The sequence below is a fragment of the Enterococcus gallinarum genome (genome assembly GCF_021496385.1).
Lineage (GTDB): Bacteria > Bacillota > Bacilli > Lactobacillales > Enterococcaceae > Enterococcus_D > Enterococcus_D gallinarum.
This window is the reverse complement of record NZ_CP050816.1, coordinates 1,825,857-2,056,542: the sequence shown is the minus strand read 5'-3', so window position 1 is coordinate 2,056,542 and position 230,686 is coordinate 1,825,857. Positions and strand designations below refer to the sequence as shown.

237 protein-coding genes, 1 tRNA gene, 3 rRNA genes, 4 pseudogenes, 3 riboswitches and 1 other annotated feature (2 of these 249 only partly in view) are annotated in these 230,686 nt (G+C 40.9%); of the genes and pseudogenes, 50 read left to right on the top strand and 195 right to left on the bottom strand.

Features of this window, described 5'->3' with window-relative positions:
* From HED61_RS10215 to HED61_RS10150, 14 genes are all read right to left on the bottom strand, one after another.
* Nucleotides 1-515 carry the 5' portion of a class I SAM-dependent methyltransferase gene (locus tag HED61_RS10215; RefSeq protein ID WP_219645306.1) on the bottom strand. The gene continues 187 nt to the left of window position 1, outside the view, so only the first 515 of its 702 coding nucleotides appear in the window; the start codon lies at nt 513-515; the stop codon falls past the left edge of the window.
* Nucleotides 508-1,512, bottom strand: a complete 1,005-nt coding sequence (locus tag HED61_RS10210; protein WP_003126746.1) for a zinc-binding alcohol dehydrogenase family protein — start codon at nt 1,510-1,512, stop codon at nt 508-510. The genes HED61_RS10215 and HED61_RS10210 overlap by 8 nt, the downstream gene beginning before the upstream one ends.
* 67 nt (nt 1,513-1,579) lie before the next feature.
* Entirely contained in the window at nt 1,580-2,725 is a 1,146-nt protein-coding gene (locus tag HED61_RS10205) for a hypothetical protein (RefSeq protein ID WP_234981385.1), read from the bottom strand.
* Entirely contained in the window at nt 2,718-3,599 is an 882-nt protein-coding gene (locus tag HED61_RS10200) for a hypothetical protein (protein ID WP_219645305.1), read from the bottom strand. The genes HED61_RS10205 and HED61_RS10200 overlap by 8 nt, the downstream gene beginning before the upstream one ends.
* Before the next feature lie 168 nt (nt 3,600-3,767).
* Nucleotides 3,768-3,883 (bottom strand): 5S ribosomal RNA (gene rrf, locus HED61_RS10195).
* An 82-nt stretch (nt 3,884-3,965) separates the two neighbouring features.
* A 23S ribosomal RNA gene (locus HED61_RS10190) occupies nt 3,966-6,867 on the bottom strand.
* Nucleotides 6,868-7,089: 222 nt separating this feature from the next.
* Nucleotides 7,090-8,638: ribosomal RNA gene (locus HED61_RS10185) — 16S ribosomal RNA — on the bottom strand.
* The 16S, 23S and 5S rRNA genes sit together here, the layout of an rRNA operon.
* Before the next feature lie 544 nt (nt 8,639-9,182).
* Nucleotides 9,183-9,368 (bottom strand): hypothetical protein, encoded by a 186-nt coding sequence (locus HED61_RS10180; protein ID WP_003127300.1) that lies wholly within the window; start codon nt 9,366-9,368, stop codon nt 9,183-9,185.
* A 92-nt stretch (nt 9,369-9,460) separates the two neighbouring features.
* The gene (locus tag HED61_RS10175; RefSeq protein ID WP_234981384.1) at nt 9,461-11,557 is read right to left on the bottom strand and encodes a glucosaminidase domain-containing protein; all 2,097 of its coding nucleotides are present in this window, start codon (nt 11,555-11,557) and stop codon (nt 9,461-9,463) included.
* A 336-nt stretch (nt 11,558-11,893) separates the two neighbouring features.
* A complete protein-coding gene (locus tag HED61_RS10170; protein WP_156233364.1) occupies nt 11,894-12,406 on the bottom strand; it encodes a GNAT family N-acetyltransferase in 513 nt (170 codons plus the stop codon).
* A gap of 34 nt (nt 12,407-12,440) precedes the next feature.
* Nucleotides 12,441-13,376, bottom strand: coding sequence for a dihydroorotate oxidase (locus HED61_RS10165; protein WP_029486858.1), 936 nt, complete (start codon nt 13,374-13,376; stop codon nt 12,441-12,443).
* Between the two features lie 188 nt (nt 13,377-13,564).
* Nucleotides 13,565-13,915 (bottom strand): hypothetical protein, encoded by a 351-nt coding sequence (locus tag HED61_RS10160; protein ID WP_138371832.1) that lies wholly within the window; start codon nt 13,913-13,915, stop codon nt 13,565-13,567.
* A gap of 366 nt (nt 13,916-14,281) precedes the next feature.
* Entirely contained in the window at nt 14,282-14,611 is a 330-nt protein-coding gene (locus HED61_RS10155; RefSeq protein WP_219645509.1) for a metal-sulfur cluster assembly factor, read from the bottom strand.
* Between the two features lie 82 nt (nt 14,612-14,693).
* Complete coding sequence (locus HED61_RS10150; protein WP_003127293.1) at nt 14,694-15,629, bottom strand: YitT family protein; 936 nt, start codon at nt 15,627-15,629, stop codon at nt 14,694-14,696.
* 149 nt (nt 15,630-15,778) lie between these two features.
* Here HED61_RS10150 and HED61_RS10145 point away from each other — a divergent pair, with 149 nt between their 5' ends.
* Nucleotides 15,779-16,270, top strand: coding sequence for a YajQ family cyclic di-GMP-binding protein (locus tag HED61_RS10145; RefSeq protein WP_003127292.1), 492 nt, complete (start codon nt 15,779-15,781; stop codon nt 16,268-16,270).
* A 36-nt stretch (nt 16,271-16,306) separates the two neighbouring features.
* On the opposite strand, the gene HED61_RS10140 is transcribed toward HED61_RS10145, so the two are convergent.
* Entirely contained in the window at nt 16,307-18,694 is a 2,388-nt protein-coding gene (locus HED61_RS10140; RefSeq protein ID WP_219645508.1) for an ATP-dependent DNA helicase, read from the bottom strand.
* Between the two features lie 283 nt (nt 18,695-18,977).
* Complete coding sequence (locus HED61_RS10135) at nt 18,978-19,514, bottom strand: hypothetical protein (protein WP_003127290.1); 537 nt, start codon at nt 19,512-19,514, stop codon at nt 18,978-18,980.
* A 322-nt stretch (nt 19,515-19,836) separates the two neighbouring features.
* Between HED61_RS10135 and HED61_RS10130 the strand changes: the two genes are divergently transcribed.
* From HED61_RS10130 to HED61_RS10120, 3 genes are all read left to right on the top strand, one after another.
* The gene (locus HED61_RS10130) at nt 19,837-20,454 is read left to right on the top strand and encodes an MBL fold metallo-hydrolase (protein WP_003127289.1); all 618 of its coding nucleotides are present in this window, start codon (nt 19,837-19,839) and stop codon (nt 20,452-20,454) included.
* Nucleotides 20,455-20,474: 20 nt separating this feature from the next.
* Nucleotides 20,475-21,179: a histidine phosphatase family protein gene (locus tag HED61_RS10125; RefSeq protein ID WP_005472589.1), complete on the top strand. Its 705-nt coding sequence runs from the start codon at nt 20,475-20,477 to the stop codon at nt 21,177-21,179.
* Between the two features lie 175 nt (nt 21,180-21,354).
* Nucleotides 21,355-22,188, top strand: coding sequence for an undecaprenyl-diphosphate phosphatase (locus HED61_RS10120; protein ID WP_005472587.1), 834 nt, complete (start codon nt 21,355-21,357; stop codon nt 22,186-22,188).
* 48 nt (nt 22,189-22,236) lie between these two features.
* On the opposite strand, the gene HED61_RS10115 is transcribed toward HED61_RS10120, so the two are convergent.
* Together HED61_RS10115 and HED61_RS10110 are read right to left on the bottom strand one after the other, a co-directional pair.
* Nucleotides 22,237-22,860, bottom strand: a complete 624-nt coding sequence (locus tag HED61_RS10115; RefSeq protein ID WP_003127286.1) for a DUF47 domain-containing protein — start codon at nt 22,858-22,860, stop codon at nt 22,237-22,239.
* 12 nt (nt 22,861-22,872) lie between these two features.
* Nucleotides 22,873-23,907 (bottom strand): inorganic phosphate transporter, encoded by a 1,035-nt coding sequence (locus HED61_RS10110; protein ID WP_003127284.1) that lies wholly within the window; start codon nt 23,905-23,907, stop codon nt 22,873-22,875.
* A gap of 255 nt (nt 23,908-24,162) precedes the next feature.
* On the opposite strand from HED61_RS10110, the gene rpsT reads away from it, so the two are divergent.
* Nucleotides 24,163-24,417, top strand: a complete 255-nt coding sequence (gene rpsT / locus HED61_RS10105; RefSeq protein ID WP_003127283.1) for a 30S ribosomal protein S20 — start codon at nt 24,163-24,165, stop codon at nt 24,415-24,417.
* A gap of 44 nt (nt 24,418-24,461) precedes the next feature.
* Here the strand turns inward: rpsT and holA are convergent, their stop codons facing one another.
* The 3 genes from holA to HED61_RS10090 are packed head-to-tail and all read right to left on the bottom strand — an operon-like array spanning nt 24,462 to nt 28,285.
* The gene (gene holA, locus HED61_RS10100; RefSeq protein WP_176333579.1) at nt 24,462-25,487 is read right to left on the bottom strand and encodes a DNA polymerase III subunit delta; all 1,026 of its coding nucleotides are present in this window, start codon (nt 25,485-25,487) and stop codon (nt 24,462-24,464) included.
* 31 nt (nt 25,488-25,518) lie between these two features.
* Entirely contained in the window at nt 25,519-27,759 is a 2,241-nt protein-coding gene (locus HED61_RS10095) for a DNA internalization-related competence protein ComEC/Rec2 (RefSeq protein WP_219645507.1), read from the bottom strand.
* Nucleotides 27,731-28,285 (bottom strand): ComE operon protein 2, encoded by a 555-nt coding sequence (locus HED61_RS10090; RefSeq protein ID WP_005472581.1) that lies wholly within the window; start codon nt 28,283-28,285, stop codon nt 27,731-27,733. Before HED61_RS10090 ends, HED61_RS10095 begins: the two co-directional genes overlap by 29 nt.
* A gap of 692 nt (nt 28,286-28,977) precedes the next feature.
* On the opposite strand from HED61_RS10090, the gene gadC reads away from it, so the two are divergent.
* Nucleotides 28,978-30,492: a glutamate:gamma-aminobutyrate antiporter gene (gene gadC, locus HED61_RS10085; RefSeq protein ID WP_219645506.1), complete on the top strand. Its 1,515-nt coding sequence runs from the start codon at nt 28,978-28,980 to the stop codon at nt 30,490-30,492.
* Nucleotides 30,493-30,523: 31 nt separating this feature from the next.
* Nucleotides 30,524-31,924, top strand: coding sequence for a glutamate decarboxylase (locus tag HED61_RS10080; RefSeq protein WP_081132155.1), 1,401 nt, complete (start codon nt 30,524-30,526; stop codon nt 31,922-31,924).
* A 182-nt stretch (nt 31,925-32,106) separates the two neighbouring features.
* On the opposite strand, the gene HED61_RS10075 is transcribed toward HED61_RS10080, so the two are convergent.
* The 8 genes from HED61_RS10075 to HED61_RS10040 all read right to left on the bottom strand — a co-directional run bounded on the left by HED61_RS10075 (nt 32,107) and on the right by HED61_RS10040 (nt 40,723).
* Entirely contained in the window at nt 32,107-33,582 is a 1,476-nt protein-coding gene (locus HED61_RS10075) for a DNA-binding protein (RefSeq protein ID WP_219645505.1), read from the bottom strand.
* Between the two features lie 558 nt (nt 33,583-34,140).
* Nucleotides 34,141-34,737: a helix-hairpin-helix domain-containing protein gene (locus HED61_RS10070; RefSeq protein WP_103300083.1), complete on the bottom strand. Its 597-nt coding sequence runs from the start codon at nt 34,735-34,737 to the stop codon at nt 34,141-34,143.
* A 45-nt stretch (nt 34,738-34,782) separates the two neighbouring features.
* On the bottom strand, nt 34,783-35,400 hold the full coding sequence (locus HED61_RS10065) for an HAD-IA family hydrolase (protein ID WP_003127274.1): 618 nt from the start codon (nt 35,398-35,400) through the stop codon (nt 34,783-34,785).
* A 235-nt stretch (nt 35,401-35,635) separates the two neighbouring features.
* The gene (locus HED61_RS10060) at nt 35,636-37,198 is read right to left on the bottom strand and encodes a TPM domain-containing protein (protein WP_219645504.1); all 1,563 of its coding nucleotides are present in this window, start codon (nt 37,196-37,198) and stop codon (nt 35,636-35,638) included.
* 260 nt (nt 37,199-37,458) lie between these two features.
* The gene (locus HED61_RS10055; protein ID WP_003127270.1) at nt 37,459-38,808 is read right to left on the bottom strand and encodes a PFL family protein; all 1,350 of its coding nucleotides are present in this window, start codon (nt 38,806-38,808) and stop codon (nt 37,459-37,461) included.
* Between the two features lie 10 nt (nt 38,809-38,818).
* Complete coding sequence (locus HED61_RS10050) at nt 38,819-39,085, bottom strand: ACT domain-containing protein (RefSeq protein WP_003127269.1); 267 nt, start codon at nt 39,083-39,085, stop codon at nt 38,819-38,821.
* 103 nt (nt 39,086-39,188) lie between these two features.
* Entirely contained in the window at nt 39,189-39,854 is a 666-nt protein-coding gene (locus HED61_RS10045) for a 2,3-bisphosphoglycerate-dependent phosphoglycerate mutase (RefSeq protein ID WP_021150912.1), read from the bottom strand.
* 224 nt (nt 39,855-40,078) lie between these two features.
* On the bottom strand, nt 40,079-40,723 hold the full coding sequence (locus tag HED61_RS10040; RefSeq protein WP_195957705.1) for a 3D domain-containing protein: 645 nt from the start codon (nt 40,721-40,723) through the stop codon (nt 40,079-40,081).
* 499 nt (nt 40,724-41,222) lie between these two features.
* Between HED61_RS10040 and HED61_RS10035 the strand changes: the two genes are divergently transcribed.
* From HED61_RS10035 to HED61_RS10025, 3 genes are read left to right on the top strand one after another with little or no spacing between them, the layout of a single operon-like run.
* Complete coding sequence (locus tag HED61_RS10035; RefSeq protein WP_005472565.1) at nt 41,223-42,701, top strand: ABC transporter substrate-binding protein/permease; 1,479 nt, start codon at nt 41,223-41,225, stop codon at nt 42,699-42,701.
* Nucleotides 42,694-43,416 (top strand): amino acid ABC transporter ATP-binding protein, encoded by a 723-nt coding sequence (locus HED61_RS10030; protein ID WP_113849766.1) that lies wholly within the window; start codon nt 42,694-42,696, stop codon nt 43,414-43,416. The genes HED61_RS10035 and HED61_RS10030 overlap by 8 nt, the downstream gene beginning before the upstream one ends.
* Nucleotides 43,417-43,433: 17 nt before the next feature.
* Complete coding sequence (locus HED61_RS10025) at nt 43,434-44,585, top strand: pyridoxal phosphate-dependent aminotransferase (protein ID WP_219645503.1); 1,152 nt, start codon at nt 43,434-43,436, stop codon at nt 44,583-44,585.
* Nucleotides 44,586-44,693: 108 nt separating this feature from the next.
* Here the strand turns inward: HED61_RS10025 and HED61_RS10020 are convergent, their stop codons facing one another.
* Entirely contained in the window at nt 44,694-45,404 is a 711-nt protein-coding gene (locus HED61_RS10020; protein ID WP_060815127.1) for a DUF4811 domain-containing protein, read from the bottom strand.
* Nucleotides 45,401-46,879 carry an MDR family MFS transporter gene (locus HED61_RS10015; protein ID WP_060815128.1) on the bottom strand — a complete coding sequence of 493 codons (1,479 nt, stop codon included), beginning with the start codon at nt 46,877-46,879 and terminating at the stop codon, nt 45,401-45,403. The genes HED61_RS10020 and HED61_RS10015 overlap by 4 nt, the downstream gene beginning before the upstream one ends.
* 136 nt (nt 46,880-47,015) lie before the next feature.
* Here HED61_RS10015 and HED61_RS10010 point away from each other — a divergent pair, with 136 nt between their 5' ends.
* On the top strand, nt 47,016-47,483 hold the full coding sequence (locus tag HED61_RS10010; RefSeq protein ID WP_195957703.1) for a MerR family transcriptional regulator: 468 nt from the start codon (nt 47,016-47,018) through the stop codon (nt 47,481-47,483).
* A 67-nt stretch (nt 47,484-47,550) separates the two neighbouring features.
* On the opposite strand, the gene HED61_RS10005 is transcribed toward HED61_RS10010, so the two are convergent.
* Together HED61_RS10005 and HED61_RS10000 are read right to left on the bottom strand one after the other, a co-directional pair.
* Entirely contained in the window at nt 47,551-47,898 is a 348-nt protein-coding gene (locus HED61_RS10005) for a MerR family transcriptional regulator (protein WP_103300079.1), read from the bottom strand.
* 187 nt (nt 47,899-48,085) lie between these two features.
* Entirely contained in the window at nt 48,086-48,646 is a 561-nt protein-coding gene (locus HED61_RS10000) for a sugar O-acetyltransferase (protein ID WP_103300078.1), read from the bottom strand.
* Between the two features lie 133 nt (nt 48,647-48,779).
* Between HED61_RS10000 and HED61_RS09995 the strand changes: the two genes are divergently transcribed.
* The 4 genes from HED61_RS09995 (at nt 48,780) to spxB (ending at nt 53,670) form a co-directional block, all read left to right on the top strand.
* Nucleotides 48,780-49,664, top strand: coding sequence for a LysR family transcriptional regulator (locus HED61_RS09995; protein WP_123836343.1), 885 nt, complete (start codon nt 48,780-48,782; stop codon nt 49,662-49,664).
* Between the two features lie 136 nt (nt 49,665-49,800).
* Nucleotides 49,801-50,664, top strand: a complete 864-nt coding sequence (locus tag HED61_RS09990; RefSeq protein ID WP_138371814.1) for an aldo/keto reductase — start codon at nt 49,801-49,803, stop codon at nt 50,662-50,664.
* Between the two features lie 330 nt (nt 50,665-50,994).
* Complete coding sequence (locus HED61_RS09985) at nt 50,995-51,687, top strand: N-acetylmannosamine-6-phosphate 2-epimerase (protein WP_171918126.1); 693 nt, start codon at nt 50,995-50,997, stop codon at nt 51,685-51,687.
* Nucleotides 51,688-51,942: 255 nt separating this feature from the next.
* Nucleotides 51,943-53,670, top strand: a complete 1,728-nt coding sequence (gene spxB / locus HED61_RS09980) for a pyruvate oxidase (protein WP_171918134.1) — start codon at nt 51,943-51,945, stop codon at nt 53,668-53,670.
* A gap of 150 nt (nt 53,671-53,820) precedes the next feature.
* Here the strand turns inward: spxB and HED61_RS09975 are convergent, their stop codons facing one another.
* The 10 genes from HED61_RS09975 to HED61_RS09935 form a co-directional block, all read right to left on the bottom strand.
* Nucleotides 53,821-54,078 (bottom strand): TfoX/Sxy family protein, encoded by a 258-nt coding sequence (locus HED61_RS09975; protein ID WP_003127255.1) that lies wholly within the window; start codon nt 54,076-54,078, stop codon nt 53,821-53,823.
* A 202-nt stretch (nt 54,079-54,280) separates the two neighbouring features.
* Complete coding sequence (locus HED61_RS09970; protein ID WP_060815131.1) at nt 54,281-55,111, bottom strand: class I SAM-dependent methyltransferase; 831 nt, start codon at nt 55,109-55,111, stop codon at nt 54,281-54,283.
* Between the two features lie 385 nt (nt 55,112-55,496).
* Nucleotides 55,497-56,966 carry a ribosomal protection-like ABC-F family protein gene (gene abc-f, locus HED61_RS09965; protein ID WP_195957700.1) on the bottom strand — a complete coding sequence of 490 codons (1,470 nt, stop codon included), beginning with the start codon at nt 56,964-56,966 and terminating at the stop codon, nt 55,497-55,499.
* Between the two features lie 351 nt (nt 56,967-57,317).
* Nucleotides 57,318-57,911, bottom strand: coding sequence for a uracil-DNA glycosylase family protein (locus HED61_RS09960; RefSeq protein WP_103300073.1), 594 nt, complete (start codon nt 57,909-57,911; stop codon nt 57,318-57,320).
* Between the two features lie 171 nt (nt 57,912-58,082).
* The gene (locus tag HED61_RS16920; RefSeq protein ID WP_257152403.1) at nt 58,083-58,211 is read right to left on the bottom strand and encodes a hypothetical protein; all 129 of its coding nucleotides are present in this window, start codon (nt 58,209-58,211) and stop codon (nt 58,083-58,085) included.
* Between the two features lie 227 nt (nt 58,212-58,438).
* Entirely contained in the window at nt 58,439-59,098 is a 660-nt protein-coding gene (locus tag HED61_RS09955; protein ID WP_103300072.1) for a Crp/Fnr family transcriptional regulator, read from the bottom strand.
* 497 nt (nt 59,099-59,595) lie between these two features.
* Nucleotides 59,596-59,823 carry a heavy-metal-associated domain-containing protein gene (locus tag HED61_RS09950; protein ID WP_060814852.1) on the bottom strand — a complete coding sequence of 76 codons (228 nt, stop codon included), beginning with the start codon at nt 59,821-59,823 and terminating at the stop codon, nt 59,596-59,598.
* Between the two features lie 25 nt (nt 59,824-59,848).
* Nucleotides 59,849-61,774 carry a heavy metal translocating P-type ATPase gene (locus tag HED61_RS09945; RefSeq protein ID WP_103300071.1) on the bottom strand — a complete coding sequence of 642 codons (1,926 nt, stop codon included), beginning with the start codon at nt 61,772-61,774 and terminating at the stop codon, nt 59,849-59,851.
* 226 nt (nt 61,775-62,000) lie between these two features.
* Nucleotides 62,001-62,420, bottom strand: a complete 420-nt coding sequence (locus tag HED61_RS09940) for a DUF4430 domain-containing protein (RefSeq protein ID WP_103300070.1) — start codon at nt 62,418-62,420, stop codon at nt 62,001-62,003.
* A 121-nt stretch (nt 62,421-62,541) separates the two neighbouring features.
* Nucleotides 62,542-65,025: a vitamin B12-dependent ribonucleotide reductase gene (locus HED61_RS09935; RefSeq protein ID WP_219645502.1), complete on the bottom strand. Its 2,484-nt coding sequence runs from the start codon at nt 65,023-65,025 to the stop codon at nt 62,542-62,544.
* Nucleotides 65,026-65,164: 139 nt separating this feature from the next.
* Here HED61_RS09935 and HED61_RS09930 point away from each other — a divergent pair, with 139 nt between their 5' ends.
* Nucleotides 65,165-65,695: a hypothetical protein gene (locus HED61_RS09930; RefSeq protein ID WP_138371808.1), complete on the top strand. Its 531-nt coding sequence runs from the start codon at nt 65,165-65,167 to the stop codon at nt 65,693-65,695.
* A 165-nt stretch (nt 65,696-65,860) separates the two neighbouring features.
* Here the strand turns inward: HED61_RS09930 and HED61_RS09925 are convergent, their stop codons facing one another.
* The 17 genes from HED61_RS09925 to HED61_RS09845 form a co-directional block, all read right to left on the bottom strand.
* The gene (locus HED61_RS09925) at nt 65,861-66,364 is read right to left on the bottom strand and encodes a GNAT family N-acetyltransferase (RefSeq protein WP_231598653.1); all 504 of its coding nucleotides are present in this window, start codon (nt 66,362-66,364) and stop codon (nt 65,861-65,863) included.
* A gap of 79 nt (nt 66,365-66,443) precedes the next feature.
* Nucleotides 66,444-66,944 (bottom strand): GNAT family N-acetyltransferase, encoded by a 501-nt coding sequence (locus HED61_RS09920; protein WP_003127245.1) that lies wholly within the window; start codon nt 66,942-66,944, stop codon nt 66,444-66,446.
* A 115-nt stretch (nt 66,945-67,059) separates the two neighbouring features.
* Nucleotides 67,060-67,482, bottom strand: a complete 423-nt coding sequence (locus HED61_RS09915) for an SRPBCC family protein (protein ID WP_003127244.1) — start codon at nt 67,480-67,482, stop codon at nt 67,060-67,062.
* Nucleotides 67,483-67,617: 135 nt separating this feature from the next.
* Nucleotides 67,618-68,610, bottom strand: a complete 993-nt coding sequence (locus tag HED61_RS09910; protein ID WP_219645501.1) for a serine hydrolase domain-containing protein — start codon at nt 68,608-68,610, stop codon at nt 67,618-67,620.
* A 242-nt stretch (nt 68,611-68,852) separates the two neighbouring features.
* Entirely contained in the window at nt 68,853-69,392 is a 540-nt protein-coding gene (locus tag HED61_RS09905; RefSeq protein WP_003127242.1) for a DUF1697 domain-containing protein, read from the bottom strand.
* A gap of 148 nt (nt 69,393-69,540) precedes the next feature.
* Entirely contained in the window at nt 69,541-70,023 is a 483-nt protein-coding gene (locus HED61_RS09900; protein WP_234981382.1) for a GNAT family N-acetyltransferase, read from the bottom strand.
* A 36-nt stretch (nt 70,024-70,059) separates the two neighbouring features.
* Nucleotides 70,060-70,884: a prenyltransferase/squalene oxidase repeat-containing protein gene (locus tag HED61_RS09895; protein WP_219645500.1), complete on the bottom strand. Its 825-nt coding sequence runs from the start codon at nt 70,882-70,884 to the stop codon at nt 70,060-70,062.
* Nucleotides 70,885-71,292: 408 nt separating this feature from the next.
* The gene (locus HED61_RS09890; protein ID WP_219645499.1) at nt 71,293-71,832 is read right to left on the bottom strand and encodes a flavodoxin domain-containing protein; all 540 of its coding nucleotides are present in this window, start codon (nt 71,830-71,832) and stop codon (nt 71,293-71,295) included.
* Nucleotides 71,819-72,286 carry a MarR family winged helix-turn-helix transcriptional regulator gene (locus HED61_RS09885; protein WP_225585947.1) on the bottom strand — a complete coding sequence of 156 codons (468 nt, stop codon included), beginning with the start codon at nt 72,284-72,286 and terminating at the stop codon, nt 71,819-71,821. The genes HED61_RS09890 and HED61_RS09885 overlap by 14 nt, the downstream gene beginning before the upstream one ends.
* A 249-nt stretch (nt 72,287-72,535) precedes the next feature.
* Nucleotides 72,536-73,585 (bottom strand): 5-methylcytosine restriction system specificity protein McrC, encoded by a 1,050-nt coding sequence (locus HED61_RS09880; protein ID WP_060814861.1) that lies wholly within the window; start codon nt 73,583-73,585, stop codon nt 72,536-72,538.
* Nucleotides 73,569-75,674: an AAA family ATPase gene (locus HED61_RS09875; protein ID WP_060814862.1), complete on the bottom strand. Its 2,106-nt coding sequence runs from the start codon at nt 75,672-75,674 to the stop codon at nt 73,569-73,571. Before HED61_RS09875 ends, HED61_RS09880 begins: the two co-directional genes overlap by 17 nt.
* A gap of 236 nt (nt 75,675-75,910) precedes the next feature.
* A complete protein-coding gene (rlmD, locus tag HED61_RS09870; RefSeq protein WP_219645498.1) occupies nt 75,911-77,287 on the bottom strand; it encodes a 23S rRNA (uracil(1939)-C(5))-methyltransferase RlmD in 1,377 nt (458 codons plus the stop codon).
* Between the two features lie 243 nt (nt 77,288-77,530).
* Nucleotides 77,531-79,360, bottom strand: a complete 1,830-nt coding sequence (gene typA, locus HED61_RS09865; RefSeq protein WP_003127228.1) for a translational GTPase TypA — start codon at nt 79,358-79,360, stop codon at nt 77,531-77,533.
* A gap of 128 nt (nt 79,361-79,488) precedes the next feature.
* On the bottom strand, nt 79,489-80,256 hold the full coding sequence (locus HED61_RS09860; protein ID WP_219645497.1) for an inositol monophosphatase family protein: 768 nt from the start codon (nt 80,254-80,256) through the stop codon (nt 79,489-79,491).
* A gap of 9 nt (nt 80,257-80,265) precedes the next feature.
* Nucleotides 80,266-80,538, bottom strand: a complete 273-nt coding sequence (locus HED61_RS09855) for a UPF0223 family protein (protein WP_029486895.1) — start codon at nt 80,536-80,538, stop codon at nt 80,266-80,268.
* A gap of 237 nt (nt 80,539-80,775) precedes the next feature.
* Nucleotides 80,776-81,258 (bottom strand): MGMT family protein, encoded by a 483-nt coding sequence (locus HED61_RS09850; protein WP_219645496.1) that lies wholly within the window; start codon nt 81,256-81,258, stop codon nt 80,776-80,778.
* Nucleotides 81,259-81,322: 64 nt separating this feature from the next.
* Nucleotides 81,323-81,571, bottom strand: coding sequence for a hypothetical protein (locus tag HED61_RS09845; RefSeq protein ID WP_228073944.1), 249 nt, complete (start codon nt 81,569-81,571; stop codon nt 81,323-81,325).
* 942 nt (nt 81,572-82,513) lie between these two features.
* Here HED61_RS09845 and HED61_RS09840 point away from each other — a divergent pair.
* Nucleotides 82,514-83,038, top strand: a complete 525-nt coding sequence (locus tag HED61_RS09840) for a type 1 glutamine amidotransferase domain-containing protein (RefSeq protein ID WP_003127221.1) — start codon at nt 82,514-82,516, stop codon at nt 83,036-83,038.
* Nucleotides 83,039-83,149: 111 nt separating this feature from the next.
* On the opposite strand, the gene HED61_RS09835 is transcribed toward HED61_RS09840, so the two are convergent.
* The 28 genes and pseudogenes from HED61_RS09835 to HED61_RS09700 form a co-directional block, all read right to left on the bottom strand.
* Complete coding sequence (locus tag HED61_RS09835; protein ID WP_113850310.1) at nt 83,150-84,343, bottom strand: MFS transporter; 1,194 nt, start codon at nt 84,341-84,343, stop codon at nt 83,150-83,152.
* Between the two features lie 165 nt (nt 84,344-84,508).
* A complete protein-coding gene (gene lpdA, locus HED61_RS09830; RefSeq protein ID WP_003127217.1) occupies nt 84,509-85,915 on the bottom strand; it encodes a dihydrolipoyl dehydrogenase in 1,407 nt (468 codons plus the stop codon).
* 7 nt (nt 85,916-85,922) lie between these two features.
* Nucleotides 85,923-87,563, bottom strand: coding sequence for a dihydrolipoyllysine-residue acetyltransferase (locus tag HED61_RS09825; protein ID WP_005472521.1), 1,641 nt, complete (start codon nt 87,561-87,563; stop codon nt 85,923-85,925).
* A 25-nt stretch (nt 87,564-87,588) separates the two neighbouring features.
* Nucleotides 87,589-88,566 (bottom strand): alpha-ketoacid dehydrogenase subunit beta, encoded by a 978-nt coding sequence (locus HED61_RS09820; RefSeq protein WP_003127215.1) that lies wholly within the window; start codon nt 88,564-88,566, stop codon nt 87,589-87,591.
* Between the two features lie 2 nt (nt 88,567-88,568).
* A complete protein-coding gene (pdhA, locus tag HED61_RS09815; protein WP_003127214.1) occupies nt 88,569-89,678 on the bottom strand; it encodes a pyruvate dehydrogenase (acetyl-transferring) E1 component subunit alpha in 1,110 nt (369 codons plus the stop codon).
* A gap of 434 nt (nt 89,679-90,112) precedes the next feature.
* Nucleotides 90,113-92,704 (bottom strand): magnesium-translocating P-type ATPase, encoded by a 2,592-nt coding sequence (mgtA, locus tag HED61_RS09810; RefSeq protein WP_103300061.1) that lies wholly within the window; start codon nt 92,702-92,704, stop codon nt 90,113-90,115.
* A 268-nt stretch (nt 92,705-92,972) separates the two neighbouring features.
* Nucleotides 92,973-93,143: riboswitch (M-box (ykoK) riboswitch) on the bottom strand.
* 92 nt (nt 93,144-93,235) lie between these two features.
* Nucleotides 93,236-94,366, bottom strand: coding sequence for a non-hydrolyzing UDP-N-acetylglucosamine 2-epimerase (gene wecB / locus HED61_RS09805; protein ID WP_096710865.1), 1,131 nt, complete (start codon nt 94,364-94,366; stop codon nt 93,236-93,238).
* Nucleotides 94,367-94,695: 329 nt separating this feature from the next.
* Entirely contained in the window at nt 94,696-95,673 is a 978-nt protein-coding gene (gene guaC / locus HED61_RS09800) for a GMP reductase (protein WP_003127210.1), read from the bottom strand.
* Nucleotides 95,674-95,883: 210 nt separating this feature from the next.
* A pseudogene (locus HED61_RS09795) lies at nt 95,884-96,012 on the bottom strand (aldo/keto reductase); the annotation flags it as partial.
* Between the two features lie 55 nt (nt 96,013-96,067).
* Nucleotides 96,068-97,012: a peptidoglycan recognition protein family protein gene (locus HED61_RS09790; RefSeq protein WP_219645495.1), complete on the bottom strand. Its 945-nt coding sequence runs from the start codon at nt 97,010-97,012 to the stop codon at nt 96,068-96,070.
* A 40-nt stretch (nt 97,013-97,052) separates the two neighbouring features.
* Nucleotides 97,053-97,358, bottom strand: coding sequence for a hypothetical protein (locus tag HED61_RS09785; RefSeq protein WP_234981381.1), 306 nt, complete (start codon nt 97,356-97,358; stop codon nt 97,053-97,055).
* 1 nt (nt 97,359) lies between these two features.
* Entirely contained in the window at nt 97,360-97,671 is a 312-nt protein-coding gene (locus HED61_RS09780; protein WP_144771684.1) for a hypothetical protein, read from the bottom strand.
* A gap of 4 nt (nt 97,672-97,675) precedes the next feature.
* A complete protein-coding gene (locus HED61_RS09775; RefSeq protein ID WP_219645493.1) occupies nt 97,676-98,035 on the bottom strand; it encodes a hypothetical protein in 360 nt (119 codons plus the stop codon).
* Between the two features lie 91 nt (nt 98,036-98,126).
* Nucleotides 98,127-100,316, bottom strand: coding sequence for an SGNH/GDSL hydrolase family protein (locus HED61_RS09770; RefSeq protein WP_219645492.1), 2,190 nt, complete (start codon nt 100,314-100,316; stop codon nt 98,127-98,129).
* Nucleotides 100,317-100,327: 11 nt separating this feature from the next.
* On the bottom strand, nt 100,328-103,189 hold the full coding sequence (locus tag HED61_RS09765; protein WP_219645491.1) for a phage tail spike protein: 2,862 nt from the start codon (nt 103,187-103,189) through the stop codon (nt 100,328-100,330).
* A complete protein-coding gene (locus tag HED61_RS09760; RefSeq protein WP_219645490.1) occupies nt 103,186-103,968 on the bottom strand; it encodes a distal tail protein Dit in 783 nt (260 codons plus the stop codon). Before HED61_RS09760 ends, HED61_RS09765 begins: the two co-directional genes overlap by 4 nt.
* 10 nt (nt 103,969-103,978) lie before the next feature.
* Nucleotides 103,979-106,948, bottom strand: coding sequence for a phage tail tape measure protein (locus HED61_RS09755; protein WP_219645511.1), 2,970 nt, complete (start codon nt 106,946-106,948; stop codon nt 103,979-103,981).
* Between the two features lie 16 nt (nt 106,949-106,964).
* Nucleotides 106,965-107,273, bottom strand: a complete 309-nt coding sequence (locus HED61_RS09750; protein WP_219645489.1) for a hypothetical protein — start codon at nt 107,271-107,273, stop codon at nt 106,965-106,967.
* 59 nt (nt 107,274-107,332) lie between these two features.
* Nucleotides 107,333-107,695, bottom strand: a complete 363-nt coding sequence (locus tag HED61_RS09745) for a tail assembly chaperone (RefSeq protein WP_219645488.1) — start codon at nt 107,693-107,695, stop codon at nt 107,333-107,335.
* Between the two features lie 43 nt (nt 107,696-107,738).
* Entirely contained in the window at nt 107,739-108,251 is a 513-nt protein-coding gene (locus HED61_RS09740) for a phage major tail protein, TP901-1 family (protein WP_219645487.1), read from the bottom strand.
* An 11-nt stretch (nt 108,252-108,262) separates the two neighbouring features.
* Nucleotides 108,263-108,652 (bottom strand): phage capsid protein, encoded by a 390-nt coding sequence (locus tag HED61_RS09735; protein WP_219645486.1) that lies wholly within the window; start codon nt 108,650-108,652, stop codon nt 108,263-108,265.
* Complete coding sequence (locus tag HED61_RS09730; RefSeq protein WP_219645485.1) at nt 108,649-108,987, bottom strand: HK97-gp10 family putative phage morphogenesis protein; 339 nt, start codon at nt 108,985-108,987, stop codon at nt 108,649-108,651. The genes HED61_RS09735 and HED61_RS09730 overlap by 4 nt, the downstream gene beginning before the upstream one ends.
* Nucleotides 108,984-109,298 carry a hypothetical protein gene (locus tag HED61_RS09725; RefSeq protein WP_219645484.1) on the bottom strand — a complete coding sequence of 105 codons (315 nt, stop codon included), beginning with the start codon at nt 109,296-109,298 and terminating at the stop codon, nt 108,984-108,986. Before HED61_RS09725 ends, HED61_RS09730 begins: the two co-directional genes overlap by 4 nt.
* The gene (locus HED61_RS09720; RefSeq protein ID WP_010747515.1) at nt 109,295-109,624 is read right to left on the bottom strand and encodes a phage head-tail connector protein; all 330 of its coding nucleotides are present in this window, start codon (nt 109,622-109,624) and stop codon (nt 109,295-109,297) included. Before HED61_RS09720 ends, HED61_RS09725 begins: the two co-directional genes overlap by 4 nt.
* A gap of 15 nt (nt 109,625-109,639) precedes the next feature.
* Entirely contained in the window at nt 109,640-109,948 is a 309-nt protein-coding gene (locus HED61_RS16985) for a putative Ig domain-containing protein (protein ID WP_333473822.1), read from the bottom strand.
* A complete protein-coding gene (locus HED61_RS09710; RefSeq protein WP_219645483.1) occupies nt 109,918-110,844 on the bottom strand; it encodes a phage major capsid protein in 927 nt (308 codons plus the stop codon). The genes HED61_RS16985 and HED61_RS09710 overlap by 31 nt, the downstream gene beginning before the upstream one ends.
* A gap of 13 nt (nt 110,845-110,857) precedes the next feature.
* Nucleotides 110,858-111,442 (bottom strand): DUF4355 domain-containing protein, encoded by a 585-nt coding sequence (locus tag HED61_RS09705; RefSeq protein WP_219645482.1) that lies wholly within the window; start codon nt 111,440-111,442, stop codon nt 110,858-110,860.
* Nucleotides 111,443-111,580: 138 nt separating this feature from the next.
* Complete coding sequence (locus HED61_RS09700; protein ID WP_172876559.1) at nt 111,581-111,751, bottom strand: hypothetical protein; 171 nt, start codon at nt 111,749-111,751, stop codon at nt 111,581-111,583.
* Between the two features lie 112 nt (nt 111,752-111,863).
* Between HED61_RS09700 and HED61_RS09695 the strand changes: the two genes are divergently transcribed.
* Nucleotides 111,864-112,064 (top strand): hypothetical protein, encoded by a 201-nt coding sequence (locus HED61_RS09695; protein WP_219645481.1) that lies wholly within the window; start codon nt 111,864-111,866, stop codon nt 112,062-112,064.
* A gap of 24 nt (nt 112,065-112,088) precedes the next feature.
* On the opposite strand, the gene HED61_RS09690 is transcribed toward HED61_RS09695, so the two are convergent.
* The 41 genes and pseudogenes from HED61_RS09690 to HED61_RS09495 form a co-directional block, all read right to left on the bottom strand.
* A complete protein-coding gene (locus tag HED61_RS09690) occupies nt 112,089-112,310 on the bottom strand; it encodes a hypothetical protein (protein ID WP_234981380.1) in 222 nt (73 codons plus the stop codon).
* Nucleotides 112,311-112,322: 12 nt separating this feature from the next.
* Entirely contained in the window at nt 112,323-112,736 is a 414-nt protein-coding gene (locus HED61_RS09685; protein ID WP_219645480.1) for a hypothetical protein, read from the bottom strand.
* A 4-nt stretch (nt 112,737-112,740) separates the two neighbouring features.
* Nucleotides 112,741-113,694, bottom strand: coding sequence for a minor capsid protein (locus HED61_RS09680; protein WP_219645479.1), 954 nt, complete (start codon nt 113,692-113,694; stop codon nt 112,741-112,743).
* A gap of 10 nt (nt 113,695-113,704) precedes the next feature.
* Entirely contained in the window at nt 113,705-113,926 is a 222-nt protein-coding gene (locus HED61_RS09675) for a hypothetical protein (protein ID WP_219645478.1), read from the bottom strand.
* Nucleotides 113,927-113,939: 13 nt separating this feature from the next.
* Nucleotides 113,940-114,170, bottom strand: a complete 231-nt coding sequence (locus tag HED61_RS09670) for a hypothetical protein (RefSeq protein ID WP_219645477.1) — start codon at nt 114,168-114,170, stop codon at nt 113,940-113,942.
* Between the two features lie 12 nt (nt 114,171-114,182).
* Nucleotides 114,183-114,344: a hypothetical protein gene (locus HED61_RS09665; protein ID WP_219645476.1), complete on the bottom strand. Its 162-nt coding sequence runs from the start codon at nt 114,342-114,344 to the stop codon at nt 114,183-114,185.
* Between the two features lie 4 nt (nt 114,345-114,348).
* Nucleotides 114,349-115,827, bottom strand: coding sequence for a phage portal protein (locus tag HED61_RS09660; protein WP_219645475.1), 1,479 nt, complete (start codon nt 115,825-115,827; stop codon nt 114,349-114,351).
* Between the two features lie 12 nt (nt 115,828-115,839).
* Nucleotides 115,840-117,228: a terminase large subunit domain-containing protein gene (locus HED61_RS09655; RefSeq protein ID WP_219645474.1), complete on the bottom strand. Its 1,389-nt coding sequence runs from the start codon at nt 117,226-117,228 to the stop codon at nt 115,840-115,842.
* Complete coding sequence (locus HED61_RS09650) at nt 117,221-117,607, bottom strand: phBC6A51 family helix-turn-helix protein (protein WP_219645473.1); 387 nt, start codon at nt 117,605-117,607, stop codon at nt 117,221-117,223. The genes HED61_RS09655 and HED61_RS09650 overlap by 8 nt, the downstream gene beginning before the upstream one ends.
* A 14-nt stretch (nt 117,608-117,621) precedes the next feature.
* Nucleotides 117,622-118,098, bottom strand: coding sequence for a PDDEXK family nuclease (locus HED61_RS09645; protein WP_219645472.1), 477 nt, complete (start codon nt 118,096-118,098; stop codon nt 117,622-117,624).
* A gap of 22 nt (nt 118,099-118,120) precedes the next feature.
* On the bottom strand, nt 118,121-118,477 hold the full coding sequence (locus HED61_RS09640) for a hypothetical protein (RefSeq protein ID WP_219645471.1): 357 nt from the start codon (nt 118,475-118,477) through the stop codon (nt 118,121-118,123).
* Between the two features lie 30 nt (nt 118,478-118,507).
* Nucleotides 118,508-118,654 (bottom strand): hypothetical protein, encoded by a 147-nt coding sequence (locus HED61_RS09635; protein WP_179135438.1) that lies wholly within the window; start codon nt 118,652-118,654, stop codon nt 118,508-118,510.
* Between the two features lie 207 nt (nt 118,655-118,861).
* Nucleotides 118,862-120,139, bottom strand: coding sequence for a helix-turn-helix domain-containing protein (locus HED61_RS09630; RefSeq protein ID WP_219645470.1), 1,278 nt, complete (start codon nt 120,137-120,139; stop codon nt 118,862-118,864).
* A 421-nt stretch (nt 120,140-120,560) separates the two neighbouring features.
* Nucleotides 120,561-120,974 carry a sigma factor-like helix-turn-helix DNA-binding protein gene (locus HED61_RS09625; RefSeq protein ID WP_161526452.1) on the bottom strand — a complete coding sequence of 138 codons (414 nt, stop codon included), beginning with the start codon at nt 120,972-120,974 and terminating at the stop codon, nt 120,561-120,563.
* The gene (locus tag HED61_RS09620) at nt 120,975-121,268 is read right to left on the bottom strand and encodes a hypothetical protein (protein WP_231435295.1); all 294 of its coding nucleotides are present in this window, start codon (nt 121,266-121,268) and stop codon (nt 120,975-120,977) included.
* On the bottom strand, nt 121,265-121,459 hold the full coding sequence (locus HED61_RS09615; protein ID WP_219645469.1) for a hypothetical protein: 195 nt from the start codon (nt 121,457-121,459) through the stop codon (nt 121,265-121,267). Before HED61_RS09615 ends, HED61_RS09620 begins: the two co-directional genes overlap by 4 nt.
* A gap of 2 nt (nt 121,460-121,461) precedes the next feature.
* The gene (locus tag HED61_RS09610) at nt 121,462-121,650 is read right to left on the bottom strand and encodes a hypothetical protein (RefSeq protein WP_219645468.1); all 189 of its coding nucleotides are present in this window, start codon (nt 121,648-121,650) and stop codon (nt 121,462-121,464) included.
* Nucleotides 121,640-121,849, bottom strand: coding sequence for a hypothetical protein (locus HED61_RS09605; RefSeq protein ID WP_219645467.1), 210 nt, complete (start codon nt 121,847-121,849; stop codon nt 121,640-121,642). Before HED61_RS09605 ends, HED61_RS09610 begins: the two co-directional genes overlap by 11 nt.
* On the bottom strand, nt 121,849-122,205 hold the full coding sequence (locus HED61_RS09600; protein ID WP_219645466.1) for a hypothetical protein: 357 nt from the start codon (nt 122,203-122,205) through the stop codon (nt 121,849-121,851). Before HED61_RS09600 ends, HED61_RS09605 begins: the two co-directional genes overlap by 1 nt.
* A gap of 92 nt (nt 122,206-122,297) precedes the next feature.
* Entirely contained in the window at nt 122,298-122,534 is a 237-nt protein-coding gene (locus HED61_RS09595) for a hypothetical protein (protein WP_124018978.1), read from the bottom strand.
* Nucleotides 122,535-122,556: 22 nt separating this feature from the next.
* Nucleotides 122,557-122,760 carry a hypothetical protein gene (locus HED61_RS09590; protein ID WP_219645465.1) on the bottom strand — a complete coding sequence of 68 codons (204 nt, stop codon included), beginning with the start codon at nt 122,758-122,760 and terminating at the stop codon, nt 122,557-122,559.
* Nucleotides 122,760-123,011 carry a hypothetical protein gene (locus HED61_RS09585; protein ID WP_219645464.1) on the bottom strand — a complete coding sequence of 84 codons (252 nt, stop codon included), beginning with the start codon at nt 123,009-123,011 and terminating at the stop codon, nt 122,760-122,762. The genes HED61_RS09590 and HED61_RS09585 overlap by 1 nt, the downstream gene beginning before the upstream one ends.
* A gap of 32 nt (nt 123,012-123,043) precedes the next feature.
* Nucleotides 123,044-123,355 carry a hypothetical protein gene (locus HED61_RS09580; protein ID WP_234981379.1) on the bottom strand — a complete coding sequence of 104 codons (312 nt, stop codon included), beginning with the start codon at nt 123,353-123,355 and terminating at the stop codon, nt 123,044-123,046.
* A gap of 383 nt (nt 123,356-123,738) precedes the next feature.
* A complete protein-coding gene (ssb, locus tag HED61_RS09575; RefSeq protein ID WP_219645638.1) occupies nt 123,739-124,209 on the bottom strand; it encodes a single-stranded DNA-binding protein in 471 nt (156 codons plus the stop codon).
* Nucleotides 124,206-124,439, bottom strand: a complete 234-nt coding sequence (locus HED61_RS09570; protein ID WP_219645639.1) for a hypothetical protein — start codon at nt 124,437-124,439, stop codon at nt 124,206-124,208. The genes ssb and HED61_RS09570 overlap by 4 nt, the downstream gene beginning before the upstream one ends.
* Nucleotides 124,436-124,795, bottom strand: a complete 360-nt coding sequence (locus HED61_RS09565) for a hypothetical protein (RefSeq protein ID WP_219645640.1) — start codon at nt 124,793-124,795, stop codon at nt 124,436-124,438. Before HED61_RS09565 ends, HED61_RS09570 begins: the two co-directional genes overlap by 4 nt.
* Nucleotides 124,792-125,076: a RusA family crossover junction endodeoxyribonuclease gene (locus HED61_RS09560; RefSeq protein WP_219645641.1), complete on the bottom strand. Its 285-nt coding sequence runs from the start codon at nt 125,074-125,076 to the stop codon at nt 124,792-124,794. The genes HED61_RS09565 and HED61_RS09560 overlap by 4 nt, the downstream gene beginning before the upstream one ends.
* Nucleotides 125,077-125,156: 80 nt before the next feature.
* Nucleotides 125,157-125,402 (bottom strand): hypothetical protein, encoded by a 246-nt coding sequence (locus HED61_RS09555; protein ID WP_234981378.1) that lies wholly within the window; start codon nt 125,400-125,402, stop codon nt 125,157-125,159.
* Nucleotides 125,403-125,475: 73 nt separating this feature from the next.
* A complete protein-coding gene (locus HED61_RS09550; RefSeq protein ID WP_234981377.1) occupies nt 125,476-126,108 on the bottom strand; it encodes a DnaB-like helicase C-terminal domain-containing protein in 633 nt (210 codons plus the stop codon).
* A gap of 5 nt (nt 126,109-126,113) precedes the next feature.
* A complete protein-coding gene (locus HED61_RS09545) occupies nt 126,114-126,638 on the bottom strand; it encodes a hypothetical protein (RefSeq protein WP_234981376.1) in 525 nt (174 codons plus the stop codon).
* Nucleotides 126,628-126,915 (bottom strand): conserved phage C-terminal domain-containing protein, encoded by a 288-nt coding sequence (locus HED61_RS09540; RefSeq protein WP_234981432.1) that lies wholly within the window; start codon nt 126,913-126,915, stop codon nt 126,628-126,630. Before HED61_RS09540 ends, HED61_RS09545 begins: the two co-directional genes overlap by 11 nt.
* Before the next feature lie 237 nt (nt 126,916-127,152).
* Nucleotides 127,153-127,439, bottom strand: a pseudogene (locus tag HED61_RS09535) (phage replisome organizer N-terminal domain-containing protein); the annotation flags it as partial.
* Between the two features lie 4 nt (nt 127,440-127,443).
* Nucleotides 127,444-128,119: pseudogene (locus HED61_RS09530) on the bottom strand (putative HNHc nuclease).
* Between the two features lie 5 nt (nt 128,120-128,124).
* Nucleotides 128,125-128,805, bottom strand: coding sequence for an ERF family protein (locus HED61_RS09525; protein ID WP_074934672.1), 681 nt, complete (start codon nt 128,803-128,805; stop codon nt 128,125-128,127).
* Nucleotides 128,802-129,137: a hypothetical protein gene (locus HED61_RS09520; RefSeq protein ID WP_219645645.1), complete on the bottom strand. Its 336-nt coding sequence runs from the start codon at nt 129,135-129,137 to the stop codon at nt 128,802-128,804. Before HED61_RS09520 ends, HED61_RS09525 begins: the two co-directional genes overlap by 4 nt.
* 386 nt (nt 129,138-129,523) lie before the next feature.
* Nucleotides 129,524-129,661, bottom strand: a complete 138-nt coding sequence (locus HED61_RS09515) for a hypothetical protein (RefSeq protein WP_219645647.1) — start codon at nt 129,659-129,661, stop codon at nt 129,524-129,526.
* Nucleotides 129,658-129,780 (bottom strand): hypothetical protein, encoded by a 123-nt coding sequence (locus tag HED61_RS16915; protein ID WP_258015211.1) that lies wholly within the window; start codon nt 129,778-129,780, stop codon nt 129,658-129,660. Before HED61_RS16915 ends, HED61_RS09515 begins: the two co-directional genes overlap by 4 nt.
* On the bottom strand, nt 129,777-130,208 hold the full coding sequence (locus tag HED61_RS09510) for a hypothetical protein (RefSeq protein WP_156233179.1): 432 nt from the start codon (nt 130,206-130,208) through the stop codon (nt 129,777-129,779). Before HED61_RS09510 ends, HED61_RS16915 begins: the two co-directional genes overlap by 4 nt.
* 603 nt (nt 130,209-130,811) lie before the next feature.
* Nucleotides 130,812-131,000 (bottom strand): hypothetical protein, encoded by a 189-nt coding sequence (locus tag HED61_RS09505; protein ID WP_219645649.1) that lies wholly within the window; start codon nt 130,998-131,000, stop codon nt 130,812-130,814.
* Nucleotides 131,001-131,252: 252 nt separating this feature from the next.
* Nucleotides 131,253-131,513 (bottom strand): hypothetical protein, encoded by a 261-nt coding sequence (locus HED61_RS09500; protein WP_234981375.1) that lies wholly within the window; start codon nt 131,511-131,513, stop codon nt 131,253-131,255.
* Nucleotides 131,498-132,403, bottom strand: a complete 906-nt coding sequence (locus HED61_RS09495; RefSeq protein ID WP_234981374.1) for a hypothetical protein — start codon at nt 132,401-132,403, stop codon at nt 131,498-131,500. Before HED61_RS09495 ends, HED61_RS09500 begins: the two co-directional genes overlap by 16 nt.
* 74 nt (nt 132,404-132,477) lie before the next feature.
* On the opposite strand from HED61_RS09495, the gene HED61_RS09490 reads away from it, so the two are divergent.
* Entirely contained in the window at nt 132,478-132,687 is a 210-nt protein-coding gene (locus HED61_RS09490) for a hypothetical protein (RefSeq protein ID WP_219645225.1), read from the top strand.
* On the opposite strand, the gene HED61_RS09485 is transcribed toward HED61_RS09490, so the two are convergent.
* Genes HED61_RS09485 through HED61_RS09470 form a run of 4 tightly spaced genes read right to left on the bottom strand, consistent with a single transcriptional unit; the run spans nt 132,684 to nt 134,040 of the window.
* Nucleotides 132,684-132,881 (bottom strand): hypothetical protein, encoded by a 198-nt coding sequence (locus HED61_RS09485; RefSeq protein WP_219645226.1) that lies wholly within the window; start codon nt 132,879-132,881, stop codon nt 132,684-132,686. The genes HED61_RS09490 and HED61_RS09485 overlap by 4 nt on opposite strands.
* Nucleotides 132,845-133,027: a hypothetical protein gene (locus tag HED61_RS09480; RefSeq protein ID WP_219645227.1), complete on the bottom strand. Its 183-nt coding sequence runs from the start codon at nt 133,025-133,027 to the stop codon at nt 132,845-132,847. The genes HED61_RS09485 and HED61_RS09480 overlap by 37 nt, the downstream gene beginning before the upstream one ends.
* 13 nt (nt 133,028-133,040) lie before the next feature.
* A complete protein-coding gene (locus HED61_RS09475) occupies nt 133,041-133,790 on the bottom strand; it encodes a BRO family protein (protein ID WP_219645228.1) in 750 nt (249 codons plus the stop codon).
* A 16-nt stretch (nt 133,791-133,806) separates the two neighbouring features.
* On the bottom strand, nt 133,807-134,040 hold the full coding sequence (locus tag HED61_RS09470) for a helix-turn-helix domain-containing protein (protein ID WP_219645229.1): 234 nt from the start codon (nt 134,038-134,040) through the stop codon (nt 133,807-133,809).
* 172 nt (nt 134,041-134,212) lie between these two features.
* On the opposite strand from HED61_RS09470, the gene HED61_RS09465 reads away from it, so the two are divergent.
* The 3 genes from HED61_RS09465 (at nt 134,213) to HED61_RS09455 (ending at nt 136,932) form a co-directional block, all read left to right on the top strand.
* Nucleotides 134,213-134,839: a LexA family protein gene (locus HED61_RS09465; protein ID WP_219645230.1), complete on the top strand. Its 627-nt coding sequence runs from the start codon at nt 134,213-134,215 to the stop codon at nt 134,837-134,839.
* Between the two features lie 86 nt (nt 134,840-134,925).
* Nucleotides 134,926-135,432 carry a PH domain-containing protein gene (locus tag HED61_RS09460; RefSeq protein ID WP_219645231.1) on the top strand — a complete coding sequence of 169 codons (507 nt, stop codon included), beginning with the start codon at nt 134,926-134,928 and terminating at the stop codon, nt 135,430-135,432.
* Between the two features lie 99 nt (nt 135,433-135,531).
* Entirely contained in the window at nt 135,532-136,932 is a 1,401-nt protein-coding gene (locus HED61_RS09455) for a recombinase family protein (protein ID WP_219645232.1), read from the top strand.
* On the opposite strand, the pseudogene HED61_RS09450 reads toward HED61_RS09455, so the two are convergent.
* The 10 genes and pseudogenes from HED61_RS09450 to purC form a co-directional block, all read right to left on the bottom strand.
* Nucleotides 136,932-137,735, bottom strand: a pseudogene (locus HED61_RS09450) (aldo/keto reductase); the annotation flags it as partial. The gene HED61_RS09455 and the pseudogene HED61_RS09450 sit on opposite strands and share 1 nt — an antisense overlap.
* A 136-nt stretch (nt 137,736-137,871) precedes the next feature.
* Complete coding sequence (gene purD, locus HED61_RS09445) at nt 137,872-139,125, bottom strand: phosphoribosylamine--glycine ligase (protein WP_103300060.1); 1,254 nt, start codon at nt 139,123-139,125, stop codon at nt 137,872-137,874.
* A gap of 25 nt (nt 139,126-139,150) precedes the next feature.
* On the bottom strand, nt 139,151-140,689 hold the full coding sequence (gene purH / locus HED61_RS09440; protein WP_138371800.1) for a bifunctional phosphoribosylaminoimidazolecarboxamide formyltransferase/IMP cyclohydrolase: 1,539 nt from the start codon (nt 140,687-140,689) through the stop codon (nt 139,151-139,153).
* On the bottom strand, nt 140,686-141,267 hold the full coding sequence (gene purN, locus HED61_RS09435) for a phosphoribosylglycinamide formyltransferase (RefSeq protein ID WP_021150959.1): 582 nt from the start codon (nt 141,265-141,267) through the stop codon (nt 140,686-140,688). The genes purH and purN overlap by 4 nt, the downstream gene beginning before the upstream one ends.
* A complete protein-coding gene (gene purM / locus HED61_RS09430; protein ID WP_005472505.1) occupies nt 141,264-142,310 on the bottom strand; it encodes a phosphoribosylformylglycinamidine cyclo-ligase in 1,047 nt (348 codons plus the stop codon). The genes purN and purM overlap by 4 nt, the downstream gene beginning before the upstream one ends.
* 21 nt (nt 142,311-142,331) lie before the next feature.
* Entirely contained in the window at nt 142,332-143,753 is a 1,422-nt protein-coding gene (gene purF / locus HED61_RS09425) for an amidophosphoribosyltransferase (RefSeq protein WP_060814870.1), read from the bottom strand.
* On the bottom strand, nt 143,738-145,966 hold the full coding sequence (gene purL, locus HED61_RS09420) for a phosphoribosylformylglycinamidine synthase subunit PurL (protein WP_219645233.1): 2,229 nt from the start codon (nt 145,964-145,966) through the stop codon (nt 143,738-143,740). The genes purF and purL overlap by 16 nt, the downstream gene beginning before the upstream one ends.
* Complete coding sequence (gene purQ / locus HED61_RS09415) at nt 145,959-146,636, bottom strand: phosphoribosylformylglycinamidine synthase subunit PurQ (RefSeq protein WP_060814872.1); 678 nt, start codon at nt 146,634-146,636, stop codon at nt 145,959-145,961. The genes purL and purQ overlap by 8 nt, the downstream gene beginning before the upstream one ends.
* The gene (purS, locus tag HED61_RS09410; protein ID WP_003127200.1) at nt 146,633-146,896 is read right to left on the bottom strand and encodes a phosphoribosylformylglycinamidine synthase subunit PurS; all 264 of its coding nucleotides are present in this window, start codon (nt 146,894-146,896) and stop codon (nt 146,633-146,635) included. The genes purQ and purS overlap by 4 nt, the downstream gene beginning before the upstream one ends.
* Nucleotides 146,887-147,609 carry a phosphoribosylaminoimidazolesuccinocarboxamide synthase gene (gene purC / locus HED61_RS09405; protein WP_219645234.1) on the bottom strand — a complete coding sequence of 241 codons (723 nt, stop codon included), beginning with the start codon at nt 147,607-147,609 and terminating at the stop codon, nt 146,887-146,889. Before purC ends, purS begins: the two co-directional genes overlap by 10 nt.
* A gap of 264 nt (nt 147,610-147,873) precedes the next feature.
* Between purC and HED61_RS09400 the strand changes: the two genes are divergently transcribed.
* The 3 genes from HED61_RS09400 (at nt 147,874) to pbp4 (ending at nt 151,018) form a co-directional block, all read left to right on the top strand.
* Complete coding sequence (locus tag HED61_RS09400; RefSeq protein ID WP_147735630.1) at nt 147,874-148,260, top strand: hypothetical protein; 387 nt, start codon at nt 147,874-147,876, stop codon at nt 148,258-148,260.
* An 89-nt stretch (nt 148,261-148,349) separates the two neighbouring features.
* Entirely contained in the window at nt 148,350-148,964 is a 615-nt protein-coding gene (locus HED61_RS09395; RefSeq protein ID WP_147735629.1) for a DUF1054 family protein, read from the top strand.
* 5 nt (nt 148,965-148,969) lie between these two features.
* Complete coding sequence (gene pbp4, locus HED61_RS09390) at nt 148,970-151,018, top strand: penicillin-binding protein PBP4(5) (RefSeq protein WP_219645235.1); 2,049 nt, start codon at nt 148,970-148,972, stop codon at nt 151,016-151,018.
* A gap of 75 nt (nt 151,019-151,093) precedes the next feature.
* Here the strand turns inward: pbp4 and purB are convergent, their stop codons facing one another.
* From purB to HED61_RS09345, 9 genes are all read right to left on the bottom strand, one after another.
* Nucleotides 151,094-152,392, bottom strand: coding sequence for an adenylosuccinate lyase (gene purB, locus HED61_RS09385; RefSeq protein WP_041119285.1), 1,299 nt, complete (start codon nt 152,390-152,392; stop codon nt 151,094-151,096).
* 13 nt (nt 152,393-152,405) lie between these two features.
* Nucleotides 152,406-153,524 carry a 5-(carboxyamino)imidazole ribonucleotide synthase gene (purK, locus tag HED61_RS09380; protein ID WP_171917740.1) on the bottom strand — a complete coding sequence of 373 codons (1,119 nt, stop codon included), beginning with the start codon at nt 153,522-153,524 and terminating at the stop codon, nt 152,406-152,408.
* Nucleotides 153,517-154,002, bottom strand: a complete 486-nt coding sequence (purE, locus tag HED61_RS09375) for a 5-(carboxyamino)imidazole ribonucleotide mutase (protein WP_003127192.1) — start codon at nt 154,000-154,002, stop codon at nt 153,517-153,519. Before purE ends, purK begins: the two co-directional genes overlap by 8 nt.
* 172 nt (nt 154,003-154,174) lie before the next feature.
* Nucleotides 154,175-155,479, bottom strand: coding sequence for a nucleobase:cation symporter-2 family protein (locus HED61_RS09370; RefSeq protein ID WP_219645236.1), 1,305 nt, complete (start codon nt 155,477-155,479; stop codon nt 154,175-154,177).
* Nucleotides 155,479-156,060 carry a xanthine phosphoribosyltransferase gene (locus HED61_RS09365; RefSeq protein WP_003127190.1) on the bottom strand — a complete coding sequence of 194 codons (582 nt, stop codon included), beginning with the start codon at nt 156,058-156,060 and terminating at the stop codon, nt 155,479-155,481. Before HED61_RS09365 ends, HED61_RS09370 begins: the two co-directional genes overlap by 1 nt.
* Before the next feature lie 75 nt (nt 156,061-156,135).
* A riboswitch (purine riboswitch) is annotated at nt 156,136-156,233 on the bottom strand.
* An 89-nt stretch (nt 156,234-156,322) separates the two neighbouring features.
* On the bottom strand, nt 156,323-157,000 hold the full coding sequence (locus HED61_RS09360) for a beta/alpha barrel domain-containing protein (protein WP_029486902.1): 678 nt from the start codon (nt 156,998-157,000) through the stop codon (nt 156,323-156,325).
* 20 nt (nt 157,001-157,020) lie between these two features.
* On the bottom strand, nt 157,021-157,620 hold the full coding sequence (locus HED61_RS09355; protein WP_003127188.1) for a glycoside hydrolase family 73 protein: 600 nt from the start codon (nt 157,618-157,620) through the stop codon (nt 157,021-157,023).
* The gene (locus HED61_RS09350) at nt 157,613-158,401 is read right to left on the bottom strand and encodes a M15 family metallopeptidase (RefSeq protein ID WP_156247350.1); all 789 of its coding nucleotides are present in this window, start codon (nt 158,399-158,401) and stop codon (nt 157,613-157,615) included. Before HED61_RS09350 ends, HED61_RS09355 begins: the two co-directional genes overlap by 8 nt.
* A gap of 13 nt (nt 158,402-158,414) precedes the next feature.
* Complete coding sequence (locus tag HED61_RS09345; protein ID WP_034704725.1) at nt 158,415-158,918, bottom strand: hypothetical protein; 504 nt, start codon at nt 158,916-158,918, stop codon at nt 158,415-158,417.
* Between the two features lie 125 nt (nt 158,919-159,043).
* Here HED61_RS09345 and HED61_RS09340 point away from each other — a divergent pair, with 125 nt between their 5' ends.
* Complete coding sequence (locus HED61_RS09340) at nt 159,044-160,000, top strand: Gfo/Idh/MocA family protein (RefSeq protein WP_219645237.1); 957 nt, start codon at nt 159,044-159,046, stop codon at nt 159,998-160,000.
* Nucleotides 160,001-160,055: 55 nt separating this feature from the next.
* Here HED61_RS09340 and HED61_RS09335 read toward each other — a convergent pair whose 3' ends face one another.
* Nucleotides 160,056-161,006, bottom strand: coding sequence for an aromatic acid exporter family protein (locus tag HED61_RS09335; protein ID WP_219645238.1), 951 nt, complete (start codon nt 161,004-161,006; stop codon nt 160,056-160,058).
* Nucleotides 161,007-161,102: 96 nt separating this feature from the next.
* On the opposite strand from HED61_RS09335, the gene HED61_RS09330 reads away from it, so the two are divergent.
* On the top strand, nt 161,103-161,699 hold the full coding sequence (locus HED61_RS09330; RefSeq protein ID WP_003127183.1) for an FUSC family protein: 597 nt from the start codon (nt 161,103-161,105) through the stop codon (nt 161,697-161,699).
* 189 nt (nt 161,700-161,888) lie between these two features.
* On the opposite strand, the gene nagA is transcribed toward HED61_RS09330, so the two are convergent.
* Together nagA and HED61_RS09320 are read right to left on the bottom strand one after the other, a co-directional pair.
* Nucleotides 161,889-163,034: an N-acetylglucosamine-6-phosphate deacetylase gene (gene nagA, locus HED61_RS09325; protein WP_219645239.1), complete on the bottom strand. Its 1,146-nt coding sequence runs from the start codon at nt 163,032-163,034 to the stop codon at nt 161,889-161,891.
* Nucleotides 163,035-163,090: 56 nt separating this feature from the next.
* On the bottom strand, nt 163,091-163,948 hold the full coding sequence (locus HED61_RS09320) for a helix-turn-helix domain-containing protein (protein ID WP_219645240.1): 858 nt from the start codon (nt 163,946-163,948) through the stop codon (nt 163,091-163,093).
* Nucleotides 163,949-164,090: 142 nt separating this feature from the next.
* On the opposite strand from HED61_RS09320, the gene HED61_RS09315 reads away from it, so the two are divergent.
* Nucleotides 164,091-164,270, top strand: coding sequence for a DUF2187 domain-containing protein (locus HED61_RS09315; RefSeq protein ID WP_003127178.1), 180 nt, complete (start codon nt 164,091-164,093; stop codon nt 164,268-164,270).
* Between the two features lie 148 nt (nt 164,271-164,418).
* Here HED61_RS09315 and HED61_RS09310 read toward each other — a convergent pair whose 3' ends face one another.
* The 4 genes from HED61_RS09310 to HED61_RS09295 form a co-directional block, all read right to left on the bottom strand.
* Nucleotides 164,419-165,636, bottom strand: coding sequence for a pyridoxal phosphate-dependent aminotransferase (locus HED61_RS09310; protein ID WP_003127177.1), 1,218 nt, complete (start codon nt 165,634-165,636; stop codon nt 164,419-164,421).
* Nucleotides 165,637-165,838: 202 nt separating this feature from the next.
* Nucleotides 165,839-166,714, bottom strand: a complete 876-nt coding sequence (locus tag HED61_RS09305) for an ABC transporter ATP-binding protein (protein WP_005472477.1) — start codon at nt 166,712-166,714, stop codon at nt 165,839-165,841.
* A gap of 11 nt (nt 166,715-166,725) precedes the next feature.
* Nucleotides 166,726-167,940 carry an ABC transporter permease gene (locus tag HED61_RS09300; RefSeq protein ID WP_103300051.1) on the bottom strand — a complete coding sequence of 405 codons (1,215 nt, stop codon included), beginning with the start codon at nt 167,938-167,940 and terminating at the stop codon, nt 166,726-166,728.
* Nucleotides 167,940-169,049: a hypothetical protein gene (locus tag HED61_RS09295; RefSeq protein WP_219645241.1), complete on the bottom strand. Its 1,110-nt coding sequence runs from the start codon at nt 169,047-169,049 to the stop codon at nt 167,940-167,942. The genes HED61_RS09300 and HED61_RS09295 overlap by 1 nt, the downstream gene beginning before the upstream one ends.
* Before the next feature lie 198 nt (nt 169,050-169,247).
* Here HED61_RS09295 and HED61_RS09290 point away from each other — a divergent pair.
* The 5 genes from HED61_RS09290 (at nt 169,248) to HED61_RS09270 (ending at nt 171,663) form a co-directional block, all read left to right on the top strand.
* Nucleotides 169,248-169,329 (top strand) — tRNA-Leu (locus HED61_RS09290).
* 242 nt (nt 169,330-169,571) lie between these two features.
* The gene (locus HED61_RS09285; protein WP_005472474.1) at nt 169,572-169,799 is read left to right on the top strand and encodes a hypothetical protein; all 228 of its coding nucleotides are present in this window, start codon (nt 169,572-169,574) and stop codon (nt 169,797-169,799) included.
* 240 nt (nt 169,800-170,039) lie between these two features.
* Complete coding sequence (locus HED61_RS09280; RefSeq protein ID WP_219645242.1) at nt 170,040-170,342, top strand: hypothetical protein; 303 nt, start codon at nt 170,040-170,042, stop codon at nt 170,340-170,342.
* 57 nt (nt 170,343-170,399) lie between these two features.
* A complete protein-coding gene (locus HED61_RS09275) occupies nt 170,400-170,810 on the top strand; it encodes a hypothetical protein (RefSeq protein WP_003127172.1) in 411 nt (136 codons plus the stop codon).
* Between the two features lie 361 nt (nt 170,811-171,171).
* Complete coding sequence (locus HED61_RS09270; protein ID WP_138371794.1) at nt 171,172-171,663, top strand: prolyl-tRNA synthetase associated domain-containing protein; 492 nt, start codon at nt 171,172-171,174, stop codon at nt 171,661-171,663.
* 200 nt (nt 171,664-171,863) lie between these two features.
* Here HED61_RS09270 and HED61_RS09265 read toward each other — a convergent pair whose 3' ends face one another.
* The 5 genes from HED61_RS09265 to HED61_RS09245 form a co-directional block, all read right to left on the bottom strand.
* Nucleotides 171,864-172,082 carry a hypothetical protein gene (locus HED61_RS09265; RefSeq protein ID WP_005472469.1) on the bottom strand — a complete coding sequence of 73 codons (219 nt, stop codon included), beginning with the start codon at nt 172,080-172,082 and terminating at the stop codon, nt 171,864-171,866.
* Between the two features lie 117 nt (nt 172,083-172,199).
* The gene (locus HED61_RS09260) at nt 172,200-173,063 is read right to left on the bottom strand and encodes a VOC family protein (RefSeq protein ID WP_219645243.1); all 864 of its coding nucleotides are present in this window, start codon (nt 173,061-173,063) and stop codon (nt 172,200-172,202) included.
* A gap of 87 nt (nt 173,064-173,150) precedes the next feature.
* Nucleotides 173,151-173,597 (bottom strand): GNAT family N-acetyltransferase, encoded by a 447-nt coding sequence (locus HED61_RS09255; RefSeq protein WP_103300045.1) that lies wholly within the window; start codon nt 173,595-173,597, stop codon nt 173,151-173,153.
* Between the two features lie 290 nt (nt 173,598-173,887).
* Nucleotides 173,888-174,079 (bottom strand): hypothetical protein, encoded by a 192-nt coding sequence (locus HED61_RS09250; protein ID WP_003127165.1) that lies wholly within the window; start codon nt 174,077-174,079, stop codon nt 173,888-173,890.
* A 170-nt stretch (nt 174,080-174,249) separates the two neighbouring features.
* A complete protein-coding gene (locus HED61_RS09245; protein ID WP_081131354.1) occupies nt 174,250-175,563 on the bottom strand; it encodes a glycoside hydrolase family 28 protein in 1,314 nt (437 codons plus the stop codon).
* 454 nt (nt 175,564-176,017) lie between these two features.
* Here HED61_RS09245 and HED61_RS09240 point away from each other — a divergent pair, with 454 nt between their 5' ends.
* The 6 genes from HED61_RS09240 (at nt 176,018) to HED61_RS09215 (ending at nt 182,106) form a co-directional block, all read left to right on the top strand.
* Nucleotides 176,018-176,998 carry a LacI family DNA-binding transcriptional regulator gene (locus HED61_RS09240; protein ID WP_208774230.1) on the top strand — a complete coding sequence of 327 codons (981 nt, stop codon included), beginning with the start codon at nt 176,018-176,020 and terminating at the stop codon, nt 176,996-176,998.
* A 96-nt stretch (nt 176,999-177,094) separates the two neighbouring features.
* Complete coding sequence (locus HED61_RS09235) at nt 177,095-178,510, top strand: tagaturonate reductase (RefSeq protein ID WP_219645244.1); 1,416 nt, start codon at nt 177,095-177,097, stop codon at nt 178,508-178,510.
* Between the two features lie 2 nt (nt 178,511-178,512).
* A complete protein-coding gene (locus tag HED61_RS09230) occupies nt 178,513-180,018 on the top strand; it encodes a UxaA family hydrolase (protein ID WP_219645245.1) in 1,506 nt (501 codons plus the stop codon).
* A 20-nt stretch (nt 180,019-180,038) separates the two neighbouring features.
* A complete protein-coding gene (gene uxaC, locus HED61_RS09225) occupies nt 180,039-181,424 on the top strand; it encodes a glucuronate isomerase (protein ID WP_219645246.1) in 1,386 nt (461 codons plus the stop codon).
* A 137-nt stretch (nt 181,425-181,561) separates the two neighbouring features.
* Nucleotides 181,562-181,774 (top strand): SGNH/GDSL hydrolase family protein, encoded by a 213-nt coding sequence (locus HED61_RS09220; protein ID WP_227760720.1) that lies wholly within the window; start codon nt 181,562-181,564, stop codon nt 181,772-181,774.
* A gap of 125 nt (nt 181,775-181,899) precedes the next feature.
* Nucleotides 181,900-182,106 (top strand): hypothetical protein, encoded by a 207-nt coding sequence (locus HED61_RS09215; RefSeq protein WP_230321045.1) that lies wholly within the window; start codon nt 181,900-181,902, stop codon nt 182,104-182,106.
* 177 nt (nt 182,107-182,283) lie between these two features.
* Here the strand turns inward: HED61_RS09215 and HED61_RS09210 are convergent, their stop codons facing one another.
* The 6 genes from HED61_RS09210 to HED61_RS09185 form a co-directional block, all read right to left on the bottom strand.
* Nucleotides 182,284-184,365 (bottom strand): hypothetical protein, encoded by a 2,082-nt coding sequence (locus HED61_RS09210; protein ID WP_219645247.1) that lies wholly within the window; start codon nt 184,363-184,365, stop codon nt 182,284-182,286.
* A gap of 379 nt (nt 184,366-184,744) precedes the next feature.
* Complete coding sequence (locus HED61_RS09205) at nt 184,745-185,551, bottom strand: gluconate 5-dehydrogenase (protein WP_219645248.1); 807 nt, start codon at nt 185,549-185,551, stop codon at nt 184,745-184,747.
* Nucleotides 185,552-185,571: 20 nt separating this feature from the next.
* Nucleotides 185,572-186,414, bottom strand: coding sequence for a 5-dehydro-4-deoxy-D-glucuronate isomerase (kduI, locus tag HED61_RS09200; RefSeq protein ID WP_219645249.1), 843 nt, complete (start codon nt 186,412-186,414; stop codon nt 185,572-185,574).
* Nucleotides 186,415-186,425: 11 nt separating this feature from the next.
* Nucleotides 186,426-187,427, bottom strand: a complete 1,002-nt coding sequence (locus tag HED61_RS09195) for a sugar kinase (RefSeq protein ID WP_219645250.1) — start codon at nt 187,425-187,427, stop codon at nt 186,426-186,428.
* Between the two features lies 1 nt (nt 187,428).
* Nucleotides 187,429-188,076 carry a bifunctional 4-hydroxy-2-oxoglutarate aldolase/2-dehydro-3-deoxy-phosphogluconate aldolase gene (locus HED61_RS09190; protein WP_003127150.1) on the bottom strand — a complete coding sequence of 216 codons (648 nt, stop codon included), beginning with the start codon at nt 188,074-188,076 and terminating at the stop codon, nt 187,429-187,431.
* 110 nt (nt 188,077-188,186) lie between these two features.
* Nucleotides 188,187-188,939, bottom strand: coding sequence for an IclR family transcriptional regulator (locus tag HED61_RS09185; RefSeq protein WP_029486913.1), 753 nt, complete (start codon nt 188,937-188,939; stop codon nt 188,187-188,189).
* Nucleotides 188,940-189,123: 184 nt separating this feature from the next.
* Here HED61_RS09185 and HED61_RS09180 point away from each other — a divergent pair, with 184 nt between their 5' ends.
* On the top strand, nt 189,124-189,849 hold the full coding sequence (locus HED61_RS09180; protein WP_086269236.1) for a MurR/RpiR family transcriptional regulator: 726 nt from the start codon (nt 189,124-189,126) through the stop codon (nt 189,847-189,849).
* A 181-nt stretch (nt 189,850-190,030) separates the two neighbouring features.
* On the opposite strand, the gene HED61_RS09175 is transcribed toward HED61_RS09180, so the two are convergent.
* The 5 genes from HED61_RS09175 to recQ all read right to left on the bottom strand — a co-directional run bounded on the left by HED61_RS09175 (nt 190,031) and on the right by recQ (nt 197,112).
* Nucleotides 190,031-191,395: a gluconokinase gene (locus tag HED61_RS09175; RefSeq protein ID WP_219645251.1), complete on the bottom strand. Its 1,365-nt coding sequence runs from the start codon at nt 191,393-191,395 to the stop codon at nt 190,031-190,033.
* A 337-nt stretch (nt 191,396-191,732) separates the two neighbouring features.
* Nucleotides 191,733-193,064: a 6-phospho-alpha-glucosidase gene (locus HED61_RS09170; RefSeq protein ID WP_003127146.1), complete on the bottom strand. Its 1,332-nt coding sequence runs from the start codon at nt 193,062-193,064 to the stop codon at nt 191,733-191,735.
* Nucleotides 193,064-194,686, bottom strand: coding sequence for a PTS transporter subunit EIIC (locus HED61_RS09165; protein WP_219645252.1), 1,623 nt, complete (start codon nt 194,684-194,686; stop codon nt 193,064-193,066). The genes HED61_RS09170 and HED61_RS09165 overlap by 1 nt, the downstream gene beginning before the upstream one ends.
* A gap of 199 nt (nt 194,687-194,885) precedes the next feature.
* Entirely contained in the window at nt 194,886-195,305 is a 420-nt protein-coding gene (locus tag HED61_RS09160) for a GNAT family N-acetyltransferase (protein ID WP_208774220.1), read from the bottom strand.
* Between the two features lie 40 nt (nt 195,306-195,345).
* Entirely contained in the window at nt 195,346-197,112 is a 1,767-nt protein-coding gene (recQ, locus tag HED61_RS09155) for a DNA helicase RecQ (RefSeq protein WP_003127130.1), read from the bottom strand.
* A gap of 152 nt (nt 197,113-197,264) precedes the next feature.
* Between recQ and HED61_RS09150 the strand changes: the two genes are divergently transcribed.
* Nucleotides 197,265-198,386, top strand: a complete 1,122-nt coding sequence (locus HED61_RS09150; protein WP_103300034.1) for an NAD(P)/FAD-dependent oxidoreductase — start codon at nt 197,265-197,267, stop codon at nt 198,384-198,386.
* A 128-nt stretch (nt 198,387-198,514) separates the two neighbouring features.
* On the opposite strand, the gene HED61_RS09145 is transcribed toward HED61_RS09150, so the two are convergent.
* Nucleotides 198,515-200,338 carry a glucose PTS transporter subunit IIA gene (locus HED61_RS09145; RefSeq protein WP_138372213.1) on the bottom strand — a complete coding sequence of 608 codons (1,824 nt, stop codon included), beginning with the start codon at nt 200,336-200,338 and terminating at the stop codon, nt 198,515-198,517.
* Nucleotides 200,339-200,624: 286 nt separating this feature from the next.
* Here HED61_RS09145 and HED61_RS09140 point away from each other — a divergent pair, with 286 nt between their 5' ends.
* Nucleotides 200,625-201,824, top strand: coding sequence for an enolase C-terminal domain-like protein (locus HED61_RS09140; protein ID WP_103300033.1), 1,200 nt, complete (start codon nt 200,625-200,627; stop codon nt 201,822-201,824).
* 104 nt (nt 201,825-201,928) lie between these two features.
* Here HED61_RS09140 and HED61_RS09135 read toward each other — a convergent pair whose 3' ends face one another.
* The 3 genes from HED61_RS09135 to HED61_RS09125 form a co-directional block, all read right to left on the bottom strand.
* Nucleotides 201,929-202,636 carry a GntR family transcriptional regulator gene (locus HED61_RS09135; RefSeq protein WP_005472428.1) on the bottom strand — a complete coding sequence of 236 codons (708 nt, stop codon included), beginning with the start codon at nt 202,634-202,636 and terminating at the stop codon, nt 201,929-201,931.
* Nucleotides 202,637-203,007: 371 nt separating this feature from the next.
* A complete protein-coding gene (locus tag HED61_RS09130) occupies nt 203,008-204,012 on the bottom strand; it encodes a plasmid pRiA4b ORF-3 family protein (RefSeq protein WP_005472426.1) in 1,005 nt (334 codons plus the stop codon).
* A gap of 65 nt (nt 204,013-204,077) precedes the next feature.
* Nucleotides 204,078-205,613: a zinc ABC transporter substrate-binding protein AdcA gene (locus HED61_RS09125; protein WP_219645253.1), complete on the bottom strand. Its 1,536-nt coding sequence runs from the start codon at nt 205,611-205,613 to the stop codon at nt 204,078-204,080.
* A gap of 280 nt (nt 205,614-205,893) precedes the next feature.
* Nucleotides 205,894-205,994: riboswitch (TPP riboswitch) on the top strand.
* A 90-nt stretch (nt 205,995-206,084) separates the two neighbouring features.
* Between HED61_RS09125 and HED61_RS09120 the strand changes: the two genes are divergently transcribed.
* Genes HED61_RS09120 through HED61_RS09105 form a run of 4 tightly spaced genes read left to right on the top strand, consistent with a single transcriptional unit; the run spans nt 206,085 to nt 209,307 of the window.
* Nucleotides 206,085-206,696, top strand: coding sequence for a Ykof family thiamine-binding protein (locus tag HED61_RS09120; RefSeq protein WP_219645254.1), 612 nt, complete (start codon nt 206,085-206,087; stop codon nt 206,694-206,696).
* A complete protein-coding gene (locus tag HED61_RS09115; protein ID WP_103300031.1) occupies nt 206,689-207,291 on the top strand; it encodes an ECF transporter S component in 603 nt (200 codons plus the stop codon). Before HED61_RS09120 ends, HED61_RS09115 begins: the two co-directional genes overlap by 8 nt.
* Nucleotides 207,288-208,700 (top strand): ATP-binding cassette domain-containing protein, encoded by a 1,413-nt coding sequence (locus HED61_RS09110; RefSeq protein WP_138371781.1) that lies wholly within the window; start codon nt 207,288-207,290, stop codon nt 208,698-208,700. The genes HED61_RS09115 and HED61_RS09110 overlap by 4 nt, the downstream gene beginning before the upstream one ends.
* The gene (locus HED61_RS09105) at nt 208,627-209,307 is read left to right on the top strand and encodes an energy-coupling factor transporter transmembrane component T (RefSeq protein ID WP_138371780.1); all 681 of its coding nucleotides are present in this window, start codon (nt 208,627-208,629) and stop codon (nt 209,305-209,307) included. The genes HED61_RS09110 and HED61_RS09105 overlap by 74 nt, the downstream gene beginning before the upstream one ends.
* A 113-nt stretch (nt 209,308-209,420) precedes the next feature.
* Here HED61_RS09105 and HED61_RS09100 read toward each other — a convergent pair whose 3' ends face one another.
* Nucleotides 209,421-209,930 carry a signal peptidase I gene (locus HED61_RS09100; RefSeq protein WP_103300029.1) on the bottom strand — a complete coding sequence of 170 codons (510 nt, stop codon included), beginning with the start codon at nt 209,928-209,930 and terminating at the stop codon, nt 209,421-209,423.
* A gap of 207 nt (nt 209,931-210,137) precedes the next feature.
* On the opposite strand from HED61_RS09100, the gene HED61_RS09095 reads away from it, so the two are divergent.
* Both HED61_RS09095 and proS read left to right on the top strand, forming a co-directional pair.
* Nucleotides 210,138-211,988, top strand: coding sequence for an ATP-binding protein (locus tag HED61_RS09095; protein ID WP_234981372.1), 1,851 nt, complete (start codon nt 210,138-210,140; stop codon nt 211,986-211,988).
* 44 nt (nt 211,989-212,032) lie between these two features.
* Nucleotides 212,033-212,235 (top strand) — a binding site (T-box leader).
* 41 nt (nt 212,236-212,276) lie between these two features.
* Nucleotides 212,277-213,710: a proline--tRNA ligase gene (gene proS, locus HED61_RS09090; RefSeq protein ID WP_113849856.1), complete on the top strand. Its 1,434-nt coding sequence runs from the start codon at nt 212,277-212,279 to the stop codon at nt 213,708-213,710.
* Between the two features lie 165 nt (nt 213,711-213,875).
* On the opposite strand, the gene HED61_RS09085 is transcribed toward proS, so the two are convergent.
* From HED61_RS09085 to HED61_RS09060, 6 genes are all read right to left on the bottom strand, one after another.
* Nucleotides 213,876-214,880 (bottom strand): lipoate--protein ligase, encoded by a 1,005-nt coding sequence (locus tag HED61_RS09085; RefSeq protein WP_219645255.1) that lies wholly within the window; start codon nt 214,878-214,880, stop codon nt 213,876-213,878.
* A 19-nt stretch (nt 214,881-214,899) separates the two neighbouring features.
* Nucleotides 214,900-215,637 (bottom strand): MBL fold metallo-hydrolase, encoded by a 738-nt coding sequence (locus HED61_RS09080; protein WP_003127111.1) that lies wholly within the window; start codon nt 215,635-215,637, stop codon nt 214,900-214,902.
* 180 nt (nt 215,638-215,817) lie between these two features.
* Nucleotides 215,818-216,606 carry a DUF975 family protein gene (locus tag HED61_RS09075; RefSeq protein WP_003127110.1) on the bottom strand — a complete coding sequence of 263 codons (789 nt, stop codon included), beginning with the start codon at nt 216,604-216,606 and terminating at the stop codon, nt 215,818-215,820.
* 12 nt (nt 216,607-216,618) lie between these two features.
* A complete protein-coding gene (locus HED61_RS09070) occupies nt 216,619-217,701 on the bottom strand; it encodes a M42 family metallopeptidase (protein WP_003127109.1) in 1,083 nt (360 codons plus the stop codon).
* An 87-nt stretch (nt 217,702-217,788) separates the two neighbouring features.
* Nucleotides 217,789-219,846 carry an FtsX-like permease family protein gene (locus HED61_RS09065; RefSeq protein ID WP_219645256.1) on the bottom strand — a complete coding sequence of 686 codons (2,058 nt, stop codon included), beginning with the start codon at nt 219,844-219,846 and terminating at the stop codon, nt 217,789-217,791.
* A complete protein-coding gene (locus tag HED61_RS09060) occupies nt 219,836-220,600 on the bottom strand; it encodes an ABC transporter ATP-binding protein (protein ID WP_003127107.1) in 765 nt (254 codons plus the stop codon). The genes HED61_RS09065 and HED61_RS09060 overlap by 11 nt, the downstream gene beginning before the upstream one ends.
* A 297-nt stretch (nt 220,601-220,897) precedes the next feature.
* Here HED61_RS09060 and nrdD point away from each other — a divergent pair, with 297 nt between their 5' ends.
* Both nrdD and nrdG read left to right on the top strand, forming a co-directional pair.
* Nucleotides 220,898-223,099, top strand: a complete 2,202-nt coding sequence (gene nrdD / locus HED61_RS09055) for an anaerobic ribonucleoside-triphosphate reductase (RefSeq protein ID WP_103300025.1) — start codon at nt 220,898-220,900, stop codon at nt 223,097-223,099.
* A gap of 189 nt (nt 223,100-223,288) precedes the next feature.
* Nucleotides 223,289-223,885, top strand: a complete 597-nt coding sequence (nrdG, locus tag HED61_RS09050; protein ID WP_003127104.1) for an anaerobic ribonucleoside-triphosphate reductase activating protein — start codon at nt 223,289-223,291, stop codon at nt 223,883-223,885.
* Between the two features lie 235 nt (nt 223,886-224,120).
* Here the strand turns inward: nrdG and HED61_RS09045 are convergent, their stop codons facing one another.
* The 9 genes from HED61_RS09045 to HED61_RS09005 all read right to left on the bottom strand — a co-directional run.
* Nucleotides 224,121-224,786 carry a DNA alkylation repair protein gene (locus HED61_RS09045; RefSeq protein ID WP_021151044.1) on the bottom strand — a complete coding sequence of 222 codons (666 nt, stop codon included), beginning with the start codon at nt 224,784-224,786 and terminating at the stop codon, nt 224,121-224,123.
* An 18-nt stretch (nt 224,787-224,804) separates the two neighbouring features.
* Nucleotides 224,805-225,920: a DNA polymerase IV gene (gene dinB / locus HED61_RS09040; RefSeq protein ID WP_005472399.1), complete on the bottom strand. Its 1,116-nt coding sequence runs from the start codon at nt 225,918-225,920 to the stop codon at nt 224,805-224,807.
* A gap of 181 nt (nt 225,921-226,101) precedes the next feature.
* On the bottom strand, nt 226,102-226,440 hold the full coding sequence (locus tag HED61_RS09035; RefSeq protein WP_103300023.1) for a P-II family nitrogen regulator: 339 nt from the start codon (nt 226,438-226,440) through the stop codon (nt 226,102-226,104).
* A 14-nt stretch (nt 226,441-226,454) separates the two neighbouring features.
* Nucleotides 226,455-227,672, bottom strand: a complete 1,218-nt coding sequence (locus HED61_RS09030; RefSeq protein WP_113849861.1) for an ammonium transporter — start codon at nt 227,670-227,672, stop codon at nt 226,455-226,457.
* 158 nt (nt 227,673-227,830) lie between these two features.
* Nucleotides 227,831-228,286, bottom strand: a complete 456-nt coding sequence (locus HED61_RS09025; protein WP_103300021.1) for a GNAT family N-acetyltransferase — start codon at nt 228,284-228,286, stop codon at nt 227,831-227,833.
* A gap of 55 nt (nt 228,287-228,341) precedes the next feature.
* Complete coding sequence (locus tag HED61_RS09020; RefSeq protein WP_003127098.1) at nt 228,342-228,641, bottom strand: MazG-like family protein; 300 nt, start codon at nt 228,639-228,641, stop codon at nt 228,342-228,344.
* Between the two features lie 114 nt (nt 228,642-228,755).
* Entirely contained in the window at nt 228,756-229,613 is an 858-nt protein-coding gene (rsmI, locus tag HED61_RS09015; RefSeq protein WP_003127097.1) for a 16S rRNA (cytidine(1402)-2'-O)-methyltransferase, read from the bottom strand.
* A 51-nt stretch (nt 229,614-229,664) separates the two neighbouring features.
* Entirely contained in the window at nt 229,665-230,012 is a 348-nt protein-coding gene (locus HED61_RS09010; RefSeq protein ID WP_003127096.1) for a DNA replication initiation control protein YabA, read from the bottom strand.
* Nucleotides 230,013-230,031: 19 nt separating this feature from the next.
* A protein-coding gene (locus HED61_RS09005) for a PSP1 domain-containing protein (protein WP_003127095.1) crosses the window boundary here: on the bottom strand, nt 230,032-230,686 show its 3' portion. It continues 146 nt past the right edge of the window; only the last 655 of its 801 coding nucleotides appear in the window; the start codon falls outside the window, past its right edge — the gene reads right to left on this strand; it ends in the stop codon at nt 230,032-230,034.

The following is a 230,686-nucleotide window of genomic DNA, read 5'->3' as shown; positions in this document are numbered from 1 at the left end:
TGTTCTTCCAGAAGCCATTTCTTATAGACAGAAAGTAGCTTTTCATCTTTGGGATCGTTCTGTTCCAGTGGTTGAAAGATATTTTCTTTGGTCCGAACGATCCGCAAAATCAATAAGCGACGACTTTTTTCTACCAGAGAAATCAGCTGATCTTTCTCGGTCAACGCTGGATTCATTGCAGTAAATATCAAGGGATAGGTGGTCTTATCAGCAAGAAACTCTGCTTGTGTTTGCAGTCGAAAGTCTACTTTTTGTTGAGGATCTTTTACATAACGTCTAGCTGCTTTCAACATTTCCACTGAAAAATCAATGGCCAGATAACGCTTTGTATCAGGTAAAATCGCTGGAATATAGCGGCCACTTCCCGCAGCTAAATCAACAAAAGAGCTTATTGGCAAAATTCCGTTTGTCTTTAAAAATGTTGCTAGATCCTCAGCAATCGTTAATTGTGATTCTTGCTGGATCTCTGCATATTCTGCCGCAAAATCATCCCAAAATTCTTGTTCCTCACTCATGGAATCCTCCGGAGATGACTACCTTCCCTGGACTGCCTTTTTCTACTAATGCGGTTGCTTCAATCAAATTTTCGATCGTCAGGCCTGTTTCAAAACAGGTGGTGATCGTAGAATGGATTTTTTGTTCATTGACTAGATCAACAATTTTTTTTAAGATCGCTCCTTGACTAGCCAAATCCACTTGATAATCGGTTTTTGCAAACATATATTCCCAGTAAAAGTCCACTCCGATATTTTTAAATGGGTTAAGATCTAATGGACCGCGCGTATTAACGATCATTCCGATTTTACCAAATGGGCGGATCAATTGAGCAAATTGATCGATGTAATCGGAAATGTCATAAAAGACAGCAATATAGTCAAAGGTGGTTTCAACCTGATCTTGTAGCGGGTAATGGTAATCGAGTGGGTGCGCTACCCCATTTTTATCTAGCCATTCATGATTTGTGGGGCTGGCAGTGCCATATACTTCAAGCCCGGACCAATGTGCCAGCTGGGCGGCAATCGATCCCACTCCACCACTTGCATTGATGATCAATAGTTTTCCTTGATTGGCTTTTTCTTTAGGAATCAACCCAAATTTCTCAAATAGAAGTTCCCAGGCAGTGATACTTGTTAAAGGCAATGCTGCCCATTCCGCTAAATTTTCTAAAGAGACTTTCGCTACTAAGCGTGCATCCACCGCTTGATATTTCTGGTTCGCCCCGTCTCGCTGTGTTGTTCCACTGTACATCACCGGGTCGCCCACTTGAAATTCTGTGACCTGATCGCCAACTTTTTCAATGATTCCGCAAGCATCATATCCTTGGATCACGAAATGACCAGATTTTGTCGTCGTTTGGCGACGCTTCGCATCAATGGGATTGACCGATACGGCTTCAACTTTTATCAATAGATCATTTGCTCCTATTGAAGGCATGTCCAAGTCTTTCGTTTGAAAAACATTGCTGTTATCTAAAGGCATTCCCTCATAAAATCCGATCGCACGATTCAACATTACATCATTCTCCTCTCCTAAAAAAAGCTAAAATAACCTTAATGATTATTTTAGCTCTTATGCTTGTTTAATGCGAATAACTAGGTACTACTAATGGAACTAAAAATTCGTAAGAAGTGAAGAAATCTAACAAGGAACGTTTTCTTCGATCTGAATCAATAAACAAATGGGTCCGATCATCAGCCATCCGAATCGTCAAGCGTTGTTTTTTATCTAAGAAGATCTCATAGTCTTCATACTCTGCTTTGACAAAATCATAGTCTTGATTTTCCATCGTAGTAATAAAGATTTGGTCCAAAATGTCTGTTGTGATCGGAAACTCAGTCTCTAAATCCACTGCAAGTTCTTGCGTATTATCAATGAGACTTGGTGAAACCATAAATGAAGATGCGCGAAAATGAGTTAAGAGTAAATTTATATCGTAATTAAACAGTGACAATTGATTGACCGTAAATATTTTATCTGTATACCATTGCCGCAATAGATATAAGATTTGATGGTCGTTGACCCGCACTTCTCGTGTGTCAGAATAAATCGTGAGTAGCGGCAAGTACTGTGATTCATATTGAGAATTGATCGGATTTAATTTAAAATATAAATCCATTGCTTTTTCCTCATTCAATTGAAACTTCACCAAGAAGTGCTTTGTTTTCCAAACATCGTAGTTGTCGGTTGGCATCAATCCAATCGATCGCAAGGGTTTCAAGAATTCATAAGCATAGTATTCCAGTAACGTCTTTTTAGCGATAATTGAAATATCCTGGTTGCCAATGATCAATGTTTGGTAGTGATGACATAATTCATCAAAATCAGCTTCCATAATGGCTTTGCGTAAGCGCAAATCTGCTAATTCATTTTCTGCTTGTTCAATTAAGCTTTCAATTCTTTGGTGATCACTTTCTTTCGTTTCATAGTATTCATCATAAGGTTCTCCAGGTGCTTCAGGTATTTCAAGCTCTGCAGACTCTGTAGAGTCAATGATTAGCCTTTCGCTATGGCCTTCTTCAGCAGATTGTTGGTACAAGTCTTCCTGATCAATTGCCGTTGCTTCAAGCTCATCCGATTCTATTTCAACTGTTTTTAGTTCATCAGCGGCGGTTGCCCACTCATTTGTTTCCATTATTTCCAGTTCGCTCTTTGACGTAGCTGTTTCGCGAATCCCATCTTCTGTTTGTTCTTTCATTAGGGGCGTTTTTTCTTCCTCATTATTCATCTGCGATCGACTCCTCTCCTAGATAGCTCATTAAGAAAGCTTGCAATCGTTCGTTCATCTCTTGCAACGAACCAAAATAGTGATCGATTTGACGAAATTCTTTTTCGACGATTGCCTTTTTTAAGCGCAAGGCGTGATATTGCTGCATTAATCGTTCTTTTTCAAGAAGCACGTCTTGTTCGTTTTGGGAATAGCGAGACCATTCTTTTTGTTTCGCTTCTACTTTTTTTCGTTCTTGGACTAATGCTTCTAATTCCTCATCGATTTTTCCGCGATTAAAAAATCCTTTTGATTCTGACAACTCGTTTTCACTACGCTTAATGCAATCGATCTCCTCTTGCAGTTTTTGAATCTCGGATTGAGCCGCAATGGCTTTGGCGTCTAAATTATCCATCTGTTGTTCAATGGCTGTCAGCATATCACGATTGCCGCGTTGAAATTTACGCCACTCATCATCAATAGCAGGAATCACAAAGATTTCTGGAACACTGGCATCAATGCCAATTGTCGGACGTTCATGGTAGTATTCACCTATTTTATAATAATGAACCGTAGGTGAAATTCGATCGGCATGTATCATGAATGGAAAAGTAGCGACAAAACTGTCATGGATTTTCCGCGCCAGCAACTCATCGATTTCATGATTTTGATTGGATGTTTCTTTCAATTCTTTGTGCAGGCGGCCATTGTAGATTCGATAAATCTCCGGAATGTCTTCCTTTTCAATCGCTGTTTCGAACGCTTGCAGGTCTTGAAGCATCTGACCAATATTTTTTGAAGCGACTTCTTTGATTTCTGTAAATGGAACTGCCGACGACGTTTCGTTACGTTCATTGTCTACTGGATCCTGTTCTTTTTTAAGCTCCTCAGTCATACTATCCCTCCTAAAAACTCTTCATAAACAGTGTATCATTTTTTCGCAAAAAAAGTTATTTTAAGTCACCTAAATTTTTTGCACCATGTTTTTGGCAGACTCATCGCTGATCCCGTTACTTTTAAACAAAAAAAACCTTATATCAAATATTTGATATAAGGTTAACTTGCGTGGCGACGTCCTACTCTCACAAAGGGAAACCCTTCACTACAATCGGCGCTAAGAAGCTTAACTTCTGTGTTCGGCATGGTTACAGGTGTATCCTTCTCGCTATCGCCACCACACTATTCAATTGAGTAAGTATTGCTCACTCAAAACTGGATCGAAGAATCAAAACCCTTCCGAGTTTCCTTGCTTTTTTCAATCGTGGTTAAGTCCTCGATCGATTAGTATCAGTCCGCTCCAACCATCACTGGCCTTCCACTTCTGACCTATCTACCTGATCATCTCTCAGGGATCTTACTTTCTTAAAGAAATGGGAAATCTCATCTTGAGGTGGGCTTCACACTTAGATGCTTTCAGCGTTTATCCCTTCCCTACATAGCTACCCAGCGATGCCTCTGGCGAGACAACTGGTACACCAGCGGTAAGTCCATCCCGGTCCTCTCGTACTAAGGACAGCTCCTCTCAAATTTCCAACGCCCGCGACGGATAGGGACCGAACTGTCTCACGACGTTCTGAACCCAGCTCGCGTGCCGCTTTAATGGGCGAACAGCCCAACCCTTGGGACCGACTACAGCCCCAGGATGCGACGAGCCGACATCGAGGTGCCAAACCTCCCCGTCGATGTGGACTCTTGGGGGAGATAAGCCTGTTATCCCCAGGGTAGCTTTTATCCGTTGAGCGATGGCCCTTCCATGCGGAACCACCGGATCACTAAGCCCGACTTTCGTCCCTGCTCGAGTTGTAGCTCTCGCAGTCAAGCTCCCTTCTGCCTTTACACTCTTCGAATGATTTCCAACCATTCTGAGGGAACCTTTGGGCGCCTCCGTTACCTTTTAGGAGGCGACCGCCCCAGTCAAACTGCCCATCTGACACTGTCTCCCAGCCCGATAAGGGCTGCGGGTTAGAGTGGCCATAACGCAAGGGTAGTATCCCACCATTGCCTCCATCGAAACTGGCGTCCCGATCTCTACGGCTCCTACCTATCCTGTACATGCGGTACAGACACTCAATATCAAACTACAGTAAAGCTCCATGGGGTCTTTCCGTCCTGTCGCGGGTAACCTGTCTTCACAGGTACTAAAATTTCACCGAGTCTCTCGTTGAGACAGTGCCCAAATCGTTACGCCTTTCGTGCGGGTCGGAACTTACCCGACAAGGAATTTCGCTACCTTAGGACCGTTATAGTTACGGCCGCCGTTTACTGGGGCTTCAATTCGTACCTTCGCTTACGCTAAGCACTCCTCTTAACCTTCCAGCACCGGGCAGGCGTCAGCCCCTATACGTCATCTTTCGATTTTGCAGAGACCTGTGTTTTTGATAAACAGTCGCTTGGGCCTATTCACTGCGGCTGCTCGTTAGAGCAGCACCCTTCTCCCGAAGTTACGGGGTCATTTTGCCGAGTTCCTTAACGAGAGTTCTCTCGCTCACCTTAGGATGCTCTCCTCGACTACCTGTGTCGGTTTGCGGTACGGGCCATTGTTTTCTCACTAGAAGCTTTTCTTGGCAGTGTGACATCAGAAGCTTCGGTACTATTATTTCCCTCCTCATCACAGCTTGTCCTTGAAAGCAGAAGCATTTGACTCCCACTAAGACTCACTGCTTGAACAGACATATCCATCAGTCTGCACTTCTTAGCCTCCTGCGTCCCTCCATTGCTCAAACAAAAACAACGGGTACAGGAATATCAACCTGTTGTCCATCGCCTACGCCTGTCGGCCTCGGCTTAGGTCCCGACTAACCCTGGGCGGACGAGCCTTCCCCAGGAAACCTTAGTCATACGGTGGACAGGATTCTCACCTGTCTTTCGCTACTCATACCGGCATTCTCACTTCTAAGCGCTCCAGTAGTCCTCACGATCTACCTTCAACGCCCTTAGAACGCTCTCCTACCAATGCACCTTATGGTGCACTCCACAGCTTCGGTAAACTATTTAGCCCCGGTACATTTTCGGCGCAGGGTCACTCGACTAGTGAGCTATTACGCACTTTAAATGGTGGCTGCTTCTAAGCCAACATCCTAGTTGTCTGTGCAACCCCACATCCTTTCCACTTAATAGTTATTTGGGGACCTTAGCTGGTGGTCTGGGCTGTTTCCTTTCGACTATGGATCTTATCACTCACAGTCTGACTCCCGGATATGAATGAATGGCATTCGAGTTTATCTGAATTCGGTAACCCGAGATGGGCCCCTAGTCCAAACAGTGCTCTACCTCCATCATTCTCAATTCCGAGGCTAGCCCTAAAGCTATTTCGGAGAGAACCAGCTATCTCCAAGTTCGTTTGGAATTTCTCCGCTACCCACACCTCATCCCCGCACTTTTCAACGTACGTGGGTTCGGTCCTCCAGTGCGTTTTACCGCACCTTCAACCTGGACATGGGTAGATCACATGGTTTCGGGTCTACGACAACATACTCATTCGCCCTATTCAGACTCGCTTTCGCTGCGGCTCCGTCTCTTCAACTTAACCTCGCATGCTATCGTAACTCGCCGGTTCATTCTACAAAGGCACGCTATCACCCATTAACGGGCTCTAACTTGTTGTAGGCACACGGTTTCAGGATCTATTTCACTCCCCTTCCGGGGTGCTTTTCACCTTTCCCTCACGGTACTGGTTCACTATCGGTCACTAGTATTTAGCCTTGGGAGATGGTCCTCCCGGATTCCGACGGAATTCCTCGTGTTCCGCCGTACTCAGGATCCTCCTAGGTGTGAGCCAGATTTCATCTACGGGGTTTTTACCCTCTTTGACATACTTTTCCAAGTATTTCGACTATCTGTTTCAACTACCATATCGGAGTCCTACAACCCCAACAAGCAAGCTTGTTGGTTTGGGCTTTTCCCGTTTCGCTCGCCGCTACTCAGGGAATCGAATTTTCTTTCTCTTCCTGCAGGTACTTAGATGTTTCAGTTCTCTGCGTCTACCTCACAGCTGCTATGTATTCACAACTGTGTAACATCCTATAAAAGATGCTGGGTTCCCCCATTCGGAAATCTCTGGATCATAGCTTACTTACAGCTCCCCAAAGCATATCGGTGTTAGTCCCGTCCTTCATCGGCTCCTAGTGCCAAGGCATCCACCGTGCGCCCTTATTCACTTAACCTTTGACCTTACGGTCGGTGTTGAGTACTTCTTCTAGCGATAGAAGGTTGCTCAAGAAAATAAGCGTTGAACTTATTAAAAAACTCTTTAACTTGTCAACTCGGTGTGTGTTACTTGTTTTGATTTTCTTCGATATCCAGTTTTCAATGAACAAACTATTTTGAGAGTAAACCTCTCAAAACTGAACAAAGGCAAACGATGTGTAGTCTTCCGTATTATTCCTTAGAAAGGAGATCCAGCCGCACCTTCCGATACGGCTACCTTGTTACGACTTCACCCCAATCATCTATCCCACCTTAGGCGGCTGGCTCAAAAGGTTACCTCACCGACTTCGGGTGTTACAAACTCTCGTGGTGTGACGGGCGGTGTGTACAAGGCCCGAACGTATTCACCGCGGCGTGCTGATCCGCGATTACTAGCGATTCCGGCTTCATGTAGGCGAGTTGCAGCCTACAATCCGAACTGAGAGAAGCTTTAAGAGATTAGCTTAGCCTCGCGACTTCGCAACTCGTTGTACTTCCCATTGTAGCACGTGTGTAGCCCAGGTCATAAGGGGCATGATGATTTGACGTCATCCCCACCTTCCTCCGGTTTGTCACCGGCAGTCTCGCTAGAGTGCCCAACTAAATGATGGCAACTAACAATAAGGGTTGCGCTCGTTGGGACTTAACCCAACATCTCACGACACGAGCTGACGACAACCATGCACCACCTGTCACTTTGCCCCCGAAGGGGAAGCTCTATCTCTAGAGTGGTCAAAGGATGTCAAGACCTGGTAAGGTTCTTCGCGTTGCTTCGAATTAAACCACATGCTCCACCGCTTGTGCGGGCCCCCGTCAATTCCTTTGAGTTTCAACCTTGCGGTCGTACTCCCCAGGCGGAGTGCTTAATGCGTTTGCTGCAGCACTGAAGGGCGGAAACCCTCCAACACTTAGCACTCATCGTTTACGGCGTGGACTACCAGGGTATCTAATCCTGTTCTCCCCACGCTTTCGAGCCTCAGCGTCAGTTACAGACCAGAGAGCCGCCTTCGCCACTGGTGTTCCTCCATATATCTACGCATTTCACCGCTACACATGGAATTCCACTCCTCTTCTGCACTCAAGTCTCCCAGTTTCCAATGACCCTCCCCGGTTGAGCCGGGGCTTTCACATCAGACTTAAGAAACCGCCTGCGCTCGCTTTACGCCCAATAAATCCGGACAACGCTTGCCACCTACGTATTACCGCGGCTGCTGGCACGTAGTTAGCCGTGGCTTTCTGGTTAGATACCGTCAAGGGATGAACGTTCTACTCTCATCCTTGTTCTTCTCTAACAACAGAGTTTTACGATCCGAAAACCTTCTTCACTCACGCGGCGTTGCTCGGTCAGACTTTCGTCCATTGCCGAAGATTCCCTACTGCTGCCTCCCGTAGGAGTCTGGGCCGTGTCTCAGTCCCAGTGTGGCCGATCACCCTCTCAGGTCGGCTATGCATCGCGGCCTTGGTGAGCCGTTACCTCACCAACTAGCTAATGCACCGCGGGTCCATCCATCAGTGACGCAAAAGCGCCTTTCAACTTTCTTCCATGCGGAAAATAGTGTTATACGGTATTAGCACCTGTTTCCAAGTGTTATCCCCTTCTGATGGGCAGGTTACCCACGTGTTACTCACCCGTTCGCCACTCTTTTTCTTTCGGTGGAGCAAGCTCCGGTGAAAGAAAAAGCGTTCGACTTGCATGTATTAGGCACGCCGCCAGCGTTCGTCCTGAGCCAGGATCAAACTCTCATAATGATTTGTTTGAACGATCCATAGGATCGTTAAGCTCAAATAAAATTAACTTTGCTAGCTATTGCTTGCATGTATTTTGCTTCATAAATGAAGCGCCCTACACATTGGTTCGTTTGCTTGCTTTGTTCAGTTTTCAAAGGTCTACTGCGCTGCGTTAGCAACTTTTAAATCATATCAGATCAACAAGTGAATGTCAACTCTTTTTTAAAAGTTTTTTTTCGAAAGTGTTTATTCAACAACTTCCTGTGCGTCATCAGCGACTCCATTAGAATAACAAATGAATTGTTATTTGTCAACAACTTTTTTCAATCTTTTTTGTTGCTGCATCAGCATCAAATTGATTTTTTAAATTTGCGACTTCGTTATAATATCATCTGTTTCTGTTTTGGTCAAGCCCTTTTTCCAAAAAGTTTTTTTGAAAGGTTTTGACTGTCGGCGTGTTTTGCCAACGTTCACTACTTTATCATTAAGCGTATGAAAGAGCAAGTGTTTTTCTGAAATACTTTCAATTATTTTTGAAAAAGAAAAACTGCCTAAAATAGGCAGTTTAATCAATGTCCCGAGTCCGAAAACGAATCTGATCGTTTTCATCACGTCTCAAGACTGTTTCTTCTTTCAAATAACTAAAGGATCTCTCCTTGAGCTCAGGATTTTCCAACATTTCTTCATATCCTGTGAATATGTCTTGGATATACTTTTTATAGGCTTTTTTCTTTTTGATACGTTTTTTCATTCGGCACCGTCCTTTACGTGCTCTATCTTAGCAATTGTGGCAGAAGTTGACAACCGAATTTTTACGATTCGCTAGAGTTTTTGGTCGAAATTTTATTTTGGGGCAATATAACTGACACTTTGCGAATAAGCAAGCTCATTGGGAATGATTCGATAAGAAATCGTTTTGCCATCAATAACGTTGCCCTCTGATATTAAAATGCCATCTTTGCCAACCGCTTCCACAAAGGCGACATGTCCATATTGTGTGCTAGAGCCAGCAGTGCCTGGGCTAAAACTGATCAGATAGCCTGCTTTTGGAGTAGCCGCCGTTTTATAGCCTAAACGTTTTGCGGTTGCTCCCCATTCTCCACCATTCCCCATGTATTCATCCACACTGCCGCCCAATTGCTTGACCCGATTGTAAGCATACCAAGTACATTGTCCGACTGGATAAGAACCTGAGGTATTATAATTTACACCGTTATAATCAGGAAACACCAACAGCTGCCGATACTCTTTGGGAATCGCTTCTTTTGATTGCAGGACAACGCCGCTGCCAGCTTTGGCTTCATCATATTTCGTTAATTCATAGACAGCAATCAATGAATTCAGTTTATTGTTGTAGCTCGTATCCGTTGCATAACGTCCCGTTAAATATTCAGTCGCTTGCAGGTAGTTTTTTGCTTCAGAACGCCAAACCTTTTTGTAAAAATCAGCATTCCCACTAATTCCTGTCCGCAGTAAATGAACGTAATCCTTTAACGACTCCTTGTATCCTGTATAGGCACGAAAAGCAGCTTGGATCGTATAAAATTCTCCGGTCCCATTATCCTCAGCTGTCATCATAGAAACGGAACGACTACCGGAAGTTCCTTTGATTCCAAACAAATTATAATACGGGGGAGAAGCAAGGCCACTCTGACCAGATCCGCTTTCCAAAATTGCCTGTGCAATCATAACCGACGCATACACACCATAAGTTAAGCCTAGTTCCCGAGCATCTTCTGCAATTGCCGCAACAAATGCTTCTGTTTGCGGATTCTTGCGAAAATCATAGCTAGCCGCATACTTAGCGATTAGTGATTGTCCATGAGGTGTTACTTTTTGCGAGTCAGAAAAATGAACCACTACATCTGGTTTGTTTACCTGATCTTCTTGGATCAATTGTTTTGTTTCCGCAGTACTATTCTGTTTATCAGTAATAGTATAAATGCGTACGCCATTGTTTTCTGTCGCCGCTTTTTCTTCCTTGACTATTTGTTCTGCTTGGGGTTGATCTGCCATGATCAGTTTATCCTGTCCAAGGTAAATTGCTGCTTTGACTAATTGCTGACCGTCTTTCCAAAACAAAAGATCTCCAGGTACGGCTTTTTCAAGTGATGTTTGCTTTCCTACCCGGCTGAGCTGATCATAAGTTTCGATCCCTTTTATATCAAAAACGCCACGATAAACAGCAATAGGCAACGAAAGATTATTAAATCCAGTACCCTGCGCATCTTTTTCATATGGTTTGCCTAGTTGATTCAACGCTTCTGAAATCAGCGCTGCGGATCGTTCATTTGCTAACTGATTCAACAACGGCAAGATATAGCCATTCAAATTAGAATCAGTTGGGGTGGTAACCAATTTATCTGATAAATCAACTGTCTGGGAAGAATCTGCTATAGGCTGATTGGATGGCGGCAATTGGCTGACTGAAGAACGTGTGTCGAATGTCTTTGGTTCCGAAGAACTTTGGGTGGAATTTGCTGTCGTATCATTTGGCTTTGATGAATGACTGGTTCCTGATGGCCTTTCGGTAGTAGAAGACGTACTAGGCGTTGTAGAATCCTTAGTTGAATCCGTTGTCGACGCACTGCTACTTGAGGAAGATGTCTCACTTTCAGACGTACTTGTACTTTCACTTGTTTCCTCAGTCGTTTCACTAGAAGACGATGGTTCAGTAGAATGACTTTCATCAATGGATTCTTCTGTTTCCATACTTTGACTGCTTGATGCCGTTTCGAAAGAATCGGCTGTTCGGTCTTCAGATGGTTCTGAGGGTTCATTTGATTCGGCTGAGATTGATGAGCCTGAATCGACTATTGCTGATTCTGCGTTATTCTCTAAGACAGTCAATGCTTCAACCGCAGGCACCCCTTGTCCAAGGGTGATCAATAGAGCCGCTAGCATTGCCAACGCCTTACGCATACTTTTTCTTTTTTTCATTGGATTCTCCTCCATTGTTTACTCAAATCAACTTTACCATATGCACAATATTAAAATAAAGTGATAACTCTCTATTTTTATACATTTAATTAATTTCGTCTATTCGGAATAAAAATAAACAAAAAGATAGCAAGCCCTGCATAATAAAGCTACGCAAAACTTGCTATCTTTCTTTCCGTCATGATCAATCTTTCAAAAAACATCTTACTTTATGAGCTAAACACGCTGCCCAAATTCGACCTGAACCCGCTAAGGGAATTAAGGAATTAGTATGGCTCAGCCATTCCGCTTATGGTCTGGCAATTACAGCAGATATTACTATATTCACCCAATCAATTAGATTAATTTCTGATAGGCCAGTCGTTCACCGTGTGGAATAGGGAAAACAACTTGCCCACGATATTGATAACCACAGGTTTCGATCACTTTCTGCATTCCAATATTTGCTTGATAGGTATCAATCCGTAAATCATGGATCCCTTTTGCTACCGCTTCTTCCTCTAGCGCTTTTAGTAAATGTGCACTCAATTGTTTGCCTCTAAAATGGTCACTGACTACGACACGATGGATTGATGCATAAGGCCCATCCCCTGACCAACTACCTTCGATTATCGCAGTATAAACGGGATCGACCCCTTTGACTAAAGCGGCAGAAGCAGCAATTTGATCGTCATATAACAAGAGATAACTTTCTTGTTTATTGATATCTTCTTTGATTTTTTCACGAGTGGGACCATAGCCATTTTGCCATTGAGGTGAGCCTTGTTTTTTTAAGGATTGTATGCCCATCTCAAAGAGAGCCATCATTTCCGGCAAATCAGAGAGCGTCGCTTTTCTAAACTGGATCATGCCATTCCTCCTTCAGCAGCAATTTGCTAATCGGCTACAATGAGCGAAGTTTACCGCGAAATTCATCGATCGATGTGTAGCCTTTGGCAGTCATAATTTCTGTCAATTCTTTTTTCAGACGGGCAAAAATCGCTGGTCCCTCTTTTTGTAATTCCGTTCCGATTTGTAACATCGTCGCTCCGCATAACAAATGCTCAAATGCATCTTGTCCAGAACGAATGCCGCCAGTTCCGATTACATTGATTTCTGGTTTTAGTCGGGTCGCGAAAGCCCGAACATTGGCGAGTGCTGTTGGTTTGACATACTCGCCACCGATACCGCCAAAGCCTTCTTTAGGCTTGATCACTACTGCTTCTGTTTCTGGGTCTATATATAGACCATTACCAATACTATTGATAGAATTGATGTATGTTAAAGGGAATTTATTCAAAATTTCAGCCATTTGATCAAAGTGCGCCAGGTCAAAATAAGGCGGTAATTTCACGCCTAAAGGCTTCGTGAAGAAACTAAAAACTTGCTCTAAAATTTGTTCTGTCAATGGAAAATCATAAGCAACTTGTGGCTTTCCTGGGACATTCGGGCAAGAAAGATTCAACTCTGTGATACCACGAAAGTTGCTAGCTTCAATCTTTCTTAGAAGTTCAATATTTTCTTCAACACTCATGCCTGCAACAGAAAAGAAGAAAGGTGCTTCAGGAGCGATTGCTTCTTGTTTCTCTAAAGCAAAATTCAAATAATAGTCTAAGCCTTTATTTGGTAATCCCATTGAATTGATACTTCCTAAAGCGAGATCCACATATCTCGGTTCGGGATTTCCTTCTCGCGGTGCTAAAGTGGCACTTTTTGTAACAAAAGAACCGGCTTCTGATGCTGCAAGTTCCTCCAAATCCGTAGTGGTCATACAGTGAACGCCGGAAGCATTCATAAAGGGATTGTCGTAGGTGAATTCACCAAATTTAGTCGTTAACATTGTTCGTCTCCTTTCTTCATTGAAAATAGTTTACCTTTCTAGTTTGCAAAATGCAATTGCCGTTTTAGGTTTCGTCATTATTTTATTTGTAGCAATTCTCTATTCGCTGAGATCCTTGAAAAAAAGACAATCAGTCTTCATCAAATTACCGCTCAAAATTCTTTTACAATTTAGGTACGTACCCTCTTTTAGAGCCGCTCGATCAATTCTCTTTGCATTTTTCCTAGTGTGACTATTTTCTTTAGTATGCGAAAACGCCATTTTTTATTTTGGACTGTAAAACGCCAAACAACGTCTAACCCATTGAACCCTTGACTTAATTGCTCATTGATTAGATCTTTTCTGGCGTAAGCCATGTGATCAATGACTTTTGTTTGAAAAAAGTTCAAAAATAAAATGATTACTTGGCGATCATTCACAAGTAAAATCGTTTTGCTGCTTATACTTTCTATACTTTGTGATTCGGCAAAACCAATACTCATATCTCCTTCATTATAGGGAGCCGCTAGGCGAGAGAGTTTTTTCTTTGTTAATAGCATAGGCCGGATTCCTTTTCTTTAGTTATCGATCATTATTTTATCATTTTTTACAAAAATGGTCTCTGAAACGACAAGCAGTCGTCGCACGAAAATCGTTCATTTCGCTAAATTCAGTCTCACTTTTCTTTTACTATAAAGCTTCCTGTTTAACAGGGGTATGGGGTCGCGTTTCCTTATTGAAAATGCAACAGATACTAATAAAAAATTGTTTAACTAAAAAACTCCTTTACTAACTTATCTTAAAAGTTAATAAAAGAGTTCCAAAATTTCTACGGATTATTTAGAGAATGAAATGTACTTATACATCCATACTATTTCAAACGACTTACGAAACTAACAGCCGCTGCTTTGGAATCAGCAAATCCCCTAGCGAATCCCCAACGCGATCCGTGCATAACGGCTCATTTTATCGGTCGTCCAAGCGGGATACCAGACTAATTTTACTTCTGGATTTTTGACTTCTGGAATGTCGCTTAATGCTTCATGAATTTGTTCGGTCAAAACGTCGGCTAATGGGCAACCCATAGTGGTCAATGTCATTTTAATAACTGTATCGCCTGTTTCCCCGACAAATTCGATTTCATATATTAAACCAAGATTGACAATGTCAATCCCTAATTCTGGGTCAATAACTGTTTCTAACGCTGCTAAGACACGTTCTTTGATTGCTTCGCTTTCTGCTTCAGTATAAGGCATAGTCGAAACCTCCTTTGATGATCTGTTCAAATCATAACTTGTTTTAATCCCTTTGTAAATGGCACTTTCGCTTTCGTTTTCCTTAGGGACGATTCTTTTTGTTAACTTTCAATTCTGGAAAGACTCCGGTTGTTTTGAATGTACGCTGTTCATCGTCTGTTGCAAAACGTCCTGTGATCGATTGAGTGGGAACAAAGTTGATAAATGCATTCTCATCCGCTTCTAAAACAGCTTGTTCCAAATCATAGATTTCGTAACGAGTAACTACCATCATAATCATATTTCCAGGAACACCAGAATATCCTCCTACAGATGGCAACAATGTCATACCGCGAAACACATGTTTCGAAATATTCTTGCCGACAGATTCCGCTTTGGTGGTGATGATCAATGCCGTAACTTTTTGATGACTTGTATGAAGCATATCCACCACATAACTCATAGCAAAAATGGAAATGATCGTGTACAAGGCGCTCTCCCATGAGAAAATAAACCCTGATAGCATAACAATGATGCCATTAAGCATAAACATATATTTGCCGACAGTCTTACCTGTCGTTTTTGATAAGATCAATGAGAGGATGTCCATTCCTCCCGTTGTGAAACCCATTTTTAACGAATAAGCGACTCCAACACCAAGTAATACGCCGCCAATCAACGAATTCACGAGGATATTGTTTGTGATTTCTCCTTGAGGCAAAATCATCGTTATTAAAGAGACCACTACAACGTTAATAAAACTCATCCAAGTGGAAGCTTTGCCTAGTTTGATAAAGCCTAAAATAAAGATTGGCACATTCAAAAGCAAAATAAAGAGACCGGTACTAAGATGCAAGCCGAATTGTTCCCACCCGACTGCTACGATCAACTGGGCAACACCATTCATCCCTGCAGAAAGTACTTTTGCAGGAATCAAAAAGAAATTCAACGCGATCGCTGCAGTCAATCCTGACAACAAAATAACCCCGATTTTTTTCAGTCTTTCCGACTGCTGATGTTTCGTCCATAATTTACTCACAATGCCATTTCTCCTTCACAAAAAATCTCCTTCCAAAGAATAGCAGTTTGTGTCTAAAATTGAAACTATTATTTGCAAAAATTTAGTTTCTCTCCCCTCTTTTTTCTGACTCATGGTAAAATCAAAGAAAAATAGAAAGGATGATCTTTGTGGCAAAAGAAGCAAGTTTCGATGTTGTATCTGAAATCAATACAGAAGAAGTAAAAAATGCCATCCAACTAGCAGAAAAAGAATTAAAAAATCGATTTGACTTTAAAGGTTCGACAGTTGAAATTAAAATGGATGGCAATAAATTAACAATCGTGGGAGACGATGAATTCAAACTTGAACAAATCAAAGATGTGTTAAGCAGCAAACTCATCAAACGAAGTGTTCCGACAAAAAATATCCAATTCTCACAGACTGAACATGCACTTGGCGCCAAAGCCCGTCAGACTGCAGAATTGATCAACGGCATTGATAAAGAACAGGCGAAAAAAATTACGACCGCCATCAAAAATGCAAAATTGAAAGTTAAAACGCAGATTCAAGACAATCAGATTCGTGTCACTGGTAAAAGCCGTGACGATTTACAAGAAGTCATCCAGCTGCTGCGCAAGCTTGAATTACCGATCGATTTACAATTCACAAATTATCGTTGACTTCTCTCTGTACCGATCGCAAACCGCATGTACGGTCTACGATCGGTGCTGAGAGTCTTTTTGTTTTTGCCAGAAATGGTCCATTGCTTTGCTAAGCTGCTCTGGTCGAAAGCAGGTTTGGGCGTGTTGCCAATGCAATGGAAACAGTTGCTGGTAAGCCGTTGTATGAAAACGCTGATCCAGCAACAGGATCACGCCTTGATCCCTAGAATCACGAATGACACGTCCCGCTGCTTGCAGAACTTTGTTCATTCCAGGCAGCCGATAGGCATAGGCAAAACCAGCATGTTTTTTTTCTTCATAATAGTCCCGAATCAGTTCTTGTTCGTGATTGATTTGCGGCAATCCGACACCAACAATCGCCGTTCCGATCAGACGAGTTCCCTTCAAGTCGATGCCTTCCGAAAAAATTCCGCCCAATACGCAAAATCCTATCAACGAAGTTTTTTCTTCAGCGTCCGCCGTGTCGTATTTGAATTCCGCTAAAAAATTTTCTCGTTCCGTTTCATTCATAGCTGTATCCTGTACGAGCATCTTAATAGTCGGATACGCGTGATGAAATGCTTCTGCTACTTCGTCCAAATACTGGTAAGAAGGAAAGAAAACCATATAATTGCCTGACTTTGCGTGAACCATTCGATAAAGGGCATCTACGATCGCTGGCAGACTGGCTGTCCGTTGCCGGTAAGTCGTCTGGATGTAATTTGCGATCAGGATTTTTTGATTTGCAGGATCAAATGGACTTGGCAGTCGATAGCGTAATGCTTTTTCTCCGCCTCCCAGCACTTCCTGGTAATAATCAAGAGGCGTGAAACTGGCTGAAAACAACAAGCTGGCTTTTCCTTTGTCTAACACTTGCTGTAGAAAAGGAGCCGGTTCAATGCAAAATTGACGAAGAGTCAGCTCATATCGAGTGACCTCTACTGTTGTTTCATAATGATCGTCATAGAATTCAGCAATTTTCAAAAAGTGATTCACTTCAAAATAACTTTGCAGCACCGCTTCCTGAGCCGTATGTTCAGGGTTAGCTGGCAGCCATTCTTTCATAAGCTCAGCTAGCTTTGCTAATTGCTTGTTCATCGTTTCATGGGGTTCTTTTTGATGATGGTACTCCCAATGATCCGTCTCAGCGATTTTTTCAATCGCAGAGAATTCTTTCTCCACTTTATTCAATGCTCGACGAAGCTTTTGTTGATCCATTGGCAGTTGTTTTCTAAGATCTTTAAACGTGCTGCGACGAATCTCTGCTGAATACATCTCTTTTGAACGATTGACGAGATTATGGGTTTCATCGATCAAGAAAAAGTAATCTTCTTCTGGTTCCTCAAAAAAGCGTCGGAGATAAACAGTCGGGTCAAACAGATAGTTATAATCACCAATAATGACATCACAAAACACACTGACATCCAGCGAAAGTTCGAAGGGACAGACGGTATGCTTTTTTCCATACGTTTCAATCACTTCTCGTGTGATTTGATTTTCATGATGAAGCAGATCCCATAGCGCTTCATTGATTCGGTTATAATAGCCATTCGCATATGGGCAATGTTCCGGCGTACAATTCCGTTCATCTAAAAAGCAAATCTTATCCTTGGCAGTGAGGGTCACACTTTTTGTTTCACTGCCGTTATCCGCCAACTTGCTTAAAGCATCTTCAGCTACTTGGCGAGTGATCGTTTTTGCCGTCAAATAAAACAAACGATCGCCATCCCCTTCTCCTAATACTTTTAGTGCAGGAAAAAGAGTCGATATGGTTTTTCCAGTACCTGTTGGCGCTTCAGCAAACAATCGCTTGCCGTTTTTTAACGTCTTATAAGCGGCAGCAGCCAATTCCCGTTGCCCTTTTCGATACGTTTCGAAAGGAAATTTTAACAGTTGTAGTGAAGTATTTCTAACACGGCGCCAATTTTCCTGAAAAACCAGCCATTTATGATATTCATTGATCAAGTGGGTATAAAATTCAGTAAGTTCTTCCACTGTAAAATGGCGACGGACGCGGGTGATCAGCTGCTCCGTCGTCTGGTAATAGGTTAGTTGGACTTCAATTTCCGTCAACTTTTCTTCTTGAAGGTAAATATAAGCATAAACCATCCCTTGAGCAAAAAATAAATCGATTTGATCCTCAGGAAGATCTTCAAAGTAGGGTTCTGACGTTTTGATCTCATCGATTACCCAACATTGTTTCTCTTCGTCATAGAATAAGCCGTCTGCACGTCCTTCGATAGTCAACGTGTCCTTTTCGATCTCGCTTTCTATTTTGAAGAAGACTTCCTTTTGATAGGCATCGCCGGCTTCTTTTTGCAATCGTCGATGGATACGAGCGCCTTCTTGAGCAGTATGGTTACTGACTTTGCGACTATCGATATCGCCACGGCGCAAAATAAATTCAACGATTTTTCGGACAGCAATTTTTCCTTTATACACGTGATCACCTTCTCGGAGCTATTATATCGGAAGCTTCACTGATTTTAAAGCGAACAAAAAAAGCCTGCAGGATTTGCAGTCTTTTTCACATTTTCTTAAAAAATGCCTACAATGGTTACAGCATATCAAAAACAACCTCTCTTCTTGCCTAATGATGTGTTTTAATTCTTGGCATTATCGCAATCGAAAGTTGTCTCAATCGACTTGTCACTTTCTTGTGGCATCTATTTCTCTTAAACTTCTTATACTGTTCTGATTTTCAGGCATTTCTCATTAGTATCCGTCACTGATCCACTTGAACTTCATAGCGCACATTGTTCTCATCGTAGGCACGATTGGTTGCTTCATCATACTGAAATTTTAATTCCAACCCATGGGCTCGTAAAAATAAATATTTTCCATCGATGGAAAACGAAGCCCCATGTAAGGTCGTCTCGTAGATTTCAAAGGGATCATCTTTTAAGCGAAGATTCGCGGAAGCAAAATTTTTTTCAAAGTCTGCTTGGATCGTTTCATTTCTTTTTTTGAGTGCCGAACCACTCAACGTTTCATCACTGCTACTTTCTGTCATAGGCAAGTATTGTTTGACGATGGTCAATTCTTCTCCTTGCAGATCATAGACACCTTGGCTTTGCGGAAATTGACTGCTTTCTTCTTGAATCAGCATCAAGTCGACATTCTCGGCATTTGTGGAGCTGAGCTTGGTCGCAGTAGCTGTCGTAGGTTCGCTCGTTTTGATTGCTTGATTTTCTTGCCCACAGCTTGCGAGTAACAAGCTGCAAAAGAATGAGCATAAAACTAGACATACTTTCTTATTCATGTTACCGCCTCCACTATTTCCATAATTAAGGTTTTTTAAATTAATTACAGTATAACAGTGTATTTTTTTTACGGAGGTTTCTTAGAAAATTTTTCGGGATAGTTTTTTAAAAACGACCCTATTTTTAATCAAACTGCCGTTTTTTGCAGATTTTTTTAATCTCATTTTCTCTTTGGTTTCTTCCACCAGCGCAAGAAGAGCCATTTTACGCTCTTTTGCTTTTTCCTAAATAAAGAGCAAAACTGTGAATCTTTAAAAAGCTTTTTTTGTTTCCTTGAATACTTTAGGCTATACTAAAAGAAGAAACAGAGGAGGTTAAAATATGAAAATCATTGGCTTAGTCACCGGCCCTGTTCAAGAGAATTGTTACTTGGTTTGGCAAGATGGGCATTTATTAATCATTGATCCGGGAGCAGAGGCTGAACGAATCATTGCTGAAATCGAAAAAACAGAAGCAAAGCCTAGTGCAATCTTATTGACCCATACTCATTATGACCATATCGGTGCAGTGGATCACTTAAGAGACTATTACAGTATCCCAGTTTATGTCAGTCCATTAGAACAAGATTGGTTAGGAGATCCTCTAAAAAATCTTTCTGGTCGCCATCCTGACTTAGGCGGTATTACTGCACGTCCTGCAGAGCATGAATTGGCGTTAAAAGATTATCAAATTGACGGCATCTCTTTTCGCGTTGTGGCAACTCCGGGACATTCCATTGGGAGTGTCAGCTTTATTTTTGATGATTTTGTCGTTTCAGGAGATGCCCTTTTTAAAGGCAGTATTGGACGTACGGATCTACCAACTGGTAATTTGGAACAATTATTAACGAGTATCCAATCTGAGTTGTTTATTCTGCCCAACCAATTAACTGTTTATCCAGGGCATGGTGAGCCAACGACGATTGAAAACGAAAAACGGACAAATCCATTTTTTAGATAAATGTAAAAGGAGGAAACGATATGGCAAGAACAGAATTATATGTCGTGCGACACGGTAAGACAATGTTCAATACATTACAGCGCGTTCAGGGATGGTGTGATACTCCATTGACCCGCACAGGTGAACAAGGAATCCATTATCTTGGGCTTGGTCTCCGGGAGATCGATTTTGTGGAAGCAGTATCCAGTGATAGTGGTCGTGCTATCGAAACCATGCGCTTGATCTTGGGCGAGCATTTACGTGGGCCTCAGATTCCTTATCATATTGATAAACGAATCAGAGAATGGTGTTTTGGGTCTTTAGAAGGGGCTTATGATGCAGAAATGTGGGGCGTCATTCCTCGTGTGTTGGATTTCCCTGATTATGATAATATGATTGCTAGCCATGTCAGCTTTGAGGCTGTTGCCAATGCGATTCATCGTGCGGACACAGCGAATTGGGCCGAATCCTTTGATGAATTGACTGAACGGGTCAAAACCGGCTTTGAAGACATCGCGTATCGGGTTGAGAAAAAAGGCGGCGGCAATGCGTTAGTTGTGTCCCATGGTCTAACGATCGCCTTCTTGCTGCATTTGATCAATAACGAAAACAACGTGCGTATGGACATCGATAATGGTTCGGTTACCCGACTGATTTATGAAAATGGTGAATTCACAATTGCGGAAGTGGGCAACACTGAATATATCAAGAAAGGACTTGCCCTTTCACAAGATCTCCTCGCTTGATTTTCTTGCAATAATGAATCAACAAAAGTAAGAGTAGTTTTTTGCTGAAAAGATCCTCGGCTTGACGATTTTTTCAGCAAGAAAAACTGCTCTTTTTTTAGGAAGTGTTTGGTATTTTTTCCTAGAACAGGTATACTATGTAATGTATTTCACCATACAAGAAAGGACTGAACAAATGTTTTTTGCGAATTTTATTAAAGCCATCCTTTTCGGGATCATTGAAGGCATTACCGAATGGCTTCCCATCAGTAGTACCGGTCACTTGATCCTTGCTGATGAATTTATTGGGTTGAAAGTAAGCCCGGAATTTATGGCGATGTTCAACGTCGTGATCCAGTTAGGAGCGATTCTGGCGGTTGTTTACCTCTATTTCCATAAATTAAACCCATTTTCACCCACCAAAAATGCATTGGAAAAGAGAGACACTTGGACACTCTGGTCGAAAGTGATCATTGCTGTCTTACCATCTGTCATCATTGGTTTGCCACTGGACGATTGGTTAGACGCTCACTTCTATAATTTCCTCTCTGTTTCGATCGTTCTGATCATCTACGGGATCGGCTTCATCGTCGTTGAGAAAAGAAACAAAAACAAAGAACCAAAATGTACCGATTTGAACAAGTTCACTTATAAAGCTGCACTAATTGTCGGGATGTTTCAAGTATTAGCATTGATTCCCGGAACATCACGCTCTGGCGCTACGATTCTTGGAGGAATCATGATTGGTGCCTCCCGCTTTGTCGCAACAGAATTTTCATTCTTCTTAGGTATCCCTACCATGTTCGGTGCAAGTGCCTTAAAAATATTTAAATTTCTGAAAGATGGAAATGCTTTTGACTTGCAAGGAACAGTTATCTTATTAACTGGAACGATCGTTTCCTTTATCGTTTCCGTGTTAGCCATCCGCTTCTTGATGAATTATATCAAACGAAACGATTTCACTTTCTTTGGTTGGTATCGTATCGTACTTGGTGCGGTTTTGATCGTTTACTGGTTAGTATCTTTATAATAAAAACACTGCGATGTCCTTTTGGACATCGCAGTGTTTTTAGCTAAATTAGGTATTTTTGATGACCATGCCGTCAATAATATCGACAGCACCTTCTGTGTCGTTGATGATTGTTTCAAAGCGGTCATAAATGTCTTTCCATTTAATGATTTCTAAGACATCTTTTTCATCGGTGAAAAGGGCCTTTTTCAATTTAGAGTACAAAAGGTCCGCTTCAGACTCGATACGATTGACATCATTGATCATTTGACGTAGCGTCTTTGAATTTTTGAATTTAGGAAACTCTTTTAATGCCGTCTGCACACCTTGTGTGGCCTGTTCGATCATGACAGCGAAATCAGCTGTTTCCGGACGTAATGACTTGATCACAAGATTTTCAAATAAATAAGTCAAGCCCATGATGCCATCTAAAATATCGTCCAAGCGTTCAGAAATGATCAAAATATCTTCTCGATCGATCGGTGTGATAAAAGAATCATATAATTCATTGGTCAATTCTGCGATCACTTGATCGCCTTCTTTTTCTAATGCGTGAATTTCTGCTGCTGCTTCAGTTAACGCTGCTTCTGAATAATCATTTATCAGAACTGAAAAACGTTTTGCCGCTAAATGACCATTGGTTGCCAGCTGCTCCATCGCTGCAAAATAATCAAAACTTTTTTTTCGTGCCATTCTTCTCTCTCCTTACAAAATCACAAGTAATACTTTTACCATTACATAGGCAATCAAGCCACAGCCTGGGAAAGTCAAGATCCAAGCATAAATCATTTCTTTCACGATGCGCCAGTCAACGCTGGAAAAGCGACGTGATGCGCCAACACCCATGATGGCAGTTGTTTTTGTATGTGTCGTCGAAACGGGAATCCCAAACACGGAAGATAAGAACAAGCAGATTGCCGCTGTTAAGTCAGCCGAAAAACCTTGATATTTATCCAGTTTGACCATGTCCATGCCGACAGATTTAATGATTTTCATCCCACCGACAGAGGTTCCGATTCCCATAGTAAGAGAACATAACGCCATTACCCACAAAGGGATCGTAAAGCCGTTGCCGCTTTTTTCTACAAGGTTATTGTAGTAAAGACCTAGCATAAAGACCCCCATAAACTTTTGACCGTCTTGTGCGCCATGCAAAAAAGCGTTTGCTCCAGCTGCGACCGCTTGCCCGATCGTAAAAACTTTATTTGCTTTACGACGAGAAGTTCCCCGGAAGAGCCAAACGATCAATTTGGTGATGATAAACCCACCAATGAACCCCATCAATGTTGAGACCACCAGCCCTATCAGTACTTTGACCCATTCTTGTCCGTTTACTGCATGTAATCCGCCCAGTGCCATTGCTGCTCCTGTAAGTCCAGCAATCAATGCATGGGATTCACTGGTTGGAATACCGAAGTACCAAGCCGCAACCGTCCAGACGACGATTGAAAAAAGTGCAGCAGCTAAAGCGATTTGTGCAACATGAAAGCCGCCAGCAGTATCAAAGCTGACAATGTTACTGATGGTTTCAGCAACTTGCGCATTGAAATACGTCATCACTAAGACCCCAAGGAAATTCATCACTACCGCCATTCCAATAGCGACATTTGGACGTAGGACCCTCGTAGAGACTGCGGTGGCAATTGCATTTGGAGCATCCGTCCACCCATTGACGAAAATAACGCCTAACGAGAGCACGATGGTTATAACTAAAGCCATATTCACATTTATACACCTCATTTAAAAATTCCGAAGTAATCATAGCATAGAAAGTGAACAAAGTGTAAACTTTTTGTAAGTATTCATTAAAAAATATGTAAAGGATTAAAATAATAATATAGAACAAGAAAAAATAGCTGGCAAAAGCACCTTTTTTTGTGTTAAGTAAAATTTCTTTACAACTTTTATTGCAAATGAAACTTGCATTAGGTATAATGACTAGTGTTGATTTATACGTTTCAAACGTATAAGAACTTATTTTTGGAGGTGAAATACATGCCAAACATTGAATCTGCAATCAAACGTGTTCGCACAAGCGAAGCGGCTAATGCTAAGAATTCATCTCAAGTAAGCACAATGCGCACAGCAATCAAAAAATTTGATCTAGCTGTTGAAGCTGGTGCTGATAACGTAGATGCGTTATATAAAGATGCTGTTAAAGCAATCGATATGGCTGAGACTAAAGGATTGATCCACAAGAACAAAGCTAGTCGTGACAAATCTCGTTTAAGTAAAAAAATTGCGAAATAAGCAAATTAAAGCCGAAGCAATCAAATGATTGCTTCGGCTTTCTTTTACCCTTGTCTTTTACCATGCTTTAAAACGAACAATTGAAACAGAAATTCTTTATCGATTTGACCACTTTTCACCAAATAATCATTCTCAATCAATTCATGATAAAGGGCTGCTAATTGCTTTTCATTGAACTTTCTTGCCTGCTGCATCGCTAACTTGACCCGATAGGGATGGATTTTTAGTGTCTCAGCAATATTTGCCTGTTGATAGCCGACCTTCATCAGAATCGACGCTTGTAAAAGCAAGCGTACTTGTCCAATCAAAATTGCATTGATTTTAATGGTCTCTTCCCCTTGTAACAACAAGTCATCATACAACCGCCAGGCATCCGCTACTTTTCCTTGTAACACATCATTAGTCAATTCAAAAACATTGTGTTCTAAGGTTTTAGGAATCAATTGCTGAACGATTTCTTTTGTGATCTTCGCATCTTTTCCTGCATACAAGCGTAATTTTTGCAACTCCTGCATCGCTTTTGATAAATGGAGATCAGTCAACCGCAGGAACAGTTCAAAAGCTTCTCTAGTCATTTCAATACCATCGTTTGTCAATGTCTGTTGCAAGTACCGACGAACATCCGCTTCTTTCATTGGTGCCACATCGATGATGATCCCTGCTTTTTTCAACTGCTTCGTGATTTTCTTTCGTTCATCCAGCTTATCATATTCGGCAAAAATCACCAAGACAGCCGTGTCCATTGGATTTTTTAAATACAGCAAAAAATCATCAAGGTCATGTTCTGGAACATTGGCTTTTTTTTCTGCTGTTAGAAAAAAAGGCCGCTCCATAAAGATCAATCGCTGATCACCGAAAAACGGCAACGATTGCGCTTCTTGAATCACCAAATCCAAAGGCTCTCTTTCCATATCAAAAGAAGCAAAATTCAAGTCATCTTTTGAAACTTCAAAACGCGTCAAAAATGCTTGACGTACTTGTTCTTGTAAAAATTTTTCTGTGCCTGTCACTAAATAGATAGGTTGCAGAGATTTCGTCCGAATCTCTTGCAACGCTTTTTGCAGTTCCATAGATTCCCCCGCTTTCTTTTCCATCCTATCATCATTCTAATCGATAGTCTAGCCATGTTTCTAGCTGTTGGACACGATGCCAATTTGACCAGCTGAAGCGGATCATCCCCTGCTGATCTGTTCTCAAGATGCTTCTTCCTTCCATCACTTCCAAAACTTCAGAATGTGGATGTCCATAGCGATTGTCTTTGCCACAAGAAATGATGCCGATTTTGGGTGAAAGGCTCTCGATAAAACGAGCAGAAGTGGAGGTACGACTGCCATGATGCCCTAGCTTTACCACTTCTGCCTGGAGATGAGGGTACTGTTGAATCAACTTTTCTTCCCCTTTTTGATCTAAATCACCGGTAAATAAAAAGCGCCACTTCTCAATTTCAGCCTTCAAAACTAAAGAATCTTCATTTTCACCTTGCCCAGACTCAGGAGCTAAAACAGTGATAGCAAGGTCGCGACCAATGGTTTCACCCACTTTTGTCCAGTGAACAGTTCCTTGCGGAAGCTGCTTGATTAACGCGGCAATCTGAGGATGGTGTTCACTTCCAGGAACTAGGTATATTTTTTTGACAGGGATTGCTGTCATTAATGCCAATGCATCACCTAGATGGTCCGTGTCTCCATGAGTCAAAAAAAGCCCATCGATTTGCCTGACTCCCTCGCCTTTTAAAAATGGAATCAATGAGGCGTGTGCATTTTCTTGATACGCGCGTTGCTGCCACGCCTCTTTAGGAAAAGATAAACTGCCGCCGGTATCAATCACATACACTTCCCGGTTAAAGGCTGTTTGTAGGACAATACTATCACCTTGCCCAACATCGACAAATGTAACGGCAGCAGGGACAAAAAGACGCTGTAAAAGTAGCGGTAAAAACAAACTGACTAAGAAACAAAAAAAGAACTGATGTCGCTGATACAAAAATAAACCAAGAAGACTACAGAAAATAGCAAGTTCTATGGGAATCCTTCCAGTCGTGAGGGCAAATCTTCCAAGAAAAAAGACGATTTCCTCTATTCCATGCAAAAGTGTTTCACTCCAACTATCCAGATAGGGTATTTTTGGTATCAAAAGACTTACGGCAAAAAGAGCAAAACAGCTAGGTAAGATAAAACGTTGAAACAACGGAAGCAAAAGAAGAGTAAAAATCCCACCCAACAAAGGAAATTCATAGAATAAGTGCATCAGCAGCGGCGCTGCCAATAACGGCAAAAACTGAGAACGGATCACTGAGGAAACCTGTACGTTTCTTTGCATGAGCAATAAAAAAGTCATCAAAAAACATAGCTGCCCGGACGTTTGCAGAAAAACTTTTGGGTCGATCATAAGTGTTAGAAAAAGCACGATACCGTAACGATCACAGGCTGAAAGGTGACAGGAAAACAGTCGCAAAAGAACGGTCATCCCATAAGCGAGAACAGCTCGAATCACGCTGATAGAACCACCAAATAAAATGGCGGCTATCAGGATAATTGGCAAAAGAGGAAGCAGCATCTCCTCTCTGGTGAGCTTTCCTCGTCTCAGACCTCGTTCTAACCAGTAGAAAAAGAAAGACACATGCAGTCCGGACACAGTAAAAAAGTGCAGCAAGCCACTGCTACTGAATAATTGACGGATCTCTTGAAACTCATGATCTTTATACCCAAATAACAATGCGTTTATATAAGATGCCAGCTTCTCAGGGAAAAACTGCTTCACGTGAGTCACTGCAGCTGCTCGCCACCTGTAGATCGAAGAAATCCCGGCAGTTTGTTTGCTTGCGAGAATCTCAGTAATCGTCAATGTGCCTAAGAAGTTCCTGCTAGCCAAATAAAATGAGTAATCAAAGGCATGTTTGTTTCGGATTGGCTCTGCTATCTTGAAATTTCCATGGACTCTTAGTGATTTCTGCCAATTTTGTCGGCTGAGCCATTGGTCTTTTTCGGAAAGAGAAGAAACTTGGTAACGCCCCATCACTTTACCTTCAAGCAGTTTCCCTTCAAATGTCACTAAATCACCATTAACTTTGATCGTATCAGAATAGATAAGAACCTCAGCAGTTAACGATCCTTCTTCCAACTGACGATTTTGAAAACTGACCATACGTCCCCCTATCAATACACTGCCAAGACAACAAAGTGTCAATAAAGCAACTTGTTTTTTTATCAGTAGTCCCAGAAGAAGATAACTTGCGATAATAAATAAAAGAACAGATTTCAAATAGAAACCTGTTACCCAGCAACCAATGATCACTCCAACAAAAAGGAAATGGTCACGGCATGTTTGTGTGTGTAGCCCCATTCAAGGCACCAAAAGATAATTTTTCAAAATATGCTGGATCAAGTTCAACTTGGTGGACGGTAGCACCAACTTGTTGAATCAAATCTAGAGCATATTGATTATTGCGGTAGTCATTCAGATAATGAATTTTCTTGACGCCTGCCTGCAAAATCGCCTTCGTACAAGGCAAACATGGAAAGTGTGTCACATAAATCTCGGCATTGTCGGTTGAAACACCTAGCTTGGCGCATTGCAGTAATGCGTTCATTTCTGCATGGATCGTGCGGATACAATGTCCGTCAACCACATAGCAGCCTTCATCAATACAATGAACGTCTCCACTAACTGAGCCATTGTAGCCGCCGGCAATAATCCGTCGGTCCTTGACTAGTGTCGCCCCCACCTCTAACCGAGAGCATGTACTTCTAAGAGAAAGTAAAACAGCTTGAGCCATAAAATACTGGTCCCATGGGATTCGTTTATTTCCTTCTATCGATCGGTTTTGAGAATTAACCCATTGATTCTTTTTATTCAGATCGCTTGTCATCTGCGTACCTCCTTTTTCTATTTTTCCGATTGCGAAATAATAGTACACAATTTTTTATAATATACTATACCCCCACTGATTAATCTAGGGGCTAATGAATTTTAGTGTCTTTTTCTCCATTCACTTCTGCTTGTTTTTCCTACTGCTACCGTCAGTCAAACAGTTCTCAAAATGACTCCACTACCTGCTGGGTATTGTTTTTGATTAAGGGACTGGGAATAAAACTGCTTGTTATTTTCTTTGATGCTACTAATATTTGATGCTACTAACGGATGGAACGAAAGATCCTAACTTTACTCTTCCCAGGTATAATAGTTTTTTCGCCTTTTCTCTCTTTCTTCTTCCGATTCCTCCCTTTCATTGAAACACTTGCCTAACGCAAATTTTTCATAAAACCTTTGTAGCAACACCATCTGCCTATTTCTAGTTTTTCAGGGGTACATAAAATAATACGCCTTTCGAGTGCTCTTGCTTTTTTTTAACAGCAAAATACACGGTTCTTTTTTATTTCCAGCTTTTTTTCTTTTTCACTTTTGTTTTCAGAAAAAACTTGGAAATTTTCTTACCCAAAAAGTTTTATACTTCGTTTTGTAAGAAAAGAGGTGGACACACAATGAACAGAAGCATACATCAGCTTTCTCCTCCGAGATAACAGCGCCAAAAAGATATTAGACTTAGAAAGAAGCGATTTGATGAACGAGAAAAAATTATCTTTATTTGGTTTTTTCGCACTAACAGCCTCGATGGTCCTGACTGTGTACGAGTACCCAACTTTTGCCACGTCACAACTTCATTTGGTTTTCTTCTTATTATTAGGAGGTATCCTCTGGTTTTTGCCTGTTGCACTCTGCGCGGCAGAAATGTCGACGGTAAAAGGCTGGCAGAACGGTGGGATATTTAGTTGGGTCAGTGAAACATTAGGCGAACGGTTTGGCTTTGCAGCGATCTTCTTTCAGTGGTTTCAGATTACTGTCGGGTTTGTTACGATGATTTACTTCATCTTAGGGGCACTTTCTTATGTGCTGAATTTTCCCGCCCTCAACAATGATCCATTGATGAAGTACATCGGTTTGCTGATTATTTTTTGGCTCTTAACGTTTTCTCAGTTAGGTGGAACCAAAAGAACAGCAAAAATTGCAAAAGCAGGATTTGTTATCGGGATCGTCATTCCCTCTATCCTCTTATTTGTGCTAGCAGCAGCTTATTTCATCGGTGGAAATCCTATTCAAATACCCCTGAGTGAAAAAGCATTTATCCCTGACTTTTCAAAAGTTTCTACTCTCGTGGTATTTGTCTCTTTTATTTTGGCTTATATGGGTGTGGAGGCCTCTGCTTCCCACATTAATGAACTAAAAAATCCGCAAAAAAATTATCCACTAGCAATGATTTTGCTAGTCATTCTTGCCATTGCATTAGACGCTATTGGCGGCTTCTCTGTTGCTGCGGTCATTCCGCAAAAAGAATTATCTCTCAGTGCCGGAGTGATTCAAACCTTTGAATCGTTGTTGCTTCACTTCAATCCGCATCTTGGTTGGCTAGTGAAGTTAATCGCACTAATGATTGCCTTTGGTGTCATGGGTGAGGTCAGCTCATGGGTCGTTGGCCCATCAAGAGGTATGTTTGCAGCGGCACAACGAGGATTACTGCCGACTTTTTTACGAAAGCACAACAAACATGGCGTCCCTGTTCCGCTAATCATGATTCAAGGAATCATCGTTTCAATATGGGGGGCTGTTCTAACGTTTGGCGGCGGTGGAAACAACTTATCTTTCTTGGTAGCTATTTCGCTGACAGTAGTGATTTATTTGATTGGTTATTTGCTGTTTTTCTTGGGCTATTTTGTTCTGCTTTTTAAGAAAAAAGATCTTCCTCGTACCTATAATGTTCCAGGAAAAACAATCGGAAAAACAATAATCGCAGGATTAGGGCTCATCATGTCGCTGCTCGCAATATTCGTTTCGTTCTTCCCACCTTCTTCGATTCCTGCCAGTGAAGACAGAACTTACCAAGTCATCTTGTTGATTAGTTTCATCGTTACTTTATTGTTACCATTCATTCTCTATGAACTTCATGACAAACGTGGCAAAGAAGCTCAAATCGACGAACCGGTTCATATGAAAACAGGAGATGTGAACCCTGCCACTTATCCAAGCGCTCGAGGAGAACACCACATCGTTCAAAACGAGAAGTATACAATCAAACATTAACCGTATTTTTTATCTATTAGGAGGAATTATCATGTTATATGGAAAAGAAAACCGCGAAGAAGCAGACTATTTGGAACCAATTTTTGGAGCTGTTTGTGAAGGAGAAGATTTACCGAAATACAAACTAAATCCGCAATCTGTTGAACCTAGAATGGCCTATCAGCTCGTACAAGATCAGCTACTTGATGAAGGAAATGCCCGTTTGAATTTAGCTACATTCTGTCAAACCTATATGGAACCGGAAGCAGTTAAGCTGATGACACAAACTCTAGAAAAAAATGCCATCGACAAATCTGAGTATCCACGAACAGCAGAAATTGAAAATCGCTGTGTGAATATCATTGCAGATTTGTGGCATGCAAGCAAAGAAGAAAAATTCATGGGCACTTCTACCATTGGTTCTTCAGAAGCCTGTATGTTAGGTGGGATGGCAATGAAATTTGCTTGGCGTAATCGGGCGGAAAAACTCGGTCTCGATCTAAATGCTCATAAACCTAATTTAGTGATTTCAAGCGGTTATCAAGTTTGTTGGGAAAAATTTTGTGTCTACTGGGATATCGAGATGAGAGAAGTCCCCATGGATGAAAACCATTTGTCGATCAATCTTGATAAAGTGATGGACTATGTTGATGAATATACGATCGGCATCGTTGGCATTCTAGGAATTACCTATACAGGACGCTATGACGACATTAAAGGATTGAATGAACTTGTTGAACAATACAACCAAACAACGGACTATAAAGTCTACATTCATGTGGATGCTGCTTCTGGTGGTCTCTATACCCCTTTTACTGAACCGGATCTCGTCTGGGACTTTCAATTACCAAATGTCATATCAATCAACACATCCGGTCATAAATACGGTCTCGTTTATCCGGGTGTGGGTTGGGTACTTTGGCGCGATCAATCTTACTTGCCTCAAGAACTTGTATTTAAAGTCAGCTATTTGGGCGGTGAGTTACCAACCATGGCCATCAACTTCTCCCATAGTGCTGCTCAGTTGATCGGACAATACTATAATTTTGTGCGTTATGGTTTTGATGGTTACAAAGCGATTCATGACAAGACCCATAAAGTTGCTCTTTATTTGGCAAAAGAAATCGAAAAAACCGGTCTATTCGAAATGATCAATGATGGCGCTCAACTTCCGATCGTCTGCTACAAATTGAAAGACGATCCAAAACGGGAATGGACGTTGTATGACTTAGCAGACCGTTTACTCATGAAAGGTTGGCAAGTTCCAGCTTATCCATTACCAGCCAATTTAGACGACCAAATCATCCAACGATTGGTCATTCGTGCAGACTTTGGTATGAATATGGCCCACGATTATATTCAAGACATGAAAGAAGCTCTACTGGCACTTGATCAGGCTCATCTGGTTTATCATAAAAAACAAGAAATCAAAACCTACGGCTTTACTCATTAAAAAGGCCAACACGTTCTAGCAAGAAACTTCCCCAAAATCATTAGAGCTCTCAACGTTACTTCTATTGCGGAACTGTCCCAAGTAGTGCCATTCGCTTGCACTACTTTAGTTCAAAGAGAGGGATTGCGCACGGCTGTGCGCAATCCCTCTCTTTGTATCAATAATTACCTTTTTCAGTCTTTTCAATTACTCTTTGTTGCAAAGATTTCCTCGACTCGTTGATATAGTGTCTGATTGATAGCTAAGATAACAGAGGAAACAGTGCTGAAAGTCACCGGATAAATTTTAGTATTTTTCGTTTGAAGTGTTTCTTGGTAAAGAGAAGCATCACACAAAATCATTCGTTTGGTACAAAAAAAGACATCATCCACCACATCAGTTAATTGGTGATAGATCATATTGCTTATGGTAAAGTGCTCATCTAACATTTCTTCTAACTGTTGGCGATAATACAAGTATTTAAAATCAGAAGGTGCAACAATATACACTTCCAAATGTTCAGTTTTTTCAGCATCAGGAAGCAAACTTAGTAAAATCGTCAATTTACGAACCAGATTGTCATTCCATCGAATCATCTGCTGGTTTTGGTTTGCCCATAACCCAAGGCTCTCCATTATTTGATCAAACATTTCCCTCTCACTTGGGTAGAGAAAGAATAGACGATCCGTTTGAAAGATCTGCATGTCCCCCCAAGCGGAACGAAGAAACGGTAGTAACGCTTTTTCGAACAACAAATGATTTTTCTCGGATATTCCTAGTCGGTTTTGTAATAAATGCGTGAGTTCCAACATCTCCGGACAGCGATGAATGTGATTACGATAAACGACTTCAAAATCTCTTTGCAACAGCTCCAGATTATTGCACTGATACTTGCGTGAATTAAAAAGTGAATAGATGTAAAATTCTTCGTCCTCATTGCTACACAAAGAAACTACAAGTTCATTAAGACCTTGCTGTAATAATTGAAATAGCGGTGTCTGTCGTGCCATCTCCTTGTCCCTTGATGCAAAACAAATAGGAGCTATTCGGCTTCTTGCTAATCCGATGTGGATCCCTAAATGAATGATTTGACGTTCGTCTTCAGGATAAGAACGCAGAAAAAAACGTTGTTCCACGAATTGGATCAGTTCTTCACAAGCCTGCTCAATAAAAGACTGATTTTTTTCAGGACGTTTTCCTAAATAGTTCATTACAGCCAATAGAAGATAGCGGAAGTCTTTCTCGGGGATCTCGACCTCCTCTTGCTCTTCATTTAAATAGCCCATTTCCTCAAAAAATCTCCATAAGTCTGTCCGAATGGTATAAACCTTGCTTAATGAAATAAACACCTCTTCCGATATTTTTTGCCAACTTCTCTCTCCAATCAAAAATTGATAGAGAACTTGTAAAAAATAGGATCCTTGATAAATGGTTTGAGTAAGCTCTGATAAGGAAGATCCGGCAGTAAAAACCACTTGATATGTATGCTTCTCGTGAGTGGCGGTAGCAATGCGTTCTTTCAGTAAAAGCAGAATTTTATCAATGTCATTGATAATGGTCGCAGGACAGACATCCAGCTGTTCGGCTAAACGGTCAATAAGCACGCTTTCCTTCTCATACAACTGCTCGCAAAGATAGACTTGACGAATCACGCATTTTTCTATATACCTTTCCAGCATAGGCTCGCTCCTTTCCCGAGTTTATTACGTCCGTTATTATAAACTATCAGGAAATAGGAAGAAATGAAATTGATAGCATTCTGAGGAAAAGTTTAGGCAAAAAAATTGTTTTCAAAATTATTTTTAATTTTCTCTTGGGAAAAATGAAGAATTTTTCATGTAATCGGTATAGCTTACCTTTAGCAAATCTTTTCCTGCTGAAATAAACAAATGGATTACACAGTGAGAAAAGGTCTACTTTGTATTCTCACTATAAATTCCTTAGATCCCTTAGCATTCGATACAACATATAGTTGTATCGATTGACTCTTTTTGAGCAAAAGATTAATTTTTACAACCACCGGCCGTCTGCGACAGAGTGTGTTTTTGTTAGCATAATACGTCGCGATACTGACTTGTTTCACCCGATCGCTCTACTAAATAAAAATGACTTCTCTACTTACCTTATACCCCTTATACCCCTTATACCTTATACCCCCTGTACTCCCTATACCCCCTACAACGAAACAGAAAAGCCACTGAATCGCGAGCTTATTCTCTTATTCTTTCTCTTATTTTTCATCGCACCTTGATCAACCCTTCCAAAGCCTCATAAGTTTTAGTGCCAATACCAGAAACTTCTTTCACTTCTTCCACGGTTTTAAAAAAACCCTTTTCTTCACGGTAAGCGATGATTGCCTCTGCCTTTTTCGCGCCAATGCCTGGAAGCTCTTGTAACTGGCTGCTATCTGCTGTATTTAAATCGATCTGGTTCTGAGCAAGTGTTTCTTCTGTTCTATTGTCAGCGTAGACTACCGGATCATCTAAATGAGGAACGATTACTAATTGTTGATCTGACAATTCTTGGGCAAAATTCATGACTTTTTCATTTCCTTCATCAGTGACCCCGCCCGCTAATTGGATCAGCTCATACAGTCGAGCTCCACTAGGTAAGGTGTAAATACCCGGATTTCGGATTTCTCCTTTGATATCTACAACGATCTGGTCCAATGACTCTTTCCTACTCTCTGATTCGAAAATTGGTGAAGACTCTTCTGCTTCGGGCCATTTTGGCTCATTCGGGGTAAAAAACAAACCAAACAGAAAAAGAATGACCAACAGCGCGCTCAAGGATAAATGCCAATATTTTTTCCCAAAATCCACCCACTTGTCCATAATGAATCACCTCAAAAAGAAGTACGCAAAAAAAGTCTTGATTGCTCAAGACTTGATAATTTCTTCGATTTCTTTCATGGAATGAACGACATGGTCTGCATCCAAATCAGTTAGCAATCCTTCAATATCATAGAACATCGTTTGCACCCCTGCCCCTCGTCCAGCCAGCACATCCATCGCACGATCACCGATCATTACAGTCGTTGTTTTGTCCAATTGATATTTTTCCACTAAATAATTCAAAGACGTTGGGTCCGGCTTGCGGGGAAAATTATTCTCCGGTCCCACGATCTCTACGATCAAATGGTCAAGATTTTCTTTCATTAAAAGTTCTTTCGTTGAAACAACGTCACGATGGGTCAAAATATAATTCTTGCCGCCATGGTCTACTACTGCTTGTAAAGCTTCTTTCGTTCCCGGAAATGAAACGGGTAGCCGCTCATCTAGTGCTTCATATGCTTTAAAACGAGCGCTAAAATCAATGAAATCCAATTGATATTTCTCAGCTACTTGTTTTGATGACGATGCTTTCAAGATGCGATAAATTTCTCTCGAATCGGGATCAAATCCAGCGTCTTTCAATGTTTTAAGAAACGCCTCTAACATGATTGGGTAACTGTCAAACAATGTGCCGTCAAAGTCCCAAATATACGAATGATACATGTACAACCCTCATTTTCTAAAAATAAGCTGAAATGTTTCCGTGAAAAAGATGTTTTTTTCAGCAACTTTACAAAGTTTATCACAAAAGTCCGCCTTTGTCTTTAGATCAAAAGGCAAAGTGGTTGAGACAGAAGTGATTAGTTGCAAGAAATTACGGCTTATTACTGCAAAAGCCACCGCTTACCGTGCGTTCGAAAAAAGAGCTATGACAACCTTTTGTCACAGCCCTTAAAAATTACCAGCTTCCGGAAATTCCGCCCCCATTACTGGACCCACCGCCAAAGCCACCGAAATCACTATCCGAGCTTTTACTCTCTGTGATGACCTGTTCTTGTCGCGTGACATGATTGATGAGTAACAAATAAACTAAAGATTGATCCATAGTGGTTGGATTGTATTCACGACGAGCATTATTCAATAGTTCTGAACGATCTTCCCCCGAAAAATCACCTACTTGTTTTTGTAGATCTGGATGATTTTTATATACTTCATGGAGATCGATAGTAAACAAAGCATCCGTTTTAACAGAATCAATCAAGCTAGCTATTTCCTGAGAACTCGTCTGCACCATTTCAGGATACGTCTTTTCCTTCGTAAGCAGCATAGCCAAATAATCGTTGTTGCGACTACGCCGCTGAATTTCTTCTTCCGCCAACTGCTGAATCTCTTTTTTATACTGTGGAATCAAATAAGCATTTTCTGCAAGAATATCTCCAGTTAAATCATAATCTCGTAATTGTTCCTTGAGTTGCCGCTGCAATTGTGTTTCATAGGTTCGCAATGTGTCATGGCCTTGGGCTAACTCTTGCCCAAAGATCTTCAAATTTTTATGATCTTTCATATATTCTTGCACGAATTGATCGGCCAACTGCGGATTTTTCAATGCTTGTTGAATCATTTGGTTTCTAGCTGGTTGCGGACTGATTCTTTCAAACTCAGCTAATTGCCTCGGAATAACTTCACTAAGCAGGTACATTTTTAACGCCTTCAAACACTCTCCAGCAACAATATAGTGATTGAAGGTCTGATAATTCCTTCTTTTACTTGCCCATCTGTAAAAAGCCTTTTCATCAAACGCTGGATCCGAATGAATATGAGGAGGAATCACATTGGCTGCTTGAAAGCTTTTCTTCGTTTGGCGCTTGCGCCAGCCTATCACTCCGCTAATAGCTGCAATAACCAATGCACTAACTGAACTAACAAGTTGCCAAAACAGCAACCAAAATTTCTTTGACTCTGCGGCTTCTCGGGCCTTTTTTTCTGCCAGTAGCTGTTGCCCATCCGCATAAATTTTGTTCAGACCAACCGTTTCGTCCGCTGTTTTCATTTCCTCATAGACGCGATCAGAAGCATTTAAAACAGCTTGATCATAGTCTTCATCACGCAAAAGATCTTTTGTATCTTCATCGATCAGGTCATCATCTGACAAATCAGAAAAAATATACGTTAAGCCATCCCCATAGCCTAAACGAAATTCCCGGTCCTCGATGGCAAACACGAAGACTAAGCCATTGTTATACGCGGATTGACCAAAACTGTATTCATCAAATAACTGATTGGTTACTGTCTCAATCGATTGGCCGTCTAAGTTTTTAAGCGTGACAACAGCGTATTCTGGACTTCCTTGCAACGTTTGGAACCTCTCTTGGTTTAATTGATTGATTTTTGCGATTGTCTCTGCTGAGAGGACCCCTGCATTATCCTTCACAAAACTTTGACCAAATACTTTTTGGGGAACAAGTAGCACGAACATGACGATCACTACCAGTATGGAGCTGCCCACTACCCTCTTTTTCATTCTTGACACCCCTATCTGTATAAAATTACGTTAATTGTATATTATTTCCAGATGATCAGCATAGGGCTAAAGCCTTAGATCACAAAGAAGAAACTGCGAACTAAGTGCTACACTAAACAAAATGTCCGATTTTTTTACTAGCATCCCCTCCAAAATACCATTAGGTCTTTATGAGCGAATGTTCGAAAAGTAATCACCTTTTCGTCCAATCGAGAGCATTTGATTTTGTGTGTTCCTTATATCGCAGTTTCAGAAGATGATCAGTTTTTGAAAGAATGAATCGGCGCAGGAATTCGGCCGCCTCGCTGAATAAAGTCAGCAGATTTAGCTGGATTAACTTTCATAACAGGTGCTGTGCCTAGTAAACCACCAAATTCGATGCGGTCTCCTACTTGTTTTTCTTTAGCCGGAATGATACGTACCGCCGTTGTTTTATGGTTGATGACGCCGATTGCTGCTTCATCAGCAATCATCGCAGCAATCGTTTCTGCAGTAGTATCTCCAGGAATTGCGATCATGTCTAAGCCCACCGAGCAAATTGCTGTCATCGCTTCTAACTTTTCTAGATTCAACAAACCACTTTCAACTGCTTTGATCATGCCTGCATCTTCTGAAACCGGGATGAAAGCACCCGATAAACCACCAACATGATTGCAGGCCATGACGCCGCCTTTTTTGACGGCGTCGTTCAATAACGCCAATGCAGCCGTTGTCCCGTGAGTTCCAACGGATTCCAGACCCATTTCTTCCAAGATGAGCGCCACACTATCCCCTACAGCCGGAGTAGGTGCTAAAGAAAGATCGACGATCCCAAAAGGAACCCCTAAACGCTCGGAAGCTACCCGACCTACGAGTTGCCCCATACGGGTTATTTTGAAAGCCGTTTTTTTGACTGTTTCTGCAACGACGTCAAAAGATTCTCCTTTGACTTTTTCAAGCGCACGCTTGACCACTCCAGGACCGCTGACGCCTACATTAATCTCGACATCTGCTTCTCCGACACCGTGAAAAGCACCGGCCATAAACGGGTTGTCTTCCACTGCGTTAGCAAAAACAACTAATTTTGCACACCCCATGTCTGAGGCTTCAGCCGTTTGTTTGACTGTTTCCCCCATTAACCGAACAGCATCCATATTGATTCCAGCTTTGGTTGATCCAATATTGACCGAAGAACAGACAAAGTTCGTTGCTGCCAGCGCTTCTGGAATCGATTGGATCAATGCTAAATCACCGCCTTGATACCCTTTTTCAACCAGAGCACTGTAGCCACCGATGAAATTGACCCCTACTGTCTCAGCTGCCCGATCCAATGTTTTAGCTACCTTCACACAGTCTTGTGGCGTCGGTTGACTGGCTGCCACAACAATGGCAATCGGGGTAACAGAGATTCGCTTGTTGATGATTGGAATACCATATTCTGTTTCGATTTGTTCGCCAACTCGCACCAAGTTCTTGGCTTTTGTCGTAATTTTTTGATAGATTTTTTCGCACATCTGATCGATATCGGCATCGATACAGTCTAAAAGAGAGATTCCCATTGTAATGGTACGAATATCAAGATTTTCTTCTTCAACCATGCGAATGGTTTCTAGTATTTGATTGATTTCCATAGAAGCCCTCCTATAATTTATGCATGGTATCAAAAATTTCTTGGTTTTGAATACTGATTTTAACACCTAGTGTTTCGCCTTTGGTATGCAATTGCTCACGAATCGTTTCAAAATCTGCATTTGCCTCCATCGATAATAACATCATCATCGTAAAGTATTCTTCCATGATGGTTTGTGAAACATCGAGGATATTGATGTCTAATTCTGCCAATAGTTGGCTAACCCCTGCGATGATCCCTACCTTGTCTTTTCCAATAACGGTCAATACTGCTTTCATAAGAGCCCGCCTTTCATAAAATTTTTCTTATTATAGCATAAGAAAACCGCACTTTCGATGAAACTTCATACGAAAGCGCGGTTTTTAGTAATAATGTTCGTCTTTATCCCAGCCGTTCTTGTAAAACAGCTTGTGAATCAAAGGTATAAATGATTGGCTCTGCATTGGGGACATCGATTTTGTCGACTTCTTCTTCAGGTACATTCTCCAAATACTTCACTAAAGCCCGCAAACTATTGCCATGGCCTGTGATCAAGACATTTTTTCCTGATCGAATGAAGGGAACAACATCATCCGACCAAAAAGGGGTGATCCTTTCAACGACCATTCCTAGGTTTTCTCCTTTAGGAATCAAGCGTGGATCTAAGTCGTCATAACGACGATCAAAATGATTTTCTGAAACATACAGCGGCGGTTCATTATACCCTCGTCGCCACTTTTGGACTTGACCTTTTCCATAACGAGCAACCATTTCATCTTTATTGACACCGACTAACTGTCCGTAATGTCTTTCATTCAACCGCCATGTCTTATAGGTAGGTACCCACAATTGAGCGCTTGCTTCCAAAACAGTGTTGCAGGTGATGATGGTTCGCTGAAGATAAGAAGCAAATGCTACATCAAAAGAAATACCCAATTCTTTGATTTTTTCTCCCGCTTGCCAAGCCTGTTCCCGACCCTTTGCTGTCAAGGCCACATCCAGCCAGCCCGTCCAATAGTTTTCAAAATTTGCTTCGCTTTCGCCATGCCGTATCAATACTACCTTCACTTGAACGCCTCCTCTTTGATTCATTATCTCAAGAAAAAAGCAAAATGTCTTGGGCAAAGTTCACAGAGACATCCTTTTTTATCTGAGTATACAAAAAGGCTAGGCATAAGTTGAGCCAGACCCGATCTTTAAGGAACAACTGTCCTCTCGTAAATCTTTCTGACTGTTTTTACTTATGCCCTAGCCTCATACGTGCATGGGTCTGTTCTTAAAATTTGGAGAAATTAATCAAGAATCGTTACTTGAACGGTCCGACGGCCCCATTGTTCGCATTGTGCATTTGTTGGGAAATGCACGTCGATGATATTTCCCTTGATCGCACCACCGGTATCGCTGGCGATGGCTTCTCCATAACCTTCAACATAAAGTCTTGTGCCTAGAGGGATCACAGATGGGTCCACCGCAACTGCCATCGGATTTTCCAACAAGTTTTGGCCGGTAGCTGTCACAGTTCCGCCGCCTAAAACATCTGCTGGATCAGAACTATATGCTGTTGCTTCCATCGTCATCGTTGTTCCAGAATAGCTGCTTGCTGCAGATTCAGATTGGTTTTCTTTGGCAGATTGGTCTTCTGCTTGTGTGGTTTCTTTTGCAGGTTGTTCACTTGCTTGGTTATCTGATGATACTTTTTTGTCGGTGTCAATAATCAGAGTTGTACCATCGTAGATGATGTTAGGATCTTTCAGTTTGTTGTCTTTTGCAATTTGATCAATATGATCTAAATTACCAAAGTATTTTAAAGAAAGACCAGATAATGTGTCATCAGATTTCACCACATGTTTGATTTCGTCTGCGTTAGCAGTTGTACTTAATGCAGCAAAACCAGCAATTGTGGCTGTAGTTAATACGAATGTTTTAATTGATTTCATAAATTTTATTTCCCTCGCTCTATGTAAGTTTTCGTCGTAACGACTTGATAAATAATAGCAAGATACGTTAAGTCCTTGGTAACAGTTCGATGACGAAATATTTCACTTTGATAAAAGAAATTAAATAACGCACCAAATAAAAAGCAGAAAGACTTAAAACCTTGCTAAATAAAGCTTTAATAATAAACAGAAGATCGATTAACTGTTACAAGATTCTTTTAAGCTAATCATAAAAGCCGAATGAATCTTAAATATTTTCATAATTTCCGGAAATTTTCTGAAATAAATTTTCTTATATTACAAATTTGTAAAAAACAATTCAACCTGTAAACTTATAGAAAACACTGTTTTTTCTGAAAACTCAAATATATTTCGTGATTTTTCCAAGAAAGGGATTGACTTCCCACAAAGGTATGATACGATATTTCTAACGTTTGTTGTATTTTTATACATAATTCAGGCTATTATTGTATTTTAAAACAAAAAAAGGAGTAATTGAATGAAAAAGATGTGTAAATGGTTCGCTTCAACAATGATACTGATCGTCCTGTTCTTTTGTGTTACCACAAAACTGGTACACGCTGAAACAACAGATCCCGTCTATGAAAAAATAAAACAAAATGGCGCATTGATCGTTGGCTTATCTGCGGATTATGCCCCCTATGAATTTCATACCACGATTGATGGCAAAGACGAAATTGTCGGCTTTGATCTATCAATTGCCAAAAAAATCGCTGATGATCTAGGTGTCGATCTTAAAATTGAAGAATTAGGTTTCGATGCGCTGTTAGGAGCATTAAAAACTGGAAAAATCGATCTTGTCATTTCGGGGATGGCTGCTACCGATGAACGTAAAAAGGAAGTCAACTTTTCTGACACTTATATGGAAGTCCAACAAAAAGTGATTGTTCGAAAAGAAGATCAGAACCGGTTTCAATCAACAGCAGATTTCAACGGTGTAGCTGTCGGTGCTCAAAAACAAACCACACAAGAAGAATTAGCTAAAAATGAGTTGTCCGGCTCACTTGTAACCTCTTTGCAAAAAGTTCCGGATCTGATCACAAATTTAAACTCAAAAAAAGTGGATGCTGTTGTGATGGAAGGTCCTGTGGCGGAAGCCTATGTTCAATCAAATGATAACTTAGCAATTGCCGACGATGTGGTCTTTGAGAAAGGTACGAAAGAAACAGCAATTGCTATTTCAAAAGAGGCGCCGCTGCTCCTGGAAAAAATCAATGCTTCCATCAAGACGATTGTCGATAACGATCTATTGAGTCAATATCAAGATGAAGCCTATGCTCTAATGTTCAATGAAGAAACAGGAGCACCTGAAGAAGGCTTCTTTAGCAAATATCTGCCCTTTTATCTCTCAGGAGCCGGTTATACTATTTTTTTAGCCTTTGTCGGTGTACTCTTTGGCTCGATTGCTGGTAGTCTACTGGCATTTATGAAACTTTCTGCGTCAAAAATTTTGCGTTGGATTGCGATTGTTTATATTGAATACGTGAGAGGTACCCCGCTCTTAGTACAGATCTTTATCGTTTATTTTGGGACTGGCGTACTAGGTCTGGATTTATCCAAATTAACGGCAGGTTGTATCGCTCTTGCACTTAATAGTGCCGCCTATGTGGCTGAAATCATTCGTGCGGGGATCAATGCGGTCAACAAAGGTCAGTTGGAGGCAGCCCGTTCATTAGGAATGAATCAAGTTCAAGCGATGCGCTTCATTATTTTTCCGCAAGCCATCAAGAACATTTTACCTGCTCTCGGCAATGAATTTGTGACAGTCATCAAAGAGTCTTCTGTTGTCTCTGTCATTGGTGTCTCCGAATTGATCTTCCAAACAGGGGTCGTCCAAGGTGCCAGTTTCAAACCTTTCCTACCATACGTGATTGTTTCCTTGATTTATTTTGTCTTGACTTTTGCTCTTTCACGATTACTAGGAGTTGCAGAAAGGAGAATGAAAACAAGTGATTAGCGTAAAAAAACTTTTAAAAAATTTTGGTGCGACAGAAGTTCTGAAAGAGATCGATCTTGAAATCTCCACGGGTGAAGTCGTTGTGATCATTGGACCTTCTGGAAGCGGCAAAAGTACTTTTCTGCGTTGTTTGAATCTTTTAGAACAACCTACCAGTGGTCAAATCGAATTTGAAGGAAACGATCTTTTGGCTAAAGAGATTGTGATCGATCAAATTCGTCAAAAAATGGGTATGGTATTCCAAAACTTTAATCTGTTTCCTCATAAAACAGTTTTGGAGAACATCACCATCAGCCCCATAAAAGTAAAAAAACAAGATCAAGAGACCGCTGAGAAAAAAGCCTACGCACTTTTGGAACAAGTTGGATTAGCAGACAAAGCGACTAGCTATCCTGCAAGTTTATCTGGTGGGCAACAGCAGCGAGTAGCTATTGCTCGTGCGTTGGCTATGGATCCAGATGTGATGCTTTTTGATGAACCGACTTCTGCACTTGATCCGGAGATGGTTGGTGAAGTATTAGCGGTGATGCAGGCACTCGCCGAGAAAGGCATGACGATGGTCGTTGTGACTCATGAGATGGGCTTTGCCAAGCAAGTAGCGGATCGCGTGATCTTCATGGCTGACGGTATCATTCAAGAACAAGGAACACCTGAAGCGATCTTTGACCATCCGCAAAATAGCCGCACACAAGATTTTTTAAGAAAAGTACTATAAAAAATGGAGATGAACCTATGAAACAGTCGATGATTGCACAACGATTTCAAACACCCGAAGAAAATCTACTAATGGACATTGCAACGATTGCCAAGAAAACACCAAATTTGATAGATCTGTCCATCGGCGATCCTGATTTGATTACTGACAAGTCGATCATTGCTGCCGCTTTTACGGACGTCAAAAATGGACATACAAAATACACGGCTTCTGATGGCAGTGCCGATTTTATTCAAGCTGTTGTCGATTTTTATCAGACCCATTATGGATTGACTTTCTCCAACGATCAAGTACGGGCCTCAGTTGGTGCGTTACATGGCATGTATCTTGCTTTGTGCGCGATCTTGGATCCTGGAGATGAAGTAATTATCCATGAGCCTTACTTTTCTCCTTATAAGCAGCAAGTTGAAATGGCTGGCGGAAGCCCAGTTTTCATCCCTACCTTTGAAAAAGATGGTTTTCAGATCGCTATTGATGTATTAAAAGCAGCGATTACCGACAAAACAAAAGCCATTATCATTAATTCTCCCAACAATCCCACTGGTGCTGTCTTTTCGCCGACAACTTTTAAAGCAATTGCTGAAGTTGCCGAAGAAAATGATTTGTTGATCTTGTCAGATGAAGTGTACGAAGCCTTTTGTTTTATGGAAGAGTTTGTTCCTATGGCCACTTTTGCGCCTGAGCGGACGATTACTTTTAGCAGTTTTTCAAAAGCTTTTGCTATGACTGGCTGGCGGATTGGTTACATGATCGCTCCTTTATCCATCAATCAGACAGCCAAGTTGATTAATGAAAGTATTGCTTATTCTGCTCCTACCCCCTCACAACGAGCGGGAATCTATGCGTTGAATCACTACGACGAACTTGTTCCAGCAGTCGTGGAAACCTTCAAAAAACGGCTAAGTTACATTCAGCAACGAGTCGCTACTATTCCTTTTCTTTCTTTGTCTCCTGTCAAAGGAAGTATGTATGCCTTCATCAACATAGAAAAAACTGGCTTGGATTCTGTTACTTTCGTTGAAAAACTTTTAAAAGATACTAGCGTGCTAATGATTCCCGGTAAAGCTTTTGGTGAGACGACTGGTGATCATTATGTCCGTTTAGCTGCTACGCAATCAATGCCAATGCTAAAAGAAGCCTTTGATCGCATTGAGCAGTTCACTTTTTAATCAACAAAAAATCCCTCTGCTCCAAGAGAGTGAATCACTCCCAAAAGTTAGCTTTTATGGCTAACTTTTGGCGAATGGTTCAATCACTCTAGTTGCAGAGGGATTTTTTTATTCTTTTTTTGCTTCTTCAATCAGTTTTGCTATTGCTTCTTTTTGATATTCTGCAGTGAATTGACTGATTTTTGCTTTTTGTTCCGCCGCATCCATTGTTGGGTCAGCCATCAAAGCGGCTTGCATCTTCTCTTGAACAAAAGTTTTTGCTTCTGTTTTCATCGCTTCTTGTTGGTTTTCAACAAGACTGGCTAGTTTTTTCGCTTGATCAACAGTTAAGAGAGTCCAAGAATCTGGAAGAGAGAACGTATTCTTTTCACGAATAAACTCTTCATCATTCCCAGCTATTCCAAACAAGAAACGATAAAAATCATTTTTATACGTCCAACGGGTTGTTTTCGTTTCTTTTTGTGCCGATTTGGCATCTTCGACGACATGATTCGTCACATGGTCCATTCTTGTTTGTTTTGGTTTCTTTTGCGACTCATCTGTGCGGTACAAATAGATTTTCTCAGTTCCATCACCCAAAGGTTGATACAACAGCATTGGCAACTGATCATTGTCACTGCTTGAAACTAACGGCTGTGTAGTCGTTGTGGTGGTTTTTTCCATCCCAAAATGTGCGGATAGATTGGCCATCATTGCTGTTAAGCTTAAGACAAAAACCAAACCAAAGAGAAGTGAAATAACAGTTTGGACTTTATTTTTGGCAAAAACATTTAATAACGCAAAGGCAATTACACTGATGACGACAATCACTAACATCATTTGCCGTCACCTCCTTTAAGAACAGTCAACTGAGGCTCTTTTTTCTTCAATGCAAAGGCAATCAAAAAGCCTAAAAAGCCAAAGACAACAGCGACATAAAAAGCAGCATGATAACCAGAAAGCGTTGCTTCGATCGCTTTTTCTTTGTAAGCAAGCGGTGTTGCCTTCAACAAGCCATCACTTGGAAGATTTCCTTTGGTTACATTTGATAAGACACTGATCAAAATCGCCGTTCCAATTGAGCTGGCAACTTGACGGAAAGTATTATTAACTGCTGTACCATGACTGATCAAGTTTCCTGGCAAAGCATTCATACCAGAAGTAGTAACTGGCATCATAACCATGGAAATCCCAAACATACGAATCGCATAAAGAATGACGATATGCAAGATCGGTGTGTCTTTTGTTAAAAAGGCAAAAGGCAATGTTGCAGCAGTCAAAATGAACATACCGGTAATAGCTAAACGCTTTGCCCCATACTTATCAAAAATTGCCCCAGTGATCGGCATCATCGCCCCCATTACCAATGCCCCAGGTAAAAGCATCAAACCAGAATGAAAGGCAGATTCTCCCCGAATATTTTGGATATATAAAGGCAAGACCATTTCTGCGCCCACCATGGCCATATTGGTCACACCTGAAAGAATGGCCGCTAATGTGAATGTTTTCGATGAAAAGACGCGTAATTCCAAAAATGGATGCTCGATGTGCAATTGTCGCCAAGCAAAAAAGGCGATAAACAAGACCCCAACTACTAAGAAACTAATGACCTCCACGCTTCCCCAGCCCTTGTCTCCGACACTGGAAAAACCATACAACAATGTTCCGAAACCGATGGTTGAAAGAATGGCAGAAAAAATATCAATTTTCGGATGAGACAGCTCGATAACACTCTTCATCAAGAAGACAGCTAAGATCAATACTAAAATAACGATTGGAATGACCATTCCAAACAAATAGCGCCAAGTATAGTGGTCAATGATCCAGCCGGATAGTGTTGGGCCTAAAGCTGGTGCCAACCCAATAACGATCCCCGACATTCCCATTGCAGAACCGCGTTTTTCTGGCGGAAAGATCGATAACATGATATTTTGCAACAACGGCATGGAGATACCAACACCGGCAGCTTGAATCAAACGACCTAATAGTAAGATCGAAAAATTAGGTGCTGCAAAACAAGCAATTGTACCAATCAAGAAAATCGTCATGGCAGTTAAATACAAATTTTTCGAATTGAATTTATTAATCAGCCAAGCGGTAATTGGAATCATGATCCCATTAACAAGCAAGAATCCGGTCGTCAACCATTGAACATCAGAAGCCGTAATATCGAAGGCATTCATCAAGGTTGGAAAGGCAGTCGTCAGTAATGTTTGATTCAATACTGTACAAAACGTACCAATCAGCAAAACGACAACCAATAAAGAACGATTGTACGGTTTACCGTATATATCTAAAGGACGATTATTTGTCATATTTCACACTCTTTTCACAAAATTTTTCAACAGCACTATACACTTTAAAACTTTCTCACTTATTTGTCAACCTACTTGACACAAAAGTAAAACAAGTTACAATATAAACAAATACCTTTACAAGAATGGAGAAAGCATGTCTCAAACCTTTCGTAAATTATTAGAAAATGACAATTTGCTGGTAGGGATCAGCGAGCTGAGCCAAATGTGTGAAGTCTCCCCGCGACAGTTACGCTACTGGGAACAAAAAGGATTGATCGAATCGGTCCCTCAAGAAGAGAATGCCCCACGTAAATATCGATTGCCTACGGTAATCAAAGTTGAATTGATCAAACGTTTCCTCGATGAAGGATTCACTTTGACAAAAGCCGTAGAAAAAGCAGAGGAAAAAATTCGGATCGCTCACCATATTCGCAAAGTCTTTACCGGGGTCCTGCAAAATTTGGAAGTAGTCGATGATCGATTCACGATCATCAGTCTTGGACCCATCAATGAATCCAATCAAATTCTGCATATTATTCATGACGATGTTTCCAATCAATTAAACTATGAATTATTACCGGAAAACCAACCCTTGACTATTGATAAATACCAACAACAATAACAGACTTTCAATGATCGAAAAAAGGATTGTCCCAGGCCCTCTTCTAGGCTTGCGACAATCCTTTTTTTCATTGTTGTTCGTAACGCTGAATTTTGCCGTCTAATCGACTCAATGTCTCTTTTAATTCCTCGAAACGTTGGCGTAGATTTTCACGTTCCTCGATCAATAGTTGTTTGCGAGCTTCTTTCGTTCTTTCCCCTTGCTGATACAAATCATTGTATTCAATCAAAGATTCCACTGATAAACCGGCGCTGCGCATGCATTTAATAAAATCAATCCATTGGATATCTTCTTCTGAATAATCCCGTACGCCATTGCTGGTACGTTTGATTTGCGGCAATAAGCCCACCCGCTCGTAATACCTTAAAGTTACAGGGGTCAATGAAACGATTTTTGCTACTTCTGAAATAGTCATTCGACTACACTCCTTTAATGACTTTGTTGTCCTCTTATGTGGCTGTGCCATAAGTCTTCTAGTAACACTATCCGAAACTATTATTGCTTCTGCGGTGCAGGGACTCTTCGCCGCAAAAGTAGGAGTCTAGAGCAATAGCATAGGAATCGGTTTAACTTGTTGAATGATGACTTATGACACAGTCCCGTCAAGCGATCGTTTTGACGATTTTTGCTGGTGTGCCAGCTACGACCACATTGGCAGGAACGTCTTTGGTTACCGTCGCATCTGCTGCCACGATGGCATTTTCTCCTACCGTTACTCCCGGTAAAATCGTCGCATTTGCACCAATCCATGCATTTTTCTTGATGACAATAGGTGCCACCCATAACCCACGACGCTTCTTCGGATCAGTCAGATGGTTGACAGTTATCAGACGAGCACCAGGTCCGATCAATACATGGTCTTTAATAAAAATACCACCTAAGTCAACAAAAGTCACATTAATATTAAGATAGACATTCCGACCAAATTGGATATGTCGTCCATAATCTGTATAAAAGGGCGTATTGACTGTTACGGACGCATCAATCTTTTCACCAGTGATCTGCTCGAGATACGCTCTGATTTTGTCAGCTGAATGGTACCCTTGATTCATTTCTCGAACCATCCGCTCATTGTATTCTTTGTATTGGTGGATTCGTTGAAAAATTGGTGCGTCTGCTAAAAGTTCACGATTGACTAGTTGTTGTTGAAAAGCACGATCCATATTTATTGCCTCATTTCATTCAAAGTTGTTGACTTTAGCATACTCCGTTAAAATAAAGATAACTAATACTTAATATGAATATAGAATAATTCCTTAAAGTTATAATACAAATAATCAAACGGAGGACGAGGAGATGGAACTACGTGTGATCAACTATTTTTTGGCGGTGGTCCGAGAAGGCACCATTACCAGAGCTGCCCAAACATTGCACCTATCCCAACCTACCCTTTCTAAGCAATTACAAGAATTAGAAGCTGAGTTAGGAACCAGGTTATTTGAAAGAGGTAGCCGAGAAATTCGATTGACAGATGAAGGTCGCTATTTCTACGAACGAGCCAAGGAGATCCAGCAATTGGTATCTACGACGAAGGCCAATCTTACTACGAAAGAACATATCAGCGGTGAGCTTACGATTGGCGGTGGCGAAACAGAAGCCTTTCGTTTGCTGGCTGAAATCATCACCGCTTTCCAAAAAAAACATCCTGCCGTCCTCACGCATATCTATAGTGGGAACGCAGATGATGTATTAGACAGAATCAATCGTGGATTGCTCGATTTTGGCTTAGTGATCGATCCTGTCGACAAGCAAAAATATGAGTATCTTCAGCTGCCCCATCAAGATCACTGGGGATTGTTACTCCGGGAAGATCACCCATTGGCGACTAAATCAGCGATTTCTGCATCCGATCTAGCGAAGGTCCCTCTTCTTGTTTCTCGTCAAACACAGGTGAACCAACAGTTGACAGATTGGCTGGGACAGTCGATTTCAGCGCACCAAATCGTAGGTACGTACAATTTGCTCTACAATGCTTCTCTTTTGGTTCAAAGTGGAGCTGGCTGTGCCTTATGTTTGGCGGGAATCGTGAATACCAAAGGAACTCCCTTAACTTTTATCCCATTGTCCCCTGCTTTCACCGCCAGAGTGAATCTTATTTGGAAAAAGCATCAGACATTTTCTCAAGCTGCTCAAGTATTTCTGTCAAAGGTTCAAGAAACATTTTCTTCTAAAAAAAATTAAACACTTACCTTTTGTTCTTCTGACCCATTCTTTCTGGTCACTTTCCCTATATTTTATTACTGAAACTTTTTTCTTGCCTTAAAGTCCAGGTGAAGTAGTATGCTAGATTTAGTACAAAAAGAAAGAAGGAAATAACATGATGAATGAAACATTTACGCTATCAAATGGTGTGTCGATTCCTAAAATTGGTTATGGTACATGGATGATTGAAGATAGTAAAGCGGCTGAAGCTGTAAAAAAAGCGATTGAAGTCGGTTATCGCCATATTGACACTGCCCAAGCATATCAAAATGAACGTGGGGTTGGTGAAGGCATTCGCTCGTCTGGCATCAATCGCCAAGAATTATTCGTAACGACGAAATTGGCAGCTGAAATCAAAAATTACGCTGAAGCCACAGATGCAATCAACGCCTCATTGGATCGTTTAGGATTGGATTACATTGATTTGATGATCATTCATAGTCCGAAACCATGGGCTGCCTTCCAAGAGGATGAGCATTACTTTGAAGGAAATGTCGCCGCTTGGCAAGCGCTGGAAGATGCCTACAAAGAAGGAAAAATCCGGGCAATTGGGGTCTCAAATTTTGAAAAAGCAGACTTACAAAACTTATTTGATTACGGTACGATCAAACCAATGGTCAATCAAATTTTAGCCCATATTGGTCATACCCCCTTCGACTTGATCGACTATTGTCAAAAAAATCATCTGCTTGTGGAGGCTTACTCTCCGATTGCTCATGGAGAAATGATGGCAAATCATGAAATTACCGCTATGGCTGAAAAATATCACGTTTCAGTACCGCAGCTAGCGATTCGCTATTGCCTCCAACTAGATCTCCTTCCTTTACCAAAAACAGTATCCATGGAACATATGAAGAACAACGCTGATGTGTCTTTTGCAATTTCAGAAGAAGATATGACTCACTTAAAAGGAATCACTATGAATGATTATGGCTCGAACAATGAGATTCCTGTGTTCAAACGGGCCGCTACAAAATAATTGCAACGAAAGATCGCTTTTCCAGAAACAGCTCTGCCTTGGTGCTGATGTTTTTGGAAAAGTTTTTTGTTTAAAAACTTAAGTTACCAAGTAGTTGCTGCAGTTGTTGTGGCTATAGTCGCTGTTTTTGACCTTCACTTTTAAGAAAGACTGCCTGCTGAAAGCAGAAATAATCGGTTTTCACAGGGATCTTTGGCCATTGACTCATTCAGAGAGAAATCATTTACAAGAGCTATTTTTCCATGCTATAGTCCCTTTGAAGACCCTCGATCGAATTTCAGATTGAAGGCTATTGCTAGTCAGTTGATTGATAATTAGGAGGCAACGTCCATGAACAAAACAGAATTTTTACAAGCAATATCTGGTGGCTTGATCGTTTCTTGTCAAGCTCTGCCAGGGGAACCCTTTTATACCGAAGAAGGTGGCGTGATCCCTCTTTTTGCGGTGGCAGCTCAAGAAGCAGGTGCGGTCGGAATTCGTGCCAACTCTGTACGAGACATCCAGCAAATCAAAGAAAAAGTGTCCTTGCCAATCATCGGTATCATAAAAAGAGACTACCTACCTGAAGAACCGTTCATCACTGCTACGATGCGCGAAGTAGATGAATTAGTTGCAACCGATGTCGAAGTCATTGCGCTGGATTGTACTTTGCGAAAAAGGCACGATGGTCTAACCATCAATGCATTTATCAAAAAAATCAAAGAAAAGTATCCTGACCAGCTGCTGATGGCAGATATTGCGACTTTTGAAGAAGGCCGCAATGCTTACCAAGCTGGGGTCGATTTTGTTGGCACAACATTAGCGGGTTATACCAAAGACCGTGAGCCAACAAATGGACCCGACCTCGAACTGATCCAACAACTTGTCGCTGAACAGTTGCCCGTCATCGCTGAAGGAAGAATTCATTCTCCTGAACAAGCCAAACAAGTTCAGCGTCTAGGGGTTGCAGGTATCGTGGTAGGCGGTGCGATTACCCGCCCCAAAGAAATCGCGGCTCGTTTTATCACAGAATTATCCAATTAGTTTCATAAAGAATCGCATACTTCTAGGGCTTCTAGCGAACAAGCCTCTGATGGCTGAATAAGGGTACCATGATTTTAGATGCATCTGACACAGGTGCATCTTTTTTTGCAGGTATTCTATTCTTTGTACTATTTTTCCTCTGTTGAATTTGATTGCTGATAACCGGGAGTTTCCCTTGTGAGTCGAGTCACATTTTTTGTTGTCTTTTTTAGAATACTTTATACTGAAAGAAAGAGGAGAAAGTGAGTGAAGAAAATGACAAAAATCAATGCAGGTGTCGCCATGGTAAAAGTCTTTGAGGCTTGGGGGATCGATCACATTTATGGCATTCCCGGCGGTTCATTTAATTCCACAATGGATGCACTATACCAAGAACGCGAATCCGTTCGCTATATCCAAGTTCGCCATGAAGAAGCAGGTGCTCTCGCCGCCGCTGCTGATGCCAAACTAACTGGTAAAGTCGGGGCTGTCTTTGGCTCAGCAGGCCCTGGAGCTACCCACCTAATCAATGGATTGTATGATGCTCAAATGGATAATGTGCCCGTAGTAGCATTACTCGGTCAAGTGGCATCAAGTTCAATGAATTACAATGATTTCCAAGAAATGAATGAAAATCCGATGTTTGCGGATGTCAGCATCTACAATCGAACGGTCATGTCCCCTGAAAGTCTACCACACGTGGTAGATGAAGCTATCAAGGCTGCCTATAAATTTCGGGGCGTCGCTGTCGTGACGATTCCCGTTGATTTTGGCTTTAAAGAGATTGAAGCCCAAGAGATCGCCACAGCCAAAAACCATAAAACTGGGGTGATCCTACCTAATGAAGCAGACTTAAAAGCTGCCCTCCCCTATTTTGAACAAGCAAAAAAACCCGTTCTTTATATTGGACAAGGGGTATTCGGCGGATTTCCAGCGATCAAAGAATTTTCCGAGTTCTTTTCAATGCCAGTTGCGGCTTCTGTTTTGGCGAAAGGAATCGTTCCTGATATGTATAAGAATTTTCTTGGCTTTGCCGGAAGAGTTGCCACAAAACCTGCGAACGAAGCACTAGCCGAAGCGGATCTGATTGTCTTCGTGGGGAGCGATTTTCCATTTGGTCGTCGTTTCTTTAATCCGAAAGCCAATTTTGTTCAAGTTGACATTGACTCCTCGAAATTTGGGCGTCGGCACAACACAGATGTCTCAGTGTTAGGCGATGGGATCACTGCGTTGAATCAATGGGTCACCCTAGGAACCGAACGACCAGCAGACCAATGGCTGGCAGTAAATCAAGAAAACATTGTTCGCTGGCATGCTTGGCGCCATCACTTTGACACCAATCAACAAGCTCCTCTTCGTCCAGAACCGATCTTCAAAGAAATTAACCGCATTGCCGAGCCGAATGCGATTTTCGTCAGTGATGTCGGAAATGTGACGATCAACAGTATTCGACATTTAGACATGACAGGAGAACAGCGTTTTACCACTTCTGGCTGGTTCGCTACGATGGGGAACGGTGTTCCAGGAGGAATTGCCGCCCAATTGAGTTTCCCCGATCGCCAAGTCTTTACATTGAGTGGGGATGGCGGTTTCGCCATGCAAATGCAGGATATTTTGACCCAAGTCAAATACCAATTACCAATCATCAATATCGTCTTCTCTAATGATTCTTTTGGATTTATTGAAGCAGAACAAGAGGATACCGAACAAAAGAAATTTGGAGTCTTTCTAGAAGGCGCAGACTTTGGGAAAGTTGGGGAAGCACTTGGTGCAAAAGGATATACCATCACTCGTTACGAAGACCTAACACCTGCTTTTGATGCAGCAAAAACCAGCAACGGCCCTGTAGTTATTGATATCAAGATCGAAAATGCTCGTCCACTTCCTGTAGAGGAATTGAAATTGGATCCAGAAAAATTTTCGGCAGCTGAAATCGCCGCCTTTAAAGAAAAATACCAAGTCCAAGAAATGCCTACTTTGAGAGAACTGCTTAAAGGTAATTAGCATAAAGCTATGCCCTAAGAAACAAAAAAGACCGAACAATCAATCTGACACTTCCAATGTTTTTCGCGGAAGTTGTCAGGCATTGTTTGGTCTTTCTTTTTTGTGTTTTAGATCACAAATCTGATTGGTTTGACTCCCTTTGCAAATCAATCAAGAAACAGTCTGGAAAAACGTTCGCAATTCTTGCTTTCTTGCAGCTGAAATCTGCGTTTTAGGAATTCCTTGTATTGCTCCCTCAATCCCATAGAGCATGTGTAGACAAGCCCCGGGATCCCGTTGGGTACGAATACGCATAAAAATGGTTTCTGCTGTTGCAGACTTCATTTTCTCCACCGAATCGATGCCAATCGCATGCAAGTGTTCGGCAAGAACCTTTCCTACATTCGGTATTTTTTGTAATTCTTCCATGATACGCCTCCTCTCAACGATGTTTCTGCAGTTTTATATTTATTGCACAAATCTTGTTTGATTGTTACCCTATATTCCTTCACAAATCTGCATTAATTTGATGGGCAGAAAAAGGAAGCTTCATCAGAAACAATAAGACTTTTTTCATTTTATCCCTCCTCTTCATTTTAGCGAATTGTCCCCTAAAATGTAACCCTACCGTTTACTTCTTTAGCAACATCGCGATTGTTTCACTCTCTTTCGTATAGCTTTCGCCACAAACGTTGCTATAAAGCTGATACTCTTTAAATCCAACCGCAGCCAGTTCGGCAGCCAATGAGTGCTCTGTAAAACAACTAGTCCACACATTGTAAGTTATCTGATCCTCTTGAGTGATCACCATTGTTTGATCTAGCCAAACAAAGTTGGGATATTTACTGGTCTTATTCAATGCAAGATAGGAGTTCTCGCTCCAAAAGCCAGCTCCTTCTGAGTAGTCCCATGATTGCTGCACTACAGTCTGATCATATTTCGTTGCACTAAAGACATCTAGCAAGAATTTTCCGCCAGGCTTCAACCAGCGATAAATGTTTGCTGCCAGCAGATGTCGATCGTTTGCAGATAATGCACCAAAGTCGCAATAGATCATCACGATCAAATCAAAAGTTTCTGTCAATTCCATCTCAAGGTAGTCTTGTTTTAGGTAGGAAATAGGCAACTGTTTTTTTCGTGCAGACTCTTTTGCATAGTCGATCGACCGCTTTGAGAAATCTACCCCTGTTACTTGATAGCCAGATTCAGCAAACAATTCTGAATAGAGCCCTGGTCCACACCCTAGATCAAGAAGGGTTGGATAATCTGCTGGTGGAACTTTTTGACAGATCCAGCTAGCAGATTTTTTGATAAAGGACCGATTTCGACTGGCCCCATCTATACTCGGATCCAAATGATTTTCTAGCATTTTCTGAGAAATATAGTCATCTGTCCAGAATGGGGTATCGGTTTGTTGATAGATTTTTGGCTGTTTAATGAAGTCTTTCATTTTGTTTCGCATTTTTCTGCTCCTTTGATTGATTATTTGTGTAACTGAATAGTTTTCTTTAGTCCTCCTTTTGCATGATTACTATAAAAGAATAAAAAAAAGCGATGGTTACCCATCGCTTCCGTGAAAAGAGAAGTTAGAGTAAGATAAAATCAATAGCTAGGCAACTTAAATAAACCTACAAAAGCGGTTATTTTTAGCCTGTTCAATTGATTTTATTTACTCTTTTCCAGTCATACCTATAGCACTGATTGTGTACTATCAGCTATGCCGAATTTCATCACCTGTTCATTCAATTATGACTATACTTTACCACATTAAAGCAGTTGCAGCAAACCCTTTCACGATTTTGCGTTCAACGTTACGAGCATATGCGATTAAGAAAATGGCCATACGTTTAAGTGATTTTTTTAAGTTTTTGATCAACGACTTGATAGACCTCATTAGCAACTTGATCAACAAATAATTGATCATGAGAAGTAAATATAACTGTTCCAAGATAATCCCTCATTAGTTTTTCCAGGGCTTCAATCGTAGGAAGATCAATAAAATTAGTTGGTTCATCCAAAATGAGAACATTTGCTGGTTTAACAAAAAGCAGCGCAATTTGAACTCGTGTCGCTTCTCCTCCGCTCAAATTTTTTACGGGCTTTAAAATTTCTGTTTGATAAAAACCAAGGTTATGCAAAATACTTCTGACAAATGATTCAGAATAATCGGTTTGTTTCATTAAATAAACAAGAATTGATTCCGATTCAGTCATTTTATAGGACAATTGTTGGTAACTAGCAAAAACTACCTTAGGAGATAAGACAATTCCTTTACCATCATTTAAAATATGATTCAATAAAGTCGTTTTTCCACAACCATTTGCACCTACAATCGCGATACGCTTTCCTAATCCAAATTGAAAATCACAATCATCAAACAAAACTCTCTGTTCATATTGAATTGAAACGTTGTCTCCTTTTATAGGATAAGGATTATGAATTTCTATGCCTTTTGGTGCTGGAAAAATAATTTGTCTCGGCTCAGTCAATGAATGATGCTCACCTAAATGATCCAAACGGCTTTTCATTGCCTTTGCTGTTTTATGAAGATTCTTTTGAATTGTATCCTTTTGTTTGGATGATGCCAATCGATCAGGACGACTATTTTTCTGCTGCATTTTTTTAGAAACTTTACTAATCTTTTCAGCTTGCTGAAGTTTACTTTCAATCGCCGCTTCCAAGCGCTTCTTTTCTTTCAAGTGACTTTCAAGCGCATGTTTTTGATGCAGTAATTCCATTTCCTTTTGCTGTTTATACGCATCAAAGTTTCCGTGATATTCCCGTACACACCCCTGATCAATTTCCCAAATTTTCGTTGCTAATTGGTTCAAGAAAAACCGATCATGACTGACAAAAAGCAATGTACCATAGTAATGCCTCAACTCCTCAATAAGCAATGAAATACTTTTCTGATCCAGATGGGTGGTAGGTTCATCCAACAAAAGACCCATTTCATAGTTCGATAGTGTTCGAACCAATCGTGACTTTGCGGCTTCCCCACCGCTCCAGCTATCCATTGAATGTTTTGGTAACGAAAAGCGGCTCATGATTTCCCAGTCAACGGATGAAAAATCGTAAGAATCCTCGATCCCTCCAATTTGGGCAAAATAATTAAAGGTCGTGGTTGTCTGAATCGTGCCACTATCAGGCTGGATTTCTCCAGTAATTAATTTTAACAGTGTTGACTTTCCTTCACCATTTCTACCAATGATCCCGATTCGTTCTCCATGATAGGCGGATAACGCCTCAATTGACAAGACTTCTTTAGCGCCATATTGTTTTTTGATCTGTTTGAATTGGACTGTTAATGTTTCCATGAATGATCTCCCTCTCTCGTCTAGGAAAAAGGAAAACACAAAAAAGGCATAGCCTGGCGCTATCCCTTCATAAATAATTGGAAAAGTAGACACTCATCCCTTGAAATCGCGATCACCTAGACTTTTGAATAGTATTAAATTAACGATTCAAAAGATCGATCCACAATTTCATTGCCGCTGTCATGACTTTTCCTCCTTCAGTAAATGATTTCCTTAAGTATAGCAGATCCGAAAATACTTGTACAGAAAGGTTCGCATGAGTTCGCTGGAAGTCCCTTACACCAGTGTGTCCTATAATTTCAGCGGAAGATCTGTCATCCTGCGAGCTCATGGGATCGTCTGCTAATCAAATCATTCCTTCGTAATCACTTGATACATTTTCGCGATATCCTCGGCTGCCATCGTGACTTTAGATTTTTCGATCAATACATTCTTCCCTGTCATAATATAAGAAGGCAATAAGCGGATCTTTCCATAGTAGATTTCAGTCTGGCGTATTTTATAAGTTGCAACGGAGGGAATCGCATTCTTTTTTTGCTGCTTTTTGGCGATTTGATTGAAGGCTTTTTTGGCGACATCCCCCATTAGCATAATCACTTCAATATTTGGAAATAATGACAACTCTTTTTCTAATAGCGGTAGATTTTCAGTGATCGTTTGTGTTTCAATTGTCGTCGTGTGTTTTGGCGTTTTGATCGCATTGGTCAAATAAATCCCTAAATCCAATAAGTCATGGGCAGAATCTACATAGATCCCAGCTTGTTGAAACAACGGCAACGTCGTAGAAAGATAAGCGCCATCTGTTGCCCCATAAAAATCATCTGTTGGATCTAGGGGAACGACTTCATTGATCAATACTGCTTTAATGGTTTTCGGATCGACTTCAATATCATTCAAAAAAATACTTTTTTCTGCTCCAGCCATCAATGCCTCTTTCACATTCATTTTCTCACTCCGTTCCTATTCTCTTTTCCTTAATCATACAAAAGGAAAGCGGCGAAGTCGAGGAGTACTTTGTGTTGAGAAAATCAGTCGGTACCCCTCTCTAAAAGAGACAAAAAACTGCGTAAGGAGGATTTCCTTACGCAGTTATACTCAATGAGTCGCGCTCATTTATTACTTATTGAAAATCTTTGGTCCTTTACGCATATTCTTGCGATCATTTTTTGGTGTGTCCATTTGTTTCGAACGGCCACCACCTTGTTTCTTTTTGATCAGTTCAAGCATTTTTTCTTTTTGGTTCACTATTTCCACCTCGTTTTCCCCAGACCCTCTCTTATCTGATAAAACAAATCACTTTGATAAAAGAATTTAGCATCCTGATTAAATCTACTTGGATTTTGACCGTTTGTCAATCGTTGATTGCACAATCTACTGAAATTCAGAAGGTTTGCACTGATTTATTGGCAGATGTGAGGTCCCCTTCGCGGGAAACGGATGGTAAAGCTGCTTTTGAATAAAAGTCTCTTTCTTTAAAGATCTGCTAACTGATCTTGGTCAAGCAGCCACACCGTTCGCTTATTGCGGCGGATCCATTGTTTCTCTTCAAAGCGTTTTAATTTTCTTGAAAGAGTTTCGGGTGTGGTTCCTAAAAACAACGCCAGCTCCTTCATTTTCATAGGCAGCACAACTTGATCTGATTCGGCAACTTTTGCTAGATCTAGTAGATAAGTTGCTAATCGTTCATCAACTTTTTCCATCATCAGAAAGCGTGCTTGCTGCTCGACTTTTAGCATTTTTTGCGCATTTATTTCTAATAATTTCAAACTTAGCTGGGGGTAATCCAGCAACAGCTGCGTAAAATCTCGCTGTTTGAGAACACAAACTTCTGTTTTCTCCAACGCTTCTCCAAACAATAGTTCGTTTCGAACACCAAATAGTTGTTTCTCTCCCTCATAGCCACCGGGTTCAATGACACGCAGGACTTGCTCTTTGCCATTAGCGGAAAGCTGATAGACCTTCAAGCTTCCACGAGCAACGATCACTAACTGATCAGCACTGGTTGGGGTAAATATCAGTTCCCCTTTTTCCTTAATGTGATGTGTAACCAGCATGTGAATCACTCGTTGATCCGTTTCATCTAAATGATTGAACAATGGCACTAATGAAACACACATATGATCCTTTGCCATGGAAATCCTCTCCTATTCGCTACCAGTTTCCCCGTAAAATTGTCCTATCCAAGGAATCAATGGCCTTGCAATCACGCAGAAAATTCTTTAGAAAACTCAAAAACTCAGTCCTGCCGAACTTCTTTTATAGAATGTCTCAAACAGCAACAACAGCTGCGATTGCTCAACAGCCATGCATGTTAACACGCGACGTTTCTTTTTTAATGTACCACTTTTTTTGAGCATCGTACACCCACCAATTAGCACTAGTGTTGACATAAATTTCTGGAAGTTTACTACTTGATGCACCCATTCAAGGATTCCTTCTTCATCAATACTGTTGAGACTAAATCTCCTTGTTGAAGCCTACCCGACTGCTTTGAAATAAGCCATTAATCCCGTGATCGTCTAACGGCTAAATCTATACACGAAAAAATAATTAACGATAGTAATAGAAAAGATCCATTATCCCTTTCCTATTAACTTCCTTCGGCTTCATTCCTTTGTTTCAAGTAATATCAAGCCAACTCTTTTAGTTGAATCCCTTCAACGACATAACCTAGCGTTTCGATCACTTGTTGGATTTCTTGCGGAGTGATGATTTCTGGTTGAAATTCTACTTTCACTTTACTGGCATTGAACAGAACATTCACTTTTGTTACACCAGACTGGCGACTCAACCCTTGTTCGATTTTTTGCATACAAGATGGACAAGTTAAGGTTTGTAATTGAATAATTGATTTCATGACTATTCCTCCTTTATTGATAGTCTTATTTTAATTCTTCTTGTGTCACTAATAATTGATTTGTATCAAGTTTTGACTTATTTGGTTTCGCCAGCAAGCGCATCGCGTTCAAGACAACAAGCAAAATACTTAACTCATGGAAAAACATCCCGCTGGCCATATAGATGAAGCCAAAGACCAAACCTACTAACAAGAATAAAACAGTTCCTAACGCAATCAGAATGTTTTCTTTCATCTTTCTGACGGTTCTTTTCGTTAGTTGATAGGCATAATTTAGTTGCTCGATCCGTGATTGAATCAATACAATATCAGAGGTTTCGACTGCCACATCTGTCCCATTGCCCATCGCAATCCCAATATCAGCAAGTGCAATTGAAGGACTATCATTGATGCCATCTCCCACGAAAGCAACTATTTCCCCTTTTTTCTGTAAATGTCGAATAAAGTCCGCTTTTTCTTCAGGTAAAAGCTCACCATGAATCTCTGTTAACCCTAACGTGTGGCCAATCAAATTTGCGGTGTGTTGATGGTCTCCAGTCAGCATGATCAGCCGTTTTATGCCGCTTTTTCTCAGTGCATGAATCGTTTCTGACGCCCCTGAACGAATCGCATCTTTGATACCAAATAATTGAGTCAATTGCTGATCACACGCTACTAAAACGATTGAATGACCCTGTCCTCGTAATTCATCTTCCTGCCGTTGTACCTCCATCGATAGCTCGATCCCTTGTTCAATCATAAATTGTCTGTTACCGATCAACACATCATGGCCATTTGCAACCGCCTGTACACCGCGTCCCTTATGGATCTTCGTCTGCTCCACATGGACTGCTTCCCAACTTTCCCCGACAGTTCTTGTATACTGAAGTATCGCTTGACCTAATGGATGATCGGATTCTGCTTCTACGGCTGCCGTTAAGACTAAATCGTCTTTATCGGTAAAAATCTTTGCGGCAGTCACACTTGGCTTGCCTTCAGTCAATGTCCCTGTTTTATCAAAAACAATCGTATCGACACGGCTGAAAGTAGCCATGACTTCGCTGCCTTTAATCAGTACTCCATTCTTGGCACCATTCCCGATCCCCGCAACATTGGCGACCGGAACACCGATAATAAGCGCTCCGGGGCATCCTAGCACCAGTAGCGTGATCGCTAGACGAATCTCTTTAGTAATCAAGCCTATGAGAACAGCCAGCACCAAAATCAGAGGTGTATAATAGGTGGCAAAACGGTCAATCAAACGTTCGGCAGCTGATTTGCTATCTTGTGCCTCTTCAACGAGTTCAATGATTTTACCAAATGTCGTCTCTTCTCCAACTTTTTGAGCTTGGATTTTTAATGTACCGTTTTCGAGAATCGTTCCTGCAAAAACCATTGCGCCTACTGCTTTTCTAACAAGTTCAGCTTCTCCTGTCACTGTTGCTTCTTTTAAGTAGCCCGATCCTTCAACAATCATGCCATCCACTGGCACTTGAGCACCTGCTTTCACCAGCAAGCGATCCCCCACTTTGACTTCTTCAATTGCTACTTCTGCCGTCTTTTCAACGGCGTCTTCATTCGCTGAGGGGATATATTTCCAGGCTTTTGCCGGCGACATATTGATGAGAGATTGAATTGCTGATCGCGTATGGGCTAACGTTTTTTGTTCAAGAACATGACCAAACAAAAAAAGAAAGGTCACAATAGCTGATTCATTGTATTCCCCAATAAAAAGGGCGCCCAGCACTGCCACAGTCACTAATAAGTCAATACTAAGGACTTTCACTTTTGCCGCTTGATAAGCTTGGATAGCAATGGGAAGACCACCAATAACAGAAGCAATAAACAAGCAACTCTCATAGAGTACCTGCTGCTGCAATAAATATTTCCCACCAAATGCAGTGACGATCAGACAACCGCTGATTATTGTCAGCAACACTTGGTTTGCTTGTATCTTTTTTTGGATCTTCAATGTCTCCACTCCTTTTTTGTTTGTAGGGATGATTCAGCGCTAGTTTAACGAAAAGGAGCGAAAAACAAATTGATTTGTATCAAGAAAAAAAGAGCTGCAACATAAGTAGCAACTCGAGGATACTGAATGGCACGATACATCGTGCAAGCCAAAGAGACCTGCTGGATCCTAGTCCTTATTGGGGGGCCTCGGTTGAAAACATATGTTACACCTCTTAAAGGGTGAGTTAGAATGCTTGTAAATTAAAAGTGATCGTATCAGCTTTTTTCAAAAACAGCTCTTGGGCACCTTTATCACTCATTTCATCATTGACTGTATAGACCCAAAATACATTGTTCTTTTGATCTTGACTCATTCCATCGATCGAAGTGATAAAGCCATCTTTTTCTTCAATCGTAAAGTTTTCTTTCATTACTTTCAGTAGTGATTCATTTTCTTGAAAAGCAACTTCTTTTGAGGTGACTTCCTCACCTTTATTCGTGATAACAATCGTAGCTGTTAATTGTTTCTGATCAACAGAACGTTCTGTGCTTTCTGCACTTTGTGCATTTTGGGTATTTTCTGAAGATGTACGCGTATTTCCTTGACAGCCACTAGTGACAAATAATCCGCCTAACAACACGGTTACGACTAACAATTTTTTCATTTATTTATTCCTTCCCGACATACGTCATTAAAATCTACTCTTTTATCCATCGAAAAACATACTAAATTTTTACTGAAACACAGGTATATCCCTTATCTCTTCAATCACTAATGATCTATTTTTACAAACCACATTTCAATTGAATTTTACAATTGGTACATGTACTACAACCGCCAATTTCTTCTATTGTTCCTTCATGACAGATGGGACAAATGTCACCAGAAATCACTGGTTCATTCGTTTGGGTGGTAAATTGATCTTCTGCTGGTTCTACTTGAGTGTTTATTTCATTGTCGATTGCTTCCAAAGTCAATACTTGTGAGTCACGGCTGCCATCCACGTATACAGTACCGCCTTTGGCACCACCATCGTAGAGATCCATATAGACTTTCGCCACCTGACTTACAGAATACCCTTTCGGTGCATTGACAGTTTTTGAAATCGAACTATCCACCCAGCGTTGAATCGCACATTGAACACCAACATGTTCTTCTGGGGACAGTTCCATTGCTGAAATGAAGAAGTCTGGCAGCTGATCTTTGGCTTGTTCCGGATGATTCGCAAGATATTCTTCAACGATTGCTGCATTGATCTCAATAAATTTGCCTAATCTGCCACTTCTAAAATAGGAGAAGGAGTAGTAAGGCTCTAATCCTGTTGACACACCGGTCATCGTTCCCGTCGATCCTGTTGGTGCGACAGTCAAAAGATGTGAGTTGCGAATCCCAAATTGCATCACCCCTTCACGAATATGGGCTGGCATTTTTTTCATATACCCTGTGTCAATAAACTTCTCTCGTAATGCTTGTGTCTCTTGATCATCTTTCCCAATCAAAAATGGAAAACTGCCCTTTTCTTTTGCTAAATCAATGGAGGCTTCATAGGCGGTGATAGCAATCGTCTCAAAAATCTGATCGACTAATTGATTGCCTTCTGCTGAACCATAAGTTTTCTCACAATAGATCAGTAGATCGGCTAAGCCCATGATGCCAAGTCCAACACGTCTTTCACCTTTCGCTTGGCGCTCATTTTTATCAAAGAAGTAAGGGGTCGCATCAATGACATTATCTTGAAAACGAACCGCGGTTTTAACCGTTTCTCTTAATTTAGCAAAATCAACTGTCCCCGTTTGATGATCGGCCATGTTTGCCAAATTGACTGCTGCTAGATTACATACAGCATAAGGTGTTAACGGCTGTTCACCACAAGGATTCGTCGCAACCACTTTTTGCCCATAGGCTGTAGCATTGGTCATTTTATTGGCATTATCGATAAAGAAGATACCGGGTTCAGCTGAGTACGTGGCACAAAAAGTGATCAAATTCCACAATTCACGAGCCCTGATCCTTTGATAGGTTTTTACTTTATGACCGGCGGCTTCCCATTCTCGCACATCTCCGACTTCTGCCCACTTTGCATCGTATTCCGCCATTTCTTCTTCGGAATAATTATCGATATCTGGGAAACGCAGCGCATACCAATCGTCTTTCTTTACTGCATCCATGAATTCTTCTGTCAAACAAACAGAAATATTCGCTCCAGTCAGGAAGTCGCTGTTTTTAACCGTATAACTTCCTCCATGCCGTAGCTTTTCTTTTGCTGTCTTGATCATTTCATTTTGCTCGGTATCTGATGATTCTGGAAGCTGAGCAATATGGGTATACATTTTTTCTTCCATTTTTGACAAAGGATCAAAATGAAGTTTTTCATTGATTAACTGTTTGATGGTGTCATTTTTCAATGTTTTGTTTAACTGCAGCAATACTGCAGGATTCTGGATTTTAGAAATAATGAACGCCAAAATGTCTGGATGCCAGTCAGCCATCATGATCATCTGTGCGCCGCGACGACTTCCCCCTTGCTCGACCAGATTCGTCAAATTGGCTAAGTCATTCAACCAAGAGACGGCACCAGAGGATCGCCCGCTGACACCATGGACCACACAAGCTTTTGGCCGTAAGGTTGAACCATTAGTACCAACTCCTCCGCCCCGACTCATAATCTCCATCACTTCTTGTCTGTGTACAGCGATTCCTTTACGAGAGTCGTGAATGAAAGGCATCACAAAGCAATTGAAATAGGTAACTTGAGAATTAGTACCAGCGCCATAAAGGACTCGACCTGCCGGAATCAGATTTTGTTCGGCAATTTGCTGATAAAACTGCTCAAGAAACAACTCCTGCTCTAACTCTTTATCGGAAATCCCTCTAGCGACTCGGCGAGCGATTTGTTCGAAATAAAGTTCCAGTGGTTTTTCGATCTCATTTTTCCGTCGTTTAACAAGACCACTAACTTGTTCAGCAGTATTTTCTATAGCTGAGCGATACTCTTCTTCAACCTCTATGGAGACCATGTCGTCATCAATAGACTTTACCCATCCGATGCCTCGAGCAGGATATTGAGGATCTTCTTTTGTGGTTAAAATAACCAAATCACCCTTATCTAATGTTTGGTGGTTTTGATCCTTGAAAGAATAGCGATCGAGCATGATCAAGCGAGAAATTCCTTCAAATGTGTTCGTCATATCAGTAGTGATTGCTGAGACTTCTGGGAACATATGAATGTCCTCGTTTAGCTTGCTTATCGTTTGTTTACTGTATTTCATTTTTTGTGCCACCTTCCCATACTCAACATATTGTGTCCGAAATTCATTATCACACTACATAATGTGTTTTTCAATCTTGAAATTTATTTTTTTTCATGTATAATGAGAATGATTATCAATTAGAAAGACGGCGATTTCGATGTTCCAGCCTCATAGCCATATATTTTCCGTTCAAAAAATTTCTTTATTAGCACTCCTTACTGCGTCTTGTATCGTTGGACGCTTATTTTTTGTCTGGATCCCCAACGTTCAGCCCATGAGTGCTATTTTATTTTTATTAGCCCTGGCAGGCAGTTTGTCTGATGCTTTGATCGTTGCTTTATTGAGTTTGCTTGGTACAAATATCTACTTAGGGATGGGGCCTTGGACGATCAGCCAATTTGTAGCACTGGCTGCTATGATTACTTTTTTTCATCTGGGAGGAAAAATATCTCTCATAAAGCAAAGCCGCTTAACCCAAGCACTTCTAGCGTTCATTTGTGGTATTCTATACGGTTTGATCGTTTCTATGATGGAAGTTTGGCTTTATCAGTTTCCTTCTTTTACAGCCTATTATCTTCAAGGCTTCGTATTTGATTTGTTTCATGCTAGCGGAAACTTCCTGTTTTATTTGATCTTATTCCCCGTATTTGAGCGAATGATGCCCGCATTAAATAAATGGAGAAAATAGAAAAGCCTAATCTTTGCTCGAACCATCACCAAATTAGGAGCACTTACCAACTCTTTTGTCAAAGAAACGTGAAGCGGATTCGTCAAAAAAAATCTTTTTACCAAGTTAGCCTAGGCTTCTTAACAAGGTAAAAAGATTTTTATTGTTTGAAGAGAACTTTCTGATTCACTGTTCCTGTTTTATCCTATTTTTCTGTTGTGGGTAGTCAAGGCGATGCAACTGATAGAGTGCGTCTTCTTCCGTTTTGACTAACGAAAAATTCAGTTTTTCTAAAAGTTTTATCGAAGCTAGATTTCCAGGCGCTACCTCTGCTTTTACTGATTGAACACCTTGATCAAACAGCCACTGTATCGTCGCTTGAATCACTTCTGAGCCGTATCCTTTTTGAGACTCCTGAGGATGGATCGTGTAACCGATCCAGAAAAAATCTGCTTCATTTTTTAAATAGATATCACCGATCAGCCGTTCATCTAAAGTGTGCACAACTGCTAAATTTTTGCCTTCAGAAAAACTTTTTGTATGCAGCAGTTCTTTGATATACGCAGCTTTTTCCATGTTTTTGAAACCTTGGTACTTCATCCACTCTAAATCATTTCTATAGGTCATAACTGTTGGGATATCTTCGATCCTAAAATCACGGATAAAACAACGTGATGTGCAAAAATACATGATACCCCTCCTCATTGCATCTTGACCCTTATCTCAAGTAGAGAGTCAACTGACGTTTTGCTTATTGAAAATAGACTCGCTAGTTCCTTGATCTTGGGTGAACAAAAATTTTTTCGTAAGAAAGAACCTTGACTTTCTTTTGATTCATTTGAGCAATGGTTTCTTTAGTGGGCCGAAAACCTAACGATCGCCAAAATTTACCCGCTGGTTGATTATTCAATAAAACGGCCAAGGCTAGTTTCGTCATCCCTTCAGAAAGAAGAATTTCTTCTAATTTATGAACGATTGCTTTCCCGTGTCCTTGCCTCTTTTCATTGATCAACAATAATCCAATATAAGCGGTTTGCTCTTCTGGATAGTCAACTAAGTAGTCAAGGATCGCCACCGGCTTTGTATCCTTTCTAACTAAAAAAAAGCGTTTATTTTCTTTCTTTACTGATTCAGGCTTATCTACCATATCTTGTTTTAATAACTGCAAGGAAGCCACATCATCCGTTAAAGAAAAATACGGCTGATTATTTAAATAGATGGAAACAGCTTCCTGTTCATTTGCGTCAGTCACTCTCTCGAAAGTAAACATTGGTCAACTCCTTTAAAACTTTTTCTTTTGTGATTGTCTCAAGTCATTTTCTTGTCTGTTCTATGCTTGATGTGCTGCAGTCTGCTGCGGTTGGCAGCCAGCAACGAAATACATTTCAATGGGATTTTTCCGTAACTTCTTTCTCTCTTTTTAGGATTGCTGTCAAATCTGCGAGATATTTCTCCTGTTGCTTCTTCAAATATCTTTTAGCAAATGGTTTCAAATAAAACTTCTTCAGCGTTACCTCTTCCGTAAAGATCATATCTGTCTGAGCACCTGATTTGGTGAATTTTCCTTGCCAACGCCCTCGCATATTTGTGTTTTCCATCGTAAATGAATACAACGTGAAAGGCTCTTTGTCGATAATCGTAAATGTTGTGGGATACCCGCTTTTTGTGTATTCGATAAACTGCCTTTCATTGATCACCTCAATTTTACTTAAATCACTTCGCCAGGAATAGTCCTGAAGATTGGTGACAATTTGCCAGATCTTTTGGATATCCTGATCAATACTGGCACGAATCGTTGCCTTGACCATAGAGTTCCTCCGTTATCGTTAATTTGTGTTGGTATCTGTCCAAGAAATGCTCATTCGTTCAACGTTCTTTTAAGAAGATTCTCATGGAACGCAGTCGCCGCTCCTTTCCATTCGTCCCTTCAATAAGTGAAGGGCTCAGACTATTTCTGTCAGGACAAATGGCTTCACATACGTTTCTACAAAGTCGACCCGATCAAGGACCGTAGGTTTGAAATACGCGGTTACAGCAATAACCAGTTTGTTTTTCGAATCAACGTAAATGACATTGCCGCTATTGCCAATTGCTGAATAGACATTCTGCTTTGGGTCTAGTATCCACCATAAATACCCATAGTGCATCTGCTGAAATTGGATTAGAGCTGGCTGCGTTGGTGTACTCATTTCTGCGATCCATTCAGCAGAGACAATTTGTTTTCCTTTGTGTCGGCCTTGGTTCAAGCAGAGTTCGCCAATTTTCGCCATATCGCTGGCTGACAAGCACAAACCATAACCAGCTGTACCAACACCCAATGGATCACAAAACCAAACCGGCTCCTTTGGCTCTTTTCCGATAGTGAACTGCTTGTGTTCTGCTGCTGTTTCGGCATGGTAATTGTGATGTCGACTAACGCCGATGGGTTCAAATAAATAGCTGTTTGCAAAATCAACCGTGGTCATTTTTGTTGCTTGGCATAATAAACCAGTCAAAATATGCAGACAAACTGTTCGATAATCAAATTGATTCGTCAACCCTTTTCTTCCACCCAAAAAGTCTAAAGAAGCTTTCGTCCAATCTTGGCTAGTACAGACTTTTGTCCAAGGATCTCCTTTTCCTTTATAAGGTGCCTGCATGGTGAGTAAGTGTTTGATGGTCACGTCATAGATCGTTTTTTCTCCTCGTTTCACGCTATAATCAGGAAAATAATCAAGGACTTTATCTTCAATACTATAAATTTTTCCCTGATCGATGGCGATTCCGATCAACAACGATACTACGCTTTTTGTCGCCGACATCACATGGCAAGCATCATTTCTCTGATAATGATTCCATTCATCTGAATAGACTTCTTCGTGGTTCTTGTAAGCAACAATTTGACAAATATTTGGCTGGGTACTCGTAATCAACTCATGCAATTCTGCTTTTTTCATCATCATTCTCCTTTCAAGAATAAGCATAAATCCATTAAAAATAGATTACAAGGCTCCTTCTTCGGAGAATTAAAATTTTCAGAATAGTTTTGCATTCAATTGATTTCTTCCATGCTTTGAAAAAAGCGACACTCAAAGTCAATTTATGACCAATAGAACCCAGTAACTAGAGAACACTACCTAAACCTTTCACAATGAGTTTAAGAGCGGAATCAGCCAATAATCGACAGGACTTTCTTTGATCACATGTCAACAATTTTTCTTACAGTATTGGCTGTTCGGATGGTCAGTTGATCCTTTACCTTTGGCTTTGCGGTCTTTGCCCACCAATTTGTTTTTTGATGTTCTTTGCGAATAAAGGACCAAAAGACAATGTCTTTATAAGGATACACTCTTTCAAAGTCCGCTTTTGGTTCACCAATCTCAGTCAGTAAAACTTCAAAAGACAATGGCTTCATCATAAATATGACGTTGTCATAAATTTCTTTGTTCTCATCTCCCCACCATTCAGGAGCATTTGCTAATAATTCTTTTAGTTCGGCTTGTAAAATCACATGAATGGGAATGTCTAACTCAAAGCCGAGCTTGATCCTTGTTCTCATTTTATTGGCTAAAATCTGTGGGTCCTCTCTGTTACTGGAAAAGATAACATTGCCACTGTTTAGATAAGTGACAACATCTGTAAATTCGTCTTTCTTTAATTCTTCTTTTAATTCAGACATACTCAACTTATTTTTCCCGCCGACATTGATTCCCCTTAATAAAGCAACATATCGATCCATTCTTCTGACTCCTTTACCAGGTTCACTTTCGTTTCTGCACCAAGAATACTTTTAAAGAAAAGTTCTTTTCGTCTCTAGTCCACTTCAACACACCTATTTACTTCTAGATAAAAAGCATAGTTTTCATAACTGCCTTGCTTTTCAACATTCATTCTGAAAGATCTTTGAAATAAAGCCCAGTTCCTTCATCCAATTCAAAGCCGTTTTTTTCCAACACAGCGATTGAAACTTGATTTTCTGGCACTGGATCTGCGATGATTCGACGAGCCTGTTCATGGCTCATGATATGGATGACGAGTGCTTTGATCAGCATATTTCCAAATCCTTTTTTGAGATACGTCTCTTCCCCAATGAAATAATCAATGCCAAATGTTCCAGCCGGCTCATGTTCCCATGGATACCCTTTAACGGTCCTTTCACACACGTAATATTGGCAGAATCCGATGGGCTTATCATCAAGAAGGACGATAAAATGATGGATATAATCAAATTCTCCTGTTTCATTTCTGATTTCCGTCAACCAATCTTCTGCCGAACCAAGCCATTTCTTGATATATTCTTTTCTTAACCAGCGATCGACTAGTTCGATCTCATTGGTCAATGGACGAAGTGTCAAACAAGTTTCTGTCATTTTCTTGCCTCCTGTTCTGCTGAATTGCCAAAAATGCTATGCTAAGTTGGTTAATATTTCTTGATAACGTTTCGTTGCTAATTGACTGGCCTGTCCCTTTTTACAAAAATTCATCTTTCCTAACTTCGGCACAACACGTTCTACAATGACTTTGCCCTCTACTAATTTTGTTTCAAATTGGTGTAACGCTTCCAAAAAGCGCTCATCTCGTTTCGCATAAGGGTAAAAGGACAAAACATACAGATAATAAAAGAGATTATATCCCCTAAAAGGATATTCCGTCTGCATAAACAGCGTGCCAATGCCATAATGACAAGGACTGATTGGCTTTTTCAGTCTCCAATGCGTCAACAGAAACTCGATCGCAGGATGGATAACCGCTTGATTCTTTGCGAATGGACTATAGCGAAAAGCATCTAATACCGTTAAAGTCGTCATCGGTGTAGAATACTCCGTTTCAGGTCCTCGACCAAAGCTATACTTGTTGCATTTCCAACCCCCATCTTCTTGCTGTGTGGAAATAAAATAGTCGAAGGTCTTAAGAAGCCGTTGATCTTCCGCATAACCGAGAACACAAAGGTTCCTTAGGGCTAACGCCGTATGGCAAGGATACAGCCCACCAGATGGGGAAGTTTTGAAACGGCCATCTTCTCTCCAAGTGCTGAAAATCAGCTCCGCTGTTTCTGTTAGGATCGCATCCTGGGGAGACACTCCCAGTTCAAGTAAGTACATTGGACTTTCCAACGTGGTAAACGGAGCCCCTTTCAATAATTTTCGGTCCTCAGTCGTCCAGTAATCGGCGCCATTGTCGTATCGATGTGCGATAATCTCTTCTATGTCTTCCAAATAAAGTTTATCCATAGACTTCTCCTCTGCCTAAATTAGACTGCAAGCAAATATAAACTGGATTTCCTGTAAAAAAACTTAGTAGCACGTCTCTAGCAACTCTCCTTGTTTCTCTGGTCAATCCTGTTCGAAGAAAACCCGATAAGCATTCGTTTTGCAGGATTTTTGTCATTTTTTCAACCGAATGTCTTGAACGGTGAGTGAAAAACTATCGCATTGATTTTCCTCAAGTTTACTATTTCCCTGTTTGAAAGTAAAATGGAGAATGAATCAATCATCTACTTCAGAAGTTGCCAATTTTGATTAAATTGGTTTGCCTTTGAAAACAAAAAGACGACTCTTTTGCAGAGACGTCTTTAACAATCCATTCAATCCACATGTAAGATGAATCATCCACCTCATTAAGTGTATGTCTTTATCGGTTTAACTTTCCTTCTCAACTAACTTTCTTACATAAGTTACCAACGGTTCAATAGCGGTTCTATCACTAAAATCGACCGTCTGTCCATATGTTTCGATCAATGCTTTGTTTTCCGAAGTAAGTTCAGCATCAGGTACTTTTTTTAACGAGTTTATTATCACTTTTAACAGCAGTTTATTTGCCATGCTTAATTGTGTATAATCGATTCCGCCTCGAAAATGAAAAATACCTTCAGGAATGCTTTTTAATTTTTGAAGACTCTTATCTAAATCAGCATAATCCGTACCGACGGGATCGCTCAGACCAACTGTAAATACAACCAGATGATCGAAAAGGTTTCGTTTCAGTAAATCAACACCACTGATTTTCCCAGCATAAATAGGACCGCCAAAAATGACAAATGAATATTTACGAAATTCTACGTCTTTGGCTTTTTTCCCGTCGATAAGTGCTGCGTTCAACTCTTCTGCAATCCATCTGGCATATTTTTCTGTCATCCCATGTTTGGAAAAGTGCACAACAGCTAGGTTATCCTTCATCATGATCCATCTCCTTGATTATGCGTTCCAGATTCTCTATCATCTTTAGTGTGACTTGAGAAGCAATTGCCAATTCATTGTCTGTTATTCCTGTAAAAACTTTATCTCGAAAATCTTGACTTTCTTTTTCACTTTGTTTTGCCAACTGTTGTCCTTTTTTTGTCACGAAAACTTCTTTGACCCGCTTATCCTGGGCACTTTGATTAACTGATACAAGTCCTTCTTTTTCCATTGTGTCGAGCATCTTGGCAATATTTTGTCTTGTTGTATTCATCGTACTCGCTAATTCATTGACGCTAGGTACACTCACTTTAGAAAGTTCTCTAAGATTCATTAGTAAAAACCATTGTTTCGTGGTTAATCCAGTGACAGATTTGTCTCCTGCAAATTGGAGCTTGTTCGCTAGGATAAATGTTCCGCCAAATAATAGATGTCTAGGATTTTCTGGGGCCTTCATCAGCATTTCCCTTTCTTAATAGGTAATAGGTTACCTATATTATATGCAACCTATTGCTTATTATCAAGATTAAGTTGTTGCTTTTAGGACATTTCGGTACAAGGAAAGAATGAAATAATCAGCAATGATTTCACCTATTATTTGAAAGAACTGAGTGTTCAAAAAAAGCGGTAATTACTGTAATCGATACAGTTATTTGATAATTTTATTGATCTAGTTTTTAAAAAAAAACCTTGCCTAGAAAATAGGTCAAGGTTGGAAAAATTGGGAGGCATGTTTCAACAATTCATTTTTTATATCTTCAAAAGTTTGATTCAAGTCCAGTGTCACTACACTAATCGGATAGCCATTTAATTCATAGTGATGGTTTGGCTGATGTTCCTCTATCGTTTTAGCATAGAGGAGCATGCCTCCTACTACTTCACCATCTTTTGAAATCCAGTTATTAACGTAAGTGAAAATTTGATAAAGATTAGCAGTCTTTTGCTTTGCATCGCTCCCAATAAATCTGGTCGCCATATTCTCAGAATAAAACTTTGTATCCACAATTAAGGTCTTAGCACCATCACTCAAAACAATGTCAGTTTGCATATTCGGCAAAGCTTCAATGAAACCATCCCCTACTATCCATGGAATTTGTGGGTGTGTCACTTTGTAGCAGGTATCACGTTTATAGAAAGCAAATACAAATTTTTCGTAGAGTGACGATAATCGCTGTTCATCTTTCATTTCTCTTATCCATTGCTCTTCATTCGACTCATCCAAGAGTAACTCTTCATACAAATATCTACAGACATCAATAAGAAACTGATAACGTATATTTTGTCGATTATATTCAACTTTCTTCCAAAGTCTAAGTGATAGCTCAATGTCTGTTACATCGGAAAAATATGGTAATAACCCAAAGAAAAATCTCTTATCTGGCTTTGAAATATCTGGTAATTTATAGAGATATTGAATTGTTGCCTTTAAAATCTGATTTAGAAGCACATCCTCAGAGAACACATCGTATAGAACTACTAATTTTTTATCCACCAGGGCATTTTGCTTGATGGAAGAACCAATATCAATTTTCCCCTTGATGACTGTTGTCCTATCAGTTTCTTGAACGTAATCTTTAATTAGACCACCTCGAATTAAAACAGGAAGACCGATTTTCAAAATCTCAATGTATAAACCTTTCACGTTATCAAACTGCTCAACATTCATTCGTTGATATTCTGATAGTCCAATTGTTTGGTAAGCATAAGACAGCATGTAATAGATATTTCGAATCGGTATCTTAGAGTTTTTTTCCATCATAAGCATTCCTTAACTTATTCGCCCAGCTCTCAGCTTTATCTTCATCATCAAACCAATACTCATAGAGTTGAGGAATAATTTCATATTCTACTACTTCAATAAGTCTTGATTCTGCGTCTATGGAAAATGCATCACCAACAAAATAGCTATGACCGATTTGGAAACCTTTACCAAGCTCAGCTATAATGGTTTTATTTAGAGATATGATTATTTCTATTACTTTGATCATCTTAATCGGTGAACCAATATTATTGATATATTCAGTGAACGTTGAATTTTCAAAAGCTGGTGCTATATCATAAAAAGAAAATCTACGTCTCAATGCATAATCCAGCAATGCTAGACTTCTGTCGGCTGTATTCATCATACCAATAATATAAAGATTGGCCGGTACTGAAAATTTTTCATTTGAATAGAGCAGATTGACTGATTTGCCGCGTTTGTCAGTCTCAATTAACATCATGAGTTCTCCTAGAATCTTACTCATGTTCCCACGGTTTATTTCATCAATGATGAAAAAGTAGTCTCTTTCAGGATCACGAGAAGCTTTACGTGCAAATTTAACAAATGGTCCTTGTTTCAATTCAAAACCATCACTATCCACTTTGGGGCGATATCCTTCAATAAAATCTTCGTAACTATAGCTCTGATGGAATTGAATCATTTGAATCCGCGAATCATCTTTCTCTTCCATCATTAGATATGCCAATCTGTCAGCGATAAAAGTTTTTCCTACTCCGGGAGCACCTTTCAAAATCAAATTTTTCTTATTTTGTAAAACTGATTGAAGCTTTCCAAGAGCATGTTCATCAATGTATACTTCTGAAAGAAAATCTTCTCTGGAATATGATTCATTCTCTCTAGCTGATGGTCTTGATTCCACATATCGAATATAATAGTCAATAGAACTTCCTGATACACCCTTGTATCTGTCGTAGGTTTCATCATTAAGAACCGTTTCCTTGATATTCTTTAACGCTTCGGTATCAGTTTCACCGAAAATAATCACTGTAAACGTAACTTCAATACTTTTGAGAGAAGAAATCTTTTGACTGATAGTTTTATCATTTAATAATTCTCCATTTTGCTGTACCTGTTGCGAAAGCCAAACTTTGAATTCATTAATTAAATGTAACTTTTCATCAATTGGCTCTCCATTGATGTGCTGATCCAAGTAAACAATAAAATCAGGATAATTATTGAGGTTAGTCAGCATTTTTTGTGAAACTTGGTCGCTTAAGTTCCATGACCCCTTATTCGTCCAGTCTATATTGTGACGATGCTTATATTTTGAAACATTGCTATCAAAGTAGTAATCTCCATTAACAACACCTTTTCCAACAATATGGTTACCATTTGTTTTTGCATAAACAATGTCACCAGGCTTAATTTCTCTGTAGAAGTCCCAAATCTCTTTTGCTTCATTTAATGAATTTTTTTTATCTTTCCGATGTTCTGAGATAGCCTTCTGGATGTCAAGTCTATTCTCATATTGATTTAAATCTTCAAGAAAGTCCCAATCAAACCCTATGATTTCCGATTGAAAAAGTTCTTGCCAAAGATTAGCGTCATCGCCTGGAACATAGAGCCAGTAATTCACACTGTCATCAACTTGACCATCTAAGCTCGAAGACTTTTGTTCTCTCTTCGGGTAAATCTTTTCTGGATTTTCAGTATAGTACAAAAACTTTAGATATGATCTCAAGATTGTTCCTAACTGCGCTATACCACCATAATTAGTCGGTTGGCTTCGATTCCCATTGTCATAATCCATTTGTGCATAATGACGTTTAAAGGATTCGTTGATCTTTACAAATTCCTTAGTGTATTTTTTCCTTTTCCCTTTCATCAGTTCTAATAATGAACTGTCCTTATCTCCAGTAATCTTCTGATATACTTCTTTAAACTCATCATATGTCTCGTAGTAAAAAAAATTTTCAAAATAGCTGTTACTTAATTCAAATTTGCTCAACAATAACCCAAGTTTTTCAAGATACGGTGTGTACCAGATCCCAGTTTTCTCACCTAGGTTATCTTTTGCCCAGTCCCTAAAAAGTTGTTTACGTATTTCCATTGAATTGCCCATCTAATCCACCTCACCAGAACAAATAAAAGTATCTTCAATTATATCACGGAAAATTTTTTTGTTGTATATCATCCAAAACTGTTATGAATACTAAAAATTTTGTTCACGCACCCAGCTATACCATTCTCCAACTTATTTCCTAATCTATATCTTTTCACCTTATCAATCTGTTTCTCCAAACTAAAACAAAGAGCCAGAACCAAAATGTCCCAACTCTCAGTATATCATATCTCACTCTATCTATTTTCAAGACGTGTCAACAAGACCACACATTCCACATGAGTGGTTTGTGGGAATAGATCAACTGGCTGGACTTGTTTTGTCACATAGCCTTCTTCTGCAAATAGCGCTAGGTCACGTGCTAGTGTGGCTGGGTTGCAAGAAATATAGACAATGCGCTCTGGCTTAACCGCAGCCGTTGTCTCGATAAAGCTAGCTTCTAGACCTTTTCTTGGCGGATCGACAAAGACAACAGTTGGCTGAATGCCTTCACGTAACCATTGAGGCATAATCTTCTCCGCTTTGCCTACAAAGTAATGAACATTTTCTAAGCCATTTCTCGCAGCATTTGCTTTGGCATCTTCGACCGCTTCAGCAAGAACTTCCATTCCGAGAACTTCTTGGACACGATCAGCTAAGCTGATTCCGATGGTTCCAATGCCGGCATACGCATCCACGACAATGTCATCCGGCTGTAGATCTGCTAATTCAAACGCTTTTTGATACAGCACTTCTGTTTGGGCCGTATTGACTTGGTAGAATGATTTGGCAGAGATTTGGAACGTCTTATCGAACAATTGATCATCAATCGAAGCTTTCCCATAAAGGATTTTCTCCGCATCACCCATGATGACATTGGTTTTTTCTTCATTGATATTTTGAATCACCGATACTACTTCAGGAAGCTCTTCATGAATGACTTCAGCAATCTCTTCTCCTTTGAAAAACTTCGCTTTTCGTGTGACTAAAACGACCATCATTTCTCCCGAGTGGTGTCCGCGACGGATCACAACGTGCCGTAAAAAGCCTTCGTGAGCTTCTTCGTTGTAGGCTTTGACGTTAAAACGCTGCAAAATGTTCCGCACGGTTACGATTGCTTGATCGATCGCCGGATCTTGGATATAGAAATCTTCGATTGGTACCAGGGTATGACTATTTTTGCGGTAAAAACCAGTAGTCAACTGCCCTTTGATTTTTTGAACGGGAATCTGCGCTTTGTTACGGTAGCCAAAAGGTTGTTCCATGCCGATCGTAGGCAATACCTCAACTTGCGGCATTTTCGCGACTTTTGCTAAAACATTCTCTACTTGTTGTTGTTTGAATACCAATTGCTTTTCGTACTTCAGATGACTCAAAGGTGCGATACCGGTTCGCAATAAATCTTTATTAGGCAGTTCTTGACGATCTGGACTCGTTTGTAACAGTTTCATCACTTTGGCAAAACCAAATTTATTGCCAACTTTCAACACTTTGACTAACGCACGTTCGCCGGGTAATGTGTTTTCAATAAAAAGTAAATAGCCATCGACTTTGGCGATGCCGTTTCCTTCATGGGAAAGGTCTAAAATATCGACCTCAAATTCCTGGTTCTTCTTAACAGGATAATTTTTCATAGGTTTCTCCTTTGTGCTTGCTTTTCTCATTTTAAAAAGGAATCGCTGAAATTGCAAGCGCTGTTTATTTCGATGATGGCTCTTCGCCAACATTTTGAACAAAAAACATCCGAAGGACAGAATCGGCTGATTGCTTTTAGGCTCTGCGGCGAAGAGCCGCTGCACCACAAGAGCAATTCCTTTTCCATCCTTCGGAAAATCATCTACACGAGAAGCCTTAGACTTCCTTAGGTGTTTTATTTATCAGCTGTTTTTCTTTTTCTGTGATTTTTCCCGTTCGCTCTTGTTCAAGATTTGTTTTCTCAAACGAATGCTTTCTGGGGTTACTTCACAGTATTCATCATCGTTCAAGAATTCCAATGATTCTTCCAAAGAAAGAATGCGAGGTTTCTTGATAACGGATGTTTGGTCTTTGTTTGCTGAACGAACGTTAGTCATTTGTTTTGCTTTCGTGATATTAACGGTTAAGTCTTTGTCACGAGAGTTTTCACCAATGATCATTCCTTCGTATACTTCGGTACCTGGTTCAACAAAAACAGTTCCCCGTTCTTCAATACTCATGATCGAGTAAGTCGTTGCTTTACCTGTATCGATAGAAACCAGTGCCCCTTGATGACGACCACCGATTTGACCTTGGATCATTGGCAAATATTGATCGAAGGTGTGGTGCATGATGCCGTAACCGCGAGTCATAGATAAGAATTCTGTCGTATAACCGATCAATCCTCGAGCAGGTGCCAAGAAAATGATCCGCACTTGTCCATTTCCTGTATTGATCATGTCTTGCATTTCTGCTTTACGCATGCCCAATGATTCGATGACTGATCCCATGTATTCTTCCGGTGTATCGATTTGAACACGTTCAAATGGTTCACATTTCACACCATCAATTTCACGTTCAATGACTTCTGGACGAGAAACTTGCAATTCAAAGCCTTCACGACGCATATTTTCGATCAAGATCGACAAATGAAGTTCTCCACGGCCAGAAACGATCCATGAGTCAGGTCCAATTGGATCAACACGCAATGACACATCTGTTTGCAATTGAGCCATCAAGCGCTCTTCGATTTTACGTGCTGTAACGAATTTTCCTTCACGACCAGCAAAAGGAGAATTGTTCACGATGAATGTCATTTGTAATGTTGGTTCATCAATATGCAGTACAGGTAATGAATCTTGGTGATCAATTGGTGTCACTGTTTCACCAACGAAGATATCTTCCATTCCGGAAACCGCGATCAAATCACCGGCTTTGGCTTCTTGGATCTCTAAACGTTTCAAACCAAAGAAACCGAAAAGTTTCGTTACACGGAATTTTTTGACTTCTCCATTTAATTTCATCAATGCAACTTGGTCGCCGACTTTGATTGATCCGCGGAAGACACGGCCAATTCCGATACGTCCAACATAATCATTATAATCAAGCAATGATACTTGGAATTGCAAAGGTTCGTCACTGTTGTCGATTGGTGCTGGAATGTGTTCAATGATCGTATCGAACAATGGCGCCATCGTTTTTTGCTGATCAGCTGGATCGTCTGATGCACTAGATGTACCGTTGATTGCAGAAGCGTAAATGACTGGGAAATCTAATTGGTCGTCATCTGCCCCTAATTCAATAAATAATTCCAACACTTCATCGACAACGTGTTCTGGACGAGCAGATGGTTTATCAATTTTGTTTACAACAACGATTGGCACTAAATGTTGTTCCAACGCTTTTTTCAATACAAAACGTGTTTGCGGCATCGTTCCTTCATACGCATCAACAACTAAGACAACACCGTCGACCATTTTCATGATTCGTTCCACTTCTCCACCGAAGTCCGCGTGTCCTGGGGTATCCATGATGTTGATTTTTGTGCCATTGTATTCAACGGCCGTATTTTTTGCTAAGATCGTGATACCACGTTCTTTCTCGATCGCATTTGAATCCATCGCCCGTTCTTGTAATTGGGTATGGCTATCTAACGTTTGGGATTGTTTCAATAATTCATCAACTAATGTAGTTTTTCCGTGGTCAACGTGGGCAATAATAGCGACGTTGCGGATATCATTTCTAATATTCAATTTATAAACTCCTTTTTTGGTGACATTGCACTCGACAAGCCATTATACCAGAATTTCTTTCTGAAATATAGTGCAAAGTTTTCATTTTTACAGAAAAAAACAGATACCCGTAGATATCTGCTCGTCATTTATTGATTTGCGATCGTCAATAATTCTTGAAATGCTGTTGGTGTGCCACCAATAAACAATTCTCGACCATCTAGAGCAAGTTCCTCTCCGGTGATATTCGCCATCTTCAAACCTAATGTTTCCATTAAGATACCGCCAGGGGCATAGTCCCATGGCGCTAGGTTGGAAATATAGCCTGCGCGCTGACCTAAGACCAGCGCATTCAATTCGATGCCCGCACAACCGGTCATCCGTACACCTAGTGCCCGTTCACTCATTTCGACTTCATGATGACGATTATGCATCAACATGGGCGCATTTAATCCGATCAATCCTTCCTCTAAAGCGATATCTTTCGGCGGATCGATTTTTTTTCCGTTGCAAAAGACCCCAATTTCCGGACCACCCCAAAGAAATTCATTTTTCATGACATTATAAACAAAGCCAAAACGTCCTTGGCCTTCTTCATATACAGCAATCATGATACAGAAATTCTCTTTTTCCAACACGAAATTCATGGTTCCGTCAATAGGATCAATGATAAATACTCGTCCACTAAAATCTGAAAGTCGATCTAAACCATTTTCTTCCCCTAGAATTTTTGCTTCTGGGTCAAAGGCTTGAATCTTCTCAATTAGAAAATCCTGCGTCGCCTTATCCAGTTCAGTCACCAAATCTTTCCGACCTGATTTTGTTTCAACGATCAGAGACTCTTTATTTAGGTTTTCTTTGATTTTTTCCCCTGCTGCAATCATCCAGCTATGGATTTCACTAACGATTTCTTGCATGGTTGATTTCTACTCCTTCATTTTCAGTTTACCGCTTGTCGTCTTGGCCGCTTGAACCGTTCGATACAATGAGTATCCGCTCAAGTCTTCGAAATCTCTGCCTAAACGGCGCTCTTCCCCAATACTTGGCACAACTTTCTTAAACTGCTGATAAGCTTCTAAAAACTCCGCTGCCGGGATCCCTTTCTCGTAGGCTTGTTCTAAGCGATCCCATAGATTCATTACAATAACCATTTCATCTGTTGACCAGTCCAGATCTAGAGGATATTGATAATCACGCATTTTAATCACCCCTATTCGTCCTATTCAGTGTACCATAAAAATACAAATTGGTCAGAGACTCTGTCGCAAAATAAAAGAGGACACCTCTCAGTGAGAGTGCACCCTCTATAAAAAAATGAATGAATGTTTTGAAGAAGACCCCATAATGCCCAGGCCATATCGCCTTTTACAGACTTAATCGAGCTTAGTCCTAGCTCTAACTAAAATACGAGATACCTTAACTCATTCTACGTTGGTTCATTTAGATAGTTGTGCTAGAACTTCAGTAAAGTCTTTAACATAATAGCGTAGGTTTTTTCTTCCCTTAATAAGGATCGTATGTCCCTCGTTTTCCAAAGCGCTTTTTTGTTTCTCGATTCCGCCTGGATACTTAGGGTTTAACTCCCCATTCGCTTTTAATGTCCGCCAGAAAGGAATTTTATCTGTTTTTCTTTGTTCACTAGCCCATGCTGCGATGGAAACAAAAATACCCGCGGTGATTGGATCTGTGAAATCGGCGCCATACCTTTCTGCCAGAAACTCGCGAATCTTACTAATCGTCATCACTTGGCCTAATGGGATACGCCCCATGATTTGATTGTAATCCACTGGAGGAGCCAAAAGCATTCTCTTTCCCCCATATTTCTCAATACTCTTTTCATCTGTGATTTGCTTGATTTTCGGCATTCCTTTCGTCTCATGGAGCATCTTATTGAAATCTTTCTTTTTTTCATCGACCATACTAGTCCCTCCTTTACTTTCAAAGTACCGCCTTCTAAATCAAACTGCAATGAGAAGCTTCAAATTATTTTGAAAAAGCATGCAAAAATAAAAAATTCTTGATGATCTGAACGGATTTCCACCAATTCACGCTGATATAAAACTTTGTATATTCTGTGCCCCATTGCCATGGAATAGGTAAAGAACCATCTTCTAGCTGGTTCTCTGAGATTTTAGCGGCTTCTTGCTGACAAAGTTCTTTATCAAAAATGGTGAGCAGTTGTTCTTTCGAGAAAAAAAGTCCGATGGTTTGCTGGTGTAAGAAGTAAACCATTCTTCTGGGGCTTTCGAGACGGTTTGACGAATTTGTTGGCACAACACTTCTTGAAAATTTATGTTCTCCAAAAGAGGTTGATCATGTGTTTTTTTACAATAGTTTAGCATTTCCAAATAAACGACTAACGTATGCCTATCATCGTTGTCTCATTGAGAAAGCTATCAATGGCGGTTTGAAGGATTCCCTCCGCTTGTTGAGATAAACCAGTATATTCCACACGGATGATCATACCAGCAAAACTCACGGTGGGATTATTAGCCGGCACACCTACAGGACTCTCCTATCAGATGGCATGGGAGTAAAAAGCAGTCGAAGGTACTTGGTTCCGCCATTTCCCTTCAGAAAAATCTTTCCCACTGGACAAGTACCTCAAGATCCCCTGTATTATAGGATTTTTAGCATCAAGGCAATTGATCTCTCGTAAAATACTGCAGGCAGCTCACGCCGCAATCGGGGTGCTGTTGGGTTTCCAATTGTCTGGCTCTAAGCCGTGACCAAAGCCGCCATCCTCGTTTTGATAGACCTCTAACATCTGTATAACATTCTCCCGGCTACCGTCTTCAAAATGAATCTGCCAGCGTGCAAGTTCCAATGGACGTGCATTTTGATAAATAGATTGTCTAGCTTTTTCAAAAGGTTCCCTATTTTCACGCTCCTATTCAGTCTTGTTCAGATCTGTTCAGACTTGTTAAGGCTTGCTAAGACTTGCTAAGACTTATTGGTTACTTTGATTATGACCTAATTTATTATTCGTTACAACGCTGACACTACTAGAACTATCCCTTCATTGATCTTCTATTTTCTTTAACGACTGCTTTTTTACTCTTGCGGCTACACTTTACAGATAAATGCTAGTCGTCTTTCTTGAAAAGCATTCTTTTGGTGTTTCCTTTTCCTTGATGTTACAGTAAGAATAGCAAGAATAAAGGAGGATTTCATTTGCGCTTAGAAAATAAAAAAATCATCGCGTTAGTCGACAATGATTTCGAGGATTTAGAGCTTTGGTACCCTGTTCACCGTTTGCGAGAAGAAGGCGCTCAAGTGGATTTAGTTGGCGAAGAAGCCCATAAAAGCTATAAAGGAAAATACGGAGTTCCTGCAGAATCCGCGTTTGCTTTTGACGACATCCATGTGGCTGATTATGATGCCATCTTAGTCCCTGGCGGTTGGGCACCGGATAAACTGCGCCGATTCCCACAAGTCATTTCTTTTGTTCAAGCAATGGACAAAGAAGAAAAAGTCATTGGTCAAATATGTCATGCCGGCTGGGTCTTGATTTCCGCGAATATATTGCAAGGAAGAAAAGTGACTAGCACCCCTGGCATAAAAGACGATATGACAAACGCCGGAGCTACTTGGGTGGATACACCAGTTATCACCGACGGTCACATCGTTTCTAGCCGTAGACCACCTGACCTGCCCGATTATATGCGGGAATTCATCGCTGTTTTAGAAAAGAAATAACCCGGCTAGGCTGATTCACTTTAACGAAAAAGAGTGGCGATGATTGTTCGCCACTCTTTTTCGTTATCATTTTTGAACATTGCTCTAGCTATTTTTGTCATTCCTTGTCTGCTATTCGGAAAGATCGGAAATAGCAGAGGCCTTTGGCAGCTTACGGATCCCCCATAGCGTCAATAACGCTCCAATCAAAGCAAAGCACGTGCCGCACAATAACATCTGCCAGACACCGAAGTTCTGTAAAAGGCTGCCGCCTAAGATATTCCCCAGCACACCGCCTAATGTCGTCGCAATAATGATCAGCGTTTGTCCAAATACCCGATCTTCATCTGCCAATACATGATTGAAGAGATAAGCAGACGCTGGGATAAATAAAGCAAAACTAAAGCCCTGCAATAGGTGTGTCATTTCCATCATAACAATCGTGCTGGTAAGCAACATCATTACTCCTCTGACTGCAAATGCGATACTAGAAAACAAAAGCCAAAACTTGCTGGACTTTCTTTTGACCAAACGTTCGAAGAATATCATTCCTGGCAACTCGCATAATGCAGCAATCATTAATGAAATTCCTACTTCTTTGCTGCCGCCTCCGATCGAAGCAAAAATCTGTGCCAAGAAGCTATTGATCATTGTGTGAAAGCTGAACAGAAAGCTGAATCCTATGAATAACAAAAGTAAAAAAGGATATTTTTTTCCTAACCCACCCGAATGCTTCTCTTCTATCTTCAACGGCAGAACCCTTGTCTTCACTGTGGGCAGCAAAAGTAAGAGGACAAAAAACAGTCCTGCTTCTACTAATGCCATTATTGGGAGAAGCGCAGCCGAATAGCTCGCCAACAACTGCCCTAATAAGAAAGAGGTTGCGGCATATCCTAGTGAACCGCCTGCTCTCGAAAAACCAAAATTAATCCCATAGCCGGTGTTCACATACTCAAATGCAAGAGCATTGATAAATGACTGCATGGAAACTAGCACGATTGCACCAATGATAAAACTGATAATCGTCAGTGCTGGCAGTAATAACCCTACTAGAAGAGCGATAATCAGGCTCAGTGTCATCCCTTTTAGGACAGCAATCAAGGGAATCCTTTTTCTTTTAATGATCACTTGACTGATGAAAGGCTGAAGCGCGGCTGAAAAAATATTGATAAGTGCTAAGATCCCACCGATTTTTGCTGGATCGATCTTAAAATAAATCAGAAATAATGTGGCAAATCCATAAATTGAACAAAACATCATCCAATAAAGAAATTGCAGACTTGTATAATAGAGACGAATCGTTTTCCCACCCAATTGTTTACGCATACAATCCCCGCCTTCATCCGTTTTAGATAGCAACTTAATATAGCATAATTCAGACAGATTTGCTACAGCAATCAAGTAGGCAATCGCCAGTATTTTATGCCATTCACTGATACTTGATCCCATAAAAAAACTCGCTCATCGAAAGGATGAACGAGTCTTCTATCATTAAATATGGATTGGTAAGCCTAATGCCAACTCAGCAGCATCCATGGTGATCTCACCTAAAGATGGATGTGGGTGGATCGTTAACGCGATATCTTCTGCGTTCATACCTGATTCGATTGCAAGAGCCAATTCTGAAACCATGTCACTTGCACCTAAACCAGCGATTTGCGCACCGATGATCACATTGTCTTCTACTGTTGTTACTAAGCGGATAAATCCTTCTGTTTTACCAAGAGACAATGCACGACCATTTCCAGAGAATGGGAATTTGTAAGCTTTCGCTTCAATTCCAGCATCTTTTGCATCTTTGATCGTCATACCGACAGAAGCTAATTCTGGATCAGTAAAGGCAACCGCTGGCATTGCTTTATAATCAACAGCAACTTTTTTACCAGAAATGGCTTCAGCAGCAATTTTTGCTTCATAACTTGCTTTATGAGCAAGTGCTGCACCAGGTACGATATCTCCGATTGCAAAGATGTTTGATACGTTCGTACGGCCTTGTTTGTCGACTGTGATCAATCCACGTTCGCCAACTTCAACACCGGCTTGCTCTAAGCCCATGTCATCTGTATTCGGACGTCGACCAACTGTAACCATCACATAGTCAGCTGTCACTGATTCTTCTTTGCCATCAACAGCGTATTTAACCGTTACACTATCGCCATTATCAACAGCTTCTTTAGCCATTGCATTAGTAACGATCGTTACACCTTTTTTAGCGAAGTCTTCTTCAACTAATTTAACCATATCTTTTTCATAAGTTGGCAAAATTTGAGGAGAACCTTCAAGAATCGTTACTTCTGCTCCAAGGTTTGCATAAGCAGCACCAAGTTCAGAACCGATGACACCGCCACCGATAACAACGAATTTTTTAGGCACTTCTTTCAATGCCAATCCGCCAGTAGAATCAAGCACACGTCCACCGAATTTGAAACCAGGGATTTCAATTGGGCGAGAACCTGTCGCGATGATTGCATTGTTGAAAGAATAAGTTTGAGCTGAATCAGGATGAATCACACGTAATGTGTGATCATCAACAAAGAAAGCTTCCCCTTCAATTGTTTCAACTTTGTGTTTTTTCAATAGGAAGCCAACACCTGAAGTCAATGTTTTCACAACTTTGTTGTCTTTCCATTCTTGTGTTTTAGCAAAATCAAGTGATACGTTTTCGCTTGTTACACCAAACATTGTCGAATCTAGTGATTCTTGGTAATGATGTCCTGCTGCAATCAATGCTTTTGAAGGGATACAACCAACGTTCAAACAAACACCGCCAATGTATTCTCTTTCAATGATCGCAACTTTTTGTCCCATTTCCGCTGCGCGGATGGCAGCTACATAGCCGCCAGGTCCCGCACCGATTACAACTGTATCTAATTCAACAGCAAAATCTCCAACTACCATTTGTTAATCATCCTTCCATCATTAATAGCTCTGGATCAGCTAATAGACGTTTGATATTATTCATTGCTTGTTGCGCTGTTGCACCATCAACGATTCGGTGGTCAAAGCTCAATGAAAGTTTCATTACGCGGCCGACAACGATTTCGCCCTCAGCATTGACGATTGGTTGTTGCGCGATTGTACCAACACCCAAGATAGCTACTTCAGGGTAGTTGATTACTGGTGTGAACCAGCCACCGCCTACAGAACCAATGTTACTGATAGTGATCGTTCCGTTGCGCATGTCATCTGCAGAAAGTTTACCGTCATGAGCAAGTTTAGCTTTTTCGTTGATTTCATCAGCGATAGCAAACATTCCTTTGCGGTCTGCATCTTTGACATTTGGTACATATAACCCATGATCCGTATCCGTAGCAATACCGATATTGTAGTAGTTTTTGTACACAATTTCTTGTTTTGCATCATCGATTGAAGCATTCAAGATAGGGAATTTTTTGACTGTAGCAGTCAATGCTTTTACAACATATGGCAAGAAAGTAAGTTTTGTGCCATTGGCAGCAGCAACTTCTTTAAATTTCTTACGATTATCCCAAAGATTTGTTACTTCTACTTCATCATGCAATGTTACATGAGGTGCTGTATGTTTGCTGTTGACCATTGCTTTCGCAATTGCTTTACGTGTCGGAGTTAATGCTACACGTTCTTCTAAATCACCCAAGTTAGACTTGAAGGCTTTAGCTGGTGCTGCTGGTTTGCTTTCAGCTGCTGGTGCTTGCGCTTCTTCTTTTGCTGGAGCTGCTGCTTCTGCAGTTGCTGAAGCTCCGCCACCAGATAGGAAGTTCTCAATGTCTTCTTTTGTCACGCGGCCACCTTTGCCAGTTGCAGTTACTTGTGTGATGTCGACATCTTTTTCACGAGCAAATTGACGGACAGAAGGCATTGCTAATACACGTTTGTTTGGATCAGCAGCTTCAACGACACTTGCTGAGCCAGAAGTTTCAACTTTTTCTGGCGCTGCAGTTGGCGCTGCAGAACTAGCAGCTGGTGCACTGTTGTGTCCTGGAGCATCGATTTCTACTAATACGTCACCAACATTGGCAACTGTTCCTTCTGATACAAGGATATTTTTTACAGTGCCTGTGACTGGAGATGGGATTTCTTCAACTGATTTGTCGTTTTGAACTTCCAATAAAGTATCATCTTCATTGATGGTGTCGCCAGCTTTAACGAACCATTTTACGATTTCGCCTTCTGCAATTCCTTCACCGATATCTGGTAATTTGAATTGGAATACGCCTTCGCCTTCTGAAGAACCAGCAGATGCAGCTTCCGTTGTTGGAACAGCAGCTGGTTGTGCAGGAGTTTGGGCTTGCGCTGCCACACCTGCATCTCCTTCATTGTCTTCATGGCCAGGTGCATCGATTTCTACTAATACATCACCAACATTGGCAACTGTTCCTTCTGATACAAGGATATTTTTTACAGTACCTGTGACTGGAGATGGGATTTCTTCAACTGATTTGTCATTTTGAACTTCCAATAAAGTGTCATCTTCATTGATGGTATCGCCGGGTTTAACGAACCATTTTACGATTTCGCCTTCTGCGATCCCTTCACCGATATCCGGTAATTTAAATTGAAATGCCATTTTCTATTCTTCCCTTCTTCAACTATTAAAAGTTCACGATTTCTTTCACTTTGTCTTCGATATCTTTAGCATTTGGCAACCAGATATTTTCTGCTTGACCGAATGGGAAGATTGTATCTGGAGCAGATACACGTCCAATTGGTGCTTCTAATGAAAGAACCGCACGTTCAGAAATTTCAGAAACGACTTGAGCGCCTACGCCTGCTTGTTTTTGAGCTTCTTGAACAACAACCACACGACCTGTTTTTTCAACAGATTTAATGATTGTTTCCACATCAAGAGGAGCAACTGTACGCAAATCGATAATTTCAGCATTGATGTTTTCTTTTGCTAAGTTATCCGCTGCTTTGATTGCTTCACGAACCATTGCACCATAAGTGATGATCGATACGTCTGTTCCTTCACGAGTCACCGCTGCTTTATCCAATGGAACTTCATACGCTTCTTCTGGCACTTCTTCACGGAATGAACGGTAAAGTTTCATATGTTCTAAGAAAACAACAGGATCATTGCTGCGAATAGAAGCAATTAACAATCCTTTTGCATCGTATGGGTTTGATGGAATCACGACACGGATACCTGGTGATTGAGCAATCAATCCTTCCAAGTTATCTGAGTGCAATTCTGGTGTATGCACACCACCACCAAATGGTGAACGAATCGTAATTGGCAAGTTGCGTGTGCCGCCCATACGGTAGCGAGTACGTGCCATTTGTCCAACGATTTCATCAAATGTTTCAAAAACGAATCCGAAGAATTGAATTTCTGGAACTGGACGGAAACCTTCTAGTGCTAAACCAAAAGCTAAACCGCCGATACCAGATTCAGCAAGAGGGGTATCGAAAACACGATCTTCACCGAATTTTTCTTGTAAACCTTCTGTTGCCCGGAAAACCCCGCCGTTTTTACCGACGTCTTCACCAAAGACTAAAATTTCTTTGTCGTTTTCCATTTCAACAGCTAAGGCATCTGTAATTGCTTGAATCATTGTTTTTTGTGCCATGACTATTTCGACTCCTTCGCTTCGTAAGTTGCAATTTGTTCTTTAATGTTTTGAGGTTGTACTTCAAACATATTTTTCAAGAAATCTGAAACTTTTTGTTTAGGTACACGGTCAGCTTCAGCGATTGCAGCTTTGATTTCTTCTTTAGTTTGTTCAATGATTTGTTCTTCTTTTTCTTCAGACCATAGTCCTTTTTCAGTCAAGTACGTACGGAAGCGAACCAATGGGTCTTTTTGTTGCCATTCGCTGTCCATATCTTTTGAACGGTAACGCGTTGGGTCATCCCCTGATAATGTGTGTGGACCATAACGGTAAGTCAATGTTTCAATCAAAACTGGTCCATTGCCATTTGCTGCCCATTCACGAGCTGCTTTTGAGACAGTGTAAACTGCTAATGGATCCATACCATCCACTTGGATTCCTGGGATACCAGCTGCAGCTGCTTTTTGAGCTAATGTTGGCGCAGCACTTTGAACTTCACGAGGTGTTGAAATCGCAAAACCGTTGTTTTGGATGTAGAATACAGCGTTTGCATGGTAAGCGCCAGCAAAGTTGATTGCTTCATAGAAGTCCCCTTGTGAAGAACCGCCATCACCTGTATAAGTGAAGACAACATTTTTCTTGTTGCGCTTTTTCAGACCAAGAGCTACACCAGCAGCTTGCACGTATTGCGCACCGATAATGATTTGTGGTGGTAAAGCTTGCAAGTCTTCTGGATAAAGGTTTCCAGCTACGTGTCCGCGAGACCATAAGAACGCTTCTTTCAATGGAAGGCCGTGTTGGATCAATTGAGGGACATCACGGTAACCAGGTAAAAGCACATCTTCTTTTTCAAATGCAAAATGACTTGCTAATTGACTTGCTTCTTGACCAGCTGTTGGCGCGAAGAAACCTAGACGACCTTGACGGTTTAACGCAGTAGAGCGTTGGTCTAATACACGGGACCATACCATGCGAGTCATCAACTCGACTAATTCGTCGTCACTTAGATCAGGTACTAAATCTGGATTTACGATTTTTCCGTCTTTATCTAATGCTTGATAAGTTGGAAAATCTGCATTGACTTGCTCCAAAATTGCTTGGAAATCAAGTGCTTTTTGTTTTTTTGCCATCTTGACACACTTTCCTCTCTGATATAAAAATTCACTTTCGAATGTAACAGGGATAAAATCTGTATCATCGAAAAATCATTTACTACTATAAATTATCATTTAAACGAGAATAAGACAAGTGAAAAGGTATTTTTTTTTAATAAAACGATTCCCATTAGACCAACTCTTAAGAAACGATTAGTGAAAACAATCACATTTAAGCAATCGCTTTCTTGCTTTGCTCCTTATTAAATTCTTTTTTTCTTTTAAGAATAGTACAGACTTCGCCTTTTAACTAAACAGAAACGTAACACCTCGAGGACTTTCCCTTGTGAATGTTCCGACTTAGTAAAATTAGTTTTTTTTGATAATGAGAAAAAAATAATACAGAAGAGAATAAAAAAGAAACAGATAGCATAAAAGTTAAAATCTTTTATGACTATCCGTTTCTTTTCTCAGATCCACTCTTTTGTATAATGGATATAGATTCTCTTAGCTACTTCTACGCTTACCAGGTAGGCAAGAATAATGCCGACAAACCATGGCCAGTAAGAAGATGGTAGCGCTGCAAAATCAAAGACTGTGTGCAGCGGCGACAAGATAATACCGAAACCCACCAAAATCGCAAGAACGCTTGACAGTAAGACTGCTGGCGATGCGATACTTTGGAAAAATGGCAGTTTACGCGTCCGGACCATATGCACGACTAATGTTTGCGTCACAAGACCGATCATGAACCAGCCGGCTTGGAACAGCGCTTGTTCTTGAATGGTATTTGCTTGGAACACATGCCACATCACGAAGAATGTCAAGATATCAAAAATACTGCTGACTGGTCCAATGCTTACGGTGAATTTCAATAAGCCTCTGACTTGCCACTTGACTGGTTTTTCTAGTTCTTCCACATCCACATTATCCCAAGGAATAGTCAACTGTGCCATATCATAGACTAGATTTTGCACCAGCAATTGAATAGAAAGCATTGGCAAGAAAGGCAAGAATGCACTAGCGACAAGAATCGAAAAAACATTCCCAAAGTTTGAACTCAATGTCATCTTGATGTATTTCATCATGTTTGTGAAAACTTTACGGCCTTCAATGACGCCTTTATCTAACACATTCAAGCTTTTTTCTAATAAAATGATCGAACTTGCGTCTTTGGTAATGTCTGCGGCCGTATCTACAGAAATACCGACATCAGCAGCCCGCAGTGCAGGCGCATCATTGATTCCATCTCCCATAAATCCGACAGTATGACCATCGGCTTGCAGCGACTGAATGATGCGTGACTTTTGCATAGGATTCAACTTAGCAAATAGATTGACCGCTTCTGCTTTTTCAGCCAATTCTTCATCAGAGAGACGATCAACGTCTATCCCTAGAAGATAGTCGTTCACTTCGATCCCCACATCTTTACACACCTTTTGCGCCACGATCGCATTGTCACCAGTCAAAACTTTCACGTTGACACCATGACCATGTAATGAAGCAATAGCTGTTTTTGCGGACTCTTTCGCTGGGTCTAAAAAGCCCATGAATCCGATCATGATCATATCTTGTTCATCTTCAACTGTGTAGACGGCTTCTGCGTGAGCATCTCGCTTGATTGCTACTGTTAGGACACGCATGCCCTGTTTGTTCAAGCGGTGATTTACCTCACGAAGTTTTTCTCTTAATTCATCTGTCAATTCCAGAACTTGTCCGTTGACTTCCACGTATTTGCAGACTTTCTCCATTTCCTCAGCAGCACCTTTTGTGACCATGATCTGGTGCCCATCTGCTTTGACAACCACTGTTAAACGCCGGCGGGAAAAGTCAAAGGGGATTTCATCCACTTTGATGACTTCTTGATAAGGCGCTTGGCGCTCTGTATCTTCGAAGTAGTTCAATACCGCAATATCCATCAAATTTTTCCAACCTGTTTGATAGTAGGAATTCAAATAGGTCATATCCAACACTTGTTGGTCTTCTTTACCAAACGGATTCAGATGCTGCACTAATACGACGCGATCTTCAGTGATCGTGCCGGTTTTATCCGTACATAAAACGTCCATACTGCCCAAGTTTTGAATCGAAGGCAATTCTTTGACGATCACTTTTTCTTTAGCTAACGACATGGCACCTTTTGCCAAATTACTTGTGACGATCATTGGCAACATTTCCGGAGTCAAGCCAACAGCTACAGCGATTGCGAAGAAAAGGGCTTCTCCCCAGTCGCCTTTTGTCAATCCATTGATCAAAAAGACGATGGGAAACAAAACCATTACCATTCGCAGCAACAATTTACTGACTTTCGTCAAACCATCCTCAAAAGTAGTCTTTCCTCGTTTTGACGTTGCATTTTTGGCAATATCACCAAAAAAAGTACTTTGACCGGTTTTTAAAATAATTGCTTTACCTTGTCCACTAAGGACATCCGTTCCCATGAAAACCAAATCTTGCATATCTAATGCGGAAATCGTTTCTTTAGAATCTTTGATCCCAGCATCGACAAATTTTTCCACCGGCATAGATTCTCCGGTCAGAGAAGATTGATTGATAAATAAATCTTTTGTCCAAATCAAAATAGCATCTGCCGGAATCATATCCCCGGTTGCCAATGTCACGATGTCTCCTGGTACGACTTCATCCATCGGAATCTCGATCGTTTCGCCGTCTCGAGTGACAGAACATGTATTTTCAATTAATTCTTTTAAGGCCAAACTTGCTTTTTGCGAACGATATTCTTGCACGAATGTGATCGTAACACTTGCTAAGATCATGATTCCCATCACGACCACTGCTTCATAATCACCTGTGAAAAAAGAAATGACCATCAGCAAAGCCAAAACTAATACAAAAGGATCTTTGAAAGCACTTAAAAACATCAGCCAAGCAGGTGTTGGTTTTTGTGCATCTACTTGGTTTGGTCCATATTCTTCCAGACGTTCTGCTGCATCCTCTTTTGATAGTCCATTAAACGAAGTCCGCATTTCCATCAGCAACTCTCTTTCCGAAAGTTGTGCAAGTAATTTTAATTCTTGATCTTTAGATAATTTTTTTAACATCTTCTTTTCCTCCTATAACTAGGAGTTGCATTTGCTACCCCTAGCATTCTTTTTATTGTTCCTCTGGGGACTGGGGTATTCCATGTTCATCTTCCTCTCTGTTTATCAAGCAAGAAACTCTGGATCATGCAGAAGTGTTGGTCAAAAATAAAGGCAGTCAGCAATTGTCTTGCAGCACCTCATAAAGGTCTGTATGTATCAGCTAAAATAAAGGCATCAGTGACCATTAACACAAAAAACGCATGCTCCCAATAAGCATGCGTAAAAAACTCATGATCATTGTAGAGCTTTAGCACTATAGGGCGTAGATAACTTGACGTTATCAGCTGCTTTGGGTTTAACCTTCACGATTAGACCTGTCCTACCAACTAAGCATCTCTCGATACTTTTGCGGCAGCAGCTTGTGTCCATATAGGAGCCTCACCTAACAATTATTTATTTCTATCCTCACTATAGTCTATCTAATTATATAGGTCAACCATTATGTGAAAATACTTTTGTTATTTTTCAATTCCATTTTCAGTTTTTGGATCATTGGATCGAAGGATCTGCCATTCCGGACAGACGGTAATATTGAGCCAATACTTCTTTGATTCGCTGACTTGCTTTACCATCACCATAAGGATTTTCAGCATGCGCCATTGCGGTATATGCAGCGTGATCCTGCAACAACTGCTTCGTTGCTTGATACACATCCTCTTCCCCTGTACCGACCAATTTCAACGTTCCTGCCGCAATGCCTTCTGGACGTTCAGTTGTGTCCCGCAACACCAATACAGGAACACCGAGAGAAGGGGCTTCTTCCTGGACACCGCCGGAATCAGTTAGAATCAATGTGCTTTGGTTGGCAAAATTGTGAAAATCGATGACATCTAAAGGTTCAATCAATGTAACATTCTCTAAAGCACCCAGAGTTTCTTGAGCAATTTCTCGAACTTTGGGATTTTTATGCATCGGAAAAACGACTGAGACTTCTGGAAACTCGCCTGCGATTCGAGCCAATGCCTGAAAAACATTCTTCATCGGCTGACCTAAATTCTCTCTGCGGTGCATCGTCAACAAAATCTTTCGCTGTTTTTTGTCTGTTAGTGTAGGATGCTGATAGTCTTGAGAAACAGTGTAGCGCATGGCATCAATCGCGGTATTGCCAGTGACAAAGATGGCTTCTGGATCATGATTTTCCGCAAGTAGATTTTCTTTACTTTGAAGCGTTGGAGCAAAGTAAAGATCCGCTAGCACATCGATGAGTTGCCGGTTGGCTTCTTCCGGATAGGGTGATCGTTTATTCCACGTCCGCAAACCAGCTTCAACATGACCGATCGGAATCTGAGCGTAAAAAGCTGCGGTTGCTGCGGCATATGCCGTTGTTGTGTCACCATGAACAAGCACAATTGACGGTTTTTCTTGGTGGAGAATCGGTTCTAATTCCAGCAAGACTTTTGTAGTGATGCCGGTCAATGTCTGTCCCAATGTCATGATATCCAAGTCGTAATCAGGTTCGATCTCAAAAACCTCTAATACTTGATCTAACATCTCGCGATGTTGGGCTGTCACCACGACAATTGATTGAAATCGAGGATCAGCCTCTAATTCTTTTACCAAAGGCGCCATCTTGATGGCTTCCGGTCTTGTCCCAAAAACGGACATTACTTTGATAGTCAAACACTCACCTGCTTCTTTCTGCATGTTTACTTTATTGTTATTGCTCTTACTCACTTAGTCAACTGAATATCCGCTTTTAGCTCAGAATATTTTTTTAGTTTTTTTTCATCATTTCTTCTATTATAACGAAAGATTAAGAAAAACCAAATAGTCGATAGAGATGATTCCACAAAAAGCAGAAGGTCAGCGCTGAAAATAAAAAAACCAAAAGACTTGTTGCCCTCAGCAGCAAGTGATAAGAATGTTTTCCTATCGCTTGCTGCAAGACCAAGAAATCTTTTGGATCGAACTTTTATTCATGCCACTGTCAATTCTACAGCCGAAGCAACTTAAATTGTATCGCCATTGAAAATCGAGTTTTTCACGATCACATAATCAACTTTTCGAATCGATTCGAGGTCTTTGCCACCGGCATAGGAGATCGATGATTGTAGATCTTGCTGCATCTCAACCAAAGTATCTTTCAAAGAACCTTTGTAAGGGATCCAGATTTTTTTCCCTTCGACGTTTTTCTTTTCCCCTTTTTGGAATTCAGAAGCAGAGCCAAAGTATTCTTTTAAAACGACACCATTTTCGACTTTTGTTTCCCCAGGAGATTCTTCATGTCCAGCAAACAATGAACCAATCATGACCATCGTTGCCCCAAAACGAACAGATTTTGCGATATCTCCATGGGTGCGGATTCCCCCATCGGCGATAATCGGCTTGCGAGCTGCTTTTGCACACCAGCGTAATGCAGCTAATTGCCACCCACCAGTTCCAAAACCAGTTTTGATTTTAGTGATACAAACTTTCCCTGGTCCGATCCCAACTTTCGTTGCATCCGCGCCGGCATTTTCCAATTCTCGGACCGCTTCAGGTGTACCAACGTTCCCTGCGATCACAAAAGCATCTGGTAAATGTTTTTTGATATGTTGGATCATATTGATGACAGCATTGGAATGTCCATGGGCAATATCGATCGTAATGTAATCAGGCACCAGTCCTTCAGCAGCCAATGTTTCGACAAAAGTATACTCATAGTCTTTGACACCGACACTGATCGAAGAGATCAGGCCTTTTTCCTTCATTTTTTTGATAAAAGGAATGCGGGCTGCTTCGTCAAAACGATGCATAATATAAAAATAGCCGTTTTCAGCTAAAAATTCTGCGATTGATTCATCAATGATCGTTTGCATATTTGCAGGAACGACCGGCATTTTAAATGAATGTTTGCCTAAAGTAACCGTCGTATCACATTCTGAACGGCTATTCACGATACATTTATTAGGGATCAATTGTATATCTTCGTAATCAAAAACTTTCATGTCAAACATAAAAATATCCTCCAAATCTTGATAAGAGTGAAGCAAGCATCAAATGGCTGTCGCCTATTTTTAATGCCCACAACAATTTAAACCAGCTCACTCATAAATACAAGTGTTTTAGAATCTTTTTTTTAAAAAGCAACAGGAATGTTCGTCTTTTACGAACATTCCTGAGATAGTTTCCATTAAATAAAGGGTTTCTTCTTTTTTTTAAGGTAAAATATTGCCAGCTGCCAAATATACTTCATACCATTCTTGGCGTGTCAACACAATCGTAGATGCCTTAGCGATCTCTTCGATACGATGCGGCGTCATCGTGCCTGCGATCACCTGCATATTTGGTTATTTGGACACATAAAAAAGCCCCCTACTCAAAAGAGTAAGGGGTGTTTGTTTACCATGGAAGCTTATTGTTGTTCAATGCTCGTTGTAATGCTTTGACCATGTTAGAAGTCGGGCTGATAATTCCATCAACCGTTGTCTTCAAGGCTCGTTGCATAGCTTTAATCATTTCTGTTCCGCACAATCCATCGATCGCACCTTTGTATAAACCTTTTGCTTTCAACCGTTTCTGCCATGTACGAATCAGGGTTGAACCTTTAAGCGTATTATCAAATTGCGCCGCATAAAGGTTCTTGTTGCACACTTGTCGATACTGATGGCTGATTTCATCATCTGGTGTGATACCTTCGTACTGCATCGCTTTATTGGCAGTGCTTGGTCCAAACATACCGTCTTCTGAGATTTTATTGGTGTTTGGTTTTACAGATGGTGTGCTAGGTTTAGCTGCTGAATTAGAACCGCTAGTCTTGCCAAACGCCGCATCTTTGAAACGTTCCAGCTCACTTGGCTTTGCTACCCATGGAGCTGGACAGTTCTTGCCAGTAACATCATAGTGGCGCCAAATCTTATTCCGAGTGATATTTGGATATTTTGCAATCAGTTCTTTAACGGCTTTAACGGTGTTCTGGAATGTTTTTTCAGTGATATTTCCATTTCTATCCAAGCACATCTCCACGCCAATAGCGCCATAATTAGCATTACCGATTTGTGAATACAAAGGCTTGTAGATAGATCCATCAGAATTGTATCTAACCGTATCGTTTGCGTGGTAAGCGACCTCATCTAATGGAATGATACAAATAGCTTCATTGTCATCCACAAACAAATGAGCGGATGCATAAACGCCATTCAGATTATTGAAGTAGTCTTTGTGATTTCGGGCAGTACCACCGTTGTTAGCCGTGTAATGCATGATAATTCCTTTGATTCCGTAGTTCTTGATCCCTGGACGAGAAAACTTATTGATTCTGATATATTCGTATTTGATGAAACTCATTTATATCATCCTTTCTACATTAAAAAAGAGCAGCCAATGGCTACTCCTTTTTTTCTGTGAACTCTTGTCCGTCACCGTAATCGGGTTCCGATTTGTTGCCTTTAATAAACCCAGCGCCTAAGTCATAGAATCCGCCTGCTGCCAATCCTGACAAGAATCCTGCCCAACCAAACACAATCAATTGATCTGGTACCATTGTAGCGGCGTATACAATCCCGACTGCTGTCCCTAGCAAAATGTTAATGACTGGCAACAATTTGTTATCTGGAATCATTTTCTTTACTAATCCTGTCACTCCCATAACCGTTCCTGTAATTACTGTTGCTGCCGTTAAAATATGTTCCATGTTAAATTCCACCTTTCAATATTGCATTTTCATTTTTCAATTCTTCGTTCTCGTCTTCTAACTCTTCAACCAGTTTTTGATAGTAAGCAATTTCCTTCTCATACTTATTTTTGATATCTGAAATTTCTGCTTCGAGTTTATCGACTTTCTTCTCTAACTTATCTACCATCTCCTGATACTTTCTGTAGAGAACATCGGCATTTTCGGTATTGGTCTTTTCGAGATTTGCTTTGTTAGAATATTTAGTTCCTAAATAGGTGATATACCCACCGCCAAGAGCCACAATGATCGTAGTCAAGTTGATGTCTCCCACAGTATCAGTCCTCCTTGATGGCAATTCCCATCGCAAGGAATGCCATTGCCAAGGATAAAATGCCGATTGTATTTGGTGGTGCAGATAAAACAAAAGACACCCCGAAGAGTGTCCAAAAGAATGTTAGTAGTACTAGCACTGTATGCTTTAATTTCTTGTTATTGATCACAATTCCCAATATTTTGAGAAAACCCAATATCATAAACACTGCGCTGATTGCTCGATAATCGAACAGTTCGTCAACCAACTGATATACTCTGTACTCTTGCAAAATTTCAGGGTGCAAAAGCAACTGCAAACCGTATAAAACCGAAACGATACTGAGAACTAAACTATCCCATTTGAGGATAATTATATTTTTCATATGCCACCTACTTTCCTAAAATAAAATCCACAACACGATTAGCCAAAAAAGCAGACAACCAAGAATGATTGTCCGCTAGATAATATTTTTATTAATATAAACCTAATGCCTTCCTAGCCTTATCAAACATAATAGTCATGCCCGATTCATTAGGATGCAAGCCGTCTGATGTGAAATTTGCTGCGCTGACGTGGTTAAAGCCCGCCTTTGCAAAATCTAGAATATCAGCCCCAAATGATTCTCCTATCTTCCGAATGCGATCATTGTAAGAGGCCAAAGTATCCCCGTTAGCATTTGTGCGAGGATATGGACCACGTGAATTTATCGGAATAGTAGCGCAATAGACTTTTGCCGTGGGATATTTATTCACTACTTTGTTTAATAATATTCCGTATGCTTCTCCGAAGGTTGTTGTTACGTTAGGTAATGCGCTAGTCCCGTCAAAAGTCCCAATAGGCACATTATTGTTGAAATCATTAACACCCATATAAACAATAATTATATCTGGATTGTCAGTTTGACTGTCCAAAAGCTCAGCTCTCGTTATACCGGCTGAATCAGTGCCTCCTGTAGTCGTGACGCGACTGCCCGACCATGAATTATTAACCAACAATTCAAGCTTGCCAGAAGACTTATCAATCAACTTCTTCCACCAAGTCAAATTCACATCTTTAATAGCTCCTGATGAAGGATAAAACGCAACGTTTCCAGTGGGAATATATCCTGCGTAAGTGGTTATGGAATCGCCTAAAAAACTTATTTTCTTAGTAATGGCATCAACTGCTTTTGTTGTCACAACTGATACAGGCGTCCCGGGGAAAGAATATGCAGTCGTTGTCAAAACGAACATACCGATAAACACATGGCTTTTAATTATTTGTTCTCGAAACGGTTTGTAATTTGGACCTCCACGATCCTCCATATATTTGGCACTATAGAAACTGAACATATCTTTAGCTGAATAAACAGCGCCTTGGTCTCTGCGCACAAACACATATACATACGGCCCCTCTGTGACGCCACCTATAGCAGCTTGAATTTCATCGAATGTATAAGTGAACCCTTGTGCTGGGATTGAGATTCCAGCTCCTCCATAAATCCATTTGTAATTCGATCCCCACGTTGCAAAACAAGGAATTGCTTTAACTTTAAATTCTTTTTTTTCGTAATCGATCGTTAAAACGTCTTCGGAGTGTGGAACTGACACTAGCCAACCTTTATCGTATGTATAGGTTATTTTCGAAAAATTACCTATTTCTAACGATTGTCTAGTATTTTTATATCCAGGAGAGACTTTTACTGAAACTTCTCCCCCGTTTGCTTTAGCTGTGTCTCGTATACTCATAGAAAAATACTTAGCACCCACAGGAACTGTGTATGTACTAAGTTGATCCGTTATGGTCCAAATATCCCCCCTAACAAATTGACTAGCAGAACTGTCTGCAAAAAAGGTTATAAACACTGGGCCTGTGTCTGAGTTCCCAACTTTGCCGTTTCGATATATGATATCACCATCATTGACCGCAGTTAGCTTTGTTCTTCCCCAGTAAGGTTGATAACCAACTTCTCCCTTTTTTACTATTTTCCCATCATTTACGCTGTAATATTCATCGGCAATATACGTATCAACTAAATTTACGAAATCAGGAGTAAGGAAATCGGTTTTTTTGATTGTTACAGCACCATCTACTACATTAGTCGTATTGACAGCGTCCTTACCAACAACAGCAACACTTCCGCCTGTCATCGATTCTTTAACTTCTTGTGACAGCATTGGTAATGTAACTTGTTCATTTCCACCCTTGTCGACCTTGGACATTCCTAAATAACTAATATCCGTTCTAAATTTGTTTGAATCAGCCAGAATTGCTACCAAAGCACTAAACTCTGCTTTTTGCGCAATCCCAACAGCTTCACCAGCTAGTCGCTGCACCGTCAATTCAAACTCTTTTAACTGGGTCGTTTTCCCATTTTGCAAAATTTGAATACTAGCGAACACTTTGCCCGGAGTCAACATGTTTTGCGGATATTCAATTCTAAAAATACTATTTGATTTATCAACTACAGAAAACGCTGATAAGTCAGTTATCCCGCTTGCTTCATTATGCCAATTAAGGTTTAAAGTCAGGCCCGGCACTTCGCCAACACTTCCGTTGTTAGTGACCTGAACAGTAAGTGTACGACCTTTATAGTCCCCCTGAGAAACGAACTGCTTCTGCACAAAGCTATCATTCGCTCTATCAATCACTAAATCGACATCTCTAAATTGATCTAGTTCCAAATCCATCACTCCTAAAAATTAATGTGTTCTCTTGGATTAATAAAATCACTGTTGGATGGCCAAGGCCCGTTTGTAAAAAATTGAAAATGCAAGTGCGGACCAGTGCTTGGCCCTGTTGTCCCCATGTTTCCGATTTGTTGCCCTTGTTTTACGGTGTCTCCAACTGAAACTCGCAATTGACTTTGGTGTGCGTATCCTGTGTAAAGTCCGTCAGAGTGCTTAATAACAACATAGTTTCCATACCAATCAGGGTAGCTTCCAGCTATAACCACTTCGCCAGCAGCAGATGCGTAAATTGGCGTAGTAGCATTTCCGTTTACAAGGTCAATCCCGTTATGCAATTCATATGATCCAGTAATTGGATGGTATCTGTAGCCGAACTCACTCGTCACTGTTACTGGCTTACTAATCGGTACCACATATCCTGAACTTTCATTTACTTTCACATATTGTCGGATCATCGCCGCATAATGGAAGTTACCACCATTAACATATAGATACGTTCTGCCATCTGCTTGAGACACTGCGTTCACGTATGGATAGGTTGCACCAGTTGTATTCCCTAGCGAAGGAGCAACAACTGTTCTTGAATAAACCTCAGCCAAATCAGTGGTATTTACTCCTCCTCTGTTTGAGAGCCAAGGGATATAGGCACTTCCGAAGTTGTACCCTTGCATTACTCCCCAAATGTCTACGTTTTGATCCTGACCGTTTTTAATTTGTTGAGCTAGATGTTTACACCCTTGTTTTACCGACGCTTCACCTGTAAGATAACCGGGACCAGGATAGCCTGCTGATTCAGAAGACTGCATGATATCATCTGTGCCGTCTGTACCAGGATTTTCTACCATTATCAGAGCATAAGCTAAGCCGATATAATCCGAGATACCGTATAGTTTCGTATACTTTTCAAGCCAAGCAACGATATTCGCATTGCCGGTTATGTTACTGCCGATATTAATTGGATCATATGTTGCGCCACCGGGACCAACACCACCGCCAGAACCGCCGGGGTAAACTTGTTGACCGTTGATTTTTAAGTCACCTCGCACGTCCATATTTCCTGACAAAGTAATATCGCCAATGATACGAATGTTAGGATCTATAATGTACATACCTTTGCCATTTCCAAGTATCATTCCAGTTCCTGTTTTAGCAGATAAAGCAATATAATCTCCATCACCATCGGAACGGATGATGAGTGCTTTTCCATCCATGGTAACAGGCCCATCTTGATCAACTAAATCAGGGAAAGGCTCGCCAGCTGTACCGATAGTTCCTATTGACTTCGATCCGCTCCAGAATTCCATCCCTCTTTTGGTCAATTCCATTATTTTTTTGCCGTCATTTTCTACACGAAGTGTTCCTGAAATTAATTTAAGAGTATCACCCAGCTTATTAAATGAGGTTTCAAAAATATTGGCTAATATTGTGCCCGTTTGGATAAAGTCAGCATTGAATTTACCGTCAATTGTCCAAGCGGTCTTAAACGGGCTAGTATAGAAATCTCCATCTATAAACCCGATTCCATCTGAGTTAGCAACTAAGAAATGGCTTGAAGTTTGAATAGAATCACCGTCCATCCATACCATTTGAAATGGCTGACGACTTTCTCCTCGTTGAGGATGATTGGCAGGATAATCAGATGGGGACATCAAAATAACCGCACCGCCATGAGCGCCACGGATGATGTCTGATTGCCATTTGCTGATTTCAGTCGAATCATAGAACGTCATCTTAGTTTCAGCCAGATTGGTTACACTATTTTGAACACTTGCTGCTTGCCTAGTACTCGACGTGTTCAAGTTATCGCCTAAACCGCATTCTACGTTGTTCCTGATACGATCGATTTTGACGCTGAAAACACGAGTTTTGTAGTGATAGTTCTTGTCTGATCGGTGGATGGTTACTGTGTTACCAATTGAATCCCCACCTAGCACAGAAGTTTTGAATTGAATCAGCGGACGCGAGTATTCTACGAGATTCTCATAGGTCGCTTGCAGCAACTCTCTAGGATCTTCTATATCTTCCAATATTAGAACAGTTTCGCGTTTACGCTTGCTTCCGTTCTTCATCGGTATGCCGTAAAGTGCTGTCATTTCAGGATATTCAAGCCAATTCTGCCCTTTAGGTTTATCTAACGGGTTACCATTCGACTTTTTCCATTCGATGTTAGTGAATTCAATTCTTCGTCCGTAGCCGTCCCCGACCTCTTCACCTTTACCCCGTCCGATAATCGAGGTATATAGTTGCGATCGATCTCTCTGACGCACGACTTCAAGCGCATTTGATCCATATACGAATCGTTTATTACTAAATATGCCAATCTGCTTATAAATTTCTATCCATTTATCTGTGATTTTGTTTCCATCAATTTTACATTTGAAAACAATCTCGCAGCCGAATGTCTGCAGTTGCTTTAATGCATCTTTAACGCTTAAGTAGTAAAACGTTCCTGAAATTGCAGGCAGCGTCGGATCAACATAACCCACACGCCACTCAGCATTTGTATAGCTAAGAATCTGTTCTGCTACTTGTTTGATGCTTCGATTGCTAGGGCGCATATCAAGAACGATAAAGGAATGCAATTCATCTACCGCAAAGTTAACCCCTGTAAAGCTTAAACGTCCTCTAGGGTCGCTATCAGCGGTTATTTTGTACATCGAGAACGAATCATCATTTTCACGAACAGCCATAAAAGCAGCGTCTCGAATTTTCTTATCATCCAATACGCTAACGCTCAAAGTATCGTTCATCAGCTCGCTTTTATCAGCAGTGATTTCTTTCGACTGTATGGACTCAATGATTTTGCTTTCTCCGCACACTTTTAGCAGTTCTTGTTCGTCATTTAGAAAATAAATACTTTCGCTCATAGCGCCACCACCCGATAAAGGACTTCAAGAGATCCATTGTTTGTCTTAACGACATCCCCTTTTTTGATATAGAAATCTTCAAGCTGTCCGCCAGCCCAATCTAAGATATTTGTTTTGTCTACACCGTTCACATACACACTACCTTCTTTGTTTCGAAACTCAATTACATCCCCTGCAACAATGCTAGCACCTGTAATTGACATAGAAAGTGAGCCGTTGGTTACTTTAACGCTTGTTGGTGCGCTCAATTTAACTCTTACGATGTCTGGGACAATCGTGTATGGAATGTACGTGGCAATTTTGCCATCTGATTTATATTGCTTTGTATACTTTCTTGGATCAGCACAATAGATATCAAAACTTGAAACGATTCTGTTTGTGTCACCTGCGACGGTATTAGCAGATGAAAACCGACCGTGATAGGTGTAGTCTAATTCATCGTTGAATTGAATCGGAACATCTTTTGTTTTGTACAAATACCACTTCAGCAGATCAAATTTCTTTTGTAGCGCTTCTGGATCTTTATCTTCAAGTTTGTACTTCACTGTCAGTGTTCGCGAAGGCAAAGTTTGGTTAGTGATAATGCTGCCAACTTGTGTAGATTCTGATTCAATGCCAACAGATATCATTTCCCTGCCTTCAACTGACAACGTTTGATAGCCATCGATAACACCCTCTAGTAGAATGCTGTCGTAATACATAGCGGAAGTAGGAATGTACTCCGGTATGTATCGTTCGTTTTTTTGCGTGTCCATAAACGGATACATTCTGTTTTCCATTTCCTACCTCCTAAAATTGCATGTTTAAGTTAATCTCGTTGCCTTGAGCTTGACTTATGTCGTCAAGGAAGGCAGAAAATTCGCTATTACCGATTCGGACGTTAAATTGAGCTGGCTTGCTATTCGTTCCGTAGCTGACTTCGTGTTGGACTTGCGTTTGAATCTGGCTATTGACTGCCGATATACGATTGCCAATATCCATATTCGATGCACGGTCTGCAATTTGCGAAGATGCGCGATCAACATAGCGAGCGCCGTCTAACATACCTTCAGCTAAACCTTGTGAAGTGAACATACCCAACTCAGCCATGACACGAGAGGGTGAGTGAATATTTAGGATGTCCTTGATTTTTCCAGTAATTGATCCCGCGATATCTTTCACAGCGTTTTTTACATCCTCGATTTTGCTTGTTATACCATTAATCAATCCGTTGATAATATCTTTCCCGATTTGTAGTAAATCGATTTGACGAATTTTATCAAATGTATTTTTTACTGATTCCACGGCATTGCTAACCCCTGTTTTGAGATCTTCCCAAGCTTGTGCAGCGCCTTTTACAATATTTTTCGCAGTATTTACTACCGCATCCTTCGTATTTTCCCAAACGTCTGCGACACCTTGTTTGATTGATTTCCAAGTGTTAATAGCATTTTCTTTTGTAGATTGCCATAAGTCAGCAAAATATTGTTTGACAGAGTTCCACAGATCGATAGCACCTTGTTTCATATTTTGCCATGTTTCAGCGACTGCTGTTTTAGTGCTTTCCCAGCTATCTATAGCAGTCTGTTTGATGTTTTGCCATGTTTCCACAAAGTAAGCGACTATACCGTTAAATACGTTCACAGCTGTTTCGGAGATCGTTGTCCAAATATATGATAATGCGGCTTTGATACCGGTCCATACGTTTAAGAAAGCCATCTTTGTATTTAACAAAAAACTGTCAAAAATTGCTTGAATTGAACTCCAAATGTTTGTGCCAGCTTCTAGAATATTATTCCAGACCGCGATCATGTTGTTCTTAGCTTCTTCCCATCCGCCAGAAATCATTGAAGTAACAAACAATACAGGAGCCAAGATGATGTTTTTTAAAATCTCGAACATTTGGCCTGCAATCTTACCTAGGTTTTCCCATAGTGTTGATAGGAATAGCGACATATGGATAAACGCATTGCGAATTCCATAAATTAATACGCCAAATCTACTCATGATGGCATCTTTTATACTGTCTACAATTGAAGAAATTGTTGTTTTGATACCGTTCCACAAATCAGCAAACCAATCTGTAACGCTATTCCATGCAGACACAACACTGTCTACCGCATCATTAAATACTTGCTTTGTACCTTCCCACATTGCAGCAGCTGAATCTTTGATACCTTGCCATAAATCAGCAAACCATTGTTTGGTATCGGTCCACGCTTGTTTAACACTCTCTACGGCGTTCTTAGCGCCTTCTACCATACTTGCCCATGATTCTTTAACCCATTCAATAGCAACGCCTACCGCTTCTTTTATAGCTTCCCACATACCGATAAAGAAGTTTCGAAACTCTTCACTCGTGTTCCAGAAGTAAATGAACGCGGCTACTGCTGCTACTATTGCCGCTACTAATAAGATAATCGGGTTCGCTGCTATAATTCCAAACAAGGACTTCAATGGGCTCATAAGTCCAGAAATCACTTTACCGAGCTTAGGGAAATCCGACCTTATGATTGCCAATCCGATTTTAAAGTCTTGAAGTTTAAGTATGAAAGCGCCAACTACCAACAACACTGGTCCAATCGCTGCAGCTAATAAACCAAATGTAATGATAGCCGTCTGCATCCACTTAGGAGCAGAAACAAACTTCTCAGCTAATCCACCAATATAATCAGCTACTGCACTGATTGCTGGCGCTAGAATATCCTGAATGACGATCGCTGCAGATTCAAATGCACCCAACATCTGTTCGATAGATGAATTCATGTTGTCTTGCATCGTTCTTGCCATTTCGTCGGCGGCGCCATCTGATTCTTCTAAAGACTTAGTTAAGCTTCCTAGTGAATCGGGTCCTTTGTCGATAAGCGCCATCATACCTGACAGTGATTCTTGTCCATACAATGTAACCAACGCTTGGTTTTTCTGTTCTTGAGTCATTCCCTCAAATGAATTTGATAGAATTCCAATTTGGTCTTGCAGTGAGATCATATTACCTTCGCTGTCGTAAAAAGAAATACCTAGCTCGTCCATTGTTTCACGCATGGCTTTTGTAGGTTTAGAAATCCTAGATAGCGCCCCACGTAATGTAGTCCCAGCCTGGGAGCCTTTCACACCCGCGTCACTCATAATACCTATCGCTGCAGCCGTTTCTTCTATAGATAATCCCATAGCGTTTGCTACAGGCGCGATATATTTCATCGCTTCACCCATGTCAGCCACTTCTGCGTTGGTATCGGCTGCGGCACGAGCAAACACATCTGCGATATGTCCTGATTGATCTGCTTCTAAACCAAACCCACGTAATGCAGTAGCCGCATTTTCAGAGGCTAACGCCACATCTCCACCGGAAACTGCTGCCAAGTCAAGAAGACCAGGCATTGCAGCCATTATTTCTTGCGCATCAAAACCGGCCGAAGCTAAGTTTTCCATGCCGTCTGCAGATTCTTTTGCACTGAAAGCAGTTTTAGCGCCCAAATCAATAGCCTGATCTCTTAATTCTTCAAATGCATCGCCAGTTGCGCCAGATATTGCTTTAACACGGCTCATTTGTTCCTCAAAATCACCGCCGACTTTGACTGCGGCAGTTGTCATCCCTAAAATAGGAAGAGTGACTGCCTTAGTCATCGTCTTACCAGTAGATGTCATAATACCACCTACAGTTGACATAGTGCTTTTGGTGTTATCTTGGAACTCTTTTACTTGATCCATAGCGGCGCTAAAGGTTGAGCCAAAATTACTATCCGTTGCTTTTAAATAAGCTTCTACACTAAATTGTTCTATTTTAAGCCCTCCTTTCTCAAGAATTGGCTTTCATCATTAAGCCTTTCAGCTTGTTGTCTTGTATAATTGGAGTCTCATCTTCTTCAATTCCGAGTATTCTCTTTTCATTTCCTTCATAGTCGAAGAATTCTTTGAAATCATTAAATACATGAACCATTTTTGGCTTCTTAGCAGTACCGATATTCTTTTCAGCCTTCACTTGACGATTGACCCATGCTTTCCAGTGAATATCTCTCTCAACATCAAGTCTTCGTAAGGCATAAGCCGTCATACGCAGTTCGTATTCCCAAATCGTCATACGCTCGATCTCACGGATATCGTTCATGCCAAGTTTTCTCAAAGCGTTCAAGAATATTTCTTCATACGTTTCTTCGGATGATTTCTTTACCCTTGCTGTTCCACTTTGGCCATCCGCTGCTTGAAGTTTTTCGAAGCGAGCTTCCCCGCGTTAGAATCCGCAATCGCCTTGAGTACTTGATCGAACAAAGCTTCGATATCTTCAACATCATCGATATAATCATCTAGTTGATCCAAAGTAACTCGCTCATCTTCCGTTTTATTGGCCAATTCCAAAATTTTGGCTAGTGTGTTAGTATTACCAGAATTAAGTTCCGGCAATACTCTAGCGGTCAGTCCGATGCCAAATTCCATATTGTCTTGTTTGACCGGCATATGTTTGTCAATCTCACGAATAAACTTTGTACCAAATTTAAAACCGTATGTTTTCTTGTCGATTACTAATTCCATTGATTCATCCTCCTAAAAATAAAAAGCACTCAATCAAGAGTGCTTAACCTTCTGGTGTTGCTTTCACAGTGTCAGTAAACACATACTGGACAACTTCAGCTTGTTCATCAGTTAAAGTTGCATATCCTTTTTGCTGGCGACCAAACACGCCGAATTCAAGAGATAATTCAACCGAATCTTCTGCGTTAGCCGATTCGCCGAAGCTTGTTAAGTACGCACGGGAGTATTTCGCTTTATACTTATCTGCATTCTCTCCTGTCCCTTTTTCAGCTTTATCAATTTCCCAAACTTCAACAATTTCCCCATCATCGAAAGCTTGATCCATTTCTTCAATGTGCGCATCGCCTTTAGCAGCAATAGAAGTTGCGGTCAGCGTGTACTCGATATCTGCCAATGTAAGAATCGGGCCATCCTTAGTCGCTGTAGAATCCGCACTTCGCGATTTGCTGTTCTCGTGTTCTGTTTGAAAAGCTAATTTCCAAGCCGCTTCTAGCTCTTTTTTGCTTAAAAGTCGATAAAGTAAGATTTTATCTTTTCCTTGTTTAGCTTCTGCCATTTGTATCTCTCCTATCTCATTCTAAATTCAAGCGATATAATCGCCCTTTTAAGTGGTGTGTTTGTGGAAGTGTCATCTCCCATTTGAATATCGCTAGCTTGTACGTTAAGCGCCCAAGCATAGCCCTCTGTGGCCTTGATTTGTAACGCTTGATTGAACAGTGCTGAAGCCATATCAGACACCTGTTTGCGTTTTTTCTGCAATCCCCAAACGGAAATTGTCAAATTGACTGTTCCTTTGACATCTGATTTATTCGGGCTGTGGACCGTTTGAGAACTTTCCAGTTCAACGAACGGATATTCAACTTCATTCAATGGTTTGTAATCATAGGTCTTGTATCCAAGCGCCAAGCTTCTAGCAAACATTTCATCAAATAATGATTGATCTCTTGTTTTAATCATTTGAACAACCTCTGCATATCTTTCATAAAGATCGCTTTCTGCACGTTAAATGCGGGCCCGATGAATGCCTGTTTTGCCATAAATCTTGTGCCATATTCAAGATAAGCCGCATATTCAGCCATCGGCGTGACTTTCCCTTGCAGCCCATCATCTTCAAGTTTCATGACGATCGAGCGTCTTAAGAACCCTGTATCAACTGGGGCTTTTTGTTGCGCAAGCTTGGCCATGTCGGCAGTATTCGTTTTAACAACCCTTTGCACGTCTTTGAGCGTGGCGGCTTCTCGCAAATGTTTGAGTAGTTCATCCACACCTTTGTAACCCAATGAAACTTTCACTTTGCAGCCACCTCCTGGACGATAATGCTATTTCTTAATGCTGGAGTTCTCGTGGTGACATCTTTATACGTTTTTCCTTCGTACAAAATGCGATCATACTCTGGAACAACAAAAAGAGGCATGGTTCTGATAACCTTTGCCCCTTGTCGTATATCTCCAAAAATAGACATACTCCTATCTGTTCCAACATCCGTTACGTTAACGTTCGCTGTCGTCCGAATAGGCGCCGATTCTACCCACTCTCCCAAGTCTGGATCGTAATGGCTACCTAATCCATCTTTCTCGAAAGTAACTTCATCTAAAAATCTCATATGAAGTAAATCCCCCCTCGCTTGGGCTTGTATAAGTCTTCATCGTCTTTTCTTTTAAAGGAATCAATCTCCGATTCGTATTCAGAAAAATCCGAATCAGGGAATGCCATAGATAGTCCTTCTTGAGAGTATGAGGACATCCCTTCCTGTCCAACTCGGTTGAAACGTTTGTTGGTTACATCGAAAACAATGTACTCTAATGAATCTGGTATAACAGAAACGCCTAGCAATGACGCTAAGCGCTCTCTAGTTCGTTTCTCGATAACTTCTAGCTTATCATCTGTAGAACCGCTTAGAAGCTTCTTAACGTCATCTTTAATTGCCATTCGTATCTATCCTTCCTACGGTTCAGTCAGAGTCAAAACGTGAGTATCCGTATGTGAACCATCTTCCGTTTTGATTGTTGTCGTGTATTCACCAGCAGGCACAGTTTCAGTCCAGGTAATATTACCGCTAGAAGAAACCGCCAAACCAGTTGTTGCTGGCGCAATCGAATATGTCACAGTTTTATTTGTTGCGTTCTGTGGCGCAACAGTGGCTGTTAGTTGTCTGTTACCGGCAGTCCCCGCAACTGCACTTGATGTTTTAGGCGATACTGTAACGCCTGTAACGGGGACTGTTACTCCCCCGCCGGTTGGATCTTCCCGAATGCTTCATCTTTAACGATCATGAAACCAACATCCATTGTCGCACGCATAGCAACTAATTCTTGCTCAAACAAGTTAACTGGCGTACCGTCTTCGTTTGTAAGAGTTGAAAGTTGAGCGTCTTCAGAGATTTTGAACGAGATGTTGTATGGAATACCGTAGAACATGTAGTTAAAGTCACCTGCATACAATTCTCCTTTTGCCAAAGCTTTCAAATCAACCACTGGCAATCCATCAATAGTGTTAGCCACACGATCGTATATGAATTCAACATTTGTGCCAACTGTTTGGGCTGCAGAGCGAAGTTCCGTACGATTTTTCCGGTTAGAGATAAATGCGTTTGGCTCGAATTCGTTTTCGCCAAGCACATCTTCTAACGCTAAAATATTTTCGTAATTAAGAGGACCTTTGATCACGTTATCAGCCGCAACTACTGATTCTTCTAATGATTGTGGAAACGGATTGTCTGTATTCAACAACGCAGCAGCATCAAATTTTTTGTAGAAAGCTTCCGCAATCTTAGGTTGCATAACAGTGAAAAAGTCTGACATTTTGTATTTCAAGTATTCCCGAGAAACTGGAATGATAACGCCGAGTTTTTTAGCGACCATAGTTGCTTGCAACCATTTAGGTTTAGACGTTTTGATCTTTTCACCTTCGCCAACCCAGTATGCGCCAGGACCTTCAGCAAAATATTCGAATTTCTTTTCTTTGTCCGTCATTTCTTCGTACTTGGCCAACTGCATGATCTTTGAGTTTTCCATGATTTCATTAACAATAAGCGTGTTGTACTTGTCAGGGATCTTGCCTTCTTTTATTTCATAAACTGTCACATTATCTGGATTCCAAGTCTGAGCAAAGTATTGCAAATTCATATTCATTAATCGTTTGTTTTTCATTTAGTATTTCCTCCTATTTGATGATTCTGTTTTTAGCAGCCAATTCAGCCACAGTTTGTTTAGTGTTCTTATCAGCGGAAAACTGTCCGCCTTCACCCGGTGTAGATTGACGAGCATTTTCTTTTTTGATCTGAGATGCAAAATTAGTAATAACTGCAACAGCCTTTTTAGTAGCTTCTGCATCTTCTGAGACAATCAATCCGAGTAGTTCATCATCTTGTGGCAATCCTGCGCCTGAGAGCATCTTAGAAGCTTCTGACTTCATTTCGTTTAAAGTCTGTCCACGTTTCAGTTCAGCGATTTCGGCTTCTTTTTGCTCCAATTCATGTTGCAGTTTTTCTTCCGCATTCATTTTTGCGAACTTCTTAGCTTCTTCTTTTTTCGCTTCTGCTTCTTGTTCCCAACTTGCACGAGCCTTCTTAGTTTCAGCAGCAACAATTTTCGCTAATTCGTCACGAGAAAATGTTTTACCAGTTTCTTCTCCCTTCGGCTTATCCTCTGGTGGTGTAGTTTGTTCCGCCGGCGGTGTATCATTGCCACCATCTGGATTTTCAGAAAAGAATTGAAGTTGCATAGGCATTAATAAACGTTTTTTCATGATTATTCCTCCACGGTTACGCCGCTACCCGATAATTTAACTAGTTACGCCAGTCAGTCGGAACAGCTTTCTCTTTAGTGCCTGTAAGCAGTAAGAAGGCATAATAAAAAGCCGTTAGCGAATGGGCTAGCGACTTAATTACAAATAATAAACAATGGGTTCTTCTTGATCTTCATATAATCTCATTCCATCATGAATGCCATCGTTCTGAAGTTCTTTTTCAAGTACTTCATCTGGAAGTTTATTGAGAAACTCTTTAAGTTCCTTAAGTGATTTGAATTCTATATCAATATCGATTTTTGGTTCCAACTCGCGTTCCTCCTCAACTCGTTTCAATGTCTTTGTTATAGTGTCTAAACCATTAAATATAGTTGACAATATTTTTTTATTCTATATACTATCTGCCAAAGGAGGGATAACTATGAATGAAAAAGTGATTGAACTGTTAACTTCAATGAATGAAAAGCTTGATTTAATCGCAGGTAGTCTTAATGAAATCGAAAGTGATTCAGAAACTACAAGAATCAATACAGGGAAGAGTAACGAAATTTTAGATTTGATCCAAGAAAACGTTCTTACGATTAAAGATTTGACAACTGATCCAGACAGTCATATTGAATAAAGCACTAAAAAGAAGCCGTTAGTTCTAAGCTATCGGCTTTTGTATTTGGTTTGTATGTTTTTTAGTCTCCTTAAATTGATATGTTTCTTGAATATTGTCTAGTCCGTCAATGATTCCATAGAATTTCAAAGTGACTTCTGATACACCATCAACGCTTGATTCAATTTTAATATCCGTTAACCCGTTAATCTTTGTGCCGTCAACGAATAAGCCGTTGCTGATTGATACTTTGTTTAGTTTTGACATGGTTGATCCTCCTTAATCCGTTTCAATATATTTGTATAACTGATTGCCGTTACCAAAATTTCTAATTTCAAAACCTTCCCGTTGCAAAAACCTTTTGTATATCCTCGCTCTGCGATTGTCTTCCCAATGGACTTGGATATAAGTGGGGAGAGGGTTGCTTAATGAATGCTTGGCGTATTCCTCAAATTCCCTAATCTTTCTTACAGCCCACACAAAAGGATAGATGCCGTCTTTACCTGTCTGATGCAAAGTATTACCGCTAATCTGCTTACGCTTGTGATACACATTCAGGTAAACATTCGCCACCGCAATATTGTATAACTCGTAAAGGCAAAATTCGATTTGCACAGTCATACCGCTTGGTAACCGCTCTTTGTCCATGATAATAATGTCGCCATCCTCGTCCTTGAAATCAGTGAATGTCATAAAATCAAAGCCCTCTTTCTTTAAGCGACTTCTCAAATGCATCACGATCAACATAAGGTGCTGTACTGCATCGGCAGAAAGGATGCATGTTTGGTGCATTTGTTCCTGGTTCCATTTCATCAACATCAAATACTTTTCCATTAAGCGGTAAACACAGACGACACGCTGAAGGCTCAGAAATGAATGTGTACTTAGTAATATCAGCATCACGATAACTTCGCTCTTGGATGCCGATCTGCACTCTAGTTGTTTCCGTAACCATCAAACGCTCAGTATTGAATCGAGTGTTCTCTCTACCTTTTTCGGTAAGGAATCTCGTTAATTCAGATGCCAACTGTTTGGGGTTACGGCCCATCGTCACACTTCGAACAAGCAACTTATCCAAATCTGCTTTTAATTCCGCTTGGTACATCCATAGCCGTTCGCTAAACGTTGCAAATCCATCTGCTCGAAACGAGCTGTTAATCACTTGCTCCACTAATTTGGCATAACCACTTTTAGCGATTGTCATTTCTAAGATGCCCGCTTGACGTTGCAATTCTTTCAAACCAGCACTGGTAAGCTCTCCTGAGAAGTACTTGTCCATATCGTTAAACGTGGCTATCAGCTCAAGTCCAATATTTGCTTTCAGTAATTCCAAGCGATTGACACGCATCGTTAGGTTGTATAGCTTCAATTCCTTGTTTGCTGTAGGCGAGAAGTCTTTCTCTTTGACATACTTCTTAGCCTTGCGAGCAAATGCTTTTACATCCATTTCGCTAGCACGCTTCATTGCTTCACTACGAGTGATTTTCTGTCCGTTGGAAAAACTATCCCACTGCGCATCTATCTCTTTCTGTATCGCATCCTGTGCGTATTGTAGACGCTTCTTGATCTCGTTCATGCGTTTCTTGTCATCTTTAATCTGTTGCTCTTGCCAAGCTTTCTCACGCTTGATGAAGTAATCTTGTGATTTCACTTAATCACTCCTATCCTGCATTGAAATCAGATAACACAATACCTTTTTTCGAAGGCAGAACCTCTTCAACAGTCGCTTGTTCTCTTGGAATAACCAGCCCTTTTTCATAAGCGATTTGAATTGCTTCTTCTTCGTTACCGGCTACCACAACATGGCCTAAATATTCATCCCACCAATTGCCATCCCAAAGCAGACAAGCTTCTTTTGAAGCATATACTTTATAGATTTTCATTGCTGTTCACTCCTTACCAGCTAATTCTGACTAACTCAATTTTTTTATCAATCGAATGCTTGTCCTCGTAATCCTCAACAGTAAAGCCGCCATCTTGAAACTCTTTGCGAATATCATCCGTGATTACGTCTTTGCCATAAAAAACTTCGTTACGTCCTTTTTGCATAGCTTCAGCAATAGCTTCCTTGATATTCTCGCTATCCTTCTTCTGATACTCGTTCATCATCTGTTCTTTTAGATTCATTATTATTACCTCTCAATACGTAGGAATTATATTCAGCCATAAGACAAACATTGTTAGTATTTTAATTGCCACCAAAATGAAACCAGCAACAATAACGATTGTGAAATACCATAAAGCGGCCCACTTGATGAAATCAAGAATTGACTCATAATCGCGTTTAAGTTTTTTCTTCATCTTCCTAAACCTCCGTACCGCTTTCTTCGTCGCTATCAAACACACCTCTGTCTGCTGGCGATTCTGCATTCACACGTTTTAGCTCTGCATTTACATCTGGAACAAATGAAGCAAGTCCGAGGATAGTCTCTTGGCTCAACTCCGCTCCTGCGTCAACAAGCGCTTTAAGCTCTTCTAGAATCGCTTTAGGTAGATTAGGTGTAAATGTAATACGCATACCTTTCAGGTCAGAGTTTTCCAATTCTGCGATGCTTGATTTAAGGTTAAATAAAAGACGATAGCGTCGCATCAGGCCTTTTTTAAAGAGCCGTTGCTTCACTGCCGTCATCTGTTCGAATCCGAATAGTTTATATTTCATTGCTTCCCCGGATTGCACACCTGAGAAGTTGTCATCTGTTAGATCAGGGACCATCGAAATCTCGTGGATATCTTTCCTCACACGATCTTTATAAGCTTCTACGCCATTTACATCATATTGCTTATAAATATAGCCAGCTGTCACAGATGTTTTATTGCCGTTGATATCTGTGCCAGACTCAAGAAGCAACACGTTTGCATCCTTTTGCTTAACTGCATCATCAGTTGTTAAACCAGACGCTTGGATATCTCCGCTAATCACTAGAAGTGCATCGTTTAAGTCTGTCATGTAGTTTGCTGTATCGGACTGACCTGCATCATACAAATCCATTAGCGAGAGAGTATCTTCGTATAAACCCATTCTGAAACGATTTGGCGAGTACTCAGTAATAGGAACTTCTTTCATTTCGTGAGGTTCTTCTTCTGGGTTTTCAAGCGAGATAGAGTGCAGAGAAGTTTCTTTGAAATAAATAGTTTTATCCGATGTGTAAATAATCGGCTGAATGAATTGTTTGTCAGCGTTTTTTGAAAATCTCGTTTTAGGATATCTCACCGCCAGTATAGGCTCACGCTTTACAGTTGTGTCATAGACAACAAACGTCTCAAACACATTTGCTAAATCTACATAGTCGATATCGTCTTTGTCTCGGTAACTGATTTCATAAGCTCTGCCATATTTATCCATGTCTAACCAAAGCTCGCCATTCAAACCATCAATATCATTATTCGTGTTGAATTCGTCAATTTGCTTTTGCTGATCGCCATTATCGATTTGAACCTTAATCGGATTGCCTGTGTTGTAACCTACATCAAACGTACATAAAACCTTGCCGAAGTTGTGGGCAGAGCGATGATCCGCTTTTTCCTTTTCCTTACGTCTTCGGTTTTTCATGATGTTGGTGTTTCTTGCTTTGTAATAATCATCTAATACTTCAAGTCTTGGGACTTGGTATTGATGGTGATGTTGGATCATTCCTGCTAAAGTGTCCAAATCAGCGAGCAAGTCTTCTGCAGAACTAAACCGATAATGGATATTCGATTCTACTTCAAAGCTGACATAGTTAACATTCACATCAGCAGACGCTCTGCTATCAACGTCATATTCAAATTCATTTACTTTATCCATTCCTCACACTCCTTACAAGCCTAACTTCTTAATCATATTTATTTTTTTCTTCACATCCGCCTTTTTGTAGGCAAATCCTATTTTTTCTCTAACTGGTAAAAACCCATATTGACTAGCGTTGATAGTATGGTCGTTTTTATCTTCTGGCTTATCTCCATCCCAGGCATAGGTGTTCATTTCATGTATATGAACATTGCAATGATCAACTACCAAATAGTTTGGCGCCTTCCCATCGGAATTTATCCAACCCAGCATCAAATTAATACGATCAACAATCTTCATTCTCTTGTCTGATCCAGTGAATGTGTAAACGTTTGGGTTCTTTCTCTTTAGCTTTGCTATTTCTGTCAAAGTTGCCTGATCTGCGTTGTCTACATAAACTATTTTGGCTAATCCCCATTTTTTACGGCATCTTTCGAGAAATTGGAAGAGATTTAAAGCGATGTCACTTGGAGAGAAAGGAATCTTTTCATCTTTGTTGTTCTTTACTTCCTCTTCCAGTACAATCAACTCTCCGTCTCTTGTAATACCTTGAAATATAAATGATATTGTGTCCTCGGACTGTGCCGAGTAGGAAGTATCTACGCCACACGAAAAGTGTATGTATTCTTTCGCAGCTGCTTCTTGTTGGGATATAACGTTATTCCTATATTCAAAATTAGAGAATACTAGCCCTTCAGCACGCCCTCTAACACCAAGTATTTTATTTTTGTACAATTTAGTGCCAACCGGAACAGCCGATATGATTTTTTCTTTCTTAGCTTGTGTTAGTCCGTCATTATGATTAAAACCAAAAAACCAGTGAACCCAGCCCTTCTTAGGACTCGCATTCAACTGGTCGTTAATTTCTTTAGGCGCATCATTTTTAAACTTGTCCAATGGTCGTGAATGGTTGATGTACTCATGATAGATTGGTAACTCTGGATCATCTGGGTTCAATGTTGCCATGACATAATCAGCACGCATAAATATTTCTCGCACATACTCCATATCCGCAATATTGATTTCGTCTATATACAAACAACCGTACTGCCCACCAAGAACTTTCTTCCACCTAGCCTTATTGTCATATCCCAAGACGTAAATAATCTTCTCGCCTTTAGATGTCTGATAGCGTAAATGTGGAAGGCTATGATCTTTATTGCCTTTCGAATGATAGGATACTAAATCGCCAAAAATATCAATAATACCTAATTCAGCTTGTATGATATTTTTCTCTATTGTTCCCAAGTCCAAACCACTGATAATGTGAAGCTTTCTGTCTGAACTCGCTACACGAAAAAGAAATTTAACGGCTCCTACAGTTGTCTTCCCAGCAGCGGTGGTGCCTTCAAGGAATTCAACGTCAGTTTCATATTTCAAGAACTCCTTATACTTAGCAGAAAGTTTTAAATCAGCCATCGTTATCACTCAATTGAGTAAGAATGCTATCTAGTTTATCTGTTCTGATATGACCGCTAATTTCAGTTTCTTGCTTATCGGTATAGATACCAGCAATCGTTAATAACATTTTTCTATCCTGATGACCTTTTTCAGTTAATGCAAAATTATATGCCGCATTCAAAACATTAGCAGCTTTCCCTTTGATTAGCGCCATAGTCGTTTTGTTTACCAAATCGACAAACTCTTGTTTCTTCATTGCGTCATAGTATTTATTTCGACTAACACCAGCGAGATTACACAACTCTTGGACTGACTTGCCGACATTCTCAGCGTTCAACAAGACTTCTAATAGTTTTTTCTCAGCTGGTGTAGGCGTGTATTTGTCATTTTCTGTCATGCAACCTCACCTCTTCACCATTTGTTATACGGAACAAAAACTTTATCTTTCTGGAACTCAATCAATGTGATTGGCAAATCAAATTCCGAGAAACAAAGCAAAGTCCGTTTGAATATCTTTTCCGCAATTACGCAAACTCTAACATTTTCTAATTTAGATCCCAGTACACTTTTGTATAGTAAAGCTTGTCCAATTGCTTTAACTTGTTCGTTTGTTGATGTATGTGGATACTTCTTATTTATCTTTTTTACTTCAAAAACAGTACAACTATCATCAGCGTGCCTGCAAATAATATCGACGATGATTTGATTGTTATCAAACCTTATTTGTTTTTGTTGACACACTAAAACTACCGGCGGCAAGCCCATGCCACTACAAATTTCATCTATATGTTCCACAATATGATTTTCGTATTCTTTTTCAGTTCCTTCAAAATGGTACATTATCGGTTTGTTTACTTCTTCCATTACCCATTCAGAAACTTTTGCCATGACCTCACCTTCTTTCTAAAAATTATTCAGCGCTATTTTCGTATACGACATTCCCGTAGTTTTTCATAATCAACATCGCGCCTTCACGCTCATACTGCTTAATGAATTCTTCAACGTTTGTTTTTGTACGGGATACTACTGAGATTTTTAATCCGTTAATTATTGAATTTTCTATCGATGTTCCAACACGGATAATCTCCACATTAACATAGTTCCCGCTCCACACAGGTTTAATATCATTGCTAATCAACTTACCATCTTTATCCAGAATAGGGTTCTCTGTAAAGTATCTGTCGTTCTCTCCCTCAATCGCCTTTTTATACGCTTCAGCAAATTCAGGTTCTACATCAACCATTAATAACGCTTCATAGAATTTCATATTCCAAACCTCCTTAACCATTAGGTTGTATTATTTGATCGGATGAATTCCATAGCTATCAAGAACGATCATACTGCCGTCTGTATATTCAAAGAACATTTTGTCTCTTTCATGGAAAACTTTACAGATGAATTTCTTATTGCGTTTAGGGTCTAAATATCTCGGTCTATATACCACATCCATACCTCCTTAACCTCTCCACGATATGTGGATCACTCTTCCAACCATGCCCAATGTATATCAACCTATGCCGCTCAATATACTCGTCATCAAACTGCCCATAGCATTCAAGCAACGTGTGCTTTGGTTTCAACTCCGCTTGTCGGATGTTCTTATGCCTGAGTATTCCTACTGATAATTGGATGTAATAGTAATGCATATCAGTCACCCCAACTCATAGATTACTTTCAGCTTGTCTGCTGAATACTCAAAGGCCTGTGTGCTCTTATAGTTCATTGTGTAACCATTCTCCGACTCATACTGATCGTTAGGTTTTATTGTTCCTAACTGCCGATGAATAACTCCTTTAAGGTTTTGAGCTTCCATTGAGTGATAATGCCCTTGGTGAATCTCAAGCCAACTACTTTTGCTCCATACGTCTCGAAACTCGGTAGCGAATAGCATAGGATAATCGCCCTTCTTGCCGAAGTGTCCATGAGTGAGCATAATGCCTACATTGTCTAGCTGATATGCGATCCTTGGTAGGTTGTGTTTGTTTACCGTTACTTGTGGATAAAGTGTCTCTAAGTACATTAGAAACAAATACTCAAAGTCACTGTGATTACCGCTGGCAAATTCAATCCGCACCTCTGAACTTTTTCTTAATGATTCATCAATCAGCGTAATGAAGAATGTTTTAGCCAACTCAATTGCTTCGACCATATCCACATCTTCAAGTTGGGTACCTTTGATTGTTTGGCTTGCCTTCATAGCGTTTGAGTGAAAGATGTCCCCCAACACTTCTATAACGATTGTCTTATAGCCTTTATTTATGATTGCTAATACATCGGATAGATAGGTTTCAAACTTCCGTTCCGACAAAATAGGGAAATGCAAATCAGCCAACGGTATGACTAGATTGCGCTTCCCTTTGATAATTGGTTGAATTGTAATCGGCCTAGTACTTTGCAGCAGTTTAGTAGCCAACGCTTGAATGCTCACTGCTGCCCTCGGCTTAACAACTATCTTTGATTGATAAAGCTGTATAAGTCCATCTACTTGGTTGTTCTGTTCCCAGATGTTGTTAGTCGCTTGGACCAGTTCCCAGTTATCGGGATCGTATCCGTGCGCTTGTAATACATAATCAGGATTCTTTGACTGCTCTTCAGTCATACGCAACTTGATAAGATTTGTCTGAGTACCATCTGATTTGATTTCTGTAGATACTACATTCTTCTTAGTCTTATCGGTTTGCTTAACACGCATATTCTTTTCGCTCGGTGGCAAACCCAACCTGGCACGTTTACTTCTAACGCTTGGCCATGAGAATTCTTCGCCGAACTCCTCTGACAGCATTGGCGCTATCTCTATATTTGTTAGTCCTTCATTTGCCAATTCCGACAATCGTTTGACCTGTTGTTCCGTCCATTTAGCAATCTCTGCCACCTCGCTTTTCTGCAAAATAAAAAGCCACTCGCAATGAGTGACTAATAAAACTCTCATATCAGATACACGTCTGCCACAAGGGAATGAGAGTATTGACTTAAATTTAAAGCAACCTACATCTCGGTTCTTCCGAGCACCATTCCTCCCGCGTCTCCACATCATCCTCGGTTGCTACGTCACTGGAGTGGTACTGCCCCACTCACGATTATCTAACATAATCAGAATTGCATAGCTCCTTAATAGGTTTCTGCTTATCCTTCACGTCTTCTACTTCCGCCACAGTGACTGCAACCATTACCTAGCTTAGGTTGCTATATACACGATACTAGGTCGCTCGCTTGTTCCGTTTCCGCGGAAAAGCTATGATATCGCCCACATAATAATTTTTACGTATCAAAAGGAGGTTGAATGCCGTTGTGCTTTTGGACGATATCTTACTAATACCATTATAATTCATTATTTCAATGGTTGCTGTTGCTTAATTGTTGCTTTTAGCCTTGATAACATAGTCTTTTTTGAATTGAACTTTTTTCAAAATGGCTGAATGATGTTTTCGGATATACTGGTACGTGTAACCAAGTTCATCTGCAATTTCTTGTAGGGTCAGCCCTTCAACATATTTCATACGCAATATGTGTTGCTCAATTCCTTTGAAAGAGTAAATAACCTTTCTCAGATCAAAGCGGTAATTCATTTGCACTGCCAGCTCATACTCCAAATTATCTATAATATCCTCTAATTTACTAGCCTTCGATTCTTTTACCAAAGAATATCTTCCCAAGTCATTGGGGTTCTTCCATCTATCAAGTTCTTCTTTGTATGTTTCAAGTTCCCAATCAAGCAAAGCAATTTTTTGTTCCCACTCTTGATATTTACTAAGCCATTCGTACAATCACTTGCCCTCCTCGACCAGAACGCCTTCCCAAGCTTTCAGGGTTCGTTCAAATAAGTTATCCGTAAAATTCATTTCTCCATTCTCAAACACCAATTTATAACCGCCATCGATCTTATATGCGGTGTATACTTCGCCAACCAAGCAATAGCGCCCTTCGCTTTCAAAACTATCGATACAAATAAAATGTCTGTCTTTCATTTTATTCCCCTCCTTATTGTCTTCCTTACCAAAAATCACGCTTGCGAATACAGAAGCTATTACAGCTACAAATATCAAAACTGCTTCTGTCATTTTTGTGCCTTCTCAATTTCCCGCTCTAGCCAATCATCTTTCGTTGCTAGCAAGGTACCTTCTTTGGAGTAATATTCATTGATCAATCTTGCTGGATTTTCTTTGGTTCCCTCACCTTCAAACGAAACCACATGAATAACTTCCATCATTTTAACTTCACGAACATGATTTGATTTCTTAGGTAGTACCATTTTCATCCTCCTGCTTCCATCGCATCCCTAACTAACGGATCGTTAATAATAATCTTGTACTTCATCTGCTCATGCTGCGGCTGTTGTTCTAACTGCTCAATTTGTTCCTGCTGGTCCACTATTGTATAGGATAAACAACTCAGTGCCAGGACAGTTAGGACCGTTATGATAATTGCTTGGCTACGATTCATTGGCTTTCTCCTGTTCCAAATCAACGTAAGGTAACTCACCTTCCATCGTTATTTTCGGTCTATCATAGTAAGTGTTGCTTATTTCAACTTTTACCCATTCCACCAACAGTATTTCATTACCCAAGTAGTTGGGTACTTTGCTTTTTATCAGTATGAATCCATGCTTTTTCGCTATCCAACAAGCTAATTTTAAGAGCATCACTCTTCCTCCTGTTCCAAAGCCCATTGGCTGAACGCTTGGAAAACACCTGATTGCTGCGGATTAGACAGGTCGTTTAGCGCATCGATTACATCAAGGTTCATAAACCGATTTTCTGATTCATCAAACAAAACTGACAGTGTGCCAAAGATTGATAATTCCGGATTCTTAGTCTGTTCTTCTTTCAACCACTCCAATACCATCTGCTGATTCTCGTTGAGTTGCGGTTGATCGTGATCTTCAACGATGTCAACAATATCGTCCCAATTTACCCAATAATCAAAGTTCGAGTAATTGAGTACAGCGCTGCTTCCTTGAATTCGTTCTTCTTTCAATCTTTTTATTAATCCACTCATGATCATTCCTCGCTTTCTGCTATTTCGTCGTTTAATCAACTCGCTCTACATGTGATTGACATATTTGTATTCACACTAATTCGGATTTCTCCTTACAAATATTTTTTAGTTATCTCCAACACTTTCATAACAGTTTCTAGCGGAATAGCATGGTTACTATCTAGATTGTGAACTATCTCTGGATATACATCATCATCTTGAATCCATAAAACCATTTGCTTTTTTCTATCGTTGAAATCAATAGTTATATTATCTGTAGACATTTGGAATGTAATATTGCTGTCTAGATCGTATAAGTCCATGCTAAAGTTTACCAAGTTATTGAACATTTCTTACTCCTTTCTTAGTTGGTTATTTTGGTGGATCACTTACTAACTCATAATCTTTTTTGCTGAAAAAGTAATAGTCTTGCACCTTGTACAATCCATTGTCTTGAAAAACTCCCGCCTTTTCAGGATCATCTGTCAGAACAGACCAAGAATCTGTCACATACCGCCATGGCTGCCATGGTTTAAGCAAAGGTTTCACTAATACTCTAACTTTTGTTGTGGCCATCACTGCGCTCCTTCCCAAGTTTGTAATTTTGGTGAATTACTGACTTCATTTTTAAGACCGTGCTTCATAAAAGCTAACCTTGTTTCTAATCGCTTAATGATGTAGTTATTGATACTAGTAAAGTTTTCATAGATGAATTCTTCTTCTTCGGAACCCTCTTCTACTTCACACTCACCTAAATAGTCTTCAGGATAAATATCCGATTTGCTCTTTTTCAACATTTCTTCGATAAGCTCGACATCAATTTTCATAATTTTTCCTCCTAGTTGGTAATTTCTTCCGATTACTGACTCAATATCTCCACCATAGCACCTGCGAAATTGCCCTTCTTCAAAGGTATCTGCAATCTGCATGCTCGATCCAATGTCCATTTGTTCAGCCCTGACATCTCTGCGGCTTCACGCTGTGTGCTGAATTCTTTGACTTTACCATCTGGAAAAGTAAATCTGACTGGCGTTGAGTTGTATCTATTCTGCTTTTGTCGATCGTAACTCTTTCCCCACAAAGCCTTTCTCAAAACTCTGATTTCGTCTTCATCAGCACCTGGCGTATTAACTAACCTTTCCAACCGATACAAATCTTCTTTGTTAGTCATCATTCCACCCTCTTCATATTTCGCAATTTAACTACTGTCCGATCGCTGCCAAACGTCACAATAGCTGAGTTCTCAAGCACTTTGACACACACTGCTTTGAAAGGTTTTGTAAAACGTTCGGTCACGCACCAATACTCGATGCCTGCTTTTACTCTCCGTTGCTTTCTGACCACTCGTGGCGGTGGGCTATACTTACCGTCTTGAACGCCTGTTACTGTGTCTGCTAGTTTCACGCTTTACTCCTCCGTTCCATTTCCTCGGCTAGCATTCTTGCTGCTTGAGCAATCTCTCGACATGGCTGTCGATTACTTTCTTTCTCCATACTAGGTCCTTATCCGACATGTTTCTGATTTGGATTTGAGTTGGTGTCATCTGCTCACCTCTCAAAATGGAAGGTCTTGACTATCGATATCAATTGACGAGTTGCCAAACGGGTCTGAATCATCGTTGTTGCGGTTTTGTTGGTTGCGAGTGTAATTATTCTTTTGACTATTTGAAACGCCGCTACCTTGTGTATTTTGGCTAGAATCGGCATTCTTGCTTTCTAACAACTGGAAGTTGTCCGCAATCACTTCGGTGACATAGACTTTTTGTCCTTGTTGGTTATCGTAAGAACGAGTTTGAATCCGCCCTGTTACTCCGATCAATACGCCTTTTTTCGCATAGTTCGTTAATGTTTCAGCTGGCTTTCTCCAAATAACACAATTGATGAAATCCGCTTCCCGCTCTCCGCTCTGATTTGTGAAGTTGCGATTCACAGCTAATGTGAAGGTGGCTACCGCTGTTCCGTTGCCTGTGTATTTCAAATCCGGATCTTTCGTTAGTCTTCCGACCAAAGTTAAATTGTTTATCATTTTTCTTCCTCCTTACGATTTTGAGAAACTTCGATCAAAAGAATAGGTGAAGCTTCTGGACCGTCATAGCTTAATGCGGCTTCAAGAGTAGTTACATCGTATTCAGCAATATGCGGATATTTCTGTAATACCTCTTTAACTGCCAGTGTAGCTGTGTACGTTTCGCCTAGAACCTCAATATCAACCCAATCCTCTTTACTTAACACGCTTAATAATTGGTGTAGTTTCATTTTTCTTCCTCCTGTCCCAAAGTCCATTTGCTGAATGCTTGGAAAACACCATTTTGCTGCGGATTAGATAGGTTGTTTAGTGCATCGATTACATCAAGATTCATAAACCGATTTTCTGATTCATCAAACAAAACCGAAAGTGTGCCAAAAATTGTTAATTCTGGATTCTTAGTCTGCTCTTCTTTCAACCACTCCAACACAATCTGCTGATTCTCGTTGAGTTGCGGTTGATCGTGATCTTCAACGATGTCAACAATATCGTCCCAATTTACCCAATAATCAAAGTTCGAGTAATTGAGTACAGCGCTACTTCCTTGAATTCGTTCTTCTTTCAAACGTTTTAATAATCTGTTCACATTGCTTCCTCCAATTCAATTTCAATCCTCGGACAATCCTTATCCACTTCAAACCGATGCTCAAAGTTGGCAATCTCGCCCCAACCATCATTTGCGATCACTCTTGCTTCAATCATTCCGTCCAAGATAAACTTGATCCCAAACGCAATGTTGTCTTTATCCTTGCGCTTATTTTTGCAGTACCAAGTGATTTTCAAGTTGATCGGCGTTGTCACTCTCAGCCCTTCCGCTTTCGCCATCAGAAAAGCATAACAACATTTTTCTGTGTTCTCCTTTTTCAACTTAGCACCTGCATAGCGGTTCGTCCGCTGGCTATTGATGAATTTATTCAGGTCCGTCAGCTCTCCTGGTATCGTAATAATCAGAACATTCCCCTCGCTTTCAAGTATCGTTGTGCGATTTGTTCTTTCGTTTCATTGCCCTGCATGATAGGATGTCCTTTTTCTTCTTCTTCTGCAACTTCGATTGCTACCCATTTTGCTTCCTCGGCCTTATCTAGCATTCCGCATTGCTCAAAAGTCTTGACTTGCGATTCAATCGTTCTAACCAATTCCGATCGCACAAGGCCGTTTTCTTTGAAGATAGCCAGATATGTTTGTCCGTCCATCAACCTCTCCATTCGTCAAAGTCTACTGAGAAATCCATATATTTCTTGTCGAAGATAAACGGTGCTACACCTGTCATCCCTTCTCGATTTTTAGCCACATCACACCGTATCTTGCGTTCTTCTTTTCATCAGCTGATAGCAGTAACACAACATTGGCATCTTGTTCAAGTGAGCCTGATTCTTTTAGGTCGCTAAGAATCGGACGTTTATTTTCTCTGTTCATTACCGCCCTACTTAACTGAGCTAGCAGTACAATTGTGATTCCATAATCAGTTGTCAGTTTCTTCAACTCTCGTGTAACCTCGTTCATTACTTGCCGTTCATTTTTGCGTGTATCATTGACAGTTATCAGCCCTGCATAGTCTACAAACACTACATACCGTTTGTCGCTTAATCGCTGTTTGATGGCATACTTGATATCGTTTAAATTGGAATATTCCGAAGTGTACACTCGCATATCAAATCTGTTCTTCATATCCTCGTATGATTTTGTGGCTCTCACTTTATTTTCATCAGATAATTTATTGTTGTCTACGAACAACATAGAGTTGATTCTTGTTTCTTTCGAGATAAGCCGCTTGATCAATTCGTTTTGACTCATTTCAAAAGTGAAGAAATCACACTGCACATTGTCATTGTCTGAAAATAGTCTATGCATAATGTTCAATGCGAAAGCTGTTTTGCCTGCACCTGGTCTACCAGCCAAGACAATTAGCTTTCCTCCTGTAATACCTCCTCCAAGAAATGCATCAAAGGTTTGTAAGTTGTCATAACTTCACTTGGTTTATCCAAGCTATCTGTAAATTCTGCGAAAGCTTTGTCCAACTTGCCATCAGACTTAATATGGTTCACGTCACGCTTTTCTTCTAGCAATCTGGATAACTTATCCCCATCTGTCTTAGAAAGCGTCTCAGCGTATTTTATGGACGCTGAGTGCAACTTGCGATCAAGATAATCATTGTGTATGATCCTTGCTAGTTCTCTTTCGATTCCAAGCTGATTCGCAGAATTTTTTAGGATGTCTAATTCATCTGCTGTTCCTGTTTTGAAGTAGTCGATGGTTCGCATTTCCCGATGGACCTGTTCAGTGGTGTATTTCATTCCTCGTAGTCTTGTCATAGCTTCGACAATCAGTTTGCACTGAGGACTTTCAAACCATTCTGAATCGATATCAATATTGGTAATGATTGATGGATTGTTAGTTATCTCAGCAACTAATCTAAGTTCATTGTTCATATGCTTCTAACAACCTCCTTTGTGATTCAGCAATTTCATCGGAGATTGAAGAATTAACTTGTGGACGATACTCATTCAAATAATCATCAAACTTATTTCCAAAGAGTGTTGCTGGTCTTAGGTACTTATTCATTTCTTGGTTGTTCAACCATTGGTTTGTTTTCACATCAATTACTTTTTTGAAATCATCTAATCGTTGGCCTTCATTCCATCTTGCTTTGATCAGGTCTTTCCATTTTTGAGTAACTTTGAATGATTTACTTGTTGCTTCGTTCAAGTATTTGATGATGTCGCTATATGGTATTTTCTCTTTATCTATATCTCTTTCTTTATCTAATTCTTTATCTATATCTGTTGCGTTACTCTCCGTTACTTCCGCGTTACCACTAACGTTAGCGGTAACGTTACCTAACGTTAGTTGTCTTTGTTTCTTTGTACCTAGCCTGACGTATTCTATTCTGTTCCTTACCTTCTCCAAACCCTCAATAGACTGGTATTCTTCCCAATTTTTGATAAACAAAATATCTTGATATCTTGTTATCATTGAGTATTTTTCAAGAGTAATTAAGGCAAATTGAACAAATTCAATATTGAAATCAAAGTCTGCAGCTAAGTCTTCCTCTTGATAAGGCATAGTATCCGTTAGGAATATCCTCCGCTTTGGTTGCTCTCCCCTGCTCTAGCTAAGAGGAATACCCAAAACAAGATAACCTTGTCGCCTTCTGGAAGCTTTCTGATACGCTTAATCTTTTTGTTGTCTGGTAAACCAGTGCTAAGCTTAATCCAACTTATTTCAGCCAAGTTCTTAACCTCCGATCCTCAACTTTTTAATCTCGTCTTGATTCAATTTGATGCCTATAACGTGATACTTCTTCTTAAACTCCGTAATTCCCATTTGGTGCTTCTCGGTATGGTGAGTTCTACAAAGCGCTGCAAAAGTAAATTCTGTGTGATCTACTTCTTTCCGCTTTCGTCTTCCCAAAGCTTTGTCAAAGTGATCGATGTCAGCGTTCTTTTTACCACAAATGCAGCAGGTCCTGTTCGTCACACATTTATAGAAAAGTACTGTTCATTTTGTGGCGGAACCTCGTATCCATCTTTGAAAGGGATATCTCCATCGAAGATAAAGTCGAGTACCAAATCAGCCAGCAAAGATACATCATCCACTGTATTCGTGGAAATATTTTTCAAACTAATATTTTTGCCTGTTAAAACCGAAATTGCCAGTAAAATATATTTTTTAAGTCGTCAAATGGTTGTCCAGTGTATCTGTAAATATCATTCATGAGAGAAAACACAAACGCTCTCTGCTCGACTGTGAACCCTCGTGGATCTTTGATGAATAGTTCCGCTTGTCGCTCGCCGTCATATCCATCAAATATTGTTTTGAGACGTGCGATATTTAGTTCATCTTTGAGTTCTAGCGTCAGGCGATTGCCTTCAACTTTTATTATTTTTGCTAGATACGAAAGGTTGTTCATTCAAATCACTTCTTACTTTTTTTCTTTTCATATCCATTAACCCATCCGGTTAAGGTGTTCATCACTAACCCAAAATCATATCCGGTGAACTCTTCAGGAGCTTTCTTCGCATTTACACCGTTTGTCATTTTTGCTTGTTCTAAGAACGCAAGTTTCGGTTGCTCTGTTAATTCTTCTAGCTTTCCTAACTGAATGTGTATGGCTTCGATTTGTTCAGGGCTTGCTGGAATACGTTTTAGAATTTCTTTTTGAAACACATCAGGATCCACGTCATCCGCAGGAATATTAAACTCTTTCATAAAGAACGTTTTTTCTGCATATGTTAAAGCTTGTCCGTATGCATACGAAGAATTTTCATCATCAGCAATTGCCGAGAATGTTACCTCTTCTCTTTCAGATGGATTGTCACCATTGATCCACGTATACTTCATATCGAGCGTTACAAGATAGCTAAATATATCTTTCTTAGTTTTCTCGTTTACACCTATCTTTTGTCTTTCAATAGTTTTATTTACTACTTCTGTTTTGAGATAAATATTCAGTTCGTTCATATGAGTATTGAACTCTGTCAATACTGTTTCAGAACTTACCACTGAAAATTTGATATATTGCTTTTGTTCTTTCTTGATATAAGGAACTTTTTTTCGTAGTTGGATCAACTTCTCAACTAAGGTAGTTTCGCTCACTTAAACTCCTCCTGTCTTTGCTTCAGCCAATCTTTACCACTGATAATTTTCATCGTGTCCATCCTCAGTGATTTTGGTCCATATTCATCAACTATAAGTAAGAAATTCTCTTGCTGTACGACATATTTAGCAAGCGTGCCATTTTTGTTTTCTCGATAACCTATAAACATCCAATCCGATTCATGAACAATCGTTCCGTTATCGTCCTCATTCCAATGTGCTGACAGGTCTACTTCTTCCTCGTTGTCGTCTAAAGAATGGATATTAGGCATCACATGACTGCTTTCGTCTTGCATCAGGCTGTCGTAATTTGTTGCGATATAATCTGACATCTTCCCACTCCTCTCGATTTGTGGTAAACTTAGGTAAATATTTTCGTAAGACTCTATGCTTGGCGGCCGGAGTCTTTTTGTATGCATAAGGTATTTAGTTAGATGTTGGATGAGTCTAAATATTTGTCTGTCGTCAAGATAGATAGCCACGGTTTCTTTGTCCTGTTTATTTTGTGCTATCAACACTAACTCTCCGTGTATGTCATGAAGTGAAAGCTGCGATTCGTTTCTTTGCACTTTGTCCGATACACGTAAGATTTCACCATGCAATCCTCCGTTTCTTCATCCGTTCAATATTCTGCCTTGACTGAATCAACGGCTTGTTATACTTTTACCGGCGGTCAGCAATGATTTTTCCGATACGGAGTGCTTCAGCTCTGGTCATACTATTTAACCCCCATGATCCAAATCAGAGTTAACAAAAGTACAATGTTTAACCAAATGCTCAAATATGAAATTGCTTGGAGTTGGCGTGCTTTGTAAAAGTAGTTTCTATTTAGACTGGCTAACCATTTTTTATTCATGCTGACTCCTCCTTAAAGTATCGATCGATCAAAGCGAGTGCTTCTTCTTTTGTTGAGACGGTATGCTGCATTGTTGACCCACTATCTTCCTCAACTGATATAGTGATTCTTTTAATCATTTCCCCAACTCCCCTACTTTTTGATCCGTATACTGCCGTAACTCGCTCACACGCTGTTCTAACTGCTCCTTGTCGTTTTGCACTGTGTTCAGTTGTTGGCGCAAGCTATCGGCTTCCTGTTGCTTTGTAGCGATCTCCTGTTGCTTTTGTTCGATCTCTCGCTGCTTGGCTTCAATTTCCTTCTGCTTGTCCGATTTGATTTGCTCAATTTCTGCCTTCAGCTGCTCCTGTGTGCGAGTGTTGTTGGATAGCTGTGATTCGAGTTCTGACACACGTTGTGATTTGGTTTGGCCGTATTGCAGCACTGTGTTGAAGTTTGCCTTGATTGTGTCCAAGTCCTGAAATGCGTTGCTTGCTGCGTAGCCGATAACTCCGCTGCCTAGTGCTAGTCCGATGATTGCTGTTGTTTTTGCTAGTTTATTTTTCAATGTGTTTGCTCCTTTGGTATAATTGTTTAAAAACTGGTGGTGTTATTAATGCAATTGATTCAACTGTTACCTTCGCGCTTATTGTTGCCGTTATTTCACTGATATCTCCGATGATTACGACTTATCTAAGTAACAAACACGATCTAAAAGTCAATGAAATAAAGTTTAAACAAAAGAAATACGAGCAAAACGATCTATATGTTAAAAGAATGTTTGATAACTTTGTTCAATCTTTTGGAGAAGTTATGGAATATCCTCAAGCGAACAATCAGAAAAGATTCGGCAAGTATTATTTCAGTTGCCTGAACTATGTTCCTAAGAAAGATTATGAAACCTTTGTTGAATTCTATGATATTTATAAAAGTTCAAACGATGAAGTTACGGTTGAATTCTTCACGTTAAGAATCCTTCCTATCACGCGTTCAATTATAAAAAGCTATGAAAATAGTGAAACCAATGCAAATCCCGAGAGCGTACCACTTATAAAAAGAATTTTCGGGAAATAGTTTTTTCATTAGCGCATTACAAATGAAAGCTACAGAATAGACTATCAAGCATAGTATTTGTTCCACCCTAGCCCCTCCTTCCGCGTGGGGTTATTTTTCATCCAATACTCCAGTTGCGATCGGCCACTTCATCAATACCCGACAAATCTGCAATAGCATAGATATGCTCTTTCATCAGCTCTTGAAAGTCCTCGTAAGTTGCTGGCTTTCCGTCTACTTGTAAATTCGATGATTCGGCATACTCCATTGCACTTTTTAGCGCATCTTTGACGTTCTCAAATTCCATTATTTCTCCTCCAATTCCAAAACGTTCAATACTGCAGGCGTTGCTTGCAAATCTGCCAGACTAAAGTGTTCGTAGGTTAGTACATTTAAATAAGCTAAAGCTTCGTCGTAATCAACTCGTTTAATTGATGTGTAACGGACAACGTTCATGCGTTTTTAAGCTTAGAGTGGATGCGGCTCATGAACATCCCTTTCCAAGCTTTAAATAGATTGCCGCTGTATGTTTTACCTTGGCGCTTTTGATGTTCTTCGGTTAAGCTAATGGCAAGTTTGTTGACAATTGAACGCAATTCCTTTGCTCTTCATAGGTGATAGTGACTTGCTCAGACATTTTTTCATATAATGAGCGGCTTTCACTGACGTGCTCTTTTACTTCGTCTTTCAGCTCAATCATTTCTTCTTTGACATTTCCCATTTCACGCAACAAACTTACCAGCGCTTCACTTTGTTTGCCTTGTGTTTCCAATGTGTGGATCAATGCGATCGTGTTGTTTTTAGTTAATTGATTACCCATGCTACTTCTCCTCCGATTTCTTGTTTGATTTGTTTTAATAGTTTTTCAACTCTGGAAATTGAATCCGTGAGTTTTTGCTTTGTCTCATCGTTCGCACCAGCGATTGCTTGCGAATCGTATACCGTTACCGCTTGTTCTTTAACAAATTGATTCATATTGATAATGAGTTTATGAACACTGATATCGGCATCACGTTGTAGACGTTTTAGGTGTGCTTGTTCTAGTTCATCATTTTCAACCTTCGCTTTTTCTTGCAACGCTTTTTCGGAATCCGCTATCCGTTGTTTCAAAGCTTCCTGTTCAGCTTTAAGCGATTGATTTTCTTTGGTGATTTCATCAATAATCTTTGTAGATTGCTTAAGCTGCTGATAGTCGTCTGGAACCTTCTCGACAATGACTTCTTTTTCAACTACTTCCGTTTCTTGCTCATTCAGATCATCAATCATCTGTGCTTGTAGTTTAATTTGCTCATCCTTTGCTTTTAGCTGTTTCTCAAGCTCTCGATATTCTTTGGTGGTTTTTATATCGCCTGAGAGCACCATTTCTACCGCTTCTGGTTTAGCTGACGGTTTGGATATTTCTGTTTTGAGTGTGGTTGGTAGTTCTTGGAACATTTCGATTTGTTCGTATTCGTGCATTTGATGCACAAATTTAGCTTGATTGATATAGTTGTAAACAGTTCTCTTTTTTAAGCCGATTGATGTGAACCACTTTTCGAAGGTACCTGTTTTATAACTTGCCAGCTTTTCTTGTGCTTCTATAAGTTTTTCTCCTAACTGGATGGAACTGTTTAGAACGATTGACTGTAGCTCTTGTTCTTTTACTTTTAAAAATTGAGCCGTGGTATCATCTACTATTGAATAGTCAAAATTTGTTGAAACTTCATTCAATGTCATTCTCCTTTCTTTGGTATAATTTCCTTATCAGTGTGACAGGCTGAAATAATGATAAGGAGGTGGAGCTTATGTCTTTAACGAATGAACAACGCGCTCATGATTTAGCAATCGCTTCATTAGAGATAATGTACGATCAAGAAAAAACTAAATTGCTAAGCATTGCGAAAAACGAGTCAAGACGAGGAAATGATATTACGGTAGATATCGATTTTGATCCCTATATCGAGTATCAAAAGTTATACGGTTTGATAATCAAAGAAATCAACAAAGACTTTTAGACAGGTTTACCAGCAATTTTCAAACCGCCAGTAAATTTTAGCTGCTCATTATCGCTAAGTATTCCTTCACCCGTCTGCGGATCATATTCTATTTTCGATTCTGGATGTTTGCGCTTAGTCTGCTCCTTGCTACTCACAATAGTTTGGAGCATTTTTGCTATTTCTTCTGGTGTTGCTTTGATTGTGATTTCCATTTTGGTTCCTCCTTCATCATCTTCAAAACCGATTGAACCGCTTTTTTCTGAACTTCCAAAGGAATCTTTTCCCCTTCTTTCATGTGAGTGCCATCTTGCCAGACACAGTGGACTTTGATTCCATTGGGGTATATTGTTGTTGTCATTAGGCAGCCTCCTTTAAAACAATTCGATATTTGGCAAAATGTCGCGTTCTTTCAAAAAGTTGTATAGGAACAAATGACCTTTTTGTGTCCACTTCATAATTGGCTTTAGATTGTCCGTTCCTTGTACTGGCACCATTTCGATATGTGTGTATCCTTCGTTTTGATACTTCGCATACAGCAGCCACGCCTTACCTTGTCGGTATTGGATGCCAAAATCATGCAGCAACTTGTTCATTTGCATTGCGCTCATGCCATAGTTTTTAGCGATAAAACTGATTGGCGTAACGCTTTTATTTGCTAGGATAATGTCGTGATAATTTACCTTTGGTTGCATTTCAGCTACCTTTTGTTCTGCAACCAATCGTAATGTGCGTTCTTCTTTGAGCTTCGTTGCTACTTCGATCAGCAAGTCTGGATTGTTTAGTAGGTCGTCTGTTGCGTACATGCCGTGCTTTCGGATTTGAGGTAGGACTTCGCTCGTTACCCAACGTTTGAACTTCTTGGCTGATGGGAGCTTGGATTTTAGGATTAAGCTGTATAGTCCGGATTCGTTGATGATTGTCATATTACGGTTTTGACCTGATGCACTAATTTGGTGCGTCAGCTTATCTTCATCATCTACATGGCGATTCACATCTCGACTACCGTTTTGGTACCCCAGCACTTCTGCCACATCTTTTCCGACAAAATAAGGTTCATCATTAATCAATAACGTTCTGATTTCTTCTTTTTCCTCAAAAGCGAAAATTTGTAAGTTTGTCATTTAAATTGCCTCCTTTTTATTTTCGTTCTTTATTGGGAACGTTTGTTGTAAAAAAAATTTCGAGTTGGCTTTTTTCAAAACCTAAAATACTAGCCATTTTAGCTAACTCGTCAGCGCCGATTGATACAATGCCGTTTTCACGTTTTGCGTATGGTGTTCTTGACGACCAACCCATCAAATTAGCCATTTCATCTTGTGTCAAACCTTTTGCGATTCTCTCAGCTTTCAATCTTCTTAAATCGACTGTCATACTTCTCAACTCCTTTCGTTCTCTTTTGAGTACACTATCAATATAACAACCTCGTTCTCTTTTGTCAACAATAATTACAAAAATAAAAGCAAAAAGTTTTTTTAAGAGAACTTATTGTATTCTTTTGGGAACGGTGGTATAATAAACTTACATTATATAGGAGGTGAAAAAAATGAGATCGAATGATGAAATAATTGACTTATTAAATCAATTAAAAGAAGAGAAAAATTTATCTGTAAGTGAAATCGCTCGAAGGGTTGGAATGGCTAAGTCGGCAGTATCGAGGTATTTCAATAAAACTAGAGAATTTCCTTTAAACAGAGTTGATGATTTTGCCAGAGCGTTAGGTGTGAAACCTGAATATATTTTAGGGTTAGATTTTGAAAAACCTAATAACTTAATTTTTCCTGATAAAATTTCATATATCCCTCTTTTAGGTAATATTGCCGCAGGAGCACCAATAACGGCAGAGCAGAATATCGAAGAGTACATTCCAGTCGTAACATCATCTTTGCCTAGCGGAGATATTATCGCATTGCATATTTCTGGCGATAGTATGAGCCCAGGCATACCAAATGGTGCTAACGTATTGATAAGGCTACAAGAAGAAGTTGAAGATGGAGAAATCGCAGCAGTTCAAATAAATGGGGATTCAGAAGCTACACTAAAAAGAATAAAAAGACAAGACAACTTAGTTATGTTGGTAGCTGATAATCCTAAATACTCACCGATAGTAATAACAGCAGAAAACCCAGCAAAAGTTATCGGAAAAGCTGTACAAGTTATTTACAACCTATAAAAAAATACCCCAGTCGTAGTTGGCGCTGCGGCTAGGGTTAGTATTTAATATCAAAATAATTATATCAAAGAAATGAGGAGTTTAAAATGGCTTTGGATGTGAATAACAAAAAAATATCTAAACAGTTGAGATTCGCGCAAGAGCATTTAGATCCAGGGGAAAAGCTCATGGAGGGAGTTTTTGGTGTTTATGAAACCAAATCATTGGGGAGCGATACAGTTAAAAACGGAATTTTATTAGCTACAAACAAACGATTGTTCTTCTACGGAAAACGAACTTTTGGTTTTGATAGCGAGTCTTTTCCGTATTCAAATATATCGTCGATAGAATTTGGTAAAAAAGCAATGGGTTATACTTTATCGTTTTATGCGTCGGGCAACAAAGTTAATATGAAATGGATTAATGTTGGAGACGTCGCTGCTTTCGTTGAATATGTAAAAAATAGAATGGACGAAAAAAATAGTCGTAAAACTAATGCACCAGCTAAAACTTCTGCAGTCGAACAAGTTAAAGAAATGAAAGAGCTTTTAGATATGGGAATAATCTCTTTAGATGAATTTGAAACGAAGAAAAAAGAGTTATTAGGTCTGTAAAAAACAAGACACGCCCTCCCCTCACAGAATGGCGTGCTAAGCAATAAACGATAGGCTTATTCCCTATGCCTATTTTAACAATAAATAGGAGTTGATACAATGAAAAAAGCGGGCTTATATATTCGAGTTTCCACTCCTCAACAAGAAAAAGAAGGATACTCGATCGAAGCACAAACGGAAAAACTCAACGCTTACGCAGTAGCAAAAGATTATAAAGTGTTCAAGACCTATACAGATGCGGCTTTTTCTGGCGCTAAGCTTGAACGGCCAGCGCTTAATGAAATGATCGAAGATATCGAAAACAATAAAATAGATGTCGTCATCGTTTACAAGCTTGACCGCCTATCACGTAGCCAAAAGAACACTATGTATTTGATCGAAGATGTATTTCTAAAAAACAACGTTGACTTCATCAGTATGCAAGAAAGTTTTGATACTACTACCTCTTTCGGTCGTGCAATGATCGGAATTCTTTCAGTTTTCGCCCAATTGGAGCGTGATAACATTACTGAACGCATGTCAATGGGGAAACTCGAACGTGTGAAGCGTGGTTATTACATGGGCGGCGGTAATGTTCCATTTGGGTATGAGTACAATCAAATTACAGGCGAATTAGAAATACAAGAAACACAAGCATTAGCTGTTAAACGAATGTTTGAACTTTTTTTAAGTGGACAAGCGATAAATAAGATTGTTTCTGTGTTGAAAAAAGAATTCCCCGTTTTTGAAGATAGCTTCATGGACTCTACCGTCAGAAGAAGGCTTCAATCTCATTATTATTGCGGAAAACAGAAATATCAAAACAAAGTATATGATGCTAAACACGAACCAATCGTTTCTACAAAAGATTTCAACAAAGTTCAGCGTTTAATTAGCAATAGACCTCACAGCAATGCGTTTAACCACAGTTATTTATTTTCGGGATTAATTATATGCCACAAGTGCGGAAAGCCTTACAATGGATATGAGAGCGTTAGAACCGCCAACGGGAAAAAATATAAACATAAGTATTATCGTTGCTCGTGCAGGACTTACAAGCATAAGCAAAAATACGGTTGGACTTGCTCAGGCAAATCTTATCGATGCGATTTTTTGGACGCAGCGATTATGAGTGAAATAAAAAAAAGAGCAGAAAGTTCTAAGTTTGCTTTAAAAGAAGATAATAACGAAATAGATAATAAACCTATCATTAGAGAAATCGCCCGACTTAACGCTCAACAATCAAAGTTATTAGATTTATATCTATCAGATAAAATATCCACAAATATCTTAGATAATAAAACCGATGAGCTCAAAGAGAAAATAGAAAAATTAGAATCACAGTTGAATCAGACGGTGAGTAAAAAAGATAAAGAAGAGTTTGAAAAATCATTAGAAGAGTTAGTTGATAGATTTGAAGAAATGGATTTCTCTACCAGACGGAGCTTGATAGAAAATATTATTGAGAAGATCGAGGTTGTTGACGATGAAATTACTATATACTTTTATGTGACCATTTAAGCAATCACCTGCATATTTGCTGGGTGCCGTAGAATCCAAGCAGATGCGATTCCTGTCGCAGTCGTTTGATACTTCTCAGCCAATTCTTCTAGTTTTGCATTCAGTTCTGGGAATTTCTCATTTCCGATGAAGACACCTTCAAAGAATCCATATTGGTATGGCGACCACGCTTGGATCGTCATATCATTCAGCCGAGAATACTCAAGAATGCCGCCATCATGATCGACACTGCCGCTATCCGTCATATTGACATGGATGCCTCGATCGATCATTCCAGTATGCATGATGCCAAATTGCAATTGATTGGCCAGCAATGGTTGAGAGACATATTTTTTCAACAATTCGATTTGACCAGGATTTTGATTGCTGACTCCAAAATACTTAACTTTTCCCGCTTTTTCCAGCTCGTCGAAAGCAGCAGCGACTTCTTCGGGCTCCACTAACGTATCCGGGCGATGCAACAGCAACGCGTCAAGATAATCCATTTTCAAGCGTTTCAAACTGCCTTCAACGGATTTAATAATGTGTTCTTTCGAAAAATCGAACATTTTCCCTGGGACGATACCACATTTCGATTGAATGAAAAGATCTTCCCTTTTATATTCGGTTTGTGCAAGGGCATCTGCAAAAATACTTTCGCATTCGCCACCGCCATAGATATCTGCATGATCAAAGAAAGTAATACCATTCTCGATTGCTGTCGTCAGTACAGCTACAGGATCTTTTGCATTATTGATTCGCATCAATCCCAAAATGACACTTGAAACTTCTAAATCGGTTGAACCAAATTTAATTTTTTTCACGTATTTTTCCTCCTCTGTTTGCTCTTCTATTTTAGCATATCCGTTTGAAAACGCTACCTCTTTTTAAGAAAAAAAGATCGCTGTTCTCTCATCAGCGATCTTTTGTTTAAACGATGGAACCAAAGAGAAGTTGCGGTTACTTTAATGCTTTGGCACCGATATCTTTTCGATAAAACATCTTGTTCAAAGGCATTTTTGCTAGCGCTTGGTAAACTCTCTTTTGCGCTTCCTCCAAAGAAGCACCTTGCCCTTCCGCTAAAAATACTCGCCCGCCTGCTGCCACCAATTCTCCTGCTCTTTCAGCAACCCCTGCATAAAACAGTTGAACATCTTCAGCCGCTTTTTGCGGAATGATCATTCCCTGTTGATAGGTTTCTGGATACCCTTCAGCCGCCACGACCACACCAACAGAAAACTGCTGATTCCAAGTAATTTCCGGCTGTCTTCCATTGAGCAATGCATCAATAATCTGAGCTAACCCACTCGTTAGCCGACTCAAAACGACTTGCGTCTCTGGATCTCCAAAACGAGCATTGAATTCAATCACTTTAGGTCCTTCAACTGTGGCAATCAGCCCCGCATATAAAATACCCGTAAAGGGTGTTCCTTGATCAATCATTCCTGTAGCAGCCGGGATCAAAACCGTCTCGATTGCTTGATCGATCATTGACTGAGGAATTTGCGGAACAGGAGAGTAAGCTCCCATTCCACCAGTATTCGGTCCTTCATCCCCATCAAACGCTCGTTTATGATCTTGCGCAATCACCATGGGATAAACTTGCTCTTCATGAACAAAAGCCAGCAGCGAAAACTCTTCTCCTTCCAGAAAATCTTCGATCACAACTTTGGCACCACTTTGACCAAATTTTTGTTCTTCCAACATTTCTTCTACCGCAGCCAGTGCCTGATCCACTGTTGCTGCGACAACGACCCCTTTTCCAGCAGCTAAACCGTCTGCTTTGATTACGATTGGGGCACCTTTTTCTTGGATATACGCTTTCGCTTTTTCACTATCTACAAAAGACTGGTATTCAGCGGTTGGAATCTGATATTTTGCCATCAATTCTTTGGCAAATTCCTTCGAACCTTCAATCATCGCCGCTGCTTTATTTGGGCCAAAAATGTTCAATCCTGCAGCTTGGAAATCATCAACGATGCCATTAAGCAAAGGAACTTCAGGGCCTACAAAGGTCCAATCGATGGCCATCTCTTTTGCAAACGCGATCAAGCTTTGATGGTCTGTTTCAGGGATAGCAACTACCTGAATGCCATCGCTGACCATGCCCGGATTCCCTTTCGCGCAGTAGACTGTTTCTACGATCGGATCTGCGAGTAATTTCTTGGCGATTGCATGTTCCCTACCACCACTACCAATAACTAAAAGCTTCATCTGCTCCTCCTGAATTTAATGTCTTTTAATGTCTAAAATGCCGAACGCCAGTAAAGATCATCGCTACTCCGTATTGATCTGCCATTTCGATAGACGCTTGGTCTTTAATACTGCCTCCAGGTTGAATGATCGCCTTGATTCCCCGTTTTGCAGCATATTCCACGCTATCATCCATTGGGAAGAACGCATCGCTAGCTAAAACTGCATCCGTTAATTTTCCAGCTTCAGCAGCTTGTTCAATGGCGATTTTTACAGAACCCACGCGATTCATTTGGCCAGCACCAATTCCAACTGTTTGATATTGGTTCGCTAAAACGATGGCATTTGATTTGACATGTTTTACCGCTTTCCAAGCAAAAGCCATTGCTTCCAACTCATTCTTGCTAGGCTGACGTTTCGTTACGACCGTCCAATCCTTAGGAGATTCTGCTAATGTATCTTGTTCTTGAACTAATAAACCACCTAATACAGAGACCATTTCTGTTTCGACAGGATTTGCTACAAAATCTAACGTCATCAAGCGAATGTTTTTCTTCTTCGTCAAAATATCCAGCGCCGCTGGTTCAAAAGCAGGCGCAATCACGATCTCAAGAAATATTTGATGCAGTGCCGCAGCTGTTGCTTCATCAACGGGGCGATTCAATACGATGATTCCTCCAAAAATCGAAACTGGATCTGCTTCGTATGCCCGTTCAAAAGCGTCAAAAATCGTCGTCGCTGTTCCGATACCACAAGGATTCATATGTTTAAGAGCGACTGCAGTGGGTTCCGTAAATTCTTTTGCGATTCGCAAAGCGGCATCCGCATCTTTGATGTTGTTGTAGGACAATTCTTTGCCGTGAAGTTGTTTTGCACTAGCGATCGAATAAGGAACTGGCAATGCATCTTGATAAAAAGCAGCAGTTTGATGGCTATTTTCTCCGTAGCGCAACGTTTGTTTCAATTCATACGTCAGTGTCAACTTCTCCGGTTCAGATTCTTCAACTGCTTTTGTCAAATAATCGGCGATCAAGGCGTCATAAGCTGCTGTATGGCGAAATACTTTAGCCGCTAAGCGTTTGCGCGTGGCAAGCTGCGTCTGACCGGTTTCCGTCAATTCATCTAGAATGAGGGGATAATCTTTAGGATCAACGATCACTGTCACTGCAGCAAAGTTTTTTGCAGCGGAGCGCAGCATGCTTGGTCCACCGATATCGATATTCTCAATGGCTTGCTCTTCTGTCACATCCGCTTGGGCAATCGTTTCCTTAAAAGGATAAAGGTTGACAACAACCAGATTGATCGGCGCAATGTCATGTTTTTCCATTGCTGCTAAATGTTCAGGCAGGTCCCGGCGACCCAGCAAACCACCGTGGATCTTTGGATGCAATGTTTTGACACGTCCGTCCATCATTTCGGGAAATCCTGTGACCGTTTCTATCGCAATCGGTTCAAGACCAGCCGCTTCCAGAGCAGATTTTGTCCCTCCTGTCGAAATGATTTCGTAGCCGTTTTGTACTAAATTTTTGGCAAAAGATACGATCCCTTGTTTATCTGACACACTGATCAACGCTCTTTTTTTCACGATTGATGGTCTCCTTTATGAATGATTTCAGCTATGACCGCTGGATAGACTCGATGCTCTAATTGATGGATCTTTGCTTCTAAGCTTTCTAATGTATCTTCCGATTCGATACGTACCACTTCTTGCGCAATGATCGGCCCCGTATCGATACCACTGTCAACGTAATGAATGGTGATCCCAGTCACCTTCACTCCATAATGAAAGGCATCGGCAATACCGGATTTTCCAGGAAAACTAGGCAGCAATGAGGGATGCAGATTGATGATTCTATTGGGAAAAGCGGCTAGCAACGTAGGTCCAACGATCCGCATATAGCCTGCCAAAACGATCAGCTCAATCGAATGTTCCGCCAACTCGTTCAACAGTGCGGCTTCGAACGCTGCTTTCGAAGGAAATTTCTGCGGGGATAACTGCAATGTCGGTACCCCCGCGTCTTTAGCCCGTTCCAAGACAAATGCGGCGGCATTATCTGAGAACAGCAGCGCTAATGTAGCCCCTTTGAGTTCTTCTCCTCTAATCGCATCGGCAATTGCGGTAAAATTACTGCCGTTTCCTGATGCAAAAACAGCGATCCTCATAGCGGATCTCCTTGTAAAAGAACCGCATGTTCTTGAGCCTCCGTTACTTTACCAATAACGTAAGCTGCTTCATTCTGCTCGTTTAACAAAGCTAGCACTTGTTCTTTCTTCTCTGGTGCAACAGCAAGAACCATCCCAATCCCCATATTGAAGATCTCATACATTTCATGGGCCGGGATTTTTCCATAAGAAGCTAGAGCCTCAAAAATCGGCAGTTGCGGCCACGTTCCCAGTGTGATTTCTGCTGTTGTCTGCGGCGGCAACATCCGGGGAATATTCTCGATAAAGCCGCCACCCGTGATATGCGAGATACCGTCAATTAATTGTTTTTCAAGTAACGGCAGTACAGCGGATACGTAGATTCTCGTTGGTGTTAACAATTCTTCTCCGAGAGTTTTTCCGCCTAATTCCGGCAACTTCTCTGCCATTTGAAAACCTTGCTGTTCAAAAAAGATCTTGCGAACCAATGAATACCCGTTTGAATGGATACCAGAAGCAGGCAGCCCGATCAGAAAATGTCCCGGTTCAATCGATGCTCCCGTGATCAGACGAGATTTTTCAACAATTCCCACCGCAAAACCAGCCAAGTCATAGTCCTCTTCCGAGTACATCCCTGGCATTTCTGCTGTTTCACCGCCTATCAGAGCCGCTCCCGACTGAACGCAGCCCTCTGCAACCCCGGCGATAATTTGTTCGATTTTTTCGGGATCATTCTTGCCCACTGCGACATAATCCAAAAAATAGATCGGTTCTGCTCCTTGAGCGACAATATCATTGACACACATCGCAACACAATCGATTCCAATCGTTTGGTGTTGATTTTGTTGGATCGCTACTAATAATTTCGTTCCTACACCATCAGTACCGGATACCAGCACTGGTTCTTTCAGCGGATAGTTTGACAAGTCAAAACAGCCGCCAAAACCACCGATGGCACCCATTACACCTAACCGTTCTGTTCTTTTGACATGTTTTTTGATTCGATCAACGACTTCATACCCGGCGTTCACATCAACACCAGCCTTTGCATAAGCATTTGCCACTTTGAGTTCCTCCTGTACCATTTATTCGAGCGACGCTAAATAGCTTTCTTCATAATCATAAAGCGGTGTAGGATAATCACCATTGAAATAGGCCATGCACAATCCAGAATAGGGGGCATCTAAATCTAACCCGATTGCTTCGATCAAGCCAGTCTCACTGAGAAAAGCCAACGAATCGGCACCGATCGTTTGGCGAATTTCTTCGACACTTTGCCGAGCAGCGATCAGTTCTTTCCGCGTCTGAATATCGATTCCGTAAAAACAAGGATATCTTAATGGCGGTGAAGCAATCCGAACGTGAACTTCTTTGGCACCGGCTTCTTTTAACAATTGAACGATTCGTCGGCTAGTAGTGCCGCGAACGATCGAGTCATCCACCATGATCACTTTTTTTCCTTCAACCACACCCCGGACGGCAGATAGCTTCATCCGAACGCCTTGTTCCCGTAATTCTTGAGTGGGCTGGATAAATGTTCGTGCAATGTATTGATTTTTGACTAATCCTAATTCGTAAGGAATGCCAGATTCTTCTGCAAACCCGCTGGCGGCCGATAAGGATGAGTTCGGTACACCGATCACCATATCTGCTTCGATCGGTGCTTCTTGGGCAAGATTACGTCCCATATTTTTTCGTGCAGTATGGACATTGACGCCGGCAATATTCGAATCTGGTCGTGCAAAATAAATGAATTCCATTGAGCAAATCGCTGGTTGGACTTCTTCCGTATATGTTTCAACACGGTAGCCCGCTTGATCCACAATGACAACTTCCCCAGGACAGATATCTCGAACAAATTCAGCTCCGATCACTTCTAAAGCACAAGTCTCTGAAGCAATCACATAAGCACCATTGACCATTTTTCCTAACGAGAGTGGCCGAAATCCATTTGGATCAAGAGCAGCGATCATCGCATCTTCTGTCAGCAAAAGATAGGCAAATCCACCTTTCACTTGATTCAGCGCTTCTTTGATGCGATCCAACAAATTCGCTTGACCACTGCGGCGAATCAGATGCATCAAAATTTCGGTATCTGAATTTGAATGAAAAATGGCTCCTTCAGACTCAAGTGATTTCCGCAAACTCTTGGCATTGGTTAAGTTCCCGTTGTGCGCCAACCCAATCTGCTGATCAAAAAACTTAAAAAGAAAAGGTTGGATATTATCGACGCTGCCATTGCCTGCAGTAGCATAGCGAACATGTCCGATTGCTGCTTCACCTGTCAATCGTTGAAGAAGTCGTTCATCGGAAAAAACTTCTGCTAATAAGCCAAGATCCCGATGTCCGGCAAGTTTGCCTTGCTGATTTGCGACGATCCCAGCGCCTTCTTGTCCCCGATGCTGTAAACTGTGCAAGCCAAAATAAGTAACTCGGGCAGCATCAGGGTGACCCCAGACACCAAAAACCCCGCATTCTTCATTCAAGCTTTTTACTTCAATAGACATGGAATTGCTTCCTCCCATTTCTTACATGCTAAGGCTGTTTCCACTACGATCATTCCACCGCTACCTTGGATTTTTAGTTGCGGTTCTGCTGTAACTTTTCCGATGAGACAAGCGCTATCACCTGCCAAAGCTTCAAAAGCGGTTTGATTTTCTGGAGCAATGGACAGCACAAATCGCGATTGTGTTTCTGAAAAAAGCCAAGATTGCGGCAAATCTAGTTGAACAGATATACCGACATTCTTCTTAAACGCAGATTCAGCTAATGCAACAGCTAATCCGCCTTCTGCACAGTCATGGGCACTTTTTACAAGTCCAGCCTGGATCGCAGATAAGACGATTTCCTGATTCTGTTTTTCTTCTAATAGATCAAATGCCATCAAACGGCCATTGATCGACCCATTTTGTAATTTTTGGAGTTCACTGCCGTTAAAGTCGGCCTTCGTTTCTCCAATCAAATAAATCAAATCCTCCGGTGTCTGGAAATGTTGTGTGGTGATATGTTCGACCTTTTCAATCAGCCCTACCATACCAATCACTGGTGTTGGATAGATTGCCTGCCCGTTGGTTTCATTGTACAGCGAAACATTACCTGAAATAACAGGAGTTTCTAGAATTTCACAAGCTTTGGCAATCCCTTCTGCCGATGTCCATAACTCCCAAAAGCCTTCTGGTTTATCCGGCGAGCCATAGTTGAGACAGTCTGTGATCGCTAGTGGTCGTCCCCCAGAAGCAACAATATTGCGAGCTGCTTCTGCTACAGCAATCTGTCCGCCTCGTTCAGGATCAAGGTACAAGTAGCGAGCATTACAGTCCGTGGTCATAGCTAAAGCTTTGTTGGTCCCTTTGATCCGCAGGACTGCAGCGTCACTTCCTGGGCCAACAACGGTATTGGTTCTCACTTGAGAATCATAGGTTTCAAAAATCGATTTTTTTGAAGCAATCGTGGGTTGCTGCAACAATTGTAAAAAGACTGCTGTTGCATCATCAATGACTGGTTCAAAATCAGGCTGTTGACGAAATGCTTGGATTCTAGCAGGTTCTGCTTTTTCTTTATGATAAGTTGGCGCATCTTCTGCCAAAGCATCAACAGGTAAATTGGCAACTTCTTTTCCCTGATGGTACAAGCGATACGCGCCATCATCGGTTACTTCACCAATCACTACCGCTTCCAATCCGTATTTTTGAAACAACGCTTCAACTTCTGCTTCATGTCCTTGTTTCACACAGATCAGCATCCGCTCCTGAGATTCTGATAGCATCATTTCATAAGGTGTCATACCAGTTTCTCGTTGCGGTACATCATCTAAATAAAGTTTTAATCCTGAACCAGCTTTTGAAGCCATTTCAGAACTGGAAGAAACGAGACCGGCTGCCCCCATGTCCTGAATACCGATCAAACTGTCTGAATGTTCAAGGATCAGCTCAAGACAAGCTTCTAATAACAATTTTTCCATGAAGGGGTCTCCTACTTGGACAGCCGAGCGCTGCTGTTCTTCTCCCTCCACGAACTCCTCGGAAGCAAATGTTGCACCATGGATCCCGTCTCTACCTGTTTTTGCTCCCACATACATGATTATGTTACCGACGCCTTTGGCCTGTCCTTTTTGAATATCTTTGTGGTCGATCAAACCGACACACATCGCATTGACCAATGGATTCCCTTCGTAACAGGCATCGAAGGCAACTTCACCACCGACTGTAGGGATTCCGATACAATTTCCATAGCCGCTGATTCCTGCCACGACTTCTTCTAAAAGGTATTTGGTCCGCTCATTCGTCAATTCGCCAAAACGCAACGAATCTAGGATCGCGATGGGCCGCGCCCCCATACTGAAAATATCACGAATAATCCCACCGACGCCGGTTGCGGCGCCTTCATAAGGCTCCACGGCCGAAGGATGGTTATGACTTTCTGCTTTAAAGACAACTGCTTGGCCATCACCAATATCGACGATTCCCGCTCCTTCGCCTGGTCCTTGTAAAACTTGCGGGCCTTCGGTTGGAAATTTGCGCAAGACCGGCTTGGAATTTTTATAGGAACAATGTTCGCTCCACATTACTGAAAAGAGACCCGTTTCTGTATAATTAGGTAGTCGACCTAATATTTCTTCTGAAATCATTTGGTATTCTTCATCAGTGAGCCCCCATTGTTGATAAAGCTTGGTTTCTTTGATTTCCTGTGGTGTTGGCTCTGCTATGATTGCTTTATTCATGTACTGGCACCTTCCCGAAATTTTTCAATAAAGACGCAAAGAACTTCTTGCCATCCTTTGAGCCAAGCAACTCTTCCATTGCCCGCTCAGGATGGGGCATCATCCCTAAAACATTGCCTGCCTTGTTGCAAATGCCGGCAATACCATGTAAACTCCCGTTAACGTTATCCACATAACGGAAGACAATCTGGTTATTGGCTTCCAGTTCCTGGTAGGTTTGTTCGTCGCAATAGTAATTTCCTTCTCCATGAGCGACAGGGATCGTGATCCGTTCATCTTGCTGGTATTCAGAGGTAAAAGGCGTCTGGTTATTGACTTGCAACTGTACCGGCTTGCAAATAAAGTGCAGCGATTCATTTCTGCGTAAAACCCCTGGCAGCAAGCCAGCTTCTGTCAAGATCTGGAAGCCATTGCACGTACCAAAGACCGGTTTTCCTTCTTCTGCAAAACGAATGACTTCTGCCATAATATTCGAGAAACGTGCGATGGCTCCGCAGCGAAGGTAATCCCCGTAGGAGAAACCTCCTGGAAGCAATACACCATCAAAGCCAGCTAACGAGGTCTCGTCATGCCACACATATTCGGCTTCTGCGCCCATCACATCTTTGATGGCATACATTAAATCGACATCACAATTCGAACCAGGAAAAACGATTACTGCAAATTTCATTGTTCCTTATCCTCCATCTCAATGATTTCATAACGATAAGTCTCCATATTGACATTTGCCAGTAACTTGTCACAAACTTCTTCAATTTCTGCCGCTACTGATTCTTTGTTGCTGTCTGTAACTTTGATCTCAAAATATTTCCCAATACGTATTTCAGAGACATTTTGATACCCCAAACGATGAACCGCTCCTTTGACTGCTTCTCCTTGAGGATCCAAGACCGACTCTTTATAAGTGACATAAACTTTGACTAAATACATGAACTATACTCCTTTTCTAAGCGATTTAATACTTCTTGATAAACAGGAATCAGATCCCCGATTTCACGACGATAGACATCTTTATCCAAATGTTCTTTCGTTGTCAGATCCCATAAGCGACAAGTATCCGGCGAAATCTCATCCGCTAAAAGAATTTTCCCATCACTTTTTCCGACTTCAATTTTAAAGTCGACCAAGTGGATCTTAATCTTCTCAAAGAGTTGGCACAATGCGGTGTTGATTTGTCGAGCAAGCATTTTGATTTGAGCAACTTCCTCAGGGGTGGCGATTCCCAAATAACGAATGTGATCTTCATTGATGAAAGGATCGTCTAAGCGGTCTTCTTTGTAATAAAATTCAATAATCGGAAAAGGCAGCTGCTCCCCTTCAGCAATTCCCAGGCGCTTAGAAAAGCTGCCGGCAGCCGTATTACGGACGACGATTTCCAACGGGATCATTTCAACTTCACAAACTAATTGTTCGTGTTTAGACAATATTTTGATAAAATGACTTGGAATACCCTGCTTTTCTAATTCTTGAAAAATAAGACTGGTAATCTGATTATTCAGCGCTCCTTTTCCTGAAACTGCATCTTTCTTCAATCCATTCAACGCGGTAGCCTGATCGAGATACTCCACACGGAGCTCTTCATCTTTGTTAGTCTTGAAGAGTTTCTTTGCTTTCCCTTCGTAAATCAATTCTTCTTGCACCACCGGACACCTCACAAAAGTTAGTTTTTTCACATAGATTTTTAGTCTCTTCTTGTTGTTTTCTATTCTAACAACGCAAAGAATAAGGGTCAACAAAATAATGTACATTAACAACTAATTTTTCTTTAAACGTTCGTGTTTAACTTAAAATCATTTTTTGTTCTGCTGATTTCCGACTTGTTCACACGCTATAAAGCGTTTACATTTATTTTTTTTCATGTTATATTGATTTTGTGAATACTGGTATCTCCAAGGAGGAATTGATTCATGTGGTCACTGAAAAATCAAGCGCAACGATTTATCGCTCATTTATCGGACAGCGACAGAAAACAGCTACATAATGAACTACTTGCCGTTCAACAAGTGTTGACCGCAAATCAAATGACATCTTTTTATTTATTCAGTCCATTCAAAAAACATGCCCGGCCTCATTATTCCGAACATCGAAAACGGGTACTCCAATATAAAAACGGATTAAACGAAGAATTGATTATCCATCAAATCCATCAGCAGACTTTCTTTAAACACACCTATTGTTTCCGTATTTATTTCAATATGGAAGAAATGCAAACTGCCTTTTTGGATGTCTTGCTAAACTTACTCAATGAGGAAAAGACTTTCACTCCTTTAAAACCTAATTTTATAAATAGTTAAACACACTCTTAAAAAACGCCTAAATTGCGATTTTAAGGGTGTTTTTTTGCTATACTATCTCTTAGAATACAAGAAAGGAATTTTACTCTATGTTATTTACTAATAAAAGCTTTCACGTCTTCCAAGCTTCGAGCTTGGAAGAACGAATGCAGGAAATTCGTAAAGAGATCCAACCGATTTTTCAGCAAATTGGTGAAAAAGTCTGCCCTTTTTTCACAGAAAAGCTAGACACTCCTTTTTATCTGCATATCGCACAGCACCGACGGCGAAGTGTCTATCCTCCAGAAGAAACTTGGGCAGCTTTTGGACCAAACAAGCGAGGTTATAAGATGGATGCCCACTTCCAGATCGGTATTACTCGTGAGTATGCTTTTGTCTGGTTAAGTGTGATTGATCAGCCGAAAAACCAACAGCAAATCGCTCGCTGCTGGTCAGAGAAACCGGCACTGTTTGAAACTCTACCTCAAGATTTTGTCCTCTCTCTGGATCATACGCAATATGGCTATCAGCCGATCCGAGAATGGCCCGCTGCTCTAGAGCGGCTGACTACTGTAAAAAAAAGCGAATTACAGATTGGCAAAGTCTATCTCAAAGATCAGATTTCTACGCTCACTATGGAGCAACTGTTAGCAGATTATTGCTTGCTGCTGCCGCTTTATCGGAATCGCGAAGAGTTACCGATACTTAACCAAGAAGGGAATTAAGAAAAATGGAACGACAAAATCGCCGCTCTCAAAATCAACCACCAAAAAAACGGAAGACTTTACTGATTGTTCTTCCTCTGCTCTTATTGCTTGTAGTAGGTGGCTTTTTCGGCTATCGCTATTATGACAAACAGCAACGACAAAATCAGGCAGAGAAAGTCGTCCACTCATTCATTGAGAACCTTTCAAAAAACAAATTCGACAAATTACCATCCTTGATTCTTTCTGATAGCGCAGAAAGAAATGGTTATACCAATGATCAAGTAGCAGAAAAATATCAAACAATTTTCAGCGGAATTGATGCTGCCAACATCAAGGGTTCCAAAATCACTTTAAGCGATGATGTCAAAGATGCAGATTATCAGTTTACGTATCAGTTATCTCTCACTACTAGCTTGGGGGAAATCAAAGATCTGAATTATTCCGGAACCATCAAATTTGAAAAAGATCAGCCAAAAATCGATTGGGCTCCAAACCTGATTTTCCCTGACATGGCTGGACAAGATAAAGTAAGTATTTCTGTTGATGAGGCTGTTCGAGGTGAAATAGTGGATCGCAACAAAACACCACTGGCTGCTAATGGCACCTTGTACCAGCTTGGGGTGATTCCCGGACAATTAGGAGATGGAGAGGATAAAGAGTCAAGAATCAAAGCGATCGCTAAGCAGTTTGACCTGACTGAGAAAGCGATCCAGCAAGCATTGGATCAATCTTGGGTGCAAGACGATTACTTTGTTCCTTTGAAAATCGTGGAACCCACAGCTGATCTCCCAACCGGTGCAAGCATTCAAGAAACCGCGGGCAGAACCTATCCATTAGGTGAAGCCGCTGCACAATTGATTGGTTATGTAGGAGACATTACGGCTGAAGATGTTGAAAAAGATGATACATTAGCCAGCAATGGAAAAATTGGCCGCTCTGGTCTCGAGGCAGCTTTTGACAAAGAACTTCGAGGAAAAAACGGTGGTAAGATAGCGATCACCGATGAAAAAGGCACAGAGCGAAAAGCATTGATCGAAACGAAAAAAACTGACGGCAAAACGATTCAACTCACGATCGATGCCAAAGCACAGAAAATCGCTTTTGATTCCCTTAAGGATCAGGCTGGTTCTACCGTGGTCACTGAACCAACCACAGGGGATCTGCTCGTTCTAGCTAGTTCTCCAAGTTTTGATCCCAATAAAATGACCAACGGAATTTCACAAGAGGACTATGATGCTTACCAAAACAACAAAGATCTACCATTTATCAGCCGCTTTGCAACTGGTTATGCTCCAGGTTCAACCTTTAAAACAATCACAGCAGCCATCGGTTTAGACAATGGAACGATCAATCCAGAAACCGTCCTTTCAATCAACGGATTGAAATGGCAAAAAGATAGCTCTTGGGGAGATTACTTCGTGACTCGGGTCAGCGATGTCGCATCCGTTAACTTGCGTAACGCTCTCGTCTATTCGGATAATATCTATATGGCTCAACAAACATTGGCGATGGGTGAAGACAAATTCCGTGCTGGTTTGGAGAAATTTATTTTCGGTGAAGAATTGGACTTGCCGATTGCCATGAACCCTGCACAAATCAGCAATGACAAATCCTTCAATTCTGAGATTTTGCTGGCAGACACTGGCTATGGCCAGGGAGAATTGTTGATCAATCCAATTCAACAAGCAGCGATGTACTCTGTTTTCGCCAATCAAGGATCTCTGGTTTATCCACGATTAGTGATGGGTGCAGAAACAAAGACGAAAAAAGAGTTGATTTCACCAGAGACGATTTCACTGATCAATGAGGATTTGAAAGCTGTCGTTACCGATGAGAATGGGACAGCCCATTCCCTAGCAGCTCTCGGTTTGCCTCTTGCTGCCAAAACTGGAACAGCTGAGATCAAGGAGAAACAAGATGAGAAAGGACAGGAAAATAGCTTCTTATTTGCTTTCGATGCCCAGAATCAAAAGTATTTGATGGTGTCCATGCTAGAAGATCGGCAAGAAAACTCTTCTGCTACAGCATTAGCCCCAGATCTTTTGTCTTATCTTTCCGAAAACTATAACTAAATAATAAAACTACCCCAAAAGGCACGCTGCTTACTGAAGCAGCGTGCCTTTTGTTTTTTTTTTTGGGTTTATTCCCTATTCACCTAAACCTACGCGCGCAAAAATCGTATCCACTTGCTTTAAATGATGATGATAATCAAATGCATCATCCAAGTCTTTTTCACTTAACGTAGACATAATGGTTTGGTCAGCTTCTAACAATGGTCGAAAATCCCGTTGTTCGTCCCAAGCTTGTGCCGTCTTCGGCTGAACAAGATCATATGCCTGTTCTCGAGTCATGCCATGATCGATCAATTTCAACATAACACGTTGACTATAGATCAAGCCAAAAGTCGCATTCATATTACGTTTCATATTTTCTGGGAAAACAGTCAGATTTTTGACGATCGTTCCAAAACGATTGAGCATATAATCAATCAAAATCGTTGTATCCGGGATAATAATCCGTTCAGCAGAAGAGTGAGAGATATCACGTTCATGCCAAAGAGAAACATTTTCATACGCCGTCACCATATGACCGCGGATCACTCGTGCTAATCCCGCCATATTTTCTGAACCAATAGGATTGCGTTTGTGCGGCATTGCGGAAGACCCTTTTTGCCCTTTAGCAAAAAACTCTTCAACTTCTCTTGTTTCTGATTTTTGCAATCCACGGATTTCTGTCGCAAATTTTTCAATGCTTGTTGCAATCAGTGCCATGGAAGCAAAATATTCTGCATGGAGATCTCGCGGCAACACTTGCGTAGAGATTTCTTGAGGACGAATCCCCAACTTGTTACATACATATTCTTCAACAAATGGCGGAATGTTGGCAAATGTTCCTACTGCGCCGCTGATTTTCCCAGCTTCAACTCCAGCCGCCGCTCGTTCGAAACGTTCAATATTGCGTTTCATTTCAGAATACCACAAGGCAAGCTTCAACCCAAATGTCGTCGGTTCGGCATGCACCCCATGGGTCCGTCCCATCATGACAGTATATTTGTGTTCTTTTGCTTTTTCACCAATGATAGCTGTGAATGTTTCTAGATCTTTACGGATTAAGTCATTCGCTTGCTTCATCAAGTAACCATAAGCCGTATCTACCACATCAGTAGAAGTCAGCCCATAGTGGACCCACTTACTTTCGTCACCAAGCGATTCAGAGACAGCCCGGGTGAATGCGACCACATCATGGCGTGTCTGTGCTTCAATCTCTAAGATACGGTCGATATCGAAAGTTGCCTTCTCTCTAATTTTTTCCACATCTTCTTTGGGAATCTCACCAAGCTCGGCCCACGCCTCATCAGCTAAGATTTCGACTTCTAGCCATGCTTGGTATCGATTTTGATCTGTCCAAATTTTGCCCATCTCAGGTCTTGTATAACGTTCTAACATGCGTTACTCTCCTTTAATCCCAAATATTCGTTTGATAGATTTCTTCCAATGAAGCAGTAATGTCTTCGGTCAACAACGTAATGTGTCCCATTTTCCGACCGCTCTTTGCTTCTTCTTTGCCATAATAATGGAATTGCCAATCTGGCTTATGAGCAATCAGGTCATATGTTTCAATGAGTTCATCACCTAAGATGTTCACCATGACCGCATCACTCAACAGTTTAACCTCTGCAAGCGGCCAACCGCAGATCCCACGTACATGGGCATCAAACTGGCTCATAGAACAAGCTTCAATCGAGTAATGGCCTGAATTATGTGGGCGTGGTGCCAACTCATTCACATATAGTCCGCCGCTTTTCGTTAAGAACAGCTCGATCGCTAAAACACCGCGTAAATCAAGGGCTTGCGCAATCACACGCGCGATCCGTTCTGCTTCCTCCGCTACCTCAGAATCGATTCGAGCAGGTGCAATCGTTTGATGCAAGATATTGTTGCGGTGGATATTTTCAACCACTGGGAAAGTGGTGATTTCACGACCATTACCTGCCACCATGATCGAGAGTTCTTTTTCGTAAGGGATCCATGCTTCTAATTCACAAGTTCCTTCCCGCAAAAGATTCATCGAAGGCGCTAAATCAGCTGTGCTGTATAAAACATATTGCCCTTTGCCATCATAGCCTCCTCGAGTCGTTTTCAATACACAAGGATAGCCGATACTCTCGATGGCATCTTGAATATCGGTAGGACTGATGATTGTCGCATAAGGTGCAATAACAATATTATTGGCTTCTAAGAAAGATTTTTCTAACAAGCGATCTTGGGTGATTGCCAATAGATCAGTTCCCTGGGGAATATTTGCATAGGGCAAAATCGAATTCAAAGCCTCTACGCTGACATTCTCAAATTCATAAGTAATCACGTCAGAACGCCGCGCCATTTCTTCCAGTGCAAAGACATCGTCATAAGCAGCAACAATATGCCAGTCAGCTACTTGTGCTGTCGGACAATTGGCTGTTGGATCCAGCACGCCGACACGGAAACCCATTTTTTTGGCACTCATTGCCATCATACGCCCCAATTGTCCGCCGCCAACGATTCCGATCGTCGCATTGGGCATCAAAGGTTTAATCAAGTTGATCACTACTTTCCACTACTTTTTCTTTCAACGTCTTTCTTCGTTGATCCAACTTTTCCGCTATTCCTAAATCATACATGGAAAGCATCTGAGCTGCAAGTAGTCCCGCGTTGATTGCACCAGCTTTTCCAATCGCTGTCGTTGCCACAGGAACGCCTCCCGGCATCTGTACGATGGAAAGTAACGAATCCAATCCATTTAATGTTCGTGATTGGACGGGTACGCCAATCACGGGTAACGTTGTTTTTGCAGCGACCATACCTGGCAGATGAGCGGCACCGCCAGCACCAGCAATGATTACTTTCAGCCCTTTTTCTCTTGCATTTTCGGCAAAGGAAAACATCAAGTCCGGTGTCCGATGAGCCGAAACAACCTTTTTGATATAGGGAATCCCAAGCTCCTCTAAAATCTCACAACTGTGTTTCATCGTCTCCCAATCCGACGTACTGCCCATAATGACTGCTACTTGTTCCATAAGACAACTCCCTTCGATTATTCACTTAAATACTAGCAAGTGACATCCATAAAGTCAAAAGAAAATCGAACTATAGAAAAAACACGAGATATATTGTTCGTCTTTTATCAAAAGATCATTTCTTCTCTCTAAAACAAAAAAAGCATCCTGTTGACCAGAATGCTTTCGTAAATCAAACTTCGCTAAATTCTCCTGATTCGACCGCTTCTTTTATTGGTAAGCCATTGAATAAAAGATTCAAGATAATCGCAGTCATGCTGCTCATAACAATTCCGTTACCAGTAAACATTTGCAAGGTTTCAGGTAAGCGGCTAAATAAAGTTGGCATAATGTTGAACCCTAAACCGAATCCCAGTGAAACAGCGATAATCAGCAAATTTTTGTCATTTGAATAGTCGACTTTCGACAACATTTTCATCCCTTGGACAGCCACCATGCCGAACATGACTAACATCCCGCCACCCAATACAGCTTCAGGAATGATTTGCGCCAAAGCACCAACTTTCGGAAACAAACCTAATATAATCAAAAAGACCGCAGAGAAATAAATCGGTTTACGGGTTTTGATACCAGATAACTGTACGAGCCCTACATTTTGTGAGAAGCCCGTATAAGGGAATGTGTTGAAGATTCCGCCCAGAATCACTGCTAACCCTTCAGCCCGATAACCTTTTTTCAATGATTCTGATGAAACAGGTTGTCCTGTAATATCTCCCAGTGCAAAATAGACCCCCGTAGACTCCACCATACTAACGATTGAAATAATGATCATCAATAAAATCGACCAAATATCAAAGGTTGGTAACCCAAAGTAAAACGGCTGCGGCAAATGAAAGACAGGCGCGTGAGAAATCGCGGATAAATCAACTAACCCTAAGACAGCTGCTAGCAAAGTTCCGCCGATCAAACCGATCAAAACAGCAATCGAACGAAGAAATCCTTTGGCAAAAATCTGAATACCAATAATTAATGCAATCGTGACAAAACCTAAGAGTAAATTGTCTGGTGCGCCAAAGGAAGCTGCGGCAGCATCCCCACCACCGATTTTGGTAATGGCAACGGGGATCAACGTCAAACCAATCACTGTAATGACAGTTCCCGTAACCAATGGCGGAAACAAGACTTTGATTTTTGAGAAGACACCGGAGATCAAAACAACAAAAATACCAGAAGCAATAATGGCTCCATAAATGGCACCGATCCCTGACTTAGTTCCGATCAAAATCAATGGTGAAACAGCTTGGATGGCACAGCCCAAGACAACCGGCAATCCGATCCCGAAGAAACGGGTGACGGTCAATTGCAGCAATGTTGCTACCCCGCACATAAAAATATCAATGGAAATCAAATAAGTCATTTGGGCTTCATTAAATCCTAACCCGGTTCCAATCAATAGTGGTACTGCGACAGCACCCGCATACATCGCGAGCAAGTGCTGCAACCCTAAGACAGCAGAGCGTCCATTTTGTTCGTTCATTAAGCGTCACCCTCCAAGAAAGTTGCTTTACCCTCGGATAAGGAAGCGATCCGCGCGAGAGAAACAACAGGAATCGACATTTCTTCAAGCAATGCTCGTCCAGATTGGAAGGATTTTTCAATGACGATTCCGATACCAGCAACCGTTGCACCGGCTTGCTGGCACAATTCGATCAATCCTTTTGCTGCTTGGCCATTTGCTAAAAAGTCATCGATGATCAATACATTGTCTTCCGCAGACAAAAATTTCCGAGAAATCGATACTTGACTCGTGACTTGCTTGGTAAAGGAATAAACCGAGGCTGTCAATAATTCTTCGTCCATTGTCAGACTTTTGGCTTTACGGGCAAAAATCATTGGCACACCTAATGTTTGTGCCGTAAATAAAGCTGGTGCAATCCCTGAAGCTTCGATAGTCACTACTTTAGTAATCTGCTCTGCTTGAAATCGTTTGGCAAATGTCGTGCCGATTTCCTGCATTAATTCCGGATCCACTTGGTGCGTTAAAAAACTATCAACTTTCAGAACGCCATCACCTAAAACATTTCCGTCTTTTTCGATCCGTTCGATCAACTTTTTCATCCTATACCTCTTTCCTTTCCATTTAGGCCTATCAACAAAAAAACACCTTTTTTGCTAAAGCAAAAAAGGTGCATCAATGGCACTTTTTTTACTTATAGTCCGATATTTACGGTATCGGGTAGAGACTGTCGACCTTATTACGACGATATACAAGTTAAATTTTATGAATGATAGGTTCGATTATGCCGAAGATTGATTAAAAAGGCAAGTTTAGAAAACTCTTCCAAAATAAGAATGTTCTCATTTTATTTCTCAACGCTCACTAATCAGGTTTTTCCATTTCCCGATAGTGCTGCATTTTTTTGCTGAATAACTCTCCATTGGAAGGTGGTGTATAGGTGATTGCATTGGCGCCTGCTTCGATCGTTTCTAAAATACTTTCATCTGTAGGGCCTCCAGTAGCGATGATTGGCAATTCAGGATACCGCTCGCGAAAATAACGAACAGTCTCAGCGGTTTTTTTTCCAGCACTGATATTGATCACTTTGACACCTAACTTCAATTTTTCATCAATTTTGGTATATTTACTAGTTACGGTACTGATCACAGGAATATCAATGACCTTACAGACCTGCTCCACAGTTTTCAGTGGTGTCGGACCATTTAGCACCACACCAATGGAACCTTGCGCTTCTGCAAACATGCTCATATAAGAAGAACGAAATCCTTGAGTCAAACCTCCTCCGACCCCCGAAAATACGGGAATATCAGCTGCCTCGATAATCGCTTTGGTAATCGCAGGGTGCGGGGTAAAGGGATAGACGGCAATCACCGCATCTGCATTGGTATTGCGGATGATTGCAATATCTGTAGTAAAAATGATCGAGCGGATCTGTTTGCCAAAAATTTGAATCCCGCTTGCTTGTCTGATAACTTTAGGAACTTTCACGATATCTTTTCGCAGTTCCGTTGTGATCTTTGGCATGTATTTTTCTTCCATGGGCACCCACTTCTTTCCGTCTATTGGTCGTATTGATTTAAATGATAGGTTTCAATTACACGAATGATTTTCTCTGCATAATCCGGATCTGTGGCATAACCAGCTTCTTGCAATGCTTTGGCAGCTGTTTTGTAGTCTGTTGCCGACAAAACATTTACATAGAGCGCTGGATTCCAGTCTACGCCATTGACAAAGAGCATCGTGTGGTCATCCATGGACTCTTCCCACGAATCATAGACTCGAAAATCGCCTTGGATCGTTACCCACTGCTCATTATAAAACTCTTGGGTATCTAATGTCACTTTTTTACTATGTCCAAATGCTTTGATTCCAAAAAGATTATTGTATTCACTAGCTAGTGTACTTTTGCCCCAATCAGACTCCAAGATGGCTTGCCCTAAAATAATGCTCGGTAAAATACCGTACCCCTTTTGCAATTCCTGTGCATGAGGTGCAATGCGATCAATAAATTCTTGCTGAGTCATTTCTTCACTATCCTCTTGTTTCGGCAAGGGATCGGCTAAACTGTTCATTGAAAAAATAAAAGCAAGTCCAATCAAGAGGATACCTAAAAAGACAAACGGCAGTCGAGTCTTCGTTGTTTTGCGTCGTTTACTCATTTTCTTCCTCCTGTTCTTTTACTTGCTCTAGAAATTCTTCCAGAGTCAGTTGATGTTTTTCAATATATGTAGCAGTTTCTACACCAACATAGCGTAAATGCCAAGGTTCATAATCGATCTGAGTAATGGCCTGCTTTCCTTCTGGGTAACGAATGATAAAGCCGTATTCCCGGGCATGCGCTTGCAGCCACTTGCCGCCATCTGTCTCACCAAATCGGTGGTCCAATACGGTTTCTGGATAAGAATCATACCATTGTCGATCAACTACGTCTACGGCTAAACCCGTATGGTGTTCACTGTAACCTGGTTCTGTCATCGTTCGTTTGGTTGTTTCGATTGCCTTCTCTTTGCTTTGTCCTTGACTCATCAGCATCGTGACATTCTGATCAAAAACAGCCTTTTGCGAGGCGATGGAGCGAAAGGCGGAGATCATCACTAAAGGATGACCAGCTTTTTCTGCGGCAGCTTTTAATTTTTCATAGTCAGAAACGATTCGTTTGTCCACGAGATAGCCATTGGTTAATTTTGCTAATCCCCCCGTATCGATTTCAGTTCCTTTATTCAGGGGGCCCACTAAAACAAGCGCCCAATCATCTAAAGATATTTTGGGAAAATCTTTACTCTTCTGAGAGACTCTTGCTTGTTCTTTTTCACTGCTAGACGCCACTGTCTGACTACTTGCGATTGTTTCGCTGCTCGCTGAATGTTCCTGCTGCAGACTAGCTACCAAACTAATTAATAGAAAGCCAGCAGCAGCTAAGATACCTAAATATTTTTTCAAAAAAACCCTACCTTTAATTATATGTCTCTTCTAAATTCTCTTTGACCCATGCCAACAACTCAATTTTCTCATTCTTGATTTGTTGTTGGACAAAAGCAGGCAGACGGAAGTTCAAAATGTCGTCATAGCCCCATTCATCATACGTAATACTGACTCTTAAATCAAGGTATTGGGTACTTTCTTCAGATTGTGTTAATAATTCCACTTTTGCCAAATCATTTGAAAGCCACGTGCGTGCAATCTGTGTCTTCATTTTCTTGAATTCAGCTACCGCACTTGTTCTCTTTTCGGGATAGATCACCGTTTGACGAACAATTTTTTGAATCAGCATCCATTCATAATCAGAGAACAGCAATTTGATTTTCTGATTTTCAGCAGGTGTCAAACTCGCTGTCCCATTTTTCCAAGCCTCCCATTGTTCTCGATCGATTCCAAGCTGCGTTTCATAGAAACGAGCTTCCGTAGAATATTGTTCAATAACTGTACTTAAAATAATTGCAATAGACACGTTATGCATCATACATCCCTCCTGTATCTATTTTACTGAAAGCTGGACATAAATGGAACTTTTAACTTTGGCTTTGCAATATTTTTAAGATTCACTAAGTTTTGTTATACTAAAAACGAAGGAGCTGATAGAAAATGAAAAAATATCGTTGGGGCATAATTGGCCTTGGAGACATCGCCACACAATTTGCCGCTGGATTTGCAAGCGATGCTAGCGATTTGTACGGTGTCTGTGCCCGCCGTTACTCAAAAGTCAAAGCATTTGCGGAACGTTTCTCGATTCCTCAGGCTTATGAATCTGCTGAAGCAATGTTGGCTGATCCATCGATCGATATCGTCTATATTGCGGTACCAAATGATATCCACCATCACTACATCATGGCAGCACTGGCAGCAGGGAAACACGTTCTTTGCGAAAAAGCGATCACTACAAGTGGCGATGAACTTGCTGAAGAACTGGCCTTAGCCAAAGAAAAAGGATTGGTTTTAGAAGAGGCGATAACCATCTACAACATGCCGCTTTATCACCGTCTAAAAGAAATCGTAGCCTCTGGCAAACTAGGAAAATTAAAAATGATTCAAGCACCTTTTGGCAGTTACAAGGATCCTGATCCTCAAAATCGTTTTTTCAATCCTGATTTAGGCGGCGGTGCACTGCTTGACATTGGTACTTACGCCGTCTCTTTTGCCCGCTTTTTCATGAGTGAGTCACCAAAGGTAGAATTCAGCAGCATGAAGCCTTTTGAAACCGGCGTTGATGAACAATCCGTGACGATTTTGCGTAACCCAGCTGATGAAATGGCCAGTGTGACCCTAACTTTCCAAGCTAAAATGCCAAAAACAGGAATCGTTGCTTTTGAAGAAGGCTATATCACAGTCGAAGAATATCCGCGGGCTGATAAAGCAACCATCCACTATCGTGATGGCTCCAATGAGTTTATTGAAACAGGCGATACGACCCAAGCACTAAATTACGAAATCGCCAATATGATTAAAACTATTGAAGGGACTTCTAAAGGATCGATCCATCTAACAAGCGACGTCATTGCCGTCTTAGACCAGATGCAACAATTTTGGAAGCAAACAAAATAAAACAATTGACTGCCCAGCGAATCAAATCGCTGGGCAGTCGTATTCTTTCCTTTTCTTAATGATCCCGTTCAGCAAATTCGGCTTTGATTTCAATAAAACGTTTAAACGACTGCAAAAATTGAAACAATTGCGCGCGATTTTCAAACTCCTCGCGATTTCTAGGCAGCGGTTTTTGTCGATAATCTTGATACAACTCTTCGATCCTTAGCAAAAGGTCTTCGCCGTCGTTAGCTTCATCAAATGTTTCTGCGGTATACAGCAGCAAGGCACGAAATTTCTCTGTATAAACTTCTTCTACCCAAATGGATCGCAAGAGACCAATCATTTCTGTCAACAAACGAACTTGCGCACGCCGCATCGCAAAATACGCTTCATAGTAACTATTCTTTTGGCTCCATTGGTTTTCTTGATGAACCTGTGCTTTTTCTTGTCCTTGTCGAATCTTTGCCAATAATGATTGACATTGCCCTTGCAAGGTCAATCGAGAAGGTTGATTTAAGTGTTCAGACATATCTTTTAAAAGTCTTTTAAACGTCTTTTCTGTTTCTTGCTGCAATTCTTTCAGTTCTTTTTCTCCATCTGGCATATAAAGATTAAATACTAATGCAAAGCCAACTCCGAGAATCATGAGCAAGAATTCATTGACGATCAAGCGCCAAGCAAAGGATTCTTCCAGTAAATAGTGCGTTACTAAGACTGAATTGACCACGATGCCATCTGTCAATGAAAAACGGACAGCCATTGGGATGAACAAAAACAAAAAGAGCACAAACCCTAAAGGATTATATCCCAGAAGCGAAAAACTGCAAGATGCCAGAATTGTCGCCAGTGCCAGTGAGATCAAGCGTCCAATGCCCGTATAAAGCGATGTTTTCTTTGTGTTGCCTACGCTCAAAATCGCAATGATCCCTGCGGCTGGCGCATATAATAACCCAATCGCTTGAGCCACTGCCATCGATAAACCCGAAGCAATCGCTGTCTTGACTGTTCTCATTCCAATTTTCATTCTGCACCTCCTTTCAAAGTATACTAAACAAAAAAGGATTTCACTAGAATTTATCGGTTATTTTGGTTATGATTAAAGAAAAGGAGGAAATCGATCATGCAATTTGGCCGCTTTCGTCTAGGGATGCGAACGATAAAAACCGCAATTGCTGTCATGTTGTGTATCTTGCTGTTTCGATTTTTGAATCGCGGACAGCCTTTGATCGCTGCCCTTTCCGCTGTCTTCTCACTACGTCAAGATTTAACAACGACCCTTTCTTTTGGGAAATCACGAGTTTTAGGAAATTCGATCGGTGGGGCTACTGCCATCATCTACTTCTTCATGAAACAATATTTCCACAATGATTTTTTGATCGAGTTATTGGTGCTCCCCGCTTTAGTGGCCTTCATTATCGTTCTTTCGGATGGGATCAATAATAATTCCGGTATTATTTCTGGAATTGCTACGATGTTATTGATCACTCTTAGTGTTCCACAAGGAGAGTCTTTTATTTTTGCATTAGATCGCGTATTAGACACTTTTATTGGTACGCTGATTGCGATCTTCATCAATTTTGTCTTGAGGCCTCCCGAAAAAGAAAAACAAGCAGAAATCAAAGAAGACTTGGTTGTATTGAAGGAAAGAGAAACGGAATTGAAAACTATGCTGGAAGATGTTCAAGAAGAAATCTCCAAGCAGCAAGAACAAAAATAAACGCCCTCTCACTACTTAGCTTTTTACGTATCAAGACAGCTTGTGAGGAAGGCGTTTTTGCTGTTTTCTTTTGTTGGGCAAGAAAAATTTGATCTACCTTCCAGCTATTGATGAAATCGATAAAACAATTAAACGTTTTTACAAAAAAAGCACAGATCACCAAATTGGCGATCTGTGTCTTTTTTCTGCTTAAGCTTCGTACCGGCAAACACCATCTAAAAATGTCGCTTGCAGATTCATTTGAGGGTCCAACACGATAAAGTCAGCTGCCCGACCTTTCTTGATCATGCCGCATTTGTCGTCGATTTTACAACTGATTGCTGGCACTAGACTTGCCATCATGATTGCTTCTTGCGGGGTAGCAATCTCCCACTCAACAACATTTTTGATGGCTTCTTTTAATTTCAAAATACTTCCGGCCAAGTTTCCTTCTTTTAGACGAGCTGTTCCATCTTTTACGACAACAGGGAATTCTCCAAGAATATAATCTCCATCCGGCATACCTCCTGCCATCATACAGTCGGTGATCAAAGCAACATGGTCATGCCCGGCTTTTTCCATCAAGATCTCAGCCGCTTGCGGATGAACATGATATCCATCACAGATCAATTCAGAGAATACTTCTTTTAATGATAGCAATGCTCCTACCATCCCTGGTTCACGGTGATTTAGTCCTCTCATTCCGTTATAGGCATGAACAAAAACACTGGCTCCTGCTTCAACAGCAGCTTCAGCTTCCTGTAAAGTCCCATTACTATGACCTAAGGCAACCACAACACCTTCTTCTGTCACTTGAGACACAAAATCGGTAACGCCTTTACGTTCAGGAGCTAAGGCAATTTTTTTGATAATCCCACCAGAAGCTTCCTGCCATTCGTGGAATGTATCGATGTCTGGATCACCAAAATAGATTGGATTTTGAGCACCTTTGTGTTCTTCAGTAAAGAAAGGTCCTTCAAAATAAATCCCTTGGATTTTCGCACCGGTAACAGAATCTTTCACTTGTCCGACAGTTTCTGCTACATCTCTTAGACGTTCTTTGCTGGAAGTCAATGTCGTCGGCAAGAAAGAAGTTACACCACAAGACAATAAGCCTTCTGACATAGCTTTGATCCCTTCTGCATCGTTGTCCATGACATCGTGGTTCATGAACCCATGGATATGGGTATCTACGAGTCCTGGAGCTATCCATTGCCCAGAATAATCAGTTACTTCCGCATCTTCCGGTACTTCATTGACGATATCGCCAAATTTGCCGTCAATGATCTCCAGATAACCTGCCCCATGAACAGCTGACTTCAAAAAGAATTTGTCCGCATAAATATATGTTTTCATCTTGATCGCTCCTTATTTCTTTTCTTCCTTAAAATTACTCTTATTTGAGTAAGAAGTCAAGAAAGGTCTACACCATTTCTCGATGAATTTCGAATATCGACGACCGCTTGATAAAGAGCAAAACTTTCATCGGCTGCTTGCTGATTGTCAAGAGCGACAAAGACATGGCCTTTCAGTTCAAATAATTCTTCTAAAAAATAGAAACTGTTCTTTTCTCTGGCAAGATCGATACCTTCTTCTAGAATTTGTAAAGCAGTGGTGAATTCTTCTTGTTTCGCTAAAAAAACTGCATAGTTGTAGAATACTTTGGTCAAGGTTGTGGTCATCCGTTCTGCCGGCAGCACTTGCACCCCATGGTAACTTTTTTCTAGATGAAAACGTGCTTCTTCTAATTGCTGCATATCATTATACACTCGCCCCATACAACTTAAGAGTCGAATCTCCATCACAGAGATATTGATTTTATCTTGCTGATAAGAGTAGGATAAGCCTTTTTTAAGGCTTTCAATCGCTGCTTCATAATCTTGGAACAAGAAATATTCGCAACTCCCTAAAAAGTAATAGTACATTTGCATGTCTGCGTCCAAATATAGATAGTCCATGATCGTTTTATCCTGCAGTTTGGTCAATAACTCTTGGTACTCTTTATGAACAAAATGGCTTTCCATTTGAGCGAACACTTGATTCGTTCGATTGATCTCTTCAGCATGGAGCATCATTACTTGATCTAAGGTAACGCCTAATCGTTGACAGATTTGATGCATGACCAATACATTCGGTAATTCTTCATTATTTTCGATCCGGCTCAAAACACTTTGTGAACAGATATCTTCTGCCAACATCTTTTGTGTCATCTTGCGCTGTTTGCGGAACGTGCGAATGATTTGGCCAAAGGATTCTTGTGAATTTGCCATGACTCTCCTCCAACTTTTTCAACATTAAAAAAAATGCGAATTCGCATTTTTAATTTTCTTCATTTTAGCACATAATAGCAAAAAGGAAAGCAATTCCAACAATATCTTGGTATTTTTTAACAATTTAAAACGAGGTGTTTCTATGACGATTAACAGCACCATTACCTTCACTTGGGAAGGCAAGGTCTATGCAGGAAAAGTCGAAAGAGAATATGAAAATTCGGTTCTTGTGCAAGTGACAGACCCTAGCGAAGAAATGCTGGAAAAATTCAATGATCGAATGATCATCAGTAAAAAAAAATGTCAGCAGACTGCTGACTAAGCATATGCAATAAGCGCTATGATTTTAAGATATTCGATCAATCAAAAAAACGAGCAGTTGGATCTGGTCCGATGCCTTGCTACAAGGTACAGGATAAGGAGCCAACTGTTTGTTTTTTTTACTATTGTTCATTCCTACTATTGCTTACTTATTTTTGCTGATAAGTGGCTAAAAACTCCCGCATCTTTTCGGTCGTTGCTTTCAAATCATCCATATTCGGTAAATAAACGATTCGGAAATGATCTGGTTCTTGCCAATTAAATCCGCCCCCGTGCACTAATAGCACATGGTGCTCATGCAGAAAATCCAACACAAACTGTTCATCATTCTTAATATTGAAGCGTTTGACATCGATCTTAGGGAAAATATAAAATGCCGCTTTAGGTTTAACAGCTGATAAACCAGGAATGTCATTCAATGCTTGATAAATATACTCTCTTTGCTCATAGATCCTTCCTCCTGGAAGCAGCAGTTCATCCGAACTTTGATAGCCACCTAACGCCGTCTGAATGATCTGCTGAGAAAGAACATTTGAACAAAGCCTCATAGAGGAAAGCATATTCAAGCCCTCAATATAATCTTTAACGTTTCTCTTATCCCCGCTAAGGACCATCCAGCCAACCCGGAATCCGGCTACACGATGTGATTTAGACAATCCACCAAGAGTCACAACAAAGCGATCCGGAGCTAATGTAGCGATTGGGACGTGAACATAATCATCCATTACTAACCGATCATAGATTTCGTCAGAAAAAATAATCAAGTCATGGTCGCGAGCCACATCAACAATTTGCTGCAATACTTCTTTTGGATAGACAGCACCTGTAGGATTATTAGGGTTGATGATCACGATGGCTTTCGTTTTACTTGTGATTTTTGAACGAATATCTTCAATATCTGGGTTCCAGTCAGATTGTTCATCGCAAATATAGTGTACAGGTTTTCCACCAGCTAAAGAGATCGATGCCGTCCATAAAGGATAATCAGGCATCGGCACCAACACTTCATCGCCATTATTACATAGCCCTTGCATACACATGGTGATCAGTTCTGATACACCATTTCCGGTATAAATATCATTGATCGTCACATTTGGAAACTTTTGTAATTGATAATATTGCTCGATGGCTTTGCGGGCTGAAAAAATTCCTTTAGAATCAGAGTAGCCTTCAGACTCCCGCACATTCATAATCAAGTCACGGACGATCTCATTTGGCGCTTCAAAACCAAATGGTGCCGGATTACCTGTATTCAATTTCAAGATGCTGATGCCTTCTTCTTGCATCCGTTCTGCTTCTTCTAGGACTGGTCCCCGGACATCATAACTTACGCCTTCTAGTTTTGATGACTTTTCAAATTTTCTCATTCGAATTCTCCTTTGACAGTAGAATCAATGCAAATTACCTTGGTTCTAGTGATATTCTTTTTTAAAAGATTGCATTTATTATAGCAAAAAGTTTAGAAAAAAAACGGTCAAATTGACAGAACTTTACGACTTTTAAATAAATTCTTTTCTAAAAGAAACGAATGAACGCTCTTTTATTGCCTAGCCGTTCATTCGTTTTTGTTCAGTCATTCTCTGGAAAGAATTTTAAATAGCGTTCAGCTAATGCGAGATGGCCAATTGAAAATTCTGTAAAACCAGCTTCAATAAAGCGTTGCGGCAGCTGAGGATCACTGATTTCGATTAAATAGACTTGTTCTTGAAGATCGATTGTCAATGTTGTTAATTCGGGAAATGAAACCAAAAACTCTGGATCTTTTGCTTTTAAATAAATTGGTTCATCTACTAAAGAATTCTTTCCCAGGTATTCATGGATAATCTTGCCATCTTTCAAAAACAAAACGCGATCTGCATAACTATCCAAATTGGTCAAAATATGGGAAGCAATCAGGATCGATTTCTTTTTCTCCCGCAACCCTTTTAAAACGTTAGAAATCAATTCCACATTGGTCGGATCCAACCCATTCATGACTTCGTCCATCAACATATAGGGCGTGTCTGTCACGATCTGCATCGCAAAACACAGTCTTTGACGCATCCCCAACGAATAGGTTCCAACCGGCCGCTTGATATAGTCAGTCATTCTTAATTGATTCACGGTTTGATCAATCAGCGCTTCCTCTGATCGCCACATTCGTTGATAAAGTTTTAAATGTTCTAATCCGCTGAGATCATTATATAGATCGTTCTGATCAGGGAAAAAAGAGATTTTCTGGTGAGCTGCCATTTCTGACTTCTTGGACGTGTAAAGCTGTGTTTGATCGAGAAAGATCTCCCCACTAGTCGGCTGAACAAAATTCATCAATACATTGAGTAGTGTTGATTTTCCAGTACCGTTCGGCGCCACTAAGCCGACGATTTCTCCAGGATGAAAGGCCAACGTTAAATCATCCAAAACATTTCGTTTAAATGTCACAGTTACGTTTTTCATTGCTAACATTTCCAAACCTCCTAAACAAGCTTAAATTGCTTCTGCTGTACACGAACAAAAAGACCGATCTCGATCAGCAGCCACACTACACCAAAAAGCAGCAGTCCTTTCGCAAGGACAAACTCAGAGGACCCAAAATAAAAACGGCTGAATCCTGAAAGGATCTGACCATAATTTTGATACAAATAGGCATCATTTGATTTATCCAAGAATGCACTAAACCAGCGTCTCTGAAAAATAAGTGGACTAATCAAGCCAAAACCAGCAAGAAAGAGATTGGCTAATTCTGAGCGCCAAAGTGTGCTAAGCAAGAGAATGCCTCGGATATAGATCAATTGCAGCACGATTCCTACCCCCATACACTGAAGTAAGAAAACTCCAACAGGGCGTGTATAAAAAACATCGGCAGAAGAAATAGGATAACGGGCATCAAAGGATGAAGACAAGATACTGACGGGTAGGTCCAATGAGCCAAAGCCGAATTGGCAGCCGACACCGATCCAAATCAAAACGAGTGTACTGATCATCATCAGTGTTGACACAATAAACAGTGCCGCTGTCTTCGCCCAAAGAATCTCATCTACCGTCACCGGCAAAGATAAGAATAAGCTTTTGTGTCGACGATCTTTGGTCAGACTATCGATTGCCAAAAAGATCGTCACGCCAAGAAAGAGAAACGGCAAGTAATTCGTAAATGCCCGCTGAACAGATTGGATACCCGTTTTTTGTTCCAACACATACTTGGAAAGCTTTTTGTTTGGTAATTGGCTGGCACTTTCCATCCATTTTGCAGTGGAGGCATAGCCGTATTTCCCATCATAAGCCGCATAATAGTTCTGATAAGTATAATAGTCAGGCGTGAAGAAAATTGTTTCATCATCGGTATATTGGAGACTCAGCTGATACCATTGGCTCGTTGCTTTGGCATACTTTTGCCAATCATTGGCAGCTAGGGAAGTTAATCGTAAGCTATCTGCTTGATTCCATGGCTCGAACATCGCTACTGCCATGGCGGCGGACCAATGATCTGAGGGATTTTCTGCTTGTTCATCCAAAAAGGATTGTCTAGTCAAATACCGCTGTTCAATTTCATTTTTGTCTATTCGCTCAATTGGCCGATAGGTGCGATCACGAAAACTGTATACGCCAGCAACGATTACTAACAAGCACCATAGCCCGATCGTTTTTTTACTTTTGATTAATTGTTGTAGTTCAAAGAGAAAATAATTTTTCATTATATGACTCCTTTCGCTAGCCAGTTTTTCTTATCTGCGATCAACAAGAAGGCGACCGCTCCCACCCCCCATAAGAAAAGAAGGATGAAAGCTGTCCCTAACCCGACTGTCGATTGCGATCTGACTGCAAACTCACCTGTGAGGATCTTTTGCAAATCAAAAACAGCAAAAGGGGAATATTTACTGGATGGTGTACTAGCTATTGTACCGAGACCATAGCAAAGACAAAGGAGAAAAAAAGAAACATAGCGATTTGGAATCAAAACATTGGCCACAAAGCCCAGTAATTCTGTCACAATAATCAAACTTGTCAAAAGCACGAGTACCAATAGAAAGTATTGCCAGAAAGGTACGGCATGCCAAGTATGATGATAATAGACAGCCGTTGGATAGTGCCAATCCCCCCATCGTCCGATCACCGACATGGCCGCAGTGATTCCTAGAAGCAACAGGCTGATCGTTGCCAGATGACCAATCATCTTTACCCCGACTTTACTGATCATCCTTATAGGGAAGACTTGTGGATAGGAATGGATCAGAGAAAAATGGCGCTTTTCTTCCAGCAAATTATCGCTAGCAAAAAATGCCAGGAATAAAAAGCCAAATCCCAATAACACTTGAATAGTCAACGCAACAGCAGTCTGCGCATTGTCAACAGTAAGAAAAGGAGCTTTTTCCTGTTCTTCTAATTGCGCTGCTACCACTTTATTTTGCTGCAATTGCCAGATAGATGGTAAAAAGGCTTTATCTGGTAAAGCGGTTTCCCATAATTGCAGCTGAATTGTTACAATCTCTTCACTGGTCCGATTGAAACGAGGAAATTCTTCCATGATTAGATTCGAGGCTTGCCGATTAGATAATGTGTTGTTTGCCAGCAGCAGTTGATAGGTTTCTTGCTTGTCCTGAGATTCATTTGGATAATTCTGATAATTGTCTACAAGCCGTAATGCTTGCGCTTTTTGCATAGTGATTTCTGCCTGTACATTCACTGGTTCCATGAATGTAAGATAAAAAGCGAGCCCCACACCAATCAAGAACGCTGCCATCATCGTAAACAAAAAACGGCGCTGCCGAATCGATTTAGCCAGCAGATTTTTAAAGTAGTTCATTTATCAATCTCCTTAAAGCTCCAAAGTTATTTTCTCATTATACCAGATTCTGCCACTTAAATATTTTTTTTCAATAAAAAGCGAGAAAAATGCCCTTTTATAAATCCCTAAAATAGCATTGACAAACGTGAAGATAATCGGTAACATGTTTTTTAGACGTGATGGCTGCAATCAGCTGTCAGTCTACAAAAACAATAAGCAGACGTGGTGGAACGGCAGACACGCACGCTTGAGGGGCGTGTGAGCTTAGCTCGTGTGGGTTCAAATCCCATCGTCTGCATCGTACCGGCAAATTACTTCGGTAATTTGCTTTTTTTGTATTTCCAGTTCAATTAGTTGTATGCAATTGTTATTTATAAATCTATGACAAAAACACAACTAGGACGAAATTGCCGTCCTAGTTATGTGGTTTTGTCATTTTCGGTTATACTGTTTCTAAGTATTTCTTCTATTTGTCTATACGTAGAGTCAAACACATAGAAGATTGCATGGAAATTCTATCTTGATCAAAGGAGCGAGAACATGTCTGATGAACGATGGCTGCAATTGAGGAGACGCCGAAAAATCGAATTGTATCTTTGCTTGATCGTGGTTATGCCGATGGTCTACGGATTATGGTTCAATCTAATTTTTCTTATCAGATATACGACTTTACTTTTTTGCATTGCAGTACTCACGGCTCTCTATGAGTTGCTCAAACTTCTCTATGATAAAAGAAACCAAAAAAAAGAAACTAGAGTCAGCAAATAATTGCTTTTCATTTAGACCGTCGTTAGTCAGATCTCACTAATTAACAGCACTCGATTGACCAGTAAAAAAGAATGAACTTGTCTATAAAAAGACACAGACAACCGAGCTGTTTTGGTTTAAACATTGTTTGGTAAATACGTGCAGGACACTTTCTTGATCCTTTAGTATTTTTACACCATTCTCATCGATCTCCCCCTTAACATATACGTACGAATAAAATCATAAAAAAGGAGAAATAAGATGAAAAAAATCTGTTTCGTTTTGACTGCAAGTAATGGGCTCAGTTATACCACATTGTCACCAGCGTTCTTTTTTGCAGATTATTCTGAGCTTAAGAATTATTTCGTCAATGATTATGATGTCTCAATCAATTATTTCCGCGATAAAGACCAAGTGGATTATTTGGTTGTACCTGATCCATTTGTCCCGTTTGACAACGAAAATGATCTGCCGATCATCAATGTCCCAGCCAACTATTTTGTTACAAAAGACTATAAACAAATAAAAAACACACTAGCTGCGTTTTTTATTAACAATCCCTAACTATACCAGAACAATAGCTACGGTTTTGAGCCAATCAATCGATTACAGGAGTTCATATTGAAAAATCAAATAAAGCTACATTATTACCCAAAAGTTTGGGCATCTTTACTCTATTTACTACTGATTTTTTTGGCACTATTTGCCTATTTATCAAAATATCTAGATATAACCTTTTTTACAGCGATTTACCCCGACTTTTATTTACACATTTCCAATTTCTCTATTAGCTTGATCATTGGTCTGTTAGGGTATTTTTGGTTATTGATGGGCGTCAAATTCACCTATACTCTCGGATTGACTATTTTCTTGCTGATTGCCAATTTATTAAGCGAAACGGTATTAGGCGTTATGAATACCCCCGATCCCCTAGACATGTTTTTTGGATTTGTTGGTACCCTGATTGCTGCTGTTCTACTGTGGGTGATCTCTAAATTTGGTCTCAAACTTGCAGCCGAAGAATCTCAGTAACTTTCTGCTTATGAATCTTTGGAAAAATAATTTGGTAACGAGACGCTTACTTGCTCTTTATCAAGCAAATGGGTTTATTTTGACAACTAATGGCAGAATCAGCCTGTAAAAAGCAGCTTCTGCTCACTGACAGACGCTCGATCCATGCGCATGACGAAAGCTCTTTGCTCCTCAATTCTTTATGAGAAATTTTTTCAGATCTGTTTTCAGATTTCGATCACTAAAGTTAACGACCTAACGACCTACACTAGCAGCTACGCTGCTTTTTTGTTACTCTCTCTATCTTTCATGCGATTGAATAGGCATTTTAAAACTTATACTTATGATATAGTAATAAAAAAGAGACTAGGAGTTGATCGTATTGGATCCTTTTGAATCTGTTGCTGCAAAACTGACCGACTTGAACATTTCCTTTGAAGTGATCGAACACCCGCCTGCAAGTACAACTGCGGAAGCAGACAGCTATATTGCTGGAATTGATGGGGTTCGAACAAAATCGATGTTTTTAACCAATAAAAAAAAGACCGCCTATTATCTCCTAATAATGGACGATCAAAAACGGCTTGATCTAAATCTGCTCAAAGAAATCACTGGTGAATCACGAGTCAAATTAGCTTCTCCTGATCTTTTGAGGAAAAAAATGCACTTGCCACCTGGCGTTGTCTCCATATTTGGGCTCTTAAACAATTCGGAGCGAGATATTCAGATTTTCTTTGAGCGCGAAATCACTAAAGAACCACGAATGAGTTTCCATCCTAATACAAATACCAAGACGATCTTCCTTGCTACCAAGGATGTATTCAACTTTTTAACGGTCAATGGCTTTTCTTATCAGATCATAGATATCTCCTGATTTTCATGGGGTTGTGCTGGAATCAGTCCGCACAGCCCTGATACTTTTTACTGGCATCTATTTTGTCAAACCCGCCAGTCACCCCTCATCAATGTGCACAAAACTTGCTGCCCGGCAAACTATCATCTAAAAGGTATTTTTTGCTTCACATCCGCAACTGACTTTCAAAAACAAAAAAGGACCCGCTGACGGGTCCCCGCTTATTTTTTTGTCATTGATACTTTCATTAATTGATGTTTCCAGACGGATTGGACGCCATATAATCCAATCGCAAGAATACCAATCAATGCCAAGTAAGCAAATTTCGCCATTGGATCGATGCCATAATTAGTCATAAATGGGTCTTGAACAAATAGTACCAGCAAACTAGTTAAAATCAATGAAACCCATAGCGTATTCATCAGATGCCACCATTTCATGTTCCTGCACTCCTTTTTTGATATGCCAAGTATCTCATAAAGCCGATCTTTCCCCATCCGTCTTTAGACTGAAACTGCTATCAAGGATTCAAAAACATCAAAAGCTATCATTTTTACCTAGTATTCCATTTTGACTTGGATGCCATTTGGATCCAATAAAGCCAAACGCCTACTTGATTCAAGAGTAAGGGATACATTTTCCTTCTCAAGATGCGTGAGCAATGACTCAAAGGCTTCTTTGTCTGGGAGCACAAAGGTATAATAAGCCAATCCTAGATCATTGTCTGCCATAGGAGTCACACCTTTGCCCATCCAAGTATTCGAGCCAATATGGTGATGATAATCTCCTGCCGCAAAAAATTTTGCTTGGTTCCCAAAATTATTTTTTAAGCTCAGTCCTACGACTTGGGTATAAAAAGTTTCTGTCTGGGCTAAATCAGCAACTTTTAAATGAACATGTCCCACAATAGTGCCTGTGGGGAAACTTGATTGTTGGCTGTCTGCTGCTGCGACAACCCCCTCTGCATCCATTTCTTTTGTAATTCCAACAATTTCGCCATCTTCTCGAATATCCCATTCAGATTTTGGTTTATCACGATACACTTCAATCCCATTTCCCTCGGGATCTGTTAAGTACAATGCTTCGCTGTAGCCATGATCACTGGCGCCATCGATCGGTGCATTGCTTTGCAAATAATGGATCAGTGTATTGCCTAAATCTTTGCGAGTCGGCAAAAGGAAAGCGATATGAAACAGTCCTGTTTTCCTTGTGAGAGGCAATGGATTTTCGACTTTGATCAATTCAAGCAGTATTTTCTCTGTCGTACCTAAGCGAGCTGTCTGCTGATTTTTTTCGATCAATGATAGTCCGATCACTTGAGTATAAAAAGCAATCATTTTTTCTAAGTTGGCTACTTTTAAGACAACTTTCCCAATTTGAGTCTGTTCATGAAGTTGAAATTCTGGAATAATCACCGTCATTGTTTCTGCTCCTTTTCTCATCTCGAATGGATGACTTGTTACTTTAATAATAACACTAACTTAAAGTAAGTAAAGAGATTTGCTTGACTAGCAGAATTCTTCATTTTTTGCCAAAACACGCATCCTTCTCCCGAAGCGATCGGTGGCTGTCTCAATTTGTTGATAGCCCAATTTTTCATACAAACCTGTCAGCTGAGTGACAATATAGATCGTATCAAAACCGATCTGATGCAAGCGCCGTTCTGCAGCAGATACCAATTGCTGACTAAGATGATTGCCGCGATAGCTGGGAGCAACATACACGGTCGCAATAAAAGGAGCGACTTGAAGAGGGACAATATCCTCTTTGACGATCGTACAAAATCCAGCTAATTGATTGTGGGCAACAGCCACAAAAACGCCTTCCCAGTCGTTATAGCTTCTCTGACGCATCTTATTTGCTACAAATGCAGCAGCTTTCCAATCGACGCTGGCAATTTGATCCGCATAAGCCAACCAGTTTGGTTGATCTTTTTGCAAAAATTTAATTTCCATTTCAAAAATCCTTCCTTATTGAAATTAAGCAGCATTCGCATTATTTTACCACTTTCGGCTTGATAATTGTTTTTTCGGAAACCCCTTTTGGCGTAGTTGGCTTCTCTAATATAATAAGTTCTTATAAAGCACAGACGATATAAAACGGCTGGCAAGCCCCCTCTAGGCTGCCAGCCGTTTTTATATCTGATTTATTTTCTGATCCATCAATACGCATTATTGTAGATTCAGAACTGTTGATTGTTATTGAGTATGGTGGTCCAGAGTGGTTTGTCCTATGAACTAAAATTTTAAAACACCGTACTTTCACCATGTTTTCTCTCACCAAATTCCCAAATATCGATTGCTCCACCTGCATAGCCCTCAGCGATCAATGTTTCTAAAAAACTTTCTGGCTGCAAATAGTGACTGCTACTGCGTAATTCTTCTTTGCCAATAGAAAAACTGCCTCCATGAGAGTGGTTGAAAAGAACAAACGGCACTAGCTTTTTCTCATAAGGATAGGCAAAAATAAGCCGACACTGGTTCTTGTTAATTGAGTTCTAACAAAAACTTTTCGAGACAATCGTTTTCTCATAAAAGAACTTTCTTACAAGAACTATTGGTTCCTTTCTATGAAATGATCCAAACCTTTGCAACGTTTGCCGCTGTTTCACGAAAAATCACCATGAAGCACGAGAGGCTTACCATTTTCTTGGGAACGGTCAACTTCAATCCCCTGGCTATTCTCGATATGGAAGGCATGTTCAACATCGACTAATTCTAAACGGTCAAAATGAACATTTTTAGCACAGCCAATATAGAATCCTTGACTGGTCATCTCTTCCATTCCAGTCATCATAGCTGGTTTTCCGGGTATGGGCTCTTTTGCCATGGAAATTGCTACTTCATGAAACGAGATATCTGAAATGAATTGTTCAGATAAACCATAAATAAAACCAGCAGCAGCATGAACATTTCGCGCGGAGATATTGGCAAAATGAATTCTCCTAAACTGAGGAGTCTCCTCAGAGATTGGGTAAGGATTTTTATCCCAAACATACTTTTCTTTTCCTTTGGGACCACAAAAATAATACAAATTCAGCGTAAATGGGCAAATCACATTGTCCATAATTAGGTTGTTCACTCGAATATCCTCAATAACCCCGCCGCGTCCTCTACGAGATTTCAAACGAATGCCGCGATCGGTGTCTTGGAATATACAATTTGAGATGGTCACATTGCGAATATCTCCGCTCATTTCGCTTCCTAAAACGACCCCACCATGACCATGGAGCATTTGACAGTTGCTGATCGTGATATTTTCACAGGAAACGCGTTCTTTTGTCTCTTCTGTTCCTGATTTAATGGCAATACAATCATCCCCTACATCGATCAAACAATTGCTGATACGAACATTCTTGCAAGACTCAGGATCAATGCCATCAGTATTTGGCGAATCTGCAGGATTTTTGATCTTAATATTATCCACAGTGATGTCTTGGCATAAGATTGGATTGACTGTCCAGCTAGGAGAATTAACCAAACTAACATCTCGCAATGTGATTTGCTGACAGGAATCAAAACTGATCAGTTTTGGTCGCGGATATTCTAGCTGCTCTGGATGATTGCGAAAGACATCCCACCATTTCTGACCTTGACCATCTATCGTGCCAAAACCTGTGATTGCAATATTTTCGGCACCGTCGGCATAGATACAAGAAGCATAGACTTCCCGTTTCACCCCTTCCCAACGCGAAACCACCACTGGATACTCTTTGGGATCATCCGAGAATCGAAGAACAGCTCCCGGTTGTAGATGGAGTTCAACATTACTTTTTAACATCAGTGAACCTGTTGGATACACACCCGAGGCAAACATCAGCCTCCCTCCTCCTGCCTGATGAAGCTGATCGATATACCCTTGGATTGTTGCTGTCACTGACTTTTCATTTAAATAATCGTTGATGTCAATACTAATTTCCATTCTTTTCTCCTTCCTTCTTTAAAGGTTCTATTAAAAGGCTAGTTTGCACAGCTGTGCAAATCCTTTAAAGCGATCTGAATTTTTTGATCGAGATTTCCTTTGACTTGCTGAACGAAATTTTGCTGATTTTGGACCAATGTTTTCTGAATATCCTTATACGTGCGATGATAAATGAAACTTCCAAACCCTATTATTAAAACGCTCCCAATTATAGAAAATGGAAGGAAAATGTTATAAAAAAAGGTTGAATGTTTCTGAATAGCCCCTACCCTTTTCATGGGATTCCTCCTGGAATTACTGACAAAATCATTTCTTAAGATATGTCCATTCTAGCATAAAAAAATTCACATAAACACAGGTCTATAGAAAAAAGTTAACGTGTGCATTATTGATATATTGACATTCCTCTCTTTAGGATATATGCTAAAACCAATGAGAAAGTCGAGGGATACATATGGTCACTATCAAAGATATTGCAAAAATCGCAGGCGTCTCCCATACCACGGTTTCAAGAGCGTTAAATGACAGTCCACTAATCAAGCCAGCCACAAAAAAGAAAATTGGTGACATTGCGCGTTCTTTAAATTATACGCCGAATGTCAATGCCAAAAGTCTAGTCAATCAGAAGTCGTATATTATTGGCCTTTACTTTTCTAATTTGTCGGCAGGTACATCGGATCGCTTTTTGGTTGAAGTGATCAAGGGAATCAATACCACCCTACCGCCAGAGTATCGCTTAGCGGTCCACGATATGACGACCCTTACCAGTCCAGTTGAGGACTTGCCAAGGATGGATGGCATCATCGTTATGAGTCAAAGCGATCAAGATGACACTTTCATCGAAGAAATCAGTCACTTAGATTTGCCAGTGGTCGTTCTCAATCGGCAAATTGATAGACCATCATTTTTAAATGTCACAAGCAATGATGCGCAAGGCGTTTATCAAGCCATTGACTACGCGATTCAGTTAGGCTATAAGAAAGTTGCGATCATTGAAGGCAAGCCAACTTTTCGTTCCAGTATAGAGCGTAAGACAGGTTTCATGCGGGCTCTTACTGAGCACGGGCTAGCGTTTCCAACAGAATACGCTGTCACTGGAGACTATTCTATCGAGAGCGGTCGAAAATGTGCCAAACAATTACTGGAACTTGCAGAGCCGCCAGAAGTGATTTTCTGTTCCAACGATGACATGGCCATTGGCGCAATCAACACTTGTCTTGAATATGGCCTTGCAATCCCTGCCGATATCGCCATTATTGGATTTGACAATGTCCCGTTTTCAAAATATACGAATCCCCCGTTGACAACCATTAGCAAGCCCGTTTTTGAAATGAGTCAGCTTGGGGCACAACTGCTTCTAGATTCAATCAACGGTTCTGTTTCACAAAAACAATACCTTTTAGATACAGAACTAACAATCAGAGATTCCCTCTAGCATTCGCTTCTTGAATGCTTTTGGCTGTTGCCAAAAATGTTAACGTGTGCAAAATGGCAGACGTTCATTATAAATCAATGAATATTGGAGGTTACAATGAAAAAAATAACTGAAATGACTCATCCTACTCGCAAGTCGGAAAAAGTGATTCAATTCGGCGAAGGAAACTTTATGCGAGGCTTTTTTAACTGGCAGCTACAGCAGATGAATAAGCAAGGTCTCTTCAATGGCAGCGCTGTAGTAGTCCAACCAATTCAACAAGGTCTAGGATCTCTATTGGCGGAGCAGAATCATTTGTATACGGTAATTTTAGAAGGATTAGCAGACGGCCGTACTGTCCAAACCTCTGAGATCATCACGACGATTAGCCGCGTATTGAATCCCTATGAACAATGGCAGGATTATTTAGCTCTAGCTGAAATTGATGACTTGGACATCATTGTTTCCAATACGACTGAAGCAGGAATTGCCTTTGATCCTCAAGATAAACGGACAGATATGCCGCCAAAAAGTTTTCCGGCTAAATTAACTGCGCTGCTCTATCAACGATACCAAGCGAATAAATCAGGTTACACGATCATTCCCTGTGAGTTGATCGATCGAAATGGGAAAAAATTAAAAGCGTGTATCCAACAATATTGCTCACTGTGGCAACTAGAGGACAGCTTTCATACTTGGTTAGAAAATGAAAACACTTTCTGCTGTAGTTTAGTCGACCGAATCGTTCCCGGCTACCCCCAATCAAAAGCAGAGGAGTTGAATCAATTACACGGGTATGAGGACCGTTTGATGGTCACTGCCGAACCATTCATGTTGTGGGTGATCGAAGACCCATCGCATACCGTATCTCAGAAACTTCCATTGCCAGCTGCAGGTTTGAATGTAATCTTTACTGAAGACCTAACCCCCTATCGTGAACGGAAGGTGCATCTTTTGAATGGCCCTCATACAGCCATGGTCCCTCTGGCCCTTCTAGCTGGTTTGGCAACGGTTGAAGAGGTGATGCTTGATCCTGATTTTACATGCTTCATTGATGAGCTATTCAATGAAGAACTGATTCCTATGCTAGACCTGCCGCAAGAAGAATTGATCCAGTATGCGGAACAGATCAAAGAACGGTTTAAAAATCCTTATGTTCATCATCAACTGCAGTCGATCGCCTTGAATAGCGTCTCAAAATTTAAAGCACGTCTCTTGCCGTTGTTGCTCCGTCATCATCAGCAACAGTTACTGCCGCCAAGAATCATTGCATCATTAGCCGGACTGATTTACTTGTATTTAACGACCGATTGTCAAGACGATGAAGCTGTGCTAGCTCTCTTTGAAAAGGCTCGGGCCCTCGACTCTTCTGAACAAGTCAGTTTTATTCTAGGACAAGAAAAGTTATGGGGAGTGGATTTGAGCGTGTTCAACAAAGAAGTTTCACAAATGGTAGTGCTACTTTCAAACAAGGGTTCTCGACACCTCGTTGACTCATTAAAAAATGAGCCGACTCAAAAAAAGGCGGAATGATTATGACAGAAATAAAAAACAAAACCGATTTTCTCAAATTGCATCCAAAAGACAATGTTGCGGTTGCTCTGCATGCAATCACGAAAGAGACACAGCTTACATTTGAAGGGCGATCCTATAGTTTTACAGAGGAGATTCCTCAAGGTCACAAGATCGCACTTATTGATTTGAATAAAGGCGATCACGTCATCAAGTATGGTTACCCTATTGGTCATCTTTTGTCCGATGTAAAAGCTGGACAGTGGCTACATACCCACAATGTCAAGACCAATCTTTCAGGAACGCTGGCTTATACCTATGAGCCGAACCTACAACCAGTAGTGTATCCAAAAAGCCAATTGACTTTTAAAGGCTACCGGAGAAAAAATGGCAAAGTCGGGATTCGTAATGATTTGTATGTCGTACCCACGGTGGGCTGTATCAATGGAATCGCTGAGATCATCGTCGAAAATTTCAAACAAAGTCATCCCGACTTAGGAACTTTTGACTCGATCACGATTCTCAAACATCCTTACGGGTGTTCGCAATTAGGGCAAGATCACCAAAACACCCGGCAAATTTTGATTGATGCTGTGCAACACCCAAATGCTGGTGGGGTGCTCGTTTTCGGACTCGGATGTGAGAACAATACGGTCGCTGAATTTAAAGAAAAGCTAGGTGATTATGACACAGATCGTGTCAAATTCTTAGTCGCTCAAGAAAGCCAAGATGAAATCGAAGCGGGTGAAGCATTATTGCACGAATTGCTGCAAGCAGCCAAAGATGATCGACGTGAAGACGTTCCGTTGAGTGAGTTAAAAGTTGGCTTAAAATGCGGCGGCTCAGATGGGTTTTCTGGTATCACTGCCAACCCGTTATTAGGAGCATTTTCAGATTTCTTGGTTTCTCAAGGTGGCAGCACTGTGTTGACGGAAGTACCGGAAATGTTTGGTGCCGAGCAAGTATTGATGTCTCGTGCCAAAGACCAAGCAACTTTTGAAAAGATTCTTCATCTGATCAATGACTTTAAAGATTATTTTCTTTCGTATGGCGAACCTGTTTATGAGAATCCTTCTCCAGGCAATAAAGCGGGTGGAATCACCACATTGGAAGATAAGTCTTTAGGCTGCACGCAAAAATCCGGCACCTCTGCGGTCGTCGACGTCTTGAAATACGGAGATAAAATCCGCGAAAGCGGTCTCAGTCTTCTTGAAGGACCTGGTAATGACCTAGTGGCTGCTTCTGCTCTCGCTTCGGCTGATTGTCAGTTGGTCTTATTTACGACAGGACGAGGAACCCCCTTTGGTGCCTTTGTCCCTACGATGAAAGTTGCCACCAACCAAGAATTATTCGAGAAGAAACCCCATTGGATGGATTTCAATGCAGGTCGGTTATTATATGAACCAATGGAAGACGTTCTCGCTGATTTTATTCAAGCGATCATTGCGGTCGCTAGTGGGACCAAAACCCGTAATGAAGCAAATAATGTTCGAGAAATCGCCATCTTCAAGAATGGTGTCACTTTATAAACGAAGAAAAGAGGAAGCCAATGTTTTTAAATGATGATTTTTTACTAACAAATGACTTTGCCAAAGATTTGTATCATCAATACGCCAAGAAAATGCCTATCATTGACTACCATTGCCATTTAGATCCCCAAGAGATTTATGATGATCATCCTTTCCGAAATATCACCGAAGCTTGGTTGGCCGGTGACCACTACAAATGGCGGTTGATGCGGGCATGTGGAGTAGATGAATCGTTGATTACTGGCGAAGCAGCGGATTATGACAAATTTATTGCTTGGTGCCAGACAGTTCCTAAAATTATCGGCAACCCCCTTTACGTCTGGACCCACTTGGAGTTAAAACGTTTCTTTGGTGTCGATCTGATGATTAATGAAGAAAACGCGCCAGAAATCTGGCAAATCGTCAACCAAAAATTGCAATCAAAGACCTTTAGCAGAAGAGACATCATCGCCAACAGCAATGTGCAACTCATTTGTACTACCGATGATCCGACAGATTCACTAGCATTTCATCGCAAATTGGCTAACGAAGAAAGCCGCTTTCGGGTATTACCAACCTTTCGTCCTGATAAAGCCTTAAATATCCAACAAAGTGGATTTAACGACTATATCGATCAATTAGCAACAGTTGTTGGCCACAGGATCGATAGCTATGAAGACTTGTTAACAGCACTTGACTGCCGAATTACTTTTTTTCACCAAATGAATTGTCGCTTATCCGATCACGCATTGGATCACTTGCATTTCCTAGAAAACAGCGTGTCTCCTCAAGCTATCTTTGAAAAAGCGAGAAATCAGGAAATCATTACAGAAGCAGAAGCAGCAGTCTATCGCTCTGCCCTCTTGCTTCATTTATTTGAACAATATCACAACCATGGCTGGACAATGCAACTGCATCTTCATGCTTATAGAAACTGCAACACGAATATGCTCAATCAATTGGGACCTGACACAGGTTATGACGGCATCAACGATCAGCCGATCACTAGCCCACTTCAAGCATTACTGGATGCTGCGGAGAGGAAAGAGGCTCTTCCGCAAACGATTTTGTATTCATTGAATCCAAATGATTATGATGTGCTGGTAGCGCTGATGGGCTGTTATCAAAAAGAAGGCAACAACAAACTGCAACTCGGTTCTGGCTGGTGGTACAACGATACCCGTGCCGGCATGCGTCGGCAATTGACGAAGTTTGCAGATGGTAGCGTGTTAGCAAATTTTGTTGGTATGCTGACTGATTCCCGTAGTTTTCTTTCGTATACCAGACATGAATATTTCCGAAGAGTTTTTTGTGAATGGTTGGGAGAACTCATTCTTCGCGGCGAAGCACCAAGTGATACCAGACAGTTAAAAGAATTTGTTGAAGGCATCTGTTACCAAAATGCAGCGGATTATTTTGATTTTTAGAGGTGGATGATGGTTAAACTAATTATTGCCGGTGACTCAACTGCTGCAACTAAAATGACTGACAAGCGTTCGGAAACTGGCTGGGGTGAAAAATACCAACCTTCCTCTCCCCAGAGGTTACGGTCATTAATTTAGCTATGAATGGACGTTCAACCAAAAGCTTCATTCAAGAAAAACGCCTGCTGCACGCAGAGCAACTACTTGCTCCCGGAGACTATTTCTTGATTCGGTTTGGCCACAACGACCAGAAAACAGATCCTGAACGAGGAACGACGCCAAAAGAACATCAAGAAAATTTAGCACAGTTTATTGCTGTTGCACAAAAAAGCAAGCAAATCCAGTTTTACTGACTTCTATCACTCGCTTGAAGTTCCATCAGCATAATGACTTGAATCCCCTAGCCGTGGGACCTTATCCAGAAGCTATGAGAGATTTTGCTGCTGCCTTTGAGATTCCTTGTCTGGATATATTCACGATGACGCAAAACTATTTTTCCACATTTGCAACTAGGCAAGCTCGCCAGTATTTTTTGCATCTTTCAAAAAACGAATATCCGAATTATCCCGAAGGTATCAGTGACAATACTCACTTGAATGATCAAGGGGCTTTAATCGTTGCTCGCTTGATTTGTCAAGCAATCAAAGAAGCGAATCTTTCTCTCAGCAGTGAGATATTGCTGTAATTCGGTTAGAATTCTTTGTTTACCAATCAACAACAAGCAACGTGTTTCCAAAGGGAGAAAAACACGTTGCTTGTTTATTTCAGCTATGTGAATGTCGCAGCCTTAGTGAATTAAGGGCTTGTTTCTTACTTTGTTTTATTATGAAAAAAGGTTGGACTTTACGGATAGAAAATTTTTTTACTGAGGCGCATCTTCAAACATCCAAACCAGCGAGCCGTGATACTCCCCGACATGATCCGTTGGTCGCAATAACAGCTTCAATCGATTCTCAGCTAATGTGGCGGATCCACTGCCTTCCCAGACCGGCTGTGCTTTGTCCGACAAGAGAATATCCTCTGTTTTATCAACAAAAATCAGCGCATCTCGCAGCTCTTGTTGCTGACTGTTTTTAAGCGGCGTATCGATTTTTACTTTCACTGTCCATTTGCTTTTTTCTAAGCGACTGTTATCTTCCACTTTGATTGGCTGACTTTCAGCAAAAAGATACTGATTAAAAGCTGGAATAGGGTGTGTTCCAAAAGATAAGACTGCCGGCACTTGCAGCCTTGGTCCTGACTCAGGAACAAACACGCGAGTTTCTGCTGCTGATTGATCCCCCTCTTTATTCTCTAGATATAATTTTACCTCTTTATTAAGCCATTCTTCTGGTACTTCGAAAACGACCGAGTCTTCCGTTTGTGTATTTCCCACATCATAGTTTCTTAGCACCTGTTTTTTCTCTCCATATTGGGCAACAACTTGGACGCTTTGATGGCTGTCATGGGAAAGGTCATAAGATAACTTGACTTCTTTAGAAAAGCGTGGAATCACGATTCTTTGTTGTCGGTCTTTTAATGTAAAGAGTAGTGGGACACCTTTTTTGTAATGATGGAAAACTTCTTGAGAACCTGGCATGACAATGATGTGGTCTTTTTCTTCTCGGATCGGATAGTAACCAGTAATGGTGGGATAGAACGAAGATAAATCAACAGAATGGGTGATCAGCCCTCTGATTTCCCCCGAATCTAAGAGCGGTTGATTGTTTTCATCAACAAAATTGATCTTCACTTCGTTATAGTAGTAAATGGACGCAGAAAGTTTTCCGATTAACTGTTCACCATCACCAATATCTTCATAAAGAATTGGTTGAAGTTGAAAACAGTCATTCTCGATCAGTGCAGGATCGACCGGTTGTTCTGCACTTCCAGTGAAGGTGTGGTGAATGATAAACTGATAACTATTGTCATAAAAGGCCCGGTTTTTTAGTGTAGAAGCTTTTGCATGAACAAGCAAATTCCCCTCATCATCGATGGTCTGGTCAAACCAATTTGTTCGATCCGTTCCAGAAAAATCTTTAATCTCGACTCCTTTTAATTGAAACTGATTTTGATCTGGATTTTCGATTCTGTAAGATAAAGTTGTTCGAGAATTGTTTGTTTCAGTGTAAGGAACTGTTTGTTGGAAACGAGTGATCACTTCATTGTTTTCGATGTTCTGAGTGGCTAGTGTTTGTGGATAGGCATAAGGAAATTCAACTGCTGGGAAAAAAACGGATAAATACTTTAATTCAGATTTATATGTTTCCCCTCGTCTCGTATCATTGTTTTTGACAGTAAATTGAAACTTTGAGATAGGTTTTGTTGTGATAGCAAGTTTGCAAGCATCGTCTGCCCAATTGCCGGCTCCGCCTTTCCCTTTTAAAGTCAATATTCCTTGATCATCTTCGCTGTATGTGATAGTAGAATAGGAAGCGGCAAAAATATGATCTATAACCTCAGCTGCTTGATGAATTCGAATGTCTTTCCATTTATTTAACCCCATTTCATTAAAAGTCGTTTTTAGTGTAACTGGTTCCAGCTTTTCGTTGAGAAATTCATAAGTGACTTCTGCGATTCCGCTTGGCCATATTTGTAATCTTAAAAAATCGCTGTCTGTAAGCAACATATCTGTACCAGAAGGCTGCAGCATCTTCACTGTTACTCTAATGTTTATCCGTTGACCATGATAATACCCAACATTTCGTATCAAGGCAGAACTTTCTTTTACAGAATCAAGTCCAGTGACAATTCTTTCATTTGTCACTACGCCAGATAGCTTGTCGATAGTGGTAGCATCCCCTTTTCTCATAATAAAAGCATTATCTGCAGGAATCTTCTCGGTTAAAGCGTTGCGATAATAAGAGGAATCTGTGATCGAGCCCTCCGTTTGGGCAGCTGCCTTTTGCGTACTAACAAAGACACTACAAATAAATAGCATTGCTACTAGAAACCATTTTTTCATCTTAATCCTCCTAATTTAATTTGTTCTTTCTATCAATTGATTTAGTGGAAAATCGATAGAACCCCTAATTTATTTACTCATATCCACTGACAATTGAATAGTCTAAAAAATTTATCAAATAAAGAAAAAAACTAGAGCAAAGCTGCAAGAAAACTAACTGTTGGTTCTTTAGTAAGCGGCTCCCCCCTTCTTCTTGATCGAACTTGGCTAGAACCACGATCCGCCTTCTCAGAGAAGAGGTTCTTCCATTCATTTTTTTATCGGAAAATTCGACAAAGAAAACCCCTACTCTTTGCAAAATCCATTGAGGATGTGCGAAGAATAGGAGCTTTTTTGATTGCTAAGTTCGCCTGTTTTAGAAATCAGGAACTTAGGAGGATTACTCAGGCTGTTTGCCAATATAAGCCAAAATACCACCGTCCACATAGAGAACATGTCCGTTAACAAAATTAGAAGCGTCAGAAGCCAAGAAGACAGCAGGACCGGCTAAGTCTACGGGCTCTCCCCAACGCGCTGCTGGCGTTTTTGCCACAATGAACTGATCAAAGGGATGACGAGATCCGTCTGGTTGGATTTCTCTTAATGGTGCAGTTTGCGGTGTCGCGATATAACCAGGGCCAATGCCGTTACACTGAATGTTTGCTTCACCAAACTCAGAACAAATGTTTTTGGTTAGCATTTTAAGCCCACCTTTAGCAGCTGCATAACCAGCAACGGTTTCGCGGCCAAGTTCACTCATCATAGAACAAATATTGATAATTTTGCCATGTCCTTTTTTGATCATGGAAGGCAAAACGGCTTTAGAAACGATGAATGGCGCATTCAAATCAACATCAACTACCTGACGGAAATCAGCGGCTGACATCTCCAACATTGGGATCCGTTTGATGATCCCTGCATTGTTGACTAAGATATCAATGACACCTACTTCTTCCTCTATGGTTTTGACCATTTCATTGACTGCTTCTTCATCGGTGACATCACAGACATAGCCATGGGCTTTGATGCCGGCTGCTTGATAATTTTTTAAGCCTTCATCGACTGATTCTTGTGTTAAATTATTAAAGACGATCGTTGCACCAGCTGCTGCCAAAGATTGGGCGATCGTAAAGCCAATCCCATAAACTGCGCCGGTAACTAATGCAATCTTGCCATCTAAACGAAAGTGATCCATTGAAAAATCCATCTTCATCCTTCTTTCTTTTATTATTTCAACTCATCCATGGGAACCATGTCCATATCTGTGTATGTGATGTTCTCCCCGCACATTGCCCAAATAAAGGAATAGTTGCTTGTTCCGACTCCAGAATGGATCGACCAACTTGGGGAAATGACTGCTTGCTCTTCTGCGACTACTAAATGTTTGGTTTCATCTGGTTTACCCATCATATGGAAAACTTTTGTGTCCTCATTGGCGAAATCAAAATAAACATAGGCTTCCATACGGCGTTCATGGGTATGACAAGGCATCGTATTCCAAGCGCTACCTGGTTCTAAGATCGTATACCCCATTTGCAGCTGGCAACTTTCACACACATTCGGATGAATATACTGATAAATCTTCCGTTCATTCAGCGTCAAGCCTTCACCTGTTTCCATTGGTTTGACCTGATCGATACTGATTTTTACATTCGGGTATTGATGATGTGCCGGTACACTGGATACATAGAATTTCGCCGGATCATTTGGATCTTTTGAAGAAAAGACTACATGTTTCGTTTCTTTTCCGATATAGTATCCGTCTTGCTTTTTCATGTCTTCTTTGGTGCCGTCAATTTCAATGGTTCCTGCACCGCCAATATTGATCACACCTAGTTCACGGCGTTCCAAAAAGTATTCTACGCCTAACTCTTTGCTCAATTGAATCTCTAATGGTTGATCCGTAGGCGTTACTCCGCCAAAGATCATGCGATCATTATGGGTATAAGTCAACTGGATCGTTCCGGGTACAAAAATTTTCTCTACCAAAAATTCATTGCGTAATTGTTCGGTACTATAGTGTCGAATATCTGCTGGGCTGTGTGTATAACGGGTTTCCATTTCTTGCATGCTGGTTCCTCCTAGCGAATGATTTTTCCAGATCCGGCTGCTAAAAATTCAGCTACTTCCGCTTCTGTAAATTGATTACAATCTCCATGAATCGTGTGCTTTAATGCAGATGCTGCGGTAGCAAAGTCAATGGTTTCCTGAGAGGAATACCCACTTAGAATGCCATGCAGGACGCCTGCACAAAAAGCATCCCCTCCGCCTACTCGATCAACAATAGGATCGATGTGGTGTTCTTGAGAAGCTGCATATTGGCCGTTATGCCAAAGAGTACCCATCAATGTATTAGCACTGGCGGAAAGCACTTCTCGTTTTGTCGAATAAAACAGTTCAATATTCGGATAACGCTGGTTCATTTGTTGGTAATAATACAGCAACTCATTTCCTTGCCCTGTATAGGCTGGAATCTCCATAAAAACTTGTGCATCCAACTTGCCCGCCGAACAATAATCGACCAAAGGAAGGATTTCCTTTAGAAAGGCGGCGGCTTCATTTGTCGTCCACAGTTTGCCACGATAATTGATATCGAAACTGATTTTGCAACCTGCTTTTTTCGCACGCTTAACAAGTGAAAGGGTCAAATCCCGCCACGTCTCGGATAACGCTGGTGTAATGCCGGATACATGGAAAAGTGCGACATCTTTAAAGATCGCTTCTGACCATTCATTGGTCTTGATTTCCGCAAAACTTGACCCTGCACGGTCATAAATGACTTTTGCTGCACGTTCTCCTACACCAGATTCCATATAGTAAGTACCCAGCCGGGGACCACCGCTTAGAAGCAGACTGCAATCCACTCCGTAATTGCGTAAATGATGGGTAACAGCTTTTCCGAGATCATTTGCCGGGACTTTACTTGCAAAAGAGACGTCGTGCCCATAGTTAGCTAAAGAGATAGCAACATTTGCTTCACCACCGCCATAGTGTGCAGCAAAATGTCCGCTTTGCTCCAAGCGTACACCAGAACTAGTCGATAAGCGCAACATAATCTCGCCTAAGGTAATAATTCTAGTCATCTCAGTTACCTCGAATGTCATTTAACTTGGCCACATATTGTGAAGCAACCGCTGTCACTTTCTCGAAATCACCACTAGCAGCTGGCGCTAACAAATTACCACCGACACCAACAGCGACCACTCCGGCATTGAACCACTCAGACATATTTTCCAAGCTGACTCCGCCAGTAGGCATAATATTCAGTTGGGGCAATGGTGCTTTGAAAGCGGAAATGATACTAGGACCATAGGCACTTCCTGGAAACAGCTTGATGATGTCTGCGCCTGATTTCAAGGCTTCTTTCATTTCAGTGATCGTCATACAGCCTGGCAAATAAGGTACTTGATACAAATTACAAATCTCAGCTGTATCGCGATCAAATGTCGGACTGACGATATACTCTGCGCCAGCCATAATCGCTAAGCGGGCAGTCACTGCGTCAAGTACCGTGCCAGCTCCTATGATCACTTCTTGGTCCTCTTGATAGTCATTGACTAACTCTGCAATCACTTCAGCAGCTTGCGGAACCGTGAAGGTCAATTCAATTCCTTTAATACCGCCTCGGACGATAGCACGACTAGCTTCCAGCGCTTCTTGCCTTGTAGTGCCTCGAACGACTGCAACGATTCCACAGGCTTTTAACTTTGATAATCGCTCTACTTTTTTCATAAACCCCTCCGTTCTTAATTTCCTATTTGGAAATTAAGTTTTATTATAAAGAAATCTTATCTTTATTATACCTGGTCTTTTTTCTTTTGCAAGGGGTTTCCAAAAGTATTTCAAATGGCTGCTTCGATTTTATCTTTTGTGGCACGTATTTCTTGAAGCAATGTTTGTTTATAGCTCTCGGTCAATCGGTATTTTGGCAGACTGACTGAGAAAGCACCGACAATTTCCTCATCTTTCAAAAGAGCCGCGCCGATACAAAAAATCTCTTTCTCCATTTCTTCATCATCAAAAGCGATCTTCAGCTGACGCACTTCTCTTAACTCTTGATTTAATTTAAGAACATTCGTGATGGTGTTCTCAGTATAAGGTTGTAAAGGTGTTTCATCTAAATAAGCTTCATAGCTTGTCTCATCGAATTCTGCCAATACAGCTTTCCCCATCGCTGAGCTATATAAAGGTCTTGAAATTCCCACCTTCGACGACATGCGAATAGTTTGATTTTGAGGTTCCAGTTTATTGACATACAAGATTTCATTCGCTGTCAAAACCCCCAAATGGATGGTCTCATCGGCTTTTTCCTGCAATTCTTCCAAAAATGGCAGACTGATCTCTACCAAGTCAAGTTCTTGAATATTTTTATTGGCATATTTGACGAGTTTAGATCCTAAGCGGTATTCTTTTTGCTTGTCCTTTGCAACATAGCCGATCAGCTGTAATGTTTCGAGAATCTTTAACGCGGTTGAATTGGTTAAGTCTGTAGCAGCTGCAATCTCTTGCAACGATTTGTTGGGTTCTTCCGCAAGATAATCCATGATTTTCGCGGCTTTAATCAAAACAGTCCCATAGGGTTTCGTCATTTGTATTCCACCTTTGTTTTTTCTATATAAGAAATTATAATCTCTTATAATGAAATAAACAACCAAACTTATCCATCTTCTCTTGCGAAGACGGTATAAGAAGGTTGTTTAAAAAAAGGATAAAGAAAAAAGTTTTACTTTCTGTTTCTCTTCATTGTATGATGATATTACCACGAAAAGGAGCAATAGCATGGACTTAAATGTATTGACCAAAGGAAAAAAAATTTCCGAAAGCGAGCAGCACATCCTCACTTATTTGGTGTCTCATACGGACAAAATCGAAGGCGTCCCTTTGCGAAAAATCGCGCAAGAGCTTTATACTTCTCCAGCAACACTGGTGCGATTAGCACAAAAATTAGGTTTTTCCGGCTATTTGGAATTACTTTATTTCTTAAAAAATCGGCTGAATCGTCAAATGACCACTGAAGCAGCCATTGACTATCAGATCAACACAGAAGGCATTGCAGCCTCTATTGATGCGATCAAAGAAATTTATGCTCAAAACAATGATAAATTCATTACCATTTATGCCACTGGCTTTTCTGGTATCATAGCAGAATACCTTCATAAAAAAATGTTGGTTAATGGTATTAAAACTTTACTGGTGAGTGCTTCTGATTCCGGCGGTATCATTAGTAATAATATCGACAACATCAGTATGCTGATCACGATTTCTAAATCGGGGGAGACACAGAAAGTGCTAGAAAAAATGCAACTAGCGAATGACCATCAAATCCCCACTGTCCTTTTTTGCGGCAATGGTGAACACCGAGCCCATCAACTAGCAAATTTTTCTTTTGGTGTCACTGATGAACGACCATATGATACGCAGAACATCCAATATACGAGTTTTTACGGAAAGCTTTTACTGCTAATGGAGTACCTCGTAGAGGCATTTACTGCCGAAATCAACTAAAAGAGTCCGGGGCTTCAACATATGGAATAGCCAAAAAAATCTAAGATCACCCCTGCTATCTGGCTGGCCCGCTTTGCATCTACTCGATAAATGAAGCCATTCAGTTGCTTTCAGGTCGTTCAATCTTGTTGTTCAATCTTGTTGTTCAATCTCGCTGATACTTCAGCCGCAACCTTTTCTGCTAGTCAAAATAATGTTCAGCGAGCGACGCGTAGGCAGCGCTCGTTTTTTGATTCGGCGTAATGGTCTGCAAGTGGTCTCTTGCTGCCAAACGATGACCAAAATAAAGATCATAAAGACCAAAAATTGGTTCGTTTGCCGGTGACAAATAACATGTCACGCCCAAGATATCAGCTGTTAATTGTGCAATGGCTTTCGATTGGAAAACGCCACCGCTGATCGTCACTTCATCGGTAATTGCTGCCATTTCTTTTAAAACACCAATATTCAACAACATCCCCTCAATTGCTCCACGAATCATATCTGCCCGAGTATGTTGAATCGTCAAACCATGATAAGACGCCTTGATATCAGATGTCCAATAAGGAGCCCGTTCCCCATTGATAAACGGAAAAAAGCGCAGACCATGGCTGCCGATTGTGGTTTCTTCAATGATTCTTGGGAGACTTTCATAGAAAGTGTCAGGATCTTGTGCCAATGTTTCTTTGATCCAAGCAAGGACGCACCCCCCATTATTCGACGGAGCACCAATGACATATTGACCTTCTTTAAGGTAATAACAAAAATTTTGCCGCTGATCGAACACCAGTTGATCCGTCACCTTTCGAACAGCAGCACTAGTGCCGATCGTCAGACTATTTTTGATTCCAGTCGATACATACCCTGCATAAGCCGCCAAACAGCCATCACTGGCGCCGCACATGATCTCTACTGTTTCATTCAATCCATAGCGAGCGGCAGCGGACGCAGCAATAGGAAACCGATCGGTCGTGTCACAGATTGGCGCAAACTGTTCAATGGAAAGGTCCAAATAGTGAAGAATCTCTTGACTCCAATTTTTTTCTTCAAGGGAGTAGAGGCCTGTTGCCGATGCAGTACTTCGGTCGATCCAAGGAGCTCCGGTAAATAAAAGCATCACCAATTCTTTCAGCCCATACCATTTTGTCTTGCCATCAAAACCGCCAGCGGATTTGAAGTGAAGCAACTTAGCAAATGGCGACATCGCATGGATCGGTGTCCCAGTCTGCCGATAAAACGATTCTGACAATGAGGATTGACGAAACTCTGCAATCACTTGGCTAGCCTGATTATCTGACCAAATATAGATTTCTTCAAATTTCTCATTTATCACTGGCATTAGACTATGCATCGCTGTACTGAACCCAATCGCTGTTATTTGCTCTCGTAAAGAGGAGGGAATCTCCGTGATCCCTTTCAAAAGTACAGCTATAATTTCTGACGCAGACTGTGTGCGACCTTTTTCTGTTTTGGTATAAATAGGAAAAGAACGTTGATAAATGATTTTCCGTTCTTCCAACAAACCGATTTTTATTGCCGTCGTTCCAATATCAATCCCTAAAAACATTCCTCTCGCTCCCTTATCTCTGCTAATTCATTTCTATTTTAGCATACTTAAAAAAGATCCCCGCAAAAAGACCATTGCTCATCTCCCTTTGAATTCTTGACAAACATTTAGAATGTCAGTGATTCCAGCAAAAAAATCCGAATGATTGACAAGAGGGTTGGCAAACATCCAGCTTGCAGCCATCAACTACTGCACCACAGATGCACTCCCTCTCGTTTATCATTCAGATCCTCTATCTCCTCTGTCATCCTCAGACTTTTTAGTGAGCACTAATTGTTGTAAGGTTTTTCAAAGTGACATCTTTTGATCAGAAATGTTTCTCAGCATGTGAAACATTTTAGTGGAGTCCCGGCCAATAATCACCATTTTCTGAGACCAGATCATCTAAGAGATCTTTGGCTACTTTTGCGCTAGGAATGGTTTTGGAAAGGGTTAACGCCTGCCACATTTTTTGGTAACTCTTTTCCACATATGCCTCCACCACTAATTTTTCCACAGTGACTTGTTGGAACATCAAGGCTTGTTGGAAAGATGGTATCTTGCCTTGTGCCAAAGCTTCTGGTCCATCAGAGCCAACAATACAAGGAACTTCCACCATGGCATCATCAGGAAAGTTAGCGATTGCCCCGTTATTCTCAACAATCATGACCATTCGTTCATGCGTATTGAACGCAATTGCTCGTGCCAGATCCACAATAAAGGTTGCATGAGCATCGATTTCAAATGCGATACCCTCTGCCGATCCTTGTTCGATGATTTTTTTCGCATGGTCGAAGACTCGCTTTTCTCTTCCTTCCATGACCTCATTCGAACGCGTATATTCGGGATGCTCTTTCATATGATCATAAACGTAATCTGGGTATAAGTAATATTTTAAATACGTATTTGGCAAATACTCTGGTGTCAGAGCCAAAAGATCTTTGGCTTTTTTGTGGGTTTCTTGCCAACTAGGATCTGTATGTTGGGTGTCCACTTCAACTTGAGTGAGATAGCCATTCTGTGCAACATATTCCCTGATTTGTTGGATGTATTCGTTGCCTTCTTTGTCCTTGATGCTGGTCCACCAGCCAAAATGATTCAAGCCAAAATAACGAACTTCTAAGTCTGCTGGATTTTTATCAATAATTTGCGACATCCGTCGCAAGGTGCCCACTGGCATATCGCAAATATTCAACACTTTTGCGTCAGGTCGCAACACGCGGCAAGCTTCGGCGACAATCGCTGCCGGATTCGAATAATTTAACATCCAGCAATCTGGCGAATACGTTTCCATATAATCAATGATTTCCAACATTCCGGTGATACTGCGCATACCATAAGCGATACCGCCAGGTCCGCAAGTCTCTTGACCGAACACACCATGGCGTAGAGGAACCTTCTCGTCTTTTTCCCGCATGTCATATTTGCCTACTCGAATATGAGCCATACAAAAGTCAGCACCAGTAAAAGCTGCTTGCGGATCCGTCGTATAAGAAAATTCGATCTGTGGCGCCTGTTCTTTTAATAAGATCGTCAATGCTTCACCTAAAGTTCTTTGTCGCGCTTCATCATTATCATAAAGTGTCAGCTTTCTCAATGGGAAGCGGTTTTGATTATCTAACAGCATCATCACGATCCCTGGTGTGAAGGTACTTCCTCCACCGGCAATCACTACTGAAAAATTCTTCATCATTCAATCTCTCCTTCTCGTCCAAGAAACTTTTCTAATTCTTCTCGTACTTTTGGTACAGTCAATCCATAAACAACATGGACATTCTCACCATTCTTGATAACGCCTTTGGCTTGGGTTTCTTCTTTTAGCAATGTCTCATCCACTAGTTCTGGATTTTTTAGTTTCAAACGCAATCGTGTGTAACAGTTGTCAATCGTTTTAATATTACTGTCTCCACCTAAACCTTTCGTGATCAATGCTGAAATCGAGTCCGTTGGTACAGATGAAGGGATTACTCCTGCCGTCACTCCAACACCAGCTCCTGCTAACCGTTTCTCTTTGTACTCTTTTTTTGAATACAATTTTGTTTCATTCCCTTCATCTTCCCGACCGACTGTTTTCAAATTCATTTTGGTAATCAAAAAGCGGAAAAGAGCATAATAGAGAAAGAAAAATACTACGCCAACGGCGATATAGATGGGCCAGCGAGTCTTTTCAATCCCTAACGGCAAGTTATACAAAAGGAAATCAATAAAGCCATTCGGACCAATCGCTCTTGAGCCAAAAATATTCAAAGCAACCATACTCAGTCCACTTAATGAGGAATGGATCACGAACAAAACTGGCGCAACGAACATAAACGAAAATTCGATCGGTTCCGTTACCCCAGCAATAAAGGAAGTCACCACTGCTGGGATCAAAATAGCTTTGACCTTGACTCTATTCTCTGGTTTTGCGGTCTGATACATAGCTAGACAGGCACCAAGCAAGCCAAACATTTTTGAAATTCCTCGTGCATCCCAGATGACACTTTGCGAGAGAACCTTTACTGCCGGATCCGCAATTTCTGCAAAGTAAATGTTACGGGCTCCTTCAAAGACTTGACCACCGACTTCAGCGACTCCTCCAAGTGATGTATAGAGAAATGGCGTATAGATCAGATGATGGAGTCCAGTTGGAATCAATAATCTTTCTAGCGTCCCATACAAGAAGATGCCGAAGTTTCCTGTTTCTTGAATGATTCCACCTAAGCCATCAATACCCGTTTGAATCACTGGCCATACGATCGAAGACAGAATGGCCAACAAAACGACGACTGGAATCAAAATGATAAACACAAAACGAGCACCACCATATACCTGAAAGGCGTTATTGAACGTGGTATCGATGAAACGATTATGAATCAATGCAACAATAATTCCTAAAATGATTCCTAAAAAAACACCCATGTCTAAAACTTGAATCCCTAAGACCAGTGCTTGTCCTGATCCTTGAAGTGCATCTGCCGCTACTAGCATCCCTCGAAGTTCCAAGAATTTATTCATGGCATATAAGAATACCAGATAGCCTAATAACGCTGTAAAACCGGCTTCTGCCTTTTTCTTTTTGGCAAGACCAAGAGCGATCCCTACACAAAATATGATGCCGAGATTCGTCAAAATCGGTAGGAGCGAAGCAGATAATATACTCCCAAAACCAGTTGTGATCGGATTATCCAAAAATGGGAAACGCTCAATCAAACGAACATTTGTGAAAACATTACCAATTGCGATCAAGATTCCGGCAATCGGCAATATCAGTACCGGAACAAACATGGCTTTCGAAAACTTCTGCATCGCATCCATCACTTTTTCTTTCATTGATGAGACTCCTTTACTTTTTTATCGGTAGGTTTATTATAGGGAAGTTTGGCGTCCATTGGAACAGGAACCGCTTTCAAATCAACCTGTTGCAAAGATTGGAATGCGTTTCAGCATTCTAACAAACTCCGCACAAGAAAAATAAAAAAGCGAACCTCGAATTGGCTCGCTTGAGATAACGTGATAGACGATTTTTTGATCATAACGGCTTCACAAAAAACAATTCCAACGGCTGTTCAAAACCTGGTACGTCCATAAGCAACCCACCGGCATCTTTGTAGCCACATTTTCGATAGAAATGCTGACCGCTCTCATCAGACTGAGTAGAGGTCATACACATCCCATACCCTTGTTTCCGCATTTCTGCTTCCCAAAGGCGGAGGAAGTGCCTTCCTCTCCCTTTTCTCTGCTGGGATTCGTTGACCACCAGCATGGTACAAAAGGGAATGGTATCCCAAAACAATTGGTAGCGAAGAATCCCCACAGGTTCTTCCTCATCGGTCAAGATCAACGCCTGTTGATCTTGGAACTTTTTTGCTAATCCTGCTTTTGACAAATGATTATCTAGCTCTAGCCAGAATGTCGTATCCCTTTTTTGCGCATAACGAATCTTCAGCATCTTGGTTTCTCCTTGTTTTTTCCTGAATCGTAAAGCAGCACTATTTTTCTGTTGTTTCTCGGTATTCTTTCAACACAGCCAGAAACGCATCACCGTATTTATCTAACTTGTTTTGACCAACACCTTTGATCTGTAGAAATTCGATAGGAGTTTTAGGCTGCTGCTCCGCAAGTTCCCGCAATGTCTTGTCCGAAAAGACGACATACGGCGGCAAGTTTTGTTCTTGTGCGAGCGTCAATCGCAGGGAACGTAATTGGTCAAACAATTCGTCATCGACGACCAATTGACGTACTTTGGCTTGTTTCCGGTAAACCTTTGCCTTGCCTAAAAGAACCTCTACACCGGCAGCTGACACACTGAGCAGGGGGTATTGTCCTTCCGAAGGGACTAAATAGCCTGATGCGGTTAAGTAGTCAATGAGTTGATTGACTTCTTTTTGTGACCAATCTTTCAACAAACCATAGGTTGGCAATTTTTCAAATCCCCATTGGGTGACTTTCTGATCTGCTGATCCGGTCAACACTTTCCCCACTAACGCTTTGCCAAAACGTTCACCCATTCGTTTCACACAGGACAACACTTTTTGCGTCTCAACGGTGATATCTACCTGTTCTCGTTCATCTAAGCAATTGCTGCAGCGGCCACAATCGGGACCGTCTTCCCCAAAATACCGCAATATGTAACGTTGAAGACACATTTGTGTATGCCCATATTGACTCATTTCTCTCAACTTGAGGTATTCATTTTGACGATACTGAATATCGGACTCAGATTGATCGATAAAAAACTGCTGAATCTGCAAATCCTGCGGAGCGTATAATAAAATGGCTTCGCTAGGTTCACCATCTCGTCCGGCACGTCCGGCTTCTTGATAATAAGATTCTAAATTACCGGGGATTTGGGCGTGGATCACAAAGCGCACATTGCTTTTGTTGATTCCCATACCAAAAGCATTGGTTGCTACCATCACTTGAAGACGATCAAAAAGAAAATCTTCTTGGTTTTGCGTACGTTCTTCTTCAGTTAATCCGCCATGATAGCGTCCAGCATTGATAGATTGTTGTTTCAATAAACGATAGATTCGTTCGACTTCTTTGCGTGTGCTGGCATAAATAATCCCTGATTGCCCTTTGTTCATCTTTAAATAGGTCAGCAAATAAGTATCTTTCTGCTCTTTGATAACTTCAAAAGATAGATTTTCGCGAGCAAAACCCGTTTTCACTTGGTTCTCTGGTGGAATCAGCAACAGTCGTTCAATATCTTGGGCAACTTTTGGCGTTGCTGTAGCTGTCAATGCCACCACCGTTGGCCGCTGATCAAAACTATGGATCGTTTCCGCTAAGCGTAAATAGCTAGGACGAAAATCATGTCCCCATTGTGAAATACAGTGGGCTTCATCAACAGCGAGTAGGGATATAGGAACATAGCGCAGCAATTCGCGAAAATGATCTGATTCCAAACGCTCTGGAGCGACATACAGGAGTTTGATTTCTCCTTTCGATGCTTGCCTTAACCGTTGGTTGATTTCCGGAGCTGATAAGGTACTATTGATATAAGCGGCCGGGATACCCATGTCATTCAATGCATCTACTTGATCTTTCATCAATGAAATCAATGGTGAAATAACTAATGTCAGACCGTCTAACAATAAAGCCGGGAGCTGATAACATACAGATTTTCCTCCGCCAGTCGGCATGATGCCTAAAACATTTTGATGAGAAAGAATGGCATTGATGATTGATTCTTGACCTTCCCGAAAGCTGGTATAACCGAATTTATCTCTTAAAACTTGATTGATTGATTGCATAATATCCTCTTTTCCATGTCCATTATACGAGAAAATCCAGTCATTTGAAATGGGAACAGTTTGGGAATCACTTTCGACAGGAACTTTCAGTCTTTGATTTTTTGAGAAAAATATGGAACAATGATTGAAACAAAAAAGGAGTTTGCAGTTTTATGGAAAAAATCGTAATTATCGGTGGCGGCATCATTGGGATGACCTTAGCAAATTATCTAGATACGACGAAGTACCAAGTGACCGTGGTTGACGACCCTACGGGACAAGCTACTAAAGCGAGTGCCGGGATCATTTCCCCCTGGCTTTCGAAACGGCGAAACAAACGATGGTATCAATTAGCTAAAGATGGGGCTGCTTTTTTCGAAAAATTGGCACAAGATTTCTCACTGACCACAGATATTTATCAACGCTCAGGTACATTGATCATTCGCCCAGAAAATCAGTTGGCAGCATTAGCGGAACTGGCGGAGGAACGGCGCAAAGAGGCACCGGAAATCGGTCAAATCACCTGTCTTTCTCCTGCTGAAACGCAGCAAGCTTTACCTTTGCTCAAACCACTCCCGGCTTTGAAAATTTCCGGAGGAGGTCGACTAGATGGCGCTGCTTATCTAGCGTTCCTAGAAGAACGGGCCCGTACCAATGGGGTCGTTTTCATCCAAGGGAAGGCTAGACTTTATAAAGAAAAAAATTGGGTCGTTTCTACTACATACGCAGAAATTCCAGCGGATCATGTTTGTTTAACCGCCGGACCAGGATTAGGCCAACTGTTAGAACACTTGAACTACCACGTCGATGTTCGTCCCCAAAAAGGACAGCTGCTCTCCTTTGAAACGACAGCGTCAGCAAAAGATTGGCCAGTGGCGATGTTAGAAGGCGAAGGCGATTTGATTCCTTTTGCGAATGGGAAGATCCTTTTAGGAGCGACTCACGAAAATGATGGCGGTTGGGATCTGACTCCCACTGAAGCAGCAAAGCAACAATTGCTGACTGGCATCGGTTCATTTTTGGCAGCCCCCGAGAAATTGTTTGCTGCGCCAATGACAGTTCGCGTAGGAACACGGGCCTATACTTCTGACTTTGCGCCATTTTTTGGACTGCTTCCCAGTGAGCCAGGATTAGTGGTCGCCAGCGGACTGGGGTCTTCTGGATTAACCACAGGTCCCTATATCGGTTATTTACTGGCTGAATATTTTAATCAAGGTCAGAACCCTTCTGAAAAGCAAAAACTTTTTGAGAAATATAGTAAACCTATAGCTGCCTATATTACTCAACGTCACTGATGGTAAAAAAAGGAGCTGTGACAAAAGTCTTGTCGCAGCTCTTTCTTTCGAACAATTGGACAGAATATGCCGCAGCTGTTTTTGCCAGGTGCATCTCCCCTCTTGTTAAACCTCTTTTTTTCTTGAATTTAAGCGTTTAAAATTACCTTTTCTAATAGGGCACCGGCTTGATGATTTCCTTCAAGACCGATCGTTCCTGAAAATTGTTGGACACGTTCCATGTTCGTGATTAGGACGATGACCATCGTTTCTTTGCCTTGTTGTTCGATATAAGGCAAGTCCATCGCTGCTAGTTTCGATTGTGGGGTTACTTGCTCTCCTACTTTTACGAATACTTCAAAGCCTTTGCCATCAAGAGAAACTGTATCGATTCCCATATGGACTAGAACTTCCACACCATTCGATGTGGTGATTCCCACCGCATGTTTGGAAGGGAAAACCGAAGTGACTTCACCACTGACTGGCGAATAGATTTGGCCGTCTTTAGAGTGAATGGCATACCCTTCACCCATCATTTTTGTTGAAAACACTTCGTCGGGTACATCTTCCAATGGAATGTATTCTCCTTGCGTTACAGCATGTAAATCAAGTTCGTTGGTGAAGGTTTCTGTTTCTGCTTGATTAGGGACTAGGAAATAAGTCAGAGCAAAAGAGGAACCGATCGCCAAGACAATGCCTAGGACCGCATAGATAAAGTATTCACCAATATAAGCCGGCAAACTAAAGATACTGGATAAAATATAGCCATAGATCCTTACGCCAAAAAAGCTGATGAACGCTGATGCAATCGAACTACCGATGGTAGCTGCTAAAAATGCTTTTTTATATTTTGATAAAATCCCAAACAATGCTGGCTCAGTGATGCCCAGCAATCCTGACACAGCTGAGGACAAAATGATTGATTTTTCTTCTTTTGATCTTACTTTAAAGTAGATCGCTGCGGTTGCGCCGGTGATCGCCATATTTGCCATGAACATCATTGGCATCAACATATCATACCCTTGATTGGCAAAGTTTTGTAATGCGATTGGCGTCATTGCATGGTGTAATCCGGTAAAGATCGCAATTGGACGAATAGCACCTACAACAATTCCTGCCAATACAGGAGAAATCGTAAACAAGCCAGCTACACCATCTGCAAGCAAATTGCCTAAATGAATACTGATTGGACCAATAACTGTCAGTGTAATCAGTCCAGCCACAAACAAGGAAATCGTCGGTGTAAAGACGGTCCGCAGAACTTGCGGCAATACCTTGTCTACCAAGCGATAAATGTAGCTTAATGCTAAAACAGCAAAAATGATTGGAATAACGGTACCCGCATAATTGAAAACGGGAACTGGTAAAACCCCAAACAGTCGAAAGGCCGAAATATTGCCTTCAGCAACTGCATTCGTCATCGTTGGAAATTGTAATGTTGCAGCAATGGCGATTGCCAAGTATTGATTCGTTTTAAAGATGCGCGCAGCAGAAGCAGCAACAAAAAATGGCAAGAAGGTAAATACGCCGCTGGCGATCATATCAATGACTAAATACGTATCTGTTTGATTGGAAATCACATTTAAGGCAACCAATCCTGCCATCAACCCTTTAATCATTCCTGCCCCAGCGATTGCTGGAACAATTGGTCCGAATACACCGGAGACTGTATCCATAAACAACGAGACAGCGCCTTTTTTCTCTGAAGACTCTTGACTCTTTTCATCCAAACCAAGTTCTTTGGCTAATGGAGCATAATAATCCGCTACATCTGTACCGATCACCACTTGGAGCTGATTGCTTTGATATTTCGTTCCCACCACTTTAGGTATTTTTTCTAAAGCAGTATAGTCAACTTTCTTTTCATCCTTCAAATCAAAACGAAGCCGCGTCATACAATGCCAAGCATTATTGATATTCTCGGATCCACCAACATCTTTTATGATCTGTTTTACGATGTCTTCTTTCATCATCATTTTTTCCTCCTGTTGTTTGCTAACGGACTTGAATCTTGAGGCGCCTTTTCAAGTGGGTCCGTTTTCACACACATAGTAGCATGGCTGCACCCGCTTGTAAAACCAGTCCTTTTATTAAAAAAACCGACTAAAAAGGCTATGTATCAACAAATAAATAAGAATCTATCTAAAATTGGACTGGTTTTATGAGCCATAGTCATCTTTTTTTGGACCAAATTGACAGCGGTTGCTCTGCGTGTTTCAATGGCTATATCAACTAGATACAAAAATTGGAGTGAATAAAATGACACCAACGATCATCACCGACGTCAAATCCTTTGCGATCAAACCTGATCGCCATAACCTTGTTGTCGTTAAAGTAGAAACCAATAAAGGAATTTCCGGACTAGGCTGTAGTACGTTTCAATTTCGTCCTTTAGCAGTCAAAACAGTCGTTGACGAATATTTACGTCCCCTTCTGATGGGTAGAGACGCGAATGAAATCGAAGACATCTGGCAAGTCATGAATGTCAATTCCTATTGGCGCAACGGTCCAATCACAAACAATGCCATCTCTGGTGTTGATATGGCATTATGGGATATCAAGGGACAGTTAGCTGATATGCCTCTGTATCAACTGCTGGGGGGAAAAGCAAGAACCGCGATCCCTGCTTATACTCATGCGGTAGCAGATAATTTAGACGATCTCTATCACGAAATCGATCGTTTTTTGGCAGCCGGCTATCGCTATATTCGTTGCCAGCTCGGGTTCTATGGCGGGAATCCAAGCCAGTTGCAAACACCCGAAGAACCAATCTCCGGCTCTTACTTTGATCAGACAGATTATATGGAAACGACTTTGAAGATGTTCGCAGCGATCAAAGAAAAATATGGCAACCAATTTCAAATGCTGCATGATGTTCATGAACGCCTCCATCCGAATCAAGCCATTCAGTTTGCCAAAGCAGCAGAACCTTATCAGCTCTTTTTCTTGGAAGATATTCTGCCGCCTGACCAAAATCACTGGCTGACACAATTACGCAGTCAGTCAGCAACCCCCATTGCAACAGGTGAATTGTTCAATAATCCAATGGAATGGCAAGAACTAGTCAAAAATCGGCAGATCGATTTCATGCGGGCTCATGTATCACAGATTGGCGGCATTACGCCAGCATTGAAGCTAGCTCATTTTTGCGATGCGATGGGGGTTCGAATTGCCTGGCATACGCCTTCTGATATCAGTCCAGTCGGCTTGGCAGTCAATACGCATTTGAATATCCATCTGCACAATGCCGCGATCCAAGAAACGATCGAGTTGCCGGCAAATACCCAATCCGTGTTTGTTGGCAGTCCCCAACCCAAAGGCGGCTTCTTCTATCCAATGGAAAAAAGCGGGATCGGTATTACATTTGATGAAGAAGCTGCGGCTGATTTTCCGGTCGTTTACCGCCCCCATGAGTGGACACAAAGCAGAACGCCGGATGGTACACTAATCACACCTTAAATAATAATCCTAAAAAACTCAGCAGCCTGACTCAAATTGTTGAATCAGAGCTCTGAGTTTTTTTGATTTATCGTCTAGGAAATTTGTGGCTCTTCCTCTGCCGATCAATCGATGCGTGAACGATGGATTTCTCGATCGAAAGGTCGAATATAGGTGACTGCATAGTCGATGGCGACGATGTTGCTGAATTCATAGACCCGCCCATCTTCCAAAATTGCCCGATTCGTGATTTGCATCGCTGGGGTCCCCCGTTTGCACAGCAAGATTGCCGACTGGGCCATTGAAGTCGCAATCGGGGTATAACTGCTGATGTAGTGGGAAATCCGATATCCGCAACTCTCAACATAGCGCTGAATTGAATGTTCTACTACCTCTTGAGTGACATTAGGAAATAATCCTACCGGTAGCTTCGACGTTTCTAGCTGTTCAATCTTATAATTGACGATTCGCACCCGTTCAAAGGTCCAAACTTCTTCATTGTCTGCTAACTGAAAGATTTTTTGTTCATCTGGGGTAGCGGGTGCTTTACTCAAAGAAATCATTTTGGAGTGGATCCGATCGTAAGGAGTCCGTGTCAAGGAATTAAAGATCATGGGATTTTTGACCCACTTCTCATGGATAAAGATTCCCGATCCTTGGACCACACGAACGATGCCGATTTCTTCTAAATTTTTGATTGCTTGTTGAATCGTAAAGCGGGAAACGCCATAATTTCTGGCAAGTTCTCTTTGATTCGGTAATTTTCCTTCAATAAATTCTTCCTGATAAATTTTACTAAGTAAATCTTGAACGATAAATTCTCGTTTTTTCATAAAAACTCCCCTCACTTGCTCTCAGCTGTCGCCAGAACAGATAGCCCATCTTCTAGAGCGATTGAAAGATGCACCTCACAGCAGATAGAGCATCGTCGCTTGTCCAGTATCATTACGAACTATTGTACTCGAATGTACTCGAAAATCAATCTGTTGAATCATTGGCTCTAGAGTTAAAAAAATAGAATCTGTATCAAACCAGGCGTGTCGCCACAGAAATGAGTATTTCTATATCAGCTAGCTTGATGTAGTTCATGAATGGTCAACACCTTAATCAAACAAGGATCAATCAAAAAAGATGTCACGAACTGTTAAACAGATTCGTCACACCATCGTATGAATCGATTATTGCACTTATTCCGAGAAAAAAATTAGTCGGACGGATCAGATTCCCAGTAATCCCGGAGTTCTTCATTGATTGTTTCAACATTCACTGATTCTCTTTGTTCCTCTGGTTGCTCTTCGTTTGGCACATCACCAACCGCTTTTAGACAATCAGGCGTGACTGTTTCACCTGCTTCAGCAGCCGTCAGTATTTTCTCGATTTTTATTTTGTGGGTCCAGTCAGCACCCATGTCATAAATGTAGGTCAGTGTTTGGCAGGTTTGGAAATCATGGTCGATCACTAATGCATTTGTAGGTTCCGTGTTCGGCACATCGATTGAATTATTGCCGGCAAGAAAAAGGTAGAGCTGTGAATCCTGCCATTGAAAAGCAATTTGGATCATATTATGGAGTTGTTCATAACTAATGCCTGCAGGAATGAGCATCCTTCGCCAAATCGGCGGCTTGAAACCTTCCAAATCAATACGGATTTGATATGCAGCGATTCTTTCTTCGCTAGCTTCAGGAACTTTTTTTATTGGAAAAGGGACGATTTTTGGCGATCGTTGATTTTCATAGGGATGTTCGATCGGAACCAAATCATGATCTTCCGGTTCGACATCATGAAGCATCTCTAGCATTGCCGCTTTCTTTTCTGAAGACCAGAAATGCGGTTTTGACATGCGAGAGTAAAACACAGGCTGTTTTTCTGCAAGAACAAAGATAATCTCTTGGTATTGCTCTTTTGTGATGTGCTGTTCTTTATACATGCAATAATAAAAATCTTCAATAGCTAATTTAGCAAAGGGGAGGAAATTCAAATCATAAGGAATCTCTTGAGGCATCATTTCCGTATAGACCCATTCGACAAACTCTTTGTCTGTCAGCATTCTTTTATTCGTCTTTTGTTCTGCACAAAAAATCAAATAAAAAACCGGATCTAAGTAATGATCTAAATCATCATTACTGACAACACTCGGACCGCCGAACAACGCGACATGATCCATCATGTGATCGATTACTTTTGCTAATTTTTTCAATGTTTTTTCCAAAAAAATACCGCTCCTTTCTATCAGTTTAACTTTGACGAAAAGAGCAGTAATTGTCAATCTTTTTTTTAATGAGCAAGCATTTCCTGTGCAATTTCTAATCCAGACAGATCAGTCGGATAGAACGTTGGCCAATGATCCATTTCCGACAATAATGCTTCTTGACTTTCATTGCCAAAATAAAGGTGAAAATGATGGGAATCAGTTGGTGCAATCGAGTGATCGCTAAATTGAATATATTTGAAGGCTGCATCGTTATCTTTTGATTCAAACAAATAACGGACGCCGCGATTCCCTGCTTGGTAATTCAAGATCTTTTTGCCTACATATTGATAGGTTGCTTTCTTGGTTGTGCCATCTTCAAAGGTAAATGCCATCGTATCTCCTGTGATCGTAATTTCTGCAACATCTGTTTGGTAGCCAGTTGTATAATAGTCTTTGTATTCCTCGGCCGTCATGCTTTTATTCTGTTTTGCTTTGTAGTCAAAAACTTGATCCAGCGTGCCGTCTGTCAAATAAGGATAGACCGATTGCCACTGTCCCTTCCAGTCCGTGAGTGAGCGGTCTTGAACATCTGCGTCGTCGAAATACCCATTATAAACGGTTTTTTCTTTCTCTGCTTCTTTCACTTCTTTCTCATTGGCTTGTGAAGTAGTCAGCATCAATGCGTCTCGGTTTTGTTCCATGATGGAAATGTAATCTTCCCCACGATCCATTTGTTCCTGTGTCAATCCTTCCAGCGGATTCAAAACGGATAAATCGACACCAGCTTCTGTTGCCAGTGTTTTGGCAATACTGTCTTTGGCATTTTCTTCAAAGTAAATCGTCTTGATCCCGGTATCTTCTACAAAATGCTTCAACTCAGCAATACGTGCCGCTGAAGGCTCTTCATTGGGAGACAGTCCGGCAATCGGAACTTGTGTCAGTCCGTATTCCAAAGCGAGGTAGCCAAAAGCAGCATGCTGGGTGACAAAATGCGTTTGCTTGGCATTCTTAAATGCTGACTGATAAGAATCATCCAATGACTGCAATTTTTCTAAATAGGCCGCAGCATTCCTTTCAAAAGCAGCTTTCTTTTCTGGATAAGCCCTGCTTAGCTGATCACGAATGCTTGCTACTTGTTTGATTGCAAGGCTTGGTGCTAGCCAGACATGAGGATCTAATTCATGAGAGTGCCCTTCTTCATGATCGTGCTCGTGATCGTGGTCATGCTCTTCATCACCCGGCAGCAACACCATCCCCTCCGTAGCTTTCACAACGGTGACATCTCCTTCTTTCAATGTAGATTCAATGGCAGGAACCCACATTTCCATGTTCTCATTATTGTAAACAAAGACATCCGCTTCTTGGATTTTTGCCATATCTTTAGCCGATGGTTCATAATCATGTGAGTCTGTTCCTGCCGGCATCAACAATTCGACATTGCCTTCATTTCCCACCACATTGCGAGTAAAATCATACATAGGATAAAAACTAGCGAGGACTTGAATCGTTGGATCACTTGATTGTTCTGTCTGTTCATTCGCTGATTCCTTTGTCACACTGCAAGCAGCCAACCCTAGAGCCAAAAGCGAAATACCTGTTATTTTTAAAAATTTCTTCATCTCTTTACCAGCACCCCTTTTTGATTTAGCAAAACGACCATTTCTCCTAAAAAAACATCAGAGAGCCTGTTACGATTTACTTTACACAAATCGTAACACTTACGTTTTACTTTCGATTATTTACTTTACACAAGGGAAAACAATCTGTCAACACCTAAAAAGATGTTTTTTTATATGTCTATTCTTTCATATCTGCAGTGATTCATTTGTCTTTTTGCTCGCGCTGTCTGACTTGTTCTTTCAAATCGTCTGTGCTACACTCAGAAAGTAATTGAATCGAATTATCCACTAGGGGCGCTTTATGCTGAGATAGACAGTTTGTCTGGTCCCTTTGAACCTGATTTGGTTAATACCAACGTAGGGAAGTGGTTGCGCAGCTTATTTCGCGTTCCCATTTTTCTGTCTACCCGTGGATAGAAAAGGAGGAACGCTTTTTTTGTAGACAGAAAATCATTCGAAAGGAAGAATACTATGGAAAATTGTTCAATGAATCAAATCGATATCACGGGATGCCGCATCAGTCTTTATCCAATGAAAGATGATTTTGCCTCTCACATTCTTCGAAGCATCAAAGAGACCGATACCACAGCCGTTTGGCAGCAGACAGATCTTTTCAGTACACTCTACCGTGGTGAAGCTGCCAGTGTGATTGATGCGGCAGTAGCTCTTTTTGTCAATGCCTATGACCCAAAAACACATTTGGTCGGTGAGTTCACTTTTTCGAAAGGCTGTCCAGGAGATCTGGCTGGTGATGCCTTTCTCAGCGGCAAGCATGAACGGCCAAATCATCAGCAAATTACTGCAAAAGGTACGTTCATCGTTCAGTGCAAATATTCTTTTTATGTCTTTGGACGTGAAGATTATATGGAAGAAATTGCGCATATCGTCTCGTTGGCGGATGCCATGGGCTTACAACCGCAATCGGCCCATTACGTGACGCTGCTATCTGGCACAGCCGCTCAATTATTCGCCTATTTTGAACAAGCACTGGCCTATGCACACGAAAAGCTGCCTCATTATGTTCTTGAAGGAACCGTTTCAGTCAATAGTCCCTCGTTGAAGGAGGCCTCTTTGCATGAGTAAGTGGCAATTAAAGGATGTGATCATGGTAGGCATCGTTTCTCTCGTATTCGGTGTCGTTTATTTAGGGGCCGTTCACTTGGGGGTTTTACTCAGCACCTTGTTAACTCCATTTGGCCTCGCCATTCTAGCGAATGAATTTCTCTTTGGGATTTGGTTTATGGCGTCTGCATTTGCCGGTTACGTACTAAGAAAACCAGGTGCAGCCACGATTACTGAAATGATCGCCGCTTTGTTGGAGGTTTTCATGGGTAACTTTTATGGTCCAATTATCTTTGTCAGCGGCTTTCTTCAAGGAATCGGCACAGAGGCTGGCTTTGCCGCTTTTCGCTATCGAAAATTCGGCTGGTCTTCTTTGATCCTGGGAGCTTTGGGAGCGACTGTCACCAGTTTTATTTGGGGCATGATCCGTTCCAGCTTTCTTGATTTAAAGTGGCAATTACTGCTGACTATTTTCGTGATCCGTCTGCTTTCCGCGCTCCTTTTTTCAGCTGTCCTTGTTAAAGTGGTTTGTGATCACTTAGCAAAAATGGGGGTTTTGAATAGCTATCCGATTGCTCAACATACTCGCTTCAAACAAAGCCGTGTGAAAGAATGAGTTTAGCACTAGACTCCTGTGTCTTTACGATTGATGAGCAAAAACTTACCGCTACCTTTGAATTAGCTCCTGGGGAAATCAAAGGGATCTATGGTCCTTCTGGTTCAGGAAAAAGTACGTTTTTTCGCTTATTAGCCGGTTTGTCGGATCAAGGGTTCGAATCTGGACACTATGTGATCGATGAGAAAGATTTTACTGATTTATCCCCTGTACAACGGATTGCATCCGTTAGTTTGATGTTTCAAAATCCCGATACGCAGTTTTGTATGCGAACTCCCCGAGAAGAGCTGTTATTTTGTTTGGAAAACAGAGCCATTCCATTAAACGAAATGACTCGTCGTATTGAGACAGCACTCGATTTTTGCGAGATTCGTCATTTAGAAGATCGAGTGCTGACAACCCTCTCAGGTGGGGAGAAACAACTAGTAGCGTTAGCATGCTGTCTTGTTTTAGAAAGCCGCTATCTTCTATTAGATGAACCTTTCGCTAATCTCGATTCGCTGACCGCCCAATCATTGATTGAAAAATTAACAGAAATTCAACAAAAAAAGAAAATCGGAATTCTTTTAATCGACCATCAAGTAGCACCGGTCGCTGACTGGGTGCAGGAATGGCTCCTATTAACAGATGCTTTTCAGTCGGTTCCTTCTCAGTTGCTTTTAGAGCAAGAAGAGCAGCTAAGACAAACTATGATTAAACCGTCCCCCACTCCTATTGAGCCGCAGCCCCTCTTGCGGTTTGTAAATTTTCGTTTGCCAATTGGCAGACATTCTCTGCTGATCAAAGACGAAGTCTTTTCGACCGGAGAACGAATAGGCATCACAGGAAAAAGCGGGATAGGAAAATCAACCTTTTTTAAAGCCCTGTTGCAGCAAGTTCCCTATGATGGAACAATCTATTACCAAGAGCAATGCTTGACCTCTCGCAGTCGTCCTTTTGATCGGATGAGCTGGGTCATGCAAAACCCGCAGGATCAGTTTCTAGCTTCCTCCGTGGCACAAGAATTAGCTAATGGTCAAGAAAGAGAGGATCTCTCTGAAAAGCTGAACCAATTGGGACTATGGGAGAAACAGGAAGATTCTCCTTTCCTATTAAGCCAAGGACAACAACGGCGATTAGCTGTTGCCTGTTTGATCGATCGTGAAATCCCGATTTTGCTTGTTGATGAGCCAACCTATGGACAAGATTTGCGGCAGTCTTGGCAATTGATGTCGTTATTGGCAGACAAAGCGGCCAGCGGTACACTGGTCTTCATCATTAGCCATGATTTGCGCCTTCTGTCAGATTTTTGTGACCGAACATTCGATTTCAATCATTTTGTAAAGGAGTCTTCCAATGAAGTACCGAAACCCAACAGTCAAGCTGCTGACTTTATCCGCGCTGGCTTTGCTCGTCTCTTTTCAAAATAATTTGTTGCTAAATAGCAGTTTGACTTTATTTTTCTTGTTGCTGCTCTTGGTTTATCTGCCTCTGAAAAAATTGCTCAAGTTACTTTTTCTCTTGTCTTTAAGTGCAGTCGGGATCTTTTTTACCGGGCTATTATTTTTTCAAGAAGGTCAAAACGGCAGCACGACAGCGGCATATGCCTATGGCATTCGTCTCGCCAGTCGCGTTTATTGTTTTGGGACATTAGGAAGTGTCTTTGCCGCTACGACCTCACTAACAGAGCTGATCTATTCTTTACAACAGCAACTTCGCTTGCCTCCTGTTTTTGCTTATGGCTTAATGGCAGCCTTTCATATGGCACCTATGATTCCTAAAGAGTACCGCAACATCCAGTTTAGTCTGAAATCTCGAGGAATCACTTATTCCAAACTATCCTTAAAACCACTGATTCCACTGATGGTCAAATCGATCCGCTGGTCAGAACTTCTAGCTGCAGCCATGGAATCTCGCGGATTTGTCGGTGATGCACCTCGAACCTATGCAGTGAATTATTTAGTCACCCTTAAGGATTGGTTGTTTGGACTTGGACTTCTTGGCGCTGGATTGATCCTTACCTTGCTTCCAGTATGAAGCTAAAAAAAGGGATAGAATAAACAACAAATCTGATTCTAAACAAAAAGATACCGCAAACAGGACAGCACTTGCTGAACTTGTTTGCGGTATTTGTTATTGATTAGTGGAACTTACATTACCATTCGTTTCCCTTGTTTGATCTGAGAAATCATCACCAAAAAAGTGGTTGCTGTAATATAAATGGTGAAAACCAAATAAAGCTTTTTTACAATAGAAACAGTTTCACTCGTGACTAGATGACCGATTCGAGGCAAATGGAACAAAGGTTGGCCAAGTAATTGACTTTTTCTGATTTTGGTCGTTTCCATGTGGTCTTGATTGTCTCCGATCGTATACATCACTTGCTCATTTTGATCAATTGCAGCAATTCGCCGCGTGTATATTTGTTCCCCTTGATTCACAAAATAAGTGATTGCATCGCCGACAATCAAATTTTCTGCATCCACACTTTTAACAAATAATAAACTTCCAGAGGAATATGTTGGTTCCATTGCATCACTCTTCACAATAGCGATGCGTAACCCTAACATTTTTGGAATAACAATCATGAGTAAAGAAAGAAGCATAATAATTAATGTTGTAAAAGAAAGAAGGATACTTGTTTTAGAAATTTTTTTCATCACAGTTCTCCTTTATTTTTGATATTTTTGTATATTACGTTTATATTATAACGATTAATGATTTTTTTTAAATAATATGAGTCCGCTTTTTTAAATGATTTTTTTATTAGTTATTTTATTATTTCTGGTATAACACCCATTATCATTTGACTTAATCAATTGTTTTGTTTTATTCTAGACGTGAATAAAAAACAGGAGAATTCATATATGTTTAAAAAAAATAACAAACTAAACTTGAAGAATGCAATTCCCTTCTTAACGATTTCTGCTTTTTCTCTGGGAATTATCTTGTTCTATATTTCTGCTCTGATTAATCCAGTGATCAGTCTTCCTTCTATTGAAAAACAGGAAGATTGGCTGTATTATTCTGCAGCAGAACCAGAAACAACTTTCGACAGTAACTATGTGAATTTTTTGCCTAATATTCCTACCAATGAAAATTTGGTAATGGAACGTAAAATCACCAATGAGCACTACTACCCGACATTGCTGTTGGTGGGCGATCATCAGAAAATGACGGTTTATTTAAATGATAAACTTTTATATACCAATAAAAAAGAAGTAGCAGATGGTCTTGTGAATCCTGGGAAAACCCTCTCTTTTGTCACCTTGCCAGAAAATTACCAAGGCCAAACACTACGTATCTATGTATCTAGTCCTTTCAAAAATTATTCAGGATATCCCGCTGAGGTCTTTCTTGGTTCTTCAAACGCTTTAGTCAGTTATGTCTTTCGTCATTCGATTCCCAATATTTTTATGCTTCTTCTGACAGGTTTTATCAGCTTGCTTAATTTGATTTATGTAGGGATTAAATTAGTTAAGAAACGAAAATTACTCGTTTCGAAATTATTATTCAGTGCTTTTGCACTGTCAGCTGGACTAGAAGCCGGTTTTGGCGATATTCTTGGAGGGTTGCTCTTTAACCCCACCATAAATTCAGTGATGTTGAATGTCTTATCGATCATTACCCCAATGTTCTTGATCGGCTTTTATTTATCGAAAATGGAAGTTCTTCAACAGAAGTACAAGATTTGGGTGATCTTCCATGGCATTTGTGGTGCAGCAGCCATTTTATCTGTCTTTTCCCATCAACTCCACTTGCCGGAGATTATGGATTATATCCATTTACTGAATATTTTTAGCACTTTTGTGACATCCTTTGCTGCCATCTATGAAGCGGTTAAAAAGAATCAATTTTTTGTTCTTTGTTCTCCCTGGATCGTTTTATCCGCGATTGGTCACTGCTTTATCTACATTCAAGATGTCCTAAACAGCGATCAATCAAAAATCAATTGGAATACGATTTTCTTCGTACTCTTGATTATTGTCTGCTGGTGCTATGATTTGCTGCGTTTGTTTTTCTATAATGAGGGGAAAACAAAAAAACAGGATATCGCAGGACTCAAGATTCGCTTGTATGAAGAACAACAACCGATAATTCAACAACAAATCAATCAATGGCAACAAGCTTTTCTCGGTTTTCGCAAACAGTTGAATACTGCAAAAGTCATGCTGGAAGACAACAGTTTGCTGGGAGCTTTTGATCAAATCAACCTAATCGAGCAGACGCTAGAAGAATCCTGTCCAATCAAAAGTGAAGATCATTCTCTAACAACCCTGCTATTGACAAGCTATCAGCAATTGACTCAGCAAAAAAGCATTGAATTCTCTTATGATGTGGATATTCCCGCAATCAAAGAACTAGCTGAAGAAGATTTTCTACAATTATTTGCTCATTTAATGGACTATGCAATTCGGGAAACGTATCTACTCAAAGATCGCGCCCTGCGGAAGATTCATCTAAGTGCTATCAAACAGCAGAATCAGTTGTTCGTCAGCTGTCAGTTTCCAACTTTGGCTACTTCGGAAAAAGAAGCCATACCGAATATTGAAACCTTTGAAGAAGAAAACTATTTTGATCTTCAGATTATTGAAAAACTGACCCAGCAAAATTTTGGGTCTTGCTCGGTCTTACATGAGGAACAAGCCACTCGTTTTTCTCTGACATTTTCTTCAGATGGGTTGCCAGATTTCCTAGAGCTAGTCAGTAATGAATAACAAAATGACAAAAAAAGCTTGCTTTTTTCCGAGTTTCGATTTAGCATGAATGTAAGATTTGGATCAGTATTCTTATGATGGTTAAAGAGAGTTGGAGCAAGCTGGAAATCCAATACCCGCTAATAAGAAGAACCTGCCAATGGTAGTGACCGCAAAACGGTCGGTGTGAAGACCTTATCCTTCATGAGTTGGACTAGCAATAGTCAACAAAGGTGGTACCGCGAAATCCAAGCATTTCGTCCTTTTTATAGGACGGAATGCTTTTTTATTTTTTAAGGAGGAAAAACAATGACACAAAAAAATGATTTTACAGAATGGTACATTCAGACCATTCAAAAAGCCGAATTGATGGCTTATTCGCCAGTTAAAGGATCAATCATCTTCCGTCCTGATGGCTTTGAGCTATGGGAACATATTCAAGAAGAATTTAATCGCTTTTTAAAAGCAGAAGGCATTCGCAATGCGTATTTCCCAATGCTGATCCCCCAAAGTTTTTTCATGAAAGAAGCGGATCACATTGAAGGATTTGCTCCTGAATTGCCTTGGGTGACAGAAGTCGGTAATGAAAAATTAGAAGAACCATTAGCATTGCGTCCTACTTCTGAAACTATGATCGGTTCAGCCTTTTCTGATTGGATCAATTCTTACCGTGATCTACCATATGAAATCAATCAATGGGCCAATGTTTTTCGTTGGGAAAAGAAAACACTGCCTTTTCTCCGCACTTCTGAATTCTTATGGCAAGAAGGACATACCGCCCATGAAGATGAAGCAGATGCAAGAAAGCGGACGTTAGGAATTTTGGATGAATATGCACGTCTTTGCGAAGAATTTTTAGCCATTCCAGTGTACAAAGGACAAAAAACACCTTCTGAACGTTTTGCTGGCGCGGTGGATACCTACTCCATCGAAGCCATGATGAAAGATGGAAAAGCTGTCCAAGCCGGTACGAGCCATTATATGGGGACGAAATTTGCAGAAGCTTTCGATATTACTTATTTATCGAAAGAAAACAAACATACCTATGCACATACAACTTCTTGGGGTGTTTCTACACGTTTGTTAGGCGCATTGATCATGACTCACGGTGATGAAAACGGATTGGTTTTCCCACCAACGATCGCCCCTACGCAAATCGTCTTGATGCCAGTCGGACCTTGGAAGAAAAATCCTGCCATTTTAGAAAAATTGGAAGAGTTGTTTGCATCTTTCAAAGCCAAAGGTATTCGTGTTCGCTTAGACGATTCTGACAATTCGCCAGGTTACAAATTTAACGAGTGGGAATTAAAGGGCGCTTGCTTACGAATCGAATGTGGTCCAAGAGATTTAGAAAATGGGCATGTAATGGTCAAAGTCCGTGATCTTGCCGAAAAACAAACCGTAGCATTTGATGACCTTGCTGATTTCGTGGATCAGCAATTGGCTGCGATGACACCACGTTTGCTTGAAGCAGCTCGTAACAGAAACAAAGAGAACGAGTATTACGATATCGAAACACTGGAAGAGTTAAAAGCACATATCGAAACCTGCAAAAAAGAAGATAAAGTCACTGGTTTTGTCTTAATTGGTTGGGACGGGACAGAAGAAACTGAAGCCAAGATCAAAGAAGAAACTGGCTTTACTACCAGAAATATCCCATTTGAAGCTCCTATGGAAAAAACAGTTGACATCGTCAGCGGGAAACCTGCTAAACACACCGTTTGGATTGCCCGAGCTTACTAAGCAAAGAGCAAAAAGAAAAAAGCGCAGCCCGTAAAAAAAACGGCATGTTCACTAAGAGAAAAAGCAGCCACAGATCGTAGGATCTGTGGCTGCTTTTTCTTAGTGCATTTCAGTTATTCTATAGATTTTCGTTATATCCACATCTTTTTTTGATTTGCTGGAAAATCAATAAACTAATTCCAACAAATCCTTAGGGGTAATATTGCCAAAATATTTTTTGACATCAATTTGATCAATCACATCTTTCAATGCAGATTTATCATAGCGGGTGCCGATAAAAGCTTGTTCAACGTCAGCAATATCTCCTAATCCAAAGAAATCTCCATAAATCTTTGCTTCTGTAATCTTGCCTTCTTGAACGTTAAAGCGAACTTCGATCGATCCAATTGGAAATCGTTTGCGGCGTTCAATATCAAACGCAGGAGATTTCCCGTAATTCCAATCCCAGTTTCGATAATACTTGTCGGAAATTTCATTGATTTTGACCCAATCTTCCTCAGTCAATGTATAGGTCTTGACTTGGTCGACTGAATCCACACCAAAAATCTTCAAAAGAATCTCTTCACGAAACGCTTCGGTCGTCATATCTTGTTTGTCTTTTGGTAAGAAAGGTTTGATATTCGTCACGCGAGAACGAATCGATTTGATCCCTTTTGATTCGATTTTATCTTTGCGCACTTTCAACGCATTGACCACTTCATTAATGTCACTGTCAAACATGATGGTCCCATGAGCAAACATTCGACCATTGGTGGCGTACATTGCATTCCCAGAGAACTTCATATCATCAATGACTAGGTCGTTGCGGCCTTTTAATTGTGCCCCTTCGACGCCCATTTCATGAAGCGCCTGAACAATTGGTTTCGTCAATTTTTCGAAATCACGGAATGAATTACCGTCATCCGGCATGATAAAGCTAAAATTCAAGTTTCCAAAATCATGATAGACAGCCCCACCGCCACTAAAACGGCGAACCACATGGATTCCATGAGCATCGACATAGTCTTTATTGATTTCTTCGATCGTATTTTGATTTCGTCCAATAATAATCGACGGCTCATTGATATAAAACAGCAGGATCGGTTCATCCACCTTCATTTCCTGCAGCAAAAAGATCTCAATGGCTAGGTTGATTCTTGGGTCGTTGTTTTCATTTGGTACAAAAAGCATCTGCTACTCCTCCTCGGGTTTAAATCTCAAAGATTTTTTGAACTGCTGCCAATTCAACCGGTATCCCGTTGGCCGCCGCTGCTGCCTCTTCTTTCAGTTGCTCCAGATCACCATGCTGTGGCAGATGAGTCAAAACCAGTTTTTTGACCTTCGCTGCGGCAGCAATTTCTCCAGACTCTTGAGAAGTAAAATGAGCTTTGTGGCGTTCATTCCCTGCAAAGAGGTAGGTATCTGCTAAAAATAAGTCGGCATCTTTGGCAAAATCGACAAAACTTTCTAAGTAGCCGGAATCGCCTGTGAATACAAATATTTTACCTGTACTATTCTCCACAAAGCGCATGGCATAACAAGTTACAGGATGAATCGTCTTCATAAATGTAACAGAAAACGGTCCCAATTCCAACTGTTTTGTTTGTAAATAATCATGCCCTTCTGTAACTCCCGCCATGGTCAACTCATTGAAATGAATACTGTCTTCTCCATGCCCATAAATGGGCAATACGTTCCGCTCTGCTTGCTTAGGAAATAGCTGCCAATAATACTGTAAGACACCCAGATCTGCGATATGATCGTGATGGTAATGACTCAAAATCACAGCATCCAATGCTAACGGATCCAAGATTTTTTCCAATTGAATCAGTGTCGTGCTGCCAGCATCCAGCAACAAATGATATCCCTCAGACTCTAATAAATAGCCAGTAGTTCCCTCACCCTTATAGGGATATGCGCCTAAACATCCTAAAACTGTTAGTTTCATACTTCCGCCTCCTTATCCCTATGCTATCACAAAAGCATTGGATTACTCAAAAATAAACAGCAAAAACGGCTGCGACATCTGGAGCTCATTAGCAAAAGAAATCGATGATTTTCTCTCTCATTGCTGCATTGAGTCACCCAACGTCACAACCGTGGATCATATCTTTACAAGAGGTGTTCTTTAGCTAAGAACGCGATCATTTTCTTTTTCGATCAACGCTTGATAAAAGGCGGCATTCGCAGTGTTTGCGTAGGCCAGCGCCCAAAATAGACCGATAACAAAAGCAAACAAACCTAAAACCATCCATCCTAATAAAGAAATCTGCAGCAAAATATACTGACCGATATGATTCTTCATTAAATGCCAAGCTCCTTTTATCGCTTGTAGCGTCGTCATTTCTGGATGGTCGTATCGTACATAGATCGCAAACTGAAATAATCCGCTTATGATCTGGGAGACAAATAAGAAAAGGACCACAGAAATAAGAAAACTGATGATGAAGGAAATCGACGAACGGAAGAGACTCCAGTCAACAGTGATCCGACTGTTGACATTCAAGACTAAATCAAGGTACTGATTCATTCCGCCAACAACTAAATGGGGTAAAAACGTCACAAAACTAATCAGATAATTTACGAGAGCATTCACCAAATTCAGCAATAGAAAAGGTACGTAATAACGCTTGTCATAAACAAGAAAAATATCCGACACATGGATCTCCCGCTGACGAATCAAGAACAGTGCCATGATATTTAAACTTATCGTCAATGCGAAAAAAACAAAGTATTCCAAAATATAATCAATGATTGTTTCTCGTGTCTGTTGAAAGGTATGGTTTGTCAATGACAGCACCAAACTGCTAACCATGCTTTGAATGGCTATCGTAGCAATAAAGGCTAAAATATACCGCCCCCACATGCCCTTTAATGCACGTGATGCCATGGAGCGGATCTCACTATTTTTTCTCATCCTCTACTCCTTCTAATAGCTTCGTAATTCTTTCACGGTTTTGTCATCTAAGCGACGAACAACTTCTGTTACTAATTTTACTGTATTTAAGTAGTCATCTTCATGAATGACAGAAGTATGGGAATGCAAGTAGCGCACTGGAACTGTAATCGCGATCGATGGTACACCATCACGGGTCAGATGCATTTGACCGGCATCTGTTCCCCCACCGGTGATCACCGTATATTGGAAAGGAATCTCTAATTCTTCCGCAACATTGATCACAAAATTCAAGAGTTTCTTATGAGGGATCATCGATGCATCAAAAATCAAAACTTGCGGCCCCTTGCCCAAGACAGAATCTGCTTCTTTTGGAGTCATTCCTGGCGTATCACCAGCTGTCCCCGTATCAAGAGCAATCGCGATGTCTGGATTCACTAGGTGCGTACTTGTTCGTGCGCCACGCAATCCTACTTCTTCCATGACATCACTGCCAGCAAACAAGCAATTTGGATGCCCTTCAGCAGCCAACGTTTCCAACACACGCAAAGAAACTGCTGTTCCAATACGATTATCCCACGCTTTAGCTAGCAAAAACTTACTGTCATTCATCCGTTTGTATTGGATATATGGCGTAATCATATCTCCAGGACGTACGCCCCAATCTTTTGCTTCTTCCTCACTAGAAGCACCGATATCAATGAACATGTCTTTGATATCATAAGGCTTGTTGCGAACTTCCGGCGTCAACACATGAGGTGGTTTAGAACCGATTACACCATGAACCAATTTGCCAGCTTGCGTTTTGATTTCTACTTCTTGTGCCAGCATCACTTGGCCCCACCAGCCGCCTAATGTTTGAAACTCGATGAAACCTTTATCGGTGATCTTTGTCACCATAAAGCCAACTTCATCCATATGTCCGGAAATAAAAACTTTAGGTCCGCCGCCATCCCCTACATGTTTGGCAATCACGCTTCCTAACCCATCGTAAAAAATATCTTCGGCAAAGTCTTTCGCATATGCTTTGAAGACTTCCCGTACTTCTTCTTCATTCCCCGGAACACCACGGGCAGTTGTCAGATCAATCAGTAATTGCTCTTCTTTTTTATCCATCCTATCTACTCCTCTACTCATTTATCCCTTAAATTATACCATTCCTCGTGTCTTGTACCAGCTCAAAATTGAAAAAAATCTGACAGCTTACTCTTCAATGATCCGTAAGCATAACTTAACTGTAATCAAATAAGCAATAAAGAATACGACGGCTGCAACACCTGCAAACAGATGTGCCACCCAATACCCTGGACTCACGATGATTTGCGTCAGCGTGTTGATTGCGAATGCGGCATGTAAAATCGCGAGTAATGTACCTGGCATGAAAACCCAAAAATTCTGCCAGTAGACGATCGAACGAATTTCTTTTTTGCTATAACCGAGTGTACGCAATAAACGATAATTTCTTTTTTCCCGCTCCGTATTAGAAAATTGCCGTACAATCAAACTGCTAGACGTAGTGATCAAAACGATTACCCCGACAAATAAAGAAACGAACAAAATAATACCGCCTTGCCGTCTAATGGCCCGCATATTCGGATAGCGATTGGCGAAGTTCAAGCGATAACCAGTAATAAACTCCTTCGATGATTGTTGCTTCTCTGAGATCTCCGTTTGCAGCTGATACTTGACATGGCCTTTGTCCTGTCTTCGCTTGTAATAAAACGGATAGGTCCATTCGACTGAAAGTTGATCATCTAACACCCGAGTTAATTGCTCTTGATTCTCCGTTTGAACATTGAAATAAGTCAATCGATAGTCAAATCCCGACATGTCCTGAAAATCCTTGTCATTGACGACTAATACATTGGGTAAGGTGTAACGCAACGCAATATCACCAAAATAATCTTGATACGTGTTGTCTAAGAGGAGTTTTTTACCATTTTCCAGCGCAATATTTTTTTGGTAAGTTCTCAAGTTGTATGCAATATCATAATCATCATCAAACAAAACAGCAGTATTTTCTCCTAAAGAAACCGCAGGTGCATCCGGCACCAATCGACGAAATGCTCGGTAATCGGATAAAGAAAGCGCATTGACCAATACGGTTTCTTGTCCTGTACTTATCGGATTGGCCAAGTATTTCGCGTTGATGTTTAACGGCACGATACGAAAAGTGAGCGTCTGCTCCGCGACGACCTGACTCTGATTTTCCAGAATCACTTGCTTTAACTCTTCCGCATTTTCTGCTGCGACTTGAAAATCGACGGGATAATCACGATTGGTCGCCTGATAATTCAAGGAAATCACCCCCATCGTGCCACCAATCAAAGAAATCGCGATCGCAGTAATGATCGTCAGTAATGAAAAACTTTTCCATGTCCGCTGCAAATAAGCCCGGATATTGTTGAATGCAATCAAGCGTGTGCCTTTGCTGATTTTTTTGCGGGGGAGCGTTAAGACATGCAACAACATTGGCAATGTGCAGTCAAAGAACAAATACGTCGCTGTGATACAGCAAAATAAAATCAGCAATGGAATCCATAAAACAGCAGTATAATCTTCTGTATAATTAATATAGCGCTCCAGTGTCGTTCGTAGCGTCAGAGCTAAGTAATAGCCGATCCCTAACAGAAGCAAACCGATGATCCCCATTGCCATCCGAAATGGGCGACACTTCATTTTGCTCACTGGCAGTGTATAGTTGTTCTTCGCTAGATCAATCAAAGGATTCTGCCAGACAAACAAAACCACTTGACCACTCAAAACTACCATGGCAAGCAAAAATACCCACACGGTAGTCAAAATCGAACGAGGCGAATTAAAAAAATGACTAGTGATGGATAGTCCCATCACTCGAATCAAGATCATTGAGAAAAATTTCGAAAATATAATCCCCATGAAAATGCCCACAACAAGGGAAAAAAGATTTAGGAGGAACGTTTCTCTCAGCAGCAGCCAGCTTAACTTTGCTCTGCGCAAACCCAGGAGCTGATAAACACTGATCTCTTTTTGCCGTTGATTCAAGAAGAAATGATTGGCACTTAGCATAAAAAAAAGCACCACAACAGCAACGATCGTACTACCAAAACCTAATACGCCATCGATGCGAATGTCTTGCTGCACTCGTTGAGTCAGCAAACGGTCATTCATCATAGCACTAAATGAATAAAAAATCATGACTGCCGTCATCATGCACACAAAGTAAACGACATAATTGCGAAACTGCTGCAAAAAACTGCGCCAGCCAATTTTATAGAGCATGGCGATCCCCGCCTCCAATCGTCGCTTGCATATCGATGATTTTTTCGAAAAACTCTTTGCGGGACCCTTTTTTGACTACCTCTGCAAAAAAGACACCATCTCTAATAAACAAAATCCGATTGCAATAACTTGCAGTGAAAGGATCGTGGGTCACCATGAGAATCGTCATATCTTCTTGCAGATTGATTTCAGCTAAATAACGCAACAGCTCTGTCGCCGCTTTTGAGTCTAAGGATCCCGTGGGTTCATCTGCAAACAACACGGAAGGACGGCTGATGATTGCTCTGGCGGCGGCCACCCGTTGCTTTTGACCGACCGATAGTTCTTCTGGGTAGCGGTCTAACAAATGAGCGATTCCCAATAAGTTCGCCAGATGTGCCAATCGCCGGTCAACTTCATTGACCGAAAGACGGTCGATCGCCAGTGGTAAGATAATGTTGTCTTTGGCAGTCAACGTGTCTAGTAAATTAAAATCTTGAAAAATAAAGCCGATTTCTTTTCGGCGAAAATCGCTTAGCTCATTTTCTGACAAGCGGGTGATTTCTTGTCCTCCGATTGCAACAGAACCTAGACTCGGACGTAAGATGGAGGAAAGGATATTCATCAGTGTCGTCTTTCCAGCACCACTTGGTCCCATGATCCCCACAAATTCCCCTTGATCAACGGAAAAAGAAAGATTGTCTAGGACTTTGGTTTGATTGAAGCGGGTTCCATAGGTTTTTGTCAGGTGCTTCACATCGATCATTTTTTTCATGCAAATTCTCCTTGATCTATTTCTACTTTTCTTCATATTTTCTTTATGGTAGCATATTTTCTTCTCTATCGCCCCTGCTTCGTTTTTACACATAAAAATTTTTTACAATTTTTATTCATTTTGTGAAACGTGAAACATGCAAGTCCTTGTTATCATCAAGTTTTTATTGAAAACCGCTTTTGAATATACACTACATATTGTGCATAATGAATTATTTAGCGAATAAAAGCCACTATATATAGTTGCCGAAAACCATATTTTGTTTTATGATATTGGAGAAGATAAGGAGTGATAGTAATGATGGACTTAAAGAGAAATACTGAACAAAGCGGGGGTAGCCATCCTCAATTAACCCAATTGAAGATCGTGAAACGTGATGGTCGCTTAGTAGATTTCGATGACCAAAAAATTTACGATGCATTAGTAAAAGCCCAAAGAAAAGTTAAAGGAGAACTATCTCCCCTCGATCATGAACGGATTTTAGAAATCGTAGAAGGAATCGATCATGAGATCGCCGAACGGTTTACCAAAAACGTTAAAATTTATGAAATCCAAAACATCGTTGAGCATATTTTATTAGCAAAAAATGAATATGCATTGGCCGAAGAGTATATCAACTATCGGACACGTCGCGATTTTGAACGCAGCAAAGCGACGGATATCAACTTTACGATCAATAAATTAATGAATAAAGATCAAACAGTGGTCAACGAAAATGCCAATAAAGACAGCAATGTCTTCAATACTCAAAGAGACTTGACTGCAGGGATCGTAGGGAAATCCATCGGCTTGAAAATGCTGCCCCCTCATGTGGCGAACGCCCATCAAAAAGGTGATATCCATTATCATGATTTAGATTATCATCCTTATACTCCGATGACTAACTGCTGTCTAATCGATTTCAAAGGCATGCTGAACAATGGTTTCAAAATCGGAAACGCAGAAGTCGAATCACCAAAATCGATTCAAACGGCGACAGCTCAGATCTCTCAAATCATTGCCAATGTGGCATCTAGTCAATATGGCGGTTGTTCTGCAGACCGGACGGATGAATTACTTGCACCTTTTGCTGAATTGAACTATCAAAAACACTTGCAAGATGCGCGTGAATGGATCGACGGCGAGGATCGCCAAGAAGCTTACGCGAAGAACAAGACAAGAAAAGACATTTACGATGCGATGCAAAGTTTGGAATATGAGATCAATACTTTGTTTACTTCAAATGGACAGACACCTTTCACTTCCTTAGGCTTTGGTCTGGGAACAAACTGGTTTGAGCGAGAAATCCAACGTGCAATCTTACAGATCCGGATCAACGGACTTGGCAGCGAAAAACGGACAGCAATCTTTCCGAAGCTGATTTTCAGTATCAAACGCGGCGTAAATCTGGAACCCACAGATCCAAACTACGACATCAAAGAATTGGCTCTGGAATGCGCAACGAAACGGATGTATCCAGATGTCTTGAATTATGACAAGTTGATTGAATTGACGGGTAGTTTCAAAGTACCGATGGGCTGCCGTTCTTTCTTGCAAGGCTGGAAAGATGAACATGGCGAAGAAGTCAATGTAGGACGGATGAACCTCGGGGTCGTAACATTGAATATTCCCCGCATTGCCCTAGAAGCTAACGGAGATCGCGACAAATTCTGGTCTCTTCTGGAGCAGCGTCTGCAAATCGTCAAAGATGCGCTTGTTTACCGAGTAGAACGTTGCAAAGAAGCGAGTCCGGCAAATGCACCAATCCTATACATGTATGGCGCATTCGGCAAACGCCTCGATCGCAAAGACAGTGTCAACGAGTTGTTCAAAAATAAACGTGCTACTGTTTCCTTAGGGTATATTGGATTGTATGAAGCAGCTGCTGCTTTCTTTGGTGGTGAGTGGGAAAATGATCCTGAAGCAAAAGAATTCACGTTAGCCATCGTGAAAGAGTTAAAAGCCCATGCAGATGCTTGGGGCGATGAATACGGCTATCATTTTAGCGTCTATTCCACACCAAGCGAAAGCTTGACCGATCGCTTCTGTCGTTTAGATACAGAAAAATTCGGCATCGTTGAAGACATCACAGATAAAGAATATTACACAAATAGCTTCCACTATGATGTCCGCAAAAATCCAACGCCATTTGAAAAGTTGGATTTTGAAAAAGACTATCCAAAGTATTGTTCGGGCGGCTTTATTCATTATTGTGAATACCCAGTTCTGCAACAAAATCCCAAAGCTCTTGAAGCAGTTTGGAATTATGCGTATGATCGTGTCGCTTATCTAGGAACCAACACTCCGATCGATCATTGTTATGAATGCGGATATGAAGGTGATTTCAATCCAACTGAACGCGGCTTCGAATGTCCACAATGTGGCAATCACGATCCAAAGAGTTGTGACGTCGTCAAACGAACATGCGGTTACCTAGGAAATCCTCAAGCTCGACCAATGGTTCACGGTCGTCACAAAGAAATTTCCGCTCGTGTCAAACATATGAAAAATAATGACTGAAACAAGTGTCCCCTACGCGACTAAAGCGTAAGCAAATTCTGCTTCTTTCTAACTGACAACTGTTGGTCAGGAGTCCGCAGAAAACGAGTGCTGGAATTGCTCGCGCATTTGTGCTTTCTAATGGTTTTTGCTACAGTCGCGAAGGACATTTTTATCGAATAATCGAATAGTTAGAAAGAAGTTTTGCACATGAGAAATCCTCGCCCCAAAGAATGGCAAGCAAAAGAGTATAGTCAAAATCATATTGCAGATTATAAAGCCTTCAACTTTGTTGACGGCGAAGGTATCCGCAATAGCCTGTATGTCAGTGGTTGTTTATTTGCTTGCGAAGGCTGTTTCAATAAAGCAGTCCAAAATTTCCGCTATGGCACCCCATTCACAGCAGAACTCGAAGAACAGATCATTGAAGATTTGCGGCACGATTATGTTCAGGGACTAACACTATTGGGCGGCGAACCTTTTTTGAATACTGAAGTATGTCTGCAAGTGGTAAACAGAGTCCGTTCCGAGTTCGGTCATGGCAAAGATATTTGGAGCTGGTCTGGTTACACCTTCGAGGAACTACTGTTGGAAACAGAAGATAAGCTTGAGTTGCTGTCTCGCATCGATATCCTAGTTGATGGCCGTTTCGAATTGAGCAAACGCAACTTGAATCTGCAATTTCGCGGTAGCAGCAATCAACGGATCATTGATGTTCCTAAATCCCTAGCACTAGGCGAAGCGGTGATTTGGGACAAATGCAAAGACGCAGAAAAAAGCTATGAACAAATCAAAAAGAGTATTTGACGACTTGAATAAACTTCAGTTTTCAAACTGATACAAAAGATAAAAGGGACTGTGACATAAGTCATCATCCAACAAGTTAAACCGAATAATAGTCTGTTGCTGGATAGATTCCTCTGACTTTTGCGACGAGGAGTCCCTGCACCGCAGGAGCAATAATAATTAATGTTCGGATAGTATTACTTGTAGGAGACTTATGGCACAGTCCCTTTTATTTTGATCATAAAACACACCATCATTACAAATGTTTGCTTGCTTCTTTGATACTTAACGGAGCTAACTGATCTTTGTGCGTTAACAGAAAAGCCTGCACCCACTCAGGGTTTGTTTTAGCATAATCGCGCAAACTCCAGCCAATCGCTTTATTGATAAAGAATTCATCGCTACCTAAATTATTTAAAAGGATCGTCTCTAAAAGCTCGCGATCGGTTTTTTCTTTTCTAAGCAGTTGGTGGTCAATGGCGATGCGCCGGAGCCATAAATTTTCTGCTTTGCTCCAAGCAAGCATCTTTTGGCTCAATTCCGGGTAGGTCATAGTCAGCCCACCAACAACTTTATTCAAGCCATCAACAGTATCCCACCAAGACTTTTGAAGGACTAATTCACTTATTTTCTCCAGTTCGTCTGGTTGGAGGACCGACTGCATCGTTACCAGATAGTCGATAGCTACATATTGCATTTCACGATAAGGTAGTTGCCAACAGGTTTCAACAAATGCCCAATCGATGGCGGCCTTTTTCATTGCAGCAAAATAAGGTCTTTGTATTTGTTTGCGTACAGGTGACGGAATCCCTAAAAAGTCAAATTGGTTCCGCATGTACGCCCGCATTTGAACTTTTCGTGCTGGATTTTCTTGCGCCATGAATTCCTCTAGTAACGCTTTCCATTGACTGTTTGTCGTCATTATGCGCCTCCATATATTTTATTCTGTTTCCCACAAAGGCAATACGATATTTTCATAAGCTAATGGATCAAGATTCGTAACTGTGATCCCCAATAAGCGGATCCCTTTTTCGATTCCTAGAATCTCCTCCCAAATCAAACTAGCTTGTGAAAAAATAGCTTCTTTCTTGTGCATATACTCTGGCAACGTGACCCGTTTTGTGATGGTGGAGTAATCGGCATAACGCACTTTCAACACCACAGTCTTTCCGTGTTTTTGCGTACGTTTCAATGATCTTTCTACTTCTTCTGCCAGGTTTCTTAGCTGACTGATGACTTGATCTTCTGTGGTTAACGCATTGCCATACGTATGTTCTTTTCCGACTGATTTGCGTTCTCTCGTCACACTGACCGGAGAATCATGGATTCCTCGAACTTTCCGGTATAATGAGTAGCCCATTTTTCCAAATTCTTGGATCAATGCCATTTCGCTCCACTCATAAAGGTCAGATCCTTTATAAATCCCTAATTCATGCATTCTCGGCACTGTCTTCTTACCGATACCATGAAATTTGTCAATCGGTAATTTTTTTAAAAAGACCACGGCATCTTCCGGCATCACTACCGTCAACCCCCGGGGTTTGTGAAAATCCGAAGATAATTTGGCTAAAAACTTATTGTAGCTGACACCTGCTGAACAAGTAAGCTGGGTCGTCTGCCAAATGTCTTGCTGGATCATGCGAGCAATTTTGATCGCTGAAGGACAGTTGATCTTGTTGACGGTCACATCCAGATAAGCCTCATCGATAGAAACCGGTTCAATCACATCGGTATAGCGCCCAAAGATCTCTCGGACTTGCTGAGAAATTTCGCGGTATTTCTGATGGTTGCCAGGTATAAAGACGGCATGAGGACACAATTCAAAGGCTTTTTGCGCACTCATTGCAGAATGGATCCCATACTGACGTGCTTTATAATTGGCAGTCGTGACGACACCTCTACCCCCAGTATCACTTGGGTGGCGGGCAATCACTAAGGGATGCTTAGCCAATTCAGGATTGTCTCTTTCTTCTACTGATGCAAAAAAGGCATCCATATCGATATGGATGATTTTCCGAGACGTATCGTTTTTTAACGGAAAACGCAACTCAGCCATCTTCACCACTCCATTCTCCTCTATTATAAACGAACAGAAGTTCCCTATCAAGAGGCTCATTCTAAGCATCGGCGATTGTTGCAAACAAAAAGAATCCCTGTAAAAAAGACAGAAATTCTTTTTGCTTCCTGTTATGATTTAAGACTTCAAATTTGGTTCGCTTCGTTAAAAACGTCTAGACTTACAGCGCCGATGGGCCTCGTTCATTGGTTCGGATTCGTACTGCTTCTTCGATTGGGTAAATAAAAATTTTACCATCACCTACTTCACCTGTATGGCAGATAGACAAAATCAGTTCAATGATTGCTTCAACCTCTTCATCTGCAACAACAAAACTCGCCTTTACTTTAGGCAAAAGTGTCGTAATCACTGCTTGTCCCCGAACAAATTCTTTGACCCCTTTTTGATTACCACAGCCCAATACTTGACTCACCGTCATTCCAGCCATATCTATTTGATCAAGAGCTGCCTTTAATTCTTCTAATTTTTCTTGTCGAATAATCGCTTCTACTTTTTTCATCTGCATTCCTCCATCTATGAATCCAGCCCCATGAACGTTGGATAAGCTGTTTCATCATGTTCACTGCGATCCATTCCAATAGCTTCTTCTTGTTCTGTGACCCGAATCGGTAGCACGCGTTTGATCACATGGATCAATAGAAAGGATATGCCCCCGGCAAAAAGAATCGTAAATACGATACTAATGATCTGCGCAATGAACAATTCTGTTCCACCATAGAGCAACCCAGTTTGATGATTGACAGCAGGATCAGCGAAAATCCCCGTCATGATTCCACCAAAGATTCCGCCAATCCCATGACAACCAAAAGCATCCAAAGCGTCATCCAGACCTAAGCGATGCTTGATGACCGAAATAAAGTAATAACAAAACGGACTCACTAATGCACCGATCACAAAGGATGACCAAAGGGAAACAAAACCTGCGCCAGGAGTAATTGCTACCAGACCCACGACAGCTCCGGTACAAGCTCCGACAATGGTTGGCTTCCCTAATAGAACTTTTTCAATCAACATCCAGGAGAGCATCGCAGCTGCGGCTGCCGTATTGGTCGTTAACAACGCTTGAATGGCGATCCCGTCAGCAGCTAATGCTGATCCAGCATTGAAGCCAAACCAGCCAAACCATAGCAACCCTGCACCTAATACGACAAATGGAATATTATGGGGACGATACTCCGTTTGATGAAACTCGCGTCTCTTACCCACGACTAATGCTAGCACGAGACCGCTGATTCCTGAACTAATATGGACAACGTTGCCTCCTGCAAAATCAATCGAACCGATAGCATCTAAGAAGCCGCCACCCCAAACCATATGGGCCATCGGAAAGTAAACCAAAAACAGCCAGCAGCCAATAAATAAGAAAACAGCTGAAAAACGCATTCGTCCTACGACTGATCCGGTAATGATCGCTGTTGTGATTAGTGCAAACATCATTTGAAAAGCCGCAAACAATCCTTCAGGAATCCCTTCTCCGTCCGTCATGGAAACTTGCTGGAAAAATAACTTATCGATGTTGCCGATAAAGGCACCGGTACCACTGAAAGAAAGCGAATACCCAGCCGCCACCCACAGAACTGAAGCTAGTCCCATGGTGCAAATCACCATCATCATTGTATTCAAGATATTTTTTCGCCTTTCCAATCCACCATAAAAAAAAGCTAGCGCAGGAGTCATTAAAAAAACCATCCCACTGCAAACCAAAATAAACCCACTATTGCCTGTTCCCATTCCAATCACTCCCTTTTATGTTAGATATCCTACCATCATATTCAGGAGATCGCTAGTGTTTTTTTAAATTTTTGCAATTATTCTGAAAAAAGCTCACTTTATATGTTATGAAATCTAACATTCGCAATTTGACTGATGGCTTTCTTGGGTAATGGCGATCAAAACGACGCATAAAAAGTCACATTATCCGTCAAAGGCTTAAAGCCATTCTTTTTATAAAAATCGGCAGCTGGCATCTTTTCTTCTGTATCTAATAGTATCGTGGGAATGCCTTTTTTGACCAACTCTTCTTTGATCATTTCTAAAAAAGCAGAGCCGAAACCTTTCCCTTGATGCTTGCCAGCAATTAAAAAGGTATCGATGACATATTCTTTTCCTTGGTACCACGGCTTAATAAAGCCTAACGAGTACCCTATCTTTTCATTGGTCAATGAGTCCGTTAGAAAATAGCCAATATAAGTATTCATCGCCATCATGGATGACACATATTCTGTAATTTGAGGAACGGTCAGTTGATCATTCCATGGCTCCGCTGAAAAGACTGCAATATACATTTCAACAGCTTCCTTTAAATCTTTTTCTGTTAGCTCACGCATGCTTAAGTTGGTTGTCATTTCGTTTCCCACTTCCTTTAACAATTCATTGTCAGTTCAATCGAATGACGAACCATCATTCATCGATTCGTTTTGCATACCCATTGCCATAACTGGTATAGCGGCGGGCTTGGTTGATTTTCATTTTTTTCTGAATCTCTCCGTCTAGATCAATCGATAAGATCTCCGCTAAACCGAGAAGGTAGATGGCTACATCTGCCAATTCTTCCCCCACATTTTGTTTTTTGCGATAAGCATCAAAAGCTTCAGCCACTTCACCATATAATGACAAAAATTCCTTTTCAATATTGGTGACATTAAATTGATGATCGATTTTGTTTTGATAGATCGCTTTTTGCATGTCTCGTATGTTCATCTTTTTCTCCTTTTTAAACTAGTATATCATGTCCTTTTGTGACGGTTTCACTCAATCATCCATGCCACTAAAAATGAAACTCATTATTCAAAAAAACCGATGCACAGGCATCGGTTAAGCGTCTAAGTGATAGGCATGATAGACCGTTTGTTTTTTTACTTGATTGCGTTTCGCCACTTCCTTGATAGCCTCCTTAGAAGACATCCCGGTCTCCATCAGAGCTGTTACTTGCTCTTTAAGGCTTCCGTCATAAACGATTTCGACAGAGTCCGTCGATCCCTCAACCAAAAGGCAGCACTCTCCTTTGACTGTATTTTCCCCTAGATAGTCCAACAGTTCCTTTAAAGAACCTCGCAAGTATTCCTCGTGGATTTTTGTCAACTCTCGACAGATGACTGCAGAACGTTCTGCACCAAAAACAGTAATCATATTTTCGATCGTCGCTGCCAAGCGGTAAGGTGATTCATAAAAGATCATCGTAGCCGGCTGGTTCGCCAGCTCAGCCAATGCTTCTTTTTGCTCTTTCTTTTTTCGAGGTAAGAAGCCATAAAAAAGATTGGGCTGCGGAGACAAACCAGAAGCGATCAAAGCAGTCAATCCTGCTGTAGGACCAGGCAAGGCAATCACTGGAATATCAGCTGCAATGCACGCTTTGACTAATTCATGACCAGGGTCACTGATCGATGGCATCCCTGCGTCACTACATTGTGCAATTATTTTTCCAGCTAGCAATTGATCGATGAGTTGCGGCACACGTTCCTTGAAATTGTGTTCATGCAAACTTCGTTGCGGTGTCGTTATTTCAAAATGGTTCAACAATTTTTGGGTATTCCTAGTATCTTCGCTGGCAATCAAATCGGCTTCCCCTAAAATTTTGACACAACGAACGGTCATGTCTTCCAAATTTCCGATTGGTGTCGGCACTAAATAAAGCGTTCCATTCGATTGTTTATAGCTTTGTTGTTTCTGCATACTTTCCCTACTTTCAAAAAAAGACCAGCAACCTGCGCTGGTCATTTCCTATTATCGTCCGCTTTCTCGATAGATCACTTCAAGACAAAAAGCACACGGTTCATCATGTTCTCTTCTAGATCCATATAAGTCATAACAAACATGGAATCCTTCTTCGTATATCTTTTCCAAATTCATTCGCGATTTGGACAATTCTTGTTTGACCGATTCTGCGGGCGCTTCGGCCACTTGATTCAATTCACGGATATGTTCCCGTAAACGTTGATTTTCTAATTCTAGCGTCGTATTTTTTTCAACGATTTCTTGCAAAGACTGTTTCATTTCTGCTAAGTTATTCAACGAATTTTGCAGTTCATTTTCTAACTGATTCAATCCATCATAAATCGATCGCTTGTCCATGCTCATTATGGTCACCTACTTATTTTGTCACTAGTTCTTCATATTCATAGTCTATGGGCGTTTGTCGATCGTACAAGCGGACTTTGATAATGCGCTGCAATAAATCCAGACCGACTACTTTTCCTTTTCCATCCGGAGTCTCAACTTCTTTGCCGCGATCCGGTAATTCTCGTTTTGCTTGTTCATATTCATCATTCTCATACTTCAAACAGCACATCAAACGACCACACAACCCGGAAATTTTCGTCGGATTCAAAGACAGCCCTTGATCTTTGGCCATCTTGATCGAGACAGGGATAAAATCGCCTAAGAACGTCGAACAGCAGAGCTTGCGGCCGCATGGACCAATTCCGCCGATCGCCTTTGCTTCATCTCGTACACCGATTTGTCGCAACTCGATCCTTGTATGAAAATGACTCGCCAAATCTTTGACTAGTTCGCGGAAATCAACTCGACCATCCGCTGTAAAATAATACAGCATCTTTGACCGCTCAAATGTATATTCTGCCCTAACAAGTTTCATAGGTAAATTGTGCGCTCGAATCTTCTGCTTGCCAATGATCAGCGCTTCTTCAGCATCTTGACGATTTTTCTTTTCTTTCTCGATATCTTTAGGCGTGGCCTGTCTAATGATTGGCTTTATGTCATAAGGCAAATCTTGCGAATCGATCAAC

Excerpts from the sequence above, each read along its gene's own strand:
- HED61_RS10210 (WP_003126746.1), bottom strand. The coding sequence starts at position 1,512 with ATGTTGAATCGTGCGATCGGATTTTATGAGGGAATGCCTTTAGATAAC.
- HED61_RS10205 (WP_234981385.1), bottom strand. The coding sequence starts at position 2,725 with ATGAATAATGAGGAAGAAAAAACGCCCCTAATGAAAGAACAAACAGAA.
- HED61_RS10200 (WP_219645305.1), bottom strand. The coding sequence starts at position 3,599 with ATGACTGAGGAGCTTAAAAAAGAACAGGATCCAGTAGACAATGAACGT.
- HED61_RS10180 (WP_003127300.1), bottom strand. The coding sequence starts at position 9,368 with ATGAAAAAACGTATCAAAAAGAAAAAAGCCTATAAAAAGTATATCCAA.
- HED61_RS10175 (WP_234981384.1), bottom strand. The coding sequence starts at position 11,557 with ATGAAAAAAAGAAAAAGTATGCGTAAGGCGTTGGCAATGCTAGCGGCT.
- HED61_RS10170 (WP_156233364.1), bottom strand. The coding sequence starts at position 12,406 with ATGATCCAGTTTAGAAAAGCGACGCTCTCTGATTTGCCGGAAATGATG.
- HED61_RS10165 (WP_029486858.1), bottom strand. The coding sequence starts at position 13,376 with ATGTTAACGACTAAATTTGGTGAATTCACCTACGACAATCCCTTTATG.
- HED61_RS10160 (WP_138371832.1), bottom strand. The coding sequence starts at position 13,915 with ATGCTATTAACAAAGAAAAAACTCTCTCGCCTAGCGGCTCCCTATAAT.
- HED61_RS10155 (WP_219645509.1), bottom strand. The coding sequence starts at position 14,611 with ATGCCTTATACTGAAGCAGAAAGCGAAGCAATCAAAGAACGTGTCTTA.
- HED61_RS10135 (WP_003127290.1), bottom strand. The coding sequence starts at position 19,514 with ATGAATAAGAAAGTATGTCTAGTTTTATGCTCATTCTTTTGCAGCTTG.
- HED61_RS10130 (WP_003127289.1), top strand. The coding sequence starts at position 19,837 with ATGAAAATCATTGGCTTAGTCACCGGCCCTGTTCAAGAGAATTGTTAC.
- HED61_RS10125 (WP_005472589.1), top strand. The coding sequence starts at position 20,475 with ATGGCAAGAACAGAATTATATGTCGTGCGACACGGTAAGACAATGTTC.
- HED61_RS10120 (WP_005472587.1), top strand. The coding sequence starts at position 21,355 with ATGTTTTTTGCGAATTTTATTAAAGCCATCCTTTTCGGGATCATTGAA.
- HED61_RS10115 (WP_003127286.1), bottom strand. The coding sequence starts at position 22,860 with ATGGCACGAAAAAAAAGTTTTGATTATTTTGCAGCGATGGAGCAGCTG.
- HED61_RS10110 (WP_003127284.1), bottom strand. The coding sequence starts at position 23,907 with ATGAGGTGTATAAATGTGAATATGGCTTTAGTTATAACCATCGTGCTC.
- rpsT (WP_003127283.1), top strand. The coding sequence starts at position 24,163 with ATGCCAAACATTGAATCTGCAATCAAACGTGTTCGCACAAGCGAAGCG.
- holA (WP_176333579.1), bottom strand. The coding sequence starts at position 25,487 with ATGGAACTGCAAAAAGCGTTGCAAGAGATTCGGACGAAATCTCTGCAA.
- HED61_RS10095 (WP_219645507.1), bottom strand. The coding sequence starts at position 27,759 with ATGGGGCTACACACACAAACATGCCGTGACCATTTCCTTTTTGTTGGA.
- HED61_RS10090 (WP_005472581.1), bottom strand. The coding sequence starts at position 28,285 with ATGACAAGCGATCTGAATAAAAAGAATCAATGGGTTAATTCTCAAAAC.
- gadC (WP_219645506.1), top strand. The coding sequence starts at position 28,978 with ATGAACGAGAAAAAATTATCTTTATTTGGTTTTTTCGCACTAACAGCC.
- HED61_RS10080 (WP_081132155.1), top strand. The coding sequence starts at position 30,524 with ATGTTATATGGAAAAGAAAACCGCGAAGAAGCAGACTATTTGGAACCA.
- HED61_RS10075 (WP_219645505.1), bottom strand. The coding sequence starts at position 33,582 with ATGCTGGAAAGGTATATAGAAAAATGCGTGATTCGTCAAGTCTATCTT.
- HED61_RS10070 (WP_103300083.1), bottom strand. The coding sequence starts at position 34,737 with ATGGACAAGTGGGTGGATTTTGGGAAAAAATATTGGCATTTATCCTTG.
- HED61_RS10065 (WP_003127274.1), bottom strand. The coding sequence starts at position 35,400 with ATGTATCATTCGTATATTTGGGACTTTGACGGCACATTGTTTGACAGT.
- HED61_RS10060 (WP_219645504.1), bottom strand. The coding sequence starts at position 37,198 with ATGAAAAAGAGGGTAGTGGGCAGCTCCATACTGGTAGTGATCGTCATG.
- HED61_RS10055 (WP_003127270.1), bottom strand. The coding sequence starts at position 38,808 with ATGGAAATCAATCAAATACTAGAAACCATTCGCATGGTTGAAGAAGAA.
- HED61_RS10050 (WP_003127269.1), bottom strand. The coding sequence starts at position 39,085 with ATGAAAGCAGTATTGACCGTTATTGGAAAAGACAAGGTAGGGATCATC.
- HED61_RS10040 (WP_195957705.1), bottom strand. The coding sequence starts at position 40,723 with ATGAAATCAATTAAAACATTCGTATTAACTACAGCCACAATTGCTGGT.
- HED61_RS10035 (WP_005472565.1), top strand. The coding sequence starts at position 41,223 with ATGAAAAAGATGTGTAAATGGTTCGCTTCAACAATGATACTGATCGTC.
- HED61_RS10025 (WP_219645503.1), top strand. The coding sequence starts at position 43,434 with ATGAAACAGTCGATGATTGCACAACGATTTCAAACACCCGAAGAAAAT.
- HED61_RS10020 (WP_060815127.1), bottom strand. The coding sequence starts at position 45,404 with ATGATGTTAGTGATTGTCGTCATCAGTGTAATTGCCTTTGCGTTATTA.
- HED61_RS10015 (WP_060815128.1), bottom strand. The coding sequence starts at position 46,879 with ATGACAAATAATCGTCCTTTAGATATATACGGTAAACCGTACAATCGT.
- HED61_RS10010 (WP_195957703.1), top strand. The coding sequence starts at position 47,016 with ATGTCTCAAACCTTTCGTAAATTATTAGAAAATGACAATTTGCTGGTA.
- HED61_RS10005 (WP_103300079.1), bottom strand. The coding sequence starts at position 47,898 with ATGACTATTTCAGAAGTAGCAAAAATCGTTTCATTGACCCCTGTAACT.
- HED61_RS10000 (WP_103300078.1), bottom strand. The coding sequence starts at position 48,646 with ATGGATCGTGCTTTTCAACAACAACTAGTCAATCGTGAACTTTTAGCA.
- HED61_RS09995 (WP_123836343.1), top strand. The coding sequence starts at position 48,780 with ATGGAACTACGTGTGATCAACTATTTTTTGGCGGTGGTCCGAGAAGGC.
- HED61_RS09990 (WP_138371814.1), top strand. The coding sequence starts at position 49,801 with ATGATGAATGAAACATTTACGCTATCAAATGGTGTGTCGATTCCTAAA.
- HED61_RS09985 (WP_171918126.1), top strand. The coding sequence starts at position 50,995 with ATGAACAAAACAGAATTTTTACAAGCAATATCTGGTGGCTTGATCGTT.
- spxB (WP_171918134.1), top strand. The coding sequence starts at position 51,943 with ATGACAAAAATCAATGCAGGTGTCGCCATGGTAAAAGTCTTTGAGGCT.
- HED61_RS09975 (WP_003127255.1), bottom strand. The coding sequence starts at position 54,078 with ATGGAAGAATTACAAAAAATACCGAATGTAGGAAAGGTTCTTGCCGAA.
- HED61_RS09970 (WP_060815131.1), bottom strand. The coding sequence starts at position 55,111 with ATGCGAAACAAAATGAAAGACTTCATTAAACAGCCAAAAATCTATCAA.
- abc-f (WP_195957700.1), bottom strand. The coding sequence starts at position 56,966 with ATGGAAACATTAACAGTCCAATTCAAACAGATCAAAAAACAATATGGC.
- HED61_RS09960 (WP_103300073.1), bottom strand. The coding sequence starts at position 57,911 with ATGAATGTGAAAGAGGCATTGATGGCTGGAGCAGAAAAAAGTATTTTT.
- HED61_RS09955 (WP_103300072.1), bottom strand. The coding sequence starts at position 59,098 with ATGGCAAAGGATCATATGTGTGTTTCATTAGTGCCATTGTTCAATCAT.
- HED61_RS09950 (WP_060814852.1), bottom strand. The coding sequence starts at position 59,823 with ATGAAATCAATTATTCAATTACAAACCTTAACTTGTCCATCTTGTATG.
- HED61_RS09940 (WP_103300070.1), bottom strand. The coding sequence starts at position 62,420 with ATGAAAAAATTGTTAGTCGTAACCGTGTTGTTAGGCGGATTATTTGTC.
- HED61_RS09935 (WP_219645502.1), bottom strand. The coding sequence starts at position 65,025 with ATGAAATACAGTAAACAAACGATAAGCAAGCTAAACGAGGACATTCAT.
- HED61_RS09930 (WP_138371808.1), top strand. The coding sequence starts at position 65,165 with ATGTTCCAGCCTCATAGCCATATATTTTCCGTTCAAAAAATTTCTTTA.
- HED61_RS09925 (WP_231598653.1), bottom strand. The coding sequence starts at position 66,364 with ATGTATTTTTGCACATCACGTTGTTTTATCCGTGATTTTAGGATCGAA.
- HED61_RS09920 (WP_003127245.1), bottom strand. The coding sequence starts at position 66,944 with ATGTTTACTTTCGAGAGAGTGACTGACGCAAATGAACAGGAAGCTGTT.
- HED61_RS09915 (WP_003127244.1), bottom strand. The coding sequence starts at position 67,482 with ATGGTCAAGGCAACGATTCGTGCCAGTATTGATCAGGATATCCAAAAG.
- HED61_RS09910 (WP_219645501.1), bottom strand. The coding sequence starts at position 68,610 with ATGAAAAAAGCAGAATTGCATGAGTTGATTACGAGTACCCAGCCAAAT.
- HED61_RS09905 (WP_003127242.1), bottom strand. The coding sequence starts at position 69,392 with ATGGATCGATATGTTGCTTTATTAAGGGGAATCAATGTCGGCGGGAAA.
- HED61_RS09900 (WP_234981382.1), bottom strand. The coding sequence starts at position 70,023 with ATGACAGAAACTTGTTTGACACTTCGTCCATTGACCAATGAGATCGAA.
- HED61_RS09895 (WP_219645500.1), bottom strand. The coding sequence starts at position 70,884 with ATGGATAAACTTTATTTGGAAGACATAGAAGAGATTATCGCACATCGA.
- HED61_RS09890 (WP_219645499.1), bottom strand. The coding sequence starts at position 71,832 with ATGATGAAGGATAACCTAGCTGTTGTGCACTTTTCCAAACATGGGATG.
- HED61_RS09885 (WP_225585947.1), bottom strand. The coding sequence starts at position 72,286 with ATGAAGGCCCCAGAAAATCCTAGACATCTATTATTTGGCGGAACATTT.
- HED61_RS09880 (WP_060814861.1), bottom strand. The coding sequence starts at position 73,585 with ATGGAAAAAAACTCTAAGATACCGATTCGAAATATCTATTACATGCTG.
- HED61_RS09875 (WP_060814862.1), bottom strand. The coding sequence starts at position 75,674 with ATGGGCAATTCAATGGAAATACGTAAACAACTTTTTAGGGACTGGGCA.
- rlmD (WP_219645498.1), bottom strand. The coding sequence starts at position 77,287 with ATGAAAAATTATCCTGTTAAGAAGAACCAGGAATTTGAGGTCGATATT.
- HED61_RS09860 (WP_219645497.1), bottom strand. The coding sequence starts at position 80,256 with ATGCAAGAAATCGTTAGTGAAATCCATAGCTGGATGATTGCAGCAGGG.
- HED61_RS09855 (WP_029486895.1), bottom strand. The coding sequence starts at position 80,538 with ATGCGTGATTATCAATATCCTCTAGATCTGGACTGGTCAACAGATGAA.
- HED61_RS09850 (WP_219645496.1), bottom strand. The coding sequence starts at position 81,258 with ATGGTCGATGAAAAAAAGAAAGATTTCAATAAGATGCTCCATGAGACG.
- HED61_RS09845 (WP_228073944.1), bottom strand. The coding sequence starts at position 81,571 with ATGGTTTACTTCTTACACCAGCAAACCATCGGACTTTTTTTCTCGAAA.
- HED61_RS09835 (WP_113850310.1), bottom strand. The coding sequence starts at position 84,343 with ATGCGTAAACAATTGGGTGGGAAAACGATTCGTCTCTATTATACAAGT.
- lpdA (WP_003127217.1), bottom strand. The coding sequence starts at position 85,915 with ATGGTAGTTGGAGATTTTGCTGTTGAATTAGATACAGTTGTAATCGGT.
- HED61_RS09825 (WP_005472521.1), bottom strand. The coding sequence starts at position 87,563 with ATGGCATTTCAATTTAAATTACCGGATATCGGTGAAGGGATCGCAGAA.
- HED61_RS09820 (WP_003127215.1), bottom strand. The coding sequence starts at position 88,566 with ATGGCACAAAAAACAATGATTCAAGCAATTACAGATGCCTTAGCTGTT.
- pdhA (WP_003127214.1), bottom strand. The coding sequence starts at position 89,678 with ATGGCAAAAAAACAAAAAGCACTTGATTTCCAAGCAATTTTGGAGCAA.
- mgtA (WP_103300061.1), bottom strand. The coding sequence starts at position 92,704 with ATGTTAAAAAAATTATCTAAAGATCAAGAATTAAAATTACTTGCACAA.
- guaC (WP_003127210.1), bottom strand. The coding sequence starts at position 95,673 with ATGAAAGTTTTTGATTACGAAGATATACAATTGATCCCTAATAAATGT.
- HED61_RS09790 (WP_219645495.1), bottom strand. The coding sequence starts at position 97,012 with ATGAGTTTCATCAAATACGAATATATCAGAATCAATAAGTTTTCTCGT.
- HED61_RS09785 (WP_234981381.1), bottom strand. The coding sequence starts at position 97,358 with ATGGAACATATTTTAACGGCAGCAACAGTAATTACAGGAACGGTTATG.
- HED61_RS09775 (WP_219645493.1), bottom strand. The coding sequence starts at position 98,035 with ATGAAAAATATAATTATCCTCAAATGGGATAGTTTAGTTCTCAGTATC.
- HED61_RS09765 (WP_219645491.1), bottom strand. The coding sequence starts at position 103,189 with ATGAGCGAAAGTATTTATTTTCTAAATGACGAACAAGAACTGCTAAAA.
- HED61_RS09760 (WP_219645490.1), bottom strand. The coding sequence starts at position 103,968 with ATGGAAAACAGAATGTATCCGTTTATGGACACGCAAAAAAACGAACGA.
- HED61_RS09750 (WP_219645489.1), bottom strand. The coding sequence starts at position 107,273 with ATGAACGATATCCGTGAGATCGAGCGTATGACGATTTGGGAATACGAA.
- HED61_RS09745 (WP_219645488.1), bottom strand. The coding sequence starts at position 107,695 with ATGGAATTAGTAATCGACAAGAAAACATACGGTTTTAAATTTGGTACA.
- HED61_RS09740 (WP_219645487.1), bottom strand. The coding sequence starts at position 108,251 with ATGGCAGAAGCTAAACAAGGAAAAGATAAAATCTTACTTTATCGACTT.
- HED61_RS09735 (WP_219645486.1), bottom strand. The coding sequence starts at position 108,652 with ATGATTAAAACAAGAGATCAATCATTATTTGATGAAATGTTTGCTAGA.
- HED61_RS09725 (WP_219645484.1), bottom strand. The coding sequence starts at position 109,298 with ATGAGATTTTTAGATGAAGTTACTTTCGAGAAAGATGGATTAGGTAGC.
- HED61_RS09720 (WP_010747515.1), bottom strand. The coding sequence starts at position 109,624 with ATGGCAATTAAAGATGACGTTAAGAAGCTTCTAAGCGGTTCTACAGAT.
- HED61_RS09710 (WP_219645483.1), bottom strand. The coding sequence starts at position 110,844 with ATGAAAAACAAACGATTAATGAATATGAATTTGCAATACTTTGCTCAG.
- HED61_RS09705 (WP_219645482.1), bottom strand. The coding sequence starts at position 111,442 with ATGAAAAAACGTTTATTAATGCCTATGCAACTTCAATTCTTTTCTGAA.
- HED61_RS09695 (WP_219645481.1), top strand. The coding sequence starts at position 111,864 with ATGAATGAAAAAGTGATTGAACTGTTAACTTCAATGAATGAAAAGCTT.
- HED61_RS09690 (WP_234981380.1), bottom strand. The coding sequence starts at position 112,310 with ATGTCAAAACTAAACAAAGTATCAATCAGCAACGGCTTATTCGTTGAC.
- HED61_RS09685 (WP_219645480.1), bottom strand. The coding sequence starts at position 112,736 with ATGACATTCACTGATTTCAAGGACGAGGATGGCGACATTATTATCATG.
- HED61_RS09675 (WP_219645478.1), bottom strand. The coding sequence starts at position 113,926 with ATGAAAATCTATAAAGTATATGCTTCAAAAGAAGCTTGTCTGCTTTGG.
- HED61_RS09670 (WP_219645477.1), bottom strand. The coding sequence starts at position 114,170 with ATGAATCTAAAAGAACAGATGATGAACGAGTATCAGAAGAAGGATAGC.
- HED61_RS09665 (WP_219645476.1), bottom strand. The coding sequence starts at position 114,344 with ATGAAGAAAAAACTTAAACGCGATTATGAGTCAATTCTTGATTTCATC.
- HED61_RS09660 (WP_219645475.1), bottom strand. The coding sequence starts at position 115,827 with ATGGATAAAGTAAATGAATTTGAATATGACGTTGATAGCAGAGCGTCT.
- HED61_RS09655 (WP_219645474.1), bottom strand. The coding sequence starts at position 117,228 with ATGGCTGATTTAAAACTTTCTGCTAAGTATAAGGAGTTCTTGAAATAT.
- HED61_RS09650 (WP_219645473.1), bottom strand. The coding sequence starts at position 117,607 with ATGACAGAAAATGACAAATACACGCCTACACCAGCTGAGAAAAAACTA.
- HED61_RS09645 (WP_219645472.1), bottom strand. The coding sequence starts at position 118,098 with ATGGCAAAAGTTTCTGAATGGGTAATGGAAGAAGTAAACAAACCGATA.
- HED61_RS09640 (WP_219645471.1), bottom strand. The coding sequence starts at position 118,477 with ATGAAATTCTATGAAGCGTTATTAATGGTTGATGTAGAACCTGAATTT.
- HED61_RS09630 (WP_219645470.1), bottom strand. The coding sequence starts at position 120,139 with ATGAGAGTTTTATTAGTCACTCATTGCGAGTGGCTTTTTATTTTGCAG.
- HED61_RS09620 (WP_231435295.1), bottom strand. The coding sequence starts at position 121,268 with ATGACAGAAGCAGTTTTGATATTTGTAGCTGTAATAGCTTCTGTATTC.
- HED61_RS09615 (WP_219645469.1), bottom strand. The coding sequence starts at position 121,459 with ATGGTACTACCTAAGAAATCAAATCATGTTCGTGAAGTTAAAATGATG.
- HED61_RS09610 (WP_219645468.1), bottom strand. The coding sequence starts at position 121,650 with ATGAATCGTAGCCAAGCAATTATCATAACGGTCCTAACTGTCCTGGCA.
- HED61_RS09605 (WP_219645467.1), bottom strand. The coding sequence starts at position 121,849 with ATGCTCTTAAAATTAGCTTGTTGGATAGCGAAAAAGCATGGATTCATA.
- HED61_RS09600 (WP_219645466.1), bottom strand. The coding sequence starts at position 122,205 with ATGAGTGGATTAATAAAAAGATTGAAAGAAGAACGAATTCAAGGAAGC.
- HED61_RS09595 (WP_124018978.1), bottom strand. The coding sequence starts at position 122,534 with ATGTTCAATAACTTGGTAAACTTTAGCATGGACTTATACGATCTAGAC.
- HED61_RS09590 (WP_219645465.1), bottom strand. The coding sequence starts at position 122,760 with ATGGCCACAACAAAAGTTAGAGTATTAGTGAAACCTTTGCTTAAACCA.
- HED61_RS09585 (WP_219645464.1), bottom strand. The coding sequence starts at position 123,011 with ATGAAAATTGATGTCGAGCTTATCGAAGAAATGTTGAAAAAGAGCAAA.
- HED61_RS09580 (WP_234981379.1), bottom strand. The coding sequence starts at position 123,355 with ATGACTAACAAAGAAGATTTGTATCGGTTGGAAAGGTTAGTTAATACG.
- ssb (WP_219645638.1), bottom strand. The coding sequence starts at position 124,209 with ATGATAAACAATTTAACTTTGGTCGGAAGACTAACGAAAGATCCGGAT.
- HED61_RS09570 (WP_219645639.1), bottom strand. The coding sequence starts at position 124,439 with ATGAAACTACACCAATTATTAAGCGTGTTAAGTAAAGAGGATTGGGTT.
- HED61_RS09555 (WP_234981378.1), bottom strand. The coding sequence starts at position 125,402 with ATGGACGGACAAACATATCTGGCTATCTTCAAAGAAAACGGCCTTGTG.
- HED61_RS09545 (WP_234981376.1), bottom strand. The coding sequence starts at position 126,638 with ATGAACAATGAACTTAGATTAGTTGCTGAGATAACTAACAATCCATCA.
- HED61_RS09520 (WP_219645645.1), bottom strand. The coding sequence starts at position 129,137 with ATGTCAGATTATATCGCAACAAATTACGACAGCCTGATGCAAGACGAA.
- HED61_RS09515 (WP_219645647.1), bottom strand. The coding sequence starts at position 129,661 with ATGAATAAAAAATGGTTAGCCAGTCTAAATAGAAACTACTTTTACAAA.
- HED61_RS16915 (WP_258015211.1), bottom strand. The coding sequence starts at position 129,780 with ATGATTAAAAGAATCACTATATCAGTTGAGGAAGATAGTGGGTCAACA.
- HED61_RS09505 (WP_219645649.1), bottom strand. The coding sequence starts at position 131,000 with ATGGAATTTGAGAACGTCAAAGATGCGCTAAAAAGTGCAATGGAGTAT.
- HED61_RS09500 (WP_234981375.1), bottom strand. The coding sequence starts at position 131,513 with ATGGGTAATCAATTAACTAAAAACAACACGATCGCATTGATCCACACA.
- HED61_RS09490 (WP_219645225.1), top strand. The coding sequence starts at position 132,478 with ATGTCTTTAACGAATGAACAACGCGCTCATGATTTAGCAATCGCTTCA.
- HED61_RS09485 (WP_219645226.1), bottom strand. The coding sequence starts at position 132,881 with ATGGAAATCACAATCAAAGCAACACCAGAAGAAATAGCAAAAATGCTC.
- HED61_RS09480 (WP_219645227.1), bottom strand. The coding sequence starts at position 133,027 with ATGACAACAACAATATACCCCAATGGAATCAAAGTCCACTGTGTCTGG.
- HED61_RS09475 (WP_219645228.1), bottom strand. The coding sequence starts at position 133,790 with ATGACAAACTTACAAATTTTCGCTTTTGAGGAAAAAGAAGAAATCAGA.
- HED61_RS09470 (WP_219645229.1), bottom strand. The coding sequence starts at position 134,040 with ATGACAGTCGATTTAAGAAGATTGAAAGCTGAGAGAATCGCAAAAGGT.
- HED61_RS09465 (WP_219645230.1), top strand. The coding sequence starts at position 134,213 with ATGAGATCGAATGATGAAATAATTGACTTATTAAATCAATTAAAAGAA.
- HED61_RS09460 (WP_219645231.1), top strand. The coding sequence starts at position 134,926 with ATGGCTTTGGATGTGAATAACAAAAAAATATCTAAACAGTTGAGATTC.
- HED61_RS09455 (WP_219645232.1), top strand. The coding sequence starts at position 135,532 with ATGAAAAAAGCGGGCTTATATATTCGAGTTTCCACTCCTCAACAAGAA.
- purD (WP_103300060.1), bottom strand. The coding sequence starts at position 139,125 with ATGAAGCTTTTAGTTATTGGTAGTGGTGGTAGGGAACATGCAATCGCC.
- purN (WP_021150959.1), bottom strand. The coding sequence starts at position 141,267 with ATGAGGATCGCTGTTTTTGCATCAGGAAACGGCAGTAATTTTACCGCA.
- purF (WP_060814870.1), bottom strand. The coding sequence starts at position 143,753 with ATGTCTATTGAAGTAAAAAGCTTGAATGAAGAATGCGGGGTTTTTGGT.
- purL (WP_219645233.1), bottom strand. The coding sequence starts at position 145,966 with ATGAATAAAGCAATCATAGCAGAGCCAACACCACAGGAAATCAAAGAA.
- purQ (WP_060814872.1), bottom strand. The coding sequence starts at position 146,636 with ATGAAATTTGCAGTAATCGTTTTTCCTGGTTCGAATTGTGATGTCGAT.
- purS (WP_003127200.1), bottom strand. The coding sequence starts at position 146,896 with ATGTATTTAGTCAAAGTTTATGTCACTTATAAAGAGTCGGTCTTGGAT.
- HED61_RS09400 (WP_147735630.1), top strand. The coding sequence starts at position 147,874 with ATGTGGTCACTGAAAAATCAAGCGCAACGATTTATCGCTCATTTATCG.
- HED61_RS09395 (WP_147735629.1), top strand. The coding sequence starts at position 148,350 with ATGTTATTTACTAATAAAAGCTTTCACGTCTTCCAAGCTTCGAGCTTG.
- pbp4 (WP_219645235.1), top strand. The coding sequence starts at position 148,970 with ATGGAACGACAAAATCGCCGCTCTCAAAATCAACCACCAAAAAAACGG.
- purB (WP_041119285.1), bottom strand. The coding sequence starts at position 152,392 with ATGTTAGAACGTTATACAAGACCTGAGATGGGCAAAATTTGGACAGAT.
- purE (WP_003127192.1), bottom strand. The coding sequence starts at position 154,002 with ATGGAACAAGTAGCAGTCATTATGGGCAGTACGTCGGATTGGGAGACG.
- HED61_RS09370 (WP_219645236.1), bottom strand. The coding sequence starts at position 155,479 with ATGAACGAACAAAATGGACGCTCTGCTGTCTTAGGGTTGCAGCACTTG.
- HED61_RS09365 (WP_003127190.1), bottom strand. The coding sequence starts at position 156,060 with ATGAAAAAGTTGATCGAACGGATCGAAAAAGACGGAAATGTTTTAGGT.
- HED61_RS09360 (WP_029486902.1), bottom strand. The coding sequence starts at position 157,000 with ATGGAAGAAAAATACATGCCAAAGATCACAACGGAACTGCGAAAAGAT.
- HED61_RS09355 (WP_003127188.1), bottom strand. The coding sequence starts at position 157,620 with ATGAGTAAACGACGCAAAACAACGAAGACTCGACTGCCGTTTGTCTTT.
- HED61_RS09345 (WP_034704725.1), bottom strand. The coding sequence starts at position 158,918 with ATGCATAACGTGTCTATTGCAATTATTTTAAGTACAGTTATTGAACAA.
- HED61_RS09340 (WP_219645237.1), top strand. The coding sequence starts at position 159,044 with ATGAAAAAATATCGTTGGGGCATAATTGGCCTTGGAGACATCGCCACA.
- HED61_RS09335 (WP_219645238.1), bottom strand. The coding sequence starts at position 161,006 with ATGAAAATTGGAATGAGAACAGTCAAGACAGCGATTGCTTCGGGTTTA.
- HED61_RS09330 (WP_003127183.1), top strand. The coding sequence starts at position 161,103 with ATGCAATTTGGCCGCTTTCGTCTAGGGATGCGAACGATAAAAACCGCA.
- nagA (WP_219645239.1), bottom strand. The coding sequence starts at position 163,034 with ATGAAAACATATATTTATGCGGACAAATTCTTTTTGAAGTCAGCTGTT.
- HED61_RS09320 (WP_219645240.1), bottom strand. The coding sequence starts at position 163,948 with ATGGCAAATTCACAAGAATCCTTTGGCCAAATCATTCGCACGTTCCGC.
- HED61_RS09315 (WP_003127178.1), top strand. The coding sequence starts at position 164,091 with ATGACGATTAACAGCACCATTACCTTCACTTGGGAAGGCAAGGTCTAT.
- HED61_RS09310 (WP_003127177.1), bottom strand. The coding sequence starts at position 165,636 with ATGAGAAAATTTGAAAAGTCATCAAAACTAGAAGGCGTAAGTTATGAT.
- HED61_RS09305 (WP_005472477.1), bottom strand. The coding sequence starts at position 166,714 with ATGTTAGCAATGAAAAACGTAACTGTGACATTTAAACGAAATGTTTTG.
- HED61_RS09300 (WP_103300051.1), bottom strand. The coding sequence starts at position 167,940 with ATGAAAAATTATTTTCTCTTTGAACTACAACAATTAATCAAAAGTAAA.
- HED61_RS09295 (WP_219645241.1), bottom strand. The coding sequence starts at position 169,049 with ATGAACTACTTTAAAAATCTGCTGGCTAAATCGATTCGGCAGCGCCGT.
- HED61_RS09285 (WP_005472474.1), top strand. The coding sequence starts at position 169,572 with ATGTCTGATGAACGATGGCTGCAATTGAGGAGACGCCGAAAAATCGAA.
- HED61_RS09280 (WP_219645242.1), top strand. The coding sequence starts at position 170,040 with ATGAAAAAAATCTGTTTCGTTTTGACTGCAAGTAATGGGCTCAGTTAT.
- HED61_RS09265 (WP_005472469.1), bottom strand. The coding sequence starts at position 172,082 with ATGAAATGGTGGCATCTGATGAATACGCTATGGGTTTCATTGATTTTA.
- HED61_RS09260 (WP_219645243.1), bottom strand. The coding sequence starts at position 173,063 with ATGACGGTGATTATTCCAGAATTTCAACTTCATGAACAGACTCAAATT.
- HED61_RS09255 (WP_103300045.1), bottom strand. The coding sequence starts at position 173,597 with ATGGAAATTAAATTTTTGCAAAAAGATCAACCAAACTGGTTGGCTTAT.
- HED61_RS09245 (WP_081131354.1), bottom strand. The coding sequence starts at position 175,563 with ATGGAAATTAGTATTGACATCAACGATTATTTAAATGAAAAGTCAGTG.
- HED61_RS09240 (WP_208774230.1), top strand. The coding sequence starts at position 176,018 with ATGGTCACTATCAAAGATATTGCAAAAATCGCAGGCGTCTCCCATACC.
- HED61_RS09235 (WP_219645244.1), top strand. The coding sequence starts at position 177,095 with ATGAAAAAAATAACTGAAATGACTCATCCTACTCGCAAGTCGGAAAAA.
- HED61_RS09230 (WP_219645245.1), top strand. The coding sequence starts at position 178,513 with ATGACAGAAATAAAAAACAAAACCGATTTTCTCAAATTGCATCCAAAA.
- uxaC (WP_219645246.1), top strand. The coding sequence starts at position 180,039 with ATGTTTTTAAATGATGATTTTTTACTAACAAATGACTTTGCCAAAGAT.
- HED61_RS09220 (WP_227760720.1), top strand. The coding sequence starts at position 181,562 with ATGAATGGACGTTCAACCAAAAGCTTCATTCAAGAAAAACGCCTGCTG.
- HED61_RS09215 (WP_230321045.1), top strand. The coding sequence starts at position 181,900 with ATGACGCAAAACTATTTTTCCACATTTGCAACTAGGCAAGCTCGCCAG.
- HED61_RS09210 (WP_219645247.1), bottom strand. The coding sequence starts at position 184,365 with ATGAAAAAATGGTTTCTAGTAGCAATGCTATTTATTTGTAGTGTCTTT.
- HED61_RS09205 (WP_219645248.1), bottom strand. The coding sequence starts at position 185,551 with ATGGATTTTTCAATGGATCACTTTCGTTTAGATGGCAAGATTGCATTA.
- kduI (WP_219645249.1), bottom strand. The coding sequence starts at position 186,414 with ATGCAAGAAATGGAAACCCGTTATACACACAGCCCAGCAGATATTCGA.
- HED61_RS09195 (WP_219645250.1), bottom strand. The coding sequence starts at position 187,427 with ATGACTAGAATTATTACCTTAGGCGAGATTATGTTGCGCTTATCGACT.
- HED61_RS09190 (WP_003127150.1), bottom strand. The coding sequence starts at position 188,076 with ATGAAAAAAGTAGAGCGATTATCAAAGTTAAAAGCCTGTGGAATCGTT.
- HED61_RS09180 (WP_086269236.1), top strand. The coding sequence starts at position 189,124 with ATGGACTTAAATGTATTGACCAAAGGAAAAAAAATTTCCGAAAGCGAG.
- HED61_RS09175 (WP_219645251.1), bottom strand. The coding sequence starts at position 191,395 with ATGTTTTTAGGGATTGATATTGGAACGACGGCAATAAAAATCGGTTTG.
- HED61_RS09170 (WP_003127146.1), bottom strand. The coding sequence starts at position 193,064 with ATGAAGAATTTTTCAGTAGTGATTGCCGGTGGAGGAAGTACCTTCACA.
- HED61_RS09165 (WP_219645252.1), bottom strand. The coding sequence starts at position 194,686 with ATGAAAGAAAAAGTGATGGATGCGATGCAGAAGTTTTCGAAAGCCATG.
- HED61_RS09160 (WP_208774220.1), bottom strand. The coding sequence starts at position 195,305 with ATGCTGAAGATTCGTTATGCGCAAAAAAGGGATACGACATTCTGGCTA.
- recQ (WP_003127130.1), bottom strand. The coding sequence starts at position 197,112 with ATGCAATCAATCAATCAAGTTTTAAGAGATAAATTCGGTTATACCAGC.
- HED61_RS09150 (WP_103300034.1), top strand. The coding sequence starts at position 197,265 with ATGGAAAAAATCGTAATTATCGGTGGCGGCATCATTGGGATGACCTTA.
- HED61_RS09145 (WP_138372213.1), bottom strand. The coding sequence starts at position 200,338 with ATGATGAAAGAAGACATCGTAAAACAGATCATAAAAGATGTTGGTGGA.
- HED61_RS09140 (WP_103300033.1), top strand. The coding sequence starts at position 200,625 with ATGACACCAACGATCATCACCGACGTCAAATCCTTTGCGATCAAACCT.
- HED61_RS09135 (WP_005472428.1), bottom strand. The coding sequence starts at position 202,636 with ATGAAAAAACGAGAATTTATCGTTCAAGATTTACTTAGTAAAATTTAT.
- HED61_RS09125 (WP_219645253.1), bottom strand. The coding sequence starts at position 205,613 with ATGAAGAAATTTTTAAAAATAACAGGTATTTCGCTTTTGGCTCTAGGG.
- HED61_RS09120 (WP_219645254.1), top strand. The coding sequence starts at position 206,085 with ATGGAAAATTGTTCAATGAATCAAATCGATATCACGGGATGCCGCATC.
- HED61_RS09115 (WP_103300031.1), top strand. The coding sequence starts at position 206,689 with ATGAGTAAGTGGCAATTAAAGGATGTGATCATGGTAGGCATCGTTTCT.
- HED61_RS09110 (WP_138371781.1), top strand. The coding sequence starts at position 207,288 with ATGAGTTTAGCACTAGACTCCTGTGTCTTTACGATTGATGAGCAAAAA.
- HED61_RS09105 (WP_138371780.1), top strand. The coding sequence starts at position 208,627 with ATGAAGTACCGAAACCCAACAGTCAAGCTGCTGACTTTATCCGCGCTG.
- HED61_RS09100 (WP_103300029.1), bottom strand. The coding sequence starts at position 209,930 with ATGAAAAAAATTTCTAAAACAAGTATCCTTCTTTCTTTTACAACATTA.
- HED61_RS09095 (WP_234981372.1), top strand. The coding sequence starts at position 210,138 with ATGTTTAAAAAAAATAACAAACTAAACTTGAAGAATGCAATTCCCTTC.
- proS (WP_113849856.1), top strand. The coding sequence starts at position 212,277 with ATGACACAAAAAAATGATTTTACAGAATGGTACATTCAGACCATTCAA.
- HED61_RS09085 (WP_219645255.1), bottom strand. The coding sequence starts at position 214,880 with ATGCTTTTTGTACCAAATGAAAACAACGACCCAAGAATCAACCTAGCC.
- HED61_RS09080 (WP_003127111.1), bottom strand. The coding sequence starts at position 215,637 with ATGAAACTAACAGTTTTAGGATGTTTAGGCGCATATCCCTATAAGGGT.
- HED61_RS09075 (WP_003127110.1), bottom strand. The coding sequence starts at position 216,606 with ATGAGAAAAAATAGTGAGATCCGCTCCATGGCATCACGTGCATTAAAG.
- HED61_RS09070 (WP_003127109.1), bottom strand. The coding sequence starts at position 217,701 with ATGGATAAAAAAGAAGAGCAATTACTGATTGATCTGACAACTGCCCGT.
- HED61_RS09065 (WP_219645256.1), bottom strand. The coding sequence starts at position 219,846 with ATGCTCTATAAAATTGGCTGGCGCAGTTTTTTGCAGCAGTTTCGCAAT.
- HED61_RS09060 (WP_003127107.1), bottom strand. The coding sequence starts at position 220,600 with ATGAAAAAAATGATCGATGTGAAGCACCTGACAAAAACCTATGGAACC.
- nrdD (WP_103300025.1), top strand. The coding sequence starts at position 220,898 with ATGATGGACTTAAAGAGAAATACTGAACAAAGCGGGGGTAGCCATCCT.
- nrdG (WP_003127104.1), top strand. The coding sequence starts at position 223,289 with ATGAGAAATCCTCGCCCCAAAGAATGGCAAGCAAAAGAGTATAGTCAA.
- HED61_RS09045 (WP_021151044.1), bottom strand. The coding sequence starts at position 224,786 with ATGACGACAAACAGTCAATGGAAAGCGTTACTAGAGGAATTCATGGCG.
- dinB (WP_005472399.1), bottom strand. The coding sequence starts at position 225,920 with ATGGCTGAGTTGCGTTTTCCGTTAAAAAACGATACGTCTCGGAAAATC.
- HED61_RS09035 (WP_103300023.1), bottom strand. The coding sequence starts at position 226,440 with ATGAAAAAAGTAGAAGCGATTATTCGACAAGAAAAATTAGAAGAATTA.
- HED61_RS09030 (WP_113849861.1), bottom strand. The coding sequence starts at position 227,672 with ATGGGAACAGGCAATAGTGGGTTTATTTTGGTTTGCAGTGGGATGGTT.
- HED61_RS09025 (WP_103300021.1), bottom strand. The coding sequence starts at position 228,286 with ATGACAACCAACTTAAGCATGCGTGAGCTAACAGAAAAAGATTTAAAG.
- HED61_RS09020 (WP_003127098.1), bottom strand. The coding sequence starts at position 228,641 with ATGAACATACGAGACATGCAAAAAGCGATCTATCAAAACAAAATCGAT.
- rsmI (WP_003127097.1), bottom strand. The coding sequence starts at position 229,613 with ATGCAGAAACAACAAAGCTATAAACAATCGAATGGAACGCTTTATTTA.
- HED61_RS09010 (WP_003127096.1), bottom strand. The coding sequence starts at position 230,012 with ATGGACAAGCGATCGATTTATGATGGATTGAATCAGTTAGAAAATGAA.